Raw genomic sequence first — 216,554 nt, 5'->3', positions numbered from 1 at the left:
CGGTCACCGCGGGCGTGGCGCGCTACGACGTGGTCGATCCCAAGGACTGGCGCGAGCTCAACCGCGCCGTGACGCCGAAGTCCGGCTCGGGCGGCATGGAGGGCATGGACCACTCCCGGATGCCCGGCATGAACATGCCCGGCATGGGCGGCAAGCGCGACACGGGAGGGCGGTGATGGGACCCACCTGTAACCAAACCCCGCCCGCCCACGGACTAACCCCCAAAGGGAACTCACGGATGACCTTGCCTCAGACTCGCGGGTCCGGCGTCCGCCGGGGAGCCGCAGCGTCGCTCGGCCGTCGCGCCCGGACCGCTGCCCTCCTGGCGTCGGTCGGGGTGCCGCTTGGCGGCTGCGTGGGCTTCTCGGCCGACGGCGGTCTCGGACCGGCGCACAGCTACGCCGCCCTGGAGCTGAGGAAGGACATCGTGAAGGTGTCCGACGAGATCGCCGCGACCGGCGCGGCGGCGCGCGCGGACCAGCTGCTGCGGCGCCCCCTGACGCCCGACAGCGCGGTTCAGGTCGCCCTCCTGAAGAACCGCGCCCTGCAAGCATCCTTCAACGACCTCGGCGTGTCGGAAGCCGAGTTCGTCCAGGCGACGTTGCCGCCGGTCCCGCGGCTCTCCCTCAGCCGAACCGGGGGCGACTTCACCCTGGAGGTCGAGCGCTCGCTCACCGCGAGCCTCATCGAGCTCCTGACGCTGCCGGTCCGCATCCCGATCGCGCGGAACCGTTTCAGGGCGGAGCAGTACCGCGCGGTCGGGCAGGTCCTGCGCCTCGCCGGCGAGGCGCGGCGCCAGTTCTATCGCACGGTGTCGGCGAACCAGTCCGTCGCCTACCTGGAGCAGGCGCTCGCGAGCGCCGGCTCCGCCTCCACCCTGGCCAAGCAGCTCGGCGAGACGGGCGCGTTGAACAAGCTGGAGCAGGCGCGCGAGCACGCCTTCTACAGCGAGCTCGGGGCGCAACTCGCCAAGGCGCGCGTCCTGCAGCGGGTCGAGCGCGAGAAGCTGATCCGCCTGCTCGGCCTGTGGGGGCGCGAGATCGACTTCAAGCTGCCGAACGGCTTGCCGTCGCTGCCCGGTCGGCTGGTGAGCGGCACCCAGATCGAGGCCGAGGCGATCAAGAAACGCGCGGACATCCAGACGGCGCGCTTCGAACTCCAGTCGCTCGCGGGCCAGTACGGCCTCAACCAGGTCAGCGGCTTCATCAACGTGCTCGATATCGGCTACTCCGACCGTTACGAGCGCTCGAAGGCGTTCGAGCCGAACGAGCAGGGCGGCTTCAACGTCACGCGCGACAAGAGCTTCGGCCGCGGCTACACCGTCGACTTGGTCATCCCGATCTACGACTTCGGGACGACGGTGGTGCGCGGAGCGCGGGAGGCTTATCTCGGCGCCGCCCATCGCCTTGCGGAGAAGGCGGTCAACGCCCGTTCGGAGGTCCGCGAGGCCTACCAGCGCTACCGCGGCCAGTACGACATCACCCGGCACTACCAGGGCAGCGTGCTGCCGCTGCGCAAGACGATCCAGGACCAGGCGTTGCTGCAGTACAGCGGCATGCTGATCGACGTCACCACGCTGATCATCGACGCCCGCTCGCGGATCCTGAGCAATATCCAGGCCATCGAGGCCCAACGCGACTTTTGGATCGCGGCGACCGACCTCAGGGCGGCCGTCATCGGCGGCGGCTTCACCGGCGAAGGCTTCGGTGGCGAGTCGGCTGGAGCCGAGGCGGTGGCCGGCGGCGGTGGCGACACCCTCGCGGCCGCCACGCCCGGCGGCTGATGCCGCTCCCCCACGAGACCCATGGAGAAACCGATGACTGACATCTCGCGAAGGGGCCTGCTGGGCGCTGGGGGGCTCGTCCTCGCAGGAACGTCCATGATCAGCGGCCGCACGCAGGCCGCCGGCCTGCCCGAGGCGCCCTCGATGGACAAGGCGACGACGCAGCCGCCGCTCGTGCCGACCACCGGGGTGGACTACCAGCCGGTGGTGACGCTCAACGGCTGGACGCTGCCGTGGCGCATGCGCGGGGACTGGAAGGAGTTCCATCTCGTGGCCGAGCCGGTCGTGCGCGAGATGGCCCCCGGGATGAAGGCGCATCTCTGGGGCTATAACGGGCAGTCGCCCGGGCCGACCATCGAGGCGGTCGAGGGCGACAAGGTCCGCATCTTCGTCACCAACAAGCTGCCGGAGGCGACCGCCGTCCACTGGCACGGCCAGACCCTGCCCAACGGGATGGACGGGGTGGCGGGCCTGAACCAGCCCGGCATCCCGCCGGGCAAGACCTTCGTCTACGAGTTCATCCTGAGGCGCTCGGGCACCTTCATGTACCACCCGCACTCGGACGAGATGGTCCAGATGGCGATGGGCATGATGGGCTTCTTCGTCGTGCATCCGCGCGATCCCGCCGAGCGGCGGGTCGACCGCGACTTCGTCTGGCTCCTGAACGCCTACGACATCGAGGCCGGGTCCTACGTGCCCAAGGTCAACACGATGCTCGACATGAACATGTGGTGCTTCAACAGCCGGGTCTGGCCGGGCATCGAACCCATGGTCGCGCGCCAGGGCGACAAGGTGCGGATGCGCTTCGGCAACCTGACCATGACCAACCACCCGATCCACGTGCACGGCGTCGACTTCAAGGTCACGGGCACCGACGGCGGCTGGATCCCGCCCGAGCGCCAGTGGTTCGAGGTCTCTGCGGACGTCGCGGTCGGCCAGATGCGGGCTATCGAGTTCAACGCCGACAACCTGGGGGACTGGGCGGTCCACTGCCACAAGTCGCACCACACCATGAATGCCATGGGCCACTCGGTGCGCACCTACATCGGCGTGAACCTGAAGAGCACGGCGAAGCGCATCCAGAAGATCGCGCCCGGCTACATGCCGATGGGCTCGACCGGCATGGGCTCCATGGCCGAGATGGAGATGCCGCTGCCCGAGAACACGCTGCCGATGATGACCGGCGCCGGCCCGTTCGGATCGGTCGAGATGGGCGGCATGTTCACCGTGCTGAAGGTCCGCCCCGACGTGGCGCCCGGCGATTACAGGGATCCGGGCTGGTACCAGCACCCAGAGGGCACGCTGGCCTACGAGTGGACCGGCGAGCCCCTGCCCGAGCCGACGCGGGCGCCGGACACGCCCAAGGGCCGGAAAGCCCGCGAGACCGACCTGCGCGTGGTCGACCCGCGCAAGCGCCGGACGGCCTCCAACCCGGGCGGTCACGGAAACCACTGAGCCGGCGATGCCGGATGTCTTCCAAGCTTCCGCCGGAACGACGCCCCGATGCGGGCGGGCACCGGCGGACGGGTTCGGGTGGACCTAGTCCGCCCGAAAGCCGCTGCGCGGGCGCCATCGCCCCTCAACAAGTGCCCGTGCAGCGGCACAACGACCATCAGGAGAATACGATGAGGAAGGTACCTCCCTTCGCCCTCGCCGCGCTGCTGGCTCTGGCGAGCCCGGCCTGGGCTCAATCGGTCAAGGCCACGGTCACGAAGGTCGACCCGGCCGCCGGCAAGGTCACGCTGGACCACGAGCGCATTCCGAAGCTCGACATGGACGCCATGACCATGGCCTACAAGGTCAAGGACCCGGCGATGCTCAAGGACCTGAAGTCCGGGGACAAGGTCGAGTTCGACGTCGACGAGGCCGGCGGCCAGTACACCGTCACCCAGATCCAAAAAGCCAAGTAGCGCCTCGAACGGGCCCGCCGCGCGGGCACGCCCGATCACGCGCGGCGGCCCCATGCCGCGGAGGAAATCACATGCGACGTCTATTGCTGTCGGCCGCCATGAGCGTGGCGCTTGCGAACCCGCTCTCGGGCGGGGCCTGGGCCCAACCCGCCAAGGGTGCCCCGGCCGCTCTGGAGCGCGTGCGCGAGGTCATGGCGGACCGGTTCAAGAACCTCAAGCTGACCGGGGACCCGGATCGGGACTTCGCCGAGCTCCTGATCGCGAGCTACGAGCAGTCCCTCTTCCTCGCCAAGGCGCAGCTCGATTACGGCGGCGACCGGCAGCTGCGCGAGACCGCGCAGAAGATCCAGGACGAGCAGCAGCAGAAGATCGACGCCCTCAAGGAATGGCAGGTCCGGAGCCGGCAGTCGGACTACCGGCCGCAGCCGAACCAGACGCCGTCCGGCGAGGGTCCGCTGGACCGCAAGGCGCAGGCGGGCGGCTCGACCCAGCCCGCGTCGCCGTCGCCCGCGCCGGCGTCCCCCGCCAAGCCTGCCGCGGCCCAGCCCCCTGCCAACACGCCCCTGGTGAGCGGGACCGTCCAGAAGGTCGACGAGGCCGCCGGCAAGGTCACGCTGGACCACGAGCGCATCCCGAACATCGACATGGACGCCATGACGATGGCCTACCGGGTTGCCGACCCTGCCATCCTCAAGGGGGTGAAGGCCGGGGACCGGGTCCGGTTCTCCGCCGACCGGGTGAACGGGCAGCTTGCCATCACGCGCATCCAGAAGGCGCGGTGAGAAGACGGATCCGACGAGAGCGCTCATCCCAGTTCGTCCGACGGCCCCCCCGCACCTGACGCGTGGGCGGCCCGTCTCTGAACCGGTCACTCAGGACACATCCATGCAAACCGCCAAGATCGCCTTCCTCACGTTGCTCTCGGCCGGCATCCTGGCGACGGTCGCCGCCGCGGCCGTGATCTACGCTGGCGTCTTCAACGTCGCCGCGACGGAGCCGCACTGGGCCCTGACCTCGTGGGTGTTGGAGACGGCACGGGTGCGCTCGATCCGAGCCCACGCGGCCGGCCTGCTGCCGCCGGCGGGCTACGACGAACAAGCCAAGCTGGTGCCGGCCGTCGGGCACTTCGCCGAGCATTGCGCCACGTGCCATGGCGGACCGGGCACCAAGCGCAACGAGGTCGCGGAGGGCATGTATCCTGAGCCGCCGAATCTCAAGGAGGCCGCGAAGCGCTACAGTGCGGGCGAGCTGTTCTGGATCCTGAAGAACGGGATCAAGATGAGCGGCATGCCGTCGATGGCGAGCGACGGGGACGAGATGCTTTGGGCGACGGTCGCGCTGCTGCGGAAGCTGCCGGAGATGACCGACGACGAGTACAACGACCTGTGGATGCAGGCACAGGCAGGCGACGCTCATGCCGGAATGAACCACGGCGCCGCCGGGACGGACGGCACGAAGGCAGCGGAGAACCCCTCCAGCACAGCGCAGCCGGACGGCGGCGCGCGCCACAAGCACAACCATTAGCGGGAGCCGTACGACGCCGGCGCCGAGGCAGGGTACTTCCTGTGAATGCTCCACCTGCTTCCGACAGGCCGAGACCTGTTCCGCGTAGAATTCTGATGTACGTGCACGCCCTCGCAGGCGGCGGAGCAGAACGCGTGTGGGCAATCCTCGCCACTGAATTCTGCAAGTTCGGACATGAAGTAGTTGTGGCCGTTGATTACGAGGCCCGGGAAAACATGGCTCATTTGAGCCCCGATGCTCGGCTTGTCGTGTTAGGAGGCGGACATCTACGCTCAACGGCGCGCCTTGCCGGGCTGATACGTCGCGAGCGGCCGGACGTCACGATCTCCGCGCTGGCCTCCTCAAACCTCAAGCACACGGTGGCAGCGGTCCTGGCCGGCCGCTTGCGCCGGAGCGTCATCACGTACCATGGCTATACGGCGAACGAGCGTGGGCTTCTCAGCCGCATCGGCTACCTCGCCACGCCGCTTCTCACCCGGATGGCCGCTCGTACAATCGCCGTCTCGGACGGGCTTGCCCGATACCTGCAGGAGAGGCTTGCGGCCAATCCGAGCCGCTTGAGCCGGATCTACAATCCGGTCCTCTCTGATCGCGTGGCGGAGAAGGCACCCAACCGGACCGTGCCGGTCATCCTTTCCGTGGGTCGCCTGGACCATGCGAAGGATCATCAGACCCTCCTGCGCGCCTTCGCCAAGGTACGACAACCGAGCGCGCGCTTGGTGATCCTCGGCGAGGGGGTCGAGTATGCGCGTCTCGAAGCCGAGATCGACCGCCTCGGCCTGTCCGGCCGGGTCGAGCTTCGCGGCTACGTCATGGAACCCTGGCCGGCCTTTGCGGAGGCGAGTTGTCTCGTTCTGTCCTCACGCGTCGAGGCCTTCGGTCTTGCCGTGGTTGAGGCCCTAGCCCACGGCATGCCGGTCGTCGCGACGGATTGCGACGGGCCGCGCGAGATCCTGCTCGACCCGGCGCTTGGGGTTATCGTTCCGGTCGGCGACGCCACGAAGATGGCCGAGGCTATCGAAGCCGTCTTGGAAGATCCGGGCGACGCTGAGAGACGCCGGCGGCGCGCGGCTGACTTCTCCCCGCGGCGCGCGGCCACGGCCTACGACGCCTTGTTCGAGGCAGTTGTGGAACGGGATAGCAGTCTTCGCCCCTCCCTGTTCGGGCGACATGGAACCTAGAAAACCGCGCCGAAGACGCGTTTACCACCGATTTCTGGCTTGTTACGAGGAAAGCACGATGAAGCTCTTCGCGATTCCGTTGGTTCTTGCCCTCAGCCTCGCATCCGGTTCTGCCCTCGCCCATGGCGAGGCACCCAAGGCCGCGCACGGCGGCCTCGTGCAGGAGGCCCAGGAGCTCTGGCTGGAACTCGTGGTGAAGGACACCGACGTGACCGTCTACGTCCTGGACGAGATGCGCAAGCCCGTTCCGGCGTCCCAGGTCTCGGGCACCGCAACGGTGCTCGTCGGCGGCAAGAGCTACAAGGTCGACCTCAGCCCGGCCGGCTCCAACAGCGTGCAGGGCAAGCTTCCCGTCGCGGCGAGTGGCCAGGTCGTGGCAACGGTTTCGCTCAAGGTCGGCGGCAAGGCCGCCACCGCGCGGTTCACGAACAAGGCTTGAGCGGCCGGGATCACGAAGCCGCCGCAGGTGCGGTAACGGTCGGCGAAGCGGCTAGCTGTCAGGCAGGCCGGTCGCCGGTCGTCCCAGGAAGCCCCGGCCCGGCCTGCGGTCGCGAGCCTGCCGACATGACACCGGCCGCCTTCATCGATGCCCTGGCGGCGCTTCGCTTCCGTGACGCGTTCAACCCCTACGCCGTGGTCTGTCCGGATCACGACGGGGCCGACGCCCCGCAGATCCGGAGGGAGAACCTGCGGCTCGTTCCGGAGGCGGCCCTCGCGGGAGGCGTCGATCCGATCTGGATAGCGCGCGACCTCGGGTATCGCGGCGGGCGGCGCACTGGCCTGGCGCTCACGGACGAGGCTCACCTCCCCGCCCATGCCGGCCTCCATGGGCAGTTGCCGCTCTCACGGGCCGCCCGGGGGCCGGCGGTGGCCGAGCGCACCGCGACGGTGACCTGGCAGGTCCTCCGGCACCTGCGGCGCCCGGTCTTCCTCTGGAATGTCTTCCCGCTCCACCCGCACGCCTCCGGCGGCCCGCTTCCCAATCGCTGCCACAGCCGGTCTCGAACGGCAGGCTTCCCCCCACCTCCTCGAATGGCTGGTCTCGGAACCGCGCCCTCGCACCATGGTCGCTATCACGAGGGACGCTGAGGCGGCCCTGGCGGATTTGGGCATGACGGCCGAGCGGGTCCGCCACCCCAGCTACGGTGGCTAGGGCGAGTTCATCGCCCTGATGGGAGAGTTGTACGGCTTGCCCGCCAAGGTCCAGCGCGAGGTGCAGCCGACGCTGCCTTGAGGGCGGGACAGCCGCCGGGCCTTGCCCAGAGAAGCCATGCGGGCCCGCGCCTCGGACCTGTCTCGCCAGACCCATCAGCCGCCCCGGCCCGGAACAGGCGGCCTGAAACCTTGTCGCCGAGACGACAGCGCGCAACCTACGCCGGCGCGACTTTCTGGGCCGACGGTTCGATGCGCGTGCGGCGTGGGCGAGAGAAGCTGGGTCGCCTTACTTTGCCTTGAGTGTGATCTCGGTCTACGCCACCGTAAAGGTTCGCGAGGCAAGGGAGGAACGGGTTGGACGCGGCGGTTCGTGCGCGATTGCTCGCCTCCATGGAAGCGGGGCGCCTCGTCATACTCTGCGGTGCCGGATTGTCGATGGCGCCGCCGAGCTCCCTACCGTCGGCATGGTCCGTGGCCACCAGTTGCTACGACCGGTATGTCATGAGCATCGACCCCGCGTGCCCGCCGGGGTTGCGCGGCGACCTGGAAGCCTTGGCGGAGATCTTCGCGAGGGACGACACCCTCGGCTCGGTCTTCATCGAGGCCCTCGTTCCCTGGGAGAGTTTCGTCAGGCCGCCGAACGCCGGCCACGCGGCGGTGGCGGACTTCCTGATCACGCGCATGGCTGCCGGCGCCGTATCGGCGAACTACGACAACCTGATCGAGCGCCGCGCACAGGATTACGGGTTCGACCTCGCCGCCTCGCTCGACGGCGACGAGGCCACCGTGCGGGCCCGCATGCACGCGCCCTTGCTCAAGTTCCATGGCTGCTCGGTGCGCGAGCGGCGCGCCACCGTCTGGACGGCGTCGCAGCTCACCGAGGACGGCGTGATCGCCGCGCGCATCGCCAAGACCAAGACCTGGATGGCGGCGAACCTGCGCGAGAAGGACCTGCTCGTCGTCGGCTTCTGGTCGGACTGGTCCTACCTCAATGCCGTTCTCGCCGAGGCGATGACGGGCGTCGCGCCGCTGTCGGTGACCCTGGTCGACCTCGCGGGCGAGGACGTCCTGCAGGCCAAGGCCCCCGAGCTCTGGACGTTGGCCAATTCGGGGAACGTCCGCTTCGCGCATGTCAGGCGCTCGGGGGCCGAGGTCCTCGACGAACTCCGCCGGGCGTTCTCCCGGGCTTACCTCCGCAAGGTGCTGCACGCCGGACGCGCCGCGGTGGAGAGGGAGACGGGGGCGGCGTGCGAATCGGCCTGGCTCGATCCCCCCGATCTGGGCAGCGAGGACCTCTACGGCCTTCGTCGGGACGCCGAAGGCGTGCCGGCCACCGCCGCCGCGACCTTGCGGAACCCCGGCCCTTCCGAAGTCTTGGGCTACGCGCACCTGTTGCTGCGCCGTGCCGGCGCCGTCCAGACCTCCGTCGGCTATGATCTCGCCGGCCGCCGGGTCAGGGTCGTGAACGGTTCGGGTACGCTGCTCCAGACGACGCAGGACCGGTTCAGGGAGACACCGTTCGAGGTCGCCGACGTCGTGGTCTGCGCCGGCGCCGTCGACGTCGGCCTGCCGGTGAACCTCGTGCGGGAGGGGCGCCCGGGCGACATCATCCGGCCGGGCGCTTCGGCGGCGTGGCTCGACCTTCCCGCGGCACGCCAGGAGCTCGGTGTGTGATGGACATCGCGACCCAATCCGAGGTGCTGCTCCGCTCGGCCGGCTACGAGACTTGGACCTGGCCGGGCGGCAGCGTGCCGGTCGTCTGCTTCGAGAATGCGTCCGTCGCCGGCTTCCTGCACGTCTTCGGGAGCGGCGAGAGCCTGCTCGCCGACTGGCGGCAGGTCCAGCAGGCCACGCTCGGCCGACATGCGGCCTCGCTGCGGTCCGCGGGCGCCAAGGCCTGGAACGTCTACGCCTTGTTCCTGGCCGGCGGTGCCGAACCCGGCCTCGCGCGGCAGATCGAGCGGATCGAGGAGAACTTCTCCATGACCCGCAAGATCGCGCGCGGCGACCTGCGCACGGCGGCCGACCTGCGAAGGACGTTGTTGCCCCTCCTGCCGGTTCTCAGCGCGCCCGTGATCGGCGGCGCCGACTACCGCGCCCGTCTGCGGTCGCGGTTGAGCGACGTTCCGGACGCCGCGGTGGCCGCCTTCCTGGGCGCCGCGAGCGCTTCCGACGTGGCGCGCATCCTGGTGGATGCGCCATGAGGCTCGACTACCTCGAACTGTGCGGCTTCCGGGGCTTCCGGGAGCGCCAACGCGTGGATTTCGGCCCCGGCTTTACCGTCATCTGCGGACGCAACGGCGTCGGGAAGAGCACGCTGTGCGACGCGGTCGAGTTCGCGCTCACGGGCCAGATCGACAAGTACCTCGTCGACAAGGCGGCCAGGGAGAGCCTCGACGACTATGTCTGGTGGCGCGGCGAGGGGCAGCCGGAGGCGCACTTCGTCACGGTGGGGTTCCGTGCCGATGACGGGAGCGGCTTTGCCGTGACGCGCTCGCGCGAGACCGGCGCCGACCGGGACGCGGCCCGCATCGAGGCACTGCTCTGCGTCCCGGGCGCGAAGCCCGAGCGGGCGCTGCAGCAGGTCTGCAGGACCTCCATCATCCGCGACGAATGGATCGCGGCGCTCAGCCTCGACCTGACGGAAACGCAGCGCTTCGAGCTCGTGCGGGCGGCGCTGGGCGCCATCGAAGGCCCGGATTACGCCGCCAAGGCGCGCGAGGTCATGTCCTCCGCCGAGGGCGCGCACAATACGGCCGCGCACGCCTACGAGGAGGCGCGCGCGCGCCTGACGGCGGCGTTGACCGATCTGGAGGAGACCCGGGACGTCGCCCTGCAGGCCGGCGACATCGCCGCCGCCCTGTCCAGCCTGGACGGACTGACGCCGGCCGGCGGCCAGGACTTGGGCAGCCGGGTCGCGGCGGCGCGGCAGGCGCTGGCCCGCCGCCGGCTGAGCCTCGGCGAGATGGGTGGGGTCGCGGACGAGGTTCGCGCGGTGACCGCGCTGCGCGACACGGTCGCCGGCCCCGATTTCCGCGCGGGCCGGGACGCGGCGGCGGTGGCGGCGGCCGAGGCCGAGGCCGCGGTCCGGGCGGCCCGCCACGCGCTGGAGGCTGCCGAGGCGCGCCTTCACAAGGAGCAGGAGACCGACGCGCTCGCCGCGTCGCTGGCCATCCTGGTCGACCATGGCAGCCGGGTCGGGCTTCATGACGACCGCTGCCCGCTCTGTCGCGCGCCGCAAGGCGCCTCCGAATTCGAGACGGGGCTCGCGGCTGCGCGCGAGCGGCTCGCCGCCCGGCGCTCGGGGGTGCCGGAGGCGCGCGCCGAACTCGCGGCGGCCCGGACCCGGCACGAGGCCGCGGCCGAGATCCTGCGGGAGACCGAGGCGGCGGTCCTCCGGTTCGCGTCCGCCGAGGCCGAGCTGTCGGCCCGCGAAGAGGCGCTGTCGGCCGAGCTCGTGCGACGCTCGCTGGACGGGAAGCTCGCGCACGACGCCGGCGCCCTCGACGCGGCCGTGCAGGCCGAACGGAGCCGGTTGATCGACCTGGAGCGGAGCATCCTCACCTTGGAAGCCTCGCAGGCGGTGGAACGCGTGACGGACCTAGAAGCGCATCTCGAAGCGCTCCGGGTGGAAGCCGACGCCGCGGCGGACCGGCTCGCGCGGGCCCGCGCGGCCGTGACCGCCGCCCGGACGCTGGACCGTACCGTCCGCAGGACGAATGCCGAGATCATCGACGAGCGCCTCGCGGTCATCAGCCCGCTGCTGAACGAGCTGTATCAACGGCTCCGCCCGCACTCCGAGTGGCGCACCATCGATTACGGCATACGCGGCGACGTGAAGCGCTTCCTGAGCTTGAGGGTCGGCAACGGGCTGAACCCGCAATTCGTGTTCAGCAGCGGGCAGAGGCGTGCGGCCGGCCTGGCCTTCCTCCTCTCCGTTCACCTGTCCCGACCGTGGTGCACCTGGCGGACGCTCATGCTCGACGACCCGGTCCAGCACATCGACGATTTCCGGGCCCTGCACCTCGTCGAGGTGCTCTCAGCCCTGCAGCGATCGGGCCGGCAGATCGTCTGTGCCGTCGAGGATCCGTCGCTGGCTGAGTTGCTGTGCCGGCGCCTGATCAGCGAGCCCACGTCGCCCGGCCGGCGTCACGACCTGGATCTGGTTTCCGGGGGCGGGGCCTCGATCACCCGCTCGACGGATATCGCACCGGCAATGGCCGGCGTGCTCGGGAGGACCAGGGACCTGAGTGCGGCCGGCTGAAACGGCGCGGGTATCCGCCGGCGTCGCGGCCCATCCGGCCGGGGCAAGTGTCCCACCCGCGATAGACGCGCCCGTACCCTCGACGACGGAAGGCTGCGCGCGTGCGACGGCCGTGCTCGCCGCGACCCATCGGCGATGGGGACGTCCGTCGGGACAGGCCGGCGGTGCCAGCGCTCCCCACGGCGGCGGCCCGGTCCCAGTCGTTGGCCCCGCCGACCAAGCCCTCGTCGCCGGCGAGCCCGTCCCGGTCGTGCGCGGGAGCGTCCAGGCCGGCCGACCTCAGCCCGCCACGGCGGGCCAAGCCTGCGGCGGCCGGGAGACGAAGGCGGACCGGGATTCGGTCGCCCGCCGCCATGCGTCCACGAAGGCACCGAGGTGCGGGCGCGCCGCCCGTTCGGACTCCAGGTACCGGATCAGGCCGTCGATGGCAGCGTCGTGGGCCTCCGGGCCGGTCCTTCCGGTGAGGTGCGCCCAGCGCAGGTACAGCACGAAGAGGTTCAGGCAGTCGGTCTCGCAATAGGCCCGCACGCGCCCGATCTCGCCGCGGGCGATCATGGCGGCGACCTGCGAGCCGTGCTCGCCCAGCTTCCCGGGCAGGGCCAGGAGCCCGGCGGCCTCCTCCAGGGTCAGCCGCGCGCAGGCCCCGAACTCGGCCAGGACCTCCATCAGGTCCGCGTGCCAGTCTACGGCGTAGCGGTGGCCGTAGCCGTCCCACTTGGTCCCCCTCCTGTACCAGGAGGGCACCGCGATACCGTGCATCAACGAGCGCAGCAGGAGCGTGGGGAGGTCGAAGCTGCGGCCGTTCCAGGTGACGACCCTGTAGCGGCCGGCCGCGAAGAACTTCCAGAAGGCCCGCAGCAGGCGCTCCTCATCCCATCCAGGCTCGCCCCCGCTCCGGCACGACCGGATCTGGTATGCCTCGGTTCCGGTCGCCGCGTCGCGGGCGATGGCTGCCTCGACGAAGGAGACCGCGACCACCTTGTGCCAGGCCGCCTTCGGAAATTTCTCGGACGGCCAATCCGACGGAACCTGCTCCTCGTCGGGCACCGTCTCGATATCGAGGACGAGCAACGCCTGGTGGAGGCCGGCCGGCTCCGCGACGCCGGTCCGCGCCTCCGGCCGGTCCGGACGGTGTCTCTGAGGCGCCGCGGGGGCGTGGCCGTCGAGCAACGTCGCGCCCGCGGCGAGGCGGGCCGCGCCGCCCGGCGCCTGGAGTCCGGGGCGCGCGGTCACGTTCGCGATGGCGTTGAGGGACATGTCGAGACCTTTCCGGGTTCGCGCCGCGGCGGGCTGCGGGAGGCGGGGCTCAAAGGGGCTTCCCGTGGTCCGCGGCAGCCCTCGCAGGCTCGCTGGGCGGAAAACGGAGGGGAGAGGGTTCAGACGCAGACGACGAGCGCCGGGTCGAAAGCCCGGTTGCCCTGCCTCCGCCATGGATTGGCCAGCACCCGGGTCCTTCCGATGTGATAGTCCGCCGCCGCCGGCACGCGGCCGTGGACCCAGAGCGCCGGCGCGCCCCATGCCCGGAGGACGTCCTCCAGGTCGGACGCGAAGGTCGTGGCCTCCCACTCCTCGCACTGCCACTCCGGCCAGCCCGGATGCAGCGAACGCGCCGACGGCGCGTGGTGGGTCAGGACCACGGCCCGGTCGCCGGGACGCACCCCGGCGGCCAGCGATGATGGCGGGACCGAGATGCCGTTGGACTGGATAACGACGCTCGTGAGGAAGTCCTCGATGTAGGCGCGTGACCGGGCATGGGCACCGGCCGCGTCGTACGGGCCCCAGGTCCGGTCGCGCTCCGCCAAAATGTTGTCGCCGCCCCGCCACATGTTGCGCGCGCGCGCCCGCGCGCCGCCGGCGTATGCCGCACCGCCGAGCGCCCAGTCGGTCCAGAGCGTCGCCCCCACAACGTGGACGGCAGCCCCCCGCCCGTCGTCGAGCCGGACGGCCTCATCCATCAGCACGGTGATCCCGAGTTCACGCCCCCTCTCGCGCCCGAGCCGCAGGGTCTCGTGCGGAGGCAAGCCGCCGCGGTACTCGCTGATCCCCGGCACCAGCACCACGGGTCGGCCGGCCCTCCGGTCGCCGAGCGCCCCGGCGAGCCACTCGACCGCGGCCACCAGCCCCTCGGAGATCCCGCCGGCGACCAGCAGGGCGTCATGGTCCGGAAGCGGATCCGGCAGGGCGAACGCGCCGTCGCGGACGGCGAGGTCGGACATGATCCAGAGCCGCATCCCCTCCGACCGGGCGGGAAGCAGGGGGGTCCGCGCGTTGGAGGCCGCGGTCGCGTCCAGGCTGCGGCGGGCGCGCCCGGGCCGGAAGACCGGGGGCAGGACATACGGTTCGGGCAGGATGCGGCCTGACAATGTCCGGGGTTCTCCGTCGCGAAGCGGCGGGCAGGGGCGCCGGCCGCGCTGTGGGGTGGGGCGAGTGGCGGTCAGTGCCTGACGGCCGCCTGCTCCCGGTGGCGCAGCAAGACGTCCAGCATCCGGCGGAGGCGGCGCACCGAACCGCCCCGCCACGCCCTGCGGAGGACCCTCACCTCCTCGCCCGTCAGCCCCTGGACCCAGCGCGGGTCGGTCCCGCGCTCGGCCGCGGCCTGGGCGAGCAGGGCGGGGAGCAGCGCCTCAAGATGCTCGGGACCTGGATGCGGGAACTCGATCCGCCTCAGCCTGTCGAGCAGGGGCGCCGGCAAGTTCCAGTCCACGTTCGCCGTCGCCACCACGGAGACCCAGGAGAGGTCGAGCTCCGCCTGCACGCAGGGGTCGGGGAACCGTGCGGCGGTCTCGGGCTCTAGGAAGGAAATCATGCCATCCCAGAGCCGTCCGTAGTCGCTGCGGGTCGGTGCCTTGTCCACCTCGTCCACCAGGACGAGGGGGTTGGCTTGCAGGAACCGGTTCACCGCCATGAACGGTCGCGCCGGCTCGGCGGAGTACCACCGCCGCTCCGTGCCGCCGAAGCTCGCCCCGGCGTCGTTCGAGCCGTCGACCCGGAAGACCCCGGTCCCGAGCTCCTCGCCCAACCGGCGGACGAAGCGCGACTTCCCGCTGCCGGGCGGGCCCACGATGAGGAGGTGGCCGAGGCGGACGAACGGCTTGCCCACCAGATCGCATAGGACGAAATCGACGGCCCCGCCCGCCTGGGGGAACTCGTAGAGCAGCCGGCGCCGGACGCGCACGAGATCGGGCGTCGGGACCAACGGGAGGGGCTTGGCGATGGACTTCTCGTACCCCTTGGTCACGTCGCGGCCCTTGCCGGAGCCGGTGGCGCCGATGGCCGGACAGACCAGGACGTGTCCCTCGGGCACGCCCGCGTCGGGCTCGTCCGCCGGCGCGGGCGCGGCGCTCCCGGGCATCTCGGCGGTCTTGCGCGCGGCGGCCAGCTCGGCGCGCCTGCGCTCGGCGGCGCGGGCGCGCCGCTCGACGGGTCCGAGCGCCGCCTCGCCGAACCGGAGCGCCGCGCTCCCGATCCCCTCAGTCCCGTAGTAGCGCTCGGTCTCGCCGACGGCGAGCGCGGACAGGCCGAGCGCCAGGGCGCGGGCCTGCACCCGCAGGTCCGCGATGGCCGCGTCGATGGCCTCGACCCACGCCCGGCGCAGAACCTCGGCCCGGGCGTCCTCGGGCATGGGCAAGGGCAGGAGTCCGTGCCGGCCCGCCTCGGCCGAGACGAAGTTGTCGTCGTCGTCGTCGAACTCTTCCGCCATGTCGAGGAGCCGGAGGATCGCCGCGCTCTCGTCGATGCGCGGCAGCTCCCGCCATATCGAGGCGGCCAAGCGCGCCGCGGCCGACCGGTCGGCGGGCGAGGCGGTCAACACGAGGACCGCGTCCGCGATCTCCCGGACCGTGACGGAGTCGTGGGCGGCCGCGAACCCGTCGAGGAGGCCGACGAGCGTGCGGGCCTCCGAGGGATGGACCTCTGACGGCCGCTCATCGCGGCCGTCAGAGCGCAACCTCAGGACGCGCCTGAGCAGGGCCCTGGGGCCCCGCGGCGCCGTCCCGGCGGCCATCTCCGGAAGGTCGTCGTGGATGTCCCGCGCCGGTCCTTGCGCGATCCAGGCCAGGACCGCCTCGCCGAGGCCGGCGTCGACGGCCCCCGCGTCGCGCGCCAGCATCACCGGCACCCGACCGTACAAGCCGTCGGGATCTAGGCCCGCACGCAGGATGCGCGGCAGGTGGCGCAGGACGATCCTGCGCGCGAGGCTCGGGGGTACGACAGGACCGGTCAAAGGAAATTCGTCCTCCATCTTCGTGGTCCGACGCGTCAGGCTTCGCCGCGCTGGCCGAGGCGCAGCCAGCCCTCCTCCGTCAGCGCCCATCTGAGGTTCGGGTCGAGCGCCCACATCCGGCCCGTGAGCACGGCGCTCCCGTCGATCACGCCGACGATGGCGGGAAGCGGCTGCGAGGCGGGCACCCAGCCCTCGACGAGGGGGGCCCACGCGAGCTCCCTGCGGATCGGCGACGCCCCCGCGACGACCCGCTCCAGGCGGCCGAGCAGCGTGCGCAGGGCGGCGACCTGCTCGTGCAGGTCGGCCGGAAGGTAGGCGGTCATCCAAGTCCCCCGTTTGCCGCGACGCCCGATGCGGGAGGCGTCCTCACGCGCCGACCTCCACCACGAGATCCGCGCGGAAGGCCGGGTTCTCGGAGCCGTACCCGCGGGGGTTGCAGATCACCCGTGTGGCGGCGTGCACGTAGTCGAGGCTGGCGTGGACGTGACCGTGAACCCAGAGGGCGGGGCGCCGGTCCTCGATCATCGGCCCGAGATCGGAGACGAAGGCCGGGTTCAGCGGGTCGCCGGCGAAGACCGGCGCGACGGAGGCCGGTGCCGGGCCGTGGTGCGTGACCACCACCTGGGGCAACCCGCCGGGGGTCTCCCGGAGGACGGCGTCCAGGAAGGCGCGCGAGGCCTCGTGCAGGCCGAGCGCCTCCTCCGGGCGGAAGGGCCGCCGCGCGTGGCCCCAGCGGATGCGCCGGTGGTCGTTGAGGCCACGGCCGGCGGCGTCCATCGCCGCCCGCCGCCGTTCAAGGCCATCGAGCGCATAGTCGGTCCAGAGGGTGGCCCCGCAGAACCGGACGCCGCCGAGCGCGACCGCCTCGTCCTCCAACAGGTGAATGCCGGCGGCTTGCGCGGCGGCACGGCCCAGCGCGAGTTCCTCGCCGTGGATGCGGCGGTAAAACTCGTGGTTGCCGGCGACCATCACGACCGGCATGTGGCGTCCGAGCGCTTCGGCCGCCCAGTCCACCGCGGCGCCCAGCCCCTCGCAGACGTCGCCCGCGACGACCACCACGTCGGCTTCGGGGATACGGGCCGGGTTCCACGGTGGCCCTCCCACTCCTTGGTGGAGGTCCGACAGGATCCAGATGCGCATGGGTGCCGTCCTTGGGCGATTGGGATGCGGGGCAGGGGTTCTCGGCCGGCGCCGGGGCGAACCGGTCCCGGTCGGTCACGGCCGCGGCGCCGGCGGGACGCGCGGCACCCAGGCCGCCCACCGCGCGGCGAGTTCGACCAGGTGACGCTCGTCCGGACGTCGGCGCGCCAATCGCCTCAGCGCGCTTGCGAGGACGACCGGGGCGGTTCGATCACCGCACAAGGCACGCAGCAGCAGGGCGCTCGCGACGGTGTCGGCCGCCGGTCCGCTCACCCCTTCCAGGCGCAGGACCGTGAGCGCGATGCGCGTGGTCGCGACCGGATCGCCCCGGAGCGCGGCGTCCCAGCGTCGCCGGGCGCAAGGGGGTTCGACCGCGCGCAACACCATGAGGAGCGAGCGCGCCGTCGCGGGACCGAGGGACTGCGGCGGCACGACCCGCCACAGCCTGAGCATCGGGGGCGCGCGCCTCAGCGCGGCGTTGGCGGCGGGCGGGCACGCGGGAGCGGCCGGGCAGGCGTCGCGGCGCCCGGAAGCGGGTCGGGACATGTCAGGCTATCTCCATGGCGTCGGGATGGGCGGGAGGGCGCGCGCTCACTGGAGCCCCGCCGCCGGCGTCGCCTCTGCCGGTGTCCCCAGGCGATAGAGGCGCGACAGCGTCCGCGCCCAAGTTCTTCCGTCCGTGGCGAAGACGTCCGAGGTGAGGGTGGGGCGCCCGGAAGCGATGGTCGGGTGGCCGAAGGAGACGCCGGCAAGCACCCGCGTCCGGCCGCTCAGAAAACTCCAGGATTCCATGAGCGGCGCCCGCGCCATCTCCTCCGGAGCCGGTCCGCCTTGCTCCAGCGCCTCCAGCGCGTCGGCGAGGTCGCGCAGCCGGTCGCAGAGCCGCCGCTCGTCGGGGGTGACGGGCATCTCGGGATCGAGGCCGAGCGCGCGGGCGAACCGCCCGCTGTCGAGGGAAGCGACGAAGGGATCCTGGGCGGCCACCTCGATGGCGGCGAGAAGGAGCATGCCCTGGCGCACCGTTCCGGCCAGCGGATGGCCCGCCGCGACGGCGTGCGTCTCGGATCGCGTCGGCGCGGGCAGGGCCACGGGCAGGAACCGGCAGCCGTCACCGGCGCCGGCGCGGCGGAGGAGGGGGCGCATCGTCTGTTCGAAGCGCGTGGCGTCCGGGCCTCCTCCGGCCCGTCCGGCCCCGAGCAGCCAGACCGGGGCGGCGGATCCGGGCTCCGGCCCCACGCCGGAAGCCTGATCCGCCGCCGCCCGTCCCGAGATCACCTGTTCCCCGCACTGGCCGAGGGCGAAGGCTGCGAGGCGCTCCTCCATGGCGCCCGGACCGACAACGACCACCGACAAGGCCGCCGCCTCGCGCAAGCTGCGGTAGGGGAGCCAGGAGAGCGGAAGGTCCAGGACGACGTCCCGCGCCGTCGCCTGCGCCTGCCTGATCAGATCCTCCGGATCGTCGAAGGTGACGAGGTCGCCGGGTTCGGCCTCGACGACGCACAGGGCCTCTGGCATCGTCTCCGGGATCCGGGCAAGGCCCTGTCCCCGCTCGGTGATCCTCAGCAACGTGGCGGGCCGTGCGGCGGTGGTCAGGGCGTGGGCCGCCGCGAGGGCGGCATGGGTCGCGGCCGAACGGCCATCGGCCCCGTAGAAGGCGTAGAGCATGGAGCAGTCCCATCCCGAGAGAGCGGAGCGGGCCACGGATGCCGGCGATGGAGTGGGACCACGCGCGGACGGGCGAGCTCAAGCAACGAGATGGAACTATACCACGGGTGTAATATTTTATCACGAGCAAAGCAAGCCGCCGCTCGACTTATCCTCAGCCAACGTCGAAGCGCTGGAGCCCGGCGCCCCCCTTCCGGGCGTTGTGTGCCAAGCGGCTCGCGAGTTGCTCGGCCTGACGCAGCTTGAGTTCTCGAAACTCTCGGACGTGAGCAAGAAAACGATAAATGATTTCGAGAACCAGAAGGTGGAGCCCCGAAGCCGCGTGGTCCGCGCCTTACGCGAAGCCCTGGAGAACCGTGGGGCGCGCTTCTACCGAAGTGGCGAAGCGATTGGCGTTCTGGTCAGCAGGCCGCACGTGAAGCGCGATGACGCGGAGGATGGCACCGGGCGAGGCTAAACAGCTTGGTTCCGCGAAGAGATCTTGCCTCTACATGTGGGTACGTTTCTACCGGCATCGGCTTGCGGTGGTCGAGCAACAGGGCTGGACGTCACGGGATCGCTCGCATCCAGCCGTTGCCCACGGTTCCCCAGGGAAGCGGGTGTCAACCGTCGGACCTGGAGAACCAGGCTCGGCGCCCTGGCAAGACCATCGCTTCCAAGATGCGGCCTCGCCCCGCTCAAGCCAGCCCCCCGCTATTGCGGGCGCCTGAGGTCGAGAACGACCCACCCGAGGATCGCTGCCGTGAGGGTTGCGATCACGGGCATCGCGACGCCATCGTGCCCCGGCCGAGCGTCTCAGGCGCCGACCAGACGAAACTGCGGCTCGCCGGCTGACCTGCCCGTTAGGCGCGATGCGCAGCGGGTCTGGTTCCGGCCGCATGCCTTGGCTTCGTAGAGGGCGGCATCGGCCAAGCCGTAGAGGTCGGCGTCGGTTATCCCGGTCGCCAGCCCGATGCTGACCGTGACGGCGCCTGGCGCGATGCCGGCCGAGGCGATTGCCAGTCCCGACACCTGGGCGTGCACCCTCTCGGCGACGCGCCGCGCGCCCGCAGCGTCGGTGTTCGGCAAGAGCAGCACGAACTCCTCGCCGCCGACCCGACAGGCGAGGTCGCCGGGCCGGGGCACGGCAGCCTTGAGGCAGCCGGCCAAGCCCTTGAGCACCTCGTCACCCACAGCGTGGCCGTAACGGTCGTTGTAGCGCTTGAAATGGTCGGCATCGACGACGAGCAGCGACAGCGGGTTGCCCGTGCGTCGGGCGTCCTCGCAAGCCCGGGCGAGGACCTGCTCGAACCGGCGGCGGTTCGCAAGGCCGGTCAGCGCGTCGGTGCGCGAGAGGCGGGCCATCTCGGCGTGCATCTCCGCGCGGCGGCGGAGCTCGCGGCCGAACAGCAGCGACAGCGTGACCGTCAGCCCGCACAGCACGAGTACGACGGCGGCGATACCGAGCGCCTTCGTCCGCCATGCGGCCTCGACCTCGGCGGTGGCGACGGCGACGTTGAGGACGAGGGGTAGGTCGCCGACCCGCGTGAAGGCGTAATGGCGCTCGACGCCGTCCCGGACCGAGGTGCCGACGAAGGCGCCGCCGCCCTCGCGCACGAACCGGTCGAAGTTCCGGGTGCCGGCGATGTTCACGCCGATGTCGGCCTCGACGTAGGGATGGCGCACGACGCGCGTGCCGTCCTGCATGTAGAGGTTGATCGCACCCTCATGACCGAGGCTGATCCGGTCGAACAGCCGGGTGAAGTACGATAGCTTGAGCGTACCAAGCGCAACGCCGCCGAACGAGCCATCGGGGTTGGCGATGCGGCGGCTGAACGGCAGCATGCGCTCCCCGGTCAGGCGCGAGATCAGCGGTCGGCCGATATGGAGGCCGACGTCCGAGCGCGCCTTGTGGACCTGGAAGTAGTCGCGGTCGGCGTAATTGCCCTTGCGCGGAGGGACGGCGCCCGCATCGGCCGCGACGTCACCGTCGGCGTCGATGACCAGCATGACCCCGAGGTCCTTGGCGGTGGCGGCCCGGTCGAACAGGATGAGTTGGCGCAGCTTGGGGCCGGCCCCCGCCGCCTCGGGCGCACGCAGGTTCTCGACCGCCGCCTGCAGGGACAGGTCGATGAGCTCGACGTTGCGGGCAATGTCACGCTCGATGACCTGCAGTAGGTTCTTCGAGGTTTGCTCAGCCTTGTCCCAGGCGTCACGGCGCACCTCCAGCAGCAGGAGCCCTGACGTGACCAGCATGCCGACGGGCGCCAGCACGCTGAGCGCGACCCAGTTGCGGCCGGACCGGAGGATGCGCGGGAGGCGCCGAGGCAGGATCATCGCGCGGCGTTCCCCGGCTGCGTTGTCGTCGCTTCGATCCTGACACGCCGAGACCTAACGGGTCTTTGCGAGTGCGGAAGGGTTGTCCGGCCCGCCCACGCCTGACGGACGGGCTCGCCGAGGCAATCGGCCGCGCGAGCCTCGACCTGCTCGTCACCGACGAGACGCCCCCCCCGGGTCCTGCGCTAACCGCGAGCCTGACGTTCGATCACCCGGCTGCCGGTCAGCGGCGTCGTGAGCGCTGCCTCACCGCTCCTTGTACCCGTGAGATGAAGAACGCGGGGACGGCGAAATAGGAAGCCGAGCCAGGTGCCGCGGATGAGCCGCTCGAAGAGAAGAGGCAGTACGACGGCGACGCTCATCACGGCGAGCGAGGCCAATCCGACATCCTCGATCACGCCCGTCTTCACGATCAGGCTGCGCCAGGCGGCCATTGGCAGGAAGAAGGCAAGATAGATCACGATGGAGCGCTTCCCGCAGGTACGCAGCGCCCCCGTCACGACGCCTCCCGCTTCGGCCAGCAAGCTGGCAAGTGCGACAATCGCCAGCGCGCCCGCGAATCCGGCCGCGAGACCCACCCCCGGCAGGCTCGCGAGGGTCGGGTGGTCCGGGATGCCCGACGGCGTGAAGGCGAGCCAGCCCTCGGCCAACGCCCAGGCCCCAAGGCTTGCAAGCGCCAGCCGCCGGTAGCGCCGCACGGCATCGGAGAAGGCAAAGATCTGGTCGGCCAGGAGGTAGCCGCCGACGAAGTAGACGTAGCGGGCGCAGAACTCCTCAACGAGGAAGGAGGAGGTTTGGACCGGCATGATCTGCAACAGCGCGGCGGTCCCGAGAAGCGCCGGGCCAGGCAAAGGCCGCAGCAACTTCGTCACGATCGAGAACACGGCGAGGAGATAGATGAACCACAGCGTTGAGTAGGGCTCGACGAGGGCGAGGGCAAGGTGAGCCAGGAAGGCCGGGATGCCCCCATCCCCGGCGACGGTCTCGTACTTCAACGCCGACTGAAGCAGCAGCCAGAGCAGGTAGAAGTAGGCGAAGTGGATTATGCGCCGGTCGGCGAAGCGGCGCCAGTCACGGTCCAGCACCCGTCCGACGAACAGACCCGAGAGCAGGAAGAAGTCCGGGATCCGGAACGGCTTGGCGAAGGCGACGACCGGGTGCAGGAAGCCCTCCCCACCCATCGCCTCGCCGGTGCCGAGGGTCGAGTGCATCATCACCACGAGCAAGATGCAGATGCCCTTTGCCACGTCGACCCAGGCGTATCGGAGCTCCTCCTCCGCTTGAGTTCTCGCCCGCCCGCCCACGATCCGTCCCCGTATCCCAGCCCGGGGCCGAGTTTCGCCGGAGCCGGTTAAGCGAGCGGCAGCACCGGCGCGCGACCGTCCATGATGGACAACGGAACTTGAACGAAGCCGCGGCCGCGGTACCAGCGCACGTTCGCCGATGCGCCGACCAGCCCCCCCGGACGAACTGCCCTGCGTCCCGTGGCGCGTTGCGAAGCCGCGTCGAACCCGTTCCGGCGCGCTCCAGCGGTGTCCACGGCTTGCGCCCGAGGCCGCCCGGAGGCGGCACAACTTCAACCGATAAGGGCCGGGAAAGCGCAGCCGGGGTTGCCGCCGGCGCCCGGCGTGGTGTCATCGCACCGCTCTCCCGCGCCACCGTCACCAGGCCGGTCGGGCAAACGCGCGCTCGGCCACCGGGACATCGTACCTCGCTCCGGCACGCTCAACGTCTCACGCCATACGGTCGCCCGCCACGGACGGCCGTCAATCCCAGATCCCGCGCAACCGTACTTTCTACGGTGTGTGCCGGCCTCGCTGCGTTCCATATAGGCCGCTCGCGGAGTGGGGGCTGACGTTGGGCGAAGACCGGCCGGACGAGTATCACGTCTACCTGAGACACGACGACGTCATCTATTTCCTGGCGGCGGACGGGACGTTCGTGTCGGACCTCGAAGGCGGTCGCGCTTTCGAGAGGATCGAGGACGCGTTCGAGGTGATCAACGCCATGACGGATGGGCGCGATCTCCCGAGGGAGCATGAACCCGGAGTGGTTCGGAACGCGCACCGCTTCTACGGGCCACGCGCCCGAGGCTGAGGGCAGGCGAACCCGCACGCAGCAGGGAGGGGGAGACCTGACCGGCATTTGGACCGGGCGGACCGAGGCTACCGCGTGGCGGCGGTTCTGGGTGGCCGACAGGCGACATCCGGGAAGCACATGGGTGCGGGCAGGAGGTCGTCCAAGGACGAGGGCGCCGAGCCCGTACCAGCGGCCCGCCACGTGTCGCACGCTGAGCGCCCCCCGGGCCGAGACATCGTCAGCGCAGGCCGATCCTCAAGCAGGCGACCCGCCTGAAGCGCAGGCTGAACTGCCTGAGCAGTCTGTACGGCAGCAGGACCGTGTTGCCCGCCGGGCGCCGGACAAAGGCCCCGGGCAGACCGACCTGCGCTGTCGCCACCATGCGGTCGCCGATCCTAACACATAAGCACGGCGCAACAGCCCCTTCTGGCGCCTCATCAACAGGAAGAAGCGCTCGGTGGATGTGCCGCCGTGGACGCGGCTGCTATAATAAGGCCAGAGCGTGCGCGCGCTGCCGCCCGGGAAGTCCGCCCGCGCCGAGCCGCTGTCGGGCATGAACAAGGTGTCGTGGATGAAGGCGGCGTCGCCGACCCGGTAGGCGACGGAGGCCAGGGTGTGGCCCGGCGTGAACAGCACCTCGACGTCCAGGTTGCCGATCCGGAAGCGCTCGCCGTCGGCGAAGAGGCGATCCCACTGCGAGCCGTCCGCCGGGAAAGTCTCGGGCAGGTTGTAGAGCCCCTTCCAGAGCTTCTGCACCTCGACGACCTTCTCGCCGATGGCGGTCGGCGCGCCCGTCCTGTCGTGCAGGTAGCCGGCCGCCGAGAAGTGGTCGGCGTGCGGGTGCGTGTCGAGGATCCACTGCAGCCTGTAGCCCGCGCGCGCGATATGGGCGAGCAGGGCATCGGCCGAGCGGGTGGCGGTCGCCCCCGACTTCGGATCGAAGTCGTGCACCGGGTCGACGATGGCGCAGTGTTTCGTCTCCGCATCGGCGACGACGTACTGCACGCTGCCCGTGCGCTGCTCGTAGAAGCCCGTCACGAGCGGGCGTCCGTGCAGGGACGTTGCGGTCAGGTCTGACATGCATTCCTCCGGTTCGGGATGAACGGCTTCGGGGCTCTGGACGTCACGCCCGACCGAGCAAGGCTGGCAGGCCGCGCGCGACGACGTAGAGGCCGACCAGGATCACCAGGCCGGCGAAGGTGATGGTCAGGGCGCGCTTGTGCCCGGCGAGACGCTGGCCGAGGCGGGCGCCGACGAGGCCGCCGAGCGCGCCGCCCAGGATGAACAGCCCGGCCAGCGTCCAATCGATCAGGCCGGAGACCGCGTAGCTCGCGGCGGTGGCCGCCCCGAAGGCGCTGACCGCCACCAGCGAGGTGCCGATGGCCATGGGCAGCGGCATGGACGTCGCCAGCATCAGGCCCGGCACGATCAGGAAGCCTCCGCCGATTCCGAAGAAGCCGGAGAACAGGCCCACCGCGAACCCGATGCCGAGCAGCCAGGGCAGGAGCACCGGGGCGCTCCGTTTGGTCAGGCGCACGTCCGGATCGCCCTCGCCGCGCCGCCGGCGCAGCATCAGGCCGCCGACCGCCAGCATCACGAACCCGAACAGGGCGAGCAGGCTCTGCCCGTCGACCGCCCTGGCCGCGGCCGAGCCGGCCAGGGCGCCGAGGACGCCGGCGAGCGAGAACGCCCCTGCGCACCGCCACTTCACGTTCCCGGCCCGCCACTGCGGGACGAGGTTGCCGGCCGCGCTGACCGAGACCGCCAGGGCGCTGGTGCCGATGGCGACATGGGGCGAGTTCACGCCGACCGCGTAGGTCAGGAGGGGCACTGCCAGGATCGAGCCGCCTCCGCCGACGAGGCCGAGGACCACGCCGACGAGCCCACCCGAGCCCGCCGCCAGGCCGAAGGTGACGAAGCTCGCCATCACGCATCCGCCGGCGCGGCAGAGGTGGACGCCGCTTGCCGGGAGACGGCGGATGGCAGGGCCTGGAACAGCAGCATGCCGACGACCATGGCGGCGACGAAGACCGCGGCCCGGGTCGGCACGACCGAGAGGAGGGTCAGCGCCGGCCCGGGGCAGAGGCCGGCCAAGCCCCAGCCGATGCCGAAGACCGCGGCGCCCGTCAGCAAGCGCGGATCGAGGTCGCGCCGCGTCGGGATCTCCAGCTTGGGCGCGAGCACTGGCCGGCCCCGGCGCGTCGCGATGCGGCAACCGGCGGCCGAGACCGTGACGGCACCCGCCATGACGAAGGCGAGGCTCGGGTCCCAGCGGCCGGTCACGTCGAGGAAGGCGAGGACCTTGGCCGGGTTGGCCATGCCGGAGACGATGAGGCCAAGCCCGAACAGCAGGCCGGCCGCGAACGCGGACACGATCCTGGACATGGTCAGGCTCCGATCAGGTGACGCGTGACGAAGACCGTCACGGCGGCGGCGGCCATGAATGTGCCGGTCGCCACGAGGGAGCGGGGCGAGCCGCGGCCGACGCCGCAGACGCCGTGGCCGCTGGTGCAGCCGGCTCCGAGCCGCGCGCCGAAACCGACCAGCAATCCCGCAAGCCCGAGGAGCGGGAGCGAGGCCTCGACCGCCACGGGCGGCCTGCCGCCGCCGAGGCCGGCGTGGACGAGGGGCGCGAGAAGCAGGCCGGCGAGGAAGGCGGCGCGCCAGCCGATCCCGCCGGTGCTCGGCGGCAGCAGGCCGCCCAGAATGCCGCTGACGCCCGCGATGCGGCCGTTGAGTATCAGGAAGAGCGCTGCGGAGGCGCCGATCATGAGACCGCCGAAAACGGCGGAAAGCGGGGTGAAGGTATCCATGGCACTCACTCCTGGACCGCGGTGCCGGGCGTCTCGCGCAGGCTTGGAGCGATCCCTCAGGCGCCGGGGGCGTGGCCGTCGTGAGCGGCAGCGTCCAGCGACGGCGCCACCAGATTAGTGATGTCTAAATTAGAAATATCTAATCAAATGTCAAGGGATGGCGGGGAGACGCCGGATGGTCCGGGACGGCGGAACGGGCCGCGCTCCACACCGCCCCTGGCGTGAACCGCCGGATCGAGGCGGCGCTTCACGAGAGCCTCCGCTGGCACGGGGGCATCCCGAGGCGAGCGGCCGGCGGTCGCGCGAACTGGACGGGAATGGGATCGCGGGCCCACGTCGGCGGCCAACGCGGCGACGCTGGCCGGGATGGCTCTCGGGAGCGGTCACGGACCGGCGCCGGTCACGGCTCCCGGCGGCCGTGGCCGCCTTTCTGCCGCCTCACGCCGTCCAGGACTGGGGCCCGCCGTTGCCTGTCCTGAGGCGCCTCGACCTTCGGGCCGCCCGGGCGATCGATGTCGAGCGCGACGCCCTGCGGGCACGCCGGGGGTTCCGATCCGGTTGGCCCCGGAGCCGACGACCGTGGCAGCCGGGTCGACCACGCCGTCACGGCGGCGCTGGGTGGACGGCCAAGCCGCCGACGCGGCGGAGCGCGCGCCTGGCGGAGCCCTGGTTACCCGATCAGCCCGCCTCCGGGCAGAAGATGTCCTTGAGCGTCGCGAGCAGGCGCGCGGCGCGGGGATCCTCCAGGCGATAGTGGAGCGTCTGGCTCTCGCGCCGGAAGGCGACCAGCCCGTCCTCGCGCAGCTTGGCAAGATGCTGCGAGAGGGCCGATTGGCTGAGGTCCACCGCCTCGGCCAGGCTCGTCACGTCCATCTCGCCCCGGGCGACCAGCAGGCATAGGATGAGGAGACGCTTCTCGTTCGCGAGAAGGCGCAGCAGGCGCGCGGCATCGGCCGCCTTGTCCTGAAGGCGCAGCAGGTCGGTCGTTGTCACCGCATCCATCGACGTCGGCCGCCCTGTATTAGACAACCCTGTTTTAGCTGGCACTAACATGGTGGCTCTGACAGGAATTCCCAACCCTGGCGATGCCGGGCAGGCAGACGTGGCCGGCGCGTAACGCGCTCGACATCTTCGCCCGGCATCGCATGTTTCCCGCGGGAGCATCATCCGTCGAAGCCGGTGAGTCCACCGTGGGACGCAGGACAACCGCGCCTGCGGGCGGGAGCGCGCGCTCGAAGCCGTCCGGGAAGCTCTCTGATGGACGTCTCAAGGCGGCGCCACCGGAATTCAGTCGGCAGCGGCGGGCTCGGCACGCGCTCGGGGGAGACCGCCCGGCAGGTCGCTCTCGCGCAACGGGTTCATGGTCCGCGCCGCGGCCAGCACGGGACGGCGGCGTCGGCCACACCGGGACGGGCAGAGCACACGCGCCCGCCCACGCCCGTCGGCGCCGGCCAGCGACCGAGCCTGCCGATCCCCGGGAACGGACTGTTTCATGCGCTCTTCACGCAGACCCGGGGATCCGCTGTCAACCGCTTGAACTTGCTCACACTCTGCGTCCTTGCTCATTCACGAGCCGGAGCAGGCCGAGCCGCGTTGACCTGGCAAGTGATGAGTGCCTTCCTCCGCCGTTCGCGAAGGCGCAGGCTCCCACGTCGAGGCAAGGCTTCTCCCCAGGCATCGGCACCGGACCCTCCGTTCCGGGAACATGGCGGCCTTCCGAACAGGCCGGGTGATGCCCGCGCAGCGGCCTGCGGAAGCCCGGCCGCTCTTCCTCGTCGCTCATCCAGCCCCGACGTCGGCCATCGCGGCGCGGGTCACCGGGACGACCCGGCCGCTCGTCACGAAGACGATCAGGCCGAGGCGCGCGCCCGTCGCGAGAAGGTATCGGGCCACCTGACGCCGGTAGTCGGCGAGGACCGCCTCCGCAGGATCCACGTCGCTTTTCCAGTCCACCACGATGTCCGGCTTGCCGACCGCGTCGCAGGCAATCGCGTCCACCACGCCCGCCGTCGCCTGGTCCTCGTCGGCGAGGCTCTCGAACCCGAACACGGGCAACTCGGCCTGGAGGCGCTCGCGGATCCCGGCGATCTCGGGAAGGCCGAGCGCCCGGGTCACGCTGGCCGCGACCTCGGCCAGGTCGACCTCGGCCCCGGCAGCGTCGCCGGTTCCGAGACCGAGCTGCCGGGCGAGGAGCCCGGCGCGCCGTCCGAGATCGTCGCCTTCGCTCGCCTCGCCCGTGAGGATCTCCTCCAGCAGCTTGTGGATGAGGATGCCGCGCTCCCGGCTGCCTGTCGGCCGTCCCCCGGGTCCGCGCCCGCCGTCGGTACCGCCCTCGACCAGGCCGGGGGCGCCGGACGTCTCGGGACCCGCCGCATCGCCGCGGCTGGGGACGATCCAGCGCAAGCGGCGCTGCCGGGCGACGGCGGCGGCCTCGGCGGCGAAGATTTCCCGTGTCTGACCGTTCGCGAATTCCGGCGCGACGGCCGGCGTCCCGACCGGCAGCCGCTCCACGTCGATGGACGGCAAATCCGCCAGCCCGAGGTCGACCACCGCCGACCAGGACGTGCTGGCGCCCGGCTCGGCGAACCGCGTGAGCACCAGCGTCTCGCGGGCCCGCGTCGCCGCCACGTACCAGAGGCGGACCCGCTCGTTCCCGACCTCGCGCTTCTCGGCCTCCAGCGCCTCGTCGTAACCGGCCGGGCGCACCCCGAAGACCGGGCAGTAGAGACAGTTCGAGGCGCGGTCGACCAGGGCTCCGGAGACGGCCTTGGTCCGGGTGGTGGTGTTGATCGGGATCACGACGGGCCATTCGAGCCCCTTGGACGCGTGCATGGTGAGCAAGGAGACCGCGGCCTCCTGCGCGTCCGGCCGGCCCTCGACCGTGCGCGTCCGGCCCTCCCAGGCCGCCCTCATCGCCCCCGCGAAGGCCCGCAGGCCGCGCACGGCGAACGGGCGCGACATTTCCAGGAACAGGTCGATGTTGGCCAGCGCCCTCTCGGCGTGGCCGTCGTGACGCTGCTGCACCACCGGGCGCAGCATGAGCGCGTCGACGGCTTGGCTGAGGATGTCGTGCGGTGTCGTGCCGAGCGCCCGCTTCGCCAGGGCCTGCAACCGTTCCAGCACCGGCCGGGCCACCGGATGGTTCACGTGCGCGACATCGACGTGCAGGCGCAGCCTGGGGACGCTCTCCGGGCGCTCCGGGTCGCGCGGCAGTCCGTCGACGAGGTCGAGCAACTCCTCGTCGGTCAGGCCGACGGCCGGCCCCCGCAGCAGGGCCCCGAGCGCGAGCGTGTCGCGCGGGTCGGCGAGCACCCGCGTCAGCGCGATCAGGTCATGCACCTCCTGCCGCCGGAAGAAGCCCTTGCCGGCCTGGGTCGAGACGGGGATGCCCCTGGCCTCAAGCGCCTCCTCGTACCGCCAGAGGTCGCTCCCGCTCGGTGCCAGCAGCGCGATGTCGCCGGCCCGGAGCGTGCGGGTGCCCGCGCGCTTGCAGGTCACGAGCTGGTGCCCGATCAGGCGCGCGCAAAGGTCCGCGACCGCTTCCGCCTCGGCGTCGCGCAGCGCCTCCGCGGTCCGCTTCGCCCCGTCGGCACCGGCCGGCACGTCGAGCGCCGCGATGCAGGGTCCGCGGTCGTGGTCGGGATGGAAGGCGTCGAGCGCCGCGAACCCGGGTTGCCCGACCCCGTTCAGGATGTCGCCGAAGCGTTCGTCCACGTAGGCGAGGATCGAGCGGCAGGACCGGAAGTTCGTCGAGATCGCGAGGACGTCGTCGGGCGAGCGCGCGAGGATGCGGTCGCGCGCCCGGACGTAGGTCGACACGTCCGCCCCGCGGAAGCGGTAGATCGCCTGCTTCGGATCGCCGACCAGGAACAGCGCGCCCGGCCGCAGCACGCGTTCCGTCCACGCGTCGGCCGCGCCGTCGGGCAGCTCGCCGCACAGCCGCCAGAGGATCTCCGTCTGAATCGGGTCCGTGTCCTGGAACTCGTCGACCAGGACGTGGCGGTAGCGGCGCCCCAGCGCCTGCCGCACGGTCTCGTGCGCGCGGAGCAGCGTGGCGGCCGCGGCGATCAGGTCGTCGAAATCGAGCAGGGCGCCGTCGCGCTTTCGGGCCTGGTACCGGTCGAGAACGGTCCGCACCGTTCCGACGAGCCTGGCCAGGAGTTCGCTCGCGGCGTTGGCCTTCAGCCGGCGCCAAGCCTCGCAGCACGCGACGTGCAGGCGCTCGGCCGACGCCTGGAGCCGGTCGGCCTCCGTCTTCGGAAGGCCGACCAGCTTGGCGGCGCCGGCCCACTTGCCTTTGCCCCCGCGGTACTTCGCGAAGTCGCCGTCCGCCTTGCACAGGCTCGCCTCCGCCGCCGCCGTCAGGATGGCGACGAGGTCGGCGTCGGCGACGCCGGTGTCCGGCAGCCGCGCGGCCATCGCCTGGAACGCCCGCACGTTCGCGGCGGTCTCACCCTCGGAAACCCCGCAGCTCCGCTGGAAGTCCGCGAAGGCCTGCACGCTGGCGCCGAAGGCCCGCACCAGGTCGGGAAGGGGTTCCGCCGGCGCGGTGCCCACCGCGCGCCCCTCGCGCAGGCAGCCGGCCACGCGGTCGATGGCCGCCAGGGCCGCGTCCGGGTCGGCCAGCACCATCTCCGCGACAAGGCCGCCGCCGCCGGAGAGGCACTCGCGGAGCCAGCCGTCGCGCAGATCCTGGAAGATGCCGTCCGCCTCCGCCTCGTCGGCGACCCGGGCGCCCGGGTCGATGTCGGCCTCGACCGGGTAGGGCTTGACCAGGCGCTGGCAGAACCCGTGGATGGTGGTGCAGGCCAGCGCGTCGAGATGCTCGCCGGCCTCGACCAGCCGGGCTCGCTGATCCGGAGACAACCCGTTCGGGAGGACGACCCGCAGCTCCTCCGGGACCTGCCCCTCGACCAGCCGGCCGACGACCTCGCCGACGCGCTCCAGCAGCTCGCTGGCGGCGAGTTCCGTGAAGGTGACCGCCGCGATGGATCCGGGGGCGACGCCCGCGGCCAGCATCATGGCGATGCGGCCGGCCATCAGCGCCGTCTTCCCGGATCCGGCCCCGGCCTCCACGAGCAGCGACCTGTCGTGGGCGGTCATGGCGAGCGCGCGCTGGGCCGCGTCGGCGAGGCCCCGGTCGTGGGCGGTCATCAGGCGGCCTCCCAGACGCGGGCGGCCTCGCCGAGCGCCGTCGTCACCAGGTCGTGCTTGCGCGGGCAGTAGGTCTTGTCGGCGTTCGCCGGCAGCGCGAAGGCCAGGTCGTTCCAGGCATCCCGGGCATCGGGGCCGGCGAAGGCGTTGCCGGCCCGCAGGCTCGCGCCGGCCGCGACGAGATACGTGGCCAGCTCGTCGAGGGCCTCGTCCGGCCGTTCGAGCCGGAGGCACAGGGATTCCCGCGGGAAGTGCAGCGAGGCATCGATCGACACGTCCGCGCCGAGGAGCACGCGGGTGGCGTAGCCGTACAGGCACCGCTGCAGTTCGCGGCCGCCGTCGAGGACCGTCCCCGCCTCGCGGGGCTTGCCGGTCTTGTAGTCGCGCACCCGCGCGCTGCCGCGGTCGTGCGACAGGTCGAGCCGGTCGATGTAGCCGGAGATCCGGAAACCGGTGCCGGGTATCGTGACCGTGGCGTCGCTGTCCCAGGGGAGGGGGTGGTGGTCGCGCTTCGGCGGCTGCCCGCCGAACGGGACCTCGACCCAGCTTCCCTGCCCGAGGAGAGGCTGGTCGGGGTGGGTGAGCGCGGCCAGGGCGAGCGCGGCCGTCTCGTCCAGGGTCCGCCGCCAGATCAGCCGCGGCGGGATCGGGCGCTCGCGCTCCCAGACCTCGGCGACGGTGGCGAGGACCGCGGCCAGCGCCCGGCGCTTGCCCGCGTCCGTCGACGGGGCGAAGCCGCCATCCGCCTCCAGGGCGACCACCGCGCGTTCGAGCACCTCGTGCAGGAGGTTGCCGAAGGCCTGATGACCGAGCGTGAGCGGCTCCGCGGCCGCGTCGGCCGTCTCCAGGCCGAGCCCGTAGGTCCAGACGAAGCCCAGCGGGTCGCGCAGGAGCTTGCGCAGCGACCGGGCGGAATGGGTGCGATCCAGGATCGCGAGCACGACCGGGTGGTCCGGCCGGACGCGCCCGTCGTGCGCGGTCAGCTCCGCCCGGCCCCAGGCCCGCCAGCAGCCCGCCGCGCAGATGGCCGGGGCCGTCGCGCGGAACTCCGCCGGCCGGGCCATGAGTCGGTCGACCTCGCCCACGGCGTGGGCCGGGACGCGGTTGCGCCCCAGGTAGGTCTCGGCCGCGCCGAACTCGCGCAGCAGCGGGCTCCTCCCGAGCAGGCGCCCGTCGGGGCCGCGCCGCGGCCGGGACAGCACGACGGCCCCGGCGCTGGTGGCCAGAATCGCGCGGAAGTCGCTCCTGTCGGCCAGCGGCCTGGGGAAGGGGTCGAGAAGACGGGACGGCACGAGATGGTCCGACAGCAGCCGATCTTCCGCGCTGACCTGCGGCCAGCCGCGCGAGCTCAGCCCGAGCAGGCGCACGAAGCGCCGCGGGGCGGCGGCCAGCGCCGAGGCGGGGGCCCAGACGACCGAGGCGCAGGCGTCCGCCCCGTCGTCGATGCGCAGGCGTCCCAGCGTCAGGTCGACGACGGCCGGCGCCCCCTCGATCAAGGCCTTGCGCCAGATCCGGAGCGCCAGGCCGTGCAGGAAGCGCTCTCCCGCCTCCGCCGCGACCGACACGCCCTGCACGAGCACGCCCACGACGTCCCGCAGCGCCGGGACGTGGTCCTGCCCGTCCGGGAAATCCTCTGCCCGGAGGCTGTTCAGCAGCCGTTCCCAGGCCGTCGGGTCGGTCAGCGGCGCCTCGCGCGGAAGGACGCGGGTCCATCGCTCGGGCAACGCGGCGAAGGGACCGGGGCCGTCGCGCAGGAGGGCCGCCAAGCGGCGGACGCCGTCCTGCGAGATCCCCCTGACCAGGACGTCGGCGAGGGCGGCCGCGGCCTGCCCCTCGCGGACGCTGGCGGCGGGCACCCCGTGGACGAAGCGCACGTCGAGGTTCGCCTCCGCCCGGAGCGCGAGCACGACGTCGTCGTACTCCTCGGTGCGGCAGGCCGCGACCGCGATGTCCGCGGGCGCGGCCTGCCCGGACGCCATCAGCTCGCGGGCCCAGCGCAGCGCCTCCAGGACCTCGTGCCTCGGGGTCGCCGCGCTGCAGACCGCGACCGCCGGCCGTTCCGGCGCGCACGTGACGACGCGGATGCCGGCCGCCTCCACCCAATCCGGGACGGAGCGCGGCCCCGCCACCCAGGTCACGGGAACGTGCGCGACCAGGGATGCGACGAGGCCGCGCCAGCACGGCGGCACGTCCGGGAGCCCGACGATCTCGACGGGCCCGAGCACCCGCGGCGCGTGGGCGAGACGCGCCCGCGCGGCCTCGGCGAGGTCGACGGGCCGCATCATCCCGGCCGGCAGGCGGGCGAGGACGGCCTCCTCCAGGCGCCGGACCGAGGCGGTCCGGTCGGCCGGGTCGGCCGACCGCGCCAGGTCGAAGGCGGCCAGCCACGCCTTCCGCACGGTCTCGGCGGCGGCGTCGACCATGCCCGGCAGCGTCTTGATGGGATCGAGCTCGCCGAGGTCCGTTTCGGCGAGGGCGGCCGGCAGAAGGCTCTTGAGCGTCTCGTCGTCGACCGGTCGCGCGAAGCCCCCGGCGAGGCGCGCCACCATGCGCTCCACGGGCATGAGCTGGACGCCATGGTCGGACCGGCGCGCGGCGGCCAGCCGGCCGTCCGACATGGCGAGGCGGCCTTGGATCACCACCGTCCGGCGCGCCATCATGCGAATCATTTCCCCGACCGTCGACCGTCACCCATCTCCGGCGAGGCTGAAGAAACGGTCAAGCTCGTACGAGTCGCCCCGGCCCAGCCGTGCACAACCTGCTCGAACCTGACGATGGCCGAGGCTTTGGCTCCGCGCCCGGGCGCGAGCTTGCGCGCTCTTCCCGGCGCGCCCGTGCCCAGCGCGGCCCGCTCGGGGTCGCCAGCTTCCCCTGGGCCCGCTCGGCCGCGCCCGTCACCGGGCGTCAGGCTTCGGGCACGCCGTCGAGCATCTCGGCGGCCAAGCCCGGCATCCGCGCCAGGACGCCCTCGTTTCGCCGGGCCCAGAAGCGCCGCAGCAGCGTCTCCGGAACATGCTCGTCGTACTTCGCGGTCTGGATGGTCCCGACGAACTCCGCGACGGCCGCGAAATCGCCCGGCACCATGCTCGCAACCCTGCGCAGGACCGCTCGGGCGTCGTCCGGGCTCACCCCGGGGAGCGTGACGCCAAGGTCGTGCGGCTCCGCCGGCAACCCGAGCATCGACAGGATGACCGCCAGGACGTCGCACGTCGCGCTGCCGCGCCACGCGAAGAGGTGAAGGTCGCGCCCGGTGTGCACCATCCGGGAGCGTCCCAGACCGAGGCGGCGGTAGGCCGACCGCCCCTCCGCGAGGAAGGTGCGGGCCCGCGCGTCGAGGTAGGCCGGCACGTCGTCGGCCTCGAAGACGCCGCGCATCTCCGCGAGGAGGCGGTCGTGCGTGGGCTCGGCGAACAGCCGCTCGAACTTCGGGATCACCCCGCCCCGGTGCGCGGAGACCTGCAGGACGTGGGCCCGCTCGTCCACCTCCTCGACCAGCCAGCGGCGCCCGGCGAAGACGACCAGGGTGCCCTGGGCGACCGCGTTGGTGAGCGGGATCGTGCCGAGCGCCCGGGTCCCGGCGACCAGGCGCCACTCCGCCCCGCTGTCGAACAGGGCGTAGAACTCGCGCGCGTGGACGAGGCGCTCGCCGCGCTCGCCCAGGAGCAGCGTGCCGTCCGGCGCCTGCTCGATGAGGCCCACCCCCGTCCGGGCCGCGCCGCGCAGCAGCTCCGCGAAGTCGCCCGGCGTCACCGAGGCGAACACCCCGGGACCGCAGAGAAGCCGATGGAGCGCGTCGGCCCGGGCGCCGCCGCGCTGCGCGATCACGGACAGGACCTGGTGCAGCAGGGCGGTCGCGAGCGCGGCGTCGCTGGCCAGCGGCGGCTCCACGAAGCGGGCGGCGAGCAGGCGGATGGCCGCGACCGCGCGCACCGCGTCCTGGCGAAGCTCGTCGAGGACCGAGGAGCGCGTGTCGAGCTCCTGCTCGCGGACGTAGATCCGGAGGATGGCGGGCACGCCCGGCCGCCGCCCCGTCCGGCCCAGGCGCTGCCGCAGCGACGCCAGCGAGCGGGGCGCGCCGACCTGGGCGACGGACCGCACCGAGCCGATGTCGATGCCCAGTTCCAGGGTGGAGGTGCAGACCGCGGTGGTCGGCAGGGACGCGTCCTTGAGGCGGCTTTCGAGCTCCTCGCGCAACTCCTTGGAGAGGTTGCCGTGGTGCGGGAAGAACTCGTTCGGGACCTCGCCCCGTTCGGCCCGGCGCCGCAGCCTGTCGGAGAGGGCCTCCACCAGCCGCCTGGAGCCGCCGAAGACCAGGTTGTTGCTGCCCCTCAGCGAGGCGAACAGGTGGTCCGTGATCGCGTCGAGTGCCGGCACCGGCCCTGCGCCGGCCGCGCCCTCCGCCTCGGCCCCGTCGGTGCCGTCGGCGTCGAGCGGCTCCAGGTAGCCGAGGATCCGAAGCTGGAGGTCCAGGCCGGCCCCGCCGTCCTGGAGCAGGCGGACGCGCTCCGGCGCGGTCGGGCGAAGCCAGGCCGCCGCAGCCTCGGCGTCGCCGATGGTGGCCGACAGGCCGACCCGTCGCGTCCTGCCCGGCGCGCCGAGGGCCTCGACACGTCTCAGCAGCGACGCCAGGTGGAGCCCCCGTGGGCCCGACAGGAGGGCATGCACTTCGTCGACGACCACGAAATCCAACGCCGCCAGCAATCGACTGGCATCGGCGGGACGCCGGATCAGCAGGGCCTCGACGGATTCCGGGGTGATCAGGGCGATGCCGGCCGGCTTGGCCAGCATCCGCGCCTTGGCCGATTGCGGCGCATCCCCGTGCCAGCGGACAAGCGGGATCTCCATCCGCTCGCAGAGCTGGTCGAGCCGCTGGAACTGGTCGTTGATGAGCGCCTTCAGGGGGCTCACGTAGAGCACCGCCAGGCCGGGTTCGGCCCGGCCGGCGATCCGGGTCAGGATGGGCAGGAAGGCCGCCTCGGTCTTGCCGGCCGCCGTCGCCGCGGCGACCAACACGTCGTCACCGCCGTCGAGGACGGCGTCGATCGCGCGCGCCTGGATGTCCCGCAGCCCCGTCCAACCCTGCTCCCGGATCCAGGAGCGGACCTCCGGGGCGAGGCGGTCGAAGGCCCCGTCGCGGAGGCGCCGCTCAGAGGCGGAAGCTGACGAGCTCATCGCCGGGCGCCGGGCTGGAGGGGACGTCGGCGTCCGCCCCGGCGTCATCTGCCTGGTCGTCGCTGCGGACCTCGACGTGCCCGAGCAGCTCCTTCCAGCCCGTGCCGGGGTTCTGCTCGATGACGGCAAGCAATTGAACGAAGGCGCGGATCGTGTTGCGCGGCGTCCGGAAGTAGGCCTCGCCGATCCGGTCGTTGCAGTGACCCATGAAGGCGCCGAGCGCCTCGTCCGGCACGAGGTGCCTGGCGGGGTCGCCGCCGGCGAACACCGCCCGGATGTTCGACAGCAGGATCAGCATGTCCTCCGGGGTCAGGTTCTGCAGCCGGATCACCGGGCCCGACAGGTCGACCAGGCCGCCCTTCGCGAAGGCATTCTCCGCCAGCCGGCTCTGGAGCGCCTGGTAGCTGTACAGCCCGCGGCGGGTGTCGAGCAGGAATTCCGGCGTGCCGCCCAGGGCCAGGCCGAGCCCGCGCACGTTCCCCTGCAGCACATCGTTGAGGATGCGCAGGACCTGCTCGAAGTTCTGGTTGCGCGCCTGCGCGCTCTGGAGCTTGTACAGGTTGACCAGCTCGTCGAAGACGACGAACAGGCCGCCGTAGCCCGCGAGCCGGACGAAGGCGGCGAGCAGCTTGAGCGCGTCGTAGACGTTGTCGTCGTCGACGATGGTCCGCACGCCCAGCGCCTGCCGGGCCTCGGTCCGCGTCGAGAACTCGCCGCGGAGCCAGCGCAGGGCCGCCGCCTTCAGCGCCTCGTTCCCGTCCTCGCTCCCGCGCCAGTACGCCTTCAGGACGACCGCGTAGTCGTAGCCCCCGACCTCGTCCTGGAGCGGCGCGAGCCTGCGGTCGATGACCCGCTCGACGGGCAGGCCGGCCTGTTGCGCCTCCTTGACCGCGTCCGTGACGAAGCGCTCGACGACGCTGCCCAGGGCGCCCCCGTCCGGCTTGGTGCGGGTCGCCATGTTGCGCAGGGCCTCGGCGTAGAGGGCCCGCGCCTGCCCCGCGCTGGCGTGCAAGCGGCGGTCCGGCGCGAGGTCCGCGTGCACGGTGACGAGCTTGCGTTCGAGGGCGACGAGCCGGACCAGGTTGAGGAAGAAGGTCTTCCCGGCCCCGTACTCGCCGATCACGAACCGGATCGAGGACCCCTCGTCGGCGACGCGGTCGATGTCGCGCACCAGGGCGGCGATCTCGGCGGCGCGCCCGACCTGGACGTGGCGCAGGCCCGTGCGCGGCACGACGCCGGCCGAGAGGGCCTGCAGGATCGCGTCACGGTCCCGCGGGCGGATGGTCGGGGCTGGCTGCATGGGGCTAGGCGGTGGTGCTGGGGAGCAGGTGGAGGCGAAGGTGGGCCGCGATGGTGACCGGGTCGTCGTGCTCGATCAAGGCCTCGTCGAAGCGCTCGAAGCCCCATTCGTTGATGGTCTCAAGCGCCCCGTCGGGAAACAGGCCGTTCGCGCGGGCCGCCCGGTCGAACGCCTCGCGCGGCATCGGGTCCGGGGATGCGGCGACCGCGGCGAGCAGGCCGGCATGGGCCGGATCGAGCCCGGCCGGGCCCGTGTCCGCCGGTGCCGGCGCGGGCGCTTCCGGGGCGACGCCACCCGGCGGCGAAACCGTGCCCGCACCTGACCCGGGCGCCGAGTCCTCGACGAAGATGTCCGAGAGCAGGCTTGCGACCGCCTGCGTCTCGCGGCGAACGCGCTCCAGCCGCGATGCGTCGATGACGACGCGCCCGGAAGCGCGGTCGCCGACGTCCCCGCGCGGTTGGCTCCCGTCGGCGCCCCGCGGCTCCGCCGACGCGGCCGACCCGAGCGGCCCGCGATGCAGGGCGGCGTAGATCCCGTCGGCCGGCAGCGCGAGGAACGCGTGCAACCGTTCGAGGAACCGCACCTCCGCGGGTTTGGCTTGACCGCCGGCCATGACGGCCGCGAGCGCCGCCCGCGCGCAGGCCTGGCGCTCGGACAGGGGGCGGCCCGCCAACCGCCTCAGGATCCCCTGCGGCTTCGGCGGGTTGCGGTGGATCGACAGGGCGTAGGCGGTCAGGCGGGATTTCTCGGCAAGGCTGAGGGTATCGGTGCCCCGGATCGCGGCGAGCATCCCGTCGGCGGCGCCCTGGGACACCGCGCCGTCCGACGCCGCGGCGAGGCATGCGGCCTCGATGACGCCGCGCAGCGCCAGGTACTCGGGGCGTGTCGCGTCGACCGGTGCCCCGGCGGCCCCCTTGAACAGGACGACCGCCGCATCGGCGTCCGAGGCCGAGGCGCCGGCGCGAGGTTCCGGCCCGTAGCGGCGGTCCGGTTCGATGCCGATGCCGACCCGGTCGAGCGCTTGGCAGAGCTGCGTCACGCCGGCCTGCGGCACGCGGCCTTCCTCCGGCAGCGGGATCTCCATCACCTCAAGCAGCCGGCGCAGGGACGTGGCCGGCATGGCCGCTCCGGCGGCGAACAGGGCCTCGCAGCGCTCGCCGACGGCCGTCCACGCGTCGCCTGCGCAGGCCAGGTCCGGCGGCAGGAGCAGGGCCGCCTGCACGCTCCCGCGGGCGTCCGGGCGCCTGCCGACGAAGCGGCTGAACGCATCGAGCTCGTCGGTGCAGGCCTCGACGAGCTCGCGGAGCTTCCTCACGGGGGCGGAGACGGCAGCGATATCGGGCAGGGACCCCGGCGCCTTGAGGTCCACCTGGAACGTCGAACTGGCGGCTCGATAGGACGCCTTGATCCGCGCCTTCGGCGCGCCGACCTTGAGTCCCTTCGGGTATTTGGCCGGGAACCGGAGGCGCCAGAGCGCCGCGAACTCGTCCGGGCATCGCGTCACCGGCGTGCGGAAGCCGCGGTCGGGCAGGCCCGCCAGCCAGAGGAGGGCGTCGTCCGCGTCGAGGGGCTGGCCGTCGGCCAGCTTCCGGCCGAGATGGACCCTGACGGCGAGCGGCAGTTCGTAGCTGTAGAAATTCGGGTCGAGGTTCAGCTCGGGACGCCGCTCCTCCGCCGCGGGCACCAACAGCCGGGCGGCCTCGACGAAGCTCCGCGCATAGGCCTGGAACGAGCTGTTCGCCCCGTAGATCGCGCGCAGGCGCTCGACCTCCGCGACCAGCACGGGCGCGTCGGCCGCGACCCCTTCCTTGAACAGCCGGTATTCCAGACCGTAGAAGTACAGGAAGACGAGCGCGATGCTGGCCGCGGGGTCGGAGCGCCCCCCGGCCAGCCAGTCCAGGTAGGCGCGGCGGCCCGCCGGGTTCAGCCCGTCGTACCGGCACCAGTAGGTCAGGCCGGTCGCCGAGCCCCGCCCCGCCTTCGCCACGGGAAGCGCGGGATCGATCAGGCAGTTCTCCCTGCGCCACGGATCCGACCCGAGCTTCTCGCCGACGTAGATCAGCCCTCCCGTCACCGTCAGGCCCTGGATCTCGACCGGTTCGCCGGGAGGGACCCAGCGCGCCGACCGGCCCCGCTTGCCGCGCCCCTCCGGCGAGGGTTGCGGCACGGGCGCGGGATCGTCGGGTAGGGGCGTGACCGTGAAGGCAGGCTCGACGTGCGCCTCGGAGGCAACCGCCTCGGGGGGCCGTCGACCGAACGTGTCTCGCGGTCCCTCGGGCGGGGCGGGCAGGGGGGTCGCGGGGATGGCGAGGTCAGGCGGGTCAGGCGGAGCATGGATCGTGGACGGCGCGGGGTCGACCGGCGCGCTCGCGGCTTCCGTGGTCGCGCCCGCGCCCGTCGCGCGGTCGCCCGAACGGCGTCCGAGGCTCATCCAGCCGACCAGGAGGACCGTCGCGCCCGTGACGAGGGCCGGCCAGCCCACCTGGACGAACTGCATCGCGGCGGCCGCCAGCGCCACGGCCGATCCGAGCAACAGAAGGCCTTCCCGGGCTCGGCCGGCCCCCGGTTCGCGCCCTGCCATGGACCGCGCCTCACCGCTCGCCACGGCCACCCCTGCGCCCAGCAGGGTCGGCGCGCCAATCCCGTGCCCGAGCCCGGCCCTCGGCAGGGCTGCACCGGCGCTGCGCCACGGGTCCGACAGGCCGGGACGGCGCGCCGGCAAGGTTCGCCGCCGCGGCGAGCCGCGACACGGTATCCGCGTCGAGATGGTGGCCGGGCGCCGTCGCCATCCGGCGCAGGTAGTCGGCCAGCCTCGGGCCGACGGCCTGCCCGGGTTCGAGGAGGATGCGCAGCGCCCGGAGCGCCGTGCCGCGCGGGTTCGGGTCTTCCTCCAGGTTGATGTCGACCGTGCCGTGACCCAGCCAGGCCGCGAACCGCGGGCCGTGGTGAACCCGGTGGCAGCCGCACAGGTACAGCACGGCGTCCCGGTCGAAGAAGGTCGTGTGGACGAGGTCGGCCAGGCGCGTCGCGCGGACGTGGCCGGTGCGCACCGCCCAGGTGGAGGGGAGGGCCCAGACGTTGTAGGAGTGCCGGCGGCCGGCGATCCGGTACCCGCCGAAACGGTTGCGCACGGCGCGGCCGTCGCGCAGCAGCTCCGCCAGGCGCCCCGGCGCGGTGTCCACGACGAGGTCCACGTCCGACCCGAACGCGTCGGCCCCGCCCCAGGCGATGTCGCGGGGCATGCCCCCGAAGATGGCGACCTCGCCGGCCTGGCCCAGGTGGCCGATCAGGTCCGCGATCTCGTCGCCGCCACGGGCCTCGTCCGCGAGGAAGGCCCGCATCCGCCGGCCCAGCTCGGCCCCGTCCCGGGCGCGCCTGCCCGGGTCAGCCATGGTGCCGCCCCAGGTCGTCGCGCAGCGATACCGCGAAGGTATCGGTCATGCCCGAGATCATGTCGGTGATGAGTTGCAACTCCCGGTAGCGCATCGGCATCCGGTTGCCCGGAGCCTCGGCGACCCGCCGGTAGTTCTCCGAGATCCGGGAGTAGACGTAGGCCGGCAGGGCCTCGCGATCCGACCTCAGGTCGTCCGGGTCCTTGCGCTCGACCACGGCCGTCCAGAACATGTCCATGAGCTCGTGGAGCGTGCGGTGGCCGGCGAGCTCGACCTCAAGGACGCTGCGGTGGCGGTAGACGTGGAACTTCGCGAAGCGCTTGAGCGAGGTCCACAGCACGACGGCGTCCGAGGCCGCCATCAACTCCCTGTCGAACGCGCCGGCCATGATGGCGTCCCGGTTGGCGACGAAGGCCCCGACGGCCGCCCGGACCATCGTCCCGATGGCGTCGACGCGGAACATCTGCATCGAGATGTCGTCGAGTTCCCCGGGCGAGAGTCCCTCGTCGCGGAAGTCGGCATGGTAGCGCTCCGCCCGCTCGCAGACCCCGAGGGTGACCTCGTCGTCGCAGGCATCGTGGCGCAGCCACGCCGTCAGCACGTTGAAGTTGATCAGGTTCTTCTTGGCGGCGTCCTCGACGTCCACGACCGAGTAGGCGATGTCGTCGCAAGCCTCCATCACGAAGGTCAGCGGATGCCGCACGCCCTGGCGCAGCCCGGTCTCCGCCCAGACCTCCGCGGCGATGCCGGCCTCGGACTGGAAGAAGTTGAACTTCTTCCGGGCATGGGACGACTTGTCGACCGCGTCCGAGGGCACGGGGTACTTCATCAGGGCCGCCAGGAAGGCGTAGGTCATGTTGAGCCCGAAATCGTCGTTCAGGATCTGCAGCCGGGTCAGCAAGCGGAACGCCTGCGCGTTGCCCTCGAACGCCAGGAAGTCCCGGCGCATCGGCTCGGTCAGGCCCGGCGCGTCGAAGATCGCGAAGGAGCCCGGCTCCTCCGAACGGGGTGTCGCGTGACGCTTCATCCAGGTCTGGATCGCGGTCTCGCCCTGGTGCCCGAAAGGCGGGTTGCCGAGGTCGTGGGCGAGCCCGATGGCCTCCAGCAGGGCCGGCACGTTGCGCAGGGGCTCGACCGACGCCGGGAAGCCGAGCGCCTCGCCGTGGACGAAGGCCAGGGTGGTCCCCATGCTCCGCGCCATGTTCGCCACCTCGTGGCTGTGGGTCAGCCGCGTGCGGACGCTGTCGTTGCGCTCCAGCGGGAAGACCTGCGTCTTGTCCTGGAGGCGCCGCACCGGGGTGGAGAACAGGATGCGGTCGTGATCGCGTTCGTGCTGGGTCCGATCCTCGCCCAGCCTCGGTTCGTGCGCCTTCCCGCCGGGCCTCGGCTTGCGACGCCGGGAATTCAGAAGGGCCGTCCAGTCGAGTTGCTCGCCCATCCTCGGTCCTGTCCCCGCGGCGACGCCGGCTCCGCCGCCTCCCACAACCGCATGACGCATGGTCTACGTTCCGGCTCTCCCGCCCGTCACGTCCGATTCCGGCCGTTGTCCACGGATTCGTTTCCGCATGGTGCCGGCCCGCGTCGCAAGAGGGTAGGGCACCCGGACCGGAAAGGGAACATTGCGGGAACGATGGCGGCGGCGCTGAGGGGCGGCCGGGCAGGCATGCGGCCTCGCACGGATGCCGTCGGCAGCGGTCCCGTACGCCTGACGCGGGCGCCGGCGGCCTCCTCTATGCCCGCCGGATCGCGGGAAGGGCGACGCGTCAGCTTGGCTGAACGGCCCGGCCCCCGTGTCGGTACGGATCAAGCCGGTCGAGAAGTGGCAGGCCTTCCGCCCGGTGGTTGGCGTCGCGGATCGGTGCGCCGTAGGGTCGACGGTGTCATGAAGAACGCTTCGACCGCTGCCTATCCCGACCGGTCCGACATCCTTGCTCGGAAAGCGGAAGGGCGCCGCGAGCTCGCCGCCCTGACCTTCGGCGAGAAGATCGCTCGGATGGAGGCCCTGCGCGACCGCCTCGCGCCGATCCGCGCCGCGCGCGAAGCTCGCTTGAGGCGCGCCTCCCTACGTTCCTGACCCGCCGTCGTTCCGTCCCCGGGTTGGGGACGGCGAGGTCCGGATCCCGCGCCGGCGGCCACGAAGCTGACCCGCTCCGCGCGAACGACGCCCTGCCTCGGCGGCTGCCTCTGCCGCCGCGCGGGCGCCTGCGCGCTCGCCCGGCTCAACCGATCCGCCCGAGCGCGGGGAAGGCCTCCAGGATGAGGGCGGCCACGGCGGTCATGCGGTCGGTGATCATCAGCAGACCCATCGCCACCATGACGCCGCCGCCGACCACCTGAAGGGCACGGCCGAACCAGCGCAGGGTCCGAAGGCGCGCGACGAAGCCGGACAGGAACAGGGCCGCGGCCACGAACGGCACGCCGAGGCCGAGCGAGTAGACGGTGAGCAGGGCGACGCCCTTGCCCGAGGCCGAGGAGGCCGTGACCGCCAGGATGGCGCCGAGGACGGGACCGATGCAGGGGGTCCATCCGAAGGCGAAGGCCGTTCCGAGGAGATAGGCGGCGACCGGCCCTCGCCCCGGCGGATCGCCGTGCCAGCGCAGCTCGCGCTGCAGCCAGGCGGGCCGCAGCAGACCGGCCGTGAACAGGCCGAACAGGATCACGAGGAGGCCCGAGGCGAGGTTCAGCGCCTCGCGATGGGCGAGCAGGGCGAAGCCGAGCGCGCTCGCCCCCGCGCCGAACGCGACGAAGACGGTCGTGAACCCGAGCACGAAGCAGAGGCTCAGGCCGAGCGTGCGCAGGCTGTCGCGCCCGCCGGCAGCCGACTGGCCCGCGACGTAGGACACGTAGCCCGGGACGAGGGGCAGCACGCAGGGCGACAGGAACGACACGGCGCCGGCCGCGAAGGCCGCCACGAAGCCCACGCTTGAGGCGTCGATGGCCATGGTCTCAGGCCCGGCGCAGGGATGAAGGCAGGCTCGTCACTCCCGCCCGTCCCCCGCCGCGGCGAAGGTCTTGCGGGGGCGCTGGCGCTCCGCCTCGGTCCCGCCGGGCCCCGGCGGCTTGCGTGCCGCCGCACCCCGGACCGGCTCGCGCTGTCCGGCAAGGGCAACCGGGCCCGAGGCCGGCATCGCGACCTCGCGCGGCCCTGCGGCCAGGGCCTCGGGGCGGCTCACCTCGCCGAGCCCGTTTCCCATCGCCATCATGGTCTCGCGGAAAGCCCGGTGCTGGCCACCGTCCTCGTACACCAGCCGGACGGCCGGCGTCCCGCTCGCCACGAGGGCGGCGACCTGCCGCTCGTCGTCCGCCTGCTTCCGCGCGACCGCGCCGGCCGTGGCCTCGTCGCCGCCGGCATCGAACACGTAGCGACCGCCCGCGGCGCCGACGACCGGCTCGGCCCACGTCACCTCGAAGCGGTCGGACCCCTCCTTGAGGTTCCTCCAGAACGCGACGTTCGGATCCTGCCGATGCCGGGCCAGGTTCTCCGGGGTCATGCGGAACGGATAGGATTGGAACTGGACGGCACGCTGCCCGCCCGCGAAGGCCTCGCGCACCACGGCATAGAGCTCCGAGATCGCCTCGTCCGTCATCGCGAAGCAGCCCCGCGACGAGCAGGAGCCGTGCACCATCAGGTGCGCGCCCGTGCGTCCCAGGGAGCGGTCGTACTCGTTCGGGTACCCGAGGTCGAACGAGAGATAGAGGCTCGAATTCGGGTTCAGGGACGCGGGCGTGACCGCGTAGAAGCCCTCCGGCGCCTGCCGGTCCCCCTCCCGGGTCTTGGGCCCGAGCTGGCCCGACCAGCGGCACATCGGATAGGTCTTCAGGAGGGCGTACCTGCCGTCCGCGCCGCGCTTCCAGAGCTCGATCTCGGATTCCTTCTTGTAGGCCCGCATCAGGATCGGGTCGGCCGCCGAGACCCCCTTGGTCGACATCAGGGCCAGGGTCGCGGGCGGGATCGGCGCGAGGTGGCGCGTCGAGGCCGCGTACTGGCCGTCCTGGCAGGCGGACAGCGCCAGGAGGAGGGCCAGACCGAGCGTCGTCGTCTTCAGCATGTCGGCCTCGCTGGGGTGGGCGCACGAGCCTGGGCCCGAAGGGTTGATGCCAGGTTGTCGTGGCCGTGGTTCGGCGGAATCGGGCCCCTCATGGGACTGGTTCCCCGGCACCGGGATGGCTCCGTCGCGCGGAAAGGCCTTCGAGGAGCAGCAGGACGACGCCGGCGGAAATCCAGGTGTCGGCCAGGTTGAAGGTGAACCAGCGAATGCCGCCGGTGTGCAGGTCGAGGAAGTCGGTGACGGCGCCGTCGATGAGCCGGTCGAGGAAGTTTCCAGCCGCCCCGCCGGCGATCGCGGCGAGCCCGAGACGTTCGAGCGTGCCCGTCGTAGCCAGCGCCCAGGCAATGACGAGGCAGGTGAGCGTACCCTGGAGGGCGAGGAGCAGCGCGAGGGAGGACGGATCGTGCGCCGCGAACAGGCTGAAGCTGATGCCCCGGTTGAACGACAGGCTCAGGTCGACGAAGGGCACGAAGCCCCGGGGCACGCCCTCGGTCAGCCACGCCTCGGCCACCGCCTTCGCGCCGAGGTCGATGGCCGTGGAGGCGAGGATGACCACGGCCACGGTCGCCATGCGGCCGGCCCAGCCTGACGAAGAGCTCATCAGGCCCTCAGAAGACGCAGCGCGTTGGCCGTCACCAGGACGGTCGCGCCGGTGTCGGCCAGGATGGCGGGCCAGAGGCCGGTGATGCCGGCGATGGTCGTCACCAGGAACACCGCCTTCAGGCCGAGCGCGATGGCGACGTTCTGGCGGATGTTGCCCAGGGTCGCCCGGGACAGCGAGACCAGCGCGGCCACGTCGCCGACGCGGTCGTTCAGCACCGCCGCGTCCGCCGTCTCCAGGGCCGCGTCGGTGCCGCCGCCCATCGCGATGCCGACGCTGGCGGCGGCCAAGGCCGGGGCGTCGTTGATGCCGTCGCCGACCATGGCGACCGGGCCCCTCTCCTTCAGGGCCGCGATCTCGGCGAGCTTGTCCTGGGGCAGGAGCTCGGCCTTCACGTCGAGGCCGAGCTCGGACGCGACCGCCCCGCCCGTGCGGCGGTTGTCGCCGGTCAGCATCACGCTGTGCACGCCGAGCTTCCGCAGGGCCGCGATGCCGGCGGCCGCGTCGGCGCGGGGCTCGTCCCGGACCGCGATGGCGCCCAGGGCCTCGGCGCCGCGGACGACGATGACCACCGTCTTGCCGCCGGCCTCCAGCTCCGCGACGGCGCGGTCCGCCTCGGGGCCGAGCCGCGCGCTCTCGGCGGCGTGGCGCGGGGAGGCGACGAGCACCGTCTGGCCCATCACCGTGGCCTGCACCGCCCTGCCGGGGATGGCGCGGGCGTCCCGCGTCGGCCGCAGCGGCACCCCGTCCGTGTTCGCCCGGTCGAGGATGGCCCGGGCGATGGGGTGGCTGCTTCCGCTCTCGACCGCGGCGGCCAACCCGAGAAGCGACCGCTCCGACGCGTCCGGGGCGAGGGCCAGGATGTCGGTGACCCGCGGCCGCCCCGCCGTCAGCGTCCCGGTCTTGTCGAACGCGACCGTGCGCACCCGCCCGATGACCTCCAGCGCGGCGCCCCCCTTCACGAGCAGCCCGCGCCGCGCTCCGGCGGCCAGCCCGGACGCGATGGCGGCCGGGGTCGAGAGCACCAGCGCGCAGGGGCAGGCGATCAGGAGGAGCGCCAGGCCCCGATAGACCCAGGTGCCCCAGTCGGCGCCGAGCAGCAGCGGCGGCACGATTGCGACCGCGGCGGCGAACGCGAAGGCGATGGGCGTGTAGACCGCGCTGAACCGGTCGATGAAGCGCGCCGTGGGCGACTTCGAGGCCTGCGCCTCCTCGACGAGGTGCAGGATGCGGGCGACCGTGTTGTCGGCCGCCGTCTTGGTGACCCGGACCTGCAGCGCGCCGTCGGCGTTGACGCTGCCCGCGAAGACCGGGTCGCCGACCTCCTTGGGCTTCGGGACCGACTCGCCGGTGATGGGGGACTCGTCGAGGCTCGACGCGCCGTCGGTGATCACGCCGTCGGCGGGCACGCGGTCGCCCGGCCTCACGACGACGACCTGCCCGATGGCCAGCGACGCCGCGGGCACCTCGCGGATGGCGCCGTCGGGCCCGTCGACGAGGCGGGCGGTCTTCGGCACCAGGGCGGCGAGCGCCTTGATCCCGGCGCGCGCCCGGCCCGCCGCCACGACCTCCAGCATCTCGCCGACCGTGAAGAGCAGCACGACGATGGCGGCCTCCTCGGCGGCGTGGATGGCGAGCGCCCCCGCGGTCGCGACCGACATCAGCATCTCGATGGAGAAGGGCGTGCCGGCGAACGCCGCCAGGACCGCCCGGCGGCCGTAATAGGCGAGCCCGACGAGCGCGCCCGGCCAGTAGGCGTACTCGCCCGCCAGGCCCGGCGCGATCCGCTCGACGAGGAAGCCGGCGGCGAACAGGGCGCCGATGAGGATGCCCAGCAGCGCCTTCCGGCTCCGCCAGAGCGGCGGCTCGGGCTCTTCCGCGCTCTCGGCGGGCGGGGCGCCGCCCGAGGCTTGCGCCCTGGCCAGGTCCGCGGCCGTGGGGAGCGGCGCGACGCCGTAGCCCAGGCGCTCGATGCGCCCCTCCAAGTCGGTCCTCGGCGTCGCGGCCTCGTCGAGCGCGAGGTCGAGGATTTGGCTGCCGTAGTTCACGCGCACGTCCGCGACGCCCGGCAGCCGGGAGACGGCGGTCTCGATCTTCCCGGCGCAGGTCGGGCAGTCCATGCCCCTGACCCTGTAGCGCAGGGCCTGCGCGCCGGGGGCGGACGGGGACAGGGTGTCCGCGGGGGCGGCCTGGTTCATGCTGCGCTCCGTTCGTCCGAGCCCTGGACCGGACCGGGACGGGTGCCTACATGCACCCTGTAGTCACTGCAGGGTCAAGCCGTGAGCAAAACCGCGTCCATGACCATCGGCAGGCTCGCGGAGGCAACGCAGACCCGCGTCGAGACGGTGCGGTGGTACGAGAAGGTCGGGTTGCTGCCCCCGCCGGCGCGGTCGAGCGGGAACTACCGGCTCTACGGGCCCGAGCACCTGCGCCGGCTGAGCTTCATCCGGCGGAGCCGCACCCTCGGGTTCACGGTGGAGCAGATCCGGGACTTGTTGGCGCTCTCCGACGACCGGGAGCGCTCGTGCACCGAGGTCGACATCATCGCCCGCGCCCACCTCGCCGACGTGGAGCGCAAGCTGGCCGACCTGGCCCGGCTCGCCGCGGAACTGCGCGAGGTCATCGGCCAGTGCGGCTGCGGGTCGGTCGCGGACTGCCGCATCATCGAGGCCCTCTCGCCGATGGTCGACCCCGCCTGAGGGACGTGCGGCTGGCTCCGCAGGCGACGCAAGGGGCATCAGCTCCCGTCTCTCGAACGGCCCTTGGCCGCGAACCCGCAGCACGCCACGGCGGGGGGGGGGGGCGACCGTGGCCATCGCCCGGACGGCGGCCCTGGCGCGACGGTGAGGGCCCGCATCCTCCGCTGCCAGCACAGCCGCGCCTTGTCTCATCACCTCACCTCGCCGACGATGATGCAATGTTCCACCGCGGCGCGCATCGAGATCCCGAACACAACGATCGTCCGGACAACTCACTCAAGCCTGAGCAGTGTATGAGCGAGCACGCAATGCGAGCGTCCGGGATGCCATATAACGGCCGAACATCGATGGAAGGCGCGCACGAACGAACCGGCGCCTGGTCTTCAATTGCGGAACTTCGGGAGGACGCCGCGAACCCCGACAGCGGATAGCTGCCGCGACATGGCGTGGATGATCGACGCGGGTCCGGCCGCGCTGTGGCGAGCTTCCAGCTTCACCTCAAGGCCGCGCAGCCCCACGGCCAACTCAAGTGCTTGCAGCGACCTCGTGATCTCCTCGAACCGCGCTCTCGCGTCGGACCAGCCTTGCGCGAAGCCGAACAGCTCGCGCAGGGCCGGCGCGATCTCCTTGAAGGCTGCCAGCGCCGCGACCAGGGCGTCGAGCGAGAGGCGGCCCTGGACGAAGCCACGCCGCCGGAAGCGTCAGCAGCGAGAGCAGCACGAGGCGCAGCTGGAAGCGCAGCGTCGCCCGCGGGACGTCGCGCTCAAGGCTCCGCCGCTCCGGGCTTCCGGCGCCGCGACGGCGCTGCCGTCCGCGCAGCCAGCGCCAGCCGAGGCGGAGCGCCAGCCTTCCCGTCCAGGCCGGCGCCACGACGAGAACGAGGACCGAGACGAGCTCAATCCACCCAGGGCCGTGGGGCTGATCCAGGCCGGTGACCCGGTGGATCAGGTCGTGGACGACGGGCGCGAACAAGGGGCTCCGAGGTGGGACGCTTCAACCGAGCCGGGTCGCCCGCAGGCGCAGGGCGTTGCCGATCACGCTGACCGAAGACAGCGCCATGGCGGCGGCGGCGATGACGGGCGAGAGCAGGATGCCGAGGAACGGGTAGAGGACGCCCGCCGCCATCGGCACGCCGGCCGCGTTGTAGACGAAGGCGAAGAACAGGTTCTGGCGGATGTTGCCCATCACCGCCTTCGACAGCCGCCGCGCCCGCACGATGCCGAGGAGGTCGCCCTTGAGCAGGGTCAGCCCAGCGCTCTCGATGGCCACGTCGGTGCCGGTGCCCATGGCGATGCCGACGTCGGCGGCGGCGAGCGCGGGAGCGTCGTTGACGCCGTCGCCGGCCATCGCCACGACCTGGCCGGCCGCCTTGTGCCGCTCGACCACGGCGGCCTTCTGGTCGGGCAGCACCTCCGCCTCGACCTCCTCGATCCCGAGGCGGCGCGCCACCGCCTCTGCGGTCGTCCGATTGTCGCCGGTCAGCATCACGACCCGGATGCCCTCGGCCCGGAGCGCGGCGAGCGCCTCGGGCGTCGTGACCTTGACAGGGTCGGCGATCGCGATGACGCCGGCCACGCGCCCGTCGACGGCCGCGAAGATCGCGGTCGCCCCATCTCGCCTCAGGTCGTCCGCCTCGGCCGCGTAAGTCGACACCTCCACCCCCTGCTCGCGCAGGAAGGCGGCGTTGCCGAGCGCCACCCGGCGCCCCTCGACGGTGCCGAGCGCGCCCTTGCCGGTCGGGCTGTCGAAATCCGCCACGGGAGCCAGGCCGATCCCGCGCTCCTCGGCCGCCTTCACGATGGCGAGGGCGAGCGGGTGCTCGCTCGCCCGCTCGACGCTCGCCGAGAGGCGCAGCACGCTGGCCTCGTCGAAGCCGGTCGCCGCCGCCACCCGCGTCACCGCTGGCTTGCCCTCGGTCAGCGTGCCGGTCTTGTCGACCACCAGCGTGGTGACCTTCTCCATGCGCTCCAGCGCCTCGGCGTTCTTGACGAGCACCCCGGCCCCGGCGCCGCGGCCAACGCCGACCATGATCGACATCGGCGTGGCGAGGCCGAGCGCGCAGGGGCAGGCGATGATGAGCACTGCGACAGCCGCCAGCAGCGCGAAGGTGAAGCGCGGCTCCGGCCCGAACGCCATCCAGGCGATGAAGGCCAGCGCCGCCACGCCGATGACCGCCGGCACGAACCAGCCGGCGACCTGGTCGGCGAGACGCTGGATAGGCGCGCGAGAGCGCTGGGCCTCGGCCACCATCTGGACGATGCGGGCCAGCATGGTGTCGCGCCCGACCTTGGTCGCCTCGATGACGAGGGCGCCGGACTGATTGAGGCTGCCGCCGATGACGGAGGTGCCGACCTCCTTGGTGACGGGCATCGATTCCCCGGTCACGAGGCTCTCGTCGACGGAGCTGCGGCCCTCCACGACGGCACCGTCGACCGGCACCTTTTCGCCGGGGCGGACGCGAAGGCGGTCGCCAACGCCGATGGCGTCAAGTTGCACCTCCTCGTCCGTCCCGTCGGGCCGGATGCGGCGGGCCGTCTTCGGCGCGAGGTCGAGCAGCGCGCGGAGCGCCCCGCCCGTGCTCTCGCGGGCCCGGAGCTCCAGGACCTGCCCGAGGAGCACCAGCACCGTGATGACCGCGGCCGCCTCGAAGTAGGCCGGCACCGCCCCGCCGTGACCGCGCAGCGCCTGCGGGAAGAGTCCGGGCGCAACGGTGGCGACGACGCTGTAGGCCCAGGCCACCCCGGTGCCCATCGCGATCAGGGTGAACATGTTGAGGTTGCGGCTGCGCACCGACGCCCAGGCGCGCACGAAGAACGGCCAGCCTCCCCAGAGCACGACCGGGGTCGCGAGGACGAACTGGACCCAGTTCGAATTCTGCTGGCCGAGGAGGTCGAGCAGGCCAGTCAGGTGGCCGCCCATCTCCAGCGCGAACACCGGCAGGGTCAGCGTGAGCCCGATCCAGAACCGCCGGGTCATGTCGACGAGTTCCTCGCTCGGACCCTTGTCGGCGCCGACCAGCACCGGCTCCAAGGCCATGCCGCAGATCGGACACGCCCCTGGGCCGAGCTGCCGGATCTCGGGGTGCATCGGGCAGGTGTAGATCGTGCCCTCGGGCACCGGGTCGGCCTTCTTCGCGGCCCGGCCGGGGTCGACGTAGCGGACCGGGTCGGCCTCGAACTTGGTCCGGCAGCCGTTCGAGCAGAAGTAGTAGGGGTGCCCGTCGTGCTCGGCCCGGTGCTTCGTCGCATGCGGGTCGACCATCATCCCGCAGACCGGGTCCTTCACGCGGAAGGCGCCGTCCTCGCTCTCCGTGACGCCGGCATGGTGGCCGTGGTCGTGGCCGTGTGCGTGCCCGTGCTCGGCATGGCCGTGGCCTCCTGGGGCAGGATCGTGTCCCTGTGGCGCGTCGCTCATGACCGCTCCTTCCGCATGGCCGAGCGGGCGCCGCCGGGCCGCAAGCGACCCGACGACAGCCGGCGGCTTACTGGTTGCCTTCCGTCTTGGCGTTCTTGTCGAGCCAGGCGACGAGCTCCTTGATGCTCTTCTCCTGCTCCTCGATTGTCTTTTCGGCGAGGCGCTTGCTCTCGGCGTTGTCGGCGCCCTTCAGCCCGGCGCGGGCCATGTCGATGGCGCCTTGGTGGTGCGGGATCATCGCGCAGATCCAGGCGACGTCGGGGTCGCCCGCCATCATCCCCTGCATCATCGGGCCGTTCATCGACATCATGGCCTGCTGGAGACCCTTCTGGGTCTCGGTCATCTGGCCGCCCATGCCCTGCATGGCCTGGGACATGTGCCCCTGCATGTCCTTCATCATGGCGTCCTTGCCGGCGGTGGCCGCCTTGCAGGCCTCCGGCAGCTTCACGGCGGACTGCATCGAGCCATGGTCGTGGTCGGCCGCGAGAGCCATCCCGGCGCCCGGGAGCGCCAGGGCCGCGGCGAGAATCAGGGTACGAACAAGCATGATTGCCTTCTCTCGTTGGGGGTGAGGAGCGGCCCGGTCGGCCGCCCCGGATCCATCAGGCGGCCATCTTCCGGCAGCTCTCGGCGCAGCGGCGGCACTGCTCGACGCATTGCTGCATGTCGCCGACCTGCTCGCAGCTGCGGGCGCAGTCCTCGCAGACGTCGGCGCACTCGGCGCAGGTATGCTTGTGGTGTGCGGTCCCCAACAGCATGAAGTGCGCCGAGGTCCGGCAGATTTCGGCGCAGGCGAGCATCAGCCGGAAGTGTTCGGGCTCGACGTGCTTGCCGCCGGCCGGGAGGCAGTGGTTCGAGGCCATGCTGAGGCAGGTCTGGTAGCAGCGTAGGCACTCGTCGATGCAGGACTGCATCTCGCTCGACATCTGGTGCATTCAGGTTCTCCGTCTATCCATCGCAAGGTTTGCGGCACGACTGGAATGCTGACTCAGTATCAGATAAGTCAGACCGTCATTACCCTAATATAGAACTCACGGGATACAGATGCGTTCTGAAATAAATACTCTGAAGCATCACGTATTCGGGAGGGCCGCCTGCGCGCGGACGCGACCGCTCAGTTGGTGCCGCGCTTCCTGAGGAAGGCCTCCATCTGGGCGATCTCAACGTCCTGAGCCTTGATGATCTCCTCAGCCAGCTTCCGGATCTCGGGGTCCTTGGAATGCTGGAGGGCGACCTTGGCCATCCCGACGGCGCCCTTGTGGTGGGGAATCATGCCGCGCACGAAATCGACGTCGACGTCGTTCGAGTAGCGGATGTCCATGTTCCGGTGCATCTCGGCATCGACGTCCCGGAACGCCTTCGTGGCCGGCGTGTCCGCTTTGTCCGCGGCAGCCATGGCGGCGTGGTCGTGACCGCCATGGCTGGCATGGTCGTGGGCCTCGTGCGCTAAGGCGATGCCCGAGAGGCCGAGGGCCAGGGCTCCGGCGGCGAGGGTCGAGGTCAGGGTCTTCATCGAGGAGGCTTCCTGGTGCGAGGGGTCAGTTGAACTTGCCGCTGGCGGTCGCGCCGTCGGGACCAGTGAGTTGCACGGCCCCCTTGGGGCTTTCGCCGAGGGCGACCGCGGCCCTGCCGGACAGGCGGTTGCCGTCGGCGGGCTCCAGGGGGACGCGGGTCGGCTTGCCGCCGACGACGAGGATGGCCGTGCCCTTGAAGCCGGAGGTCGGGACCGGCTTCTGGCCCTCGTCCAACAGGAACACGTCGACGGTCTCGCCTTTGGTGACGAGCTCGACGTGGAACTTGCCCGCGTCCGCCACCCGGCCGCCGTGCTGGCCGGTGGTCTCGTGGGCGTAGGCGGCGGTCGCGGCGAGCAGGCCGGCGGCCAGGGTCACTCTCGAAAGGATCATGGGGAACTCCTCGGTTGCGGGGTCAGTAGGCCTCGGCCGGCCGCGGGGGCGCGCCGTCCGGGGATGGGTAGGCCGGCGCCTCGGCGTGCAGCGCACGCAGCCGCTCAAGCGGCCTGCGGCCGAAGCGCAGGAACAGGACGGGGGTCAGGAAGGTGTCGAGCAACGTCGCGCTGATCAGGCCGCCGAAGATCGTCACCGCGACCGGGTGCAGGATCTCCTTGCCCGGGCTCGCCGCGTCGTAGAGCAGCGGCAACAGCGCCACGCCGGCCGAGAGCGCCGTCATCAGCACCGGGGTCAGCCGTTCCAGACTGCCGCGCACGACGAGTTCGGGCCCGAACGGCACGCCCTCGTGCAGCGACAGGTTCAGGTAGTGGCTGATCTTGAGGATGCCGTTGCGGGCCGCGATGCCGGTCAGCGTGATGAAGCCGATCATCGACGCGACCGAGAGCGGCTGCCCGACCAGCCACAGGGCCGCCACCGAGCCGATCAGGGCGAGCGGCACGTTGCCCATGATGATGAGCGCCAGCGCGGCCGAGCGGTAGCGGCTGTAGAGGATGGCGAAGACCAGCGCCAAGGACAGGCCGGAGAGCGCCGCGATGGTCCGGCTCGCCTCCTCCTGCGCCTGGAAGGTGCCCTCCAGGCTGGTGAAGAAGCCGGGCGGCATCGGCTCCTGGGCCACCGCCTCGCGGATCGCCGCCACGATCGTGGCCATGTCGCTCTCGGCCGTGGTGTTGGCCTGGACCACGATGCGGCGGCGGGCGTTCTCGCGCAGGATCTGGTTCGGCCCGTCCGTCTCGCGGATGTCCGCGACCTGGCGCGCCGGCACCCAGCCCGAGGGCGTCTCCAGCAGCAGGTCACCGAGGCCAGCCGTCGTCCGCCGGTTCTCCGACAGGCGCAGCACCACGTCGAAGCGGCGCACGCCGTCGACGACCGTCGAGACCACCCGCCCGTTCGAGAGGCGGCTGATCTGCTCGACGACCGCGGCGGGCTGGACCCCGTAGAGGGCCGCCCGGGTGTAGTCGACGCGCACCTCCAGCTGCGGGATGCGGACCTGCCGCTCGACCTGCAGGTCGGCGAGCCCCGGGATCTTGGCGAGGCGGTCCCTCAGGCCGTTCGCCACCCGGCGCAGGGCGTCGAGGTCGTCGCCGAACACCTTGAGCGCGATCTCAGCGCGGACGCCCGAGAGCATGTGGTCGAGCCGGTGCGAGATCGGCTGGCCGACGTTGACCGCCACCGGCAGGGCACCGAGGCGCCCGCGGATGTCGGCGACGAGCGCCTGCTTCGGACGCTTCAGCCCATCGTCCAGGGCGACGTCGATCTCGGAGGAATGCACCCCCTCGGCGTGTTCGTCGAGCTCGGCCCGGCCGGTCCGGCGGCCGACCGCCTTCACGCCCGGAATCTCCAGGAGCAGTTTTTCCGCGATCAGCCCGACCCGGTTGCTCTCGGCGAGCGAGATGCCCGGGTTGAAGGTCATGCTGACCGTGAACGAGCCCTCGTTGAACGGCGGCAGGAAGGCGCGCGGCAAGTTCCAGGCGGCGATGCCGGCGGCGGCCACCGCGGCCGCGACGGTGCCGACCAGCAGGCCCTTATGCCGGAAAGCCACCCGCAGCAGGGCGGCGTTGCCGCGCTTGAGCAGCTTCAGCAAGCGGCTGTCGTGCTCCTCCAGGTTCCGGAGCCCCGGCAGCAGCCAGGACGCCAGCACGGGCGTCAGGGTGATGGAGGTGAGCAGGCTCGCCAGGATGGAGATGATGTAGGCCTGCCCCAGGGGCGCGAAGAGCCGGCCCTCGATGCCTGAGAGCGCGAACAGCGGCACGAAGACCAGGATGATGATCAGCGTCGCGTAGACGATGCCGGAGCGGACCTCGTTCGAGGCCGAGACCACCACCTCGAAGGTGCTCCTAGGGTTGCCCGCCTTCCGATTCTCGCCGAGCCGTCGGTAGATGTTCTCGACGTCCACGACGGCGTCGTCGACGAGCTCGCCGATGGCGATGGCGAGCCCCCCGAGCGTCATCGTGTTGATGGACAGGCCGAACAGGTGGAACACCAGAGCGGTCGTCAGCACCGAAACCGGGATGGCCAGCAGCGAGATCGCGGTGGTGCGCACGTTCAAGAGGAAGGCGAACAGCACCAGGGCCACCACCAGCACGGCCTCGACGAGGACGCGCTCGACGTTGCGGATCGAAGTCTCGATGAAGTCGGCCTGCCGGAACAAGACCTGGTCGGCCTTGATGCCGCCGGGCAGGGTCGGGTTGAGTTCCTTCAGGGCGGTCTCGATGCTGCGGGTCAGCCGCACCGTGTCGACGTCGGGCTGCTTCTCGACCGAGACGATGACCGCGGGCTTGGCCATGTAGCCGGCATCGCCCCGCTTCACCTTCGCGGCGAAGGACACCTCGGCGAGTTGGCGCAGGTAGACCGGGGCGTCGGCGACCGTGGCGACCACGAGGTTGCGCAGGTCGTCGAGGCTCATGGTCCGGCCGATGTTCCGGATCAGGTACTCGCGGGCGTTCTGGTCGGTGAAGCCGCCGCCGGCGTTGGTGCCGAACTGCGCGAGCGCCGTCTCCAGCTGGGCGTTCGTCACCCCGAGCGCGCGCATCGCCGCCGGGTTTGGGCTGACCCGGAACTGGCGCACCTCGCCCCCGATGGGGATGACCTGCGCCACGCCCGGGATGGTCAGCAGCCGGGGCCGGATGGTGAAGTCGGCGACCTCGCGCACCTGCATCGGGGTCGCGGTCTCGCCCGTCACCGCCACCAGCAGGATCTGGCCCATGATGGACGAGATCGGCCCCATGACCGGGGTCACGCCGCGGGGCAGCTGGTCCTGCACCAGCGACAGCCGCTCGGCAACCTGCTGGCGATTGCGGTAGATGTCGGTGCCCCAGTCGAACTCGACGTAGGTGATCGAGAGCCCGACCCCCGAGACCGAGCGCACGCGGGTGACACCCGGCAACCCGTTCATCCGGGTCTCGATGGGATAGGTGACGAGCTGCTCGACCTCCTGAGGCGCGTACCCTTCCGCCTCGGTCATGACGGTGACGGTGGGCTTGTTGAGGTCCGGGAAGACGTCGACCGGCAGCTTGGTGGCGGTGAAGGCGCCGTACAGCACCAGCACCGCGGCGAGCGCGAGGACGAGCAGGCGGTTGCGGACCGACTGGCTGACGAGGACGGTGAACATGGCCGGCCTCCTCAGCGGACCTGGTCGAGGAGCTCGGCGCCCTGGGTCACCACCCGCTTGCCGGGTCCGATCCCCTCGGCCACCAGCAGGCGGGCGCCGTCGAGCGGCTCGACCCGCACGGGCCGCGCCTCGAAGCGCTCGGCGGTGGTGTGCTCGTAGACGACGTCCTGCCCGTTGCCGGTGCGCACCACGGCCGAGCGCGGCAGCGCCAGGCCGGCCTGCTCGGTCTCGGTCCCGGCCAGCACCGTGACGAACTGCCCGACGCGCAGGCCGGCGGCGTCGCCGAGGACCGCGAACTGCACCGGGATAGCCTGGTTGCGGTCGGCGAGCCCCGTGCCCTGGTAGGCGAGCTTGAGGGTCCGGCCATCCGCGAGCCGGGCGGTGGCGTTCTGCGCCGCGGTCAGCGCGTCGAAGCTGAGGGCCTCGACCCAGAGGCGGTTCGGGTCGACGATCTGGAACACCATCGCGCCGGGCGCGGCCATCTGCCCGGCCACGGCCGCGGCCTGCGCCACCACGCCGTCGACGGGCGCCACCAAGGTTTCGGGCTGCTGCCGGATCTTGTCGAGGGCGGCGCGGCGGTCGTGCAGGCCGTTCAGCTCCGCGACCGCGTCGTCGAGCTGGGTCTGGGCCACGGCGCCGGTGGTGGCGAGTTTTTTATAGCGCTCGACCCGGCGCTCGACGATGGCGACCTGCTGGTCGAGCTCGCCCTGCCGCTGGCGCATGTCGGAGACGTCGACGGCCTGGACCGGCGGCGTCACGGTCGCGAGCACGTCGCCCCTGCGCACCTTGGTGCCGAGGCGTGGGAAGAGGCCGGAGGGCGGTGGCGCGAGCCGGCCACCGACCGAGGACTGCACCACGCCGCTGGCGTTCGGGTCCGGGATGATGCGGCCCGGCAGCTCGACCGAGCGGTGGAAGCTGCCCTGCTCGGTCATGGTCGTTCGCAGGACGAGGAGCCGTTGCGTGGGCTTGGGCACGAACACGGAGCCGTCGGGCAGGCGCTGGGCGAGGTCAGCCGAGCCGGGGGCCCGCGCCTCGATCAGGGCGGCCCCCCGCATCGGCTCGCCGTGGTCCTCGTCGCCGTGCGCGAAGGCGGCGGTGCCGAGGATGAGGGTGATGCCGATGGCGAGCAGCGCCAGGGCGGGGGCGCCTCGGCGCCCGCGAACGACCGCGGTGACGAGCATGCCGAGCAGGAACGCGACGGCGACCGCCGCCACCAGCGTCGGGTCCTTGGCCGTCAGGCGCTCCCGGAGGCCGTGGGCGAACTCGGAGGCGCGTCCAAAGGCCGCTTGCGTCGGCGTCGGCTTGGCGGCCGCTGCGGCTGCCTGCGCGGCGGGATCGGGCACGGTGACCGCCACGGTCAACACGTCGACCGCATCCCCGGCCGTGACGGTCGCCACGAGCTCGTGCCGGCCGGGCTTCGCCAGCCAGGGCACCGGCAGCGCGTAGCCGCCCTCGGGCGTGGCCGCGGCGATCTTGGCCCCCTCCGGCGTCTCGACCTCGATGGTCGCGCCGGGCACCGGCTCGTTCGTCCGGAAGCGGTCGAGGAACAGCGTCAGGGTGCCGTCGCGCGGGATGGCGACGAGCTCGAAGGCGTCGGACAGCGCCTCGCCGCGCGGCGCGATGGTCTTGGTGACGGGCGGCGGCGCGGCGCCGTGGTCATGCCCTCGTGGGCGAGCGCGGGCCCCGCCAGGACGGCGGCAAGCAGCGCCACCGCCCCGGGGGCGGCGGCAAGACGGGTCGACATGAATGGGTATCCTCGCGTCGGGAAGTCCGGATGCACGCCGCGATGGCGGACGCAGTCCGGGCGTTGCGCGCCTCAGGCGCGCCTCACGTCACGCGAGGGTTCGTGGCGGCTTGGGCAGGGCCTCGGGGCCGACGCCCGGGCGGCCAGCGACGTCGTGCGGGATCAGCTTGGCAGTGCGGACCACGGGAAGTGACAGGGCCCCCGTGCCGGACATGATGCCCGACGCGCAACAGACCATGGTCCCGCAGCAGGAGCCCCTGCAGCCGGCCGGACAGCACCTACCGCCGGCGTCATTCGCTCGCAGCGAGGCCACCGGCTCGACGGCCGGCGCCTGAAGATCGACAGCGGTCCGGGGCCTCGCCGACGTCTTTACGACGCGCGAAGGGGCAGCGGAAACCGTGGTCTCAGCGATGGAGGGCGCCGCCTGGACATATGCCGCCGCGGCTTGGTGGCGGCCATGGTGCGCGTGGCCCTCGTGGGCCTGGACGGCGGACGGCGCGACGTAGGCGATGATCGCGAGGATCATCGCCGCCATCAGGCGCACGATTTGCCGGTCGGGGCTCATGAGGGCTGCTTACACCGTTTCCAGTGGCGGGACTATGTCGTCAGGGACGTGAATGCCGGCGTGCAGGTTTGGTTGCCGCGGCGGCGTTTCAAGGTGCCGCGGGCAACGGCTCGGCCGGGTAGCCGGCGGCCGTGATGGCCTGGGCGATGCGGTCGGCGAGGCCGCCGGCGCCCGAACCCGTCACGCGTTTGGCCCGCAGGTCGGCATTGACCCGAGCCCCGGACTCGACGCCGAGGACGGCGCGTGACGGCCTGGTCGCAGCCGCAACCCGGTTCCGAGACCCTGTATCGGGCCATGACGCTCTCCCCTCGGTGGCGTCCCGCTCAGATGGGGCTTCCCATAGTGGGAAGGTCAACAGGCTTTTCCGGGACAGGAGGTGAAAACCACAATTGATGGCTTTCCCTCGAAAAGACGCGCCACCCGAAGAAAGCCGCGCAAGCCGGGCTTTCCACCGAGTTCGCTGAGGCGTCGCATGAGCGCGGTCGCGCCGCCTGGCCAGGTCGGGGCCGAACCGGTCCAGCGATAGTCTCAGCCGCGCCCCTTGTCCTTCCGGTAATGGTCGCGAACGAGCTGACCCGGCGAGGGCTGCGCGACCATGGTGCCGCCGTACCCGGCTGCCTTGGCCAGGTTGATCGCATGATCTGCGCACTTGGCCGCGTATTCGCCTGCGCAAACCTCGTGGCCGTCCGTGTTCGTTGCGTAAACCAAGTAGGTGCGGTCGGGATTTGCCATGGTGTTTCGCCAGAATCGCAATCGACCGATTGTGAATCGAATCGAACGGTTTCGTCAAAATCGGATATCGGTCACGACGTGTATGACGGTCCGGGCGCAGCCGCCGCAGCCCATTTTCTCGACCCTGTAGCGGACCATGACGCCCTCCCGTCGGTGGCGTCCTACGCAGATGGGGCTTCCCCTGGTGGGAAGGTCAAGGGCCGCGGCGCCCGTCAGGCCGGCGCCCACACGGCAATCGTCGTCGCAGGCTCCTGGTGGCCGTGCCGGATGCCCTCCCAGCCGAGCCAGCCCGTGTAGAGGCCGACCAGGACGATCAGAGCCGCGGAGGCGTAGGGGGCCCGCCGGGCGAAGGCGTCGAAGCCCGACCAGCGGTTCGCCACGTGCCTCACGCTGAGCGCGGCCAGGATTCCGGCCGACACCATCGTGAGCGCCAGCCCGATGCTGAAGCACACGACGAGCGCGAAGCCGAGGCTGAACTGCTTGAGCTGGATGCAGAGCAGCAGCACCGTGATGGCGGCCGGGCACGGGATCAGGCCGCCCGTCAGGCCGAACAGCACGATCTGACCGGTGGTCACGGTGCGGCCCCCGAACCGTCGCCGGATGGCCTCGGCGTGCGCCCGGGCGTGTGCGTCGTCCTCGTCGCCCAGGTTCAGGTGGTCGTGTGCGTGGCCGTGCTCCTCGAACGCGACCTCGTGGATCTCCGCCCCGGCGGACCCATCGAGGTGCAGCCGTGCCCTGAAGGCATGCGGCTCCGGGATCTCCTCCATGCTCTCCAGGAAGTCGCCCCCACTCGCGAACGAGAATGCCTGGCGGGCACCGTCGGGTCGGACCGTCTCAAGGGTGACGCGCTGGGCCGGGGGCAGCACGCCCTTGACCCGGCTCAGGCGCCAGCGCGGCGGCACGCCGTCCTCGATGACCTCCAGCTGGAAGACGCCATCGCGGGCCATGATGCCGTGGCCCTCGGCGTCGTGGTGGTGGTCGTGGTGCTGCTCGCGCCAGGTGCGCCACGCCATCCAGAGCGCGATGCCGACGATGAGGACGGCCGAGGCGAGCTGGAAGTACGGCTCGGACGCCTCGCCGCCCCACGCCTGCCCCAGGTACTGGCCGCCGAGCGCGATCACCCAGACGACCGCCGTGTGCGAGAGCGTCGCCGCCAAGCCCAGCAGGACCGCCTGCAGGACGGTGCCGCGGACCGCGATGATGAAGGCGGCCATCATCGTCTTGGAGTGGCCGGGCTCCAGGCCGTGCAGGGCGCCGAGCAGGATCGCGCTCGGCACGAACAGCCAGGCGTGCGCGGTCCCCTGCTGCAGCAATTCGGGAAACGGGACCATGACGGGTCGCCCTCCTACTTCAGATAGGTCCGGACGACCTCGATGAGCTCGGCCGCGCCCTTGGCACGCTCCGGGTCGGGCTCGCGAGCGGGGTCGACGACGTGATGGCGGATGTGGTCCTCCATCAGCTCGGCGGTCAGCCCGTTGATGGCGCCCCGCATCGAGGCGACCAGCATCAGCACGTCGGTGCAGCCGATCTCCGCCTCCAGGGCGCGCTCGACGGCCTCGGCCTGCCCCTTGATCCGGCGCACGCGCGCCAGAAGCTTGGTCTTGTCCTTGACGGTGTGGGACATGGGTCGGCTCCCTTCGCTTCGTAATATAGGGGGCTACCCTATGTATGTCGAGCGAGAAGCCCGTTGCGGGCGAGGGAGGGCGTGCCGTGACGGAGAAGGATCCCTGCACCGGCGTCTGCCGGTTCGATGGCCGGTCGGGCTGGTGCGTCGGCTGCGGCCGGACCAGTTCGGAGATCAGGGCATGGCGTAAGATGACGCCCTGTCGGCGCACGGCGCTCGCGCGCGAATTGCCGCGCCGAGTCCGGCAGGCCAGCGGGGAGGGGGCCGCGCCCTGACCGAGCGCGCCGCCTTCGACGCGACCGACCACACTGCCCGCGTGAGCCTTGCCGATGACAGCGTTCCCGAAGGCGGGATGGTACGCTCCCATCCGGATGCGAAGGACGGGTATGCCGCGCCGATGCAGGTGATGGACGAGACCGGGACCGACCGAACCCTCCCTGCCTGACGCGGCCTGGATCGGGAACCGCATCCGGGCCTGGCGCGACGACCCGGGCGGCTCCCACCGGACCTGGTCCCTGTGGGAGGAGCGCATCGAGAACTTCCGCGCGATCCGACGCCGCCTCCAGGCCGTGGTCGAGGAGATCCGGGCCGACACCTTCGGCAACGCCTACCGCGGCTCGTGACTGGAGACGGGGGCCCACGCGATCGCAGAGCAGCGCCAGGTCTTCCACGGCGCCGACCACGCCTTCCTCTGGAAGCCGAAGCTGCGCATCCCGGACATCCACGAGGACGGCGCCAACCAGGTCGCCTTCGGGCGCTTCCTCGACGCCTGCCTGCGCGGCACCGCCGAGGCGCAGGTGCTCGCGGCCATCCAAGCGCTCGACCAGGCGGGGATCACGAGCCTCGGCCCGGCGGCGGCGAACCTGCTCTACTTCCTGCACCCGACCTGGGTGAGCCCGTTCAACACGGCCATCGTGAAGGGCTACAACGCGCTGACCGGGGCCAACGCGACACTCGGCAAGTGGGACGAGTCCCTCGCCATGGGCCCGGGGGATCGTCGCCCTCAACGCCAGCCACCGGACGCTCCTCTCGAACGATGACGGGGGCGTCGCCGGCTTCCTGTTCGACGTCGGGTCCGGCCGCTGCCCGAGCGCGACGGGGGCCGCGGCCCTGGCCCGCCGGCGGGCGGACCTCGACCGGGTGCGGGCGCAGGCCGCGAGCAAGGCGGACCACACCCACACCGAGATCCAGGGCTGGCTGCGGGACCTCGGCCTGGCCCTCGGCTTCGACGTCTGGATCGCCTCGAACGACGCCGGCCGTCCCTACGGCCCCGGCCGCCTGTCGGGCGGCTGCCTCAACCGCCTGCCCGAACGCCTGACCGCGAGCGGCTCGGCCGAGACGGTGCAACTCATCGACGTGCTCTGGCTGGGCAAGGCGGGCGGCGACGTCGCGGCGGCCTTCGAGGTCGCGCGCACCACGAGCATCTATTCCGGCATCGTGCGCATGCTCGACCTCGCCCTCGGCGTCGAGGGCGGGACCGCGCGCAACTTCTTCCGGGTGGCTCGGGACAACCGCGGGGACGACGTGCGCGCCCAGTTCGCCGGGCCGGCGTTCTCGCGCGTGGGCGACCTCGACCCGCGTTACCTGCCCTCCAGCGAATTGCGCGGGACCCGCGAGGCCATTGCCCGCCCCGTCCGCATCGCACGATGACGCGGTGCGAGCCTATCCCTGAGGCATCTCGGGCCGCCGCCCGGCGGCAGACCGAGCCCATGGGCCGCCCCTTCCGGAAACCACGGAGGATAACCGGGAGCGAGAGCCCAAAGACTTCCCTCGTAAAACGCCCTTGACCCCGTACTACGGTACGGACCTTAGGCTCACGGGGCGTTGGTGATGCCGGGGCAGCACATGCGGGATCCGACCATCGGGAAGGCGGCGCGGGAGGCCGGCGTCGGCGTCGAGACCATCCGGTTCTACGAGCGCCAGGGCTTGATCGCGCAGCCGGCCAAGGGGGCCGGCTATCGGACCTACCCGCCCGAGGTGATCGCCCGCATCCGCTTCATCCGGCAGGCCCAGAGGATCGGGTTCTCCCTCAAGGAGGCGCAGGAGCTCCTCGCCCTGCGCGCCGACCCGCAGGCCGACTGCGGCGACGTGCGGGCCCGGGCCCGGCACAAGATCGCCGAGGTGGACGCGAGGATCGCCGAACTCCTGCGCGTCCGCGCCGCCCTGGAGGCCGTGGTCGCCTCGTGCCCGGGCCACGGCGGGCTGGGTGGCTGCACCATCCTGGAAGCCCTCGACGAGGCACCGCCGGCACCGGCGGCGTGCCGATGCGGCGCGCCGAGAAAGAGGAAGACGCCATGAGGACGGTCACCCTGAAGGTCGAAGGCTGGCGGTGCGCCGCCTGCTCCGCCTCGGTCGGCTCTCTGTTGGAGGCTCATCCCGGCGTCCGCGGCATCGACGTCTCCTTCGACGAGGGACGCGTCCGCGCCCTCTACGACCCGGCGACCACCAGCGAGGACCGCCTCGTCGAGCTGATCGAGAAGCGCGGCTTCCAGGTCGTGGCCCGTACTTCGGCCTGATCCGGCCGGCTGGACATTCCTGGAGACGGACCGATGGCCGCAGCAACCCTCGACACCGACTTTTCCCTGTGGAGCGAGGAGCCGGCGAGCCGGCCCGACCGGGCGCGCATCCGTGCCCGGATCGGCGGCCTGCACTGCTCGCTCTGCACCGGAACCATCGAGAAGGCTCTGGGCAGCCAGCCCGGCGTCGACAAGGTGGCGGTCAGCCTGACCCACGAGCAGGCCCTCGTCGAGTACGACCCGGCGGTCGCGCGGCCGGCGGCGCTGCTGGGGATCCTGCGCGACATCGGCTACACCATCTCCGACCCGCGCAAGGTCCGGCCCTACGAGGAGGAGGAGCGCGATCTCGTGCGCGAGAGCCGCCGCTTCGTCGTGGCGGTCGCCCTGAGCGTCGCCTCCATTCCCATCATCGCGGATCCCACCCTCGGCTGGATCGGCTTCCTACCCGCCCTGGTCTGCCTCAGCCTCGGCGCGATGGTCTTCCTCGTCCTGCGGAAGACCAGCCTCCTCGCCGCGGCCGCCAGCACCACCGGTCTCGCAGTCCTGGCACTCGGCCTGCTCTACCTGAACCTCCAGGGCTACCTAACGGCCTCCGCTCCCTGGCTCGTCGCCGCGCTCGCGGTCGTGCTCGTCTTCGGGGTTGGGCGCCACATCCTGCACATGGCCGTCCAGGCCCTCCGCCGCGGCATCCTGAACCAGCACGTGCTGCTGGAAATCGGCGCCTTCGCGGGCATGCTCGGCGGCGTCATCGGGCTGGTTCTCGACCGGCCGGACTACCCGACGGCCCCGTTCTTCGCCGTCTCGGTCATGGTCGCGACCTACCACATCTTCTCCGAGTGGCTGTCCCTCATCGTCAAGACGCGCAGCTCCCAGGCCGTGAAGCGGCTCCTCGACCTCCAGCCGGAGACCGCCCGCGTGGTCCGGGACGGCCAGGAGCGGGATGTGCCGCTGGACGCGGTCGCAGTCGGCGACCTCGTCCGCATCCGCCCCGGGGAGCGCGTGCCCGTCGACGGCACGGTCGCGGGCGGCCGCTCCGCCGTCGACCAGGCCCTCGTCACCGGCGAGCCGATCCCGGTCGAGCGCGCGGAGGGCGACGCCGTCATCGGCGGCTCGATCAACGGCACCGGCACCCTGCTGGTGCGGGTAACCGCGGTGGGGGCCGGCAGCTTCCTGCAGAAGGTGGTGCGCGAGGTCGAGGACGCCCGCGCCCTCAAGCCTGGCCTGCTCCACCTCGTCGACCGCGTCCTGCAGGTCTACACCCCGACCGTGCTCGCGGTGGCCGCGCTGGCCTTCGTCGGCTGGCTCGCCGGTTCGTGGTTGGCGGGCGGCGAACCCGACATCGAGCGGGCCGTGTTCGCGGGCTTGAGCGTCCTGGTCATGGGCTATCCCTGCGCCGTCGGGATCTCGGCACCGCTCTCCATCGTGCGGGGGTCCGGCGAAGCCGCCGAGCACGGCATCCTGATGCGGACCGGCGAGGCCTTCCAGGGCTATCGCCTCGTTGACACCGTCGTCTTCGATAAGACCGGGACCCTCACCGAGGGCCGGCCCGCGGTCCGCGAGGTCGAGGCGTTCTCCGGGAGCGAGGCCGATCTCGTCGCCGTTGCCGCCGCGGCCGAGGCCTCGTCCGAGCACCCGCTCGCGCAGGCGGTGGTCAAGGCCGCGTTCGCTCGCGGCGCCGTGCCCCCGGACGTGACCTCGTTCGAGGCCGTCCCGGGCAAGGGCATCGTCGCCCAGACCGAGGCGGGCAACGTCCTGGTCGGCAGCCCGGCCTTCCTCGCCGGCCACGGCATCGATCTCGCGCCCGCTTCAGCGCGCATCCTGACCCTGGAGGGGGCCGGGCGCACCGTCATCGTGGTCAGCCGGGACCATCGCCTGCTGGGTCTGCTCGCGCTCGACGACAGCCTGCGGTCCGACGCGGCGCAGGCGGTCGCGGCCTTGCGGGCTGAGGGCGTGAGGACGGTCCTGCTCACCGGTGACAACGAGCGGGCCGCCCGCCGGATTGCCGCCGAGGCGGGCATCGACGAGGTCCACGCGGGGGTGATGCCCGACGGCAAGGCGGAGACCGTGCGGCGCCTCCAGGCGACGGCCAAGGTCGCGATGGTCGGCGACGGCATCAACGACGCGCCCGCCCTGATGCAGGCCGATGTCGGCATCGCCATGGGCGGGGGCACCGACATCGCCATCGAGGCCGCCGACATCATCATCCTGTCGAACCGCCTGGCCGCGCTGCCGCTCGCCCGCCGCATCAGCCGGCGCAGCTACGCCAAGATGCTCCAGAACGTCTGGCTCGCCTTCGCCTTCAACGGCCTCGGCATCCCGATCGCCGCGACCGGCCTCATCAACCCGATCTGGGCCATGGTCGCCATGGCGGTGAGCGTCACCGCGATCTTCCTCAATTCCCTCTGGGGCCAGCCCGGACTGTTCCTGGGGGCGATCACGAGCGTCGGCAGCCTGCCCGGGACGAACGGGCTCGCCATCGAAGGAGGTCGGCGATGAGGTTCCTGATTTCTTCGAGCGGGGCGGCCGCACTGGCAGCTCTCCTCCTGGGACCGGTGGGGCCTGTTCGGGCCCAAGAGGACACGCCGGCCACGTCACGCCGCGGCTCCGATCTGAAGGTCGCGACCCTCCCGGTGGAAGGCATGGTCTGCCTCTCCTGCGCCGCCTCGATCAAGCGTGCGGTCCGGAAGGTGGACGGGGTGACCGACGCGGAGATCGATTTCGTCGGCCGCACGCTCCGCGTCACCTACGCCGCCGGCCGACCCCTCCTGCTCGGTCGCGTGCGGACGGCCGTCGCGGGCCTCGGCTACACCCCCGGTCCTCCCGTGGTGGCGCCGTGACGCTCGAACATCTCGTCCGGCCCCTGGCGACCGGCGCCGGCGGGCCGGCCGCCCTCTGGATCGCGTTCCTTGCCGGGGTCCTGGCCAGCGCGGTCTGCCCCTGCACCCTGCCGGTCGGGCTCGGCCTGGCCAGCGTCGCCGGGGCCTCGGAGGCGGGGTCCCGCCGCGCCGGCCTGCAGGTGGCCGGGTCCTTCTTCGCCGGAATCGTCCTGAGCCTCGCCGCCCTCGGCTCCGCGGTGGGACATCTCGGCGCGCTCGCGACGGAGGCGTTCGGCCGGAGCTGGGCCCTGCTCATGGCCGGCGTCTCGCTCGCGGCGGCGCTGCTCGCCTTCTGGTGGCCGCGCCTGCGCACCCGAGCGCTGACGGCCTGGCGCCACCCCGGCCTGCTCGGCGCCTTCGCCTACGGCGTGGTGTTCAGCGTCGGCACCTCGGCCGCGCCGCTGTTGCTGCTGCTCACGGTGGCGGCCGCGGAGGGTCGGGACGGGCGCGGCGTCGTCCTCGCCCTCGCCTTCGGCCTCGGTCGGGGCCTGCCCTTCCTCGCCGCCGGTGCGGCCGGGAGCGCGGTCACCCGCCTGGCCCGCCTCGGCGTCTGGGGCCGAGCCCTGCAGCTCCTCAGCGGCGCCGCCCTCCTACTGGTCAGCGCCTACTACGCGCGGGTCTACGCGGACCTGCTCTGAACCCCGGAGACCTCATGAGCGACGAAACCGCCTTTCTGACGGAGGTCACCCTCTCCGTGCCAACCATGTTATGCGACGGCTGCGCCGAGACGGTCCGTGACCTGCTGATGGCCATTCCGGGTGTCCGGCAGGCGAGGGCCAGCGCCTGGCGTAAGCACGTCGCCGTTCGCTTCGAGCCGTCCCGCGTCGGACCCGCGGAGATCCGGTCGGCGCTCGCCAATGGCGGGTTCGACGGCGCCGAGGTACAGGCATGATCCCCGGAACGGCGGAACCCGCGGAGGCTGACCGCGAGCGCCTCCTCCGCGTGCTCGCGGCAGCGGCGTTCGTGATCTTCTTTCAGGCGTTCATGGTCGCGCCGGTCCTGCCGCAGTTGGCGCAGGGGTTCGGCGTCTTGCCCGAGCGTGTCGGGCTCATCGTTCCGGCCTATTTGATTCCGTACGGCGCGGCGACGCTGGTCTACGGGCTGCTGGCGGACCGCCTCGGCGTCTGGCGCGTCATGGCGGGTTCCCTGGCCGCCTTCGCTGCGCTGACGGCCCTGACAGCCACGGCGAGCTCGGTCGGGCAACTCGCCACGTGGCGCTTCCTGACCGGCCTGGGGGCGAGCGGGGTCGTCCCCCTCGGCCTCGTTCTCGTGGGCCGGCTCTTCCCCTACGAACGACGCGGGCGCCCCTTGGGATGGCTGTTCGGCGCCATGGCCGGCGGCATGGCTTTCGGGTCGACCTTCGGCGCCCTGCTCGAACCGGTCGCCGGATGGCGCGGCCTCTTCCTGACCGTCGGCGCCGCCGGGGGCGCGCTCCTGCTCGTCCTTGCGCCGTCACGGGGGATCATCCCGGGCGCCACGGCGATCGGGACACGGCTGCCCGACCTGTTCCGCGGCTATCGCGACCTCCTGCTCATCCCACGCGGACGCCGCACCTATAGCTTCGTCCTGCTCAACTCGATGTTCCACTCCGGCGTGTTCACCTGGCTCGGCCTGTACTTCGAGCAGCGATACGGGCTCGGTCCCGTCGGGGTCGGCCTTGCGCTCCTCGGCTACGGCATCCCGGGCTTCCTCCTGGGGCCTGTCATCGGCCGCATCGCGGACCGGCGAGGGCGCGGCCGCCTGCTCCCGGTCGGGCTGCTCCTGGGGGCCTTCGCGGCGGCAGCTCTGACCCTCGACGCGCCGCTTCTCCTGGCTGCGGCGGCGGTAACGGTCCTGTCGCTCGGCTACGACATGACCCAGCCGCTGCTCGCCGGCGTCGTCACCGCGCTCGGGGGCCAACGTCCGGGGCAGGCCATGGGGCTCAACGTCTGCCTGCTGTTCACCGGGTTCGGGCTGGGAAGCCTGCTCTTCGGCGGATTGCTCCGCTTCGGGTTCGGGACGACGCTCGCGCTGTTCGCGGCGGCGGAACTGGCGCTGGCCGCAACTGCCGTGCGTCTCTTCAGGCCCGAGACGCCGTCCGTCGAAGGAGGACGCCCCTGAGCACGCCAACACCCGAATTCGAGGAGGATACCCTCGACACCGTCATCCTCTCCGCATTCCGGCAGGCGCGCCGCGAGGGACATCGCGACGCGGCCGAGCACCTCATGCGCGCCCTGGAGGCCCTCGCCGGCGCGGCCGACCCGTCGTCGGCATCGGCCTGCGTGGCCGAGGCATGCCTTGGCTTCGCGGACGAGCAGGGCACGGGACGCGCTTCCCCGACGTATGGAAGTCGATCGAGGCAGCCGCATTGAGCCTCGACGGTCCGTTCTCGTCCCGGGGCGGCAGGGTCTCTGAGGCGGAACGCGTCGGAGCGGAGCCGTGCCCCGCATTCGACACCTCTTAAGGCCGGGACGGCCCACCAGCCCAGTTTGAGGTGACCGCGGACGGCCCAACCGGCGCCGGCGGGCCGCTCGGGTGCACCGAGTCCCGCTGCGCAAGCGGAGCAGGAGCGTACCGTGCAGGAGGGCCCCGGTGCAGAGCCCCTGGAAGCGCTGGAGCGGCTCCGCCATCCTCGCTGCCGCTGCGCCGTACACGCGCTGGTTTGCCAAGCCGCGGACCTGCGCGAGCGTCGGGGACTCTCGGCCGGGCGAGGCGAAGCCCCAGGGGCGGGTGTCGCGGCCTCGTCGACGATCAGCGACGTGGACGTGCCTGTCACGAAGGCGGCGCCGCGGGACTCCGTCCGGCTGCGACGGCGCAGCCGGGTGCAAGCCACGCCCCCGCTCTCCGAGGCCGCCTGCCTTCACCTGCTCGTCGAGAACGCAGCCGTTCAGAGCATGTATCCGATGTCGGATGCTCCGGTTGGGTAGGCGAACATCGTCGTTTTCAGGTCTTCGGCCGTGAGACCATGCCGGATCGCCAGGCCGAAGATGTTGATGACCTCATCGACGTGGGGGCCGACCAAGTGCGCACCGAGCACGCGGTCGGTGTCCTCGTCGACCAGAACCTTGAAGCCGTAGGTGGGCTCGGCGACGCGCCGGGCCGTGTACCAGCCGGACACCCTCTGGCTCCGCAGGCGGAACCTCAAGTTCCTCTGCCGCGCCTCTGCCTCGCTCAGCCCGACGCTCGCGATCGGGGGGATAGTGAAGGCGACGCTCGGGACGCCGCGATAGTCAGGCCGGTACTGATTGCCCTCGATCATGTTCCGCACGGCAACCTTGGCGTCGTGGCTCGATACCGGCGTGAGGGGCGGCCCCGTCCGGGCGGCGTCGCCTGCGGCGTAGACGGCAGGGTTCGATGGGCTCTGCAGGAACGCGTTGAGCCTGAGATGCCCGCGCTCGTCCCGCGCGACGCCGGCGGCATCGAGCTGCAGCGGCTCCAGATCCGGGATTCGGCCCGCGGCGTGGACCACGAGGTCGGCCTCCATCGCCTCCTCGGCGCCGGTCTCGGACCGCGTCAGGACCGTGTACCCGTGCCCCGCCTTCTCGACCCGCACGACGGCGCGCCGCGTCCGCACGTCGATCCCCGCCTCGTGGAAGCTCTCCATGAGCCAACCGACGAGCTCGGGGTCGAACTGGGTCAGGAGGCGCTCGCCACGCTGCAGGATCGCGACGCTCGCGCCCGCCCGGGCCGCGATGTGCGAGAACTCGGCCGCGATGTAGCCACCCCCGACCAGGATGATACGAGGCGGGAGCTCCTCAAGCTCCAGGAACTCCTCGTTGGTGACGAGGTGCTCGGCGCCGGGAAAGGGGAGCGGCGCTGGGCGGGCTCCGGCCGCGATCAGGATGTGCCGCGCCTCGCAAACGCCCTCGCCCGCGATCGCGACCGCGTTCCGACCCACGAAGCGGGCTTGGCCGTGAAAGGCGTCGATGCCCTTCCCGGCGTAGTTCCTCGCCTGCTTCTCCGGGATCGGGGCCGTGAAGGTGCGCTTGAACGCCATGAGCTCCGGCCAGGACATCCGAGCCTCGGGCGCGACCACCCCGCGGGTGCGCATGCGGCGGATGTCGTCCATCACCTGGGCGCCGGTCACCAGCATCTTCTTGGGGTCGCATCCGCGCAGGGCGCAGGTGCCGCCGAAGGGCCGGAAGTCGGTCACTGCGACCTTACGGCCGGCGGCCGAGGCCCGATTGCTCGCGACCATGGCCGCCGTGCCACTGCCGATGATGATCAAGTCGTAGCTTCCAGCCATCTCGTTCACCCAGACTTGCGAGGGATGTCCTGCTCACCGGCAGCTCCTCTTCGGTCGCGAGCCCTGCCGGGACGGCCCGCATTGCGCGCGCAGGTGGCGCAGCACCGTCGGAGGTGTCAGCCGAAGCCGACCCGCCCGAGCGCTGCAAGGGCACCTGCGGCCGCCGGTTCGTACGGAGCCACGGAGGCCAGTGGCACGTCGGACGGAAGATGGATGGATGGGCAAGCCACAGCGGACGAGGGCAAGCGCGGCGAAGGCGAGGAAGGTGGCGACTCCCGCGCTCGCGCCGGTTCCGGGATATTGCCCACCTCACGCGAAGGGCCGCGAGCGGACAGCATGGAACCTCCCCGAACAGGTCGGCAGCCAGACAGGCGCAAGCGGGCCCCGGCTCGGCTTGGTGCCTCGGACGAGCCCGCGTCTGACCCGACCGGCGACAGAAGATGGGCCGATGGCCGCACGCACGATGGTCAACAAACCTGGAGCAGCTTCAGGTTTCCGCCGGGCCGGAAGTTTCTTCGGTTCCGTATCGGCCAGAGGTGAATGCGAAGTTCGGTCTGGATTGTCGAACAGGCTCGGCGGCGTCTGCCCGCGAACCTATCGGCCGGCCTCGGAGGGTGCCGGTTTGAGCGCGCTCGCTGCTGGCGGTCACGTGTGGAGCAGGCCGTCGGCCACCTGAGGCGGCGGGAAGCCGCCGGCCGCGTGCCCGAAGCATACGGCCGGCGGATGCAGGCGTCACGAGTCCTCGTCCTGGAACAGCGTCTCCATGATCGGACAGTCGGGTACGAGGCCGCCGATACAGGCCGCGGTCATGTCCTTCAGGACGCGCTCCATCCGCCGGAGGTCGGCGATCTTCGCCCGCACCGCGATCAGTTGGCGGTCGGCGACGCCCTGGACTTCCCCGCAGGTGACCGCGTGGCGGTCGACGAGCGTCAGCAGCGCCCGGATGTCCTCGACGCTGAACCCGAGCTCGCGGGCCCGGCGGATGAAGGTCAACCTCTGCCGGTGAGCTCGATCGTAGATCCGCTGGTTCCCGGCCGTCCGGGGCGGTGCCGGCAGGAGCTTGACCTTCTCGTAATACCGGATCGTCTCGATGTTGACGCCGGTTCCCTCAGAAAGCGCCCCGATGGTCAGGGCAGCGCGTCCGCGCGACGCAGGAACGATGCCCATGCAAATCTCCTTGAACCTGTAGTCGCTACAGATGCTAGCCCCTCCAAGGTGGGAGGGAAAGCCGTGTTGAAATTCTCCTTGATTGCCCGCGTCCCCCAGGCCTTGCGCAGGCATGCCCGGAGTGTGATCGACGAAATCTCGCGCTTCCGCCTCCGGCCGCTGCGCCTCGGGAGCCTTCCGGTCGTCCTGGCCCTGACCGGCCCGGCGCACGCCGGCGACGTGGGGCTCTTCGCGCTCCCGATCCCCGACAGCTACCCGGAAAGCGTGGCCGTCGGACCCGGTGGCACCATCTGGTTCACGGAGAAGCAGGGCAACAGGATCGGGCGGCTCGCTCCCGACGGCGAACTGACCGAATACCCCATCCCGACCCAAGACAGCCGCCCACAGGCGATCGTGGCCGGTCCGGACGGCGCCCTGTGGTTCACGCAGAACCGCGGCAACAAGATCGGGCGCATCACGCCTGCGGGCGTGATCACGGAATATCCGGTCCCGACGCCCGAGAGCTACCCGTTCGGCCTCACGACGGGGCCCGACGGTGCCCTGTGGTTCACGCTGTCGGGCACGAACCGGATCGGCCGCATCACGGCCGAGGGGAGGATGAGCGAGTTCAGCCTCGCCAAGACCCTGACGCCTTACGGCATCACGCTCGGGCCCGACGGCAATCTCTGGTTCACGGGCTTCAACAGCAACACGGTCGGCCGGATCACACCGGCCGGCCAGGTTGCGGAGTTCCCGCTGCCGACCCCAGATAGCGCCCCGCAAAATATCGTTTCCGGTCCGGACGGCGCCCTGTGGTTCACCGAGGCTGCGGCGGATGCCATCGGTCGGATCACGACAGACGGCAGCGTGACCGAGTTTACGCTCGCATCGTGCGCGCCTGGTTCCGTTTCCGAGGACGGCCACCCTGCCCGTTGTACGGGCACGAGGTCTCCCTGCGGCATCGCGGCCAGCAGCGACGCGCTGTGGGTGACGCAGCATTGTGGCGGACGGCTCAGCCGTCTGTCCCCGGGCGGACGGCTCAGCGAGATCGGTCTGGGCGGCCTCAAGGCACCGAACGGGATCGCAGTCGATCCGGACGGCGCCGTCTGGTTCGCCCTCGCCCGCTCGAACGGGATCGGGCGTCACCGGCCCGAGGGCGGCAACCGGTGAGCGACTCTCGGGTCTTCGCCGGGTCGTGGACGGGGCCGCAGGTCCGCCGGCGGCGACCCGGCACGGGCAAGACCGAGGGCGACGCATGTTCCACTCTGGCGAGACCATCGCCCGCGAGGAATGCGCCGCGCTATTGCCACGCTTCGGCGGCGCCGGGCTGCTTCCGGCCGTTGCCACCGACGCGGGCTCCGGCGCCGTCCTGATGCTGGCCTGGATGAAGGCCGCCGCGCTCCACAGGAGCATCGAGACCGGTGAGGCGTGGTTCTGGAGCCGGTCCCGGCAGCGCCTCTGGCACAGGGGCGCGACGAGCGGGCAGGTCCAACACGTCCAGGAGATCCGGGTGGACTGCGGCCAGGACGCGATCTGGCTGAGGGTTCGCCTGGCCGGTCGAGCAGGGTCCTGTCACACCGGCCGCTCCAGCTGCTTCTACCGTCGCGTGGTGACCGGGCCGGACGGGCCGATCCCTCATCCTGGACCCGATCCCACCGGGGCAGCCCGCAGAGCCGTCCCGAGGCCGGAGCGAGGAACACGTGAACGGCCCAAATCAGCGCTTGCACCTGTAGTCGCTACAGGTTGCACAATCCGGACATCGAAAGGATCCCACATGGACAAGTTGGTTGGCACGGCTCCATGCGAGAGCACGGTCGCACCGCGCAGCGAGGCCGAAGGGGACGGGCAGAGGATCGCTGCCGTCGGCGGCATCCTCGCCGCGCTCGGAGCCTCCTCCTGCTGCATCCTGCCCCTCGCACTCTTCAGCCTCGGCGTCAGCGGGGCCTGGATCGGCAACCTGACCGCGCTCGCGCGCTACCAGCCCGTCTTCATCGCCGCGGCGGTGGCGTTCCTTGGCTTCGGGTTCTGGCGGGCCTACCGCCGGCCGGCGGCCTGCGCGGATGCCGGCGCGTGCGCGCGGCCCGGCTCGGGCCGTCTCGCCAGGATCGGGCTGTGGATTGCCGCCGCACTCGTCCTGGCGGCCGTGACCTTCCCCTACACCGCCCCCCTGTTCGTCTGACCCTCACCGTCCTTACCCAGGAGATCACTATGAAGATCTTGCTTCGCGCCCTCATCGCCGGATCGGTTCTGGCGCCGGCCGGTGGCGCCTTCGCCGCCCCGCGCACGGCCATTCTCGACGTCCAGAACGTGAGCTGCGTCACCTGCGCGCCCATCGTCAAGAAGACGTTGTCGCGCCTCGACGGGGTGACCCAGGTCACGGTCGTCGAACGTGGCGGCACGGCCACGGCCACCGTGACCTTCGACGACGACAAGGTCACGGCCGAGGCCCTGTCCGGGGCGGCCACCAACGCCGGGTACCCGTCCTCCGTGAAGGAGGTGAGGAACGCGGCCGCCGACATCACCGGCAGCCCCGCTCAGGCGCGCTGACGAGGCCCGGGACATCATTCTGGCGACCGCCATCTCCTTCGAGCCGGCGCCTGCCCGGCCGCGCCCTGGCGCGCGACGCCCATCCCGGTGGCCGTCCCAGGATCGGGCGGTCTCGCGGCCGGGGCCACCGGGGCCGACGGTGTCCCGGTCCCGCCAATCCTCGTCCTGGGCAGCTCAGCCGGGATCAAGCCCGATCGGTTCAACACCTCCACGCGTCCGGCGGCATCCGAGTGCCGCGGCGCGGACGAACACACACGGAAGCTGAGATCATGAGCGATTGCTGCAGCACCCCGCGCGGGAACAACGGCAGCGGCCCCTACGACCTCGTCGTCGTCGGCGCCGGTTCGGCCGGGTTCTCGGCCGCGATCACGGCCGCCGAGCAGGGCGCACAGGTCGCCCTCATCGGGCACGGCACGTTGGGCGGCAGCTGCGTGAACGTGGGCTGCGTCCCCTCGAAGGCCCTGATCCGGGCCGCGGAGACCGTGCACCATGCCAACACCGCGGGCGGCCGGTTCGCGGGCATCCAGGCCCAGGCTCGGGTGACCGACTGGCGCGCCCAGGTCGCCCAGAAGGACGCCCTGGTGCAGGGCCTGCGCCAGGCGAAGTACGCGGACCTCCTGCCGGCCTACAACAACGTGTCCTACCACGAGGGTCGCGCGCGCCTCGTCGCCGGCGGGGTCGAGGCAGGGGGCCGGCATTTCGCGGCGAATCGCATCCTCATCGCCACGGGCACGCGCCCGGCCATGCCGAACATTCCCGGCCTTGCCGACGCCTCGCCCCTCGACAGCACCGCGGCGCTTGCCCTCACCGAACTTCCGCGCTCGATGATCGTCCTCGGCGGCGGCTACATCGGCGCGGAGCTTGCGCAGACCTTCGCGCGGGTCGGGGTCGCCGTGACGCTCGTCTGCCGCAGCCGGCTCCTGCCCGCGGCGGAGCCGGAGATCGGGGAGGCCCTCGCCGGCTATCTGGCCGGCGAAGGCATCGCCGTTCTGGGCGGCCTGTCCTACGAGGCCGTGGACAGGACGGAGGGTGGCGTGAGCCTTACGTTCTGGCGGGACGGCCGCCGGGAGACCGTCACGGCCGAGCGGATCCTGGCGGCGACCGGGCGCACCGCGAATACCGAGGACCTCGGTCTCGCCGACGCGGGTGTCGCCCAGACGCCGACGGGCGCCATCGTGGTCGACGACCGCATGCGCACCTCGAAGCCGGGCATCTACGCTGCCGGCGACGTCACCGGGAAGGACCAGTTCGTCTACATGGCGGCCTACGGCGCGAAACTGGCCGCCAAGAACGCCCTCAACGGCGACAGCCTGCGCTACGACAACAGGGCGATGCCGGCCGTGGTGTTCACCGACCCTCAGGTCGGAAGCGTCGGCCTCACCGAGGTGCAGGCCCGGGCGGCCGGGTACGACGTGCGCACCTCGGTGCTCACGCTCGACAACGTGCCCCGCGCGCTCGCGGCGCGCGACACGCGCGGGCTGATCAAGCTCGTGGCGGATCGCGCGACCCGGCAGCTGTTGGGAGCGCATATCCTGGCCCCCGAGGGCGCGGACAGCATCCAGACGGCGGCGATGGCCATCCGCGGCGGGCTGACCATCGACGCGCTCGCGGAGACGATCTTCCCATACCTGACCACCGTCGAGGGTCTCAAGCTCGCGGCCCAGACCTTCGACAGGGACGTCAGGAAATTGTCCTGCTGCGCCGGTTAACCGGGATGCCCAGGATCCGCAGGGGGATGTCTTCCGACCTGCAGGCGAGACCGCAGCGTTCTGCCGTCGAGATCAGGCCGGGCGTGCTCCGCCCGGAATGGTCGGCCGCTGTCTCGCCTGGCGCGCGGGCCGCGCTCGCCCGGCGACGGCTGCGCGGTCCAGCTTGATCGAGGCGTAAGCGCGTCCGCTGGAGGCCGATGAGGATCGGCTCTGGCGCGCCGTCCGCCGCCTCTACGCGGCACGGGGACGTCCACCCTGGCGCCATCGCCGCCACGGTGGGCGTCGCCGAGGATCATGCGCGAGCCCGCCTGGGACGCTTGCGGCGGCGGGACCTGATCGGCCTGGAGCCCGCGACGGCGGTCATCCGGTACGCGTACCCGTTCTCACGCGTCGCGACAGGCCACCGGGCCTTGCTCGGTGGGCAGTCCCTCAATGCCCTCTGCGCCATCGATGCCGCCATCGCAAGGAGAGGGGAGAACCGTGGCAGACCGGGCGGTCTCCGGCGGGTTAAGTCGGCCGGAACGCCTGCACCACGGCCGGATCCGTCTCGATACGCGCTGCCCCGATCAGGTCCAGGCAATACGGGATGGCCGGGAATACGGCGAGCAGGCTGACGCGGATGGACGAGGGACGCCCGGGACAGTTCACGATCAGCGCCTTGCCGCGCAGGCCCGCCGTCTGCCGCGACAGGATGGCGGTCGGCACCTGATCCAGGCCGCGCCGCCGCATCAGTTCGCCGAAGCCGGGCATCATCCTGTCGCAGGCGGCCTCGGTACCCTCGGGGGTGAGGTCGCGGGGCGCCGGCCCCGTCCCGCCGGTGGTCAGGACCAGGTCACAGTGCGCGTCGTCCACGAGCCGGATCAGGGCGTCACGCACGCTCTCGACGCCGTCCGGCACGGTGCGCGCGACCGCCTCCCAGGGAGAGGTGCGGATTCCGACGGAAGCCGGCCACCCATTCCGACGCGAAGCCGGCCAACGTTCCGATTTGATGTCGGCCACTCGGTAGCCGGCATCGGCTATGGCGCATCCCCGCGGGTCAGCAACCGCGGCATCCCAGTCCTCGACCACGAGGAGGATGGGATGCCGGCCAGGAGAGAGCTGACCATGCGACAGATCAAACAGATGCTGCGGCTCGCCCACGACGGGGTGAGCGCGCGTGAGATCGGGCGAACGCTGGGCATCGCCCGCTCGACCGTGCAGGACAACCTCGGCCGAGCCACCGCCGCCGGCCTGACCTGGCCGCTCGACGCCGAGGTCACGGACGCGGTGCTGGAGCAGCGCCTGTTCGCCCGGGCCGGCGTGAAGCAGGGCATGCGCCGCCTGCCCGAGCCGGACTGGCCCTGCGTCATCCGGGAGATGCGCCGGTCCGGGGTCAACCTGACCGTGCTCTGGGAGGAGTACCGGGAGACCCATCCAGACGGCTACGGCTACTCCCGGTTCTGCGATCTCTACAGGGAGTTCGAGCGCCGGCTCACCCCGGTGATGCGCCAGCACCATGCCGCCGGCGACAAGGTCTTCGTCGATTACTCCGGCAAGAAGATCGAGATCGTCGATCCCACCACTGGCATCGTGCGCGAGGCCGAGATCTTCGTGGCGGTGCTGGGCGCGTCGAGCCTGACCTACGCCGAGGCGACCTGGACCCAGACGCTGCCCGACTGGATCGGCGCGCATGTCCGCCTGTTCCGCTTCCTCGGCGGCGTCCCCCGCCTCGTCGTGCCCGACAACCTCAAGAGCGCCGTTCACAAAGCCTCGTTCTACGATCCAGAGATCAACCGCTCCTATGGGATGATGGCCGACCATTACGGCGTCGGCATCCTGCCGGCCCGGCCACGCAAGCCCCGCGACAAGGCCAAGGTCGAGGCCGGCGTGCGCTTGGCCCAAACCTACATCCTGGGGCGGCTTCGGCGACAGACGTTCTTCTCGCTCGCCGAATGCAACGCCGCCATCGCCACGATGGTCGAGCGTATCAATGCCCACCCGATGCGCAGGCTCGGCACGACCCGACGCGCCCTGTTCGAGGCGATCGAGCGAGCGGCGCTCCGTCCCCTGCCGGCGGAGGACTACGCCTTCTCCGAATGGCGGCTGGCCCGGGTCAACCTCGACTACCACGTCGAGGCGGCCGGCTTCCTGTACTCGGTGCCCCACGCCCTGATCCGCGAGCAGGTCGACCTCCGCATCACGGCGCGCACCATCGAGGTGTTCCACCGCGGTCAGCGCGTCGCCGCCCATGAGCGCCGTTATGCCGGCCGGCGACACGGCACCGATCCCGAGCACATGCCGAGCGCGCATCGGCGCTACGCCGAGTGGAGCCCCGAGCGCTTCCGGCGCTGGGCACGCGGTATCGGCCCGGAGACCGAGGGGCTCGTCGTCGCCATCCTCCACGACCGTCCGCATCCAGAGCAGGGCTTCCGTACCTGCTTAGGCATCCTGCGCCTCTATCGCGGGCTCGACCCCGGCCGGGCGGAGGCCGCCTCGGCCCGCGCGGTCGCCATCGGCGCACTCACCTACAAGAGCATCGCCTCGATCCTCAGCCTGGGCCTCGACCGCACCGCGCCGTCTGCCGAGGCCGCTCCCGTCCTGCTCCACCCCAACCTGCGCGGCCCGCGCTACTTCCACTGACGGAGACGACGATGCTCACTCATCCCACCCTCGATCTCCTGCGCGAACTCGGCCTGACCGGCATGGCCTCTGGCTACAGAGCGCTCGACGCCAACCCGGAAGCCGGCGCGCTCTCGCACGCCGAGTGGCTCGGGCTCCTGCTCGAACACGAGGCCACCGCCCGCCGGCAGAAGCGCTTCGAGACCCGCGCACGGGCCGCCCGCCTGCGCCACCCTGCCAGCATCGAGGATGTCGACTACCGCAGCCATCGTGGCCTCGACCGCGCGCTGTTCCTCAAGCTCGCCACCGGCGACTGGATCCGGACCCGGCGCAACCTCGTCATCACCGGCCCCTGCGGCGTCGGAAAGAGTTGGCTGGCCTGCGCGCTGGGACACAAGGCTTGCCGGGACGACCTCTCGGTTCTGTACTATCGGGTCCCGCGCCTGTTTGCGGCCTTGAGCCTCGCCCGCGGCGATGGCCGATACGGCAGGCTGCTGCGCCAGATCGCCCGTGTGAACCTGCTGATCCTCGACGACTGGGGCCCCGAACCGCTCCTACCCGAGCAGGCGCGGGACCTCCTCGAGATCATCGAGGATCGCTACGACACTGGCGCGACCCTGATCACCAGCCAGGTACCGGTCGACCGCTGGTACGAGATCATCGGCATTCCGACGCTCGCCGATGCCGTCCTCGACCGGCTGCTTCACAACGCGCACCGGATCGAGCTCGCCGGCGAGAGCCTGCGCAAACGAAAGGCGGCCGAGCAAGCCGCTTGACCGCCTGAACCAACCTCGTGATCTTCCACCCAGACCCGCGGGAGCGCCTCCGCCACCGGCCGGCTTCAGATCGGAACGGTGGCCGGCTTCGCCTCGGAATGACGGCCGGCTTCAAATCGGAATCCCCGGCCGGCTTCGTCGGAATACGCAGGAGAGGCGAGGATTTCCGCCAGGACGGCATGCATGGCCGGCCCGCTCGCGTCCGCGTAGCCGCCTGAGCTCGCACGGTCCGAGACCGTCAGAATGCCGATCCGCGCCGGGCGGGCCGATGGGGTCATGAGAGGCCGTCTCCAAACTTCAGGTGCGGCAGAGCCTCGTCACGCAGGCGAGCCGCTGGTCGGGCGCGAGGGTACCGCTCCATGGCTCCGGTGCTTCCGTCCGCGTGAACGGCGCCGCCCCTGCGGTATCACCGTCGCCGTCGTTGAACGTGACATCGCGTTTCGGGATCTCCGCATAGGACGGCCTGACACCCCAGGATCGCGCGGCCGGGGTGTGCCGGCGCGCCGCCCGAGCCAGGCGCTTGCCAGACATATCAGCACATGGCAATATGATGAGATGATCGGTACCGCAAGCCCCTCGGTCGGGGCCGGTCGGAAGGAGCCATTCGGCACTCATGATCCCGTTTCGCCTCGCCCTCATCGGGTTGCTCGCCTCCGCTCCGGCCGTCGCTCAGGGTCAGTCCGGCATCCTGAGCGCGGAGCAGCGGCCGGCCATCGAAGCGGTCATCAGGGAGTATCTGCTGAAGAACCCGGACGTGGTTCAGGAGGCCTTGACCGAGCTTGAGCGCCGCCAGCAGGAGGCGCAGAAGGCGACACAAGCTGTCGCACTGCGCGAAGCGCGCGGTAAGCTGGTCAACTCCGCAAACGATTACGTTATCGGCAATCCGGCCGGCGACGTCACGCTCGTGGAGTTTTTCGATTACAATTGCCCGTACTGTCGAAAGGCGAGAAGCGATGTGGACGCCCTGGTCAAGAGCGATCCGAAGCTGCGGGTGGTCCTCAAGGAGTTCCCGGTTCTCGGGGCGGCCTCGACCGACGCCAGCCGCGTCGCAATCGCCGCGAAGCGGGGACTGCCCGCAGGCAAGCTCCGAGAGTTCCATGACAAGCTGATGGAAACGCGAGGCCGCGCCGATGGGGAACGCGCCCTCGCGGTCGCCAAGGACTTCGGGCTCGATCCCGGGAAGCTGCGGAAGGACATGCAGGACGAGGCGGTCGCGACCGTGCTCCGGGAGAATGCCGCCCTGGCCGACCAGCTCGGCATAACGGGGACCCCGGCGTTCGTCCTCAACGACGGCATCATCGCGGGCGCGGTGGGCGTCGAAGCGCTGCAGCGGGCCATCGCGAACATCCGCGAATGCGACAGGGCTTCGTGCTGACCGTCATGCATCCCAGCGCCCGCCAGGCCCCATTCCGCAGACCGGGCGAGCCGCATCCAAGCATCTGCCGAGGAAGCGAATTGCGATGAACCGACGCGGAGCACTTCGGCTGCTGTTGATAGCCTCGGCCTCGGCAACCGTGAAGCCGGCCCTTGCACAAAACGTATCGGCCCGGGAACTCGCCGAGGCGGGGCCGCTCGGGGATGTCGTGCTCGGGTCGCCGGACGCCAGGGTGACGATTGTCGAATACGCGTCCCTGACATGCGGCCATTGTGCGGCATTTCACCGAGAGACGTACCCGGAGCTGAAGCGGCGCTACATCGACACGGGGAAGGTGCGCTTCATCCTGCGCGAGTTTCCGCTGGACCCCCTGGCGACCGCCGGATTCATGCTGGCCCGCTGCAAGGGCCATGCAAGCTATTACCCGGTCACCGATCTACTCTTCGATCATCAGAAGGACTGGGCTTTCACTGCCAAGCCCCTGGACGATCTGCAGGCGATCCTGCGGCAAGCTGGGTTTCAACAAGAAAAATTCGAGTCCTGCCTCAAAGATCAGAAGTTATACGCGTCGGTCAGCGCCGTGAGGCGGCGCGCCACCGAGACCTTCAAGGTGAGTTCAACGCCGACTTTTTTCATCAACGGACAAAGGTACGCTGGGAACCTTTCGATGGAGGACATCGAAAAAATCATCGCCCCCATGCTCGGTTCCTGAGGGGGCGAACCCGTCCGGGCGCTCGTCCCCACCCCTCCGCACGGTTTCGTGAATGGCCCCGAATACCCCTGCCCGCCGCATCGGCGCCCAGAAACACGCGGGTGTGACGCACCGCACGGCGACACCGGATCCGAGCGCCCGGCCGCGGGACCTGCGCGACCCGGGCGGCGCGGTCGCGCTGCGCTTGCCGGAAGCAGGGCCGGCCGGCACCGCACGGGGTGTCGCCCCGATACCGGCCCCGCGCGCGGAGGCCGAGCCATGCTGAGCGAACGACCGGGCCACGACGCCGCCGACGCCCCGGCATGCGGGTGCGGCGACGGCTGCGGCGCCGTTTCGGCCGCGCGCGACCCTGCGCTGCAGAACACGATGGCCAGCTTCTCGGCCGGTCTGCTCGCCGCCTTCGGCGCGACCCTGGGGGCTGTCGTCGGGTTCGTGGTCTTCGCCGAATGGTCCGGTCTCCTGGACCGGCTGTCCGGGTTTGTCGCATGGCCGCTCTGGCTCGCGGCGGTCCTCCTCGGCGGCTACCCGATCTTCCGTTCCGTCCTGCGCGCCGCGTTCAGGCGGCGGGTGACCTCGCACACCCTCATGACGGTCGGCCTCGGCGCCGCCGTGCTCACGGGCGCTTGGCCGGCCGCGATCATCGTCGTGTTCTTCATGCGGCTCGCCGATTACGTCGAGCATTTCACCGCCGAGCGCGCACGCCGCGCCGTCAGGGAGTTGACCAGCCTCGCTCCCGAAAAAGCCCGGGTCGAGCGCCACGGGTCCGAGATCGAAGTGCCGGTCGCCGAGGTGCGGATCGGCGAGACCGTGGTCGTGCGCCCGGGCGAGAAGGTTCCCGTCGACGGCGAGGTCATCGCCGGACAGGCCACCGTGAACCAGGCCTCGATCACCGGCGAGTCGATGCCGGTCGAAGCGGGCCCCGGCGCGCGCGTCTTCGCGGCGAGCTTCGCTCAACTCGGCGCCCTGCGTGTCCGAGCGACCGCCATCGGCGTCGACACGACCTTCGGCCGGGTCATCAAGATGGTCGAGGAGGCCGACCGACACCGCGCCGACGTGCAGCGCATCGCGGACACGTTCGCGACCTGGTACTTGCCCGTCGTCATCGCCGTCGCGACCGCCACCTTCTTCGTGAGTGGAAACGCGCTCGCGACCGCGGCGGTGCTGATGGTGGCCTGCTCCTGTTCGTTCGCGCTGGCCACGCCCGTCGCCATGATCGCGTCGATCGGCAGCGCCGCCCGGCGCGGTCTCCTGATCAAGGGTGGGCGCTACCTGGAGGCTCTCGCCAGGGCCGACGTGGTGCTGCTCGACAAGACCGGCACGCTGACGTTCGGCCGGCCTCGGATCACGGACGTCGTGCCGTTCGATGGATCGGGCGCTCCGGGCGAGGAGCGGTTGCTGAGGATGGCGGCGGGCGCGGAACGCTACTCCGAACATCCCCTGGCCGAGGCGGTGCGAGCGGCGGCGGCCGAACGCCAGCTCTGTCCGGCTGAGCCCGAGCACTTCGAGGCCATGCCCGGCCACGGCGTGCGGGCGCGTATCGCGGGCGCGACGGTCACCGTGGGCGGCAGACGCCTGCTGCCGGAAGGATTTAACATACCGCCGCGGATGGCCGATCTGGAAGCGGCGGGCAAGACGCTCGTGGTCGTGGCCTGCGATGGCAGCCCTGTCGGGGTTCTGGCGGCGACGGACACCGAGCGGCCCGCGGTGCCGGCCGCCCTCGCCGCGCTGCGGGCGCTCGGCATCCGGCATTTCGAGCTGGTGACGGGCGACAACGCTCGCACCGCCGCTGCGCTCGCCGGACCGCTCGGCCTGGGTTACCGCGCCGACCTGTTGCCGGAGGAGAAGATCGCGGTCGTCAAGGAGTACCAGAGCCGCGGGCACGTCGTCGTGATGATCGGCGACGGCGTCAACGACGCACCGGCGCTGGCCCAGGCCGACGTCGGCATCGCGATGGGCGCCGCGGGCAGCGGCGTCGCCCTGGAGGCCTCGCATGTCGCGCTCATGCGCGAGGATTGGACCCTCGTGCCCGAGGTGGTCCGCATCGCGCGGCGCACCATGAGGGCCGTGCGGTTCAACCTCGGCTTCACGGTCGTCTACAACCTGACCGGCCTCAGCCTCGCGGCGTCCGGCCTCCTGCCGCCGACGCTGGCAGCCGCCGCGCAGGCGGGACCCGATTTCGGAATTCTCGCGAACTCGGCCCGCCTCTTACGTCCGAGGTCCGGCGCGCGGCCCGGCGGGGGCGGTCCCGACAAGCCCGGATGCCCGCCACTTCGGCTTGACCAAGACCCAGCCGTGCCGCGCGCGACCGAGGCGCGGGCATGAGCCAGACCCGCATGGAGAGCCTGAAGCGGCCGGCAACCCGGCGCCTGGCGTGGCTGGTCCCCGCTGTCCTGCTCCTCGCCGGCGGGGCGCTCTGGTCGAAGGTCGCCGGCCCCGGTTCCCCCGCCTTGCTGGCGTTCGTGGACGGCGAGGGACATCCGGCTCGCCTGGCGGATTTCCGCGGCCAGGTCGTTCTCGTCAATCTCTGGGCGACTTGGTGCCTGCCCTGCCGCCACGAGATGCCGGCGCTGGACCGTCTGCAAGCCAAGCTCGGCGGGCCGGACTTCCAGGTCGTCGCCCTGTCCGTGGACCGGGGCGGCGCCGCGGTCGTGCGCCGGTTCTACGAAACCGCCGGCGTGCGGCACCTGTCGGTGTTCCTCGACAGCGCGGGAGCCGTCCTGCCGCAGGTCGGGGCCGCGGGGCTGCCGACCACCCTCCTGTTCGACCGGGACGGCCATGAGATCGGCCGCTTCGTCGGGCCGGCGGAATGGGACGGGCCGCGGATCGAGGCCATCCTGAGAAATGCCATCGCCCAACAGAGAGGAAGGACCTCATGAACGCGGCAACACCCCCCTCGCGCACGTCCCGGCTCGCGCTCGCGACGCTCACGGCCGTCGGCATCGCCGTCCTGGGAGGAGCCCTCTGGGCCAACACCCGGGGCGCGACCGGAAACGTCCTCGCTGGGCTGGGCGGCACGCCCCGGCCGCTCCCGCCCGGCGCGCTCCAGGTCGATGACATCGCCGCGGATCCCTTCAACTATAAGGGCGGCATCACGCTGCGCGCGGTCGTCGCCAGAGCCGAGGGCACCAGCCCCCGCAAGTTCGTGGTTGTGGATGCCCGCGAGGCCAAGATCTGCAAATCGACGAACTGCGCGAAGTTCTACCTGCCGGTCAGCGCGGAGACCGCGATGCCGGTTGCGCGCTGGGACGAGGTCGACCTGGAAGGCGAGCTCGTCCAGGGCGACCGGCACCCGTATTTCCGGGTGACCGGCCTGAAGAACCACGGTCAGTTCCAATGACGCGCCCTGGCGGCACGACGGCAGGCTCGGCGGGAGACGCAGCGTGAATCTCGGAACCCTTGTCTGGCGCAATCTCGTCCGCCGGCCCGGCCGCTTCGCGTTCACGCTGGCGGGCGTGGCCGTCGGCATCGCGGCTTTCGTGGCCCTTCTCACGCTCGGCCAGGGCCTGACCCAGGAGATCCGGCGCCAGGCGCAGGGGCTGGGGGCGAACCTCGTCGTCACCCCGAAGGGCTGGTGCGCCTACGAGCAGATCTCGGTTCTCACCGGCGAGCAGTTGCCGGAAGCCATCGCGATGACGGAACTCGCCAAGATCGCGGCGGTGCCGGGGGTGCGGACGGCCGTGCCCTACCTGAACCAGCGCACGGCCTTCCGGAACCGCCCGGTGCCGCTGATCGGCATCCAGCCGACGGCGATGCGGGCGCTCCAAGGCTGGCGCGTGGGCCAGGGACGCTACTTCCAGGGACCCGACGAGGCAGGCGTGGTCATCGGCGCGGCCATCGCCCAGCAGTTCGGGCTGCGGCCGGGGGAGACCTTCACCGTCCGCGGCCGCCCGCTCCCGGTCGTCGGCGTCCTGGACACGACCGGAACCAAGGACGACGTCGCCGCCTTCGCGCCGCTCGCCGTCGTCCAGCGCATCTACGAGACCGAGGGCAAGGTCTCCTTCGTCGCCGTGCAGGTCGACGACCTGGAGCGGGCGGACGAGATCAGCCTGCGCATCCAGGAGGCGGCCAACGTCGCCGTGGTGTCGGACAAGCAGCTCGTGAGCTCGGTCCTCTCCATCGTCGGCACCGTCGGCGCGGCGATGCAGGCGGTCGCCATCGTCGGCGTGGTGGCCGCCGCCTTCGGCATCGCCAACACGCTCATGACGGCCGTCTACGAGCGGCGGCGCGAGATCGGCATCCTGCAGGCCATCGGGGGAACCCGGCGCACGCTGTTCATCGGCTTCCTCCTGGAATCCGGTCTCTACGGCGGGCTCGGAGGGCTGATCGGCCTCGGCCTCGGCGTGCTGGCGGCCTACCGGATCGGGCCGTCCCTTGCCGACAATCCCTTCACGGCGGCCCTGCGCCAATCGCCCACGCCGGCGCTCGACCCCGGGACGATGGCGGGCGTGCTGGCGTTCTCCGTCGCCTTGGCGCTGCTCGCCGGGTTCTATCCGGCTTGGCGCGCGGCGCGGCTCACACCGATGGATGCGATCCGACATGTCTGAGGCAGATGCGCTGGTCCGCTTGGAGAAGGTCTCCCGGGTCTACGGCCGCGGCGAGGCGGCGGCGGTGGCCCTGGACGAGGCGTCGCTCGCGATCAAGCGGCGCAGTTGGGTCGCGGTCGTCGGGCCCTCCGGCCATGGCAAGAGCACGCTGCTGCACCTGATGGGCGGCCTCGACCGCTCGACGAGCGGGAAGGTCCATCTCGATGGGGAGGAGTTGTCCCGCCTGAGCGCACGCCGCCTCGCCGCGGTGAGAGCGCGCAAGATCGGCTTCGTGTTCCAGTTCTTCAATCTGCTGCCGCACCTGACCGCGCTCGAAAACGTTCAGACCGCCCTCTGGTTCGGCGGCTGGCCCGCGTCCCGGGCACGCGGCAAGGGGCTCGACCTCCTGGACCAAGTGGGGCTCGCCGACCGGGCCGGCCATCTGCCGGGCCAGCTCTCCGGGGGCCAGCAACAACGCGTCGCCCTGGCCCGGGCGCTCGCCAACGACCCGGATCTCCTGCTTCTCGACGAACCGACCGGGAACCTGGACTCGACCGCCGAGGCGGACGTCCTCGACCGGCTGGCCGCGCTTCACCGCCACGGACGGACCCTCGTCATGGTGACCCACAGCCCGGCCGTGGCCGCGAGGGCGCAGCGGCTCGTCAACGTCCGCGACGGCCGGATCGCGTCGGACGCGGCCGTGGAGCGCGCCGGTGCCTGAGGTCTCGACGGCGGGTCTGCTGACCGCTTTTGCCGGCGGCGCGGTCTCGTTCCTGTCCCCGTGCGTGCTGCCGCTGGTGCCGGGTTACGTTTCCTTCGTGGCTGGCCGGTCACTCGCCGGCCAAGCCAGGAGCGGCGCGCGAGCCGGTCCGGCCGTCCGCGCGCTCCCCCTCGGGCTGTGTTTCGTGCTCGGCTTCTCGACCGTGTTCGTCCTTCTGGGCGCCGGCGCCACGGCGCTGGGCCGGCTCGTCCTGTCCTACCGGTCTGAGGCCGGCATCATCGGCGGCGCCGTCATCCTCCTCTTCGGCCTGGTGACGACGGGCGTCCTGCGGCTCCCGGCCCTGCAACGCGACCTGCGCTACCACGGGGCGCTTGCCGGCGGCGGGCCCGGCGGGGCCTACCTCCTCGGCCTGGCCTTCGCCTTCGGCTGGACACCCTGCATCGGACCCGTGCTCGGGTCGATCCTCGCCGTGACCACCGTCACCGCCGGCGCGGGCGGCCTGGTGTTGCTCGCCGCCTACTCGCTCGGGCTCGGGCTGCCGTTCCTGCTGGCCACGCTGTTCACCGACCGGCTGCTCGGCCTCGGGCGGGGCCTCGGCCGGTTCGGGCGGCTCCTCAATCTCGCGGCCGGAGGGGTGATGATCGGCATGGGGCTCGCCATGATGACGGGCCGCCTGACCGAGATCGGCTCCTGGCTGCTGGAAACCTGGCCAGCCCTCGGCCGGATCGGCTGACGAGGCGCGCTTGTGCGGCTCCACATGGTGGAGACCCGGCATCGACGCGCCGCACGGGCTGGCCGGGCTGGGGATCGAGAGGCGTCGCGCCACATATCAGCGAATGACGATGTCCAAGCATGGCTGAAGACCAGACCCTCCTGCCCGGGCGGCGTGCTCGACCCCAGCGCAGCGCTGCGCCGGCGGCCCTGCGCCGGAAGGCCGAACACATGGCCAAGCTCTGCCGCGGCCTGTCCGATCCCTCGCGCCTCGTCATCCTGGAGGCGCTGCGCCCCGGGGCGCTGAGCGTGTCGGAGATCGTGCAGGCCACGGGGCTGACGCAGTCGAACGTCTCGAACCACCTGGGCTGCCTGTACGATTGCGGGCTGGTCCTGCGCGAGCAGGAGGGGCGCTTCGTGCGCTACCGCCTCAGCGACCCGCGCGTCGAGAGCCTGCTACGCCTCACCGAGGAGCTCGTGGCCGACACCGCCCGGGGCGTGGTGGCCTGCACGGAGATCGGGTGCGGCGGCGGCTCTTGCTAGCCGTAGCCACCGACCGGGCATGGGCCCACGTGGCGGGTCCCGGGCCGCAACCCGGAACCCGGGCGCCGCGGTTCCGGCCCGGGCGGGCGCCCGTCCCGTCATCGGGTGACCACGCCGGATCCTGTCGGCCGATGGCGCCGGAACCGGTGTAGGGGAGCCGGGCTCACGTGGGAGCTCGGGTGGGGCCCGCATGGCAACCGCGGCCGTCAGGCCGTGCTGATGGGCCCCGGTACCGCCCCGGTGTGGGGTTCGCCACGACGCGGGTCCGGCCCAGCCTGTAGTCGGCGCGGCTCGGGACGTGACCGTGGACCCAGAGGCTCGGGGCGCCCCAGCCGCTCATCAGCGGTTCGAGGTCGGAGACGAGGGCGGCGGCGACCCACTCGTCGCCGAGCCAGCCGGGCCAATCCGCGGCCAGGGAGCGGCGCGACGGGGCATGGTGGGTCAACACCACGGCGCGGTCCCCGCGCGCGACGCCGGTGACGACGGACGTCGCGGTCGCCCGGAAGCCGACCTCCTGGTAGGCGATGGAGCCGAGCGCGTCCTCCAGGTAGGCGCGCGAGCGGGCGTGGGCCCCGGCGGCGTCCGGTGGCGACCAGTCACGGCCGGCGCGCAGGCGGATGCGGCGGGCATCCGGCCAGTGATGCCGGGCATACCCTCGCGCGAGGCGGGCGCGGGCCGGCCCATGCAGGGCCCAGTCCGTCCACAAGGTTGCGCCGACCACGTGCACGCCGCGGCCGTGGCCGTCGTCGAGGCGTACGCAGGCGTCCGAGAGGAGATGGAGACCGAGCTCCCGCGCCAGGGCGCGGCCCCGGGCGAGCGCCTCGACCATGGGGACGTCGGACCAGTACTCCGCGTTGCCCGGCACCATCACCACGGGCCGGCTTCCCTGGCGCCCGTCCAGCGCCCGGGCGAGCCAAGCCAACGCGGCCTCGATGCCGGTGCAGACGTCGCCGGCGACGAGCAGCGCGTCGAACTCCGGCAGAGGGTGCGGAAGCTCGTAGGGCGCCCGATCGACCCGCAGGTCCGAGAGGATCCACAGGCGCATCCCCGCGGGCGTCCCGCCGCCGCCGGGCCCGCGCGCGGTCTCCGGCGCCCGACCGGCGTGCCCGGGGCCCACCGGCAACGGCGGGCGCGCGGGGAGCGGGCCCGGCCGGCCCCGCGGGGGCGTTTCCAGCGCGGGCGCAGGGGGCGGCGCCGTCAGCGGGCTCGTCCCGAGCGACCCCCGGCCGCGCTCCCGCACGCGCGGCACGGCCTCGGCAGCCGGGCGCGACCGGCGGACCAAGCCGCCGCGTCGGCGCAACGCCTGGATCGCGACGCCGTCCGGGGGCGGCAGAACCGGCGCCGGCCGCGGGAATTCCGGGGCCTCGGGGTTCGAGGCCCGCGCCGTGCCGACCGTGCCGAGCGCCGACGCGGCCGCCGCATCGGCCGCGAGCCGGCGCGGCGAGGCAGCGTCGCGCCCCTCCGGGACAGGTCCCGCGCACAGGCCGCGCGGAAGCCGCCTCGGGACGACCGGGCGCGCGAGGTTGGGCGGGATCTTCGTCATCGGGCTCCCGGGGAAAGGGGGTGAAGGACGCGCGGGGGCAGGGCGGCGCGCCCGCCGGACGCGGGGCATGCGGAACCGCCGTCGATCCGCGGGCTTGGCGGCGTCAGACCTCCACGACCAGGGCCGGGTCGAAGGCGGGATTCTCGCCGCCGTAGCCCTTCGGATTGCAGAGCACCCGCGTCTCGCCGAGCCGGTAGTCCATCGACGCGTGGGTGTGGCCGTGCACCCAGAGGGTCGGGCCGGCTTGCTCGACGAAGGCGTCGAGCCGCGAGGCGAAAGCCGGGTTGAGGGGCTTGCCTCGGAAGGCGGGCGCGACGGAGCGGGCGCTCGGCGCGTGGTGGGTCACCACGACGTGCGGCCGACGCGGCGCGGCCGCGGGAGCGGCCAGTGCGCCCTCCAGGTAGGCCCGCGAGACCCGGTGGACGGCGAGCGCCTCCTCCGGCCGGAAGCGCATCCACCGGGGCTTGGTCTGGAAGCTGATCAGCCGATGGTCGTTCATGCCCCGGCGGGCATCCTCCATGGAGGCGGCGCGCAGGTCGGGGCCGTCGAGGTCGTAGTCGGTCCAGAGCGTGCATCCCGAGAAGGGGACGCCGCCGATCACGACGGTGTCGTCCTCCAGCAGGTGCACGCCGAGGTTCGCGGCGACCGCCCGCCCGCGCGCGAGCTCCTCGACGAAGGTCCGCCGATAGAATTCATGGTTCCCGGCCACGCACACCACCGGCATGTGCGGGCGGATGACGTGCGCGAGCCAGGTGACGCTCTCGACCAGGCCCTCCCGAACGTCGCCGGCCACGACCGCCACGTCGGCGTCCGGGATCTCGGCGGGCGTCCAGGGCAGGCCGACGTCGCGGTGCAGGTCAGACAGGATCCAGAGGCGCAAGCCGCGTTCCTTTCCGGCGGGGGGACGGGACCGGTCGCCGCGCCCTTCCGGCGCGGCGCGGGCGGGAGCGCCCGCGGCGGCCCCCGGTGCTCGGTCCCCGGGCGGGGGCGCCCAGGCGTCCCAGGACGCGGCGAGCCGGGCGAGGTGGGGCTCGCCCGGGCGACGCTCGCCGAGCCGGCGCAGGGCGTGCGCGAGCAGCGCCGCGGCGGCCGGCTCGCCCCGCAGCGCCTGCGCGAGGAGCGCGCTCGCGACGAGGTCCGTCAGGCGGCTCTCCGGGCCGCAGACCCGCAGGACCGTGACCGCGACGCGGGTCAGGGCGGCGGCGTCGCCGTCGAGGGCCTCGCCCCAGGAGCGATGGCGGGTGGGCGGCGCGCAGGTCCGGAGCGTGGCCAGCAGCGCCTCGGCCGTGGCCGGCCGGAGCCCGGTCGCGGGCACCACGCGCCAGAGGCGGAGGATGGCCGGGCCTTGCCGCGCCCGGACGTCCGGGCCGGTGGCGCGGCGGGCGCCGGCAGGGGCGGCGTGCCCCTGTCCGGCGGGGCAAGTCGGGGACTCCGTCATGGGCGGCGGCTCCAGGCGAGGGGAGGGTGCGCCTCCGGCGCACGGCGGGGGTGGGCGGCGGACGCTGGCGCGCCGGCCGCGACCGGGCGTGGCCACGCCGGCCGGCTCCCGGCCGACAGCGAGGCCGACGGCGCACGGTCCGGGGGAGGGCGGTGCCTCCCGCCGTCAGGCGGGGGTGATCCGCAGCCCGGTCTGCCGCGGCGTCGCGCCGTCGGCCGGGGCCGGCCTATTGCAGGGTCGTGGGCGCCGTGTCGCCGACCGCTCTCCCGAGCCTGTACCAGCGGGAATAGGTCCGGACCCAGGTCCGCCCGTCCGAGGCGTAGACCTCGGAGGTCCTGATCCGGCACGGCCGGGGGAAGTCGGGGTGCCCCGAGACGACGCCGGTCAAGGCCCTCACGGCCCGGAGCCCGACGTCCCAATCCTCCAGCAGGGGCGCGTCCGCCAGGTCCTGCGGCGACGGCCCCGCGCCCTCTTCGATGGCCTCCAGCGCCTCGGCGAGGTCGCGGAGGCGCTCGCCCGTGTCGCGGTGGTCCGCGCCGCCGCCGGCGGACGGCGCCGGGCCGAGGCTCTCGGCCAGGTCCTGCCGTCGCAACGGGGCGGCGGAGGGGTGCCGGGCGGCGGCCTCGATGGCGGCGATGAGGTGGAGGCCCTGGCAGAGGAGCCGGGACGTGAGGGTGCCCACGACGAGGCCGGCGGCGTCGGACGGGCCGAGGCGCGGCAGCGCGACCGGCAAGGCCCGGATCGCATCGGCCGCGTCGGGAGCGCCGGTTCGGACCGCCGCGCGCATCGAGCGCTCGAAGCGCGCCACGGCGGGCTCGCCGCCGGAGCGGCCGCAGCCGAGCAGCCAGACCGGGGCCGGGGGCCCGGCCTGAACGGGGGGCACGAGGCGCGGGTCGCCCAGCACGGCGGCCGCGAAGTGTTCGTCGAGCGGCGTGGGGCCGACCGGCAGAACGGCCGCGTCGAGATGCGCGCGCAGGGACGGCGCGGCGAGGCACTCGGCGGGCAGGTCGAGGATCAGCCAGCCTTCGCGGTCCCGGGCCGTCGCGGCCTCGCAGGCGGCCTGCACCGCCGCCTCGGCCGAGGCGGCCTGAAGCTCGACAACGCGGACGGCGTCCGGCAACCTCGTGCCGCGAGGCAGCCGCGGCTCGGCCGGCCGGGTGATCCGCGCCAGCGTCGCCGGCCGCCCGGCGGCGGCGGCGAGCGTCGCCACGAGGACAGCATGGGCACTCACGGAACGTCCGTCGGCACCGAAGAACGCAGCGATCATGGCAGACCCCCAGCATGCACGCCCGAAGCCGTCCGCGGACACCAAGTCCACCGACAGCCACGAAACCGTCTCGTCTGAAATCGAATGGAATTATATCATTGGTATAAAGCTTTTTCAATGCGGAGAGCCGTACCATGACCTGCTGCTGTTCCCGAAGGTTAATGCTTATCCACCGGAAAAACCGGTGCCGGGGTACCTGTGCCAAGCGGCGCGCGCCCTCCTCGGGCTCTCGCAATCCGATCTGCGCGAGCTGTCGATGGTGTCGAAGAAGAGCATCAACGATTACGAGAACGCGTTCTCCGACCTCAGCGAGGGATTGGCCCTGCGGCTCCGGCAGGCCCTGGAAGGGCAGGGCGCCCGCTTCGTGCACGGGGACGGGGCCACGGGCGTCGTGACGGGGATGGCGCGGTCCGAGCTCGACCGAAGGTCGCGCTCGCCCCGCAAGAACGAGGCGCCCTCCGACCGCCCGTGAGGCCCCGGGGCCGGGCCGCCTCCGCCCTTCGGCCACGGGCGGCGTCCGGCGGGGTCCGGTCGACGCGCCTCGGTCATCCCGCGGCCAATCCGTCCCGGGGTCCCGCCGGCGGCCCTGGTGAGCGCATCGCGGGCCCGAGCCGGGGCGGCGTCCGGCCGGTGCGCCCGCGGCCCGGCGCCGGGGTGCCCGCCGGTGAGGGTACCGCCGGGAGCGGGGCATGCCGCCACGGCCGGCGGTGCCTCCGTTCGAGGCCGCGGCGAACCCGGCCTCCCGAAACCATGACGCCCGCCCTGCGGGCCGCGGGACCGCCATGATGCCGGACGGCGGCCAGGGCCGCCGCGGGCACCACGTCTCTCATCGTCGCGACGACGATTGGCGGGCGGCGTACGGAGACACCGCCTGGGATCCGACGCCGCACCGCGACGAACCCGATTGTATCCGCGGCCTCGAATCGCCATAAGGACGGGGATGACCCTCGGGATGCGGCAGAAGAGCTTCGACGCCGGGCGTGGCTGGTCGGTGACCGCCCTGCGCCTGCTCGCGCTCGTGCTCGTCCTGCTCATCGCCGCTCCCGACCTGGGCCTGGCAGCCGATTTCGCGTACCACGGCAAGGCACCTGCCGGGACGGAACTCTCGGTGGTCGCGCCGGCCGACGGCTCCGCGACCGACACGTCCGATCCGGGCGTGACCTGTCACGTGCATTGCAGCTGCCACCAGGCCATCACCGCGGACGCCGCTCCCGCGACGGCGCCCGCGGCGGCTGCCCAGCCCAACCGGTCCCGGTCCGTCGGCGCGCTCGCGTCGACCTGGCCGGACCGGCTGTCGAGGCCTCCTCGCGCCTGAGGTGACCGCGCCACCGAGGTGGCACGGGCCGCCCGGCGATCCGCCGGGCCAGTCGATCACCTTACGTGAACATGCGGGATCGACCGTCACCGCCGCGCAGGCGGGCAAGCGGCGTCCCGGTCGAGTCAGGCTCAATGCGCATTCTCCTGTCCGTGGTCATCCTGGCCACCGGCATCGCCATCGGCGGTGCCGTTCCCCGCGTGTCCGAATTCGTCCAGGACGCCCTCGCCTCGGTCGGGGTCCCGAGGATCCACCCGGCGCCCGCCGCCGGTCAGCCCTCCTCCGAGACCGACGTCCCGGAGCCCGCGGGCGAGCATCCCCGCCCGCGAGGGGCGAAGCCGGAGACCGGGCCTGCGACCGCCAAGCATCCGCACGGGGAGGGTGGGGGAGAGGCCGAGCCGACCGTGATCAAGATGCAGCCCGAGCAGGTTTCCGGGCAGGACATCACGGTCGTGACGGTGGAGGGGGGCACGCTCGCGCGCCACCTTCTCGTTCCCGGCACCATCGCGCCGGACGCCGACCGGATCGCCCGGGTGCCCGCGCGCGTGGTCGGGATTGTGGCCGAGATGCGCAAGCGCCTGGGCGAGGAGGTTGTGAAGGGTGAGGTCGTCGCGGTGCTCGACAGCCGCGAGGTCGCGGACGCCAAGAGCGAGTATCTCACCGCCTCAGTGAAGGCAGAGCTTGAGAAGACCAATTTCGATCGGCAGCAGGCGCTTTGGGAAAAGCGCATCTCGGCCGAATCGGCCTTCCTCAATGCCAAGGCCGTCTATTCGGAGGCGCAGCTTCGCGTCGACCTCGCCCGGCAGAAGCTCTCCGCCCTCGGCCTCAACGCCGCCGAGGTGGCGAGCGCGGCCAAACGGGACGAGACCACGCCCAACACCTCGACGCTGCGCCGCTACGAATTGCGCTCACCGCTGAGCGGGCGCGTGGTTGAGCGCAAGGTCGACCTCGGCACCGACGTCGGCGGTCAGGGCGACCCGGACGACCTGTATACGGTCGCAGACCTGTCCACCGTCTGGATCGAACTGGCGGTGCCAACCACCGAACTGGCCAAGGTCAAGGAAGGCGCGCGGGTCCTGGTCACCCCGAGCCAGGGCGACGCCGACAAGCAGGCCGAAGGCAAGGTGATCTTCGTCAGCCCGATCCTGAACCCGGACACACGCTCCGCCCGCGTCATCGTCGGGCTGCCGAACCGGGACATGGCCTGGCGGCCCGGAACCTTCGTCACCGCCGAGGTCGAGGTCGGCCAGGATGCGGTCAAGGTGCGGGTTCCGAAGGCCGCGATCCAGACCGTCGCCGGCGAGAAGGTCGTCTTCGTGCGCACGGCCACCGGTTTCGAGAAGCGCGAGATCGAGCTCGGGCGCTCCGACGACGATGCTTACGAGGTCGTCTCGGGCCTGAGGCCGGGCGACGAGATCGCGGTCGCCAACTCCTTCCTCCTCAAGGCTGAGCTCGGCAAGGCCGCGACCGGCGACAACGACTGAGCGAGAGCCCGCCCATGATCTCCCGCATCCTCGACTTCTCGGTCCACCAGCGCTGGCTGGTGCTGCTGCTGTCGCTGCTGGCCGCCGGCTTCGGCGGCTACGCCCTGACCAAGCTGCCCATCGACGCGGTCCCCGACATCACCAACAACCAGGTGCAGATCAACACGGTCGCGCCCTCGCTCTCGCCAATCGACATCGAGAAGCAGGTCACCTACCCGGTCGAGACCGCGCTCGCCGGGATCAAGGGCCTCGAATACACCCGGTCCTTATCGCGAAATGGCTTCTCGCAGGTCACCGCGGTCTTCGCGGAGAAGCTCGACATCTACTTCGCCCGCCAGCAGGTCGCCGAGCGCCTGTCCCAGGTCAAGCAGGACCTGCCGCCCGACGCCGAGCCCCGCATGGGCCCGATCTCGACGGGCCTCGGCGAGATCTACATGTGGTCGATCCACTACGCGAAGCCGGACGAGCGGACGGTGTCGCCTGCGGGCAAGCCGGGCTGGCAACCGGACGGCAGCTACCTGACCCCGGAAGGCCAGCGGCTCAGGACGGAGCTGGAGCGGGCCGCGTACCTGCGCACGGTGCAGGACTGGATCATCCGGCCCCAGATCAAGACCGTGCCGGGCGTGGCCGGCGTCGACGGCATCGGCGGCTTCGAGAAGCAGTACCACGTCCAGCCGGACCCGACGAAGCTCACCGCCCTCGACCTCTCCTTCTCCGACGTGGCGCGGGCCTTGGAGGCCAACAACGCCAACCAGGGCGCCCGCTACCTGGAGGACAACGGCGAGGGCTACGTCGTGCGCGCGGCCGGGCGCCTGGAGAGCATGGGGGAGATCGAGAACGTCCTCGTCACCACCCGCGGCGGCGTGCCGGTGCGGATCAAGGACATCGCCGAGGTCCGGATCGGGCGCGACCTGCGCACGGGCTCGGCCAGCGAGGACGGGCAGGAGGTCGTCGTCGGCACCGCGCTGATGCTGATCGGCGAGAACAGCCGCACGGTCGCGGCCGCGGTCGACGCCAAGATGACGGAGATCCGCAAGTCGCTTCCGCCCGGCGTCGAGGTCCAGACGGTCCTCAACCGGACGCTCCTGGTCGAGGCCACCATCAGGACCGTGGCCAAGAACCTCGCGGAGGGCGCGGCCCTCGTCATCGTCATCCTGTTCCTGCTGCTCGGCAACATCCGGGCCGCCATCATCACGGCGCTGGTCATCCCCGTCGCCATGCTGATGACCATGACCGGCATGGTCGAGGCGAAAATCTCGGCCAACCTGATGAGCCTCGGCGCCCTCGACTTCGGCCTCATCGTCGACGGGGCGGTCATCATCACCGAGAACGCCCTGCGTCATCTCGCCGAGAAGCAGCACGGTCTCGGTCGCACCCTCGACACCGAGGAGCGCCTCGCCACGGTGCGGGCCTCGGCCGAGGAGATGATCAAGCCGTCCCTCTACGGGCAGGCGATCATCATCCTCGTCTACGTGCCGCTCCTCACCTTCACGGGCGTCGAGGGCAAGATGTTCGAGCCGATGGCGCTGACCGTGATCATCGCGCTGGCCGCCGCCTTCGTCCTGTCGCTGACCTTCGTGCCGGCCCTGATCGCCATCGTGATCACCGGGCGCGTCACCGAGAAGGACAATGTCATCATCCGCGCCCTCAAATGGGCCTATCGGCCCGTGCTGGCCGGGGCGGTGCGGGCGCCGATGGTGTTCATCGTCGCGGCGTTGCTGCTGCTGGCCGGGGCCGGCCTGCTCTTCACCCGGCTCGGCGCCGAGTTCATCCCGACGCTCGACGAGAAGAGCATCGCCATGAACGCGCTGCGCATCCCCTCGACTTCGCTGTCGCAGTCGCAGGCGATGCAGCTCAAGATCGAGCAGGCGATCCGCCGCTTCCCGCAGGTCGCCTACGTCTTCTCGAAGACCGGCACCGCCGAGGTCGCGTCCGACCCGATGCCGCAGAACTCCTCGGACACCTTCGTGATCCTGAAGCCCCAGGAGGAGTGGCCGGACCCGGACCTGTCCAAGGCCGAGCTCCAGGAGAAGATCGAGAAGGCGGTCGGCGCCCTGGCCGGGAACGTGTTCGAGTTCTCCCAGCCGATCCAGCTGCGCTTCAACGAGCTGCTGGCGGGCGCCCGCGGCGACCTCGCCGTGAAGGTGTTCGGCGAGGAGTTCGGGCCGATGACGAAGGCGGCCGACCAGATCGCCGAGATCCTGCGGGGCATCGACGGGGCCGAGGACGTCAAGGTCGAGCAGACGGCGGGCCTGCCCTTCCTGGAGATCAAGATCAACAAGGCGGAAGCGGCGCGGCTGGGGCTCAGCACCGGCGCCGTCCAGGAGGTCATCGGGGCGGCCATCGGCGGCAAGGACGCCGGGCTGGTGTTCGAGGGCGACCGCCGCTTTCCCATCGTCGTGCGCCTCAGCGACAAGGTGCGCGAGAACCGGGAGGCGTTGGAGAACATCCCGGTGCCGCTGCCGCCCGGCCCGAACGGGCGCGCCGCGTCGGTCCTCCTGAAGCAGGTCGCGAGTTTTTCCGTCGCGGAAGGGCCGAACCAGGTCTCGCGCGAGAACGGCCGGCGCCGGGTGGTCGTGACCGCGAACGTCCGCGGGCGCGACATCGGCTCGCTCGTCGCCGAGGCGCAGGCCAAGGTCGCGAGCCAGGTGCGGCTGCCCTCGGGCTACGACGTGACCTGGGGCGGCCAGTTCGAGAACCTCGCCTCGGCCCGCAAGCGCCTGATGATCGTGGTGCCGGTCTGCTTCGCCCTGATCTTCCTGCTGCTCTACTCGGCGCTGGGCTCGCCCCGGGACGCGCTGCTGGTGTTCAGCGCCGTGCCGCTGGCGCTGACCGGCGGCATCGCGGCCCTGTGGCTGCGGGGCATGCCGTTCTCGGTGCCGGCGGCGGTGGGCTTCATCGCGCTCTCGGGCGTGGCGGTCCTGAACGGCTTGGTGATGCTGACCTTCATCAAGCAGCTCGTCGCGGAAGGGCGGCCGCGGCGCGAGGCGATCCTGGAGGGCGCCATGACCCGGCTGCGGCCGGTGGCGATGACGGCGCTGGTCGCCTCGCTCGGGTTCGTGCCGATGGCGCTCGCGACCGAGACCGGAGCCGAGGTGCAGCGGCCGCTCGCGACCGTGGTCATCGGCGGCCTGATCAGCGCCACCTTGCTGACCCTGGTCGTCCTGCCGGCCCTGTACGCGCGCTTCGGCGGCGAGGAGGTCGCGCGCTCCCCGCGCCGGGCCGAGGAGGCTTCGGCCGGCGCGCGGGCGCGGCTCCGGCAGGCGGCCGAGTGACCCGGGCCATGCATCCCCGGACCGGCGAGGCGCGGTCGCGACGGACCCGAGGGGGAGCCCCGTGATGCGGACGTTTCGTCGTGCGCTCGCCACCGCGTTCCTGGGGGCGGCCGGCATCCCGGGGGCGCTTGCCGGGGAGGCACCCTTCGGCCTGCGTTGGGGTCCGCTGACGTCCGTGCCGAAACCGTCCATGGCGGATCGGGAGGGGAACGTCACGGCCCTGTTCTATTTCCAGGGCCGGGCGCCGGCCTCCGGGCCCGATACCGAGCAGGTCGTCCTGGAGGTCTGCGGGGACGAGGGTCTGCAGCAGGTCATCTGGTTCAGCCGCCCCTTCGCGGAGGCCGAGCTCGTGCCGGCCTACGCGGCGATCTACCGGGAGGGGGTGCGGCGCTACGGCGAGCCGCAGGAGGCCGGGCTGCCGAACGCCGTGACGTGGCCGGCGGGGCGCACGCTCCTGGCGGTCCGCCCCGCCGAAGGCGGCGGAAAACGCATCGTCATGGTCGCCGCGGGCGAGCTCTACGAGAAATGCTCGTCGGCGCACGAGGCGGCGACCGGCCACCCCGCCGCCCGCCATACCTCCGACCTGCTCGAATCCCGGGACCGCCGGATGGCGCCATGACCACCCACCGGCCGGCGTTCGACGGCGCTGGCTCCGGCTCATCCTACGAAACTGGAGCGACGGGGAGCATCGATGCGACGAACAGTGATGGTGGCCCTCGGCGTCATGGTCGTGATGTCCGCGCAGGCAGGATCGACGGCCAAGATCGTCGGCATCGGCGCCCAGACCTGCGCAGCGTTCAACCAGGAGATCTCCGCGAACCAAGCTGCCGAGCTGTACTTCTTCGCCTGGGCGCAAGGTTTCATGAGCGGAGCGCTGATTCGTGCGCCGGCAGGAATCGATGAAGACCTGGACCTGACACCGCCGTCCGTCCCGCTTCAGGCCCAAGTCCATTTCCTGCGCACCTTCTGCGCCAAGAACCCGGGTCAGGACTACATGGATGCCGTCAGGGCTCTCTACCATCGACTGCGCGGCCCCGGGATCTAGCCGGGTTCGGCACCGGGCCGGTCGGGGCGGTGCAGCGGCCACGCCGCTGCGGGCAATCCGGGGATCCGGGCCGCCGAAGGCGGCGAGCGCAACGGCCGGCGCCCATCCGCGGCCGGGCCATGCGCGGGCGTCGGTCGGACCGGCACGGGCGGGGAGGGATCGTGATGATCGGCTGGAGGAGGTTCGCGTGTGCCTGGGGGCTGGCCACCGGCGTGACGGGCTGCCTGCACGTGCCCGATGTTCCGGGCTACGCGACGGTCCCGTTCACCCTGCATCTCCCGTCGGGGGAGCGCCTCACGGGCAGCGTGACCACCCGGCTGCTGCGGCGCGAGTTCTACGCGACCGACGGGCGGACGACCTGCAGCGGCCTGTTTCATCCGTCCGGGGCGGGGCTGCCGGCATCCGTCGGGGCAAATTGCTCCAATGGCCAGCGCGGCACCGGGTCGGCCGACGGGACGAGCTCGTTCGCCGGGTCCGGAACGCTGAGGATGGACGGCGGCTCCGCCACGTTCCGGTACGGAGAGGCGATCCAGGGAGGGTAACGGCCCGCGGGATCGGAGCCCTGCCCCCGGAACGCACGGACGCCGACGCGGCCTCGCGCCCGCGCGGGACGGGCGTTCGGAGAGGCGTCGGACCGATCCGCCGGGGCGGTCCGGTGGGCCGGGTCGGTCCCGGCGCGGTTCGCGACGAGCGCGTCGCAATCCGGGGTCGCGTCCCAGCCCTTGCGCCGGCGCAGGCCGGCCCCGCTCGCGTCAGCGTTCCGGACGGCGGCGTCGCCGCGCGGGCCGGCGCGGAGCGCGCCGCCGGCGCTCGCCCCGCCGAAGTCGCGGCCGGTCCTGGCCCCGCTCCGGTCGGCTCCGCGCGGGTTCGCCCCCGGACCTGCGGACCGAAGAAACGCGCGCCGACGAGCTTCGCCCCGCCCAGGTCGGCCGTCTTGAGCCCGGCCTGGTCGGGGGCCGCGACGCGGAGACCGCCCCCCCGCGGCAGGACCCTGTTCAAGCGGGACGGGCGCAGGTTCGCGCGCCTGAGGTCCAGGCCGGACAGGCGCCCGTCCGAGAGGCTGAGCGGCTTGCCGGCCGCCCGGGCGATCGTCGCCTCGATAGCGGCGCGGGCCGTCCCCGCCTGCGTCATGTCCGGCATCGTCCGGCCGAGGGGGCGGAGCAGGTCGCCCGCGGCCGACGCCGGACCCCGGGCGACGACGGCCGAGAACGGGAGGGCCGCGTGCCTGCGTATGGGTGTCCCCGCGGTTCCCGGCGAACGGGCTCGGGCCCCGCGCACCGCCGGAACCGGCACCGCCGCGCGCCCGCGCGGCTCAATCCGAACGCGGGCGGCATCGGTCGTTTGTGCCCGCGCTCATCGACGCCGGCCTGTCCCGGAACGTCCCCGGCGCCCGACCGGCGCGCCGCGGAGCTGAAGGTCATCGCGCATGTCTCACGCCGACCGCGTCGAGCGCTGGTTCGAGCAGTTTCCCGTGCTCGGGACGCTTCCGGCCGACCACCGGCACATCCTGCGCGGCGCCGTGCGCTTTCCCGTGCTGGAGGCGGGAGCGACCGCCTACGAGCTGGGAGGCGAGTGCGCGAACTACCTGATGTGCATCGAGGGCCGGACACGCGTCTTCCGGATCTCCGCGGGCGGCCGCGAGATGCTGATCTACCGGGTGGGTCCCCGGGGGACCTGCGTCCTCACGACCCAGTGCCTGCTCGCCGGCGGCACCTTCCCGGCCGAGAGCGTCGCGGAGCAGCGCACGGTGCTGGCGGCGCTTCCGGCGGAGACCTTCCGGCACCTCATGGCGGCCTCGGCCGCGTTCCGCGCCTTCGTCCTCGACGATTACGCCAAGCTCATGGCCGTCCTGTTCGGGCTCCTCGACGAGATCGCCTTCACGCCCCTTGAGGAGCGCCTCGCCCGGCACCTGCTCGCCCAAGCGGACCAGCACGGAAGGGTGACCGCGACGCACCGGCAGATCGCGGCCGACCTCGGCACCGTGCGCGAGGTCGTCAGCCGGCATCTCGCCGGCTGGGAGCGCGCGGGATGGATCCGGGTCCTGCGCGGGCAGGTCGAGATCCGCGACCGCATCGCCCTGGCCGGACATCGGCTCCGCCCCTGAGGCCAGGCCGGACCCCGGCGAAGCGCGAAACCCTCCGCGCGAGGAGGGTCCTGCGACGGGTCGCGCCGCCGGCGCGCGGGAACGATCGGGCTCCTCGGACGCTGGCCTCCCCCACCTCCGCGAGACCTTGCGCCGGGCGGCGCGCCCCCGTAAGCATGGCGTATGGTCAGGCTTCGGCAGCGGTGGGACGGGTACGCGTCCGGCGTTTGGCGCCGCGCCCTGGTTTGCCTGCTCGCCATCGCCCTGACCGTCTCCCTGGTGGACCCGGCCCTGACCGCGCCCGCGTCGCCGGACGAGGAAGCCGGCGGGCCCGGCATCGTCATCGTGCTCGATGCCATCTCCGGGGCGCCCGCCGCGGACGAGCCGGCGGACCGCGGCCTTGCGGGGCCTGGCCGTTGCAGCGCGCACTGCCCCTGCCATGCCGTCATCCGGCCGGAGAGCCCGGTCGTGACGCCCCTGCGCATCGCCAGGCCGCCCGAATTCACCCTCGGCACCGCCCGCCTCTCCTCCGTGGCATCGACGCCCCCGAGCGAGCCCCCGCGCGCCTGACCCGCCGGCCGCCGCATGCCGCGGCGGCAACCCGGGTTGCATGGTCATCCCCAGGCCCGGAAGGGAAGGCGCCCGCCCTGCGCGGCGCGGGTCCCGTCGATGCGACGGGGCGGCATGTGGCAGCATCTCGCAGGGTGGGCGATGCCCGTTCCCCTCATCATCGACCCCGAACCGGCGGTCTTCCCGGGCGCGGCGCCGCGTGCCGGCGCGTTCCCGCTCGCTCGTGCGGGCCAGGCCTCGGCGCTCGCCGCGGGTCGGGGACGCCGCGCAGCCGAGCCTCGGCAGGGCGGTACGCCGGAGCCGTCGCGCGGGTCGGATCCGGCCGGGCCATGGTCCGCCGCGGCGGTCCGCCCCGCCCGGGCGCCCAGACCCGCAGGTTCACCGGGTCGTGCCGGCGCCGAAACCTCCGCCCGGCCAGGGGCGCACGGTGCCCGCCGGCCTTCCTCCCCGTCGCCGAGCGCCCGATCGCGGCGGACCCGCGCGGCCTGCAGCCTGTGCGCCGCGCTCCTTCTGGCCGGCGCCACCGGGGGCGCGCGGGCCGAGACCCTGGAGGGTGCCCTCGCGCGCGCCTTCCGCGCGAACCCGGAGCTGAACGCCGCCCGGGCGGGCCTGCGCGCGACGGACGAGGAGATCGTGCAGGCCCGGGCGGGCTACCGCCCCACGATCCGCCTCGACGCCGACATCGGGGTCGAGCGACAGAAGGGCGTCGAGGGCGGGGAACGCTTCGCGCGGACCGCCCTGCCGGGCGGCGCCGGCCTGACCGTCAACCAGACGCTGTTCAACGGTTTCCAGACCGACAACAACACCCGGCGCGCGGAATCGACCGTGCTCGGCCAGCGCGAGAGCCTGCGCCTCACCGAGACGACGACCCTGTTCAGTGCGGTCCAGTCCTACATGGACGTGCTTCAGAATACCGCGACGCTGGAGCTGAACCGCAACAACGTCGCCGTCCTGCAGGAGCAGCTCCGCCAGACGGCCTTCCGCTTCCAGGTCGGCGCGTTGACCCGGACCGACGTCGCCCAGGCGGAGGCGCGCCTCGCGCTCGCCCGCTCGCAGGTGAGCGCGGCGGAGTCGCAGCTGGGCGCCAGCATCGGCATCTATCGCCGGGTCATCGGCGTGGAGCCGCGCCAGCTCTCGCCGGGCCGCCCGCTTGACCGCCCCGTGCCGGGCAACCTCGACGCCGCGGTCGAGATCGGCCTCAAGGAAAACCCGCAGATCGCCTCGGCGCTGCACGCGGTCGATGCCGCCGAGGCGCAGGTGAAGGTGCTGGAGGGCCGGCTCTACCCGCAGGTCGGCCTGACCGGCCAGGTCGCCCAGCGCTACGACCAGGAGCAGCCCGGCGACAACGGCCGCACCGCCTCGATCGTGGGCCGCATCACGGTCCCGATCTATCAAGGCGGATCGGAATACGCGCAGATCCGGCAGGCCAAGGAGCTCGTGGGCCAGACGCGCCTGCAGGTCGAGTTCCTGCGCGACCAGATCCGCGCCGCCGTGGTCTCGGCCTGGGGCCAGCTGGAGGCCGCCAAGGCCCAGGTCATCGCCTCGCAGGCGCAGGTCCAGGCGAACGAGGTCGCGCTCGACGGGGTGCGCGAGGAGGCCCGCGTCGGCCAGCGCACCACCCTCGACGTGCTGAACGCGCAGCAGGAGCTCCTGAACGCCCGCGTGCAGCTGATCCAGGCCCAGCGCAACCGCGTGGTGTTCTCCTACGGCGTCGTGCAGCAGATCGGGCGCCTGACCGCCCGCTTCATCGCGGTGCCGGTGGCGGCCTACAGCCCGAAGACGCACTTCGATCAGGTCAAGGACCTCTGGTCCGGCGTGCGCACACCGGATGGCCGCTGATGGGACGGAAGACCTTCCGCCGCCAGGTCCGCGCCCCGGGGCCGCCCGCTCATCCCTGGCCGGGGCTGCCGGGCGGTCCGGGACCGCCGGCGCGCCCCGACCCGCCCCCGCCTTCGCCAGACACCGCCGAGCGCACCGTCATGTCCCATCCCCGGCTCCGGCCAACCGCACGTCCCCTGTCCCGCGCCGGCGCCGCGCTCCTGATCCTGGCGCTGCCGGCCTGCGCGATCTCGCTGCCGATCTCCCGGCCTGCCGACGGTTCTCCCGGCGTGCCGGGGCAGGACCCGAAGCGCACGGCGCCCCTGGCGTTCCCGGGGCTCGACCCGGAGGATTGGCGCCGGGCGCGCGGCATCCTCGGCCTCGCGTTGGAACCCAGCGGGAACGGCCTGCGCATCCGGTGGGACAACCCGGCGAGCGGGCGGAAGGGCAGCGTCGTGCCGACCGCCGCGCCGGTCGTACGCGCGGGGCGGATCTGCCGCGCCTTCCTGGCCACCGTGGAAGAGGCGCAGCGCACCGCCAGGATCCGCGGCACGGCCTGCCAGAACGTCGGCGACGACTGGGAGGTGACGGAACTCGACCCCGGGAGCAGCGCGCCGGACCGTCAGGGCGTAACGAGGCGCGACGCCGAGCCGACCGGACCCCGCTCGCCCTGATGCGGGCCGCTCCGGGAAGGTTCCGTCAGGCGCGAGGATCACCGTCGGCGCGCCGCTGGCGGCCCGCCTCGGAACGGCGGCACGACGCGCGGACGGACCATCGGGGCGTTCTCACACCGGCGAGGAATCATGGGTTCGTACTGGGGCATCTGGGGAGACCTTCCCAACCACTTGGTGCGGCTGGGCCTCGCCTTCGCGTTCGCATTCCCGCTCGGCTGGAACCGCGAGCGCGAGGCGCGCAGCGCCGGATTGCGCACCTTCCCCATCGTCGCCATCGCCAGCTGCGGCTTCATCCTGCTCGCCAGCGAGCTCCTCGGCGCGCGCACGCCGGAGCAGGCGCGCATCCTCCAGGGACTCATCACCGGCATCGGCTTCATCGGCGGTGGCGCCATCCTGAAGGGGGGCGACAACGTGCACGGCACCGCGACCGCGGCGAGCCTGTGGAACGTGGGCGTGATCGGGGCGGCCGTCGGCTTCGGCTACTACGACCTTGGCCTCATCCCGGCCCTGTCCAACTTCCTGGTCCTCGCCCTCCTGACGCCCTTGAAGCGCAAGCCGCGGACCGCCGCGTCGCAGGACCGGGGCGCCGGCACCGAGCCGGGGGGAGGGCCGGCCGGCACGGGCGGGGCCGGGCACAGCGAATGATGCCCCCCGGGATCGGAAGTCAGCGCGAACCGGTCCGGCCCTGGCGCGCCTGCCGCGCCCAGATCCGATAGGTGCCGCCGAAGGTGTCGGGATGGCGGGTCTCGAAACCGTGCCACGCCGCCGGCGAGCGCGCCGCGGCCGGGTCCGGATGCTCGGCCGCGAACCGGGTCCGGTCCGACGGGCGTTCGGGCTCCAGGCCCAAAAATTCCAGCCCGCAGGCCTCCAGCATCGCGCCGATCCCGGGCAGCGTGAAACGGTGCTCCTCGACGTGGAAGATGAGGTCGCGGCATTCCGACAGGGTCCAGAAGTCGGAGGCGGGGCTGAGCAGCATGCCGAGGTCCGGCTGCGCCACGGCCCCGGCCATGACGGCACGCCGGCCCGCCCGCACGCCGGCCGGGGTCGGCGCGAGCGCGCGCTCCGCGACCAGGGCGCGCCCCGCGACGACGCTGGCGCGCGCGATCTCGCTGTAGAGCCCGAGGAAGAGCAGGCCGCCCGGCGCGAGCAGCCCCGAGAGGACGCGCAAGCCCTGCAAGGGCTCGCGCATGTGGTGGAGCACGCCGAAGCTCTCGATCAGGTCGAAGCGCTCGCCCAGGTTGGCGAGGTCGAGGATGTCGGCCTGCAGGTGCCGGACCGACCCGATCCCGTATTCCGCCAGCTTGCGCATGCCGTAGGCCAGGCTGCTGCGGCTCAGGTCGACCGCGAGCACCGAGGCGTCCGCGACCGACTGCACGAGCCGCATGGTCTGGATGCCGGTCCCGCACCCCGCGACGAGGACGCGTGGCCGCTCGACCGCCGGCATCTCGTCCGCGCCGAGGTGCGGCAGCGCGAGGTGGACCCGCTCGCGCAAGGGACGCGGGGTCCCGAGCAGGGCGCGCGACCAGCGCGGATAGGGGTTCTCCTCGTACTGGGCCTGGACCAGGAGGGACACGGCGTCGCGCACCGGCCTGAGCGGGACCAGGCTGTCCGCGAGGGCGCGCTCCTGGGCCGGCTCCTCGACCTGCTCGCGCACGAGGGCGCGCAGGGCGGGCGGGGCCTTGGCGAGGTCGAGGCGGGCCGCGGCCGTGCGATGCAGCGGCAGGTAGCAGGCCGCGATGGCGACCCGGCGCCAATCCGCCGCGCCCGCGTCGGCCTCGGCTCGACCGAAGCCCGCGCACAGGGCCGCCAGGGCGACCTCCTCCTGCTCGTCGGTGCAGTAGAGGTACTCGTTGAGGAAGCACTGGCGCGCCAGGGCGCAGGCGAGGGTGAGGTCCGGTGCGGGCGGCGCCCCCTCCCGCGCCGCCAGGAGCAGGCTTCGCCGCACCTCCGTCAGCAGGAGCTCAAGCCCGAGATCGGGAATGGGGGCGGCGGCGAGGAGCGCGCGGAACAGCGCGTCGTCCAGCAGGGCGCGGACGACCGCATCGGCTTCGGCGACGGTCTCGCGGGCACGCGGGGGATCGGCCGCCAACCGGGCGAGCAGGCCGTCGACGGCCGCATCCTGCCGCAGCGCCGCGACGGCCGCGGTGGCGAGCAGGCGCGGGTCGACGTCGGCCCGCCCGAACAGGGCGATCAGCACCGCCCGGAAACGTGGTCCCGCCGGCACCGCGCCGAGGTGCAGGAGCTCGCGGGCGAGCAGGCGCGGGAAGCCGGGCTGGTCCGGCGCGCAGGCGACGGCCTCCGCGAGGGCCGAGAGGCCCGCGAGCGTCTCGCCGGCCCGGAGGCGGGCGCTCCCGAGATTGGCCCAGAGCGGCGCCCGCGCCGGCGCCATCGTGACGGGGGTGGCCCGGAGCGCGGCCTCGAAGAAGGGCACGGCTTGGCCGAACTCGCCCTCCCGCACCAGCAGGAGCGCGAAGCCCGCCAGGCAGTGGGCGAGCTCCGGCTTCAGCATCAAGGCGCTCTGGTAGGCCTTGGCGGCCTCCGTGAAGCGCCCGAGCGCGCGCAGCATCTCGCCCGCCTGGCCATGCGCCTCGGCGAAATCGGGGCGGAGCTCGGCGGCCTTCCGGAAGTGGCGCAGGGCCGAGCCCGGCGCGCCGGTCTGCCGGTGCGCCTCGCCGAGGTTGAACTGCAGCAGCGGATCCTTGGACCGCGTCGCACGCACCCGCTCGAAGTGGGCCAGCGCCTCCTCGGGCCGGCCCCGGTTCAAGGCGACGCAGCCGAGCACGTCGAGGGCGGTGGGCTCATGGGGGCGGGCCGCGAGCACCGACCGGGCCTGGTGCTCGGCCTCGTCGAGACGGCCGGCGTTCAGGGCCTCGGCCGCCCGCCGCAGCGCCGGCAGCGCCGCCGACGGGACCGCGCCCGACGAGGTCCCGTCACCCGCCCGATTCCGACGCTGCCGCATGTCCGTCCTCCGCCCGCTCGCACCCAGTCCCCGCCGCCCGTCCGGCCCGCGCCACCGTCGCTCATCCCGAGGCGACCAGCAGGAGGGTCGCCGCGGCGAGGATGGCCGCCATCAGCAGGATCAGATCGCGCCGCGCGGCGGCCCGAACCCACCGCCTCACGCGGCGGCGACCGCCACGGGCTCCCGTGCTCCAGCGCGCCGTCTGCCGCGCCATCTTCTTGCTGCCCATCCCGGGCCTCCGGATTTGGTTGGGTGTCGCGCCCCCCGATGCCGACGCCCTGCGCGCAGCCGCGCCGCGGTCGGCCGAGGGAGGCGGTCTCCCGTCGCCCCCATGTCGCGGCGCGCCCGCCGTCCGCCGCCTCCCAGGGCTCGCGCCGCGCCGTCGAAGGCAAGCGCGTCCGGGAAGAGCATGATGCGGGAGGTGATCCGGGCGGCGTGGCTGGCCGCGAAGGCCGGTTGCGCGCGTGGGCCGGCTCCGCCGCGGCGGCGCCGGCCCGGGACGGCGCGCAGGGCGCAGGGGCAAGAGGGGACGGCCTGCCGCCCCGATCCGCCCCGGGCCGGCGTGCCGCGGGCAGGGCGCGGCCCGCTTCGGGCGCGGCACGCGCGGCGGGCCTCACCGGCGTCCCTCGGTCGCCTCGGCCGCCCCGGGCGCGCGTGGCCCGACGGACGGCGCCACCGAGACGGCGACGCGCACGACTTCGAGCAGGCGGCGGCCGTTCAGGACGAACAGGACGGCGGCGAGCCCCAGATAGACCCAGGCGAGGGCGGTCAGCGTCGCGACGGTGCGCGCCTCGTCCTCCCGGTACCAGAACGCCAGTCCGACCTGGATGCCGAAGAGGCCGGCCAGGGCGAGGGCGGACCAGAGCCCCAGGCGCAGGCGCAGGAGCAGCGCCAGGGCGAACAGCGACTGCGCCGCGGTCAGGAAGAACTCCTCGGCCTGGCGCGCGTCGAGCGGCAAGGCCGTCAACGAACCCGCGCCGACGCTCATCGCCAGGGGCAGCATGCCGACGAGCAGCGTCCACTGGTTGATCTTGTCGCTCACCAAGGCGGCGAGGCCGCTGGCGGCGCGCCCCGCGACCACGAACAGGATCGCGACGGTGACGGCCGGGGCCTCGCTCGCCAGCGGCGCCAGCCACTGGATCAGCAGGAACTCGTTGAGGCCCAGCAGCCGGCCCGAGCCGACCATCGCCTCCGCGAAGGGCTCGGCCGAGACCAGGATGATCCCGCAGGCGACCACCGTCAGCGCAGCCATGGACGCCCACTGGGCGGCGGGCGTCAGCGCGTTGAGGGCGGCGGCCGGGCCGGGCTCCTCGCCCTCGTCCTCCTCGGCCTCGGACCCGCCGCGCACGCGCCAGACATAGGCCGCGAAGATCGCGACGAGCACGGCGAAGTCGAGCAGCGTGATCGTGTCCTTCAGCACGATCAGGAAGGCGTAGAGGCTGGCGACGAGCAGGACGACGATCTCGACCGCGTTGCTCCGCGTCAGCGCGATGGCGCGCCCGCCCCCCTTCAGCCAGTGCAGCGCGACCAGCAACGGCCACGCCAGCCCGACCAGGAGGCGGTTGGCGCCGGTCATGTTGGCCGCGGCGTAGTGGACGTACTGGGAGTCCGGGCCCGCCTTGCCGGCCTGGTAGGCGTAGTAGAGATCGACCGCGTATTCGGGCAGCACGGTCACCAGGGCCACGACGGCGACGATCAGGCCCAAGGAGACGTGGCGTTCGGCCGCCTCCGCGCCCCACGAGAGCAGGAACCCGGCCGACAGGATCGCGGCGCCGAACGCCACCATCTCGCCGATGGGACCGACCTGCAGGCCGGTCAGGCGGATCCCCACACCCGGCAGGGCTGCCAGCACCGCGAGTGCGACCAGCATCAGGAACCGTCTCATCCCTCATCCCCCGTCACACCATCCTCCCCTTCGGCCTTGCGGCGCCGACCGTCACCCGAGTTGCCGTCCCGGAGAGTCCCGGATTTCCGCCCAAAAACGGGCGGCCCGGCGCGGGACACCTCCGTTCCGCACGGCCGACCGCCGCGGCGCGGAGATCTCGGCCCTTGTCCGTCATGCGTGCGCCGTTCGGCCGGCGAGTCAGCGGCACCAAGCCGTCCACGCCCGGAAGCCGGGGCTCGGGAGGCAGAGCTGCCGTCAAGGACCGGCTCTCGGCGTGAACACCCTCGCGCCCGCCATCCAGCGCTCAACGGTGTCCTTGTCGTCGCTGATCTGGGACAGGGCCGACACGAGGCTCACGTCGTCGTGTTGAAGACCGAGTTCTCTCGTGATCGCGTTGATGCCCGCCCGATGGGCGCATCCGACAAGTTGGAGGACGCCATAGGACTTCATGTAGACGTCGGCTTTTCCGGAAACCGCCGATTTCAAGGCGTCTTCGCACAGCACGGCATCGGAGGACAGCAACGTACGACATGCGAACGGTCGCACCGCGTAGACCGAGCAGGTTTTCTCCTCGCTCAACAGCGGGCACGGCAGGCCCGCGCGCGACCGGCCGACGACGCGGAGGGGAGCCGGTCGATGCGCGGGTGCGCCCGACGGCCGGCCTTCGGGGCCGTGCGCCGCGTCTCTCCTGCGCGCGATCAGGATCGCTTCCGGGATGGACACGTCGACATCCTGGTGGCAGCACCAGGCGCATCCCGTCCTGCAGGCGACCGGCAAGCGTCCGCCCGGAGCGTCCGCGACCAGGCCGTCGACCGCAGCGTCGCCATGCCTGAAGACGACGCCTTCCAGATAGTTCAGAAGGGCTTCGATCTTCGCCGCGGTGCTGCCTTCCGCGGACCGGCACCTCGTCAGGCCGCCGTCCCTGACGTCGCGAGCGATATTCGTCGCAGCTCCATAGATCAGTGGATCCAAATTCGTCGGCATCCCCATCGGAAGCGGGACTTGGATGGGGTGTCCCTGCCGGGATGGAACCTGTTCGGATGCTCGCCGCCGGCTTGATTGGCGGCCAAACGCTCGTCGCTCCATTGCGAACCTCGATACGTACCCATGATTTGGCTGAGCGGTTCGGGTTGTCGTCTGCATGCCGCAGAGACCGACGTATCGAGGTCGTGGTGGTTTACTCGGCTTATCCAGGTCAGCCGAAGGCAAAGCCGCCGCATCCGGCGGAACGCCAAGATGGCGGGCAAGCAGATGCCGTCCGGGACATTCGAGCGCCGGGCTGAGACCCGAGCCGCAGTCGCAGGTGCCACCGCACAGGCCCGGTCCAGGCAAGGAGTCCTGGGAACAGCCCGGAGGCTCGCGGCTTCCGTCGCGCAGCACGCCGGGCAGGTCCGCGAGAGCGATGGTAGCCTGCCTCTCGGCCGGTCCGCCCGTGGCCGCGGTCGCGAGACCGACCAGCCCCAGGATCAGCGCAAGCGCGATCATGCACGCGCCCAGGCGGAGCGGGCGGATCGCGGTCGGCACGGAGATGCGTCCGGTTTTGCGCATGGCTCTCAGGGATCGGGCCGCCGGTCACGCGAAGTGGTTTCGGGCATCCGCCCGGCCGTCGCCGGCTGACCGGACGGTGCGGCCCAGGCCGGAACGGTCCCGGGCGGCCTGTCCATGCCCCTCGTCCTGCAGCGAAGGGACTTCGCGGCCGCGGGAGACGCGGGCGTCGGGTCCGCAAGAGCCGCTGCGATCATGAGGCGCTCCCTCTGCCCGGCACCGGGGGCCAGGCCGGAGGGCCGCCTTCATGCACCCTGTAGCCACTACAGGGTCAAGGCCATATCGCGGGTCCCTTCGCCGACCGTCGGCGGTCTTGCCAGCGCCGCGGGGAGGCGCAGTTGGCCCGGCCGAGGCGTCATGCGGCCGACCGCAACCGGGACCCAGCGCGGGCCATCGTTCGTCGCCTCCGGGCCGGGGGAGGTGCACGCTCGTCCCGGATTGCCGGGGCTGCGTGCTCGTGCGATGCTCCGCGGGAGGCGGGGGGAGGTCAGCGAACCTGTGGCGATCGCGCGTTTCCTGGTGCTGTCCGTTTTCGCGTTGGCCATTGCCGTCGCGCCGGCGGCGCAATGCACGACGCCGAGACACGCCTCCCTCGCTGACCTGACGGTGGCGGAGCCCCCGGCCTATCCTCACGACGGTGGATGGAGCGTTGGCATCGTGCCGGCGCCCGACGATGGCGACGTCGTCGGCGCGGGGGCCGAGGCGATCTCCGCGGCCGCCGAGGCGGCCGGTGACATTCCGGACGACGTGGCGCCGAAGCCTTCCCACCGGCACCAGCCCCAGCAGAAGCGCGCCGCCTCCTGCCCGGCGACCTGTTCGCCCTTGGCATGCCAGGCCGCCGTGCCCGCGCCGCCGGCCTCCGGTGCCATATCGGGGCTTCGGCCGGCCGAGCGGCTCCGGGCGCTGCAGGAGGATGCCGTCGCCGACCCGCACCTCCTGCGCATCGAGCGGCCGCCGAGACGCACCGCCTGACGCGGGCGGCGCCCGGACGCGGCCGCCCCGAAACCGCGTCGCCGAGCCGGTCATCCTGAGCTGATCCCGGCCGACGGCCGGCCGTGCCCTGGTCGACGCCTCCGCGTCGCCGGTGCAACTCGGGCGCGCCGTCCCTCCCATGCCCGCCAGCCCCGCTCCGCGGCAGGCCCGCCCCCGTCCGGGACCTCCCTGATGTCGACGGCGGCGGGACCGGTCATCGGCCGCCGCGGGCAGGGGCGCCGTCGGCAAGCTCTGTGGGGCGATGCCAACCGCCGTGCCTCCGGATTGGGAGCCCGGACGCCCGCGCCGGCCCGTTACCGCCTCGTCCGCGAGGCGGCGTCATTGTCGGAGAGCGAGGATCCAGCCGATGCCGCGGTACTTCTTTGATTTCAGCGACGCCAACGGAAAGGTCTTCGACCGGGACGGCCTCGACCTCGCCGACCGAGAGGCCGTGCGGGAGGAGGTCAGCGCCACCCTTTCCGAGCTCGCCAGGGACCTGCCGCCCGGCGAGGACCGGACCACGCTGATCGCGCGGGTGCGCGACGAGGCCGGGGGCGTCCTGCTGATCGCAACGCTGTCGCTCGTCGTGGAGTGGGTCACCTAGGCCGATGCGAGCCGCCGAGGGACCGTGCCGTCAGCCCTTGCCCCGTCTCGCTCCGGCCGCGGGAAACGGATGCGCGACGGCGGCTCGGTTCGCGCTCACGTGCCGGGAGGTCAAGGCGGCACCGCGCCCGCTGCCGCGCGGGGCCTGCCGCGCGCCCCCGGGCCGGGGTTGGCGCAGCTCCGGGCGCGAGCGCGGCGCCGCATCGCTTCGCCCGGCTGCCGGAGGCCCCGGTCCCGCGGCGCGTGCGCGGCGGCCCTGGCCGCCCGGCCCGAGCCTGCGGACGGGAATCCCCCGGTCGTCACCGGCCGGGCCGGGCCGGCGGAGCCCCCGGCGAGGCCCGGACGCGAAACGGGGACGTGACGCGGGCACGCACGCATCGGCGCGGGCAAGCCTGACGGCCCCCACGGGATGGGATCGATCCCGGCATCGGAGCGCCCCGTGGTGACGCCAGCCTTCATCCACGCCCTGGCCCACCGGATCACGGGGCTCGACTACCCGCACGGCCACTGGTGGATCGACCTCCTGGCCGTGCTCGTCTTCGTGGTCGCGCCGGCCTGGACAGGATGGCTGATCGTCCGGTTCGGCCTGCGGTGGGCGGGGCTGCGGCGGCGCCGGCGGGCCCGGCCGAGGCCGATGCCGCCGACCGCGGTCGGCGCGTCCGAGGGCGAGCGGGGGTGGCGCCTGGAGCGCTTCATCGTCCGGGCGACGCTGCGCTTCCAGCTGCGCCTCGTGCTGCTCTCGCTGCTGACCCTTCCGGCGGCGTGGCTTCTCCTGGAGATCCCCAAGCACATCATCAACCGCGCCATCACCGACGCGGACGGGGACGGCCATCCGGAGATGACCGTCCTGGGCCTCACCCTCTCGCAGGTGGAACTCCTGTTCGCCCTGTGCGCCAGCTACCTTGCCGTGCTGACGCTGGGCGGGCTCGCCAAGTACGCGGTCAACCGGGCGCGCGGGCGCGTCAACGAGCGCCTCGTGCGCCGGCTACGCCTCGCCATCGTCCGGCGGGCGCGCGGGGAAGGCTCGCCCGAGCGCCGGGCCGCGCTCGCGGCCGTCGCCGTCCAGGAGGTCGAGCCCATCGGCTACTTCGGGGCCAGCCTCGTGGCCGTGCCGCTCGTGCAGGGCGGCACGCTGGTGACCAGCGTCGCCTTCCTGCTCCTCCAGAACGCCGCCCTCGCGCTGGCCGCGCTGATGATGCTGCCGGTGCAGCTCAGCGTCCTGCCCCGCCTCCAGCGGCGCCTGAACGGCAGGGTGCGCGCGCGGGTCCACGCGACCCGGGCGCTCGGCGGCCTCCTGACCACGGAGGAGGCCGCCCGCGCGCCCGCGGCCGCGCCCGGCCCCGCACGCGGGTCGGCCCTGCTGCGGCAGATGCGGTTGGCGGAGGAGCTTGAGCGGGTGCGGGTCGAGATCAACGACCTCAAGGGCCGGCTGAAGGGGCTCTACAACTACACCTCCAACCTCACGCCGTTCTTCTTCTTCGCGATCGGCGGCTACCTCGTCGTCCAGGGCCGCCTCTCGCTCGGCGCCCTGGTCGCGGCGCTGGCGGCCTACAAGGAGATCGCGCCGGCCCTGCGCGAGCTGTTCGACTTCGCCCAGAACTGGTCCGACGCGAGCGCGCGGTTCGAGGAGGTCACCAAGGCGGTGAGCCGTCCCCGATCGGACCAGGGGCCGCGTCTCACTGACGCGCCGGGGCGGTCGATCCGGACCGCCTGAGCGCTCGCCCGCGCCCCGTCGCCGGCGCGGCGGGCTCGCCGGGAACGCGACGGGCAACGGATCGGCGTCCGGCGAAGACCGGGCTCGCGGCTCCCCGCGCGGCCCGCTCGCCGAGCCGTCGGAAGCGTGGCGGTGGTGCGGCCCGCATCCCCGCACGTCGGGGCGCGTAGACTGCTTTCGGTTAACCAAGGCCAGAGATTGCGGTGGGGTGAACTGCTTTCAGGCAAGACCGAATCTAGCCAGTCTATTTTACCATTGGTATAATTCAGCCTTCCTCAGAGAAGGAAGCTCCAGCGGCCCGCAACCGGAAAGGATGCCGCCATGGTCTATGGGTTCTTCGCGGACGATGCGTCCGGATACCACGCGGCGTTGCTGGCCGCCGCCGCCCTCGCGCGCGTCGAGCGCCCGGCCACCGTCCTGGCCTACCCCGGGCACGCGCCCGGCCCGGCCGCGCCGGCCGGCCGGCGCCCGCCCGCCCTGGTCGCCCACGGCGCGGCGGCGCAGCTCCAGGGCCTGCTCGACCGCGCGGCGGCAGCCCTGGCGGGCGGGTCCGAGGTCTTCCTCGTGCTGCCGCTCGCCGCGCTGGACGAGGACCGGGTCCGCGCCCGCCTCGGCGTGGCGGTCGTGACGGGCATGAGCCCGCTCCACGCCGCCCGGGCCCTGCGGGCCGTCGCGCACGCGGCCGCCCCGGCCGGCCGGCGCCCGCCGCCCCCCTGGCTGCTGCCCTGGTCCGCCGCGCTCTCCGGATGCCGGCGCCTCGAAGGCAGGCTGCGGACGCTCCCGGTCCGCCTCGCCCCGCCCGGTCGCGCGGACCTCGCCGCCCTCGCGGCCGGCACGCCGGCCGCCAGCCTGCTGCGGTCGGGCACCCTGCTCATGGCCGTCCTGGAGGCCGCGGCGGCCGACCCGGACGCGCAGCGGCTCGACGCCGCGGCCCTCGGGGAGGCGCTCAGCCCCGCCGGCTCCCCCGCGGACCAGGCCACCGCCGAGCGCCTCAGGGACCTCGCCGAGAGCTTCGCGCGCCTCGGCGGCGACGGCTCCCGAGCGGCGCGGGCGCCCCGCCGCGCGCCGCCGCCGAGGCGCCGCAGGCCCGGACCCCGCGTTCCCGGCCGACGCCCCGCCGCCTGCCAGCCCTGCGCGGCGATGCCGGGGGCTCGGTGAGCCGGCAACCCCTCCGACCTGCGCCACCCCATCGATCCTGCTGCGACGGAGACGACGATGACGACATTGGCGAACACCCGCGGCGCCCCCTCCAGGGCAACGCCCGGGCGCGCGGCGAATCCCAGGCCCCGCCGGCCCGGGCCGGCGCGCTCGCCCGGGCCGGGCCGGGGCCGCCCGGACCGCGCCCGGGGCCGCGCCGGGCGGCTCGCCGGCCGTCTCGCCCGCGACCCGGGCGCGGCCGTCGACCCGGCCTCGCCGCGGGACCGCGGGCGGACCGGGCCGGACGACCGCGGCTTCGCCGATGGCGCGGCGCTCGCCGCGCCGGAGGCGTGGACCCTGCTCGACGGCGCCTTCGACGACGCCAACGAGGACCTCGCCACCTTCGTCCGGCTCGCCCGCGAGACCGCGTCGCTGCCGGGCTCCTGGGCGTCCTGGGACACCGGCGAGGCGACCTGAGGCGCGCGCCGGTGCAGGGGATGCGGCACGGCCCGGGCGGCGCCGATTGTGGCTTGCTCCGTGGCCCGCACAATGGGGCGTGCGCCCGATTCCCGGGCGCCGTCCGCGGCCCGGATCGAAGCGCCCTGGATCCATCGCGCCGGCCTGGCGCGGTCCCGCGGCCTATCGCCCGGCCGGACGCTCGCGTTCCTGGGCATCCTCCGGCCATGCACCCCGCTCCCGTCGTCCCGGCCTCCCGCGCCGGAAGCAGCCCCACGCAAACGGACGCGGGAGAGCTCGCGACGGCGTGGCGAACCATCGCGACGCTCTCGCACCCGGCCACCCGGCACACGGTCGACGCGACGATGGAGAACCTGCACGCGGCGTTCGTGGCCGGCGGCATCCGGGCGACCCGGATCGCGGCCCTGAGGCGGGCGATCCGGAAGGATCTCCGGCAGGTCTGGGACGACGGGATCGTCCTCCCCCTGGCGCGGTCGCGCGCGGCGGCCGACCGCGCGCTCCTGCGCGCGCTCCCCGGGGCCTTCGCGCCGGCGGATCACGCGCAGGTGCGGGATGCCCTGCTCAGGGCCGCCCGCTGGATCCCCGAGGATGGCGCCTCCGCCCGCGCGCATGTCGAGCGCGCCCTCCGCTTCCTCGATTGCCTGCCGGCGGTCCTCCGGGCCTCCGACGAGCTGGAGGCGCTCGCGTTCACGGTCGCGCCGGAGGCGCGGCAGGCCGCGGCGCTGATGGCGGATGCCGGCGAGGCAAGCCGGGCGGCGCAGGCCGCCTCGGCCGGCCGGCGGCTGCGGGCGGCCCTGGCCAAGGGGCTGCCGCCGCTGGTCGAGGCCGTCGCGGATGCGCTCTACCGAGAGGCGCTGGGCGCGAGTGCCGGGCAGCGCTTCCGCCACGCCGCCGCGGTCCTCCGGGCGCTGCCGGCCCCCGGCGCCCGGAGGAGCGACCGCGACGGCCCGGCTTGGCGGCGGCGCCTCGCCGACGCGCTCGCGCGGGACATCGTCGACGCGGAGCTCGGCCCCGCCCTGGGTCGCCTGCTGCGCCGGCATCGGGGACTGGCGGTGGGTCCGGCGTCCTACGCCGCGGGCGAGGGACTCGACGGGGCGGTGGCGATCACCGTGACGCGCACCGCTGTCCGCCTCGTCCTGTCGGCCCGCTTCGACCTCCGGGCCGGCGGGATCGAGCTGTCCGTCGCGGCGGTCCTGCCGGGCGGCGGCGCGGCGCGGGTCTCCGACGCGGCGGCCGACACCCTGCTGGACGCCTCGGTCCCGGCCGAGCTCGACACCGCCGCGCACCGGGTCATGCGCCGGCTGACCCGGGGGGACGACCTGCCGGACCTGCCGCTGGGCCTGTCGGGGGAGGGGGACCTGGTCGTAGGCGGCCTGGCCGGGCGGGCGCCGCGCCCAGGCTTCCTGGAGCGGCTCGTCGCGATCGCGGACGCGGAGGGGGCCGGGCTGCGGATCGCTCCCGCCGACGACGCGCAGCTGACGGCGGCGCTGGCCGCGCTTGGCTTCGCCTGGGCGGAGGGCAGGGGGCAGCCCTTCATGTCGCGCGAGCCGGTCGGTCCGGCCGCGGCCTACCGGGCGGGGTGACGCCGAGTCACCCGGCCAACGGCCGGAGCGCGCCGGCACGCCCGGCCCGGGCTCGCCGCCCGCGGGCGCGCCCGGCCAGGTCTGCGCGGCCGGTCCGGACGGGAAGCCACCCGGCCGGAAGCAGGGTCGGTCAGGCAGGACCCCGTTAACCAGGCGCCTTGCGGCCGGGTCTCACCCGGTTGCCACGGGGTCCGCGACCGGGTAGGATTTCAAAATCGGCCTGGGCGCGACCGCCCGCGGGCCTTGTGGGGGATGGTCGTGCTCACCGAACTGCAACAGGCGCGGGAGAGGCTGCGCGAGCAGGCCCGGCAGGCCGAGGCGGAGATGCACGAAGCCGTGCGGTCGGCGATGCTGGCCGGTGCCGCGAAGCTTCGCGAGATCGCCACCGAACTGGCCGGCATCGACCACCTGATCGGCACGTTGGAGCGCTCCGGCCTCGCGCCGGCCGTGGCCCTCCCGCGGGCGGCCGCGGATGCGGATCGGCCGGGGGCGGAGCCCCTGCAACTGCCCGCGGTCACCGGCCCGGTCGCGAAGGTGATCGTCACGGCGTTGGCGAAGGCGGGCCCCCGGGGGATGTCCGGCGCCGAGGTGAACGAGGTCGTCCGGAAAGCCGGCTACCAGCTCGACGCCTCGGAGAAGTCCAAGACCAAGCTTAAGCGCGATGGGAAAATAATCCACGACCGGAAGGCGAAGATGTGGTACGCGCTCGGCCAGTTCCGGGCGCAGCCGTCTCAGGGCGAAACCGAGTAAAGTCCCGTCCCGGGACTTCGAGGGAGAGTAACAATGCCCGGCCAGATCAGACCGGTTCGCGTCCGCCGTGGGCGGTCGCGCGACCCTCCGCGACCGGCTCCGGTCGCGCCCCATGAGTCATGACAAAGGCGCACGGCCCGAGGGCCGCACGCCTTGAGATCACCTGCGTCTAACCACCAAGCCACCGCAGGTGTATCGCTCGACCGCGCCGGGAAGGGGAGTGGAATCCCCGGCCCAAGCGACGTCCGAGCCTTTTCGACCGCGACCGTGAAACTACCGCACCGACCGGATGAGGCACACGCCGAGGCCCGACACGTATGCCAGCTCCCGCGCGTGAAAGCAAGGGCCTGCGCGTGTCGCCTCCTTGGGGTGTCCCGGCCGCCTGATGCCGCCGAGCCGGGGCCGTCCGACGGACGCCCTCGACCGGGCCACCGACCTCGCGACCCCAGGAGAACGCCCTTGACCGATCAGTACGGCGGCGAGCCGCCCGCCGGCGACCGCTTCGTCGATCCCGCCTTCGACGCGTGGGACGACGACCTCGGCCTCCTTCTCGGCCACCCCACCGGCAAGTTCACGCCCGAGGCCTGGGACGACCAGGCGCCCGAGGACTAGCCCGCACGACCGGCCCCGGCCCGAGTGCCGGGGCCGCCTCGCCCAGCTTCCATCAACGCCCGCCACGGGCTTTCAGAGGACCGCCGCGGTCATGACGCAGCTCGAACTTTTTCCCGTCCAGAGCGACTCCCTCGCCCCGGCGGATCCGCCGGCCCTCTCGGAGCTGACGGAGGCGCAGCGCGCCCGCGCCGGACGGCGCCTGGCCTATGTGCAGGCCCTGGAAGGCCTGCCGGCCGGCGCGTGCGGCGCCGATGCCGTGCCGGCCGCCTTCGCGGCGGTCGGCCGTGAGGTGGACGACGTCAAGTGGCCGTCGCTGCGGCAGGTCAGGCGGTGGCAGCGGCTGCTCCGCACGAGCGGCGGGCAGGTGGCCGCGCTCGCCGACCGGCGGCGGTCCGTGCCGGCCCGGCCCCGCTGGGCCGCCTGGATCGGGTCCGTGGCCGACGAGGCCGCCGCCCAGGCCCGCCTGCGGCCGGCGCCCTCGCTCTCCCTGTTGACGCAGGCGGCGCTGCAGCGGTGCCGGGAAGAGGCCCTGGCCCGCGGGTGCGCGCCCGACCAGGTGCCGGCGCCCGGCACCCTTCGCCGGATGATCCGCGCCCGCATGCGGCCGCCGGCGCGCGGATCCGCGGCGCCCGCCCGGCAGGTCTTCCGGTTCCTGCACATGTCGAGCGGGCACCCCTTGGGCGAGGTGGTCGTCGGCGAGGAGACCCTCGACATCGCGCTGCCGGAACTCGACACGGATCGCGTCCACCTGCTGACCGCGCGGGACGCCTACAGCGGCGTGACGGTCGCGGCGAGGCTCTCCACGACGGAGCCCGACGGCGACGCCGTCCTCGGGCTCTTCGGTGCCCGGCCGGCCGCAGCCACGCCGGAGCCGCTCGGCGTCGCCCGCCTCTGCCTCGGTCTCCCGGACGCCCTCCTGCTCGACCACGCCCCCCGGTTCCGCAGCGAATCGGTCCTGCGGTCCGCGGCGGCGCTCGGGATCGAGCTGCGCTTCGGCCCGGCGGCCTCCGCGGGCGGGGCCGCGCCGGCGGCGGGCCTGGGGCAATGGCTCGCCGCGACCGGGGCCGCGGTGGCGACGGCCGACGGCCTGATGGCCGCGGTGCAGGATTGGCTCAGCCAGCACGACCTCGGCCGCTCGCGCCGGGACGGGCGGACCCCGCTGGACCGCTGGCAGGAGGGGGTGACGCGGTATCCAATCCGCCTGGGGGCGGCGGCCGCGCCCGCGCGGATGCCCGGCGCCGGGGCAGGGGCCTGATGTCCCGGACCCTGCGAAGCCGGCATGTCGGCAAGCCGAATCCGTCCCGCCGGATCGTCACCGGACGGCGGGACTGCATCACGGGCGAGATCCCCTCCGGCAAGCCGGGCATGGGCCACCGCATGGTGGCCTACGAGGGCCTCCTCGCGCGGGATTTCATCCTCCTCCTGGAGCAGGACGACGCCGTCCTGCGCTACCAGGAGGAGCCCGTCCCGTTCCGGTGGCACGACGGCGTCCGGTGGCACACCTACACGCCGGACTTCGCCGTCGAGATCGACGACGGGCGGCGCCTCTGCGTCGAGGTCAAGCCGCTGAAGCGGGTGATCAGGCTCGGCTGGGACGAGATCCGGCCCCGCTTGGCGGCGGGCGCCATCGCGGCCGGCTACTACGGCTTCGAGCTCTGGACCGAGGTCGAGATCGACGCGCTCCGGGTCGCGAACGCGGCGCTCGTCGCGAGCGAGCGAAGCTTCGTCGTCGACGAGGCGGAGCAGCACACCATCCGCGTCGTCCTGGACCGCTTCGGCGGCGAGGCCCGCGTCCGGGAGCTCCGAGCGGCCTCGGGCCTCGGGACCCGCGCCTTCCGGGCCGTCGTCGCCCTGGTCGCGCGCGGGGAAGCCGAGCTCACCGAACCCGGCCGACCGTTCGACGACCACGCCCTTGTCCGCCGTTCCCCGAGCCGGAGGTAGCCCCATGACAGGAGATCGGTCTCAGATCCGCACGCACCGCGGCGCGGTCGCGCTCGTCGACGGGATCCCCCACGCCATCGCGCGCGCCGCGGCCGGCGTCCTCTTGCGCCGGCTCGGGCCCGATCCCGTCACGCTTTTCCTGAGCGAGGCCGCGATGCTGGACCTTTGCCGCAGCGGGCGGCTGCGCGTGTCCGAGCCCGGGAGGGGGCGGCGTTGAACATGGGCGCTTGCCAGATCCGCCTGCAGGAGGGCGCCCTCGTCATCGTCGAGGGCGTCTACCACAAGGTGCTCTCGCGCGACGCGAGCGGCGTCACCCTGCGCACGCTCGGGGCGAGGCCGGTCTCGGTCACGAAGAGCCATGCCGAGCTGGCCGACCTCTACTTCGGCGAGCCGAGGCGCCTTCAACTGGTGGAGGACACGACCGCGGGCCTGCCCCAAGGCGTCCAGGACAACCTCCTCCGCACCATCGACACGTTCGATGTCCGCCAGCAGGACGCGGCGCTGATGCGCCTCGACTACATGCAGGCCTGCGACCGGTGCTTCGCCGAGCGGACCCACAAGAAGGTCCTGAAGGGCTACGCCGAGATCGCGAAGCTCGTCGCGGCGGAGCGTCGGCAACGGGTCATCGAGAACGAGGGCTCCCATCCCGACGACGTGCCGCTCGAACGGGTGAGCGGGTCCTCGCTGAAGGGTTGGTACGGGCGCTGGCGCAAGGGGGGCAGGGCCCTCGCGGCGCTGATCCCGTTGCACGACCAGAAGGGGCGGGCGGGTTTCCGCCTCGACCCGGAAGTCGAGGTGATCCTCGCCGAGCGGGTGCGCGAGGACTGGCTCATCCGGAACGGCCCCCCCCTCAGCCACGTCATCCTGTTCATCCAGGGCCGGGTCGAGCGCGAGAACAAGACGCGCGCCGTGCCCCTCGATGTGCCCGACGCCATGACCATCCGGCGCTGGGTGAAGGCGAACGTCAGTCGGTTCGACGAGATCTATCACCGCCAGGGCCCCGCGGAGGCGGAGCAGGCCTTCCGGCACGTCAAGAAGGCTCCTCAGGCGACGCGGCCGCTCGAAATCGTCGAGATCGACCACACGCCGCTCGACGTGCTGGTTCTGGAAGGCGACGGCACCCCGGCGCGGAACCGGCGTCGGAAGGACAAGCGCACCAAGCGCGTCTGGCTCACGGTCGCCATCTGTGCGGCCACCCGGATGATCGTCGGGTTCCATCTCAGCGAAGAGCGCCCCTCCTGGACCTCGGTGATGCATTGCCTGCGCATGGCGGTGCTGCCGAAGGACCTGACCCGCGTCCGCGTCGAGACGTCCTGGCCCGTGTTCGGCGTGCCGGAGGTGGTCAAGCTCGACAACGGACGGGAATTCCACTCCCGCTCGATGAAGGCGGCCGCCGGGCAGCTGCGGTTCGAGCTTCGCTACATGCCCCGGCGCAAGCCCCACCTGAAGGGCAAGGTCGAGCGGGCCCTCGGCACGATCGCGCGCGACTTCTGCGCCTACCTGCCGGGCCGGACCTTCCGGGACGTGCGCGAGCGGGGCGACTACGACAGCGTCGGGCAAGCCGCCCTGACCCTCGCCCAGCTCATCGAATTCTTCACGATCTGGGTCGTCGACATCTATCACAACCGCAAGCATGGCGGGCTGCTGGGACGCACGCCCCTGCAGCGCTGGCAGGACCTGATCGGCTACGGCACGCGCCTGCCGCCGTCGGCCGACGACCTCGACCCGCTCATCGCGCTCGTGGTCCCGAGGACCATCCAGCGGCACGGGATCACCTTCCTCGGGCTCACCTTCCAGTCGGACGAGCTGAAGGGCGTCCGCCGCAGGAAAGGCTTCCACTTCGGCGAGGAGTTCCTCGTCAAGGTCGATGCGTCCGATCTCGGCCACCTCCTCGTCCTGGTGGACGAGGAGGCCGGGTGGATCAGGGTTCCCTGCGACGACGCCTTGGCGGACGGCACCTCCCTTGCCGAGTGGCGCGACGTGGTCCGGACGGCGCGTCGCATGACGCTGGAGGGCCAGCGCGTCGCACGCGCGACCCTCGTCCGCGCGATGGAGCTGCTTCGCGCCGAATGCCGCAAGGCCGGCGTCAAGCCGCAGCGGTTGGCCAGCACCGACGTCGACTGGTTCCGCGAGCACGCGGACGACCCGATGTTCGAGGTGGCCTGGGACGTCGCTGACGAGAACGCCCACGAGGCCGAGCGGCTGCGGACCCGGCGCCCGAGGAAGGCCGCGCCGTCGGCCGCGGCCGACGGCCAGGCGGCGCCTGCGCCCCGCATCGGGCAGGGGGGCCGCAAGACCGGCGGGCGCCCGGTCCGCGCGGCGCAGGACGACTCGGTCGCCGCCGAGCCGGCACGATCACCGCCCGTCACCGCGGCGGCGACCGTGCCGGCGGCGACCATGCCGGCGGCGGCGGCCGACGACATCGGGTTCGATGCAGACGATCCCGATAACTGGACTGCCGAGTGAGGACCATCGCATGCTGCAAGCCCACGAAGCGGACATCTTCCGCCCCGACGTCACGGTCCTCGCCCCGCAGGAGGCCGTTCCCGCGCGCCGGGAGCGGTTCGCCACCCGTCTGAGCCCCCAGGATCTGGAGCGGCGCGCCTGGAAGAGACGCGTGAACACGATCCACGTGAACACGGACGTCGTCGTCAAGGCGGTCGCGCGCTTCGACCAGATGCTGGCCGACCTCGCCGACGACGTCGAGGGCCAGTGCCTTGTCGTTCCGGCTCCTTCCGGGGCCGGGAAGTCGCATCTGCTCGCCCGGCTGCAGATGCGCCCGTCCCTGGTGCCGTTCCGTGACGAGGTCGGCCCCGTGCGCCCGCTGGTGTTCATCAAGGCGCCCAGCCCCTGCACCCTGAAGACGCTGGGGCTCGCGCTGTACGTCGCCCTGACCGATCTGGAACTCAGCGCCACCCTGAAGGAGCACGACATCTGGCGCAGGGTCCGCCACCAGATGCACGCCCAACTCGTGTCGGTCGTCATGGTCGATGAATTCCACCACGCCCTCCGCGGGCGCACCGGCGACGAGCGGCGGGCCTTGGTCGAGACGCTGAAGAACCTCGTCCTCCCGGACCCGAACGACCCCCTGCGGCCGCCGGGGGCGGAGATGCGCCCCATCTCGCTCGTGCTCTCCGGCATGCCGTGGCTGAGGCGGGTGCTCAAGGAGGACTTCCAGTTGCTCCGACGCTGCATCTTCATGCCCATCAGGCCACTCGGCCACTCGGCGGCCTGTGTGAAGAAGGCGACGAAGTTCCTGGAGCTGATCGAGCCGCGGCTCGGCTTCCCGGCCCCCTCCGGCCTGTCCGAGCACGACATGGTCCAGCGCATGCTCAAGGCATCGGCGGGATACACCGGCCGGATGATGCACCTCGTCAAGAAGGCGGCCTTCCGCGCCATCCGAAGCGGCGCGCCGAGCATCAGCCAACTCGACCACCTAGCATTCGTCTTCGACGAGATCTTCGAGCTCGGCCCTCACCGGAACCCGTTCAGGGTGCCCGACATCTCGACCTGCCCGAAGCTGAAGGAGATCGAGTTCGACAAGCTCACCCGACTGATGGGAACCGCGCAAGCGGACATCGACCCGGACGACGCGTAGGAGGACGTCGGTGCGACTGACCATCATCCCGCCCGTCGTCGAGGGCGAATCCGCAGCGGCGCACCTGCTGCGCGCCTTCGACGTCAATGGCGAGCCGTGGAGCCGGGAACGCCTGAGGAGCGCCGGCCATGCCTTGAGCGACATCCTGCAGGGGCGCGCCGCCAAGCCCCTCGCGGACCGGCTCGGCCGTGACGGTGAGCCCTTCCTGCGATGGACCCCGGCGGAGGTCACCAAGCGGAGGGTCGTGATCGCCGGCGAGGAGATCCACCGGGACGACTGGACGACGAACGCGCGTCGCTGGTGCCCGCGCTGCTGGGACGACGACCTCCGCCGGCCGCGGTCCGGACGTCACGCCCATTGGAACGTTCACCGGCGCTTCTGGTGGGACGTGGCTGCCGTCCGCACCTGCCCGGTGCATCACGTCCTGCTGGCCGCGGCTTGCCCGACCTGCGGCGTGGACGTCACCTGGGAAGCCGGCTCGCTGACCCGGTGCAGGAACGGCCACCCCCTGCTGGCCTGCGAGGGCGTCGAGGTCGCGCCCGGCACGACCCTGGCGGACGCCTACGTGGTCGGCCGCCTCGGCGGCATGCCGAGGACGGAGGTCCCCATTCTCGACGGGCTGACGCTCGCAGAGGCTTGCGACGCCATGGAGCGGCTGGGCGTCGCCCGGCACGGGGGCGCCGACGGGGCCTTGTCGAAGTTTCCGGCGGAACGCCATCCCGAGGTGCTTTCGGCCGGCCTCGCCATCGCGCGGGACTGGCCGCGCGCCTTCGAGGCCCTGCTCGACGGGATGGCCGGAGCCGACCATGTCGGCCTCGGGGCCTGGGGCGCCGAACAGGTCTATGGCTACCTGTACCTGTGGGCGAAGCGACTGCCGGCGGGAGGGAGCGGTGACGCGGTGCGGGCGATCCTCTTCGCGCATCACGCGGCACGGGGTCCGGTCCACAAGACCTCGGTGGTGATCCGGCATGCCGATGTCCCCCTGGTCAGCCTCGCCGAGATCGCGGCCCAGTGCGGGCGCCGGCCGGAGTTCGTCGCCGGCTACGTCAAGGCCCTGGGTGCGTGGCCGGAACGGACCAAGCGGGGCACGCCCATCGGCATCACCCGCGAGACCGCCGCCGAGATCCGCGCGCTCCTCGACCGTGCGGTCCGCGCGGACGACCTGCCCGCCGCGCTCGGGCTGGCCAAGCGACAGGCCAGGATGCTGGTGGCCGCCCGCATCGTCCCGCCAGCCGAGATCCATCGTCGCGCCGGCATCAAGGCCGAGGTATTCGACCGGGGTGCCATCGACGCCGTGCTGGCCCGACTCCGCGGCCCAGCGCCGACCGTCGAGGCCGCTCCCGCCGGCCTCCTGCCGCTCGCGCGCGCCAGCCAGCACGGCAAGGTCGACGGCGTGCGCGGCACCTGCGCCATGATCTTGGCCGGACAGCTCCGGGTCAGGGCGGTCCTGCGGGACGCGCCCGGCCTCGCGGGGTTCCTCCTCGACCCGGAGGACATCAGGGCCGCGCGCCGGTCCCGCGGGGGCGGCGGCCTCACCCTCGCAGAGGTCGGCCGGCGCATCACGGTGCCGTCCGACGTCGTCGGCCTGATCGTCCGGCAAGGCCTGCTGACCGGGACCGCGACCGCATGCGGGGAGATCCTCGTCCCGGAGGATGCGTTGGCGGCCTTCGAGAGCGAGTACGCAACCACGGGGGCCCTCGCCAGGGACATCGGATCCGGCATTCGGTGGGTGCGGGAAGCCCTCGACCGGGCCGGCATCAAGCCGGTTTTCGCGACCGCCGGCCGTAAGGTCACGACGGTGTGGTCCCGGGAGGATGTACCGCGGGACCTCCGGCGCCGCATTCCCAGGACGCATGCGCGCCCGCTCTAACGGAGGTTGCGCCTCGGCGGCGGGATACGTGAGCGGACCGTGCGGGGCTGCCCCATCCGAGAGCCCGCGGCGGGCGCACCGGGCGCCCGGGTCCTGCGACGCGGCGGCCGCCGCCCGGGAACCCGAGAGACGCAAGAGGATGGCGGCCCAAGGCAATTTCGCAGCAGCGTGCTGCAAGATCGCGGGACCGGCCCAATACTCGCCGAAGCCCTCCCGTGCTTGAGGTCTCGTCGCGGGAAGCGTCCTGCGCCGAAGTCCGTCCCATTGTGCTCCTACAGCCGGGGAACGGGCTCGGCCCCCCAGCGCCGGCTCTCCTGCTTGTCGGCGATGGACCGATGGCCCCCAGCTTGCGCCGCGTTCAGGCTCCTCACGATGTCGGGGGCGCCGGCATGGTGTAATGACGGCGTGCCCGACCGTTCGGCCGGTCTCAGGGCACGGCATACGCTCGCGAAATCACGGCCCTTGTGGATGTTGGTGACACCGCATGTTTGACTGGCTCCGATCCCTCCTGCGCCGTCTCTGGCTTGGCCGTTCGGGCGACGCGCCTCGAACCGAACGTCCCGTTGAACCGCGGCACCGACAGGTCACGATCCGCCGCTACGGCGGTGGGGACAGGCCGCCGCCGCTGCACTGGAAGGCCTGCCACCCGTCGACGGTGAGGCGCTTCAAGGCCGAGATGACCTGCTCGCAGGGTCACGCGCTCGTGCTGAAGGACCACACGGTCACGGCGGAGGGCCGGGTCCTGCCGAGCGTCGTCTGCCAGGCTCGCGGCTGCACGTTCCACGAGTTCGTCCGCCTGGACGGTTGGGCGGCAGGCGAGCTGCGCTGAGGCGCGGCGGAGCTCAGGCGGCGAGCACGTCCTCCTCGCCGCCCAGGGTCTCTGGCCTGACCTCGCGCCCCTCGTCGTCGAACGCGTAGAGGAGGGCGATGCGGCGGCCGGTCCAGACGTACCGGTAGTGCACCGTCTGGATCGAGCGGCCGAGCACGCTTGCCCTGAGCACGGCCAGGCACGTCGCGCTTGAGCGCTCGGGAGGGTGGTAGAGAACCCCGTCGGCCTCGGAGGATACGCGGGCGCCGATCTCGCGGCACGCCTTCGCGTCGAGATCGGCCGGGACGTGGCGAAGGTCCACGAAGCGTCCCTCGGCCGGCGTCCGCAGCATGCGCATGTCGAGGCCGATGGGCGCCTCACGGGTCCGGGCGAGAAACCTCTCGCGACGCGCCACCGACACGGCGAGCGCGGTCTGGCGGTCCGCAGCCAGTTCCAGGCACGGCCTCAGGTGATCGAAGAAGCGGCTGCCCTCCGGGTTGCCGTAGGCGAAGGGCGCGTGGTTCCAGTTCTGCAGCCTCGGGGCATCGGCCGGGACCCCGGGTCGGAGCCGCGCGAGGCGGTCAATCGAGCGGAGGCGCGGGTTCGTGATGTCCTCGACCGCGACGAGGGCCTCGACCCTGCCGTCGGCCACGAGCCCGTCATAGACGGACACGGGCGGAAACCGGGACGGGATCAAGCGGAACGCGTCACCCTTCCACGTCGTCAGGGAAAAATCTTCAGCCGCCACGCTGAGCATCCAGGTAGATGCGGACCTTGTACAAGTCCGCGAATTTCCCCGAGAGCATGACGTCGAGCGCGCTCGCCCCATCGAAATACTCGTTCGGCGCCCTGATCCACTCGTCCCCACGCTCGTCTACGGTAAACAGGATGCGCAGCGCCTTCCAGATCGAGAGAAGGTGAGACACCCGCTCCGTCGTGTCCGGCGGGATGCTGCCCCCTTCCTTCTTCCACTTGAAAAACGTCGACCGCGCCGGCGAACCGAGAAGCGCGATCTGCTCGTCGGCGCTCAGGTGCCACCTGTCGGCCATCGCGAAGAACGCTTCGAGCTCCACAGGGAGCCGCGACGACCCAGCCTCGTTCCGGGCGCCGTGGGCAGAATTCGTCATCAACCCCTCCCTGGTCCAGAATCGGACTTGACGTCCGACCTAGTCCAGATACATACAGTCCCAGCCGAGACTGAAAGCGTCTTTTAGTCCAAGGCCGTCATCCGTCAAGAGTGTGTACGGGAACGTCGGCGCGCGCCAGCAGGTGGAGACGAGGATGAAGGTTATGGATAACGCGCGGGCCCGCAGCTTCGTGTTCCCGGTGAACGGCACCCCGGTTCGCTTCGACGACGGCGAGGTCACCGGGCGTGAGGTCCTCACCAGGGCCGGCCTCTTGCCCGCGAGCGAGCACCAGCTCATCCTGGTCCGGGGCGGCCGCACCCACCTCGTGGGCACGGACGACAAGGTCGACCTCGTCGCCGAGGAAGGCGGCGCGTTTCGCGGCTTCCGCAGCGACCGCAGCTTCTCCTTCACGGTGGACGAGGTCGGCCAGGTCTGGGGTGACGGCCGGATCGAGGTCGACGAGCTCCTCGCCATCCTGCACGTCCCGGCAGGCCACGACCTCGTGCTGGAGCGCGAGGACGAGCCCGACAAGATCCTGCGGCCCGGCGGCGCGGTGTCGTTCGAGACTCGCGGCGTCGAGCACATCGTCTCGCGGCGCGCGCAACGGCCGGACTTCGTGCTGGTGACCGTGTTCACCACGAGCGGCGTTTTCCCGGCCGAGGGGGCGGTGCGGGTTCCCGCGACGACGCCGGTCGCGGACGTGCTGGTCCGCGCCGCGCGCAAGCTGGAGCTCGGCGACACCGCGACGTGGATCACGACCGTCGGCAACCGCGACATCGATCCGTCCGCCTCCTTTGCCGGGAACGGGCTCTCCGGCGAGGTCGAGATCGAGTGGGGGCCCCGCGAGGGCGGTGGGGGCGCCCGTGCTTGAGCTGCTCTCCCGGGCCGCGTTCGAGCGCGACGTGCGCCGCCTCGATTCCCGAACCGCGGCCCACCGCAACTGGACGGTCCTTCAGGCGGAGTATCCCGTGCTCGACGTGATCCTCGGGCATCCGACCGCCGCGCCCCTGAGGCTCCGTTTCACCTGCGTCGATTGGGACGACCTCCCCCCGTCGGTCGAACTGCTCGACGCCGCCGGGCAACACCTCTCGCAGGCTCCCCCCGGGGCCGGCGGCATCTTCCACCCCAGTCCCCATCCCGTGACCGGCCGCATGTTCGTCTGCATGCGCGGAACGCGCGAGTACCACACCCACTTCAGCCATGTCGGCGAGCGGTGGGACGGTTACCGCGGCCAGTCCGGCCTGGATCTGCTCGGCATCCTCGACCAGATCTGGCGCTGCTGGAAGAGGGCGGTCGGATGACAGCCGTCGCTTGCACCGCCGCCATCCTCGCGGAAACCCTCGACCGCCTCCGCGTCGGGGGGCGGCGCGGCGAGGAGCGCGCCGTGCTCTGGCTCGCGCGCTCGGCCTCGGCGGCGCCGACGCCCGTGCAGGAGGTCTACGAACCCGAGCAGGCCACCGCCGAGGACTACTTCCACCTGCCGCCCGCGAGCATGCGCGCGCTGATGGGGCACCTTCGCGCCCACCGTCTCAAGATCGTCGCCCAGGTCCATACCCATCCGGGCAGGGCGTTCCATTCCGAGGCGGACGACGCCTGGGCCATCGTCCGGCATCGCGGGGCCCTCTCCCTGGTGCTGCCGCGCTTCGCCGCGACGGCGACGCCCGGGACCTTCCTGGAGGAGGCGATGGTCTACGAGCTCTCGGACGCTGGACTGTGGGAGCATGTGCGCCGGCCGGGCGAGCGCATCCGCATCGAGGTGACGCCATGATCACGCCCGCCCAAGAGAACGCCCGGATGCTGGCCGCCATCCTCGGAAGCGACGAGGACGACGCGTCCGAGCGCCTCAACCGGGCGGTTCTGGTCACCGCTCCTCCCGGCGGCGCGGACGCCGCCTGGGCGGCGGAAGTGGCGGCCCTGCTCGCGCGGACCGTCGGCGTGGTGACCTCGCCGGCCGAGGAGGCGCAGCTCGAACTCGTCATCGGCGAGGCGGCCGCGCGGACGGACCTGCCCCGGCTGCACGCCGCCATCGACGCCGGCGGCGCCACCGTCGATGTCCGCCCCGTCGGGCGGACGGGCGGCCCGCCGCCCCATCCCCTGCTGGCCGCCGTCGCCGCATGCCCGGCGGCCGCCGCGACCCTGCGGATGCTGCTCGACGACCCGGCACTTCCGGCCGTCGCCTACCCGCTCCGGCTGGACTTCGACCAGCTCGGCGTGCCGGACGCGGCGCTCGCGACGACCGTCGATCTCTCGGACGCCGTGCTCGTCGGCGCCGGCGCCGTGGCCCACGGCTTCGTTCGCGCCCTGCGCCACCTGCGCGCCGTCGGCCGCCTCCGCATCGTCGACCCGAAAACGGTAGGCTCAGGCAATCCCAACCGCTGCCTCTACCTGGGCGACGAGGATGTCGGCCGCGACAAGGCCGTCGCGCTCGCCGAGCGCGCCGCGGCCGACTTCCCCGAGCTCGCGTTCGAACCACTCGTCCAGGACTTCTCGGCCTATTGCAAATCCGCGGGGCCGCCCGCCACGGCCATCGTCACGGTCGACAGCAGGCGCGCGCGGCGCGGGATCCAGAAGGAGCTTCCGGGCCGGGTCCTCGACGCGTCCACGACCGACGTGCGCGGCGTCGTCGTGCACTCGCACCGGCAGCCCACGCAGGATGCCTGCATGGCCTGCATCTACCGTCACGTTCCCGACGAGCACGCGCGGGAGCGCTCGATCGCGGATGGGCTGGGCGTCGACCTCGCCGCGGTCAGGGAGGGTTTCATCTCGGCCGAGGCCGCCGGGCGGATCCATCGGGCCCATCCCCAGATCGATCCCGCGGGGATCGTGGGCACGGCCTATGACAGCCTCTTCAAGCAGCTCTGCGCCGCACAGACACTGCTGACACCGGAAGGCAGGCAGGTGCTCGCCCCGTTCGCGTTCGTGTCGAGCATGGCCGGCGCCTTGCTGGTGGTCGAACTTCTGCGCTCGAACGCGGGGGCGGCGGCGACCAACTATTGGGCCGTCGATCCCTGGAAGGCCCCCATCGGGCGGCGCCGGCTGCGGCGGGCGCGCGATCCGCACTGCGAGTTCTGCTCCAAGCCCGAATCGGACGCGGCGGCCGAGCACCTCTGGGGCCGGAACGCGGCGGGGTGACCTGCCGACGCCGTGATCGCTCGGGCCCGCGGGACCGTTTTCCGGGGCGGCGCGCTCCGGGCGGCGAGGCGCCCGGAGCGTCGGGCGGCCCCTGAGCGAGGTGGTGTCGAGGCCGATCTCGGCGGCACGGCGCGAAGTGCCGCGACGCCGGCGGATGAGGCGGAAGAGCCGACGGCAGGCGGGCCCTTCGCCGGGCTCCGGGGCGGACCTCGGGGCGGGCGCCGAGCGGGGCCGGTCACGGCAGGCCGTCCGGGTCGGCCCTCCCGGGAAGGGGCGGCGCCGGAGCTGATAGGACGTCCACGCCCATCGAGCGTCGCCCGTCCGCGGGCCACGCCCAGACATGGTCCGGCAGCCGGGCTCGCTCGAAGGACAGGCTTCCCGGGAAGTCAGGACAAATTGTGTTGAGAGCGTTCCTTCGGCGAGGCCGGAAATCGGGACAAGCTTTCGCGATAGCTTGGCCCGCCGGCCCACGCCGGATCGGCCGTTCCAAGCCCCGGGCGGCGAGCCCCGCCCAGTGGGCGAGAGCGCTGGCCTGGCGATCGTAGAGCCGCCACCGTGGTGGCGAAGGCGCGGACGGGGGGCGAAGCCAAGGGCCGGGCTGATCGACCGCTACCGTCGCTTCGTCCGGCATCATCGCTCCGCCTCGCTCGGGAGCGGCGGAACGCCCACGGTATCGGACGCCACGCGCGGTCACAAGCCATGGACATCCGCGGACGTGTAACCACCGCGATCCGCGGGACGAAATCCAAAGAAAACGGCGAGACGTACGCGCCCCATCGTCGATTGCGGAGGTGAATATGAAAACGATCCTGTTTGCCGCTGCTGCGAGCGCCGCTCTTTACGCGTCGGCCCTCGCGCAAGGGGGTGCCCCGTACAATGCCAGTGGGCAACAGGCAGGGGGCCCGCGTGCGGGGATGGAGCGGCGTCTGGGAGTGTCGGTCAGCACCCCGACCGGGAGCCTTCTGCCGACACAGCGAAGGAGCGATGTTCGGAGCCGCTGCAGGCCGGATGGCAAGGGCCAATATGCCGGCGGCTACCGCGGCGAGTTGGCGCGCCGTGGATGCGCATAGCGAGGCTCGCTTGCCGAGAGGAATTCGGTCTGGTGCGCCGGGTGCATGGTCGGGCATCCGGGCGGCGACGCCGGCGCCTGACACCGCCCGATGAGGTGGGTCGAGTGCGGGCATGAGCCCTTTCCGCGACGACCGCCCGATCGGCCGGTTGCGGCATCGGCACGCGCGCACTTTCAGGGGTGAGCTGCGCGACGCTGATGTGCCAGCCGAGGTGACCCGGTTCGGCGAACGGGACGGCGTCGAGCTTCTCTCGCTGTCGAGTGCCGGGCGAGGATGGCCACGTGCACCGGCTCGTCACCTATCCAAACAGGGCGCACTCCATCGTGCGAGCGCGCCGCCATGGAGCCCGCGCAGGGCTTGATGGTCACCGCGGACCGACGGGATGCCCGCCCTTGGGAGCCGACGCCTCGGGGCATCCCTCGGGGAAGTTGCGCGGCAATCCCTGGCCCGCAGGGACCGGGTCGGCTATCCCCTCGCGCCTCACTGAGAGCGACGCGATGGCTGCCGATTTCCACGACTGGGACAAATCAGACGCATGGCAAACCGACCACCCGGTCATCCGGGCATTCGGCCGCCTGCGCACCACGGTCGCCCTTGGGAAGCTCGCCGGCATCGCATCCCTACCCGCGAGGTTGAGCCCGCGGCAGCGGGGCGTCCTCCTGGCAGCCCTGGAGCGGTTGTACGCCGGTGGCGTCCGGCCGAGCCTGGCCGAGGACACCCGGCGAGGCCTGGGAGCGATGGCATCGACCGGCGAAGTGACGTCGCGTGGCGTCGGCTGGCGTCAACTTGCCCCGACGCTCGGCCTCGGGGCGGGAGCGTTCGATCCGGATCGAGCCGCGGAGGAAGGGCGGCACCATCTCGTCGCACAGCTGCTCGCGATGTCGCCCAGATACTGGGCCGACCCGGTTCAGGCCATTCTGTTCACGGCCCTGCAGTACGGCTTGGAAGTCGCCCTCCGTCGCGGACGCTGCAAGCCCGAGCCGCTCAAGACGGAAGCGGTGCTCCATTACATCCAAAGCGCGGTCGAGCACCGTGTGATCCCGGCCATGGACGAGGCGGGAGCCGGCCTGCCGGAAACATACACGCTCGACCTCGGCACCGCCTCCATGCTGGAGGGCCGGGATCTTCTCGCGGCGGACCTCGCGGTCGTCGCCGGCGTGCACGTCCTCGGGCGCCCGATGTACCGGATCGTCCTCTTCCAAGCCAAGAACGCGACCGCGACGGGCTTGACCGACGTCGGGAGGAACGAGGGACGGCAGCTCGACACGTTCCTCTCGACCGGGATGGGCTGGTACCTCTTCTACCCGGCCTGGGCGAGGAAGGGGGCCTTCATCACGACCGTCATGCCGGCGACCGAGGTGTTCCACGATGTCTGGGCCCACGGTCAGGCGCCGGCCTTCGGGCAGGTCGACGCCTATGGCGGCGAGCGCTCGCCCGGGTGGGATTTCGCGTCGTTCGTCAGCATCGCCATGTCCTCCGGCCGCGACCTGTCGTTGGGGCGTCTCTTCCCGGACGCCGAGACCGCCGCCGAGGCTCTCTCGGACGACCGCAGGCAACCCTTGGCGGCCGACATCATCGCCATCGACCGGACGGGAAGGCTCGCGCTCCGCGACTTCATCGATGCGACCGCCAGCCTGGGGTACGGGGACGGACGGGTCTCGTCCTTTCCGTCCAGGCGTCATGCCGCGCACCGCCGCGACGAGGCGGGAAGTCCGGGCGACCCGTTTGCGCCCGGTTGGTGAGACCGTTCAGTCCGGCAGGCCGAAGGTCATCTCTCGGGCGAGGCAACCCGCGCGCAGCGAGGTGAGCCGGTCGCACGATTGGGCCAGCGTGCGGAGGACGTCCAGTTCCTGCGCGGGCGGCAAGAGATCGACGACCAGGCGCTCGACGTCGCGGTAGACGTCCTGCGACATCCAGGCGAGAAGGAACTCGGCCAAGCCGCGCCGCAGGGCTCGGTCGTCGCCGACGACCGCTCGGATCCGCCACTGCCACAGGCCCTTCTCCGCGTTGCCCAAATGGCGCCACACGGCGCGGGCGCCTGGGATATCCATGGGCAGGTCGGCAAGCTGGGCGTGCAAACGGACGATCATTTCCCCTGACGGAAGATCCCGTAGCGCCAAGACGAAGGCCTCCTCTCGCTCGGCGTCGGCCAACTCCGAGCGGACCGCGCGACGCCGGCGCGCGAGGTGCAGGAGGCTCAAGGCAGCGAACACCGCGCTTGCCGGCTCCGAGCCCTCCAAGGCGCGGACACCCGAGACGATTGCCGCCATGAAGGCCTCTGGATCGTCCTCGAAGAGCGGTTCGAGCCGAACGAGACGCCGGATGTCGTTGGCTTTCCAGGCGCGTGCGCCGGCGATGGCCCGCAGCCATTCCGCAGCGGCTGGCATGCCGCCAACCCTGTCCCGCAGGTCGGCACGGCCCTCAAGCTTCCCGAGCAGCGTTGGGAGCCACCTCTCGTCGGACAGAACGTCCCGGAAGGCGGCGAGGTAGTCTCCCGGGGGCGGTGCGCAGCGCTCGAAGAGGCGGGCTACCCCCCGTTCGATCGCGGGAGCAAGGATTTCCGCTTGAGCGAGGACGGCGGCGTCGAACGCGGTTCGGTCGCCTTCGACCATGGAACGCAGGCTGTGGAGCGCAAAGGCGTCGTCCCTGAAATCGAAGATGAGGTCGCTGACCGGCGCGGTCACGCCGAAGGCCAGCGCCGCCGTACCGTCCCCGCAGACCCGGAGCGGCGCGCCGTTCAGGAACGACAACAGGCGCCCGGGTTCGCCGCGCGCGCATCGAAAGCCTTGGGCGACGAACGCGGCGGCCTTCCCTCGAAGGTATGAGGATACTGGGTCGGAGGGCGCCCAGTGGCGTTGGATCTCCTCCAGGCACCGGATTGCCCGACCGCATCCTTCTTCCAGCGGCCAGGCGCCGTGCTCGATCGCCAGGATCGACAGCAGCGTGAACAAGGCGTGCTCGCGCTGCGTCAGCGGCGGTGTTCCGAACCGGTCGAACATGCCGATCCGGTCCCTCTCGCTCGGGACGTTGTCGCGTATCCAACGGTCGAAATCCTCTGCGACATCCGCCTCACGGAGCGGTTCGGGCAGCGCAAGGCGGGCAAGCCTCTTGATCGGGTGCGGGTCACCGTCGGTCGTCAGGTCAAGAGGTTGTACGCGCACGTGCTGTCTTCCTCTGCGGCTCCGGCCGTCGCGAATCCGCCACGTCGGCATTGTCCTTGCAGCCTTGCCGAAAGCAAAGTGGGGCGGACCGATAGGGCGGGCCCGCGAGAGCCATCGGGATGGCAGCTTCACCCGAAGTCGATCCCGCCCGCCGGTCGATTCTGGCCCCAGTTCCGGTTCCCGCCCCCGCAGGCGCAGGCACGACGGCCTTTTCGGGTTCGTGAAGCGGGGTCAGTCACGGCTCCTGTCCCGACCGAGCGCGGCCGACAGATCGCTTCCGCGCCTGGCTCCTGGGCTCGCGGACGCTCGTGGAGGCGCGTTCGACCCAGCGCATCCCGTCCGTCACCGGAGGCGGGCCAGACGGGGGCTGCCAGAGGCGTTCGGAAGGCCCCGTTCACGCCCTCCGTGCAGCCGCGACGCGCTGGCCTGATCGCGACAAACCCCACGAAGTTCAGCCTTCTCTGGCAATCGAGACAAACTTTGTTGAGAGCGCGCCTTCAGCGCACGCCAAAATCAGGACAGGCTTTCTAGAGAATTTATCCCGCCGGAGGGTGGGGGGCACGCCCGGCTTCTCCGATCATTCTTGCGCGGCCCCCATCCCGGCGGTTGGGTTGCTCAACCAGGCCGGCGAAGTGCGAACGAATTGTCATGGGGCCGCGTCCCGGACGACGTCGCGGAGCCTGCGGTCCCGCCGCGGATGCGCGACAAGGTTCGACGTTGTGGTTGAAGCCGACCCAGCTCGTCGGGAGATGTCGAGGCCCCGATCGATCCGGCGCAGCGAGCAAGTTCGGGCCGTGGCGGTGTCGAAACCGGTCGCCCTGGGTGCCGCAATCCGTCCCTGGCGTCCCCTTGCACTCAGATGGCCTTACGCTGGCGTGAGTGCAGCCTCATGGGAGCCCGCCAACTCCCCAAGCTCCGCCCCTCATCGGAGCGCAGGAGAGCCCTACGTTGTGCTATCGTGCCGAACGCATGAGCGCGCGACTAGGAGGGCTGCAGAGGCCGATTGTCATCAAAGTCAAAGTTCTTTGAGAGCAGCAGCACGCAAGGGCAATGTTCTAAGAGAGTCGAGTTAAATTCGATTGAGGAGGTCCCTCGGGCGGCCCCCGAAATCAGGACAAACTTCGTTGAGGAATTACAGGCGGCGTGCCGGTTGAGGGCGCCGGCGGCGTAGGCGAGGCTGTGGGCGCGGCCCACCACCTGCAAGATCTGCGGGTCGGCGCTCGCGCGGGGCCCCGAGGCGTGGGAATAGGTGCGCTCGCGACGCCTCACGGCCTGCGCCACCTCGCCCGCCGCGGCCCGGGCGATGCCGGTCAGGGTGGCGAGATGCACCGCCTGGAAGAAGCCCGGGCCGTAGGCGAAGCGGATGGCCGTCGGCAGCGGTTCGCCCACGGCCGGCGCGTTCTCGAACAGGGCCGTGCCGCTGGCGGTGAGCCGCTGGCCGAAGCCGTCCCAATCGTCGATCACCTCGACCCCCGGCCCGCGGGCCGGCACCACCACCGAGGTCTCCTCCCCCGCCTCGCCGGTGCCGACGACGTCGATCCAGTCGGCGAAGAGCGAGCCCGTCGTGTAGTATTTGCGCCCGGTCAGCCCCCAGCCCTCGCCGAGGCGATGGATGCGGGTCTCGAAGCGGCCGACCGCCGCCGCGCCCGTCTCGGACCAGGCGCCGCCGAAGAGGTCGCCCGCGGCGAGCCGCGCGACCCAATGCGCCCGGCGCGGATCCTGCGGGCTGCCGACCGTGTCCTCGGCGAAGCCGAAATGGTTGCGCAGGGCCTGGGGCAGGTTGGAATCGGCCTCGGCGAGCTCGGCGAGGAGCTCGAACAGGTCGGGCAGGCTCGCCCCGAAGCCGCCCTCGGCCTCCGGCACCCGCAGGGCGCCGAAGCGGGCCTCGCGCAGCCAGCCCACCGCCTCGTGGGGCAGGTGGCGCTCCTGCTCGCGGGCGACGGCGCCCTCGCGGATGCGGGCGAAGACCGGGCGGAAGCGGGCGGCGAGCGCGGCGTAGCGCGGGCTCGGGGCCTCGCCCCAGGCGGCCGGGGACGGGGATGCGGACTGGCTCATCGTGGCTCTGTTCCTGGCTCGATCGGGGATCAGTGCCGCGTCGCGGCATCCGGGGACTCGGCGCCGCCGAGATAGAGGGAGGCGAGCCGGCCGCTCGCGGCGAGCTCGGCCGCCGAGCCCGAGGCGACGATGCGCCCGCTCTCCAGCACGTAGGCGCGGTCGGCGTGGTCGAGGACGAGGTTGGCGCTCTGCTCGGCGACGAGGAAGCTCACCCCCTCCTCGCGGTTGAGCCGGGCGATGATGGAGAAGATCTCGGCGACGACGATCGGGGCGAGCCCCATCGAGGGCTCGTCGAGGAGCACCAGGGTCGGACGGGTCATCAGGGCGCGGCCGATCGCGACCATCTGCTGCTCGCCGCCGGAGGTGAGGCCGGCCTTGGCGTGGCGCCGCGCCTTCAGGCGCGGGAACCAAGCATAGACCCGCTCCAGATCCTCGGCGAGCTGCCGGCGGCTCGGCCGGCGCAGGTAGCCGCCGGTGAGCAGGTTCTCCTCCACGGTGAGCTGCCCGAAGACGTGGCGGCCCTCCAGCACCTGCACGACGCCGCGCCGGACGAGATCGGCCGGATCGAGGGGCGCCGTGGGCGCCCCCTGCCAGCGGATCGCCCCCCGGCGCAGGGCGCCGCGCTGGGCCCCGAGCAAGTTCGAGATCGCCCGGAGGGTCGTGGTCTTGCCGGCCCCGTTGGGGCCGAGCAGGGCGACGATCTCGCCCCGCGCCACGGCGAGGGACACGTCGCGCAGGGCCAGGATCGAGGCGCCGTAGACCGCCTCGATGGCCTGCACCTCCAGGAAGGCCGCGGAGGGGAGGGGCGTGCTCATGCGGCCGCCCTCACTTCGCGCCGGCGTCGGCGGAGTCGGTGGTGCGGGGCGTGATGCCCTTCTCCTTGGCGTAGGCCGCGGCCCGCTCGTAGATCAGCGGCAGGAGCAAGTCGCGGTCGGCCTTCACCCAGCCGTTGCTGGCGATGGCCCACTGGGCGCCGTCCCATTGCAGGATCTTGCCGGCGCCGCCACCCTCGTGGTCCTTCGCCGAGAGGCGCAGGGGCTGCACCAGGCCGTCGGCGCCGATCTGCTTCAGGCGGGCCTCGTCGAGCACGAGGTGCTCCAGGCCCCACTGGCCTTCCTCGCCGTTGATCGGGCGGTGGCCGAAGCGGGCTTGCGCGGTGCGGATCGCCTCGACGGAGATGATCGCCTCGATCAGCCCGGAATTGTAGTAGACCGAGCCGAAGCTCTTCGGATCCTTGAGGTCGCTCTTGCCCTTGTCGACGATCTCGGCCTTGATCTTCTTCAGGATCTCGAAGTCCTGGCCGGCGGGGAAGGGCGTGATCGTGCGGTAGCCCTTGGCGACGCTGCCCGCCGGGCGCACGTCCTCCTCCGAGCCCGACCAGATGCCGCCGATGATGCGGTCGACGGGGAAGCCCGTCTTGGCCGCGGTCTTGATCGCCACCGGGGTCATCACGCCCCAGCCGCGCAGGAAGACCCAGTCCGGCTTGATCTGGCGGATGCGCGCCCATTGCGCCGACTGGTCGTTGCCCGGATGCGGCACCGGGATCTGGATGTCCTCGAAGCCGTAGGTTTTGGCGAGCAGGGCGAGGGGGACCTGGGTCTCCTTGCCGTAGGGGCTGTCGTGATAGACGGTCGCGATCTTGAGGCCCTTGAGCTTGTCCTTCCCGCCGACCTGTTCGGCGATGTAGTTGATCGCGGAGGAGGCCTCGCTCCAGAAGCTGAACAGCACCGTGAAGCTGTAGGGGAAGACGCGGCCGTCGATGGCCTCGGTGCGGCCGTAGCCGGTGGTGACGAGGGGGATCCTGTCGGCCACCGACTTCTCGGTGAGCGCCTTCGAGACCGGGTCGCCATGCGGCAGGAAGATCGGCACCGGCGAGCCGTCCTTGCCGCCCTTGACCCGCTCGTAGCACTCGACGCCCTTCTCGACCGCCCATTCGGTCTCGCACTCGTCCCAGACCAGCTTCACGCCGTTGATGCCGCCCTCGACCTCGTTGATGTAGCGGAAATAGTCGATGACGCCGGCCCAGCTCGGGATGCCGGAGGAGGCGTAGGCGCCGACCCGGAAGGTGGCCAGGGGGAAGTACTGGCGCCCCTTGTCCTGCGCTGAGGCGGGCGCCGCCGCGAAGGGGGCGGCCAAAGCGGTGGCGAGGAGGGCGGCGCGCAGGGCACGCGTGAGGCGGGGCATGGTTGGTCTCCGGGAAGGCAATGTGAAGAGAAGGGGTCAGCGGCCGGGGCGCAGGCGGCCGAGGAGGGCGGCGAGGCCGTTGGGCTCCTTGATCAGGAAGCCGATGATCAGCGCGCCGAAGATGATCCGCTGCAGGTTCGAGATCTGGCCGCCGTCGAGCGCGCTGCCGAGCAGGGCGCCGGAGAGATGGGTCAGCAGGATCGGGGTGAGCACGATGAAGGCCGCGCCGATGAAGCTGCCCGAGAGGCTGCCGAGCCCGCCGATGATGATGATGAACATCGCCTGGAAGGAGCGGTCGAGGTCGAAGCTGCGGGCATCGACCGTGCCGAGATAGGCGAAGGCCCAGAGCGCGCCCGAGAGCCCGCACACGGCGGCCCCGGCGAAGAAGGCGGAGAGCTTGGCGCGGGCCACCGGTACGCCGATCACCGCCGCGGCGGTCTCCATGTCGCGCACGGCCTTCCAGTTCCGGCCGGTCTGGCTGCGCACCAGCTTGCCCGCGATCAGCGTCGTCACCACGACGCTCGCGAGCGTCAGGCCGTAGCGGCCGGCCGGGCTCGACAGGTCGTGGCCGAACAGGGCGAGGCGGGGGGCGGAGATGGCGCTCGAGGTGGCGTAGTTCGAGAACCAGCCGACCTGGGTGAAGACCCATTCGAGCAGGAACTGCGCGGCGAGCGTCGTCGCGACGAGGTAGAAGCCCTTGATGCGCAGGGACGGCAGGCCGACCACGAGGCCGACGGCGCCGGTGATCAGCGCCCCGAGGGCGAGGCTCGCCGGCAGGGGCAATGCGGGCAGGCGCAGCAGCAGGTTGTAGGTGGCGTAGGCCCCCACCGCCATGAAGGCGCCGGTGCCGAGGGAAGCCTGGCCGGCATAGCCCATGGTCAGGTTCAGCCCGAGCCCGGCCAGCGCCATGATCAGGAACGGGATCAGGATGGCGTTGTACCAGTAATCGGTGGCGAGGAGCGGCACCGCGACGGCGGCGACGGCGAGCAGGGCGGCGAGGCCGGCGGCGCGCAGGGGCGGCGCGGGCAGGGCGAGGCGCCGGCCCGGGGCGGCGAGGGAGGAGGCGGCGGTGTTCACGTCGGATCAGACTCTCTCGATGGCGCGCTCGCCGTAGAGCCCTGCGGGACGCACCAGCAGGAAGGCGACGGCGAGCAGGTAGGCGAACCAGGTGGAGACGGAGCCGCCGAGGAGCGGCGCCAGGTAGATCTCGGCGAGGCTGTCGGCGGCGCCGACGATGAGGCCGCCGACGATCGCCCCGGCGATCGAGGTGAAGCCGCCGATGATCAGGACGGGCAGGGCCTTCAGCACCACGAAGGTGAGGGAGAACTGCACCCCCTGGCGGGCGCCCCAGAGCAGGCCGGCGACCAGGGCCACGAAGCCGGCCACCGCCCAGACCGCGGCCCAGAGGGTCTGCAGCCGGATGCCGATGGAGAGGGCCGCCTGGGGATCGTCCGCCACCGCCCGCAGGGCCACGCCGATGCGGGTGCGGTCGAAGAACAGGGACAGGGCGATCACCAGCGCCCCGGCGCTCGCCGCGGCGACGAGGTCGAAGCGGCTGAGCTGGATCGGGCCGACCTCGATCGGCAGGTCGACGATGCCGAGATCGAGCTCGTGCACGCTGGCGCCCATCAGGAACTGCGCCGTGCCCTCGATGACGTAGGACAGGCCCAGCGTCGCCATGAACAGGGTGATCTGGGAGCGGTTCACGAGGGGCCGCAGCACCACCCGCTCCACCGCGACGCCGAGGGCGACCATGATCGCCAGCGTCAGCAGGCCGGCGAGCCAGAAGGGCAGGCCCTTCTCGGTCAGCGTCACGAAGGTGAGCGCGGCGCAGAGCACCATCGCCCCCTGGGCGAAGTTGAACACGCCCGAGGCCTTGTAGATCAGCACGAAGCCGATCGCGACGAGGGCGTACATCACGCCGGCGAGCAGGCCGCCCGCGAGCGTTTCCAGGAAGAAGCTCATCGGGACGCCCTCAATGCGGCTTGCCGAGATAGGCGGCGATCACCGCCGGATCGTTGCGCACGGCCTCGGGCGCGCCGTCCCCGATCTTGCGCCCGTAATCGAGGGCGACGACGTGGTCGGACAGGCTCATCACCACGCCGATATCGTGCTCGATCAGCACCACCGTGGTGCCGAAGGCCTCCCGCGTTCGGGCGATGAAGCGGGCCATCGCCCGCTTCTCGTCGCCGTTCATGCCGGCCATGGGCTCGTCGAGCAGGAGCAGCTTCGGCCGAGCGACCAGGGCGCGGGCGAGGTCGACCCGCTTCTGCACGCCGTAGGGCAGGGTCGCGACGATGCGGTCGCGATGGGCGGAGAGTTCGAGGAAGCTCAGGGTCTCCTCGGCGAGGGCGTGGAAGCGACGCGTCTCGGCCGCGTCCCGGGGCAGGCCGAAGGCGTGCTCGGCGATGGTCGTGCGGCTGTGGCGGGCAAGCCCCGCCAGCACGTTGTCGCGCACAGTGAGGGGCCCGAACAGGGCTGCGTGCTGGAAGGTGCGCCCGATGCCGAGCCACGCCGCCCGGCCGGGGCTGATGCGGCCGAAGCGCTCTCCGTCGAAGGTGAGCGTGCCGGAATCGGCCCGGTAGACGCCGTTCAGGATGTTAAGGAGGGAGCTCTTGCCGGCGCCGTTCGGGCCGATCAGCGCGCAGATCTCGCCGCGGGCCACGGCGAAGCTGAGGGCGCTGATCGCCTTGATGCCCTTGAAGGAGAGGGAGACGTCGGAGAGTTCGAGGATCGGATCCGCCATCGGCCCGGCCTCACTCCGCCGCGGCGAGGCGGGAGGCCTCGCGGGCCTTCACCGCCTCGATGTCCCGGTAGCCGTGGGCGGGATGGGTCTCGGGCAGGAGCGGGCCGCGCCCGAACAGTTTGTCCCGCAGGGTGCCGGGGCGGTATGCCTTCGGGTAGACGCCGCGGCGCTGGAGCTCGGGCACCAGCAGGTTGACCGTGTCCTCGAAGGTCTCGGGCGTGACCGCATAGGCCAGGTTGAAGCCGTCGACATCGGTCTCCTCGACCCATTCCTGCAGGATGTCGGCGACGGTCGAGGGCGAGCCGACGAAGACCGGGCCGATGCCGCCGATCCCGCCCCAGCGGGCGAGCTCCGCAATCGACCACGGCTTCTCGCCGGAGGAGAAATGCTCGACCATCGAGACGATGGCGTTGGTCTCGACCTTCTTGACCAGGTCGGTCGGCGCGTATTGGCCGAAATCGATCCCGCTCCAGCCGGACATGAAGACCAGCGCCCCGTCATAGGACGTGTAGGACTGGTACTCCTCGAACTTCTTCTGCGCGGCCTCGTCGGTCTCGGCGACGATGACGGTGGTGAGGTTGTAGATCAGCACGTCGCGGGCCGAGCGGCCGGCGGCGACGGCCTTGGCGCGCACGTCGGCCACATAGGCCTTCAGCATGGATTTCAGGGGCGCGCCGACGAAGACGCATTCGGCATGGGCCGCCGCGAAGGCCTTGCCCGGCCCCGAGGCGCCCGCCTGGTAGAGCACCGGGGTGCGCTGGGGCGAGGGCTCGCAGAGATGGTAGCCCGGCACCTCGAAATGCCGGCCGCGATGGCCGATCTCGTGGACCTTGGAGGGGTCGGTGAAGATGCGCCGCTCGCGGTCGCGCAGGACCGCGCCGTCCTCCCAGCTGCCCTCGAACAGCTTGTAGAGCACTTCGACATATTCGGCCGCGACCTCGTAGCGGTTGTCGTGGCGCTTCAGCCCGGCCTGGCCGAGATTCTTCGCCCCGCTCTCCAGATACGAGGTGACGATGTTCCAGCCGACGCGGCCCTTGGTGTGGTGGTCGGCGGTCGAGAGGCGGCGGGCGAAGGTGTAGGGGTGCTCGAACGAGGTCGAGGCGGTGATGCCGATGCCGAGATGCTCGGTGGCGAGCGCGATCGGGGCGGCGAGCTGGAGCGGATCGTTGACCGGGATCTGCGCCGCCTGGTGCAGGGCGTGCCAGTTCGAGCCCTTGTAGACGTCGTAATAGCCCACGACGTCGGCGATGAAGATCCCGTCGAAGATGCCCCGCTCCAGCGTGCGGGCGAGGTCCTGCCAGTATGCGAGGTCCTTGTACTGCCAGGACCGGTCGCGGGGATGGGCCCAGAGCCCCGGCGACTGGTGGCCGACACAGTTCATGTCGAAGGCGTTGAAACGTATCGGGCGCGTCATGGGGCTTCGTCCGTTCTGGGGATCCGGCGGGCGGCGGGGCTGGCGGCCGGGGCCGCTCAGCCCGGGGCGAGGCCGAGGATCGCGCCGAGCGGCACGATCAGCGTGGCGCCGACATAGAAGCCGTCCTTCGGGCGGTTGGCCGTGAAGGGGTTCCAGTAGGAATTGCCGTTCACGAGGTACTGGACGACCGGCTCGAAGAAGACGCCCTTGCCGAGGGCCAGATGGGCGTTCGCCTCGAAGACGAACTTGTCGCGCGAATACAGGGCGCCGGAGCCGCCGGAGAGGAAGTTCGCATCCGCCAGGAACTGGGCGTAGTCGGCGGCGATGCGCTGCCAGTTGACCTTGACGCCGTAGCGGTCGAGCGGCCGGCTCTGGTCCGGGGCCTGCAGGGTGAGGCCGGCAAAGGCGTTCCAGCGGATCGGGATCGTCGGGTCGGGGGCGTAGGCGAGGCTGGTATAGGCCTGGATCGAGGTCGGGTTCAGGTTGGCCGCGTCCGCGCCGCCATCGGCCCGCCAGATCACCTGGCTCGCGGTGAGGATGAGGCCGGAGGTGCCCGAGCGCTGGAGCACCGGGGTGCCCGGGTTCAGCCCCTTCGAGGTGCCGAAGACCGTGCGGTAATTATCGTCGTGGTCGGCGGTGTTGTAGAAGCCGGTCAGCGCCACGCGGCCGGGATAGCGGTCATTGGCGAAGGTGGTCGAATGGCCGGCCTCCGCCAGGACCAGGGCGCCGTTGAGCGGCTCGTAGCCCCAGTCGTAGCCCGACAGGAAGTTGGCGCCGCTGGTCACGCTGAAGGCGCCGGCCTGGACGTAGTCGTTCGGCGAGAGCTTGTAGGCGACGTTGGCGCCCCAGACCGAGTAGAGCGGCGAGCTCAGGCCGGCATTGATCTGCAGGATGTCCTGGAAGCAGCTCACGCTCGATTGGCAGGGGGGCAGGGCGTAGTAGCGATTGGGATGGGTGCGCCCGACCTCGATGGCGAGGCGGTCGTCGAGCAGCCGCTGCTCGTAGGTGAGGATCGAGAGCCGGGCGAAGTCGCGGTTGAAGGTCGGCTGGTACCCGACCGTGGAGTCGCCGATGTCGCCGCCCATGTTGCGGTTGTTCCAGCGCAGGCCGAAGAAGCTCTGCGTGTAGTGGAACCAGCCGCCCTTGATCCCGGCGAGCCGGTCGAGATCGGCATCGAGGCTGAGCAGGTAATAGGCGGAGTTCGAGAGCTGGCCCGGGCGCAGGCCCGCGCTCGGGTTCGCGAAGAAGAAGTTGTAGACGTTGACGTCGAAGCTCAGGCCCGCGGCAGCGAGGGAGGCCGCGTAGGGGGCGAGCGGCCCGTGCCACTTCACCGTGCCGTCCGGGGCGACGCCGATCGCGCTGGAATCGGTGGCCGGGCCGGCCTCCTGGGTGAAGGTTTCGACCGCGCTCGCGGATTGCGCATGGACGGGCGAGGCCATGACCGGCAGGGCGCCGGCGAGGCAGGTCCCGAGGAGCAGGCGGCGCAGGAGCGCCGCGGAGGGCACCACGGCCGATCGAGAGGCGGGGGAAGGCACGTCGTTCGTCATCAAGGCTCGTTTTCTCGCGGCTCCGCGCAGGGTCGAGCGACCGGCGGCACCGCAGGTTCGTGAGGTCGGACGGGGCGGGGCATCGGGGACGCCGGGTGCAGGCCGGCGCGCGGCGCCTGCACCGAGGCCGGAGGGGTCTTGCGCCGTCCGGTCGGATCGGGCGCGACGCCCCGCTCGATCCAAGAATACATGGCGTATTCCTTGGGTCGGCCAGCTCTTGTGTGATATTGTTTTCGTGTATGGAAGCTATTCAGTCAATGAAAGCGCATACTTTATTTGGTGCGACCTGCGGAAGATGCTTCCGCCTCTGGTGGTCCCTGGGGGAGGAGGTCGTCCTCCCGCGCTTTCAGGCCCGCGCGACGGCGCGCGGCTCCGGCGGAACCTCGGCGAGGCCGAGATAGAACGCCTTGATGTCGTCGCGCGCCCGCAGGGCTGCGGCGGCGCCCGCGAGCACGCTGCGGCCGTTCTCCAGCACGACGGCGTGATGGGCGTGGCGCAGCGCGAGGCGGACATTCTGCTCGGCGACCAGCAGGGTCAGGCCCTCCGCCCGGTTCAGGCCGGACAGAACGCGGTAGATCTCCTCGACCACCCGGGGGGCGAGCCCCATCGAGGGCTCGTCGAGGACGAGCAGGCGGGGACGCCCCATCAGGGCCCGGCCGATCGCCGCCATCTGCTGCTCGCCGCCCGAGAGCAGGCCGGCGGCCACGCCCCGCTTCTGGGCGAGGCGGGGGAAGAGGCCGTAGACCCGGTCGAGATCGGCGCGGACCGCGTTCCGGTCCGAGCCGCGCCCGAGGCCGCCGGCCACCAGGTTCTCCTCGACGGTCAGCGCGCGGAAGCAATGGCGCCCTTCGAGCACGCCGACCAGCCCGTCGCGGACGAGCCGGTCGGTGCGGGTGCGGGCGATGTCCTGCCCGGCATAGGCGAGGCGGCCGCCCACGACTTGCCCGCGGGTGGCGGGCAGGAGGTTCGACACCGCCCGCAGCAGGGTGGTCTTGCCGGCGCCGTTGGCGCCGACGAGGGCGACGATCTCGCCCGCGCGCACGGTCAGGTCCACGCCGCCCAGCGCCCGGACCGCGCCGCCATAGACGACCTCCAGCGCCTCGACGCGCAGGAGGGCCGGATCGGCGCCGCCCGTCACCGGCCTTCCGCCGAGGCCTGCTTGCCGCTCTCTTCCGCGCCGCAATCGCGCGGGGTGATGCCGTGCTCCTTGGCATAGACCGCCGAGGAGGCCTCGATGATCGGGCGCAGGCTCGCCCAGTCGGGCTTGATCCAGTCGGAGACGACCTTCCACTTCGCCCCGTCCCATTGCTGGAAGGTGACGCGGCCCTCGCCCTCGTGGTTGGCGCAGGTGACGTTGATCGAGTGGAACAGCCCCTTGGCGCCGAGCGCGGCGACGCGGGCCTCGTCCAGGCGCAGATGCTCGAAGCCCCAGCGGACCTCGTCGCCGGTGAGCGTCCGCTTGCCGAACTTGCCCTGCGCGATCCGCACGGCCTCGACGTTGAGGATGCCGTTGAGCACGCCGAGATTGTGATAGACGCTGCCGATGCGCTTCTTGTCGGCGAGGTTGCCGGCGCCCTTCTCGTAGACGTTGTGCACCACCTCCTGGATCACCGGATATTCGGTGCCCGAGGCCTGGGTGGTGATGGCCACGTAGCCCTTGGCGGCCTCGCCCGCCGGGATCACGTCCTCCTCCGAATTCGACCAGACATTGCCGACGATGCGGTCGGCGGGGAAGCCGGTCTTCTGCGCGGTCTTGAGCGCCACCGGGTTCATCACGCCCCAGCCGCGCAGCACCACGTAATCCGGCCGCAGGCGGCGGATGGCGAGCCACTGCGATTGCTGCTCGTTGCCGGGATGGGGCACCTCGATCTGCTCGACCTTGAAGCCGTACTTCTTGGCGAGCAGCTCGTAGATCGGGATCGTTTCCTTGCCGTAGGGCGAGCCGTGATAGAGCACGGCGATGGTCTTGCCCTTGAGCTTCTCGAGGCCGCCCTCCCGGGTGCCGAGATACTCGATGATGCCGCTGGTCTCGCTGTAGGGGTTGAGCAGCAGCGGGAAGACGTAGGGGAAGACGCGGCCGTCGGTGGAATCGGTGCGGCCATGGTTGATCGTGATCAGCGGCACCTTGTCGGCGGTGATGCGGTCGATCATCGCGTAGGCGATGCCCACCGAGAGCGGGTTCCAGGCGGCGATGCCGGGCCGCGACTTCAGCCGCTCGTAGACCTCGACGCCGCGCTCGACCTCGTACTGGGTCTCGCCCTCGCTCCAGGTGAGCTTCACCCCGTTCACGCCGCCGTCGCGGGTGTTGATGAGGTTCAGGTAGTCGATGAAGCCGCCGAAGAAGCCGGTGCCGCCGGCGGCGTAGGGGCCGACGCGGTAGCTCTGGAGCGGGAAATGCTGCTCGTCGGCGCCGGCCGCGCCGGCGAGGGCGAGGAGGGCGGCGCCGGCGAGCAGGGCGGCGCGGCTGCGGGATCTCAGGGGCATGGTCGTCCTTCGGGTTTGATGAGGGGGGAGGCTCAGGCGGATCCGCGGGCGAGGCGGCGGCCGGCCCGGTCGAGCAGGGCGGCGAGGCCCGCGGGCTCGCGGATCAGCACGGCCACGATCAGGGCGCCGAGCACGATGCGCTGGACCATCTCCAGGGTGCCGGAATCGAAGCCGTCGCCGAGGAGGGCCGCGCCGAGGCGCGAGAGCAGCAGGGGCAGCACCACGATGAAGCCCGCCCCGAGGAAGGCGCCGCGCAGGGTGCCAAGGCCGCCGATGATGACGATGAAGAGGATCTGGAAGGAGCGGTCGAGGTTGAACCCGGCCGGCTCGACCGTGCGCAGATAGGCGAAGGCCCAGAGCACGCCCGCCACCCCGACCACGAAGGAGGAGAGGGCGAAGGCCAGGAGCTTGGTGCGGGCGACCTTCACCCCGACCACCCGGGCCGCGGTCTCGTTGTCCCGGATCGCCACGAGGTCGCGGCCCGTGGGGGAGCGCACCAGGCGCCATGCGGCGAGGGTGAGCAGCGCGACGACGGTGAGCGAGAACAGGTAGCGCCCGCGGGCATCCTCGAAGGACAGGCCCGCCACCACCAGCCGGGGGGCGTTGATGACGCCGGACGGGCTGTCGTTGGAGAACCAGCCGAAGCGGTTCAGCGCCCAGGCGACGAAGAACTGCACCGCCAGCGTCGAGACCGCGAGGTAGAAGCCGCGCAGCCGCAGCGCCGGCAACCCGGCGACGAGCCCGGCCAGGGCCGCCACCAGCCCGGCCAGCAGGATCGAGACCGGCAGCGGCAGGAGGGGCAGCCGCAGGGACAGGTTGAAGGCGGCATAGGCACCGACCGCCATGAAGGCGGCCGAGCCGAGCGAGAGCAGCCCGGCATAGCCGGTGAGCAGGTTGAGCCCGAGCCCGGCCAGCGACAGCGCCAGGAACGGCGTCAGGATCGCCTCGAACAGGTAGCTGCTGCCGATCAGGGGCACGACCCCGTAGGCGAGCGCCAGCAGGGCGGCGAGGCCGAAGGCCCGGGCCGGGAGAGGGGGGCGAGCGGCGGAGAGGGGGAGGCTGGTCATGGCTGGTCAGACCCGCTCGACGCCGCGCAGGCCGAACAGGCCGGAGGGGCGGACCAGCAGGAAGCCGAGCGCCGCGACATAGGCGATCCAGCCTTCGATGCCGCCGCCGATGAGCGGCCCGAGATAGACCTCCGACAGCTTCTCGACCGCGCCCACGATCAGCCCGGCGACGATGGCCCCGGCGATGGAATCGAAGCCGCCCAGCACCAGCACCGGCAGGGCCTTCAGCACCACGAGCGACAGGGAGAACTGCACGCCGAGGCGCGCGCCCCAGAGCAGGCCCGCCACCAGGGCGACGATGCCGGCGGCGATCCAGACCGCGGACCAGATCCGGGGCAGGCGCAGGCCCGTGTTGAGGGCGGCGAGCGGGTCGTCGGCCACGGCCCGGAAGGCGAGGCCGGTGCGGGTGAAGCGGAAGAAGGCGGTCAGCAGCGCGACCATCAGGCCCGCGACGGTGGCCGCGAAGAGATCGAACCGGCTCACCAGCACGCCGGCGATGTCGAGCGGCGTGTCGTCGATGCCGAGGTCGAGCCCGTGCACCTGCGTGCCCCAGGCCAGCTGGGCCGCGCCCTCGATGACGTAGGCGACCCCGAGGGTGGCCATGAACAGGGTGATCGGCGGCTGGTTGACGAGGGGCCGCAGCACGGTCCGCTCGATGGAAAGCCCGACGGCCACCATCACCGCGAGCGTCGCGGCCAGCGCCGCGGGGAAGGGCAGGCCGCGCTCGACCAGGCTGACGAAGGTGAGGGCGGCGAACAGCACCATCGCCCCTTGGGCGAAGTTCAGCACGCCGGAGGTCTTGTAGATCAGCACGAAGCCGATCGCGACGAGAGCGTACATCACGCCCGACAGCAGGCCGCCGACGACGACCTCGACGAGGAAGGCGAGATCGGGACTCATGCCGCGTCCTCCGCCGCGTCGCCGTCCTCGAGCCCGAGATAGGCGGCGATGACGGCGGGATCCGCCTGCACCTCGGCGGGGCTGCCGGTGGCGATGCGCCGGCCATGGTCGAGCACGCTGACCCGGTCGGAGAGCCGCATCACCACGCCGATATCGTGCTCGATCAGCACGATGCCCGCGCCGGTGCGCTCCCGCGCGGCCCGGATGAAGCCGCTCATCTCGGCCTTCTCGGTGGCGGTCATGCCGGCCATCGGCTCGTCGAGGAGGAGGAGTTTCGGGCGGGCGACCAGGGCGCGGGCCAGTTCCACCCGCTTCTGCAGGCCGTAGGGCAGGCTGCCCGCCGGCCGGTCGCGATGGGCGTCGAGCTCCAGATGCGCGATCACCGCCTCGGCCTCGAAGCGGTGGCGCCGCGCCTCCCGCCGGGCGGCCGGCAGTCCGAGGAGCTGGGCGGCGAGCCCCGCTTCCCGTGCCGCGGACAGCCCGGACAGCACGTTCTCGAGGACGCTCAGGCCCTTGAACAGGGCGAGGTTCTGGAAGGTGCGGGCGACGCCGAGCCCGGCGAGGCGCCCGGCCGGCACGCGGGTGAAGGCGGCCGTTCCGATCCGCACACGCCCGGCCTGCGGGGCGTAGAGGCCGGTGACGGCGTTGATGAGGGAGGATTTGCCGGCCCCGTTCGGGCCGATCACCGCGTGGATCTCCCCCGCGCCGACGGTGAGGTCGATCTCCGCGAAGGCCACCGTGCCGCCGAAGGACAGGGACAGGCCCTCCACGGACAGGATCGTCTGCGCCCGGCCGAAGCCCGGCGCGGCACGTGGGACGGGCACGGCGCTGGGGCGGGCCGCGGGCCGGAGGGGGGCGTCCCCGTCCGGGGCCGACCGGACGAGGCGCAGCGCAGGCTGCATGATCTAGGATCCGTCCATGGCACGCCTGCCGCGTCGGCAAGACGCGGCGGCATCCGAATGCGATTAAGGTGGGCGCGAGACCATGGCGGATCCTTGCGTGGACCCGCCGATGTCTTTCCTTGTCTATTTTTGGATTGAGGAGGGCCGAAAAGTCAAAAGTACATTCGTTCTTATTTCGGTGGCGCGCGCGAAGATCGTTCCGCGGGCGGGCCGTGCCGCGAGGTGGTTTTGGTTTTTGCCCTCGATGCCGCCCGCGGCGTCCCCGCAGGCCCGGCTGACGGCGCCGGGCGGCGTTCCGGCCTCTCGAATCCGGACCTTAAGAAAACCGGCCTGGCGGAGGCGATGGGATTTTTCTACTCTTCCGCTGGCGTTCGATGAAAGATCCTATCGTTGAGCGCCAAGTATTTGCCGTTCCGTTTCATTGACGTTCGATTTTCCGAACGTCATGAGTCCTGCGAGGCGAGCTGTCCTCATCGGCTCAAACGAGGTCTTTCAACGATGCGTCACGGTCTTCGCGCCCTGCTCGCGACGGGCGCCCTGATGCTGCTGGCCCTGGCCTGGCAGACGGAGGGCGCCTCGGCTGCGTCCGCGAGTCTGCGCATCGGCTACCAGCGCTCCTCGACCCTGATCGCGCTGCTGCGGCAGGAGGGGGCCCTGGAGGATGCGCTGAAGCCCCTCGGCGTCACCGTCTCCTGGCACGAATTCACGAGCGGGCTGCCGATCATGGAAGCCCTGAATGTCGGGCAGATCGACGTCTCCGCGGACGTGGCCGACACGGTTCCCGTCTTCGCCCAGGCCGCGGGCGCCCTCATCACCTACGTGGCGCAGGAGGCGCCGTCGCCGAGTGCCCAGGCGATCCTGGTCGCCGCGGATTCCCCGATCAAGACGGTGGCCGACCTGAAGGGCCGGAAGGTCGCGGTCACCAAGGGCGCCGGGAGCCATTACCTGCTGCTCGCGGCCCTCGGCGCCGAGAGCTTGCCCTTCACCAGCATCACGCCGGCCTATCTCACCCCGGCCGATGGCCGCGGCGCGCTCACCAGCGGCAGCGTCGATGCCTGGGTCGCCTGGGACCCGTTCCTGTCGGCGGCCCAGGCGCAGTCCGGTGCCCGGATCCTGCGGGACGGCACCGGCCTGTCCCTCTACAAGCGCTACTACCTCGCCTCCGACGCCTATGTGGCGCAGAACGGCGCGGTGCTGGGCGTGCTCTTCGCCAAGCTCGCCCAGGCCGGCGCTTGGGTGAAGGCGAATCCGGAGGAGGCGGCGACAAGGCTCGGCGCCCTCTGGAAGATCGAGCCGGCCATCGTGCGCCAGGCGAACGACCGGCGCAGCTACAAGGTCGAGCCGGTGACGCGCGAGGGCCTCTCCGAGCAGCAGAAGATCGCCGACGCCTTCAAGGCCGAGGGCCTGCTGCCCCGCCCGGTCGACGCGGCCGCCCTCGGCCTCTGGCAGCCGCCGACCCGCTGAGGGCGTCCCGCCCCAGGTCTTTCGAACCCCCTCCGCCTCGCGGGTCGGAGGGGTTCGCGTCCTTGGCAGGACGTTCCCGTGCCGGCCGGCTTGCTGGAACAATCTCTTCTCTTTTCATAAATATTGAGAATGACTGTTCATTGACTTCAAGATTTCGCGAATGAACACTGGTGAAGTCATTATTCATTTGAGGACTCGGTAGGAGGCGCGCGTTGCCGCCTGCTCCTCATCTGTCGCGCTCACGCGCCCTGGAGACGACCCCCATGACCGATGCGTTCGCGCGTCACGGCCGCTCGCCGTCGCGCCGGTTCCTGCTGCGTGGGGCCGCCGCGGCGGCGGCCTTGCCGTTCGGCCTCGGGCTCGGCACCGGCCGCGCCTTCGGGCCCGGCCCGGGCGGCGGCTTCGATCCCGGCCCGCTCTGCCGGCCGGTCGCGGCCGAGGCCACGGGGCCGCTGAAGCCGATCAAGCTCGCCTGGAACGCCACGGCGATCTGCACCGCCGCCGCGCCGCTGGCCAAGGAGAGCGGCCTCTTCGCCCGCCATGGCCTCGACGTGGAATTCGTCAATTTCGGCGGCTCGACCGAGGCGCTGCTGGAGGCCATCGCCACGGGCAAGGCGGATGCCGGCATCGGCATGGCATTGCGCTGGCTGAAGCCCCTGGAGCAGGGCTTCGACGTGAAGATCACCGCCGGGCTGCATGGCGGTTGCCTGCGCCTGCTCACCGCGAAGGCGGCCGGCATCACGGAGATCGCGGCGCTCAAGGGCAAGACCATCGCGATCAGCGATCAGGCCTCGCCCGCCAAGAACTTCTTCGGGCTGCTGCTGGCCAAGGCCGGCATCGATCCCGAGACGGAGGTGGAGTGGCGCCAGTACCCGGCCGATCTCCTGAACCTCGCGGTCGAGAAGGGCGAGGCCCAGGCGCTCGCCGATTCCGATCCCCGCACCTGGCTCTGGCTCAAGGATCCGCGCTTCGCCGAGCTCGCCACCAACCTCTCGGGCGAATACGCCACCCGCACCTGCTGCGTGGTGGCTTTGCGCGGCAGCCTCATCCGCAACGACCGCGCGGCGGCGAGCGCCCTGACCCGGGCCGTGCTGGAGGCGGGGCACCATGTCCACGCGGACCCGGTCGCGGCGGCCAAGGCCTTCTCCGGCTATGGCGGCAAGGGCTCGGTCGAGGATCTGGCCGCGATGCTCAGGTCCCAGGCGCATGGCGACCGCCCGGTCGGGGGCGACCTCAAGGAGCAGCTCGCGCTCTACGGGGACGAATTGAAGCGCGTGAAGGTGCTCAAGCGGACGACCGACACGGCCAAGTTCGCCGAGCGCATCTACGCCGACGTGCTGAGCTGAGGAGCGCCCCATGAGCGCGACCACCGGCGCCGTCGCGGGCGCCCTGCCGCGAGCCGCCCGGGCGGCCCTGCCGCGCCTGCCCTGGGGGCGCCTCGCCGCGGGACCCGCCTGGCTCCTCCTCGCCGCCGTCACCCTCGCCCTGCACGAGGACGGCGACTTCGCCTATACCCGCGAGTTCGGCCTCGCCGCCGCCGGCCTCGGCCTCGTGCTGGCCGCATCCCTGGGGTTCGCCGGCCGCCTCGGTCGCCCGGGCGAGCGCCTGCGCCATGGGGCGCCCTGGCTCGCGGTCGCCGGGCTCGGGCTCACGGCCTGGGAAGTCGTCACGGCCAAGCTCGCGCTGCTGCCGATGCCGTTCTTCCCGCCGCCCCAGGCCATCCTCGAAGTCTTCCTCGAGGATTACGCCCGGCTCGGCACCAGCACGCTCGCCTCCCTCCTGCTGCTCGCGGGCGGCTACCTGATCGGGGCCTTGGCCGGCTTCGGCCTCGGCGTCGCCATCGGCTGGTCGCGGGCCGTCGGCTACTGGGCGCATCCGGTCCTGCGCTTCGTGGGGCCGCTGCCGGCGACCGCCTGGCTGCCGCTCGCCTTCTTCGTGTTTCCGTCCTCCTGGTCGGCGAGCACCTTCCTGGTGGCGCTGGCCACGGGCTTCCCGGTCACGGTGCTGACCTGGTCGGGCGTGGCCGGGGTCAACAAGGCCTATTTCGACGTCGCCCGCACGCTCGGCGCCTCGCCGGCCTTCCTCGTGCTGCGGGTCGCGATCCCGGCGGCCCTGCCGCATGTCTTCGTCGGCTTGTTCATGGGGCTCGGCGCCTCCTTCGCGGTGCTGGTCGTGGCCGAGATGCTGGGCGTGAAGGCGGGGCTCGGCTGGTACCTGCAATGGGCCCAGGGCTGGGCGGCCTATGCCAACATGTATGCCGCGCTCATCGTGATGGCGCTGATGTGCTCCGGGCTGATCACCCTGCTGTTCCGCCTGCGCGATCGGGTGCTCTCCTGGCAGAAGGGGTTGGTGCAATGGTAGCCGCCACGCGCAACACGGCCGCCGGGGCGCGGCTGCGGGTCGAATCCGTCAGCCATGCCTTCGCTCTGAGGGGGCAGGCCCTGCCGGTGCTCGACCGCGTCGGGCTCGATCTCCCGCCGGGCGGCTTCGTCGCCCTGCTCGGCCCCTCCGGCTGCGGCAAGTCCACCCTGCTGCGCCTGATCGCCGGGCTGGAGCCGCCGGGCGAGGGCCGCATCACCGTCGACGGGAGCCTCGTCGAGGGACCCGATCCGTCCCGCCTCCTCGTGTTCCAGGATCCGACGCTCTATCCCTGGCGCACCGTGCGCGGGAACGTGGCGCTGGGCCTGGAGGCCCGCGGCACGGCCCGGCAGGAACAGGGCCGGATCAGCGCCGCCCTCGACCTCGTCGGGCTGTCGGGCTTCGCGGATGCCTATCCGCACCAGCTCTCCGGCGGCATGGCCCAGCGGGCGGCCCTGGCCCGGGCCCTCGTCAACGAACCGCGCCTGCTCCTGCTGGACGAGCCCCTGGGCAAGCTCGACGCCCTGACCCGGCTCGCGATGCAGGCCGAGATCCTGCGCCTCTGGCAGGAGAAGCGCTTCAGCGCCGTCCTCGTCACCCACGACGTCGAGGAGGCGTTGGTGCTGGCCGAGCGGGTGATCGTCCTCTCCGACCGCCCCGCAGCCCTGCGCGCGGAGATCCCGGTCACGGCGCCCTATCCGCGCCACCGGGACGATCCGGAGCTGGTGCGCCTGCGCCGGGAGATCCTGGCCATCCTCGGGCAGCCCGCCTGAGGACGGCCGCGACCCGCCCCGGCGGCGTCAGGCGCCGGGGGGCTCCGCCGTCGGCCGGCCGGCTTCGCTGGCGGCGGCGACCTCGAGGAGGCGGCCGGTGGCGACGTCGTAGACGAAGCCGAAGATCGGGATGTGCCCCGGCACCAGGGGATGCGCCCGGATGCGGCGCACATCCGCCGCCACGCTGCCGAGCCGGTCGGAGATCGTCAGCCAGTCGATGGCCTTCCCCGCCGCCGAGCCGCCGCCGTGATGGGGATTGACCCAGGCGCCGTCCTCCAGGGCCGCAGTCTCCAGGCTGTCCTCCAGGAGGTCGCCGATGATCGCGTTCGTGAAGAACTCCATGCCGCAATCGGAATGGTGGACCACGAACCAGGCCCGCGTGCCGAGCAGCTTGTGCGAGATCACGAGCGAGCGGATCGCGTCGTCGCTCGCCCGTCCGCCCGCGTTCCGGATGACATGGGCGTCCCCCTCGGACAGGCCCGCATATTTCGCGGGGTCGAGGCGGGCATCCATGCAGGTGAGGATCGCGAAGCGCCGGGCCGGGGGCAGGGCGAGATCGCCCTTGTCGAAGCCCGCCGCATAGGCCGCGTTGGCGGCGAGAACCTCCTCGTAGACGGGCGGAGTCGCGGGGTCAGGCATCGGAGGCTCCGCTGGCCGTCCCGGGAGCCGGCATGCCGGCCGGCAGGCGGATGAGGTGGGGGGCGAGCCATTCGTGGCTCAGCATCGCACCGGAGGCGAGGGGGATCGGGCCGGCGGGAAGCTCCGCGCGGCGCAGGATGGTCCTGAGATTGTCGAGGAGGCGTCTCATGCTGCGCGCGCCTCCGTGAGATCCGCGTAGTGGCGGGCCGCCACGTCCGGATGCGAGCGCAGGCGCCCCTTCAGGTAGTTGCGCCCGACCTCGCGGAAGAGGGGATTGTCCGGGTCGCTCGCCGGCCCCGGCGCCGCGGCGGCGAGGTCCGGCGGCAGGTCGAGGAGCGGCACCGTGGCGTCGTGGCGGGCGCCGAGGAAGAAGGCGACCGAGAGGCGGTCGCGGCCGGCCTTGGGCGTGACCACCCGGTGCACGGTGGCCCGCAGGTAGCCGTTGGAGGCGAGCTCCAGGAGTTCGCCGACATTGACCACGAAGGCCCCCTCGACCGGCGCCGCGGCGATCCAGCCGCCCTCGGTCTCGACTTCGAGGCCGCCCTCGCCGTCCTGGACCAGCAGCGTGAGGAAGCCGCTGTCCTTGTGGGCGCCCACGCCCTGCTCGTCCTGCGTCGCCTCGCGCCCGGGATAGCGGATGATCTTGATGTGCTGGTTGGGCGCGCCGGCATAGATCGGCGCGAAGGCCTCCGTCTCCTGGCCCAGAGCCAGGGCGAAGGCCCGGAGCAGGCGGATGCCGACCTGCGTCACCGCCTCCTGCCAGGCGAGGAGCCCCACCCGCAGGCCGGGCAGGGAGGCCGGCCAGAGATTGGGGCCCTGGAGCCGGGTCCAGGCGGGCAGGCCCGGCTCTCGGGGCAGCGCCTCCCGCTCGGCGCCGATGTCGAACTGCTCGCGCCAGTCCGGGCGGCCGCGGGTGATCTCGCGGCCGGCCTCGGTATAGCCGCGGAAATGCGGCGAATTCACCATGGCGACCGCCCGCTTCTCGGCGAGCGGCAGGGCGAAGAAGCGCCGCGCCAGGGCCTGCACGCCGGCGATCTCGGAGGCCGGGATGCCGTGGCCGGTGAGATAGAAGAAGCCGACCTGGCGCGCGGCCTCGCGCAGTTCGGCGAGGAAGGCGGCGCGGTCGTCCGGCGCGCCGTCGAGGCGGCGCAGGTCGAGGAGGGGGAGGGTGGTCGCCATGGCTCAGGCCGCCTGTGCGAGGGTGCCTGCAGCGGCGAGCGCCTGGTCGAGATCGGCCAGGATGTCGTCGAGATGCTCCAGCCCCACCGCGAGCCGCACATAGCCGTCCGAGACGCCCGTGGCGCGCTGGTCCTGCGCATTGAGCTGCGAATGCGTGGTCGAGGCCGGATGGATCGCGAGGCTGCGCGCGTCGCCGATATTGGCGACGTGGTAGAACAGCTTGAGCGCGTCGATGAAGCGGCGCCCGGCCGCCCGGCCCGCCGCGAGCTCGAAGCCGACGAGGCCGCCATAGCCGTTGCGGAGGTAGCGGTCGGCCCGCTCCCGGGCCGCGCCGGTCTGGACGGAGGGATGGATCACCCGCACCACCTCGGGCCGGGTCTTCAGCCAGTCGGCCACGCCCTGCGCGTTGCGGCTGTGGCGCTCGATGCGCAGGGGCAGCGTCTCCAGTCCCTGGAGCGTCAGGAAGGCGTTGAGCGGCGAGACGGCGGGGCCGAGGTCGCGCAGGAGCCGTACCCGGGCGCGCAGCACGTAGGCGATGGGACCCAGGGGCGCCGCGGCCTCCGTCCAGACCGCGCCGTGATAGCTCGCATCCGGCGTGTTGAGCGCCGGCTGGCGCTCGGGATGGGCCGCCCAGTCGAAGGTGCCGCCGTCGACGATGGCCCCGCCGATGGCGATGCCGTGGCCGCCGAGATATTTCGTGGTCGAATAGACGACGACGGCCGCCCCGTGTTCGAGGGGGCGGGCGAGCAGCGGCGCCGCGGTGTTGTCGACGATGAGCGGGATGCCCTCCGGCCGGCCGATCGCCGCGACCTCGGCGATCGGGAAGACCGTCAGCTTCGGGTTGGGGAGGGTCTCGGCGTAATAGGCCCGCGTCCGCGCGTCGGTCGCCCGGCGGAAATTCTCCGGATCGGCGGGATCGACGAAGCGGACCTCGATGCCCTGCTCGGACAGGGTGTTGGCGAACAGGTTCCAGGTGCCGCCGTAGAGATCGGTCGAGGACACGATGTTGTCGCCGGCCCGGGCGAGGTTCTGGATCGCCAGCGCCGAGGCGGCCTGGCCGGAGGCGACCGCGAGCGCCGCGGCGCCCCCTTCGAGGGCGGCCAGGCGCTGCTCCAGCACGTCCACCGTGGGGTTGGTGACGCGGGTGTAGATGTTGCCGAGCTCCTTCAGCGCGAACAGGCTCTCGGCGTGGTCGGTGTCGCGGAACTGGTAGGAGGTGGTCTGGTGGATCGGCACCGCCACCGACCCGGTCTGCGGGTCGGCCCGCCAGCCGGCATGGAGGGCGAGCGTTTCCGGATGGGACGAGGGCAGGTCAGCGTTCGGCATGCGCGGCTTCCGTCAAGAGAAATTCGGAGACGTTCATCCCAGGGGCGGGCGTGGGCTCGGATCCAAGGCGAAATGAAAGTATTCGCCGTGCCGATATCGGCGCTTTCTCGGATCATATGGGATCGTCTGCGGGTAAAAATGTTCCTCTGGACGAAGGAAATGTCAATGAAAGCCGGTTTTTTATTGAAGATCGGCAGGGGAAGCTTTGTTCGTCGTCAGGGGGCGGATGCAGAAGAATTCCCTGCGCGCCCGGCCGAAGGGGGCGCTTCGTCCCGGGTCCCCTCCCTACGGGCAGGGGGTCGCATCCCGGGCCGGGCTCAATTCGGCGGCGGGTTATGGTAAGGCCATGAACGCGGCCTCCGCTCGGGCGGCCGAGACCGGATACGGCGCGTTGCAGGTTCCCGTGGGGTGTCCGCTGCCATGAGAGGCTATGCGGCCAAAGCACAGATCATGGTGGACGTGGCCGCCGTGATCGACGAGGCGCGCCGCGAGGGGCGCGATCTCGCGACGGCCCTGCGCATCGCCCGGGTGACGCTCGCCTATGTCAGCGGCCCGCATCCCGACCCCGAGCAGGCCAAGGCGCTGGCGGCCATCGACCGGCACCTCAAGGAGATCGCCGAGTAGAGCGCGCCGTGCCGGAGGGCCGGCGCGGTCAGCCGCCGAATTGCGACAGGAGCGTCACCGCTCCGAAGGCGAGCACGGAGAAGACCGCGCCCGCGATCAGGATCAGGGCCGCACGGGACTCGCGCAGATCGTCGTTCATCCGGGAAGGTTAGGCCCTGGGCCGGCGTGACGGAAGGGCCTTCCGGGCGAGGCGCCGATCCCCTTGGGAGGGGGTGGAGGGCCGTCCGCGCTCGGTGAAGCGGTCTCTTAAGGGGCAGGCGACAGAGTGGGCCGGGCTCGCCGCGAGCCCCGGAAGATCCACCATGCCGCCCGCAGACCCCTCCGAGACGCCGCTCGCCGCCCTGCACCTCCTGGGCAGCGGCCGTCCGCCCTGCGGCATCGGGGATTTCTCCGCCCGGCTGCTCGCCACCCTGCAGGCGATGGAGCCCGGGCGGCACGAAGCCCTCCTGCTGGAGCCGAAGACGCTTCCCGTCGGCCGGCTGTGGCGGGTGATCGGCCGCTCGCGCAGCCTCGTCGCCAACATGCCGGTGGTGGCCTGGAAGCGGGCCCTCGCCGGCCCCGTCCTCGCCTTCGCCCTCGCCGCCCTGCGCCGGCGCGGGCGCATCGCCGTGCTGCACGAATGGGGCGGCATGCACCGCCTGCGCCGGGCCGTGCTGCGGCCGATCCTGCTCCTGTCCGATCACGTGGTTCTGGTCTCGCCCCAGGTGCGCGACGAGCTCGCCGCGGATTCGATCGTCGGATTCCTCGCCAAACGCGCCGTGCTGATGCCGGTGCCGCCCAACATGATGCGGCCGGCCGAGACCGCGGACAGCCCCCTGCGCACCCGCCTCGCCGCGGCGCGGCAGGCGGGGCGCCTGGTGCTCGGCCATTTCGGCTCGATCTATCCGGGCAAGCAGCCGGAGGCGGTGCTCGCCATCGCCGCCGCCCTGCGGGCGCGGGGCGTCGACGTCCTCACCGTCTTCATCGGCTCCTTCATCAAGGCTTCGGACGGGATCGAGGACATCTTCCACCGCAAGGTCGCGGCGCTCGGCCTGTCGGAGCATGTCGTGGTGTCGGGCTACGTCGCGACGGCGGAGGAGCTCTACGGCCTGTTCGAGACCGTCGACGCCTTCGCCTATGTCCTGCCCGAGGGGCTGACCGCGCGGCGGGCGAGCATCCTCGCCAGCGTCCAGGCCGGGCGGCCGGTCGTAGTGACGGCGCCGCTGCGGGCGGACGAGTTCGATCACCATCCCCGCTTCCGGGCGCTGCTGGAGGAGGGCGCCATCGTGCTCGCTCCGCCCGGAGCGGAGGCCGAGGCCTATGCCGCGCTGGTCCTCGCCGCCGCCGCGCGCCCGACCCGGCTGCCGGAGATCGACGCCGATCTCTGGTTCCGCGACGCCGCCGCCGTGCTGGAGAGGCTGATCCCGCCGGCGGCGCCGGCCCGGGCGGGGGCGGCGCTCAGCGCGTCCTGAACCGGGCGAGGTAGTGGAGGCCGAACACCGCGAACAGGAAGGTCATCCAAAGCGGATCGGCCCGGTCGTAGAAGAAGCTCTCCATGGACGAGAGCAGGATCCCGAAGAGCCAGATCCGCAGGAACATCCAGGCGAGGGGATCGCTCCGGCCCTCCCCCTCCTGCAGGCTCTGAAAGTGGCGCAGGGGCGCGATCAGGAAGACCAGCACGGTGAGGACGAGCCCGACCAGGCCGAGATTGACCGCGCTGTCGAGATAACCGTTGTGGCTGTGGGCGGCGTAGCCCGCCCAGGTCGCGCCCTCGTCGGAACTGTCGCGCACCTTGGCCGTGCCCCAGAAGGCGGAGAAGCCGTAGCCGGTGAGGGGCTTCACCGCCACGGCGTCGACCGCGAAGCGCCACACGTCGGTGCGGCCGGTGAAGGTCGCGTCGATCGGCAGCATCCGCACCACCTTGCCCAGCGGCTCGCTGATCACCGTGCCGACGCTGAACAGGTTGAGGGCGAAGACCAGGCCGAGCGTCATCGCCGCGCGGGCGGCGAAGCCGCGGAACAGGTGGAAGGCCCCGGTCAGGGCGAAGGTGACCACGAGCAGCGCCGTGGCGCTCTTGCCGCCCGAGCCGGCGAGGAAGATCAGGGACGCGGCCACGATCGCGCTTCCGGCCAGGCGCGCGCCCATGCCGAACAGGCCGACGCCGATGAAGGCGACCAGGGCGATCACCGCGGCGGCGTAGTTCTTGTGGCCGAACACGCCGCGCCAGGCCCCCGCGAGCGCGGGTTCCACGAAGTCGTTGGGCTGGTGGATCGCGAGATGCGGGACGAGCAGCATCCCGAGATAGCACAGGGCGAGCAGCGTGCCCGCGGCCAGGGCCAGCAGGTTGCTCAGCTCCCGCCGGGAGCCGGCGAGCAGCGGCAGGCAGGCCGCGAAGACCGAGACCGCCCCGGTGAGGGCCAGCCGCTTGGCGGAGGTCGAAGGATCCTGTGACAACAGGACCGAGAGGCCGAGCCAGACCACCAGGGCGACGAGGCTGCGCGTCAGCAGGGAGCGTAGCGCCGGCGCGTGCTCGCGCAGGGCGAAGCCGATGGCGGCGAGGGCGAGCAGGCCGAAGGTGACGTAGGTCGCGCCCTCCTGGCCGGTGGTGATGTCGCCCGCATCGAGGTTCGACAGGCTCGGGAAGGGCTTGAGGGTGATCCAGGAGACGAGGAGACCGGCGAGGAAGACGAGGCAGCGGGCGAGCCACGGCACGCGCAACTCCGCCACCTGCTCGGCGAGATAGCCGAGCAGGGACGGGGGATGGGTCCGGGTGCCCGGAGCGGCCGCCCGCGTGGTCGCCACGGGGCTCACACCGCGCGATAGGGCTGCGGCTCGATCCGGAGCGCGGCGAGCAGGCGGCCCAAGGCGACGAGGACCGGGTGCAGGGCGATGCTCGGTTCGCGGGTGCGGGCGTAGAGACGCAGGGCCCGGACGGCGGAGACCGGCAGCAGCAGGGCGGTCTTGGCCAGGAGGCGCGACCGGCCGGCGACGCCGTGCGCCCGCTTCGTGTCGATGCGGTGGTTGATCGCGCCGATGCGCAGGCCGCGGCTCATCAGCCAGCGCAGCCGGAGCCGCTCGGGGGGCACCGTCTCGGTGATGACGGCCTCCGCACTCCAGTGGAAGGCGATGCCGGCCGCCTGGGCCCGCACGAAGTAGTCGGTGTCGCCGCCGCCGAGGAAGTTGTAGCCGGGATCGAAGGGCGGCAGGCCGAGCCGCTGGAAGGTCGCGCGGGTGATGAGGCAGTTGCCGCTGCCGTAGATCACCGGGACCGGTCCGCTGGTGTCGTAGGCCGGGGCGAAGGCCGGATGTGCGGCGAGCGCCCGCCGGCCCTCGGCGAGGGCCGGATGTACCGGGCCGCCGACGATGCCCGCCCCGGTGCGCTCGGCGGTCTCGACCATGCGCTCCAGCCAGTGCGGCGTGGCGATCTCGTCGTCGTCGAACATCAGGATGAAGCGCGCGGCCGGGTAGTTCGCGAGGGCCGTGCCGAAGGCCGTGTTGATCGCATGGCAATTGCCCTGGTTCGGCTCCACCACGCTGGTGCCGTTCAGGCGTCCCGCCGCGAAGTAGCCGTCCGCGACGGCCTTGCCTTCCCGGGCCGAGGCGTCGTTCTCGACCACGACCACGGCGAAGGGCCGGGCGATGGTCTGGGTCAGCAGCGAGTCGAGCGTCAGCCGGAGATGGGCGGGCCGGCGGAAGGTCGGCACGCAGACGACGATGTCGATGCCGGCGGGATCGGGATGTCTCATTCTGGAACCTCGGTGGATCCGTCGCCCCCCACCCTGCAAGAAGAGGTCCGGTCGCCGATCGACGGCCCGCGTGGCCGCCGCGCCGGCGGGGCCGATCCGGGACCGCGACACTGGCATGCGGTCTGCTCGGCACCGGCCCATGACCGTTCACTCGTCCCGATTTCCGACGCTGCGCTGGCCGCGCGTCCTGCCGGCCCGGACCGTTCCGGGACGGCGTCCCGCTTCGGGCCGGCTGGGCGCCCTGCTCGCCCGCCATCGCGGTCTGCTCACGAGTTACGCGCAGCTCCTGGCGGGCTCCGGCGGCCGCCTCGCGCTGCAGGTGATCTACTTCTTCGTCCTGGCCAACACCCTCAGCCTCGCCGAGATGGGCGTCTTCGCCTCGGTCTCGGGCGCGGGCATGCTGATCGGCTGCTTCGCCGGGTTCGGGTTCCAGTCCTACGTGATGCGGGCGGCGGCGGGCCGGCGCGCGTCGCTGTCGGGCTATCTCGCCGCCTATTACCTCTGCGCCGTGCTGGCGCTGCCGCTTCTCTTCGCCATCGCGGGCCTCGTCTACCTCGTCCTGTTCCGGAACGTGATCGAGCTGCCGGCCTATCTCGCGATCATGCTCGTCGAGATCGTGCTGTGGCGGCAGATCGAGCTTCTCGTCCAGGTGAATAACGGGCTCGGCCGCTTCGCCGCCGCCTCGACCCTCGTCTCCCTGCCGGTCGGCTTCCGCGCGGTCGCGGCGGTCGCCTTCTGGGCCGGGGGCGGGGGGCATGCCGAGACCTGGAGCCTGTATTACCTCGCGGGCAACCTCGCCGCGGCGGTCGCGCTCAGCATCGCCTTCCATCCCCGGATCCGGCTGCGCCACCGGACGGCCCTGCTCAAGGGCCGCCTGCGGGACGGGCTGCTCTTCGCCTTCTCCTACCTGCTGTTCACGGCCCAGACCGAGGTCGACAAGCTCGTCATCCTGACGCTCGCGGGCGAGCGCATGGCCGGCATCTACGCGATCTCGATGCGGCTCATCGACCTGACCGGCGTGCCGCTGCGGCCGATCTTCATGATGTATTCGCGCGAGCTGATCCGCGCCCGCCGGGCGAGCTGGGAGCGGATCCGGCAATGCCTGAAGCTCGAAGGGACGGTGGCCCTCGTCTCGACCGGCCTGCTGCTCGCCCTCCTCGCCATGCTCCATCTGCGCCCGGGCATCCTCGGGCCGAACGTCTCGGCGGCCTACGGCATGCTCGCGGCCATCATCGCCGTGCCGGCGGTGCGCAACCTGCTCGAATTCCACGGCGAGCTGTTCTTCGCCTTCGGCAGCATGACCCTGCGCGCCGGCCTCACGGCGAGCTTCGTCCTCCTCAAGGCCCTCGCCGTCGCCCTCATCCTCCTGGCCGCCCCCGGCTCGGAATCCTGGGGCGTCTGGCTGAACGCCGTCTACCTGGCGATCTACGCGATCTCCTTCACCGTGGTTTACCGGCTGCTCGTTCGGAGTGCGGCATCATGAGCGGAAGTCCCGAAGAGACCGGCCCCGGCCCGCAGCCGCGTCCCGAGACCGTCGGCATCATCACCTTGAGCCATCGCGGCGATCTCGAGCGCTGCCGGCTGCTGTTCGAGAGCATCGACCGGCACGTGCCCCGGCGCGGCCGACACTACGTCATCGTCGACGACGAGGACGTGGCGCTGTTCGCGCCCCATGCGCGTCCCGACCGCGAGATCCTGCCGCTCTCGCGCTTCCTGCCGCGCTGGCTGCGCCCGGTCCCGCTTCTGCGCTGGCGCCGCCGCCGCTACTGGTGGTCCTTCCACGGCAAGCCGGTGAGCGGCTGGCACATCCAGCAGATCGTGAAGATCGAGGCGGCGCGCGCCCTGCGGGAGAAGCGGTTCTGCCTGATCGATTCCGACATCTATTTCTTCCGCGACTTCGATTTCGCGACCCTGGCCGAGCCGAACCCGGCGCCGTTCCACATCCATGCTGGCGGCGTCACGGAGGGGGCCGTCCGCCACAAGCTCTGGGTCGCCACCGCGAGCCGCCTCGTGGGCACGCCGGCGCCCGTCCTGCCCGCCGACGACTACATCGACCAGATCATCGTCTGGGATCAGGCGAGCGTGCGGGCGATGACCGCCCGGATGGAGCTCCTGAGCGGCCGCAACTGGGTCGCGGCGATGTGCCGGGACCGGGATTTCTCGGAATACATGACCTACGGTGCCTTCGTCGCGAACACGCCGGCCCTGCTCGCCCGCCACAGCCCGACGGCCCGCAGTTTCACACGGACGCATTGGGACGCCGCTCCCCTGGAGGTGCCCGACATCCTCGCGATGCTGCGGGCCGCGGAGCCCTGGGAGCGGGCCTTCTGCATCCAGTCCTTCGGCGCGACGCCCATGGCGACGATCCGTGCGAGCCTCGCCCGATACTATTCGGAGACACAACCGTCGATTTCGGAGGCTTCTTCGCGGGCCGCGTGAGGGATGTAGCAAATCTAAGAGCCAATTTTAACGATATCGACGGATCACGCGGACGTGATACTTTCTTTCTAACGAGAAAAATGCAGAAATACTTCTGACGCATAACTGGTTCGGTCGTTCAAGACATTGTCATCGTTGCGGTGTGCAACTGTTTGGCTGGGCTGGGCCGATGATTTCCTGTAAAGATTTTGGAGGAAGGCGATGGCCATGAGCGCAACGTTCGCAGGCATGGACGCGATCCCGCTCGAGCCCGTTGGGCTGCATGAGGGCACGCCCCTTCCCGCCGGCGAGGCCGGCGCGAGCCTGGCGCGGGTCCATGCCGTGCTCCAGCAGCATCTGCCTACCGGCGAGGTCGCGATCTACGAAGCCGGCGGGGGGGCGGATTCCTATCTGCCCGCCCAGCTGATCCGGCGCGGTCGCGTCACCGTGGTCGACATCGATCCCGTCCAACTCGCCAACAACGGCTACGCCTCGACCCGGGTCGAGGGCGATATTCAGGTTCAGCGCTTCGCGGCGGGCAGCTTCGACCTCGTGACGACCTACAACGTCATCGAGCACCTTCCGGACGTGGCGGCCGCCCTGCAGCGCTTCGCGGAGGCTCTGAAGCCGGGCGGCCTCCTCCTCGTCGGCGCGCCCAATCCCCGGTCCCTGTCGGGGTTCGTGACGCGCGTCTCGCCGCACTGGTTCCACGTCTGGTACTACCGGCGCATCCGCGGCCATGCCCGGGCCGGCCATCCCGGAGAGCCGCCCTTCCCGGTGCATTACCATCCGCTGGTGCTGCCGCGGCGCCTCAAGGCCTATCTCGAGCCCCTCGGCTTCGAGACGCTCTACGAGCGGGTCTACGAGAGCCCGCGCTACGCCGAGATGCGCCAGCGCCTTCCGCTGCTCGCGAGCCTCATGGACGCGGCAACCGACCTGATGAACCTCGCCCTCCTCGGCAAGGTGAACGTGCGCCACGGCGACTACCACCTGATCCTGCGCAAGCGCGCGCCCTCGGCCGACCAGGGAGCCTGAGCCGTGGGTCCGCTGCCCCGCGAGGCCCGGCACTGGCCGTCCCAGCTGCGCGCACGTCTCGCCCATCGCGTCGCGATGCATGTCGCCGGCTCGACCGTGCTGCTGAAGGGCCGGGAGCCCCTGGTCAGCCTCACCTTCGACGACGTGCCGGATTCCGCCTGCACCACGGGGGTGAACCTGCTCGAGGCCTACGGGGCGAAGGGCACGTTCTACATCGCCGGAAAGCTCGTCGACACGCCCTCGGAGCATTGGCGCAACGCGGGGGCGGACCGCCTCGCCGCGCTGCACCGGGCCGGCCACGAGATCGGCTGCCACACGGAATCCCACGCCTTCGTGCCGATGCTGGGCGGGCGGGGCTTCGCCGGGGAGGTGAGCCGGAACCGCGCAACGCTTCGGAGCTTCGGAGTCGGCCTCGAGCCGCGGAGCTTCGCCTTCCCCTACGGCTATGGCTCGGTGAGCGCCAAGCGGGTGGTGCGGGACGTCTTCGCGACCGGCCGCAGCATCATCCCCGGCGTCAATGCGGGCCGGGTCGACCGCTGCTTCCTGCGCGCCAATCCGCTGATCGACGGGGCGCTCGACGCGGGGGAGATCGACCGCCTGATGGACGAGGCCCTGGCGAAGCGGGGCTGGCTGATCTTCTACGGGCACGACGTCACGCCCGCGCCGAGTCCCTATGGCTGCCGGCCTGAGCTTCTGGAGGCCGTGCTGCGCGCGGCCTCCGCGCGGGGCATCGCCTGCGTGACCATGGACGAGGCCCGACGCCGCGCCTTCTGATCGGTCACGCGCTTTCGCCGCAACGTCGCAAGCCGGCGTTCGGCACGATCGGGCGTTCCGCCGGCGGCCGGGCCGCGCGGCGAGAGAGCCTTCCCTTCTCCAAACCCAGCGTTGCGCGCACCACCGCCGAGGCGCTTCGGCGGCAAGGCGATTGCGACCTGGACGGCATCGCGGCCCGCGGCGGCGGCGGATGTCCCGAAAGGGCGCATCCGCTTCTCGAAGCGGTCTCGCGGATCCGGGTTTGGGACGCGCGGCCCGCGTCGCGGCCCACGGGAGCGATCCATGCTGCTGTACGAAGACAGTCTGCCCCGGACGAGTCCGCCGCCCGCCGCCGAGGCGGGGCGGGCCCCTTCCGCCTGGGGACTGTCTCTGCGCGGCGTGTTCCAGATTCTCCGGCGGCGCGCCCTCGTGATCCTCGCCTGCGCGCTCGCCTGCACGGGTATCGCCTTCCTCGTCGGCAAGTCCCTGACGCCGCGCTACGCCGCCGGCGTCCAGCTCTATCTCGACCCGCGCGACCTGCGGCTGATGGACAAGGAGCTGACGCCGGGCAATCAGGATTCCACCGGCTACATGACCATCGTCGAGAGCCAGGCGCAGGTCATCACCTCCAGCAACGTCCTCGCCCGGGTGGTGGCGAGCCAGAACCTCGCCCGGGATCCGGAATTCGTGGGCACCGGCGATCCGGGCCTGCTCGGGAAGATCGGCCTCGCCCTCGGCCTGTCGCAGCCGCCGGTCGCCGATCCGGGCGGGGACGCCGCCATCGCCCTCGACGCCCTGCAGCGGCGCATCGGCGTCAGCCGGAGCGGGCGCACCTTCATCGTCGAGGTCTCGGTCTGGTCGCGGGAGGCGGAGAAGGCCGCCCGCCTCGCCAATGCCGTGGTCGCCGCCTATCTCGCGGAGGAGGCGGCCAACCGCGCGGACGCTGCCAACCGCGCCAGCGCCGGGCTCGCCGCGCGGCTGGGCGAATTGCGCGACGCGGTGAACGCCGCCGAGAGCAAGGTCCAGCTCTACCGGGCCGCGAACGGCCTCGTCGGCACCCGCGACAGCCTCGTCACCGATCAGCAGCTCACCCAGCTCACCGCTCAGCTCGCCACCGCCCGCGCCCGGGCCACCGACGCCAAGGCCCGCGTCGACCAGATCGAGCGCATGCGCAAGGACGGGCTCGATGCCGGCGGCAACGAGGACGTGCTCGCCTCCCAGGCCATCACGACCCTGCGCGGCCAGTACAGCGAGCTCAGCCGCCGGCAGGCGGAGCTGATGCACGATCTCGGGCCGCGCCATCCCCTCGTCAGCTCGATCCAGTCACAGGTCCAGCAGGTCCGCCGCCTGATCGACCAGGAGATCGGCCGCTTCGCCCAGGCGGCCCGCACCGATCTCGCCCGTGCCCAGGCGACGGTGAAGGCGCTGGAGCAGAGCTTCGAGCAGGCCAAGGGCCGCACCGTCGACGTCGCCCAGGCCTCGATCCGCCTGCGCGAACTGGAGCGGGAGGCCGAGGCGAGCCGCGCGGTCTACGAGGCGTTCCTCGTCCGCGCCCGCGAGACCAGCGAGCAGGCGCGCCTCGACATCGGCAATGCCCGCGTCATCACCCCGGCGGTGCGGCCGCTACAGCGCAGCTACCCGCCGCCGGCCAAGACCCTGGCGATGCTGGGCTTCGGCGCGGGCCTGCTGCTCGGGCTCGTCCTGGCCTTCGGCGAAGACCGCCTCCGCCGGGAGATGGGCGCCTCCGGCGCCCAGGCGCTGCGCCGGAGCGCCGCCCCCTTTCCCGACGATCCCCCTCGCCCGCCCCTGCTGACGGCCGTCTCCACCACCGCGGGCCGTGGTGTCGGCACCTATGGAGGCGCGCGATGAGCCCGATGGAATCCGCAGCCGCGCCGGGCGCGGCCCTGATGCGCGCCGTACCGGCGACCCGCCTCGGCGGAGTCGCGATCGCCGCCGCGGACATGGCGGAGACGGTGGCGCTGATGATCGAGGCGGCGCGCCTGCCGCGCGGGGAGCGGCCCCTCTTCCTCACCTCCGTCAACGGCGAGGTGCTCTCGCGCTGCGCCCGCGATCCGGATTTCGCGCAGCTCGTCGAGGCGGCCGACCTGATCAATCCCGACGGGCAGCCGATGGTGGTGCTGTCCCGCTGGTTCGGGAGCCGGCGGCTGCCCGAGCGGGTGGCGACCACCGACCTGTTTCACCACGTCGCCCGCGCCGCGATCCCGCATGGCGTCAGCTTCTATCTCTACGGGGCCACCGAGGAGGAGAACCGGCGCGCGCTCGCGAATGTCCGGAAGCTCTATCCGGACCTGCGCCTGCTGGGAGGCAGCCACGGTTTCCACCGCGGCGCGGCGCTGGAGGCCAAGCTCGCCGAGATCGATGCCCTCGCCCCGGACATCCTCTGGCTCGGCCTCGGGGTGCCGCGGGAGCAGCGTTTCGTGCAGGAGCACGGGGCCCGGCTCTCCCGCGTCGGCATGATCAAGACCTCGGGTGGCCTGTTCAACTTCCTGTCGGGCACGCGCTCCCGCGCCCCGGCCTGGATCCAGCGAGTCGGCTTCGAATGGGCCTGGCGTCTCGGCCAGGAGCCGGCCCGGCTGACGATCCGTTACACCCTCACCAATCCGCACGCCGTCGCCCTCCTAGTGGGGAGCGGCCTGCGGGCCCAGGCCGTCCGCGTCGCGGCGCGGATGCAGGCCGGACGCGGCGCCGGCAACTCGCCGCGCGCCCTTGCCCAGAACGGAGAGTAGGTTCGATGCGAAGGGTCCCCGAGACGCTGCGCAAGCACATCCCGACCGCCGGCCTGATCGGCGCGGTCGGCATTACCGTGGCCTGGTGGGCCCTCGTCGCCCACGGGCTGTGGCTGGCCTATAATTGGGTCTCGGTCTGATCGGCGGAGGCTGCGGACCGCAGCTCGTAGACCCGGATGCCGGAGGACAGCCCCTTGATGGCGGCAAGCCCCGCCGGCGCGAAGGCGAAGCCGGCTCCGGCGGCCTTCACCACGTCCTCGCTGACGAGGATCGTGGTTCCGAGCTGCTTGTTGTGCTGCTCCAGCCGGCTCGCCACGTTCACGGTGTGGCCGATCACGGTGTAGCTCAGCCGGTCGATCGATCCGACATGGCCGACGATGCCCGCGCCGGTGTTCAGGCCGTAGCGCGTCCGGATGCCCGGCAGGCCCTCGCGGCGGAAGGCGGCGTTGAGCGCCTCGAGGCGCGCCACGATGTCCAGCGTCGCGGCGCAGGCGCGGGCGGCGTGGTCCTGGCAGGCGGGCGAGGAGACCCAGACTGCCATGACGCTGTCGCCGATATACTTGTCCACGAAGCCGCCCGACGCCGTCACCCCCGCGGCGATCGTGCCGAAATAGCGCGACATCTGGGTCATCAGGGCGTGCGGGTCGGCCCGCTCCGACATCGACGTGAATCCCTCCACATCCGTGAACAGCACCGTCACTTCCTGCCGGATGCCGCCGACCATCGGCACCTTCCGGTCGCGGGCGATGGAGCGGACGAGGTGGGCCGGGACGTAGCAGGTGAAGGTGCGCAGGGTGCGTTCGAGCATCAGCACCATGGTCCAGAGCTCGTCGATCTCCCGGATGTGGGAGGGCCGCGCCCGGCTCGCCTCGAATTCGAAGCGGGAGATGCCGGAAATCGCCCGGGTCACGGCCCCGAGCGGGCGGGTGAGCTGCCGGGCCGCCAGGAGCGAAACGAGGGCCGCCGCCACCATCGCCGCGAGCCCGATGATGAGCTGCCGGTCGCGCAGGGCCGCTGCGGGGCCGAGGACGACGCTCTCCGGCATGCTGATGGCGGTGACGAGGCCCGTTTCCGCGCCCGGCCGGTCGAAGCGGACGAAGTAATCTTCCTCGTCGATGGACAGGATCTTGTCCCGAACGGCGCCCCCTGCGGCATAGGCGCGGAACAGGGCCGACAGCAGCGGGTTGCCCGCCTCGGTGATGGAGGGCAGGCCGTCGATGAGGGGGCGGTCGGGCGCGGCCTCCGCAGCCTCTTCGGTGGCGGCGACGAGCTGGCCGCCCGGATGGAACAGCGCCAGATCCGCGCCGCTCGACCGCTCGACCGCTTGAGAGCGGTCAGCGTCCCGGACAGGCGCTTGAGGGTGATGTCGATACCGTAGACGATGCCGGGTTCGGAGGTGGCACGCCGGGCGAGGGTGACGCCGATGATGTTGCGCTGGCCGATATAGCGGTAGGGCGGCGTCGTGATCGTCTCCGGGGTGACGACGGAGGCGGTGTACCAGGGCCGGTTCCGGGCATCGAAATCGGAAGGGGTGGTGTCCGTCTGGGCAAGTTCGCGGCCCTGCTCGTCGAGGTGGTACGTGCGCTGGACGAGGCCGTCCGGTGCGGCGGTGACCACCTTGAAGACGTAGACGGCACCGGCGACCTCCCGGTTGTCGTCGTCGAGGCGCCCGACGATGAGGGCGGTGCCGTCGTCGCGTCCGATCTGCACGGCGGCCACTGCGGGCGAGCGGCGCGCATCCGATTGCATGATGGCGAGAATCACCCGGCCTGCGGCGAGCGGCTCCATCCGCCCGAGCGGCATGGCCGCGAGCGCGTCCAGCATGATCAAGCCCGGATCGAAGGTCGCGCGCAGGCGTTGCGCGACGGTCGAGGCCAGGGCATCGAACCGGGCCGTCGCTTCTTCCGAGGATAGGGCGGCCGTCTCGCGATAGGTGGTCCAAACCAGGCCGCCGACGACCGTGACGATGATGAGCGCGAACACCGCCGCGAGCAGGGCTTGCAGGCCGACCGCCGCCGCGCGCGGGCTCTGGGGTGTCTTTCGGCGTTTGGACACGCGACCGTCTTTCGGCTCCGGAGCCCTGCGGCGGTCGACCGCCGCAGGGCGCGCCGGCGCGGCACAGGCCCGAACGGCCTCGTATCCGCCCCTGATGCGTCCGTGGCGAGGGCGCGCAGCGCCGGCTCCGGGCATCATTTTGAGCCCCGGATATGAACAATCCCCTTGGGTCTCCCAAGGCGGACGTTCTTTCTTTAGAACGGCAGATGTGGAGAGGGTTCTTGTCGTTTATGCATCAAATAATAGAACTTTGTTTTATTTTTGCCGAAAATGAGCCGTTCCGAGAGGAGGAAGGCCCGGATCGGCGAGGGGGTGACGGGAGGCTTTGCCTTGACAACGTTCTTTTAAAAGAACAACACATCCGGGCATTCACGCAACGAACGGCCCCTCGGATCGGGAGGGCTGTCCGGCTTCCGGAGCTCGTCTTGACCGCCCACGCCTCGAAGATCGCCCGTTCCGCGACCCGCCGCAGCGGCTTCCTCGCCATGGCCGGCCTCGCCGCCATCGCCTGTTTCGGGATGCCGGCCTCGGCCCGCGCGGCGGAGCTGCTCAACGTCTCCTACGATCCGACCCGCGAGCTCTACCGCGACATCAACGCCGCCTTCGCCGCCGACTGGAAGGCCAAGACCGGCGAGGAGATCACCGTGCGTGCCTCCCATGGCGGCTCCGGCGCCCAGGCCCGCACCGTCATCGACGGCGTGCCGGCCGACGTCGTGACCCTCGGCATCCCCTCCGACATCGACGCCATCTCCAAGATCTCGAAGAAGATCTCTCCCGACTGGCGCAGCAAGCTGCCGAACGAGGGCCTGCCCTATACCTCGACGGTCGTGTTCCTGGTGCGCAAGGGCAACCCGAAGGGCGTCAAGGACTGGGCCGACCTCGTCAATCCCGACATCAAGGTCATCACCCCCAACCCGAAGACCTCCGCCGGCGGGCGCTGGAACTTCCTCGCCGCCTGGGGCTACGCCTACGAGAAGGAAGGCAAGAACGCTGAGAAGGCCAACGCCTTCGTCGGTCAGGTCTACAAGAACGTGCCGGTTCTCGATACCGGCGCCCGCGGCTCGACCGTGACCTTCGCCCAGCGCGGCCTCGGCGACGTGCTGCCGACCTGGGAGAACGAGGCCTTCCTCGTCCTGCAGGAATTCGGCGCCGACAAGTTCGACGTGGTGGTGCCGCCCTCCTCGATCTACGCCGAGCCGCCGGTCGCCATCGTCGACGCCAATGTCGACGCCAAGGGCACCCGCAAGCAGGCCGAGGCCTATCTGCAGTTCCTCTACACGGATGCGGCCCAGGCGATCTTCGCCAAACACCATTACCGGCCGATCAAGCGCGAGGCCGCCGACAAGAAGGACCTCGCCCTCCTGCCCGAGATCAAGCTGTTCAAGATCGAGGATCTGCAGGGCGGCTGGGACGATATCCAGAAGAAGAATTTCGACAATGGCGGCCTGTTCGACCAGCTGAGCAAGGCCGGCCGCTGAGGCGCCCATGGCTGCTGCTTCCGCCCCTCCCACGCAGCGCCCCGCCCGGCGCTTCCGCCGGCCGAGCGTGATCCCGGGCTTCGGGCTCACCTTCGGCTACGCCCTGACCTGCCTGACGCTGATCGTGCTGCTGCCGCTCGCGGCCCTCGTGGCCAAGGCCTCGGGCATCGGCCTCTCCGGCATCGTCGAGGTGGCCCGCGATCCGCGGGTGGCGAGCGCGCTCAGGATCAGCTTCGGCGTGTCGCTGGTGGCGGCGCTCGTCTCCTCGGTCTTCGGCTTCCTCGTGGCCTGGGTGCTGACGCGCTACCGCTTCCCCGGCCGCAAGGTGGTCGACGCGGTGGTGGATCTGCCCTTTGCCCTGCCGACCGCGGTGGCCGGCATCGCCCTCGCCTCGCTCTACGCGCCGACCGGCCTCGTCGGCGCGCAGCTCGCCAAGCTCGGCATCCAGGCGGCCTACACCCCGGTGGGCATCTTCATCGCCATGGTCTTCATCGGGCTGCCCTTCGCCGTGCGCACGGTGCAGCCGCTCATCGCCGAGATCGACAAGGAGGTGGAGGAAGCCTCCGCCACCCTCGGCGCGACCCGCCTGGCCACCCTGACCAAGGTCGTGCTGCCGCCGCTGGTGCCGGCGGTGCTGACCGGCTTCGCCCTGGCCTTCGCCCGGGGCGTCGGCGAGTACGGCTCGATCATCTTCATCGCGGGCAACCTGCCCTACGTCTCGGAGATCGCGCCGCTCCTCATCGTCATCAAGCTCTCCGAGTTCGATTACGGGGGCGCCGCTGCCATCGCCACGATCATGCTCGGGATCTCGTTCCTGACGCTGCTCGCGATCAACCTGATCCAGGCCTGGAGCCGGCGGAGATTCGGTTATGTCTGAGGCCGTGCCCGCCTCCACCTTCGCCGTGACGCCGGCCCCGGCCACGCCGCGCAGCGCCGTCACGGAAGGGGCCGGCATCCGCTGGCTGTTGATCGGGATCGCGGTCGTGTTCCTGGCGCTGTTCCTGGTGCTGCCGCTGGTCACGGTCTTCGCCCAGGCCCTGTCGAAGGGCCTCGAGACCTATCTCGCGACCTTCCGGGAGCCGGACGCGCTCTCGGCGATCCGCCTGACCCTCATCGTCGCGGCCATCGCCGTGCCCTTCAACCTGGTCTTCGGCGTGGCGGCCGCCTGGGCGATCGCCAAGTTCGAGTTCCCGGGCAAGAGCCTGCTCATCACCCTGATCGACCTGCCCTTCTCGGTCTCGCCGGTGGTCTCGGGCCTGATCTACGTGCTGCTGTTCGGCGCGCAGGGCCTGTTCGGCACCTTCTTCGCGAGCCACGGCATCCAGATCCTGTTCGCGCTGCCGGGCATCGTGCTCGCGACGATCTTCGTCACCTTCCCCTTCGTCGCCCGCGAGCTGATCCCGCTGATGCAGGAGCAGGGCACCACGGAGGAGGAAGCGGCGTTGACGCTGGGGGCCTCCGGCCTGCACGCCTTCCTCACGGTGACGCTGCCCAACATCCGTTGGGGCCTGCTCTACAGCGTCCTGCTCTGCAACGCCCGGGCGATGGGCGAATTCGGGGCCGTCTCGGTGGTGTCCGGGCATATCCGCGGACTGACCAACACGATCCCGCTCCACGTGGAGATCCTCTACAATGAGTACAACTTCGTTGCCGCTTTCGCCGTCGCCTCCCTCCTCGCCGGTCTCGCCCTCGTCACGCTCGTCATCAAATCCGTTCTCGAGTGGCGCTACGCGAGCGAGCTCGCCTCCGGCGCCCGCCATTAGCGGCCTCGTCGGCAAGCCGACGGCGATCCGGGTCGAGGACCTCTCGAAGACCTTCGAGACGGCCGCCGTCCTGCACGGCCTCTCCCTCGACGTGCGGGCGGGGGAACTGCTCGGTCTGCTCGGCCCCTCGGGCTCGGGCAAGACCACGCTGCTGCGCATCATCGCGGGGCTCGACTTCCCGGATAGCGGCCGGATCCTGTTTGGCGGCGACGACGCCACGGGCCTGCCCGTGCAGCAGCGCGCGGTGGGCTTCGTGTTCCAGCACTACGCCCTGTTCAAGCACATGACCGTGGCCGACAACATCGCCTACGGGCTCAACGCCCGGAAACGGGCGGACCGGCCGGCCAAGGCGGAGATCAAGCGCCGCGTCGGCGACCTGCTCGACCTGATCCGCCTCTCGGGCTTCGCGGACCGCTACCCCTCGCAGCTCTCCGGCGGCCAGCGCCAGCGCATCGCGCTCGCCCGGGCGCTCGCGGTGGAGCCACGGGTGCTCCTCCTCGACGAACCCTTCGGCGCGCTGGACGCGCAGGTGCGCAAGGACCTGCGCCGCTGGCTGCGGGAGATCCACAACCGCACCGGCCAGACCACGATCTTCGTGACCCACGACCAGGACGAGGCGCTGGAGCTCTCCGACCGGGTCGCCGTGCTCGACAAGGGCCGCCTGGAGCAGATCGGCACCCCGGACGAGGTGCAGGACAGCCCGGCCTCGGCCACGGTGCTGAAGTTCCTGGGCGACGCCATCGAGATCGAGGCGATCGCCGAGGGCGGCCGGGTCCTCGTCAACGGCCGGGCGACGCCGGTCGCCGCGCCGCGGGACGTGATCGGCCCGATCAAGCTCTATGTCCGGCCCTGGCAGTTCCAGTTCGCCGACGGCTTCGAGGCGCATCTCGGCGGCACCGTGCGCTCCTCGCATCGCAGCCAGGGCCGCCAGCGCATCGAGGTCGACCGGGGCGAGGGGCGCACCCTCGCCGTGGAGGACACGGATGGCGAGCGCTACGAGGCCGGCCGCGAGGTGGGCCTGCGCATCGTCGGCGGCTACGTCTTCCCCTGATCAATGCCCGCGAGGGGAAATGTCCCGCCCCTCGCGTCAGGACTGCAATCTCTGCATGTAATTTGATTGTATGCAGTTGTGTCGCGCGTCTTAGGGGATTCTGCATCTTCTGCGACTAGGCCCACCACATGTTCGTGTTGTGGGATCCGTCCGGCGAATGAGATCTGCCCCGTGCCTCGACGTGGTGGCCTCCCCGGCCCCGGATCGGCGGGAGCGGCGGCTGTTCTCGAAGCCCTCCCGCTTCGTCGTCGACCGTGGCCGCGGCGCCTTCGCCGTCCTCGCCCTTCTCCTCGCCGCGCTTCTGCCGGGGACGGCTAAGGCCCAGGACAAGGAGATCGGCTGGACGATCTACGACGCCGCGCCCTTCATGATCACCGACGGGCCGGATCGGGACCGGGGCATCTTCGACCGGATCCGGCAGCGCCTGATCGAGCGGCTCGACGGCTACCGGCACCGGATGGTGACCGTGCCGTTTCCCCGGGTGCTCCACGAGATCCGCAAGGGCGCCGACTGGTGCTTCGTGGGCGGGGTGAAGACCCCGGAGCGGGAGACCTTCGCGGTCTTCTCCCTGCCGGTGTCGATGTTCTATCCCCTGCGCATCATGGTCCACGCCCCCCGGCGGGCGACCTTCGACGCCCTGGGGCCGCTCTCCCTGAACGGGCTCCTCAAGGATCGGCGCGACCTGCGTACCAGCGTCCTGCGCGACCGCTCCCTCGGCCTCGAGATCGATGCGCTCCTGCGCGCGAACGCGCCCCTGCCGACCCATTCCGAGTTCTCGGAAGCCTTCCGGATGCTGCTCAACGACCGTCTCGACTATCTCGTCGAGTATCCGACCATCGCCCGCTACGGTGCCCGCCGGCTCGGTGCGGAGGAGGCTTTCGTCGGGCTGCCCTTCGCCGAGACCCCGGAGCCGGTCTTCTCCCGGGTCATGTGCGCGAACACGCCGAACGGGCAGGAGGTCGTCGCCCGGGTCAACGCCGTCCTGCGCGAGGAGCGTCCGGGCGCGGCCTGGCGGGAGATCGTCGAGTCCTGGTCCGAGCCCGCCGATCTGCAAAAGATCCGCGCCGTCTACGACACACGTTTCCTGACGGGCGAGTGAGACGGTGATGGCGCTTCTGCGCAGACACGCGGCGCCCGCTGCGCCGGAGGCGGACGGCGCCGGTCCCACCGCCCTGGCCGGCCGCCTGATCCGCGTGATCTTCGGCTGTTACTTCCTCGTGGCGGTGCTGCTCACCGGCATCCAGCTCGCCCTGGAATACGCCCATGCGCGGGAGCACCTTCGGGAGGATGTCGCGGCGATGCAGCGGACCTTCGGGCCGGGGCTGGAGGACGCGATGTGGCGCTTCAACGCCGAAGTGCTCCGCGGCATCCTGAGCGGCATCCGCGAGATCCCGGCCGTGATCGGCGTCGAGGTGCGGGACGAGCACGGGGTCCGGATCGAGACGATCGGCCTTGTCGGAGACGACACCCGGACGAATGCCATTGCGCCGGAGGGGGCCTTCGCGCGTCTCGGTACGCCCTTCAGCCGCAGCTTCGACCTGATCCATACGGACGAGACCGGGCGGCGCCACCGCGTCGGTTCCTGGACGGTCTTCTCCGACACCGGCATCGCCATCGAGCAGGTGCGCCACACCCTGGTCGTCATCCTGATCAATTCGCTGATCAAGACGGTGATGCTGTGGTTCATCTTCGCCGCCGTGATCCGCGGGATGGTCGGCCGCCCGCTCGCGCAGATCGGCGCCTTCGTGGCGCGGCTCGACGGCGCCTGCCCCGAGACCCGTCCCCTCGTGCTTCGGGCCGGGGGGCGCCACGAGCTGCACGCGCTGGTCGAGGCCCTCAACACCATGATGCGCCGTCTGCGCCAGTCCTCCGACGACAACGCGCTGCTGATGCGGAGCCTGCGGGAGATGAATGCGACGCTGCAGGCCAAGGTCGCCGAGCGGACGCAGGAACTGGAGGTGCTCGCCACCACCGATCTGCTGACCGGCCTGTTCAACCGGCGCAAGCTCGACGAGGCCCTGGAGGCGGGCGTGTCCCGGGCGGCGGGGGAGGGCGCCGGTCTGGCGGTGATCCTGGGCGACATCGACCAGTTCAAGGCGATCAACGACCAGCACGGCCACAAGGTGGGCGATGCGGTGCTGACGGCCTTCGCCGACATCCTGCGCGCGGACCGGCGCCCGGACGACACGGTCGGCCGCTGGGGCGGGGAGGAATTCATGCTGGTCTGCCCGGGGGCCGGGCTGGCCGAGGCGGCGTCGGTCGCCGAGACCCTGCGCCGGCGCATCGAGACGACCCAGCTGCCGGTGGTGGGCCTGCGCACCTGCTCCTTCGGCGTGGCCGCTCTCCGCCCCGGAGAGACCGCGGACGGGCTGGTCGCCCGGGCCGACGCGGCCCTCTATCGCGCCAAGCGCAGCGGGCGGAACCGCGTCGAGACGAACGGCCTCCCGCGGGAGGCCGCCTGATCCCGGGGAGGCCCGCTACTGCGCGGCGGTGAGCGCCTTGGGCTGCGTCGCCGGCTGGCCGAAGCTCATCACCTGGTCGGCATGGGCGATGGTGGCCGGGCGGTGGGCGACGATGACGCGGGTCATGCGGAACTCGCGCAGGGCGGCCGCGATGGCGGCCTCGGTCGCCTCGTCGAGATGGCTCGTCGCCTCGTCGAGGAACAGGATCTCCGGGCGCCGGTAGAGGGCGCGGGCCAGGATCACCCGCTGCTTCTGGCCGCCCGACAGCGTCGAGCCCATGTCGCCCACCAGCGTCTCGAAGCCCATCGGCGTGCGCCGGATGTCCTCCAGGATCGCGGCGCGGGCGGCGCATTCCTCGATCCAGCCCTGGTCCGGGCGCTCGTCGAAGCAGGAGATGTTCTCGGCGATCGAGCCGGCGAACAGGCCGTCATTCTGCATCACGCCGGCGATGCGGCGGCGATAGGCGGCGGTGCCGAGGCTGCGGATCTCGCGCCCGTCGACCAGCACGCTGCCCTCGCTCGCCGGCAGCAGGCCCATCATGATCTTCATCATGGTGGTCTTGCCGCAGCCGGAGGGGCCGGTGATGGCGAAGCAGGAGCCCGCCGGCACGGCGAAGGCGAGGTTGCGGAAGATCCAGGGCTCGTCCGCGCCGTAGCGCAGGCCGAGGTCGCGCACGGCGATGGCCCCGGCCGGGCTGCCGGCGATGGCCGGGCTCGCCGGCTCGACGGGAACCGCCTCGTGGCGCTCCTCCGGCTCGGCCAGCACGATGTCGGAGAGCCGGTCGGTCTGCACGTTGAGCATGCGCAGCTTGAAGCCCGCATCGATCAGGTTGCCGATGCGACTGGAGAACTGGTCGCGGTAGGACAGGAAGGCGACCAGCATGCCCAGCGACATCGACTGGTCGATCACCGCCCGGGCGCCGAGCACCAGCAGGATCAGCCGGTCGGCCCCGAACAGGAACTCGTTGGCCCGCCCGAACACGAGGTCGAGCCGCTGCAGCCGCAGCCGCGCGTTCAGCGAGGCCACGAAATGGTTCATCCAGATGCCGCGGCGGCGCTCGCGCAGGTCGAGGAGCTTCACGCTCGCCATGCCGCGCACGGTCTCGATGAAATGCGTCTGCTGGCGCGCCTCCGCCACGATCGATTCCTCGGTGCCCTCGCGATAGGCCGAGTAGGCGAAGACCCGCAGCAGCGTGGTCAGCACCGTGGAGGCGATCACCACCACAGCGAGCCAGCCGCCATAGATGGTCAGCATCACCAGCATGCTGATCGACATGATGCCGTCGAGCAGCGCCTGGACGAGGTCGGTGGTCAGCCCCTTCTGAATCGTGGCGAGGGACCCGAAGCGGGAGATCACGTCGCCGACATGCCGCTTCTCGAAATAGTCGAGGGGCAGGCGGGAGAGGTGGTCGAACAGCGAGCCCGACCATTGGTAGTTGAGCTTGGTGCCCGTGAGCATGATCGCCCAGGTCCGCGCCACGGCGAGCACGAGCTGCACCACGAGCAGCAGGGCGAGGCCGATCGCCACGACCAGCAGCAGGTCGAGATCGGCGTTCACGATCACCTCGTCGATGACGATCTGCGAGGCGATCGGCATCAGGATCGCGACGAGCTCGATCCCGAAGGAAAGCACGAAGATCTGGGCCAGCGCCCCGCGCAGGCCGCCGACATTGCGGAACAGGTCGCGCAGGGCCAGGCCCGCGCTCTTCTTCTCCTTGACGAACTGCGCGGTCGGGGTGGCCTCGAGGGCGACGCCGGTGAATTCCCGGGAGGCTTCGGCGAGGCTCAGCGTCCGGCGGCCGCGGGCCGGGTCGTGGATCACGATGGCCTTCGGCCGCACCTCGGCCAGCACCACGAAATGGTTGAGGCCCCAATGCAGGATGCAGGGCCGCTTCAGCCGGCCGAGATCGGACAGCTCCACCCGCAGGGCCCGGGTGGCGAGGCCCATGCTGCCGGCGAGGTCGATCAGGTTGCGCAGCGTCATGCCCTTGAGGGACAGGGCGTGGCGGCGGCGCAGGGCGCCGAGATCGACGTGGCGGCCGTGATGGCCGAGCACCATGGTCAGGCAGGCCATGCCGCATTCGGCCGCCTCCGCCTGGAGGACGACCGGCAACCGCCGGCCGAAACCGAACTGCACGGAATCGAGAAGACTCACGAAATCAGCCGCCCTGCGTGACGAGATCGACGCTGCGCTTCACCCGGTAGAGGGGATCGAACAGCCAGCGGTAGAGGGGGCGCTTCTCCAGCGCGATGTCGGCCTCCACCCGCATGCCCGCTTCGAGCCGGCGCTTCTCGCCATAGGCGATCACGCCGTCCTCGTCGGGGCGCACCACGATGCGGTAGAGGCCGTCGGCCGCCCGCTTCTTGGTGTCGGCGTCGTCCGGCGCGTCGGCGGCATCGAGGGGCGCCCGGGTCACCTCGGTGACGACGCCCCGGTAGAGGCCGAAGCGCTGGAACGGGAAGGCCGCGTAGCGCAGCATCACCGGCTCGCCGGTGTCGATGAAGCCGATCGCCGAGGATTCCACGAACAGGTTCACCTGGAGGCGGCCCTCGCTCGGCAGCAGCGTCAGCAGCGTCGCGCCGGCCGCGACCCCCTGGCCGGCCTGCACGCGGATCGAGGTGAGGATGCCGGCTTCCGGCGCCCGGATCTCGATGCTGCGCCGGGCCTCGCTCTCGGCCTTCTGCTGCTCCAGCTGCGCGGCGGCGCGGTCCATCTCGGCGAGGTCGCGGGTGAGCTTGTCGTCGAAGGAGGCCAGGTTGGCCCGGATGTCCCCGATCTTGCCGACGAGCTGCAGGGCCGTCTGGCGGAAGGTGGCGAGCTGCGAGCTCGCCTGCATGTAGAGGTAGTTCTGGCTCTGCAGGTCGCCGGCCCGGGCGAGGCCGTTGGAGACCGCCTTGGCCAGCACGTCGACCCGGTCCTTGAGGGGGACGACGAGCTGTTCCTGCAGCTTGATCTGCTCGTCGAGCTGGCTCGACTGCGCTTCGAGATTGGCGAGCTGCTCCTGCAGGGCCTTCTTCTCGGTCTCGGCCATGGAGGCCCGCGCGTTGCGCTGGCGCAGGACGCTCTCCTTCTGCCGGCCGAGCTCGTCGATGACGCGCTCCTGCGTCGGGCCGTTGGAGGAGACCGCGTCGAGATCGAGGGTGTAGAGCAGGCGTCCGCGCTCGACCCGGTCGCCCTCCTTCACGCCGGAGCTGATCACCCGGCCGGCGACGGGGCTCGCCACCGTGATCAGGCCGATATTCGGCGTGAGCAGGCCCTGGGCGTGGATCCGGCGGGTATAGGTCCCGAGCGCCGCGTAGAGGATCGCGCAGAGGACGAGGGCGAGGCAGATTCCGGTCACCAGCCGGATCGGCAGCGGCTGCGCGATCTGGGCTTCGCCGAGCCATGCCTCCTTGCGGGCTTCGGCGACCTCGCGGCGGAACAGGGATGACCGCATCGCTCCTCGGGATTGGCGTGGAGGGCGCGGCGGGCCGCGCCCCGGGCGTCTTGGCGTGCCCCTGATAGGCGCAGGGCGCCCGCGGGTGAAGGGGAGGGAACGACGCCCCGTCCGGCCTGCGGGAAGACATCGCGGCGGACGAACGAAAGGCGGCAGGCCGGGGGCCTGCCGCGCGCATCGGCCAGGCCGATGCCGTTCGGGAGCGCGGGCGCCTACTTGCCGCCGAGCAGGCCTCCGAGGAGACCGCCCACGGCTCCGAGGACCTTGTCGAGGGTCCCGCCCACAAGTCCGCCGACCTGATCGACCACGCCGGAGACAGCCCCCAGCTCCTTGCTGAGGTCCAAATCGAGCCCCAGGCCCAGCGACAGGCCACCGCCCACGGCGTCGAGCTCGGTCGCGTCCAGCTCACGGATGGTGTCGAACTTCTCGGTCATGCGTGTATCTCCTGAAAGATTGTGGCGCGTTAGTCTTGCCTCGCGCTAGACGATACGGAAGCGCTGCTTGGAGTTGCTTCCTGTCGATCAAGGTACATCGGTGGATTGTGTCAGCAAGGGTGAAAATTAGCCTTTGTGAAGCCCGCGATGCCGGATTGTGGCGAAACGGCGTTTTTTGATCGCAAGCGCCGTGTTCGGGCTCGCCTAGACAAGTTCTCGGCTTGGTTGTGTCTGGCGGTCTGGTTTGGTCGAAAATTGATCGCGGATCGTCGAAGTCGATGGAGCCTCGCTAAAATACTGAGATTGCAAGAAAAATTTTGATGGTGCTGACAGATTGTCGCAGTGTCGTAGGCCGAGTGGTCTTTTGCATAAAATGAGAAATCCTCACACGGAATGGGGCTGATTAAGAACCAAATTCTCCTCGCTCCGGGAAAATGGCCGAGCTCACGCGGCGAATCTTCTGTCGGGCCGAGGGTGGGGCTTTTCGCCGGTGCGCGATATCGACAAGATCGTCGCCGGAACCAAGTTGAAGACGATTGCTTCGGCCGCGCTTCGCGAGGTCTGGGACGCGGCCGGCCACGCGGGAGGGAGCATGCCGGCCATGAAGGTCCACTACAACGATTACGGTTGCAGGGTGGATCTCGATGGGGATGTCGATGCCGTGCTCGGCAACAGCGCCGAGCAGGGTTGGTGCGGCATCGGCTTCACCGACGTGGTGCTCGGCCCCCGCGGCCGCGTCGCCCTGACCCAGCAGGGGGTGCAGTTCGGTCTTTCTCTTTCGCCGGGGCGTCAGACCTTCACCTGCGCTGGCGAGAGCCATCATTTCCAAGGGGATAACATCGCGGTGCTGGAGCCCGGCTCCGAAGTCGTCGGGGCCTGGGAAGGCTCGTTCCGGAACCTCACTCTGAAGCTGGCTCCGGAGGCGGTGGAGCGGCTCTCGCACGAGCCGGTGCAGAAGCTCGGGGTGCGGACGCAGTTCCTCCCTTCGGAGGCGCGCTCCGCCGTGGCGCATCTCCTGCTGGCCGTCTCCGCCGACCTGCAGGCGGGCTGCCCCGGCGGTCCGGTGCTGGTCGAGAGCATCGCCACCGCCCTGCTCCGGATGTTCTCGGAGCGGGCGGCGCCGGTCCCGCGGGCGGCGCCCCGGCTGCACTCGACCAAGGCGGCGGAATTGCGCGCGCTGATCGGCGCGCATCTCACGCAGCCCCTCGGCCTGCCGCAACTCGCGGATGCCGCGGGCATGAGCGTCGGCCACCTCGTGCGCGCCTTCAAGGCCTCGTTCGGCCTGACGCCGCACCAGTACATCCTGCGCGAGCGGGTCTACCGGGCCCGCGATCTGATCGAAGCGGGGGCGCCGAGCCTGCGCGCGGTGGCAAGCCAGGCGGGCTTCACCGATGCCAGCCAGATGGCCAAGACCTTCCGGCGCGTCCTGGGCGTGACCCCGCGGGAGGTCGCCCGCGCCGCCCGGGTCAGCGCTGCCTTCGATGCGGGGATCTGAGGCGAATCCGGGGAGACGGCCCGGTTCGCCTTCGGCCGCGGCCGCCGCTCTCGGGTTCGCGGAGCGCCGTGCGCCGGCCGAAGCGGCCATCGGGCGGCCGGACGACGCGTCCGGGGGAGAGGTGCCACATTTCCGTCACGCTTCCGATTTCGCGTCCGCGAGACGGCGAAGGCGGCGCGCGATCCGGGAGCCTTCCGGAAAAATCTTTGCAATACAATTGGTTAAGGTCGTCTCTGTGGGGTGCGCGATGCTGTGCGGCGCGGCCGCGCAGGTCATCCCGAGCCCGCCTGCGGCAGGCCGCCGCAGCCTCGGTTCGTTTCTCACCCGGGAACAGAGCCTTAGCGCCCGCGTCCCCCGCCACGCCCCGCCGCGGGCAGATTCCCCACAACCCAGCGTGGCAAGCCGGCGCGGGATCGAGAAAGGGCAAATTTACGAGGGAGATGGAGGCTATTTCCAAGGATAACTCGGCATAAATCGTCCGCAACCGAATTGTTCGCCGCAGCATTTCCGCGAAAATGCGTGGGTTGATGCTCTCTGCCGGCCGTGCTCCTTTATCGGGCAGAGGCGTTTCTTAGAGCGCTTCTCTCTGTGGCTATGGGATAGTCTTGTCCTATAGTCTGATCATCTAGGAGAAAAACTATGTCGCAGAACATCGATACGGTCCGCGAGCTGAACGCTGCGGAGCTCGACGAGGTCGGGGGTGGCCTCGGTGTCGGCCTCGGGCTCGGGGTCGATCTCAGCCAGGAGCTCGGCGCGGTTTCCGGGACGGTCGATCAGGTCGGCGGCTTGGTCGGGGGGCTCCTCGACAAGGTGCTCGGTGCCGTGGGCGGCGTCCTCGGCGGCGTGACCGGCAAGTAAGGCTGGCCCTCCGGGCCTTCGCGATGGCCGAGGGCGGTCGCTGAAGACCGCTCGAGGCCGTCTGCTCCCACGAAGCCCCTGGTTCGCGGCCCCGTGATCCCCCCGCGGAGGGCCACGGGCCAGGGTGTTTCGTGGGAGCTTGCGCGCGTGAGCGCCGAAGGCCGGTCCTTCCGGTCGCGGGAGCGTGCCCGCTCCGACCGGCGGGCGGCGCCCTCAGGGGGCGACCTCAGTTAAGGATATGGGCATGGGCCCGCGCCGGGGGCGCCGGGAGGGGCTCGCCCAGGGCGTCGAGGATCGTGGCGTCGACCACGTGCAGCAGGGCGTCGAGGGGAAGGTCGTTGGCGTCCGTTCCGAAGGGCTCTTCCAGCTGGTCGCCGAGGGCGTCGAGGCCGAAGAAGGTATAGGCCACGAGGGCCGCGGCGATGGGCGTCGCCCAGCCGAGGGTCGCCGCCAGGCCGAAGGGCAGGAGCAGGCAGTAGAGCCAGGCCGTGCGGTAGAGCAGCAGGGTGTAGGCGAAGGGCAGCGGCGTGCCCTGGATACGCTCGCAGATCGCCTGGACCTGCGCGAGGGCCGCGATCGGGCGTTCGAGGAGGCCGAGGCCGACCTCGCCATGGGCGCCGGCCCGCATGCCCTCGCCGAGATCGGCCATGAGAGCGGTGAGGGTCGCGTCCGCCGGGCTCGGGCGGCCCGGCAGAAGCGCCGCCTCCGCCGGCGGCAGCCAGGGCCCTGCCGCCGCGGCTTCGTCCCCGCCGCGCAGGCGGGCATGCAGGGCGTGGGTGAAGGCGCAGACGCGGCGCAGGCAGCGCTGCCGCCGCGCCTCCTGCTCCGGGCCCGCGAGCAGGGCCGGCAGGGTGCGGGCGAGGTTGCGCGTCTCGGTGATGAGCTGGCCCCAGGCCCGGCGCGCCTCCCACCAGCGGTCGTAGCAGGCGTTGTTGCGGAAGCTCAGGAAGATCGAGAGGGCGAGCCCGATCAGGGTGAAGGGGCCGATGCCCGCCGCTTCCGGGAAGGGATGGGGCCAGTGCCGCTCGACCGCCACCACGCCGCAGGCCACCGCCGCGATGCCGATCACCTTGGGCGCCACCTCCGGCAGGATCGACCCGCGCAGGGTGAACAGGATCTCGAACAGGCCGGGGCGGGGGCGGACGACCATGGTTTCCGGCCTTTCCGGGCCTCGCGTCAGGCCGGGAGGCCGGCCTGCTCGAAGAGGAAGCTTTCCGTCGAGGGGATGGTGACGGAGAGGTCGCTGCCGTAGCCGGCCTTCGAGAGGCGCCAGGGCCGCTCCGGGCGGGCGCGCACCGCCTCGGACGGGCGCAGGCGGCGCAGGCTGCCGTCCTCCCCGACCTCCTCGATGACGAGGAAGCCGTAGACCTGGAGACGGGAGGCGAGGAGCTTGTTGTCCCGGTCCTCGGCGGCGAGGGTCAGGCCGCCGGAGGCGTAGACCGCCTCCATCAGGCTGCGCTGCTCGGCGCGCGCCCGGACATGGGCCGGGCTCGGCTGGAACGCGAAGGCCGCGGAACCGCCCTGGAAGCTCGTGTTCGGCTTGCCGGCCGGGCGACGGAAGGGAATGACGTTGTCCGCCGTCGAAACGCTACGCATACGCAACACTCTCGTCTCGTCCGCTGATCGGAGCCGGGCACCGATGGCGCCCGAATCTCCGATCGCGACTTTTCGACGAGTCGGCTTAATGCCCGCTTAGCCATGGCAAGGGCTGCGGGCCGGCGGGCGTCCCGAAACGGGGCGCCTGCCGGGAGGCGCCTCAGCGCAGGGCCGTCGTGAACGCGGCCTCGGTCTTCGCGCGGACCTCGTCCTCGGTGACGCCCTCGGCGAGCTCGACCAGGGTCATGCCGCCATCGCCCTTCTTGTCGATGGTGAAGACGCCGAGATCGGTGATGACCATGTCGACCACCTGCGTGCCGGTGAGCGGCAGGTCGCAGCTCTTCAGGAGCTTCGGGCTCTCCGAGCCGTCCTTGTTCTTGGCGACATGCTCCATCACCACCACGACCTTCTTGACGCCGGCCACGAGATCCATGGCGCCGCCCATGCCCTTCACCATCTTGCCCGGGATCATCCAGTTGGCGAGGTCGCCGTTCTGGGCGACCTGCATGGCGCCGAGGATGGACAGGTTGATGTGGCCGCCGCGGATCATCCCGAAGGAATCGGCGGAGGAGAAATAGCTCGTGGTCGGCAGCGCCGTGATGGTCTGCTTGCCGGCGTTGATGAGATCCGGGTCCTCCTCGCCCTCGTAGGGGAAGGGGCCCATGCCGAGCATCCCGTTCTCCGACTGGAGCTGCACGGTCATGCCCTCGGGGATGTAGTTCGAGACGAGCGTCGGGATGCCGATGCCGAGATTGACGTAGTAACCGTCCCTCAGCTCCTTGGCGGCGCGCTCGGCCATCTGATCGCGGGTCCAGGCCATGATACTCTCCTCTCCCTCGATCAGATCTGGCCGCCACCGGCCGCGGCCGGCTCGGCATCCTTGCGCTTGCGCACGGTGCGCTGCTCGATCTGCTTCTCGCGGATCGGCACGTGCAGGATGCGCTTGATGAAGATGCCCGGCGTGTGGATGTGGTCCCCGTCGATCTCGCCGGCCTCGACCAGGTGCTCGACCTGCGCCACCGTCACCTTGGCGGCGGTCGCCATCATCGGATTGAAGTTGCGCGCGGTCTTCCGGTAGACGAGGTTGCCTTCGGTATCGCCCTTCCAGGCATGCACGATGGCGAGATCCGCGAAGAGCCCGCGCTCCATCACGTATTCCTCGCCGTCGAACGTGCGCACGTCCTTGCCCTCGGCCACCAGGGTGCCGACGCCGGTCTTGGTGTAGAAGGCCGGGATGCCGGCGCCTCCGGCGCGGATGCGCTCGGCGAGCGTGCCCTGGGGGTTGAACTCGATCTCGAGCTCGCCGCCGAGATACTGGCGGGCGAATTCCTTGTTCTCGCCGACATAGGACGAGATCATCTTCTTGATCTGGCGGGTGGCGAGCAGCTTGCCGAGGCCGACATTGTCGATGCCGGCATTGTTCGAGACGACAGTGAGGTCCTTGACGCCGGATTCCTGGATCGCGGCGATCAGCTCGTCGGGGATGCCGCAGAGCCCGAAGCCGCCGGCCATGATGGTCATGCCGTCATGCAGGAGGCCGCTCAGCGCGGTCGCGGCATCTGGTTGCACCTTCCGCATCATTCCACCCTTTGAGAGTCGCCTTCCGCCGGCATCGATTCGCCCGGGGGGCGCACTATTCTGCCCATGGCGATTTGCACCGCAACAAGCGGCGGCGTCAAACCCGACTCCGCGTCGTCGCGGGCGGGATGTAACGGCGCGCGACGTCGTGCTCCTGCCGCGCGGGGCGATCCGGGCAGAATCTTTCATGTCGAAGGCGGTCGGGGGAAGCCCGCTGCTTGCGGAACACTTGCGGAACGTTTAACGTGTTCGCGTTTTGTTTCCGAGGTGCGCGGGATCCGCGCCCCGGCTTCGTGAAGGGTCGCGCATGCTCACGCGCAAGCAGCTGGAATTGCTCCAGTTCATCCAGGCCAGGATGAGCGAGAGCGGCGTGCCGCCCTCGTTCGACGAGATGAAGGATGCCCTCGATCTCAAGTCGAAATCCGGCATCCACCGCCTGATCACGGCGCTGGAGGAGCGGGGCTTCCTGCGCCGGCTGCCGAACCGCGCCCGCGCCATCGAGATCCTGCGGGTGCCCGAGGTTGCGGGCGGCCGGCCGCCGGAGCGTTCGGGCCCGCCCGCCGAGGTGCGGCGCTTCACCCCCAGCGTGGTCGAGGGCGGCCGCGCCAAGCAGCCCCCGGCCCGCCCGCCCGCGGCGGTCAGCACCGAGATCGACGACCGCATGGTCTCGATCCCCGTGATGGGCCGGATTGCCGCCGGCACGCCGATCACCGCGATCCAGAACCCGAGCCATTCCTTCGTGATGTCGCCGGACTTCCTCTCGGGGGGCGAGCATTACGCCCTCGAAGTGCGCGGCGACTCGATGATCGAGGCCGGCATCCTCGACGGCGACTTCGTGGTGATCCGCAAGCAGGACACGGCCAATACCGGCGACATCATCGTGGCGCTGATCGACGACGAGGAGGCGACGCTGAAGCGCCTGCGCAAGCGCGGCTCCTCGATCGCGCTGGAGGCGGCGAACCCGGCCTACGAGACGCGGGTGCTCGGCCCGGACCGGGTGCGCATCCAGGGCCGCCTCGTCAGCCTCGTGCGCCGCTACTGAAGCCGCTCCTCCGGGGCGGGCGGCGCCTCTTCGGCGCCGTCCTCCGCCTCGGGTTTCGCGGCGGGAGACGCTGCCGGAACGGCCGCCTCCCTGGGGGGCGGGCGCCAGGGGGCGCTGCGGCCCTGCTCGCGCGTGCCGGTCAGGGCCGGTGCGCCGCCCTTGAGGTCGATCGCGACGGCGCCGAGCCGTTCGAGCGTCCCCCGGTCGACCACGAGGCGCGCGGCGCAGGTCGGCGGTGCGCTGCGCCCGCTGATGACGATGTCGGCGCGGGCGCAATCCTCGCGGAAGGCGCGCTTGTCCGAGACATAGGCGACGACGAGGCCGCCCTGGGCCGCAAGGGTGCAGCCGAGCGGGTCGCAGCGGGCGCCGGCCCGGTCCGCCAGGGCCTCGGCGCGGCGGCCGTCGCCATCCGCCTTCAGCCATTGTTCGAGCACGAAGGCGGACGGCTTTCCCAGCGCGACGAGGCGGCCGTCGCTCCCGCGCACGGCGGCGCCGGCGCCGTGGCGGTCGATCAGGATGTCGGGCCGCTCCCGCCCCGCGGCGAGGCAGAGGCCCGCCCCGACCGGGAGCAGCGCCAGCCAGCGCAGGCGCGCGCCGGGCAGCACCAGCAGCAGCAGGGCGAGCGTCAGCGCCGCGAGGGCGCCGGTGCCGAAGGCGGGCAGAACCAGGGTCGCGGCGTCGAAGCCCGCGATCCAGGTCGCGATCGCGAGCATGCCCTTCACCGCGAGGCCCATCAGCCACCAGACCGGCCGGTCGAGGGCGAAGGGCGTGGCCAGCATCCCGAGGACGGCGGAGGGCATCACCACCAGCGAGACCAGGGGCAGCGTCAGGGCATTGCCGACGAGGCCGAAGGGCTGCACCGTCTGGAAGTGATAGGTGGCGAAGGGGGCCGTGGCGATCTGCGCCACCAGGGTGGTGGCGAGCGTGCCGAGGGTGGCCGTGGCCGCGGAGGCCGCGAGCCGCAGCCAGCGCCCGCCCTCCCGCGCCCGGGGAAAGACGCGGTCGAGCAGCGGCGCGCAGGCGATCAGCCCGGCCACCGCGCCGAAGGACATCTGGAAGCTCGGCCCGAGCAGGGCCTCGGGTTCGCGGGCGAGGGCGATCAGGGCCGCGAGCGCCAGATTGCGCATGCTGAGCGCCGGCCGGTCCACCAGGATCGCCCCCAGCATCACCAGCGTCATCACCAGGGAGCGCTCGGCGGCGACGTCCCAGCCCGAGAAGGCGCAATAGGCCGTGACGCCGGCCATGGCGCAGGCGGCGGCGATCTTCTTGATCGGCCAGCCGAGCGCCAGGACCGGGATGGCCGCGAGCGACGCGCGCACCAGAAAGAACACCACCCCGGCCGCGAGCACCATGTGCAACCCGGAGATGGAGATGACGTGATAGATGCCCGCCGCGCGCAGCACGTCGCTGGTCCGGGCGTCGATCAGGCCGCGCTTGCCCGTGACCAGGGCGGCGGCGACCGCGCCGGCCTGCCCGCCGATGGACTCCGTGATGCGGCGGGTGAGCGCGTTGCGGGCCGTGTCGATCCCCGCGGCGAGGCGCAGGTTCCCGGGGAGGGGGGCTGCGGGCGGCAGCACGGCGATGCGCCCCGTCAGCGAGCCGACCGCGCCGATCCCGCGGAAATAGGCGTCCCGCGCGAAGTCGTAGCCGCCGGGCAGGGCCGCTTCCGGCGGCGGCAGCAGCCGCGCCGTCGCCGTGATCCGGTCGCCGGCGGTCAGGGGCGGCGCCTTGCGGTAGGAGGCGCGGATCCGGGTCGGCCGCTCGGAGGCGGCCAGCGTGCCGAAGCTCTCGACCAGGAGGACGAGGCGGGCGCCTTCCTCCCGCTCCTCGATCGATTCGATCACGCCGGTGAGGGGCGCGATCGTCGTCCGGGCGAGGATCGGTCCCGCCACCGACTGGATCCGGTAGGTCGCGGCGGCGAAGCCGAGGAAGGCGGCGGCCAGGCCGATCACCACGGCCGTCGCCACAGGGCGGGCCCGCAGGCCGAACAGGCTCGCCGCGAGCAGGGCGGCGACGACGAGCGGTGCGGCGAGGTTCGGCAGCCCGTCCGTCATCTCGAAGCAGGCCAGGATGCCCGCCCCGAACGCGACGGCGATCCAGGGAAACAGGCGCCGCCGCTCGCTCTCCTCCGCGAGGCTCTGCCCGAGGGCCGCCAGAACCGCCGGGCCGGCGGCGGCGAGCGGGGGCAGGCGGATCGCGGCGATGGCCGCGCGCCTGTCCTCCGCCCATCCTGATCCGTGCCGCCCCATGGCGCGCATGGCCCCGACGCGGCCGATGCCGCCGGGATTCCTTAACGCATCGGATCATGCATGCTACACGGCCCGCTCGGGTGGAGCGCCGGCTGGGCCAGCCCTCCCCAGCTCAGACGCGTCACCGGCTCGTCCGCGCGCCCGAAGTCGTCACCTCTAGGCCTTCAAGTTCAAGAACCGATGTCGTCTGCCGTCGTCACGCGCTTCGCGCCTTCGCCCACGGGCTACCTCCATATCGGCGGGGCGCGCACGGCCTTGTTCAACTGGCTCTATGCCCGCCGCTTCGGCGGCCGCATGCTGCTGCGGATCGAGGACACCGACCGGGAGCGCTCCACGCAGGGGGCGATCGACGCGATCCTCGACGGGTTGTCCTGGCTCGGCCTCGAATGGGACGGGGAGGTGGTCTACCAGTTCGCCCGCGCCGCCCGGCACCGGGAGGTGGCCGAGAGCCTGCTCGCCTCGGGCAACGCCTATTACTGCTACGCCACCCCCGAGGAGCTGACGCAGATGCGCGAGGCCGCCCGGGCCGAGGGCCGGCCCCTGCGCTATGACGGGCGCTGGCGCGACCGCGATCCCTCCGAGGCGCCGGCCGGCGTGAAGCCGGTGATCCGCCTGCGCGCCCCGACCGAGGGCGAGACCGCGGTGGAGGATGCGGTGCAGGGCCGGGTGGTCTGGCAGAACAAGGATCTCGACGATCTCGTGCTGCTGCGCTCGGACGGCAGCCCGACCTACATGCTCGCGGTCGTCGTCGACGACCACGACATGGGGGTGACGCAGATCATCCGCGGCGACGACCACCTCACCAACGCCGCCCGCCAGAGCCAGATCTATCAGGCGCTGGGCTGGGACGTGCCGGCCATGGCCCATATCCCGCTCATCCACGGGCCGGACGGGGCCAAGCTGTCGAAGCGCCACGGGGCGCTCGGCGTCGAGGCCTATCGCGATCTCGGCTACCTGCCGAGCGCCCTGCGCAACTACCTCGTGCGGCTGGGCTGGAGCCACGGCGACCAGGAGGTGTTCTCCACCGAGGAGATGGTCGCGGCCTTCGACCTGAAGGCGATCGGCCGGTCCGCGGCGCGCTTCGACTTCGCCAAGCTCGAGAACCTCAACGGCCTCTATATTCGCGGCAGCAGCGACGAGGACCTCGTCGCCGCGATCGAGCGGATCCTGCCGAGCCTCGGCCCGGCGCGCGGCCTGCCGGCGGTGCTCTCGCCGGAACTGCGGGCGCGGCTCGTCGCGGCGATGCCGGGCCTGAAGGAGCGCGCCAAGACCCTCGTGGAGCTCCTCGACAGCGCCTATTATCTCTACGCCCAGCGCCCCCTCGCCCTGGACGACAAGGCGCGCAATCTCCTTTCGGGCGAGGCGCCGCAGCGGCTCTCGGCGATTCTGCCGGCGCTGGAGGCGTTGCCGGACTGGAGCGCGGCCGCCACCGAGGCCGCCGTGCGGCAGTTCGCCGAGACGCAGGGCCTCAAACTCGGCCAGGTGGCTCAACCCCTGCGGGCGGCGACCACGGGCCGTTCCACCTCCCCGCCGCTCTTCGACGTGATGGCCGTGCTCGGCCGCGAGGAGAGCTTGGCGCGGCTGCGCGATCAGGCCGCGGCCGCCTAGAGCCGCTTCCGATTGCGTTGCCATCGGGCGCGGCTCCAAGCCTTTGTCGTGACGCGCTCTCTCACGCCGAACCGGTGTCCGCTCCGGCCGAGAGCGCCCTAAGCAGGGGTTGAAAAAAGGGGTTTCATCCCGGCCCGCTTTTCGCATGCGCGAAGCGGGTGGGAGTGCCGCCCCGTTGCTGGCGACCGATCGATCCGTTAACCGGTTCCCCAGTGAGCAACCGCAGCAAAGGCGGTTTTCGCTTCGGACCGGGCCGGTCTTCGGCGGGTTTCGGTCCGGTGCTGTCCCCGTCGCGAGAAAGGGTCCGCGTTCCCATGAGCGCTTCCGCCAGCACCATCACCGTGGACGACAACCACGTCGAATTGCCCGTCAAATCCGGAACGATCGGTCCCGACGTCATCGACATCGGGAAGCTCTACGCCAAGACCGGCAAGTTCACCTTCGATCCGGGCTTCACCTCCACCGCCTCCTGCGAATCGAAGATCACCTATATCGATGGCGACAAGGGCGTCCTGCTCTATCGCGGCTATCCCATCGAGCAGCTCGCCGAGCAGGGCGACTTCCTCGAGACCTGCTACCTGATGCTGTTCGGCGAACTGCCGACCGCCGCGCAGAAGGCGGATTTCGACTACCGGGTCACGCGCCACACCATGGTGCACGACCAGATGAACCGCTTCTTCCAGGGCTTCCGCCGTGACGCCCACCCGATGGCGGTGATGGTGGCCTGCGTCGGCGCGCTCTCGGCCTTCTACCACGACTCGACGGACATCTCGGACGAGTCGCAGCGGATGATCGCGTCCCTGCGCATGATCGCCAAGATGCCGACCCTGGCGGCGATGGCCTACAAGTACACGATCGGCCAGCCCTTCGTGTATCCAAAGAACGATCTCGACTACACCTCGAACTTCCTGCGGATGTGCTTCGCGGTGCCGTGCGAGGAGTTCGAGGTCAACCCGATCTACTCGCGGGCGCTCGACCGGATCTTCATCCTGCACGCCGACCACGAGCAGAACGCCTCGACCTCGACCGTGCGTCTGGCCGGGTCCTCGGGGGCCAATCCCTTCGCCTGCATCGCGGCCGGCATCGCCTGCCTGTGGGGCCCGGCCCATGGCGGCGCCAACGAGGCGGCGCTGAAGATGCTGGAGGAGATCGGCCGGCCCGAGAACGTGCGCAAATACGTCGACAAGGCGAAGGACAAGAACGATCCCTTCCGCCTGATGGGCTTCGGCCACCGGGTCTACAAGAACTACGACCCGCGCGCGCGCATCATGCAGAAGACCACCCACGAGGTGCTGAACGAGCTCGGGATGAAGGACGATCCCCTGCTCGAGGTGGCCCTGCAGCTCGAGCAGATCGCCCTCAAGGACGACTACTTCGTCGAGAAGAAGCTCTACCCGAACATCGACTTCTACTCGGGTATCACCCTCAAGGCGCTGGGCTTCCCGACCTCGATGTTCACGGTGCTCTTCGCCGTGGCCCGTACCGTCGGCTGGATCGCCCAGTGGGCGGAGATGATCGAGGATCCGTCCCAGAAGATCGGTCGTCCGCGCCAGCTCTATATCGGCCCGGACGAGCGCCAGTACGTGCCGATCAGCAGCCGGGGCTGAGGCCTTTCCCCAGCCGAGGCGGTGTCCGCCTCGGCTGGGATCGGGACACGGGGCGGCCTTTCGGCCCGATCGTATCGTCTGATCTCCAGAGATCCTCCGCACGCACAACAAAAGGGCCGGCGCCTGGCGCCGGCCCTTTCGTCTTGGCGAAACCGCGGTCGCGGGGCGGCCCCTCAGCAGTCGAGGGTGGTCTCGCGCTCCCACTCGGTCAGGTGGCGGCAATAGGCGTTCCACTCTTCGGTCTTGAGCTTGAGATAGCTCGGGACGAAGGCGCCCAGCGCCTCGTTCAGCACCGCGCTTCCCTCCAGGGCCCGCATCGCGTCGAGCATGTTCAGCGGCAGCCGCTTCACGCCCTCCACGGTGTGGCCGTGGGTGTACATGTTGATGTCGAGGCGCTGGCCGGGATCGCGCTTCTGGCGGATGCCGTCGAGGCCGGCGGCGAGCAGGCCCGCCTGGAGCAGGTAGGGGTTGGCCGCGCCGTCGGCGAGGCGGAACTCGAAGCGCCCGCCATCCGGGATGCGGATCATGTGGGTGCGGTTGTTGCCCGTGTAGGTCACGGTGTTGGGCGCCCAGGTCGCGCCGGAGGTGGTGCGCGGCGCGTTGATGCGCTTGTAGGAATTCACTGTCGGGTTGGTGATCGCCGCCAGCGCGTCGGCCGAGTGGATCAGGCCGCCGATGAAGTGATAGCCCTCCCGCGACAGGCCGATCTCGTCGGAGGCATCGGCGAAGATGTTGCGCCCGTCGCGCCAGAGCGAGACGTGGGCGTGGCAGCCCGAGCCGGTCAGGTTCATGAAGGGCTTGGGCATGAAGGTCGCCCGCAGGCCGTGCTTCTCGGCGATCGAGCGGGTCATGTACTTGAAGAAGGCGTGCCGGTCGGCGGTGATCAGCGCGTCGTCGTAGTCCCAGTTCATCTCGAACTGGCCGTTCGCGTCCTCATGGTCGTTCTGGTAGGGCTTCCAGCCCAGCGACAGCATGGCGTCGCAGATCTCGGTGATGACGTCGTAGCGGCGCATCAGAGCCGACTGGTCGTAGCAGGGCTTCATCTGCTTGTCGGCGTTGTCCGCCGGGGCGCTGCCATCGGGCGTGATCAGGAAGAACTCGCATTCCACGCCGCTCTTCATCTGCAGCCCGTCCCGGGCGGCGTCGGCGATCTGCGCCTTCAGGAGATTGCGCGGCGCCTGGGCGACCGGCTTGCCGTTCATGTAGAGGTCGGCGGGCAGCCAGCCCACTTCCGGCTTCCAGGGCAGCTGGATCAGGCCGTCCGGATCCGGCACGGCGAAGAGGTCGGGATCGGCCGGGCTCATGTCGAGCCAGGTGGCGAATCCGGCGAAGCCCGCGCCGTCGCGGGCCATGCCCTTGATCGCCGCCGCCGGCACCAGCTTCGCCCGCTGGCCGCCGAACAGGTCGGTGTAGGAGATCAGGAAGTACTTGATGCCGCGCTCCTTGGCGGCGTTCTCGAGATCCAGCGGCATCGCCATGCTCCGTCAGCGCGGACCGTGAGGCCGGCCCGCATTCAAGAAGAAGGCCGCTCCCCGTTCCGGCGAGCGGCCCTGTGCCTCCTCAGATTCCGGTCTTGCCCGGAACCCAGCCCGTGCCGGCGAGCGGCACCTGGGCCATCGCCGCCGCCTCGATGGAGAGGGCGACCAGATCCTCGGGTTCGAGGTTGTGCAGGTGGCTCTTGCCGCAGGCGCGGGCGATGGTCTGAGCCTCCAGCGTCATCACCGCGAGGTAGTTGGCGAGGCGACGGCCGGCCAGCTCGGGATCGAGGCGCTTCATCAGCTCCGGATCCTGCGTGGTGATGCCGGCCGGGTCCTTGCCCTCGTGCCAGTCGTCATAGGCGCCCGCGGTGGTGCCCAGAGCCTGGTACTCCTCCTCCCAGCGGGGGTCGTTGTCGCCCAGCGCGATCAGGGCCGCGGTGCCGATGGCGACCGCGTCAGCGCCGAGCGCCAGCACCTTGGCGACGTCGGCACCCGAGCGGATGCCGCCGGAGACCACGAGCTGAACCTTGCGGTGCAGCCCCAGATCCTGGAGCGCCTGCACCGCCGGGCGGATCGCGGCGAGGGTGGGCAGGCCGACATGCTCGATGAACACGTCCTGCGTCGCCGCGGTGCCGCCTTGCATGCCGTCGAGCACCACCACGTCGGCACCGGCCTTGGCCGCGAGCGCCGTGTCGTAATAGGGCCGCGAGGCGCCGACCTTGACGTAGATCGGCTTCTCCCAGTCCGTGACCTCGCGCAGCTCGCCGATCTTGATCTCGAGATCGTCCGGGCCGGTCCAGTCCGGGTGGCGGCAGGCGGAGCGCTGGTCGATGCCCGGGGGCAGGCAGCGCATGCCGGCGACGCGCTCGGTGATCTTCTGGCCGAGCAGCATGCCGCCGCCGCCGGGCTTGGCGCCCTGGCCGATCACCACCTCGATGGCGTCCGCCTTGCGCAGGTCGTCCGGGTTCATGCCGTAGCGGGAGGGCAGGTACTGGTAGACCAGCGTCTTGGAATGCCCGCGCTCCTCCGGCGTCATGCCGCCGTCGCCGGTGGTGGTGGAGGTGCCGGCGAGCGTGGCGCCGCGGCCGAGGGCCTCCTTGGCGTTGGCCGAGAGCGAGCCGAAGCTCATGCCGGCGATGGTGATCGGCGTCTTGAGCTGGATCGGCTTCTTCGCGAAGCGCGAGCCCAGCACCACCTCGGTGCCGCAGCGCTCGCGGTAGCCCTCGAGGGGGTACCGGCTGATCGAGGCGCCGAGGAACAGGAGGTCGTCGAAATGGGGCAGCTTGCGCTTCGCGCCGGCGCCCCGGATGTCGTAGATGCCGGTCGCCGCGGCGCGGCGGATCTCCGACATCACTTCCGGCGTGAAGGTCGCCGAGAAGCGCGGCGCGGTACGCGGGCTCTTGGGATGCTCGGCCATCTCAGTAGGCTCCGGCGTTGTCGACGTGGAAGTGGTAGAGGTTGCGCGCCGAGCCGTAGCGACGGAACTCGGAGGGATCGACCTCGCCGGCCAGGCCCGCGGCCTTCAGCTTGGCGTAAAGCGCCTCCCGGTGCTCGTCGCGCATCTCCTTCTCGACGCAATCCGCGCCGAGGCTCTTCACCGAGCCGCGCACGAAGAGGCGCGCCTCGTAGAGGGAATCGCCCAGGGCCTCGCCGGCATCGCCGAGCACGGCCAGGGTGCCGGCCTGGGCCATGAAGGCCGACATGTGGCCGACCGAGCCCTTCACGACGATGTCGATGCCCTTCATCGAGATGCCGCAGCGGGCGCCGGCATTGCCGTCGATGACGAGGAGGCCGCCATGGGCGGTGGCGCCCGCCGACTGGCCGGCATCGCCCCGCACGTGCACGAAGCCGCTCATCATGTTCTCGGCGACGCCGGTGCCGGCGCTGCCGTGGATCACGACCTGGGCCTGCTTGTTCATGCCGGCGCAGTAATAGCCGACATGGCCCTCGATCTCGACGGTGATGGCCCGGTCGAGCCCGGCGGCGATGGCATGCGCCCCGTCCGGCCCGGTGATCGTCCAATGGGTCTCGTTGGTGTCGGGGGGCAGCGCGTGAAGGCTGCGGTTCAGTTCGCGCAGGGGCGTGCTACGCAGGTCGAAGCTCGGCATCAGTGGCGCTCCCAGGCATAGACCTTGGCGGGCTCGGGCTCGAACACCCGGGCGTTCTCGATGCCGGGCAGGCCGGCGAGCGCCCGGTACTCGGAGCCGAAGGCGACGTAGTCGTCGGTCTCGGCCATCACGGCCGGCTTGCAGGCGATCGGGTCGCGCAGCACGGCGAAGCCGCTCTTGGTCCCGACCACGAAGGTGAAGAAGCCGTCGAGATCCGACAGGCTCGCCTCCAGCGCCTGCTGGAGGCTGTCGCCCTCCCGCATGCGCCAGCTGAGATAGCCGGCGGCCACCTCGGAATCGTTGGCGGTGGCGAAGCTCAGGCCCTCGCGGCGCAGGCGCCGGCGCAGGTCGTTGTGGTTCGAGAGCGAGCCGTTGTGCACGAGGCACTCGTCGGCCCCCGTCGAGAAGGGGTGGGCGCCGTTGGTGGTCACCGCGCTCTCGGTGGCCATGCGGGTATGGCCGATGCCGTGGGTGCCGGTCATGCCGGCGAGGTCGAAGCGGGCGGCGACATGCGCCGGAAGCCCGACCTCCTTGTAGATCTCCATGCGGCTGCCGGTGCCGACCACGTCGATGCCGGGGCGCTCGGCGGCGAGCCAGTCGCGCACGGCCTTCTCCTGCTCCGCCGACAGCGAGAGGACGCTGTGGGTGTCGCGCCCGGTGCGGGCGACGGAGGTGCCGAGATGGGCCTCGAGGGCGGTCACCGCCTCGTCGAGGGACGCGGCGTCCGGGCCGCGCAGGGTCAGCTTGACCCCGTTCGCGTCCGTGTCGGTCCCGTAGATCGCGAAGCCCGCGCTGTCGGGGCCGCGATCGGTCATGGTTTCCAGCATCCCGGCCAGCAACGTGCCGAGCTGCGATTCAAGTTTGGGTGTCTTCAGATACAGCCCGACGATGCCGCACATCGCGTTCTTCTCCCCCGGTCGGATCTCTCGAGAAAAGAGGTCGCATATCGGCCCGCGTCCGTCAATCAGGAGTAATGGAAATTTCTTGAGAGGAAATCACCTCGTGCCCGCCGATCCACTGGCGGCCCACGGAATCCGGCTCCCGATCCAAGGGTAAGCCGGCCCGAGACGGCCCCGGGCTGCCGAAGCGTGAGAGGGGAGAGATCGGCGGTGCGGGGACCGGCAAGGGCCCCTGGCGGCCCGAATCGGCGCCCGATGACGCGATACCAGGCGCCGCATCCCGGGCCTTGTTCTATCGGATCTCTTGATCGCGACGCGCTGCCACGTCATTCGATGGCGCACAAGTGATGTGGGACAGAAAAACGGAGGGTTGTTCAGAGCAGACCCAAAATCAACCCAGGTGATTTCTAAGCGTTATTGGGGTTGCAACGCCGCTTCGACCGTATAACGTGCCGCTCCTCTGCAGCCGCCCGATGGAAAGACGATCGTCCTGCCGCATGAGCCTCACCGCTGCCCAGATTCTCGACCTCGCCCCCGATGCGTCGAGCCGCAAAGCCGGCCAGGATCAGGCCAAGCCTGCCAAGTGGAGCGCACCGGGCCGGGCGGGCGGGGTGATCTGGGGTGAGATCAAGGGCAGCGGGGCGAGCCCCTACCGCACGGTGGCCGATCTCGCTGGGCCGGCTTCGAAATGCACCTGCCCGAGCCGGAAATTTCCCTGCAAGCATGCCCTCGGGCTGATGCTGCTCGATGCGGCGGCGCCGCTCGCCGAGGCCGAACCGCCGGACTGGGTCGCCGCCTGGATGAAGGGGCGGGAGAGCCGGGCGACCGCTGCCGAGACCAAGGCCCAGGCTCCCGCGAAGCCCGTCGACGAGAAGGCGCAGGCCAAGCGGCGTCAGGCCCGCGAGGAGCGCGTCGCGGCCGCCCTGGACGAATTCGATCTCTGGCTGCGCGACCTGATGCGCCGCGGCCTCGCCGCGGCCCGGGCGGAGCCCTACGCCTTCTGGGACCGGATGGCGGGCCGCCTCGTCGATGGGCAGGCGCCGGGCCTCGCCCGCCGGGTGCGTGCCCTGCCGGGGCTGGCGGCGGGCGCCCCCGTTCTCGGCGCCGCCCGGCCCGATGCGGCTTTGGCCCTCGCCCTGGGACGGCTCGCGCTCCTGGTCCGGGCGGCACGGCGGCTCCATGCCCTGGCGCCGGACCAGGTGGCGAGCGTGCGCGCGGCGCTGGGCTATCCGGTCGGCGCCGAGGATCTCGCCGCCCGGCCCGATGCGGTCGACGACTGGGCGGTGCTCGCCCATGCGGTCGAGGAGGAGGACAAGCTCACCGCACGCACGGTCTGGCTGGCCGGGCGCCGCAGCGGCGCCCTGGCGCAGATCGTGGACTATGCCAGCGCCGGCGCGCCGCTGCCGCCGGTCCCGGCGGCCGGTCAGGATTTCTGCGGCGCCCTCGCTTTCCATCCCGGCACGCCGCCCCTGCGGGCGGTGATTCGAGAGGGACGTGCCGGTGCCGCGTCCTTCGCCGGCCTTCCGGGGGCGACGGGCATCGCGGCGGCCCTCGACGGTTTCGCCCAGGCCCTGGCGCAGGCGCCCTGGCTGGAGAGCTGGCCCCTGCGGCTGCGCGAGGTCCGCTTCGGGCACCTTTCCGAGGGGGCGGAGGCTCCCGCCTTCGGCATCGGCGACGCCACGGGCAGTCTCGCCCTGAAGGCCGATCCGCGCGTGGGCGCCCTCGTCGCGGTGGCGGCGGGGCGGCCGGTCGATCTGTTCGGGCTCTATGACGGGTTCGGGCTGAGTGCCCTCGCCCTGGTGGCGGAGGGCCATCTCTATGCGGTGCCGGCGCAGGACCTCCGGCCCATCCTGACGCGGGCCGCCTGATGGGTGCCGTGCCTGTCGCGGACGGGTTCGAGGCGGCCCTGGCCGCCGCCCTGATCGGGGCCGAGCGGGCGCCGCCCGCCCTGCTGGACGATGCCTTCCCCGGCCTCGCCCCGGAGGCGGATTCGGGCGGGCGGCTGCTTGCGCGCCTCGCGGCGCAGGGGCTCCATCACCTGGCCGGGCGAGGGCTGGCGGCGGAGGCGCTGGCGCCGCTCCCCCCGCGGGAGGCCGCCGGCCCGGAATGCCCGCCCGCCGCGGCGGCGCGGCTCGCCCTGCTCCTCGCCGGGGGCCGCACCGCGCGCCCGCGGCTGGCGGAATGGTGCGCGCTGGCCGGCGCGGCGGGCGTGCGTGCGCCGATCTGGCTGCTGCCGGCCCTGATTCCCTATCGCAGCGACTGGCCCGAGGCCCTCGACCGGATCGCCGGTCCGGAGATCGCCTGGTTCCGGCAGGCCTGCGGCGGCGAGGCCTCCCCCGCCGCCGGGCGGGACTGGACCGAGGGGACGACGGAGGAGCGCCGGGCGGCCTTCGCCGCCTTCCGCCAGCGCGACCCCGAGGGCGCCCGCGCCGCCCTGGAGGCGGGCTTCCGGGCCGAGAAGGCGGAGATGCGCCACGCCCTGGTCTCGATCCTGGAGATCGGGCTGAGCGAGGCCGACGAGCCCTTCCTCGAAGCCTGCCTCGACGACCGGTCCTCCGGCGTGCGGGCGGCGGCCCAGGGCCTGCTCCCGCGCCTGCCGCGCTCGCGCCTCGCCGCCCGCATGGGCGCGCGCACCAGGGCCGCCCTCGCCGTCGAGAGCAAGCGGCGTCTCCTCGGGGGGACGAAGCACGCGCTCGTGGTGACGCTGCCCGAGGAATCGCCCGCCCTCGCCCGGGACGGCGTGGAGCCCAACGCCTACGAGCGCCGGGGCGGCGGCACCCGGGCCGGGCTCCTGCGGGACATTCTCGCCCGCGCGCCCCTGCATGTCTTCGCCGAGCATCCGCCGCGGCTCTGGATCGAGCTCGGCCTGCACAGCGAGTTCGCCGAGGCGATCTTCGAGGGCTTCTTCGCCAGCGTGCGCCGCGAGCGCGACCCCGACTGGGTCCGTGCCCAGGCCGCGGTTCTGGGGGAGGCCTATGCCGGGCGCCTGTCCGGGATCCGGCCGACGAATCCCCTGCGGGAGAGGTGGGCCCGCACCGTGGCCCTGCTGCCGGCGGAGGAATGGGAGCGGACCGTGGCCGCGGCGTTGCCTCGCGGCGCGATCGAGGACGCCTTCGCCCTGCTCGTCACCGGCCCTCCGGTCTTCTCGGAGGGCTTCGGCGCCGCCTGCCTCGACTGGCTCGCCTCGGTCACCCGTGGGTCCCGGGCCGACCGGGACGGTCTCGCCAAGACCTGGCTCCTCGACCGCCTCGGCGAGCGGATCGCCCCCACCGAGGACGCCGCGGCCGCGGCGGCCGCCATCCTGGCACGATTGCCGGAGGGCGAGGACCAGCGCCTGCACGGCCAGCTCGCCGCCTTCGCCGAGACCCTGGAGCTGCGCGTCGCCCTGCGGCGCGACTTCGCCTGACGGGCATTCGCACGGGAGACAGCCTGAGGATGACGCAGACCAACGGGACCAAGGCCACGCAGCTGCGCCGAGCCGCCGAGGACGCCTTCGCCGAGGAGCTCGAGGCCCTGCGCGCGGCCGACGACCGGCCCCGGCCGCCGAACTGGCAGCTCTCGCCGCAAGCCGTCGTCACCTACCTGCTGGGTGGGCGGCTGCCGTCCGGCTTCGCGGTCTCGCCGAAATATATCGGCGACCGGCGCCTCATGGAGATCGCGGTGGCGACGCTCGCCACCGACCGGGCGCTGCTGCTCCTCGGGGTTCCGGGCACCGCCAAGAGCTGGGTCAGCGAGCACCTGGCGGCGGCGATCAGCGGGACCTCGCGGCTCATCGTCCAGGGCACGGCCGGCACCAGCGAGGAGGCGATCCGCTACGGCTGGAACTACGCGCTGCTGCTCGCCAAGGGGCCGAGCCGCGAGGCCGTGGTGGGCTCGCCGATCATGCGGGCGATGAGCGAGGGCCGCATCGCCCGCGTCGAGGAGCTGACCCGCATCCCCTCGGAGACGCAGGACAGCTTCATCACCATCCTGTCCGAGAAGACCCTGCCGATCCCCGAGCTGAACGAGGAGGTGGCGGCGCAGAAGGGCTTCAACCTCATCGCCACGGCCAACAACCGCGACCGCGGGGTGAACGAGCTGTCGAGCGCCCTGAAGCGGCGCTTCAACACCGTGGTGCTGCCGCCGCCGGCCACGATCGAGGCGGAGATCGCCATCGTCGAGAGCCGCGTCGCCGCGCTCGGCCGCGCCTTCGAGATCCCGGCCGAGCCGCCGGGCGCCGACCAGATCCGCCGCGTCGTCACGATCTTCCGCGAATTGCGCGAGGGCGTGACCGCCGACGGCAAGAGCAAGGTCAAGCAGCCCTCCGGCACGCTCTCGACGGCGGAAGCCATCAGCGTGGTCGGCAACGGTCTGGCGCTCGCCGCACATTTCGGCGACGGGCGCCTCTCGGCCCAGGACCTCGTCTCCGGGATCAGCGGCGCCGTGGTGAAGGATCCGGTCCAGGACGCGATCGTCTGGCGCGAATACCTGGAGACCGTGGTCAAGGAGCGGGCCGAGTGGAAGGACCTGTACCGGGCCGCCCGCGAGAGCGCCTGAGCGCGCGATGCCCGAGATCCGCCTCTACGGCATCCGCCATCACGGGCCGGGCTCGGCCCGCTCGCTGCGCGCGGCCCTGGACGCCTTCGCGCCCGATTGCCTGCTGATCGAGGGGCCGCCGGATGCCGAGGCCCTGATCCCCCTCGCCGCCGCGGAGGGCATGACGCCGCCGGTGGCCCTCCTCGTCTATCGGCCGGACCGGCCGCAGGCCTGCGCCTTCTTCCCCTTTGCGGCCTTCTCGCCGGAATGGGTGGCGTTGCGGCACGGGATCGCGGCGGGGGCGAGCCTGCGCTTCATCGACCTGCCCCACGCGATCCAGCTCGCGGACGGCTTCGGTAAAGCGGAGGAGAGCGGGGAAGCGCCGCAGGACGCGCCGCCGGCCGAGGCCCTCGCCTCCGCGGGGGCGGCGCCTCCGGAAAGCGCCGCGGCGGCGCCCGCCGCGATCCGGCGCGATCCCTTCGGCGAACTGGCCCAGGCCGCGGGCTTTCCCGATGGGGAGCGCTGGTGGGATGCCTTCGTCGAGAGCCGGGCGGGGGCGGATGGGGACGTGTTCGCGGCGATCGCGGAGGCGATGGCGGCCCTGCGGGAGCAGGACGACCCCGATCCCGACGAGGCCTTCCGCGAGGAGGCCCGCGAGGCGCAGATGCGCCAGTCCATCCGCAAGGCGGCCAAGGAGGGCTTCGAGCGCGTCGCGGTGATCTGCGGCGCCTGGCACGTGCCCGCCCTGGCGCGGCACGACGCGCGCGGGCAGTCGGCGGCGGACGCCGCGACCCTGAAAGGGCTGCCGAAGACCAAGGTCGCCGCCGCCTGGGCGCCCTGGTCCTACGAGCGGCTCGCCACGGCGAGCGGCTACCGGGCCGGCGTGCTCTCGCCGGAATGGTACGACACCCTCTGGAACCACGAATCCCGGGTCGCCGCCCGTTGGCTCGCCCGGGCCGCGGCGCTGCTGCGGGAGGCGGATCTCGATGCCTCGCCGGCCTCGGTGATCGAGGCGGCCCGCCTCGCCGAGGCCCTGGCGGGCTTCCGCGGCCGGGCCCGGCCCTCCCTCGACGATCTCGACGAGGCGGCCCAGGCGACCCTCTGCTTCGCCGATCCGGGGCCGATGGCGCTGATCCGGCGCAAGCTCGTGATCGGCGAGCGCCTCGGCGCCACCCCGCCGGCCAGCCCGGGCACGCCGGTGGAGGTCGATTTCGAGGTCCAGTGCAGGCGCCTGCGCCTGAAGCCCTCCGCCACGGCCGGGGAACTCACCCTCGACTTGCGCAAGGAGACCGACCTCGCCCGCAGCCATTTCCTCAACCGGCTCGCCTTGATCGGGATTCCCTGGGGCACGCGGCGGGAGGCGCGCGGGCGCGGCACCTTCAAGGAGGCCTGGTTCCTGGCCTGGCAGCCGGAATGGGTGGTGGAACTGGTGGCGGCCTCCGCCGAGGGCGGCACCGTGGCCGAGGCTGCGGCAAGCCGCGTCACGGCGCGCGCCCGGGCGGCGAGCCGGGTCTCGGAACTGTCGGGCCTGATCGGCACGCTGCTCGATGCGGATCTCGCCGAGGCCACGCAGGCCGTTATCGCCGCGCTCAACGACCGCGCCGCCGTCTCCGCGGACGTGTTCGACCTGATGGAGGCGCTGCCGCCGCTGGCCGACCTCGCCCGCTACGGGTCGGTCCGCGCCTCCGACACCGCGCCGGTGCTGGCGGTGGTGCGCGGATTGGTGCCGCGGGCGGCCGCCGGGCTCGTCGCCGCCTGCCAGAGCCTCGACGACGAGGCCGCCGCCATCGCCAAGAGGCATCTCGTTTCCGTATCGGCTGCCCTGTCGCTCCTGGAGGAGCCGGCGCTGAAGGCCGCCTGGCAGGAGGCGTTGCTGGCGCTCGCCGACCAGGAGCATGCCCATGGCCGCGTCGTCGGACGCGCCGTGCGCCTGCTCTTCGACGATCGCGTGGTCAGGGGCGATGAGGCCGGCCAGCGCCTCGCCCGCGCCCTGTCGCGGGCCTCCGGGGCGGCGCCGGCCGCCGCCTGGATCGAGGGCTTCCTCGAAGACAGCGGCACGGCCCTGATCCACGGGCGGGACCTGCTCGCCGTCCTCGACGACTGGCTCACGGGGCTCGACGAGGCCCTGTTCGTGGAGCTTCTGCCCCTTGTGCGCCGCACCTTCGCGACCATCGCCCCGGCCGAGCGCCGGGCGATCGGCGAGGCCCTGCGCCGGCCGGGAGGCGCCGTGCCGGAGGCCGGGCCGCCGGGCTATGTCTTCGACGCGGAGCGCGCGGCCAGGGTGCTGCCGATCCTCCATCGGCTGCTCGGCCCGGAGCCGGGAACGGGAGCGCCGGAATGAGCGACGAGAGCGAACGCCTGCGCCGCTGGCGCCTCGTGCTCGGGGGTGGCCCGGCCGAGGGGACCGGCTGCGCCCTCTCGGAGCACGACCTGCGCCTCGACCGGGCGATGGGCGCCCTCTACGATTCCGACCGCAAGGGAGGGCTCGGCGCCTCCGCGCCCTCGGTGCCGCGCTGGCTCGGCGATATCCGCGACTACTTCCCGGCCTCGGTCGTGCAGGTGATGCAGCGCGATGCCTTCGAGCGCCTCGACCTCAAGCGCATGCTCAGCGAGCCCGAGATGCTGGAGGCGGTCGTGCCCGACGTCTCCCTGGTCTCGACGCTGATCTCCCTGCGCGGCCTGCTCGGCGGCCGGACCAGGGACACGGCCCGCCTCGTCGTGCGCAAGGTGGTCGACGCCCTGATGAAGAAGCTCGAGGAGCCCCTGCGCCAGGCGGTGAACGGCGCGATCGACCGGGCGAGCCTGAACCGGCGCCCGCGCCATGCCGAGATCGACTGGAACCGCACCATCCGGGCGAATCTGCGCCACTACCAGGCGGAGTACCGCACCATCATCCCGGAGACGCGGCTCGGCCATGGCCGAAAGAGCCGCGGCTCGCTCAAGGACGTGATCCTGTGCATCGACCAGTCGGGCTCGATGGCCAATTCCGTGGTCTATTCGAGCATCTTCGGTGCGGTGATGGCCTCACTGCCCGCGGTCTCGACCCGGCTCGTGGTGTTCGACACGGAGGTGGTCGACCTCTCCGACACCATGGACGATCCGGTGGAGGTGCTGTTCTCGGTGCAGCTCGGCGGCGGCACCGACATCAACCGGGCGGTGGGCTACTGCGAATCCCGGATCACCCGGCCCGAGGACACGGTGCTGGTGCTGATCTCCGACCTCTACGAGGGCGGCGTCGAGGCGGGGCTGCTGGCGCGGGCGCAGCGTCTGGTCGGCAGCGGCGTGCAGGTGATCGCCCTGCTCGCCCTCTCCGACGAGGGCGCGCCGGCCTATGACCGGGCGCTCGCCGCGCGGCTCGTCGCCCTGGGCGTGCCCGCCTTCGCCTGCACGCCGGACCTGTTCTCCGACCTGATGGCGGCGGCGATCCGCAAGCAGGATCTCGGCGCCTGGGCGGCCCAGGCCGGCATCGCCGCCGTGCCGGCCGCCGAGACGCGATAGCGAACGCCCGGCGCCGGGGCGCCGGGAGGCGCTTCCTGTTTGCGCCCTCAGAAGCTCGCCTGCGTGACGAACTTCGTGGTGAGATAGGCCTCGATCGCCTCGGAGCCGCCCTCGCTGCCGTAGCCCGAATCCTTGACACCGCCGAAGGGCGTCTCGGGCAGGGCGATGCCGTGGTGGTTGATCGAGACCATGCCCGCCTCGACCTGCGAGCCCACCCGCGTCGCCCGCTCCGCCGAGCGGGTATAGGCATAGGCCGCGAGCCCGTAGGGCAGGCGGTTGGCCTCCTCCAGGGCCTCCTCGTCGCGGCTGAAGCGCCGGATCGCGGCGATCGGACCGAAGGGCTCCTCGTTCATGAGGCGCGCCTCGAGGGGCACGTCCGTGAACACGGTCGGCTCGAAGAAATGACCCTGGTTGCCGATGCGCTTGCCGCCGGTGCGTAGGGTGGCGCCCTTCTCGTTGGCATCGGCCACCAGGGCCTCCATCGCTTCGAGCCGGCGGGCATGGATCAGGGGGCCCATCTGCGTGACCTCCTCGAGACCGGGGCCGACCTTCAGCCCCTTCGAGACGGCCACGAAGCCGTCGACGAAGCGGTCATAGACCTTCTCCTGGACGAGAAAGCGGGTCGGGGCGACGCAGACCTGCCCGGCATTGCGGTACTTGTTGGCCGAGAGCACCCGCACGGCGGTCTCGACATCGGCATCGTCGAACACGATCGCCGGGGCGTGGCCGCCGAGCTCCATCGTGGCCCGCTTCATGTGCTGGCCGGCGAGCGCCGCGAGCTGCTTGCCCACGGCGGTGGAGCCCGTGAAGGTGATCTTCCGGATGACCGGATGCGGGATCAGGTAGCCGGAGATCTCGGCGGGCTCGCCGAAGACCAGGGCGAGGGCGTCGCCCGGCACCCCTGCATCGAGGAAGGCGCGCACCAGCTCGGCGCAGCTCGCCGGCGTGTCCTCGGGCCCCTTCAGGATCACCGGGCAGCCGGTGCAGAGGGCCGCGGAAAGCTTGCGCACCGCCTGGTTGATCGGGAAGTTCCAGGGCGTGAAGGCGGCGACGGGGCCGACCGGCTCGCGCACCACGATCTGCAGCACGCCGTCCGCCCGGGCGGGGATCACCCGGCCATAGGCGCGCCGGCCTTCCTCCGCGAACCACTCCATGATGTCGGCCGCCACCGCGGTCTCGATGCGCGCCTCGGCCAGGGGCTTGCCCTGTTCCAGGCTCATCAGCCGGGCGATGGTCTCGGCGCGCTCGCGCATCAGCCCGGCGGCCTTCCGGAGCACCTTGCCGCGCTCGAAGGCCGAGACGGCCCGCCAGGCGGCGAAGCCGCGGGCGAGGGCTTCCAGCGCCTCGTCGAGATCGGCCCGGGTGGCGCAGGCCAGCCGGCCGAGCGTCTCGCCCGTGGCCGGGTTCAGGATCGGGAGGGTGTCGCCGCCGGCGCCCGCGCGCCAATGGCCGGCGATGTGGAGCTTGACGTCGGGAAACATGGGCAGGCCCCGCTTACGGCGATGAGACCGCCGGGACCTAGCGCAGTTCGGGGCCGGTTAGGAGCGTTTCCTCCTCAGGCGGCGATCCGCTCTGCGTCGGGCGCAGAGATCGACGCCCCTTCGCCCCGGCGCGCCCGCAGGGTGCCGCCCTTGGGCACGATCTTCCAGCCCTCGCGGCAGCCGTCGATCGGCTCGGAGACCACGGTCAGGCCCTGCGGCGTCTCGCGGTAGTAGAGGCTCGGGGGGCGTCCGTCGCAGGCCCAGCGATAGGCGGTGAGGGTCTCGCCGTCGGTGAGGACGGCGGTGAAGCGGAAGGCCTCCGTGACCTTGGCCTCCTGCGTCAGCGTGCGCACGGTCGTCACCGTCCGGCGCATGGCGCCGACCGGATCCTCGGTCAGCCCCTCGGCCAGGGCGAGCAGGAAGATCGCTTCCGAATCCGTGGTGCCGCGGCGGGTGTCGTAGAGCTCGTCCGGGATCAGCGCCTCCAGCCGCCGCTTGATCCGGTGATAGCCGCCGATCTGGCCGTTATGCATGAACAGGTGGCGGCCATGGGCGAAGGGATGGCAGTTCGCCCGGGTGGTGGCCGTGCCCGTCGATGCGCGGACATGGGCGAAGAAGGTGCGCGCGCGGACCTGCGAGCAGAGATTGACCAGGTTCTCGTCCGACCAGGCCGGGCAGATGTCGCGGTAGAGACCGGGCTCCGGGCGCTCGCCGTACCAGCCGATCCCGAACCCGTCCCCGTTGGTCTCGGTCTTCGCCTCGGTGGCGTGCAGGGACTGGTGCACGAGGGAATGCGTCGGCGCGCAGACGAGTTCGTTCAGGAAAACCGGCTCACCGAGATAGGCCAGGAAACGGCACATCGCGGACCTCTGAACCTCCGTGTCTCGCTCGGGAGCGTGCCCGAGCCGCCGCCTGAACGGCTCCCCATGCAAGCCTCGGTCCGGAAGGCCGAGATTCGTTTGCGGAGGCTAACATTCATGCCAAGATGGTGAACAGGTTCTTAATGCGCCGTGGCGCCTGGAAGCATAACCTCCTGATTTGGGCTGAACCCGAAGGCATGGCCGCCGGTTGTCGGTGAGCGCCGCACGTTGTCCGCGGTGTCCCCCCTCCCGCGTCGCGTACAGGCAGGTCCCGCTCCGCCGGACCTGAGAAACCCATTCGAACGAGCGAAGGAGATTCCATGGCTCACGCAAACCCGGATCATCGCGTGGCTCTCGTCGTCGAGGAGGATGCCGACCTTCGCAACCTCGCCTCCGTCCTCATCGAGGAGACGGATCTCGATGTCATCGCCTGCGAGAGCGCAGAGGCGGCCCTCTCCGTGCTGGAGCGGCCCGACGTGGATGTGGCGATGGTGCTCGCCGACACGGCTTTGGCCGGCGCGATGGATGGCGTGGCGCTCGCCCGCACGGTGGATGCGCGCTGGCCGGAGGTCCGTCTGGTCGTGACCTCCAAGCGCGAGACGGACCGCGCGTCGGAATTGCCGTCTCACGCGGTGTTCCTGCGCAAGCCCTGGGTGCCGCTGGCCGTCCTCGTCCAGGCCGAGCGCGCCGCCCTGGAGCCGCACGCCTGACACAAACGGAAAAGGCCCGCGCTGTCGGGGGACAGCCGGGCCAGATCGTCTCGCTCGTCCGATGCAAAGGCCGCTTCGCAGCGGCCTTCATCGTTTTCGGCGCGAAGGGCCTCAGGAGGCCACGGCGGGAGCCGCGGCGGCCGGAGCCGGGCTCTGCTGCTGGCCGAAGCCGGGGCGGCGCGGGGCGCCGGTACGGGGCTTCGGCTTCGGGGCCGCGATCAGGCCCTCGCGGATGGCGGTCTTGCGGGCCTGCTTGCGGGCACGGCGCACGGCCTCGGCCTTCTCGCGAGCCTTGCGCACGGACGGCTTCTCATAGGCCTTCCGCTGCTTCATCTCGCGGAAAATGCCCTCGCGCTGCATCTTCTTCTTGAGGACGCGGAGCGCCTGATCGACGTTGTTGTCGCGAACGAGTACCTGCAACGGACTTGATCCTCTGGAATACGTCTTTACCGGACCGCGCCCGATCCGGACCCCCTCAAGGGAAAAACCGACAAACGCCCCTGTCCCGGGATCGGCCCAGGAGGGGCGCGTCGTGTGTCCGAATCGGCGCGAAAGCTTGCACCTGACCTCACGCCATACACCAACGGCGACGCCGTTGGAAGTCGGCGTGAAACCGTTAGGCGTGGGATTGGATGAAGTTGCGCACGAGCGGGTAGGTCTGGCCCTCCCACTTGCGGCCGGAGAAGACGCCGTAATGGCCGACGCCCGCCTGGAGATGATGGCTCTTCATGTGCGGCGCGAGCCCCGTGCACAGATCGTGGGCGGCCATGGTCTGGCCGACGGAGCAGATGTCGTCCCGCTCGCCCTCCACCGTCATCAGCGCCGTGCGGCGGATCGCGCCCATGTCGATCGGCGTGCCGCGATAGGTCAGCGCGTTGCGGGCGAGGTCGTAGGTCTGGAACACCTTCGAGACGGTCTCGAGGTAGAATTCCGCCGTGAGGTCGAGCACGGCGAAATACTCGTCGTAGAAGGTCTCCAGCGCGGTCGCCTTCTCGGCCTCGTCGTTCATGTAGTGCCAGAACAGGTCGCTATGGGCCTGGCTGTGGCGCTTGGCGTTCATCGCGACGAAGGCCGAAACCTGCATGAAGCCCGGATAGACCTTGCGGCCGGCGCCCTTGTGGCGGGCGGGCACGGTGGCGATCAGGTTCTGCTCGAACCACTCGATCGGCTTCGAGGTGGCGAGCTCGTTCACGCTGGTCGGGCTGACGCGGCAATCCACCGGGCCGGCCATCAGCGTCATGCTGCGCGGCTGCGTCCGGTTTTTCGACTGGGCCATCACCGCGGTCGCGGCGAGCGCCTGCACCGCGGGCTGGCAGACCGCCAGGAGATGCGTGCCCTCGCCCATGGTCTCGACGAACCGCACGACGTGATCGACATAGTCGTCGAAGCCGAAGCGGCCCTCGGAGACCGGGACGTCGCGGGCATTGTGCCAGTCGGTGATGTAGACGTCGTGATCGGGCAGCAGGGTGCGGATCGTGCCCCGCAGCAGCGTCGCGAAGTGGCCCGACAGGGGGGCGAGCACCAGCACCTTCGGCTGCTCGGTCTCGACGTCCTTGCGGAAGCGCAGCAGCGTCCCGAAGGGCGTGGCGACCACCGGCTCCTCGAGAACGGGCACCTCGCGGTTGCCGACCGTCACCCGGCTGATGCCGTAGGAGGGTCGGGTGAAGGTGAGGCCCGCCCGCATCATCATGCGCGCACCGGCCGACCACCATTTCGCCGGGCCGCCGAAGGGCGAATCGGCGAACGGCGCGGTCGCATCGCGGATCACGCGGCCCCAGGCCCGGGTCTGGCGCGCGATGTCGCTCTGAACGTCGAAGGCTTCGTACATCATCGACCGGTGTCTCCTGCGGGAGGGGACACCGCCGATGCACGACCGGTGGCGCCCTCCCGCGGCAGCCCGCAGGCGGTCTGCGAGGAGGCGGCAGGGTCATCCGCCTCGCAAGGGCGCGCAACCAGCAAAAAGTATATATGTGAACGAGTGTCGTATCCGCGCATCACCCACATCCGGACCGGCCACCGGGAGAAGCCGCTTTCGTCCTTGTCCCGACGCGAGCATCATGCCCACCGGGGATTCGATAACTTCGAGGAAGATTTTCGGATCCCGGACGTGCGGCGATTTCGGTGGACAGCGCGGCTGGCGTGAAGCCGGATGATGGCTGGTACGAGTCTTGGATCGCATCTCGGCAACAATGGTGGAGGACAACGACCATGGCTGAGGCGACGCTGACGATTTCGAGCCGGAACTACTCCTCCTGGTCCCTGCGCGGCTGGCTGATCTGCCGGATGGTCGGCCTCGATTTCGAGACCGCCGTCGTCTCGGGGGCCGATGCCTCGATCCGGGCCGAATTGCTGCTGCTCTCGCCCTCCTTCCTCGTGCCGCGGCTCGACCATGGCGGGATCAGCGTGTGGGACACCCTCGCGATCGCGGAATATCTCAACGAGTCGTATCCCCAGGCGGGGCTTCTGCCGGAGCCGCCGGTCGAGCGGGCGCGGTGCCGCTCGGTGTCGGGCGAGATGCATGGCGGATTCATCAATCTGCGCTCGGCGCTGCCGATGAACCTGCGGGCGCTCCATCACGGCTTCAAGGTGTTCAACGGCGCCAAGGGCGACATCGAGCGCATCTGCACGATCTTCGAGGATTGCCTGTCGCGCTCCGGCGGCCCGTTCCTGTTCGGACCGAAGCCGACGCTCGCGGACGCGATGTACGCGCCCGTCTGCACGCGCTTTCGCACCTACGACGTGCGGCTGCCGTTCACGGCGGACACCTACAAGGACACGATTCTCGCCTGGGACCTGATGACCGAGTGGACCGAGGCCGCGGCCGGCGAGCCGGAGGAGATTCAGGAACTCGACATGGAGTTCTGATCGTCCTCCGGAATCGTCGAGGATGAGGGGCAGGCGCGAAGCCCTCCGACGCGCCGGCCCGCTCAGGCGTTGAAATCCAGCACCAGGCTCGATTTGGCGTAGGCGGTGCTCGAGCTGCCGTTGGCGCCGTAGCTGGCGCTGCTCGCCAAATTCGACTGCAACTGCTTCAGGAAATCCGCGAGGAGCGCGCTGGCATTGCTCGCCGTGCTCGCGGAATCGGTGGCGCTGGAGGATCCGTCGCTCGAATCCGTGCTCGCGGAGGCGGACAGGCCGTCCGAAGGCGGCGGGGGCGGCGGTCCTTGCATGCCGGCCGGACCCGAGGCGGCGGCATCCGCGAACATCGACTTCAGCGTGTCCGCCTGATCGCTCGTCAGGGTCCCGGCGCTGACCTGGTCCGCGATCAGGCCGTCGATCTTGGACTTCATCGCGCTCGGGTCGTGGCGCGCGGCGCCCTTGCTCGAACCCGTGTTCGACGTCGAGGTCGCGGAATCGTCTTCGGACAGGCTCGAATGGATGCTGTCCAGCGCGCTGGTGAGGGCGGTGGCATCGGTCGAGCTGATCGAGCCCGAGGACAGCGCGCTGCTGATCTCGTCCGCGATCGGGTCGCTGCCCTGGCCTTGGCCCTGGGGCGGCGGGGGTGGCGGACGGGTCGCCTGGGTGCTCGTCGAGGAGAACAGACTGGAGATGGCGGTCATCGATCGCTCCGGTGGCGGCGATACGCGCAGGGTGCGTGATCGCGACGCTCAGGAGAGGCCGCCATGCTTAACGGGATCCTGATGCCGGGCGGTGCCTGTGTTTCCAGATGTTTCGGAGGCGGCTTGAGAAACCTTTCGCGTCAAATTTCCGGTTCGAATCGATCCGGCCTAAGCCTCGAGTCCGGCCGGCGGCGTCGTCCTGCGCGCTGGAACCGGATCCGACCCCGTCGGGCGTGACGTCTCCCCACCCGTGGCCGCGGGCAGGTCGATGCGGGCGACGAGGCCGCCGCCCTCGCGGTTGCGCAGAGCGAGCCGCCCGCCATGCGTCTCGGCGATGGCCAGCACGATCGAGAGCCCCAGGCCGAAGCCGCTCGCCTCGTTGAGATTGCGGGCCCGATCGCCCCGGACGAAGGGCTGCAGCATCGCCGCGTGCTCGGCATCCGGGATGCCGGGGCCCTCGTCGCTCACCTCCACGGCGATGCCGTGCGGCCCGGCGCTCATCGCGATGCGGGCCGCGCCGGCATATTTCACGGCGTTGTCCACGAGGTTGGTGATCGCCCGCTGCAATTCCTCCGGCCGCCCGCGCACCAGCACGTGACGGGCACGATCCAGCGTCACGTCGGCGCCCACGTCGCTGAAATCGTCGCAGACGGTCTGGACGATCGAGGCGAGATCGATCAGCGGCATCGGCCCCGCATTCCCGCTCTGGCCGTCCCGCACGTAGGAGAGGGCCGCCTCGACGAGGCCGTTCATCTGGTCGAGGTCGCGCAGGGTCGCAGCCCGGGCGTGCTCATCCTCGATGAACTCGGCCCGCAGCCGCAGCCGCGTGATCGGCGTGCGCAGATCGTGGCTGATCGCGGCCAGCATCTGGGTGCGATCGTCGATCAGGCGATGCACGCGTGCGCGCATCCGGTCGAGGGCGCGGGCGACGGCCAGCACCTCCTCCGGCCCGCGCTTCGGCAGGGGCAGCGGGCTCGCCTCGGTCCCGAAGGCCTCCGCCGCGTGGGCGAGGCGGGCGAGCGGCGCCGTGAGCGCCCGGGTCGCCCAGAGGGAGAGCATGGCGAGGCTCAGCCCCAGGAAGAGCAGGGTGAGGACGAGGGGCCCCTGGAGCGAGGGCCGCGGCGGTTCGGCCGGCAGCACTGCCTGAAGGCGGGCGCCGGAAGGGGTGGCGAGGCCGATATGGAGGATCCGGCCGCCATTCGGACCGGCGCCGGTTCCGAGGAGAGTCAGGTCGAGATTCGGGCCGAAGACCTCGCGCACGCGGTCGAGCATCCCCCGTCCCTCGCCGAGATCCTGCTTGGGGCCGCCGGTGGCCGGCAGCGTCCCATCCCAGGCGGAGAGCCGCAGGGCGGGCAGCGTCTTGGCCGCGGAGGTCAGCACCCCCTCGCGCGCGGCGGGGTCGGAGGCATCGACGAGGCGGGCAACCGTGGCGAGCCGGGTGGCCGCGACCCCGGGATGACCTTCCGCCCGCCAGGGCTCGCGCAGAGCCAGGACGGCGAGGCCGGCGCAGATATGGGCGGCCAGGATCGAGGCGACGACGAGCAGGGCGATCTGGCCCGCCGCCGAGCGCGGGCGGGGCCAGGGAAAGCGCCGGCGATTCGGCAGGGCGGCCTCCCGACTGGCCTCGGAACCGGAGATCGGCGCGAGCCTCGCGCTGCCCTGCGTCGGTTCCGCACCGGCATTTTTCGAAAAGGGATATCCGTTTTTCGGGCCGAGGCCCTCGATCCCCGCGCTCATGCGATCCCCGCACTCATGATCGTGTGATCTCCGGCGCGAACAGGTAGCCGCCGGAACGGATCGTCCGGATGATCTCCGGGCTGCGCGGGTCCCGCTCGATCTTCTGGCGAATCCGGCTGACCAGCACGTCGATGCTGCGCTCGAACGGGCCGGCGGCGCGGCCCTGGGTCAGGTCGAGCAGCTGGTCGCGGGAGAGAACCCGGCCCGGGCGCAGGCAGAGCGCGTGGAGCAGATCGAACTCGGCGCCGGTGATGGAGATGCGGGCACCCTCCGGGCTCAGAACCTGGCGCAGGGCCGCATCCAGGGTCCAGCCCGCGAAATGGAGCTTGCGCAGGCCATCGTCCTCCTGGCGGTCGCTGCCGGCGCCCCGCCGCAGGATTGCCCGGATGCGGGCCAGGAGCTCCCGTGGGTTGAACGGCTTTCCGAGATAGTCGTCGGCGCCGATCTCGAGCCCGACGATGCGATCGACATCCTCCGACTTCGCGGTGAGCATGATGATCGGGATGGACGAGTTGGCCCGCAGCCTCCGGCACAGGTTGAGGCCGTCCTCGCCCGGCAGCATCAGGTCGAGGACGATCAGGTCCACCCGGGCGTCGAGCAGCACCCGGTCCATTTCCTTCCCGTCGCCCGCGAGCGTCACCCGGCACT

191 protein-coding genes and 2 pseudogenes (1 of these 193 running past the window's edge) are annotated in these 216,554 nt (G+C 71.7%); 103 read left to right on the top strand and 90 right to left on the bottom strand.

The window, feature by feature from the left end; genetic code table 11:
• Positions 1-175 precede the first annotated feature (175 nt).
• The 11 genes from MFF21_RS07495 (at position 176) to MFF21_RS07445 (ending at position 11,817) form a co-directional block, all read left to right on the top strand.
• Positions 176-1,783: a TolC family protein gene (locus tag MFF21_RS07495; protein ID WP_012454460.1), complete on the top strand. Its 1,608-nt coding sequence runs from the start codon at positions 176-178 to the stop codon at positions 1,781-1,783.
• 33 nt (positions 1,784-1,816) lie between these two features.
• On the top strand, positions 1,817-3,238 hold the full coding sequence (locus tag MFF21_RS07490; RefSeq protein WP_041371993.1) for a multicopper oxidase family protein: 1,422 nt from the start codon (positions 1,817-1,819) through the stop codon (positions 3,236-3,238).
• Positions 3,239-3,408: 170 nt separating this feature from the next.
• On the top strand, positions 3,409-3,693 hold the full coding sequence (locus MFF21_RS07485) for a copper-binding protein (RefSeq protein WP_012454462.1): 285 nt from the start codon (positions 3,409-3,411) through the stop codon (positions 3,691-3,693).
• 71 nt (positions 3,694-3,764) lie between these two features.
• On the top strand, positions 3,765-4,475 hold the full coding sequence (locus MFF21_RS07480) for a copper-binding protein (RefSeq protein ID WP_012454463.1): 711 nt from the start codon (positions 3,765-3,767) through the stop codon (positions 4,473-4,475).
• 103 nt (positions 4,476-4,578) lie between these two features.
• Positions 4,579-5,217 carry a c-type cytochrome gene (locus MFF21_RS07475; protein ID WP_009864849.1) on the top strand — a complete coding sequence of 213 codons (639 nt, stop codon included), beginning with the start codon at positions 4,579-4,581 and terminating at the stop codon, positions 5,215-5,217.
• Positions 5,218-5,312: 95 nt separating this feature from the next.
• Complete coding sequence (locus tag MFF21_RS07470) at positions 5,313-6,398, top strand: glycosyltransferase (protein WP_012454464.1); 1,086 nt, start codon at positions 5,313-5,315, stop codon at positions 6,396-6,398.
• Positions 6,399-6,456: 58 nt separating this feature from the next.
• On the top strand, positions 6,457-6,837 hold the full coding sequence (locus tag MFF21_RS07465) for a hypothetical protein (protein WP_009862577.1): 381 nt from the start codon (positions 6,457-6,459) through the stop codon (positions 6,835-6,837).
• 125 nt (positions 6,838-6,962) lie between these two features.
• The gene (locus tag MFF21_RS07460) at positions 6,963-7,487 is read left to right on the top strand and encodes a uracil-DNA glycosylase family protein (RefSeq protein WP_012454465.1); all 525 of its coding nucleotides are present in this window, start codon (positions 6,963-6,965) and stop codon (positions 7,485-7,487) included.
• 420 nt (positions 7,488-7,907) lie between these two features.
• On the top strand, positions 7,908-9,227 hold the full coding sequence (locus MFF21_RS07455; RefSeq protein WP_238254537.1) for an SIR2 family protein: 1,320 nt from the start codon (positions 7,908-7,910) through the stop codon (positions 9,225-9,227).
• Entirely contained in the window at positions 9,227-9,757 is a 531-nt protein-coding gene (locus tag MFF21_RS07450) for a hypothetical protein (protein ID WP_012454467.1), read from the top strand. The genes MFF21_RS07455 and MFF21_RS07450 overlap by 1 nt, the downstream gene beginning before the upstream one ends.
• Positions 9,754-11,817, top strand: a complete 2,064-nt coding sequence (locus tag MFF21_RS07445) for an AAA family ATPase (protein WP_096485554.1) — start codon at positions 9,754-9,756, stop codon at positions 11,815-11,817. The genes MFF21_RS07450 and MFF21_RS07445 overlap by 4 nt, the downstream gene beginning before the upstream one ends.
• A 279-nt stretch (positions 11,818-12,096) precedes the next feature.
• On the opposite strand, the gene MFF21_RS07440 is transcribed toward MFF21_RS07445, so the two are convergent.
• The 7 genes from MFF21_RS07440 to MFF21_RS07410 form a co-directional block, all read right to left on the bottom strand.
• On the bottom strand, positions 12,097-13,074 hold the full coding sequence (locus tag MFF21_RS07440; RefSeq protein ID WP_012454469.1) for a 3'-5' exonuclease: 978 nt from the start codon (positions 13,072-13,074) through the stop codon (positions 12,097-12,099).
• Between the two features lie 119 nt (positions 13,075-13,193).
• Positions 13,194-14,180: a metallophosphoesterase family protein gene (locus MFF21_RS07435; protein ID WP_012454470.1), complete on the bottom strand. Its 987-nt coding sequence runs from the start codon at positions 14,178-14,180 to the stop codon at positions 13,194-13,196.
• 71 nt (positions 14,181-14,251) lie between these two features.
• Positions 14,252-16,039 (bottom strand): AAA family ATPase, encoded by a 1,788-nt coding sequence (locus MFF21_RS07430; RefSeq protein ID WP_238231523.1) that lies wholly within the window; start codon positions 16,037-16,039, stop codon positions 14,252-14,254.
• 35 nt (positions 16,040-16,074) lie between these two features.
• Complete coding sequence (locus MFF21_RS07425) at positions 16,075-16,362, bottom strand: hypothetical protein (RefSeq protein ID WP_009861606.1); 288 nt, start codon at positions 16,360-16,362, stop codon at positions 16,075-16,077.
• A 43-nt stretch (positions 16,363-16,405) separates the two neighbouring features.
• Entirely contained in the window at positions 16,406-17,179 is a 774-nt protein-coding gene (locus MFF21_RS07420; protein WP_012454472.1) for a metallophosphoesterase, read from the bottom strand.
• A 75-nt stretch (positions 17,180-17,254) separates the two neighbouring features.
• The gene (locus tag MFF21_RS07415; RefSeq protein ID WP_009862505.1) at positions 17,255-17,632 is read right to left on the bottom strand and encodes a hypothetical protein; all 378 of its coding nucleotides are present in this window, start codon (positions 17,630-17,632) and stop codon (positions 17,255-17,257) included.
• A 138-nt stretch (positions 17,633-17,770) separates the two neighbouring features.
• A complete protein-coding gene (locus tag MFF21_RS07410) occupies positions 17,771-18,844 on the bottom strand; it encodes a hypothetical protein (RefSeq protein WP_012454474.1) in 1,074 nt (357 codons plus the stop codon).
• On the opposite strand from MFF21_RS07410, the gene MFF21_RS07405 reads away from it, so the two are divergent.
• The gene (locus MFF21_RS07405; RefSeq protein WP_081435397.1) at positions 18,843-19,301 is read left to right on the top strand and encodes a helix-turn-helix domain-containing protein; all 459 of its coding nucleotides are present in this window, start codon (positions 18,843-18,845) and stop codon (positions 19,299-19,301) included. The genes MFF21_RS07410 and MFF21_RS07405 overlap by 2 nt on opposite strands.
• Positions 19,302-19,639: 338 nt before the next feature.
• On the opposite strand, the gene MFF21_RS07400 is transcribed toward MFF21_RS07405, so the two are convergent.
• A complete protein-coding gene (locus MFF21_RS07400; protein WP_012454476.1) occupies positions 19,640-21,160 on the bottom strand; it encodes a sensor domain-containing diguanylate cyclase in 1,521 nt (506 codons plus the stop codon).
• A 185-nt stretch (positions 21,161-21,345) separates the two neighbouring features.
• Positions 21,346-22,464 (bottom strand): acyltransferase family protein, encoded by a 1,119-nt coding sequence (locus MFF21_RS07395; protein WP_066918771.1) that lies wholly within the window; start codon positions 22,462-22,464, stop codon positions 21,346-21,348.
• A gap of 553 nt (positions 22,465-23,017) precedes the next feature.
• Here MFF21_RS07395 and MFF21_RS07390 point away from each other — a divergent pair.
• Complete coding sequence (locus MFF21_RS07390; RefSeq protein WP_066918773.1) at positions 23,018-23,257, top strand: hypothetical protein; 240 nt, start codon at positions 23,018-23,020, stop codon at positions 23,255-23,257.
• A gap of 237 nt (positions 23,258-23,494) precedes the next feature.
• On the opposite strand, the gene MFF21_RS07385 is transcribed toward MFF21_RS07390, so the two are convergent.
• The 12 genes from MFF21_RS07385 to dgt form a co-directional block, all read right to left on the bottom strand.
• Entirely contained in the window at positions 23,495-24,319 is an 825-nt protein-coding gene (locus MFF21_RS07385; RefSeq protein WP_238231524.1) for an MBL fold metallo-hydrolase, read from the bottom strand.
• 43 nt (positions 24,320-24,362) lie between these two features.
• Positions 24,363-25,166: a sulfite exporter TauE/SafE family protein gene (locus MFF21_RS07380; RefSeq protein WP_066918775.1), complete on the bottom strand. Its 804-nt coding sequence runs from the start codon at positions 25,164-25,166 to the stop codon at positions 24,363-24,365.
• Complete coding sequence (locus tag MFF21_RS07375; protein ID WP_238310508.1) at positions 25,166-25,624, bottom strand: YeeE/YedE family protein; 459 nt, start codon at positions 25,622-25,624, stop codon at positions 25,166-25,168. The genes MFF21_RS07380 and MFF21_RS07375 overlap by 1 nt, the downstream gene beginning before the upstream one ends.
• 2 nt (positions 25,625-25,626) lie before the next feature.
• The gene (locus MFF21_RS07370) at positions 25,627-26,052 is read right to left on the bottom strand and encodes a YeeE/YedE family protein (protein WP_066918776.1); all 426 of its coding nucleotides are present in this window, start codon (positions 26,050-26,052) and stop codon (positions 25,627-25,629) included.
• A gap of 678 nt (positions 26,053-26,730) precedes the next feature.
• The gene (locus MFF21_RS07365; protein ID WP_012752930.1) at positions 26,731-27,054 is read right to left on the bottom strand and encodes an ArsR/SmtB family transcription factor; all 324 of its coding nucleotides are present in this window, start codon (positions 27,052-27,054) and stop codon (positions 26,731-26,733) included.
• 777 nt (positions 27,055-27,831) lie between these two features.
• The gene (locus MFF21_RS07360; protein WP_066918778.1) at positions 27,832-31,206 is read right to left on the bottom strand and encodes a UvrD-helicase domain-containing protein; all 3,375 of its coding nucleotides are present in this window, start codon (positions 31,204-31,206) and stop codon (positions 27,832-27,834) included.
• Positions 31,206-33,866 carry a PD-(D/E)XK nuclease family protein gene (locus MFF21_RS07355; protein ID WP_153874040.1) on the bottom strand — a complete coding sequence of 887 codons (2,661 nt, stop codon included), beginning with the start codon at positions 33,864-33,866 and terminating at the stop codon, positions 31,206-31,208. The genes MFF21_RS07360 and MFF21_RS07355 overlap by 1 nt, the downstream gene beginning before the upstream one ends.
• Before the next feature lie 244 nt (positions 33,867-34,110).
• Positions 34,111-36,378 carry a DEAD/DEAH box helicase gene (locus MFF21_RS07350; protein WP_012752933.1) on the bottom strand — a complete coding sequence of 756 codons (2,268 nt, stop codon included), beginning with the start codon at positions 36,376-36,378 and terminating at the stop codon, positions 34,111-34,113.
• Entirely contained in the window at positions 36,353-37,678 is a 1,326-nt protein-coding gene (locus tag MFF21_RS07345) for an ATP-binding protein (protein ID WP_066925038.1), read from the bottom strand. Before MFF21_RS07345 ends, MFF21_RS07350 begins: the two co-directional genes overlap by 26 nt.
• 4 nt (positions 37,679-37,682) lie before the next feature.
• Positions 37,683-40,211, bottom strand: a complete 2,529-nt coding sequence (locus tag MFF21_RS07340; protein WP_238231525.1) for a tellurite resistance TerB family protein — start codon at positions 40,209-40,211, stop codon at positions 37,683-37,685.
• 58 nt (positions 40,212-40,269) lie between these two features.
• Positions 40,270-41,070 carry a hypothetical protein gene (locus tag MFF21_RS07335; protein ID WP_238310507.1) on the bottom strand — a complete coding sequence of 267 codons (801 nt, stop codon included), beginning with the start codon at positions 41,068-41,070 and terminating at the stop codon, positions 40,270-40,272.
• Positions 41,063-42,508, bottom strand: coding sequence for a dGTP triphosphohydrolase (gene dgt, locus MFF21_RS07330; protein WP_012752937.1), 1,446 nt, complete (start codon positions 42,506-42,508; stop codon positions 41,063-41,065). The genes MFF21_RS07335 and dgt overlap by 8 nt, the downstream gene beginning before the upstream one ends.
• 444 nt (positions 42,509-42,952) lie before the next feature.
• Here dgt and MFF21_RS07325 point away from each other — a divergent pair, with 444 nt between their 5' ends.
• Positions 42,953-43,144 (top strand): hypothetical protein, encoded by a 192-nt coding sequence (locus tag MFF21_RS07325; RefSeq protein ID WP_009861980.1) that lies wholly within the window; start codon positions 42,953-42,955, stop codon positions 43,142-43,144.
• A 145-nt stretch (positions 43,145-43,289) separates the two neighbouring features.
• On the opposite strand, the gene MFF21_RS07320 is transcribed toward MFF21_RS07325, so the two are convergent.
• The 4 genes from MFF21_RS07320 to MFF21_RS07305 form a co-directional block, all read right to left on the bottom strand.
• Positions 43,290-44,012, bottom strand: coding sequence for a cytochrome c biogenesis CcdA family protein (locus MFF21_RS07320; protein ID WP_012752938.1), 723 nt, complete (start codon positions 44,010-44,012; stop codon positions 43,290-43,292).
• A gap of 36 nt (positions 44,013-44,048) precedes the next feature.
• Entirely contained in the window at positions 44,049-45,119 is a 1,071-nt protein-coding gene (locus MFF21_RS07315) for a L,D-transpeptidase family protein (RefSeq protein WP_012752939.1), read from the bottom strand.
• Positions 45,120-45,207: 88 nt separating this feature from the next.
• A complete protein-coding gene (gene lspA, locus MFF21_RS07310) occupies positions 45,208-45,720 on the bottom strand; it encodes a signal peptidase II (protein ID WP_009864915.1) in 513 nt (170 codons plus the stop codon).
• Positions 45,720-47,918, bottom strand: coding sequence for a heavy metal translocating P-type ATPase (locus MFF21_RS07305; protein WP_012752941.1), 2,199 nt, complete (start codon positions 47,916-47,918; stop codon positions 45,720-45,722). Before MFF21_RS07305 ends, lspA begins: the two co-directional genes overlap by 1 nt.
• 99 nt (positions 47,919-48,017) lie before the next feature.
• On the opposite strand from MFF21_RS07305, the gene MFF21_RS07300 reads away from it, so the two are divergent.
• Positions 48,018-48,419 (top strand): MerR family transcriptional regulator, encoded by a 402-nt coding sequence (locus MFF21_RS07300; protein ID WP_012752942.1) that lies wholly within the window; start codon positions 48,018-48,020, stop codon positions 48,417-48,419.
• A gap of 993 nt (positions 48,420-49,412) precedes the next feature.
• Here the strand turns inward: MFF21_RS07300 and MFF21_RS07295 are convergent.
• The 11 genes and pseudogenes from MFF21_RS07295 to MFF21_RS07240 all read right to left on the bottom strand — a co-directional run bounded on the left by MFF21_RS07295 (position 49,413) and on the right by MFF21_RS07240 (position 61,574).
• Positions 49,413-51,833, bottom strand: a complete 2,421-nt coding sequence (locus MFF21_RS07295) for a heavy metal translocating P-type ATPase (protein ID WP_012752944.1) — start codon at positions 51,831-51,833, stop codon at positions 49,413-49,415.
• Positions 51,834-51,900: 67 nt separating this feature from the next.
• On the bottom strand, positions 51,901-52,380 hold the full coding sequence (locus MFF21_RS07290) for a DUF305 domain-containing protein (RefSeq protein ID WP_009865581.1): 480 nt from the start codon (positions 52,378-52,380) through the stop codon (positions 51,901-51,903).
• A 55-nt stretch (positions 52,381-52,435) separates the two neighbouring features.
• Positions 52,436-52,768, bottom strand: a complete 333-nt coding sequence (locus tag MFF21_RS07285) for a four-helix bundle copper-binding protein (RefSeq protein WP_009865580.1) — start codon at positions 52,766-52,768, stop codon at positions 52,436-52,438.
• Between the two features lie 179 nt (positions 52,769-52,947).
• A complete protein-coding gene (copM, locus tag MFF21_RS07280; RefSeq protein WP_012752945.1) occupies positions 52,948-53,346 on the bottom strand; it encodes a CopM family metallochaperone in 399 nt (132 codons plus the stop codon).
• A 25-nt stretch (positions 53,347-53,371) separates the two neighbouring features.
• Positions 53,372-53,737 (bottom strand): hypothetical protein, encoded by a 366-nt coding sequence (locus MFF21_RS07275; RefSeq protein WP_142583006.1) that lies wholly within the window; start codon positions 53,735-53,737, stop codon positions 53,372-53,374.
• 22 nt (positions 53,738-53,759) lie between these two features.
• Positions 53,760-56,909, bottom strand: a complete 3,150-nt coding sequence (locus MFF21_RS07270) for an efflux RND transporter permease subunit (RefSeq protein WP_012752947.1) — start codon at positions 56,907-56,909, stop codon at positions 53,760-53,762.
• An 11-nt stretch (positions 56,910-56,920) separates the two neighbouring features.
• A pseudogene (locus MFF21_RS07265) lies at positions 56,921-58,653 on the bottom strand (efflux RND transporter periplasmic adaptor subunit).
• A gap of 88 nt (positions 58,654-58,741) precedes the next feature.
• Entirely contained in the window at positions 58,742-59,218 is a 477-nt protein-coding gene (locus MFF21_RS07260) for a hypothetical protein (protein ID WP_012752950.1), read from the bottom strand.
• 528 nt (positions 59,219-59,746) lie between these two features.
• Entirely contained in the window at positions 59,747-59,950 is a 204-nt protein-coding gene (locus MFF21_RS07250; protein WP_009865907.1) for a hypothetical protein, read from the bottom strand.
• Between the two features lie 212 nt (positions 59,951-60,162).
• Positions 60,163-61,281 (bottom strand): nickel/cobalt efflux transporter, encoded by a 1,119-nt coding sequence (locus MFF21_RS07245; RefSeq protein ID WP_012752951.1) that lies wholly within the window; start codon positions 61,279-61,281, stop codon positions 60,163-60,165.
• 14 nt (positions 61,282-61,295) lie between these two features.
• On the bottom strand, positions 61,296-61,574 hold the full coding sequence (locus MFF21_RS07240) for a metal/formaldehyde-sensitive transcriptional repressor (protein ID WP_009866592.1): 279 nt from the start codon (positions 61,572-61,574) through the stop codon (positions 61,296-61,298).
• Between the two features lie 44 nt (positions 61,575-61,618).
• On the opposite strand from MFF21_RS07240, the gene MFF21_RS07235 reads away from it, so the two are divergent.
• The 10 genes from MFF21_RS07235 to MFF21_RS07190 all read left to right on the top strand — a co-directional run bounded on the left by MFF21_RS07235 (position 61,619) and on the right by MFF21_RS07190 (position 69,066).
• Entirely contained in the window at positions 61,619-61,849 is a 231-nt protein-coding gene (locus MFF21_RS07235) for a DUF1289 domain-containing protein (RefSeq protein WP_012752952.1), read from the top strand.
• Between the two features lie 522 nt (positions 61,850-62,371).
• On the top strand, positions 62,372-62,614 hold the full coding sequence (locus tag MFF21_RS24180) for a hypothetical protein (protein WP_009866593.1): 243 nt from the start codon (positions 62,372-62,374) through the stop codon (positions 62,612-62,614).
• Positions 62,615-62,714: 100 nt separating this feature from the next.
• Positions 62,715-63,224 (top strand): type II restriction enzyme NmeDI-related protein, encoded by a 510-nt coding sequence (locus MFF21_RS24175; RefSeq protein WP_238231528.1) that lies wholly within the window; start codon positions 62,715-62,717, stop codon positions 63,222-63,224.
• Between the two features lie 180 nt (positions 63,225-63,404).
• Entirely contained in the window at positions 63,405-63,872 is a 468-nt protein-coding gene (locus tag MFF21_RS07220; RefSeq protein WP_238310506.1) for a MerR family DNA-binding protein, read from the top strand.
• Positions 63,869-64,090, top strand: a complete 222-nt coding sequence (locus MFF21_RS07215) for a heavy-metal-associated domain-containing protein (RefSeq protein WP_043766175.1) — start codon at positions 63,869-63,871, stop codon at positions 64,088-64,090. Before MFF21_RS07220 ends, MFF21_RS07215 begins: the two co-directional genes overlap by 4 nt.
• Positions 64,091-64,123: 33 nt before the next feature.
• Positions 64,124-66,586, top strand: a complete 2,463-nt coding sequence (locus MFF21_RS07210; protein ID WP_012752954.1) for a heavy metal translocating P-type ATPase — start codon at positions 64,124-64,126, stop codon at positions 66,584-66,586.
• Entirely contained in the window at positions 66,583-66,927 is a 345-nt protein-coding gene (locus MFF21_RS07205; RefSeq protein ID WP_012752955.1) for a heavy-metal-associated domain-containing protein, read from the top strand. The genes MFF21_RS07210 and MFF21_RS07205 overlap by 4 nt, the downstream gene beginning before the upstream one ends.
• On the top strand, positions 66,924-67,604 hold the full coding sequence (locus MFF21_RS07200) for a cytochrome c biogenesis CcdA family protein (RefSeq protein ID WP_009866213.1): 681 nt from the start codon (positions 66,924-66,926) through the stop codon (positions 67,602-67,604). Before MFF21_RS07205 ends, MFF21_RS07200 begins: the two co-directional genes overlap by 4 nt.
• Positions 67,605-67,618: 14 nt before the next feature.
• Positions 67,619-67,858, top strand: coding sequence for a heavy-metal-associated domain-containing protein (locus MFF21_RS07195; protein WP_012752956.1), 240 nt, complete (start codon positions 67,619-67,621; stop codon positions 67,856-67,858).
• Entirely contained in the window at positions 67,855-69,066 is a 1,212-nt protein-coding gene (locus tag MFF21_RS07190; protein ID WP_012752957.1) for an MFS transporter, read from the top strand. Before MFF21_RS07195 ends, MFF21_RS07190 begins: the two co-directional genes overlap by 4 nt.
• A gap of 766 nt (positions 69,067-69,832) precedes the next feature.
• Here MFF21_RS07190 and MFF21_RS07185 read toward each other — a convergent pair.
• Positions 69,833-71,191, bottom strand: coding sequence for a dihydrolipoyl dehydrogenase family protein (locus tag MFF21_RS07185; RefSeq protein ID WP_012752959.1), 1,359 nt, complete (start codon positions 71,189-71,191; stop codon positions 69,833-69,835).
• Between the two features lie 732 nt (positions 71,192-71,923).
• Positions 71,924-72,358: a MerR family transcriptional regulator gene (locus MFF21_RS07180; RefSeq protein WP_012752960.1), complete on the bottom strand. Its 435-nt coding sequence runs from the start codon at positions 72,356-72,358 to the stop codon at positions 71,924-71,926.
• Between the two features lie 66 nt (positions 72,359-72,424).
• Here MFF21_RS07180 and MFF21_RS07175 point away from each other — a divergent pair, with 66 nt between their 5' ends.
• From MFF21_RS07175 to merA, 5 genes and pseudogenes are all read left to right on the top strand, one after another.
• Complete coding sequence (locus MFF21_RS07175) at positions 72,425-73,507, top strand: Vgb family protein (protein WP_050772662.1); 1,083 nt, start codon at positions 72,425-72,427, stop codon at positions 73,505-73,507.
• A gap of 85 nt (positions 73,508-73,592) precedes the next feature.
• Positions 73,593-73,970, top strand: a pseudogene (gene hisI, locus MFF21_RS07170) (phosphoribosyl-AMP cyclohydrolase); the annotation flags it as partial.
• 141 nt (positions 73,971-74,111) lie between these two features.
• Positions 74,112-74,516, top strand: a complete 405-nt coding sequence (locus MFF21_RS07165) for a mercuric transporter MerT family protein (protein ID WP_009865694.1) — start codon at positions 74,112-74,114, stop codon at positions 74,514-74,516.
• 29 nt (positions 74,517-74,545) lie between these two features.
• Positions 74,546-74,884 carry a cation transporter gene (locus MFF21_RS07160; RefSeq protein ID WP_012752962.1) on the top strand — a complete coding sequence of 113 codons (339 nt, stop codon included), beginning with the start codon at positions 74,546-74,548 and terminating at the stop codon, positions 74,882-74,884.
• 269 nt (positions 74,885-75,153) lie between these two features.
• Positions 75,154-76,593 (top strand): mercury(II) reductase, encoded by a 1,440-nt coding sequence (gene merA / locus MFF21_RS07155; RefSeq protein WP_012752963.1) that lies wholly within the window; start codon positions 75,154-75,156, stop codon positions 76,591-76,593.
• A gap of 507 nt (positions 76,594-77,100) precedes the next feature.
• Here the strand turns inward: merA and mog are convergent.
• Entirely contained in the window at positions 77,101-77,583 is a 483-nt protein-coding gene (mog, locus tag MFF21_RS07150; RefSeq protein WP_308445656.1) for a molybdopterin adenylyltransferase, read from the bottom strand.
• 114 nt (positions 77,584-77,697) lie between these two features.
• Here mog and istA point away from each other — a divergent pair, with 114 nt between their 5' ends.
• Both istA and istB read left to right on the top strand, forming a co-directional pair.
• Complete coding sequence (gene istA, locus MFF21_RS07145; protein ID WP_142582431.1) at positions 77,698-79,212, top strand: IS21 family transposase; 1,515 nt, start codon at positions 77,698-77,700, stop codon at positions 79,210-79,212.
• An 11-nt stretch (positions 79,213-79,223) separates the two neighbouring features.
• Positions 79,224-79,967: an IS21-like element helper ATPase IstB gene (gene istB / locus MFF21_RS07140; RefSeq protein WP_012606268.1), complete on the top strand. Its 744-nt coding sequence runs from the start codon at positions 79,224-79,226 to the stop codon at positions 79,965-79,967.
• Positions 79,968-80,032: 65 nt separating this feature from the next.
• Here istB and MFF21_RS24050 read toward each other — a convergent pair whose 3' ends face one another.
• Complete coding sequence (locus MFF21_RS24050; protein ID WP_308445654.1) at positions 80,033-80,245, bottom strand: hypothetical protein; 213 nt, start codon at positions 80,243-80,245, stop codon at positions 80,033-80,035.
• A gap of 335 nt (positions 80,246-80,580) precedes the next feature.
• Here MFF21_RS24050 and MFF21_RS07130 point away from each other — a divergent pair, with 335 nt between their 5' ends.
• The 9 genes from MFF21_RS07130 (at position 80,581) to MFF21_RS07090 (ending at position 88,552) form a co-directional block, all read left to right on the top strand.
• A complete protein-coding gene (locus MFF21_RS07130; RefSeq protein ID WP_012752965.1) occupies positions 80,581-81,342 on the top strand; it encodes a DsbA family protein in 762 nt (253 codons plus the stop codon).
• 85 nt (positions 81,343-81,427) lie between these two features.
• On the top strand, positions 81,428-82,054 hold the full coding sequence (locus tag MFF21_RS07125; RefSeq protein WP_012752966.1) for a DsbA family protein: 627 nt from the start codon (positions 81,428-81,430) through the stop codon (positions 82,052-82,054).
• Between the two features lie 258 nt (positions 82,055-82,312).
• Complete coding sequence (locus MFF21_RS07120) at positions 82,313-84,376, top strand: heavy metal translocating P-type ATPase (protein ID WP_192285023.1); 2,064 nt, start codon at positions 82,313-82,315, stop codon at positions 84,374-84,376.
• Positions 84,373-84,930 (top strand): TlpA disulfide reductase family protein, encoded by a 558-nt coding sequence (locus MFF21_RS07115; protein WP_009863353.1) that lies wholly within the window; start codon positions 84,373-84,375, stop codon positions 84,928-84,930. The genes MFF21_RS07120 and MFF21_RS07115 overlap by 4 nt, the downstream gene beginning before the upstream one ends.
• Complete coding sequence (locus MFF21_RS07110; RefSeq protein ID WP_012752969.1) at positions 84,927-85,391, top strand: hypothetical protein; 465 nt, start codon at positions 84,927-84,929, stop codon at positions 85,389-85,391. The genes MFF21_RS07115 and MFF21_RS07110 overlap by 4 nt, the downstream gene beginning before the upstream one ends.
• 43 nt (positions 85,392-85,434) lie before the next feature.
• Positions 85,435-86,598, top strand: a complete 1,164-nt coding sequence (locus tag MFF21_RS07105) for an ABC transporter permease (RefSeq protein WP_012752970.1) — start codon at positions 85,435-85,437, stop codon at positions 86,596-86,598.
• Complete coding sequence (locus tag MFF21_RS07100) at positions 86,591-87,298, top strand: ABC transporter ATP-binding protein (protein WP_012752971.1); 708 nt, start codon at positions 86,591-86,593, stop codon at positions 87,296-87,298. Before MFF21_RS07105 ends, MFF21_RS07100 begins: the two co-directional genes overlap by 8 nt.
• Positions 87,291-88,031, top strand: a complete 741-nt coding sequence (locus tag MFF21_RS07095) for a cytochrome c biogenesis CcdA family protein (protein ID WP_012752972.1) — start codon at positions 87,291-87,293, stop codon at positions 88,029-88,031. The genes MFF21_RS07100 and MFF21_RS07095 overlap by 8 nt, the downstream gene beginning before the upstream one ends.
• Before the next feature lie 119 nt (positions 88,032-88,150).
• Positions 88,151-88,552, top strand: a complete 402-nt coding sequence (locus MFF21_RS07090; RefSeq protein ID WP_009865682.1) for an ArsR/SmtB family transcription factor — start codon at positions 88,151-88,153, stop codon at positions 88,550-88,552.
• Positions 88,553-88,715: 163 nt separating this feature from the next.
• Here MFF21_RS07090 and MFF21_RS07085 read toward each other — a convergent pair whose 3' ends face one another.
• The 3 genes from MFF21_RS07085 to MFF21_RS07075 form a co-directional block, all read right to left on the bottom strand.
• Entirely contained in the window at positions 88,716-89,597 is an 882-nt protein-coding gene (locus MFF21_RS07085) for a metallophosphoesterase family protein (RefSeq protein ID WP_142585969.1), read from the bottom strand.
• 601 nt (positions 89,598-90,198) lie between these two features.
• A complete protein-coding gene (locus MFF21_RS07080) occupies positions 90,199-91,533 on the bottom strand; it encodes a metallophosphoesterase (protein ID WP_012752974.1) in 1,335 nt (444 codons plus the stop codon).
• A 226-nt stretch (positions 91,534-91,759) separates the two neighbouring features.
• Positions 91,760-92,764: a DUF6634 family protein gene (locus tag MFF21_RS07075; RefSeq protein ID WP_153874037.1), complete on the bottom strand. Its 1,005-nt coding sequence runs from the start codon at positions 92,762-92,764 to the stop codon at positions 91,760-91,762.
• 34 nt (positions 92,765-92,798) lie between these two features.
• Between MFF21_RS07075 and MFF21_RS07070 the strand changes: the two genes are divergently transcribed.
• From MFF21_RS07070 to MFF21_RS07015, 12 genes are all read left to right on the top strand, one after another.
• Positions 92,799-93,272, top strand: a complete 474-nt coding sequence (locus MFF21_RS07070) for a helix-turn-helix domain-containing protein (protein ID WP_153874036.1) — start codon at positions 92,799-92,801, stop codon at positions 93,270-93,272.
• A gap of 468 nt (positions 93,273-93,740) precedes the next feature.
• Positions 93,741-94,115: a hypothetical protein gene (locus tag MFF21_RS07065; RefSeq protein WP_012752977.1), complete on the top strand. Its 375-nt coding sequence runs from the start codon at positions 93,741-93,743 to the stop codon at positions 94,113-94,115.
• 134 nt (positions 94,116-94,249) lie between these two features.
• On the top strand, positions 94,250-95,599 hold the full coding sequence (locus MFF21_RS07060) for an efflux RND transporter periplasmic adaptor subunit (protein WP_012752978.1): 1,350 nt from the start codon (positions 94,250-94,252) through the stop codon (positions 95,597-95,599).
• A 14-nt stretch (positions 95,600-95,613) separates the two neighbouring features.
• On the top strand, positions 95,614-98,874 hold the full coding sequence (locus tag MFF21_RS07055; protein ID WP_012752979.1) for an efflux RND transporter permease subunit: 3,261 nt from the start codon (positions 95,614-95,616) through the stop codon (positions 98,872-98,874).
• 64 nt (positions 98,875-98,938) lie between these two features.
• Complete coding sequence (locus tag MFF21_RS07050; protein WP_012752980.1) at positions 98,939-99,493, top strand: hypothetical protein; 555 nt, start codon at positions 98,939-98,941, stop codon at positions 99,491-99,493.
• An 87-nt stretch (positions 99,494-99,580) separates the two neighbouring features.
• On the top strand, positions 99,581-99,919 hold the full coding sequence (locus tag MFF21_RS07045; protein ID WP_012752981.1) for a hypothetical protein: 339 nt from the start codon (positions 99,581-99,583) through the stop codon (positions 99,917-99,919).
• Positions 99,920-100,080: 161 nt separating this feature from the next.
• Positions 100,081-100,461, top strand: coding sequence for a hypothetical protein (locus MFF21_RS07040; protein ID WP_142586155.1), 381 nt, complete (start codon positions 100,081-100,083; stop codon positions 100,459-100,461).
• Between the two features lie 884 nt (positions 100,462-101,345).
• Positions 101,346-102,023: a Crp/Fnr family transcriptional regulator gene (locus MFF21_RS07035; RefSeq protein WP_009863996.1), complete on the top strand. Its 678-nt coding sequence runs from the start codon at positions 101,346-101,348 to the stop codon at positions 102,021-102,023.
• Positions 102,024-102,185: 162 nt separating this feature from the next.
• Positions 102,186-102,572: a hypothetical protein gene (locus MFF21_RS07030; protein WP_012752983.1), complete on the top strand. Its 387-nt coding sequence runs from the start codon at positions 102,186-102,188 to the stop codon at positions 102,570-102,572.
• Positions 102,573-102,713: 141 nt separating this feature from the next.
• Positions 102,714-104,411 carry a TolC family outer membrane protein gene (locus tag MFF21_RS07025; RefSeq protein WP_012752984.1) on the top strand — a complete coding sequence of 566 codons (1,698 nt, stop codon included), beginning with the start codon at positions 102,714-102,716 and terminating at the stop codon, positions 104,409-104,411.
• Positions 104,412-104,551: 140 nt separating this feature from the next.
• Complete coding sequence (locus MFF21_RS07020) at positions 104,552-105,064, top strand: RT0821/Lpp0805 family surface protein (protein WP_066923538.1); 513 nt, start codon at positions 104,552-104,554, stop codon at positions 105,062-105,064.
• A 129-nt stretch (positions 105,065-105,193) separates the two neighbouring features.
• Positions 105,194-105,709 (top strand): MgtC/SapB family protein, encoded by a 516-nt coding sequence (locus MFF21_RS07015; protein WP_050772665.1) that lies wholly within the window; start codon positions 105,194-105,196, stop codon positions 105,707-105,709.
• Between the two features lie 19 nt (positions 105,710-105,728).
• Here the strand turns inward: MFF21_RS07015 and MFF21_RS07010 are convergent, their stop codons facing one another.
• The 4 genes from MFF21_RS07010 to MFF21_RS06995 all read right to left on the bottom strand — a co-directional run bounded on the left by MFF21_RS07010 (position 105,729) and on the right by MFF21_RS06995 (position 110,880).
• Complete coding sequence (locus MFF21_RS07010; RefSeq protein WP_012752987.1) at positions 105,729-108,023, bottom strand: class I SAM-dependent methyltransferase; 2,295 nt, start codon at positions 108,021-108,023, stop codon at positions 105,729-105,731.
• A 61-nt stretch (positions 108,024-108,084) separates the two neighbouring features.
• Positions 108,085-108,252: a hypothetical protein gene (locus MFF21_RS07005; RefSeq protein ID WP_012752988.1), complete on the bottom strand. Its 168-nt coding sequence runs from the start codon at positions 108,250-108,252 to the stop codon at positions 108,085-108,087.
• Positions 108,253-108,636: 384 nt separating this feature from the next.
• Positions 108,637-109,908: a calcium:cation antiporter family protein gene (locus tag MFF21_RS07000; RefSeq protein ID WP_012752990.1), complete on the bottom strand. Its 1,272-nt coding sequence runs from the start codon at positions 109,906-109,908 to the stop codon at positions 108,637-108,639.
• A 255-nt stretch (positions 109,909-110,163) separates the two neighbouring features.
• The gene (locus MFF21_RS06995; protein ID WP_158022374.1) at positions 110,164-110,880 is read right to left on the bottom strand and encodes a YkgJ family cysteine cluster protein; all 717 of its coding nucleotides are present in this window, start codon (positions 110,878-110,880) and stop codon (positions 110,164-110,166) included.
• A 1,071-nt stretch (positions 110,881-111,951) separates the two neighbouring features.
• On the opposite strand from MFF21_RS06995, the gene MFF21_RS06990 reads away from it, so the two are divergent.
• The 14 genes from MFF21_RS06990 (at position 111,952) to MFF21_RS06925 (ending at position 127,539) form a co-directional block, all read left to right on the top strand.
• Positions 111,952-112,425: a hypothetical protein gene (locus tag MFF21_RS06990; RefSeq protein ID WP_012752991.1), complete on the top strand. Its 474-nt coding sequence runs from the start codon at positions 111,952-111,954 to the stop codon at positions 112,423-112,425.
• Between the two features lie 367 nt (positions 112,426-112,792).
• Positions 112,793-113,029, top strand: coding sequence for a DUF6894 family protein (locus tag MFF21_RS06985; protein WP_009862913.1), 237 nt, complete (start codon positions 112,793-112,795; stop codon positions 113,027-113,029).
• 441 nt (positions 113,030-113,470) lie between these two features.
• Positions 113,471-114,742, top strand: coding sequence for a multidrug ABC transporter ATPase (locus MFF21_RS06980; RefSeq protein ID WP_238310505.1), 1,272 nt, complete (start codon positions 113,471-113,473; stop codon positions 114,740-114,742).
• A 321-nt stretch (positions 114,743-115,063) separates the two neighbouring features.
• Positions 115,064-115,900, top strand: coding sequence for a hypothetical protein (locus MFF21_RS06975; protein WP_153874034.1), 837 nt, complete (start codon positions 115,064-115,066; stop codon positions 115,898-115,900).
• Positions 115,901-115,957: 57 nt separating this feature from the next.
• On the top strand, positions 115,958-116,356 hold the full coding sequence (locus MFF21_RS06970) for a hypothetical protein (protein ID WP_153874033.1): 399 nt from the start codon (positions 115,958-115,960) through the stop codon (positions 116,354-116,356).
• A gap of 206 nt (positions 116,357-116,562) precedes the next feature.
• The gene (locus MFF21_RS06965; RefSeq protein WP_153874032.1) at positions 116,563-117,939 is read left to right on the top strand and encodes a hypothetical protein; all 1,377 of its coding nucleotides are present in this window, start codon (positions 116,563-116,565) and stop codon (positions 117,937-117,939) included.
• Between the two features lie 258 nt (positions 117,940-118,197).
• A complete protein-coding gene (locus MFF21_RS06960; RefSeq protein ID WP_158022375.1) occupies positions 118,198-118,689 on the top strand; it encodes a hypothetical protein in 492 nt (163 codons plus the stop codon).
• 459 nt (positions 118,690-119,148) lie between these two features.
• Positions 119,149-119,301, top strand: coding sequence for a hypothetical protein (locus MFF21_RS06955; RefSeq protein ID WP_009863639.1), 153 nt, complete (start codon positions 119,149-119,151; stop codon positions 119,299-119,301).
• Between the two features lie 91 nt (positions 119,302-119,392).
• Positions 119,393-120,556, top strand: coding sequence for a hypothetical protein (locus MFF21_RS06950; protein WP_066927218.1), 1,164 nt, complete (start codon positions 119,393-119,395; stop codon positions 120,554-120,556).
• On the top strand, positions 120,556-121,242 hold the full coding sequence (locus MFF21_RS06945) for a TnsA endonuclease N-terminal domain-containing protein (protein WP_238310504.1): 687 nt from the start codon (positions 120,556-120,558) through the stop codon (positions 121,240-121,242). The genes MFF21_RS06950 and MFF21_RS06945 overlap by 1 nt, the downstream gene beginning before the upstream one ends.
• 219 nt (positions 121,243-121,461) lie before the next feature.
• Positions 121,462-123,708, top strand: coding sequence for a TnsB C-terminal domain-containing protein (locus MFF21_RS06940; RefSeq protein ID WP_082222805.1), 2,247 nt, complete (start codon positions 121,462-121,464; stop codon positions 123,706-123,708).
• A 10-nt stretch (positions 123,709-123,718) separates the two neighbouring features.
• Entirely contained in the window at positions 123,719-124,840 is a 1,122-nt protein-coding gene (locus MFF21_RS06935; RefSeq protein ID WP_066923658.1) for an ATP-binding protein, read from the top strand.
• A 10-nt stretch (positions 124,841-124,850) separates the two neighbouring features.
• Entirely contained in the window at positions 124,851-126,710 is a 1,860-nt protein-coding gene (locus tag MFF21_RS06930; protein ID WP_066923656.1) for a TniQ family protein, read from the top strand.
• A gap of 484 nt (positions 126,711-127,194) precedes the next feature.
• Complete coding sequence (locus MFF21_RS06925) at positions 127,195-127,539, top strand: hypothetical protein (protein WP_012753004.1); 345 nt, start codon at positions 127,195-127,197, stop codon at positions 127,537-127,539.
• Between the two features lie 13 nt (positions 127,540-127,552).
• Here the strand turns inward: MFF21_RS06925 and MFF21_RS06920 are convergent, their stop codons facing one another.
• Entirely contained in the window at positions 127,553-128,191 is a 639-nt protein-coding gene (locus MFF21_RS06920) for an RES family NAD+ phosphorylase (protein ID WP_238231842.1), read from the bottom strand.
• Positions 128,192-128,255: 64 nt separating this feature from the next.
• Positions 128,256-128,645, bottom strand: coding sequence for an MbcA/ParS/Xre antitoxin family protein (locus tag MFF21_RS06915; RefSeq protein WP_012753006.1), 390 nt, complete (start codon positions 128,643-128,645; stop codon positions 128,256-128,258).
• Positions 128,646-128,799: 154 nt separating this feature from the next.
• Between MFF21_RS06915 and MFF21_RS06910 the strand changes: the two genes are divergently transcribed.
• The 5 genes from MFF21_RS06910 to MFF21_RS06890 all read left to right on the top strand — a co-directional run bounded on the left by MFF21_RS06910 (position 128,800) and on the right by MFF21_RS06890 (position 134,589).
• Entirely contained in the window at positions 128,800-129,516 is a 717-nt protein-coding gene (locus MFF21_RS06910; RefSeq protein ID WP_142584743.1) for a multiubiquitin domain-containing protein, read from the top strand.
• On the top strand, positions 129,509-129,946 hold the full coding sequence (locus MFF21_RS06905; RefSeq protein ID WP_043766874.1) for a putative metal-binding protein: 438 nt from the start codon (positions 129,509-129,511) through the stop codon (positions 129,944-129,946). The genes MFF21_RS06910 and MFF21_RS06905 overlap by 8 nt, the downstream gene beginning before the upstream one ends.
• Positions 129,943-130,413 (top strand): Mov34/MPN/PAD-1 family protein, encoded by a 471-nt coding sequence (locus MFF21_RS06900; protein ID WP_009865918.1) that lies wholly within the window; start codon positions 129,943-129,945, stop codon positions 130,411-130,413. The genes MFF21_RS06905 and MFF21_RS06900 overlap by 4 nt, the downstream gene beginning before the upstream one ends.
• Positions 130,410-131,777, top strand: a complete 1,368-nt coding sequence (locus tag MFF21_RS06895; protein ID WP_012753009.1) for a ThiF family adenylyltransferase — start codon at positions 130,410-130,412, stop codon at positions 131,775-131,777. The genes MFF21_RS06900 and MFF21_RS06895 overlap by 4 nt, the downstream gene beginning before the upstream one ends.
• 1,567 nt (positions 131,778-133,344) lie before the next feature.
• Complete coding sequence (locus tag MFF21_RS06890; protein ID WP_066922165.1) at positions 133,345-134,589, top strand: hypothetical protein; 1,245 nt, start codon at positions 133,345-133,347, stop codon at positions 134,587-134,589.
• 6 nt (positions 134,590-134,595) lie between these two features.
• Here the strand turns inward: MFF21_RS06890 and MFF21_RS06885 are convergent, their stop codons facing one another.
• From MFF21_RS06885 to MFF21_RS06820, 14 genes are all read right to left on the bottom strand, one after another.
• Positions 134,596-136,008, bottom strand: coding sequence for a hypothetical protein (locus tag MFF21_RS06885; protein WP_066922167.1), 1,413 nt, complete (start codon positions 136,006-136,008; stop codon positions 134,596-134,598).
• 981 nt (positions 136,009-136,989) lie between these two features.
• On the bottom strand, positions 136,990-138,063 hold the full coding sequence (locus tag MFF21_RS06880) for an acyl-CoA dehydrogenase family protein (RefSeq protein ID WP_238310503.1): 1,074 nt from the start codon (positions 138,061-138,063) through the stop codon (positions 136,990-136,992).
• Between the two features lie 29 nt (positions 138,064-138,092).
• Positions 138,093-138,878, bottom strand: coding sequence for an ABC transporter ATP-binding protein (locus tag MFF21_RS06875; protein WP_238310502.1), 786 nt, complete (start codon positions 138,876-138,878; stop codon positions 138,093-138,095).
• A 10-nt stretch (positions 138,879-138,888) separates the two neighbouring features.
• A complete protein-coding gene (locus tag MFF21_RS06870) occupies positions 138,889-140,247 on the bottom strand; it encodes an ABC transporter substrate-binding protein (RefSeq protein ID WP_238310501.1) in 1,359 nt (452 codons plus the stop codon).
• Between the two features lie 36 nt (positions 140,248-140,283).
• Complete coding sequence (locus MFF21_RS06865) at positions 140,284-141,324, bottom strand: branched-chain amino acid ABC transporter permease (RefSeq protein ID WP_238310500.1); 1,041 nt, start codon at positions 141,322-141,324, stop codon at positions 140,284-140,286.
• Positions 141,325-141,330: 6 nt separating this feature from the next.
• A complete protein-coding gene (locus MFF21_RS06860; protein WP_238310499.1) occupies positions 141,331-142,212 on the bottom strand; it encodes a branched-chain amino acid ABC transporter permease in 882 nt (293 codons plus the stop codon).
• A gap of 10 nt (positions 142,213-142,222) precedes the next feature.
• A complete protein-coding gene (locus MFF21_RS06855) occupies positions 142,223-142,993 on the bottom strand; it encodes an ABC transporter ATP-binding protein (RefSeq protein WP_238310498.1) in 771 nt (256 codons plus the stop codon).
• Between the two features lie 10 nt (positions 142,994-143,003).
• Complete coding sequence (locus MFF21_RS06850; protein WP_238310497.1) at positions 143,004-144,407, bottom strand: LLM class flavin-dependent oxidoreductase; 1,404 nt, start codon at positions 144,405-144,407, stop codon at positions 143,004-143,006.
• Between the two features lie 56 nt (positions 144,408-144,463).
• Entirely contained in the window at positions 144,464-145,846 is a 1,383-nt protein-coding gene (locus MFF21_RS06845) for a carbohydrate porin (RefSeq protein ID WP_238310530.1), read from the bottom strand.
• A 454-nt stretch (positions 145,847-146,300) separates the two neighbouring features.
• A complete protein-coding gene (locus MFF21_RS06840) occupies positions 146,301-147,092 on the bottom strand; it encodes an ABC transporter ATP-binding protein (protein ID WP_373324949.1) in 792 nt (263 codons plus the stop codon).
• On the bottom strand, positions 147,089-148,438 hold the full coding sequence (locus MFF21_RS06835; protein WP_238310496.1) for an ABC transporter substrate-binding protein: 1,350 nt from the start codon (positions 148,436-148,438) through the stop codon (positions 147,089-147,091). Before MFF21_RS06835 ends, MFF21_RS06840 begins: the two co-directional genes overlap by 4 nt.
• Before the next feature lie 32 nt (positions 148,439-148,470).
• Positions 148,471-149,505: a branched-chain amino acid ABC transporter permease gene (locus MFF21_RS06830; RefSeq protein ID WP_238310495.1), complete on the bottom strand. Its 1,035-nt coding sequence runs from the start codon at positions 149,503-149,505 to the stop codon at positions 148,471-148,473.
• A 6-nt stretch (positions 149,506-149,511) separates the two neighbouring features.
• Positions 149,512-150,405 carry a branched-chain amino acid ABC transporter permease gene (locus MFF21_RS06825; protein WP_238310494.1) on the bottom strand — a complete coding sequence of 298 codons (894 nt, stop codon included), beginning with the start codon at positions 150,403-150,405 and terminating at the stop codon, positions 149,512-149,514.
• On the bottom strand, positions 150,402-151,307 hold the full coding sequence (locus MFF21_RS06820; protein ID WP_238310493.1) for an ABC transporter ATP-binding protein: 906 nt from the start codon (positions 151,305-151,307) through the stop codon (positions 150,402-150,404). The genes MFF21_RS06825 and MFF21_RS06820 overlap by 4 nt, the downstream gene beginning before the upstream one ends.
• Positions 151,308-151,847: 540 nt before the next feature.
• On the opposite strand from MFF21_RS06820, the gene MFF21_RS06815 reads away from it, so the two are divergent.
• The 4 genes from MFF21_RS06815 (at position 151,848) to MFF21_RS06800 (ending at position 155,902) form a co-directional block, all read left to right on the top strand.
• On the top strand, positions 151,848-152,771 hold the full coding sequence (locus MFF21_RS06815) for an aliphatic sulfonate ABC transporter substrate-binding protein (protein ID WP_238310528.1): 924 nt from the start codon (positions 151,848-151,850) through the stop codon (positions 152,769-152,771).
• A gap of 263 nt (positions 152,772-153,034) precedes the next feature.
• Positions 153,035-154,117 (top strand): ABC transporter substrate-binding protein, encoded by a 1,083-nt coding sequence (locus MFF21_RS06810; protein WP_238310492.1) that lies wholly within the window; start codon positions 153,035-153,037, stop codon positions 154,115-154,117.
• 10 nt (positions 154,118-154,127) lie between these two features.
• Positions 154,128-155,132 (top strand): ABC transporter permease, encoded by a 1,005-nt coding sequence (locus MFF21_RS06805; protein ID WP_238310491.1) that lies wholly within the window; start codon positions 154,128-154,130, stop codon positions 155,130-155,132.
• Positions 155,126-155,902, top strand: a complete 777-nt coding sequence (locus MFF21_RS06800; protein ID WP_238310490.1) for an ABC transporter ATP-binding protein — start codon at positions 155,126-155,128, stop codon at positions 155,900-155,902. Before MFF21_RS06805 ends, MFF21_RS06800 begins: the two co-directional genes overlap by 7 nt.
• Positions 155,903-155,929: 27 nt before the next feature.
• On the opposite strand, the gene MFF21_RS06795 is transcribed toward MFF21_RS06800, so the two are convergent.
• From MFF21_RS06795 to MFF21_RS06780, 4 genes are read right to left on the bottom strand one after another with little or no spacing between them, the layout of a single operon-like run.
• Positions 155,930-156,541, bottom strand: a complete 612-nt coding sequence (locus tag MFF21_RS06795) for a beta-class carbonic anhydrase (RefSeq protein WP_238310489.1) — start codon at positions 156,539-156,541, stop codon at positions 155,930-155,932.
• Positions 156,534-156,710 carry a hypothetical protein gene (locus MFF21_RS06790; protein ID WP_238310488.1) on the bottom strand — a complete coding sequence of 59 codons (177 nt, stop codon included), beginning with the start codon at positions 156,708-156,710 and terminating at the stop codon, positions 156,534-156,536. Before MFF21_RS06790 ends, MFF21_RS06795 begins: the two co-directional genes overlap by 8 nt.
• Positions 156,707-157,720 carry an isopenicillin N synthase family dioxygenase gene (locus MFF21_RS06785; protein WP_238310487.1) on the bottom strand — a complete coding sequence of 338 codons (1,014 nt, stop codon included), beginning with the start codon at positions 157,718-157,720 and terminating at the stop codon, positions 156,707-156,709. The genes MFF21_RS06790 and MFF21_RS06785 overlap by 4 nt, the downstream gene beginning before the upstream one ends.
• Positions 157,721-157,723: 3 nt before the next feature.
• The gene (locus MFF21_RS06780) at positions 157,724-159,046 is read right to left on the bottom strand and encodes an O-acetylhomoserine aminocarboxypropyltransferase/cysteine synthase family protein (RefSeq protein WP_238310486.1); all 1,323 of its coding nucleotides are present in this window, start codon (positions 159,044-159,046) and stop codon (positions 157,724-157,726) included.
• Between the two features lie 420 nt (positions 159,047-159,466).
• Between MFF21_RS06780 and MFF21_RS06775 the strand changes: the two genes are divergently transcribed.
• Complete coding sequence (locus MFF21_RS06775; RefSeq protein ID WP_238310485.1) at positions 159,467-159,670, top strand: hypothetical protein; 204 nt, start codon at positions 159,467-159,469, stop codon at positions 159,668-159,670.
• 302 nt (positions 159,671-159,972) lie between these two features.
• A complete protein-coding gene (locus MFF21_RS06770; RefSeq protein WP_238310484.1) occupies positions 159,973-161,121 on the top strand; it encodes a glycosyltransferase family protein in 1,149 nt (382 codons plus the stop codon).
• On the opposite strand, the gene MFF21_RS06765 is transcribed toward MFF21_RS06770, so the two are convergent.
• Together MFF21_RS06765 and MFF21_RS06760 are read right to left on the bottom strand one after the other, a co-directional pair.
• On the bottom strand, positions 161,108-162,451 hold the full coding sequence (locus tag MFF21_RS06765; protein ID WP_238310483.1) for an O-antigen ligase family protein: 1,344 nt from the start codon (positions 162,449-162,451) through the stop codon (positions 161,108-161,110). The two genes, MFF21_RS06770 and MFF21_RS06765, sit on opposite strands and share 14 nt — an antisense overlap.
• Positions 162,452-162,456: 5 nt before the next feature.
• Positions 162,457-163,395: a glycosyltransferase family 2 protein gene (locus tag MFF21_RS06760; protein WP_238310482.1), complete on the bottom strand. Its 939-nt coding sequence runs from the start codon at positions 163,393-163,395 to the stop codon at positions 162,457-162,459.
• A gap of 139 nt (positions 163,396-163,534) precedes the next feature.
• Here MFF21_RS06760 and MFF21_RS06755 point away from each other — a divergent pair, with 139 nt between their 5' ends.
• The 7 genes from MFF21_RS06755 (at position 163,535) to MFF21_RS23960 (ending at position 170,488) form a co-directional block, all read left to right on the top strand.
• The gene (locus MFF21_RS06755; RefSeq protein WP_238310481.1) at positions 163,535-164,878 is read left to right on the top strand and encodes a lipopolysaccharide biosynthesis protein; all 1,344 of its coding nucleotides are present in this window, start codon (positions 163,535-163,537) and stop codon (positions 164,876-164,878) included.
• Positions 164,875-165,834: a DUF6492 family protein gene (locus tag MFF21_RS06750; protein WP_238310480.1), complete on the top strand. Its 960-nt coding sequence runs from the start codon at positions 164,875-164,877 to the stop codon at positions 165,832-165,834. Before MFF21_RS06755 ends, MFF21_RS06750 begins: the two co-directional genes overlap by 4 nt.
• A 207-nt stretch (positions 165,835-166,041) precedes the next feature.
• Positions 166,042-166,848, top strand: a complete 807-nt coding sequence (locus MFF21_RS06745; protein WP_238310479.1) for a class I SAM-dependent methyltransferase — start codon at positions 166,042-166,044, stop codon at positions 166,846-166,848.
• Between the two features lie 3 nt (positions 166,849-166,851).
• Positions 166,852-167,622 (top strand): polysaccharide deacetylase family protein, encoded by a 771-nt coding sequence (locus MFF21_RS06740; protein ID WP_238310478.1) that lies wholly within the window; start codon positions 166,852-166,854, stop codon positions 167,620-167,622.
• A gap of 282 nt (positions 167,623-167,904) precedes the next feature.
• Positions 167,905-169,470: a GumC family protein gene (locus MFF21_RS06735; RefSeq protein ID WP_238310477.1), complete on the top strand. Its 1,566-nt coding sequence runs from the start codon at positions 167,905-167,907 to the stop codon at positions 169,468-169,470.
• Entirely contained in the window at positions 169,467-170,348 is an 882-nt protein-coding gene (locus tag MFF21_RS06730) for a WecB/TagA/CpsF family glycosyltransferase (RefSeq protein ID WP_373324946.1), read from the top strand. Before MFF21_RS06735 ends, MFF21_RS06730 begins: the two co-directional genes overlap by 4 nt.
• Before the next feature lie 5 nt (positions 170,349-170,353).
• Positions 170,354-170,488, top strand: a complete 135-nt coding sequence (locus tag MFF21_RS23960) for a hypothetical protein (protein ID WP_276518064.1) — start codon at positions 170,354-170,356, stop codon at positions 170,486-170,488.
• Here the strand turns inward: MFF21_RS23960 and MFF21_RS06725 are convergent.
• A complete protein-coding gene (locus MFF21_RS06725) occupies positions 170,467-171,072 on the bottom strand; it encodes an adenylate/guanylate cyclase domain-containing protein (protein WP_283206510.1) in 606 nt (201 codons plus the stop codon). The two genes, MFF21_RS23960 and MFF21_RS06725, sit on opposite strands and share 22 nt — an antisense overlap.
• A gap of 182 nt (positions 171,073-171,254) precedes the next feature.
• Positions 171,255-172,541, bottom strand: a complete 1,287-nt coding sequence (locus tag MFF21_RS06720) for a PDC sensor domain-containing protein (RefSeq protein ID WP_238310476.1) — start codon at positions 172,539-172,541, stop codon at positions 171,255-171,257.
• A gap of 347 nt (positions 172,542-172,888) precedes the next feature.
• Here MFF21_RS06720 and MFF21_RS06715 point away from each other — a divergent pair, with 347 nt between their 5' ends.
• The 6 genes from MFF21_RS06715 (at position 172,889) to MFF21_RS06690 (ending at position 179,157) form a co-directional block, all read left to right on the top strand.
• Positions 172,889-173,881, top strand: a complete 993-nt coding sequence (locus MFF21_RS06715; RefSeq protein WP_238310525.1) for a sulfate ABC transporter substrate-binding protein — start codon at positions 172,889-172,891, stop codon at positions 173,879-173,881.
• Positions 173,882-173,888: 7 nt separating this feature from the next.
• Positions 173,889-174,758 (top strand): sulfate ABC transporter permease subunit CysT, encoded by an 870-nt coding sequence (gene cysT, locus MFF21_RS06710; RefSeq protein WP_238310475.1) that lies wholly within the window; start codon positions 173,889-173,891, stop codon positions 174,756-174,758.
• Entirely contained in the window at positions 174,751-175,644 is an 894-nt protein-coding gene (cysW, locus tag MFF21_RS06705) for a sulfate ABC transporter permease subunit CysW (protein ID WP_238310474.1), read from the top strand. Before cysT ends, cysW begins: the two co-directional genes overlap by 8 nt.
• 25 nt (positions 175,645-175,669) lie before the next feature.
• On the top strand, positions 175,670-176,695 hold the full coding sequence (locus MFF21_RS06700) for a sulfate/molybdate ABC transporter ATP-binding protein (protein ID WP_238310524.1): 1,026 nt from the start codon (positions 175,670-175,672) through the stop codon (positions 176,693-176,695).
• 157 nt (positions 176,696-176,852) lie between these two features.
• Positions 176,853-177,794, top strand: a complete 942-nt coding sequence (locus tag MFF21_RS06695; protein ID WP_238310473.1) for a TIGR02285 family protein — start codon at positions 176,853-176,855, stop codon at positions 177,792-177,794.
• A gap of 7 nt (positions 177,795-177,801) precedes the next feature.
• The gene (locus MFF21_RS06690; protein ID WP_238310472.1) at positions 177,802-179,157 is read left to right on the top strand and encodes a GGDEF domain-containing protein; all 1,356 of its coding nucleotides are present in this window, start codon (positions 177,802-177,804) and stop codon (positions 179,155-179,157) included.
• A gap of 15 nt (positions 179,158-179,172) precedes the next feature.
• Here MFF21_RS06690 and MFF21_RS06685 read toward each other — a convergent pair whose 3' ends face one another.
• The 3 genes from MFF21_RS06685 to MFF21_RS06675 all read right to left on the bottom strand — a co-directional run bounded on the left by MFF21_RS06685 (position 179,173) and on the right by MFF21_RS06675 (position 183,027).
• Complete coding sequence (locus MFF21_RS06685; protein ID WP_238310471.1) at positions 179,173-181,311, bottom strand: peptidase domain-containing ABC transporter; 2,139 nt, start codon at positions 181,309-181,311, stop codon at positions 179,173-179,175.
• Positions 181,312-181,315: 4 nt separating this feature from the next.
• Positions 181,316-182,593: a beta-barrel domain-containing protein gene (locus MFF21_RS06680; RefSeq protein WP_238310470.1), complete on the bottom strand. Its 1,278-nt coding sequence runs from the start codon at positions 182,591-182,593 to the stop codon at positions 181,316-181,318.
• Between the two features lie 212 nt (positions 182,594-182,805).
• Complete coding sequence (locus MFF21_RS06675) at positions 182,806-183,027, bottom strand: hypothetical protein (RefSeq protein ID WP_238310469.1); 222 nt, start codon at positions 183,025-183,027, stop codon at positions 182,806-182,808.
• A gap of 592 nt (positions 183,028-183,619) precedes the next feature.
• Between MFF21_RS06675 and MFF21_RS06670 the strand changes: the two genes are divergently transcribed.
• Positions 183,620-184,522, top strand: a complete 903-nt coding sequence (locus MFF21_RS06670) for a helix-turn-helix domain-containing protein (protein WP_238310468.1) — start codon at positions 183,620-183,622, stop codon at positions 184,520-184,522.
• Between the two features lie 639 nt (positions 184,523-185,161).
• The gene (locus tag MFF21_RS06665; protein WP_238310467.1) at positions 185,162-185,380 is read left to right on the top strand and encodes a hypothetical protein; all 219 of its coding nucleotides are present in this window, start codon (positions 185,162-185,164) and stop codon (positions 185,378-185,380) included.
• Between the two features lie 226 nt (positions 185,381-185,606).
• Here the strand turns inward: MFF21_RS06665 and MFF21_RS06660 are convergent, their stop codons facing one another.
• The 4 genes from MFF21_RS06660 to MFF21_RS06645 all read right to left on the bottom strand — a co-directional run bounded on the left by MFF21_RS06660 (position 185,607) and on the right by MFF21_RS06645 (position 188,554).
• Positions 185,607-186,530, bottom strand: coding sequence for a bestrophin family protein (locus tag MFF21_RS06660; protein ID WP_238310466.1), 924 nt, complete (start codon positions 186,528-186,530; stop codon positions 185,607-185,609).
• Between the two features lie 26 nt (positions 186,531-186,556).
• On the bottom strand, positions 186,557-186,976 hold the full coding sequence (locus tag MFF21_RS06655) for a hypothetical protein (protein WP_238310465.1): 420 nt from the start codon (positions 186,974-186,976) through the stop codon (positions 186,557-186,559).
• Positions 186,977-187,136: 160 nt separating this feature from the next.
• A complete protein-coding gene (locus MFF21_RS06650; RefSeq protein ID WP_238310464.1) occupies positions 187,137-187,796 on the bottom strand; it encodes a 3-oxoacid CoA-transferase subunit B in 660 nt (219 codons plus the stop codon).
• Between the two features lie 20 nt (positions 187,797-187,816).
• On the bottom strand, positions 187,817-188,554 hold the full coding sequence (locus tag MFF21_RS06645) for a CoA transferase subunit A (protein ID WP_238310523.1): 738 nt from the start codon (positions 188,552-188,554) through the stop codon (positions 187,817-187,819).
• Positions 188,555-188,861: 307 nt separating this feature from the next.
• Between MFF21_RS06645 and lexA the strand changes: the two genes are divergently transcribed.
• On the top strand, positions 188,862-189,596 hold the full coding sequence (lexA, locus tag MFF21_RS06640; protein ID WP_238310463.1) for a transcriptional repressor LexA: 735 nt from the start codon (positions 188,862-188,864) through the stop codon (positions 189,594-189,596).
• On the opposite strand, the gene MFF21_RS06635 is transcribed toward lexA, so the two are convergent.
• A complete protein-coding gene (locus MFF21_RS06635) occupies positions 189,590-191,854 on the bottom strand; it encodes a ComEC/Rec2 family competence protein (protein ID WP_238310461.1) in 2,265 nt (754 codons plus the stop codon). The two genes, lexA and MFF21_RS06635, sit on opposite strands and share 7 nt — an antisense overlap.
• A 171-nt stretch (positions 191,855-192,025) precedes the next feature.
• Here MFF21_RS06635 and gltX point away from each other — a divergent pair, with 171 nt between their 5' ends.
• A complete protein-coding gene (gene gltX, locus MFF21_RS06630) occupies positions 192,026-193,453 on the top strand; it encodes a glutamate--tRNA ligase (protein WP_238310459.1) in 1,428 nt (475 codons plus the stop codon).
• 314 nt (positions 193,454-193,767) lie between these two features.
• On the top strand, positions 193,768-195,060 hold the full coding sequence (gltA, locus tag MFF21_RS06625) for a citrate synthase (RefSeq protein ID WP_238310456.1): 1,293 nt from the start codon (positions 193,768-193,770) through the stop codon (positions 195,058-195,060).
• A gap of 173 nt (positions 195,061-195,233) precedes the next feature.
• On the opposite strand, the gene glnT is transcribed toward gltA, so the two are convergent.
• From glnT to MFF21_RS06605, 4 genes are all read right to left on the bottom strand, one after another.
• A complete protein-coding gene (glnT, locus tag MFF21_RS06620) occupies positions 195,234-196,532 on the bottom strand; it encodes a type III glutamate--ammonia ligase (protein ID WP_238310454.1) in 1,299 nt (432 codons plus the stop codon).
• Between the two features lie 88 nt (positions 196,533-196,620).
• Positions 196,621-197,955: an FMN-binding glutamate synthase family protein gene (locus tag MFF21_RS06615; protein ID WP_238310453.1), complete on the bottom strand. Its 1,335-nt coding sequence runs from the start codon at positions 197,953-197,955 to the stop codon at positions 196,621-196,623.
• Position 197,956: 1 nt separating this feature from the next.
• Positions 197,957-198,646, bottom strand: coding sequence for a GltB/FmdC/FwdC-like GXGXG domain-containing protein (locus MFF21_RS06610; RefSeq protein WP_238310452.1), 690 nt, complete (start codon positions 198,644-198,646; stop codon positions 197,957-197,959).
• Positions 198,646-199,545: a class II glutamine amidotransferase gene (locus MFF21_RS06605; protein WP_238310451.1), complete on the bottom strand. Its 900-nt coding sequence runs from the start codon at positions 199,543-199,545 to the stop codon at positions 198,646-198,648. The genes MFF21_RS06610 and MFF21_RS06605 overlap by 1 nt, the downstream gene beginning before the upstream one ends.
• Positions 199,546-200,042: 497 nt before the next feature.
• On the opposite strand from MFF21_RS06605, the gene MFF21_RS06600 reads away from it, so the two are divergent.
• From MFF21_RS06600 to MFF21_RS06580, 5 genes are read left to right on the top strand one after another with little or no spacing between them, the layout of a single operon-like run.
• Positions 200,043-201,413, top strand: a complete 1,371-nt coding sequence (locus tag MFF21_RS06600; RefSeq protein WP_238310448.1) for an SWIM zinc finger family protein — start codon at positions 200,043-200,045, stop codon at positions 201,411-201,413.
• Positions 201,413-202,951 carry a DUF5691 domain-containing protein gene (locus MFF21_RS06595; RefSeq protein ID WP_238310446.1) on the top strand — a complete coding sequence of 513 codons (1,539 nt, stop codon included), beginning with the start codon at positions 201,413-201,415 and terminating at the stop codon, positions 202,949-202,951. Before MFF21_RS06600 ends, MFF21_RS06595 begins: the two co-directional genes overlap by 1 nt.
• 29 nt (positions 202,952-202,980) lie before the next feature.
• Positions 202,981-204,081: an ATP-binding protein gene (locus tag MFF21_RS06590; RefSeq protein ID WP_238310445.1), complete on the top strand. Its 1,101-nt coding sequence runs from the start codon at positions 202,981-202,983 to the stop codon at positions 204,079-204,081.
• Positions 204,082-204,088: 7 nt separating this feature from the next.
• Positions 204,089-206,401 (top strand): DUF5682 family protein, encoded by a 2,313-nt coding sequence (locus MFF21_RS06585; protein WP_238310443.1) that lies wholly within the window; start codon positions 204,089-204,091, stop codon positions 206,399-206,401.
• Positions 206,398-207,558 carry a VWA domain-containing protein gene (locus tag MFF21_RS06580; RefSeq protein ID WP_238310439.1) on the top strand — a complete coding sequence of 387 codons (1,161 nt, stop codon included), beginning with the start codon at positions 206,398-206,400 and terminating at the stop codon, positions 207,556-207,558. Before MFF21_RS06585 ends, MFF21_RS06580 begins: the two co-directional genes overlap by 4 nt.
• Positions 207,559-207,605: 47 nt before the next feature.
• Here MFF21_RS06580 and MFF21_RS06575 read toward each other — a convergent pair whose 3' ends face one another.
• Together MFF21_RS06575 and MFF21_RS06570 are read right to left on the bottom strand one after the other, a co-directional pair.
• The gene (locus tag MFF21_RS06575) at positions 207,606-209,039 is read right to left on the bottom strand and encodes an NAD-dependent succinate-semialdehyde dehydrogenase (protein ID WP_238310437.1); all 1,434 of its coding nucleotides are present in this window, start codon (positions 209,037-209,039) and stop codon (positions 207,606-207,608) included.
• A 74-nt stretch (positions 209,040-209,113) separates the two neighbouring features.
• Positions 209,114-209,899, bottom strand: a complete 786-nt coding sequence (locus MFF21_RS06570) for a class II glutamine amidotransferase (RefSeq protein WP_238310435.1) — start codon at positions 209,897-209,899, stop codon at positions 209,114-209,116.
• Positions 209,900-210,219: 320 nt separating this feature from the next.
• Between MFF21_RS06570 and MFF21_RS06565 the strand changes: the two genes are divergently transcribed.
• On the top strand, positions 210,220-210,609 hold the full coding sequence (locus MFF21_RS06565) for a response regulator (RefSeq protein ID WP_238310434.1): 390 nt from the start codon (positions 210,220-210,222) through the stop codon (positions 210,607-210,609).
• A 111-nt stretch (positions 210,610-210,720) separates the two neighbouring features.
• On the opposite strand, the gene rpsU is transcribed toward MFF21_RS06565, so the two are convergent.
• Both rpsU and MFF21_RS06555 read right to left on the bottom strand, forming a co-directional pair.
• A complete protein-coding gene (gene rpsU, locus MFF21_RS06560; protein WP_238310430.1) occupies positions 210,721-211,029 on the bottom strand; it encodes a 30S ribosomal protein S21 in 309 nt (102 codons plus the stop codon).
• A 196-nt stretch (positions 211,030-211,225) separates the two neighbouring features.
• Positions 211,226-212,440, bottom strand: a complete 1,215-nt coding sequence (locus tag MFF21_RS06555; protein ID WP_238310429.1) for a polyhydroxyalkanoate depolymerase — start codon at positions 212,438-212,440, stop codon at positions 211,226-211,228.
• 377 nt (positions 212,441-212,817) lie between these two features.
• Here MFF21_RS06555 and MFF21_RS06550 point away from each other — a divergent pair, with 377 nt between their 5' ends.
• A complete protein-coding gene (locus tag MFF21_RS06550; RefSeq protein ID WP_238310428.1) occupies positions 212,818-213,474 on the top strand; it encodes a glutathione S-transferase family protein in 657 nt (218 codons plus the stop codon).
• Positions 213,475-213,536: 62 nt separating this feature from the next.
• Here the strand turns inward: MFF21_RS06550 and MFF21_RS06545 are convergent, their stop codons facing one another.
• The 3 genes from MFF21_RS06545 to MFF21_RS06535 all read right to left on the bottom strand — a co-directional run.
• Complete coding sequence (locus MFF21_RS06545; RefSeq protein WP_238310425.1) at positions 213,537-214,169, bottom strand: hypothetical protein; 633 nt, start codon at positions 214,167-214,169, stop codon at positions 213,537-213,539.
• A gap of 168 nt (positions 214,170-214,337) precedes the next feature.
• The gene (locus MFF21_RS06540; protein ID WP_238310423.1) at positions 214,338-215,906 is read right to left on the bottom strand and encodes an ATP-binding protein; all 1,569 of its coding nucleotides are present in this window, start codon (positions 215,904-215,906) and stop codon (positions 214,338-214,340) included.
• Positions 215,907-215,919: 13 nt separating this feature from the next.
• Positions 215,920-216,554: the 3' portion of a response regulator gene (locus tag MFF21_RS06535; RefSeq protein ID WP_238310422.1), read on the bottom strand. It continues 97 nt past the right edge of the window; only the last 635 of its 732 coding nucleotides appear in the window; its start codon lies beyond the right edge, outside the window — the gene reads right to left on this strand; the stop codon is at positions 215,920-215,922.

The sequence above is a fragment of the Methylobacterium organophilum genome (genome assembly GCF_022179465.1).
Taxonomy (GTDB): Bacteria; Pseudomonadota; Alphaproteobacteria; order Rhizobiales; family Beijerinckiaceae; genus Methylobacterium; species Methylobacterium organophilum.
This window is presented reverse-complemented; position numbering and strand designations above follow the sequence as displayed.

Bases quoted from the DNA above. Each gene is read 5' to 3' on its own strand.
- MFF21_RS07495 (WP_012454460.1), top strand. From the start codon at position 176: ATGGGACCCACCTGTAACCAAACCCCGCCCGCCCACGGACTAACCCCC.
- MFF21_RS07490 (WP_041371993.1), top strand. From the start codon at position 1,817: ATGACTGACATCTCGCGAAGGGGCCTGCTGGGCGCTGGGGGGCTCGTC.
- MFF21_RS07485 (WP_012454462.1), top strand. From the start codon at position 3,409: ATGAGGAAGGTACCTCCCTTCGCCCTCGCCGCGCTGCTGGCTCTGGCG.
- MFF21_RS07480 (WP_012454463.1), top strand. From the start codon at position 3,765: ATGCGACGTCTATTGCTGTCGGCCGCCATGAGCGTGGCGCTTGCGAAC.
- MFF21_RS07475 (WP_009864849.1), top strand. From the start codon at position 4,579: ATGCAAACCGCCAAGATCGCCTTCCTCACGTTGCTCTCGGCCGGCATC.
- MFF21_RS07470 (WP_012454464.1), top strand. From the start codon at position 5,313: ATGTACGTGCACGCCCTCGCAGGCGGCGGAGCAGAACGCGTGTGGGCA.
- MFF21_RS07465 (WP_009862577.1), top strand. From the start codon at position 6,457: ATGAAGCTCTTCGCGATTCCGTTGGTTCTTGCCCTCAGCCTCGCATCC.
- MFF21_RS07460 (WP_012454465.1), top strand. From the start codon at position 6,963: ATGACACCGGCCGCCTTCATCGATGCCCTGGCGGCGCTTCGCTTCCGT.
- MFF21_RS07450 (WP_012454467.1), top strand. From the start codon at position 9,227: ATGGACATCGCGACCCAATCCGAGGTGCTGCTCCGCTCGGCCGGCTAC.
- MFF21_RS07445 (WP_096485554.1), top strand. From the start codon at position 9,754: ATGAGGCTCGACTACCTCGAACTGTGCGGCTTCCGGGGCTTCCGGGAG.
- MFF21_RS07440 (WP_012454469.1), bottom strand. From the start codon at position 13,074: ATGTCCCTCAACGCCATCGCGAACGTGACCGCGCGCCCCGGACTCCAG.
- MFF21_RS07425 (WP_009861606.1), bottom strand. From the start codon at position 16,362: ATGACCGCCTACCTTCCGGCCGACCTGCACGAGCAGGTCGCCGCCCTG.
- MFF21_RS07420 (WP_012454472.1), bottom strand. From the start codon at position 17,179: ATGCGCATCTGGATCCTGTCGGACCTCCACCAAGGAGTGGGAGGGCCA.
- MFF21_RS07415 (WP_009862505.1), bottom strand. From the start codon at position 17,632: ATGCTCAGGCTGTGGCGGGTCGTGCCGCCGCAGTCCCTCGGTCCCGCG.
- MFF21_RS07405 (WP_081435397.1), top strand. From the start codon at position 18,843: ATGGAGCAGTCCCATCCCGAGAGAGCGGAGCGGGCCACGGATGCCGGC.
- MFF21_RS07410 (WP_012454474.1), bottom strand. From the start codon at position 18,844: ATGCTCTACGCCTTCTACGGGGCCGATGGCCGTTCGGCCGCGACCCAT.
- MFF21_RS07400 (WP_012454476.1), bottom strand. From the start codon at position 21,160: ATGATCCTGCCTCGGCGCCTCCCGCGCATCCTCCGGTCCGGCCGCAAC.
- MFF21_RS07385 (WP_238231524.1), bottom strand. From the start codon at position 24,319: ATGTCAGACCTGACCGCAACGTCCCTGCACGGACGCCCGCTCGTGACG.
- MFF21_RS07380 (WP_066918775.1), bottom strand. From the start codon at position 25,166: ATGGCGAGCTTCGTCACCTTCGGCCTGGCGGCGGGCTCGGGTGGGCTC.
- MFF21_RS07375 (WP_238310508.1), bottom strand. From the start codon at position 25,624: ATGTCCAGGATCGTGTCCGCGTTCGCGGCCGGCCTGCTGTTCGGGCTT.
- MFF21_RS07370 (WP_066918776.1), bottom strand. From the start codon at position 26,052: ATGGATACCTTCACCCCGCTTTCCGCCGTTTTCGGCGGTCTCATGATC.
- MFF21_RS07365 (WP_012752930.1), bottom strand. From the start codon at position 27,054: ATGGATGCGGTGACAACGACCGACCTGCTGCGCCTTCAGGACAAGGCG.
- MFF21_RS07360 (WP_066918778.1), bottom strand. From the start codon at position 31,206: ATGACCGCCCACGACCGGGGCCTCGCCGACGCGGCCCAGCGCGCGCTC.
- MFF21_RS07355 (WP_153874040.1), bottom strand. From the start codon at position 33,866: ATGATGGCGCGCCGGACGGTGGTGATCCAAGGCCGCCTCGCCATGTCG.
- MFF21_RS07350 (WP_012752933.1), bottom strand. From the start codon at position 36,378: ATGAGCTCGTCAGCTTCCGCCTCTGAGCGGCGCCTCCGCGACGGGGCC.
- MFF21_RS07345 (WP_066925038.1), bottom strand. From the start codon at position 37,678: ATGCAGCCAGCCCCGACCATCCGCCCGCGGGACCGTGACGCGATCCTG.
- MFF21_RS07335 (WP_238310507.1), bottom strand. From the start codon at position 41,070: ATGGCTGACCCGGGCAGGCGCGCCCGGGACGGGGCCGAGCTGGGCCGG.
- dgt (WP_012752937.1), bottom strand. From the start codon at position 42,508: ATGGGCGAGCAACTCGACTGGACGGCCCTTCTGAATTCCCGGCGTCGC.
- MFF21_RS07325 (WP_009861980.1), top strand. From the start codon at position 42,953: ATGAAGAACGCTTCGACCGCTGCCTATCCCGACCGGTCCGACATCCTT.
- MFF21_RS07320 (WP_012752938.1), bottom strand. From the start codon at position 44,012: ATGGCCATCGACGCCTCAAGCGTGGGCTTCGTGGCGGCCTTCGCGGCC.
- MFF21_RS07315 (WP_012752939.1), bottom strand. From the start codon at position 45,119: ATGCTGAAGACGACGACGCTCGGTCTGGCCCTCCTCCTGGCGCTGTCC.
- lspA (WP_009864915.1), bottom strand. From the start codon at position 45,720: ATGAGCTCTTCGTCAGGCTGGGCCGGCCGCATGGCGACCGTGGCCGTG.
- MFF21_RS07305 (WP_012752941.1), bottom strand. From the start codon at position 47,918: ATGAACCAGGCCGCCCCCGCGGACACCCTGTCCCCGTCCGCCCCCGGC.
- MFF21_RS07300 (WP_012752942.1), top strand. From the start codon at position 48,018: ATGACCATCGGCAGGCTCGCGGAGGCAACGCAGACCCGCGTCGAGACG.
- MFF21_RS07295 (WP_012752944.1), bottom strand. From the start codon at position 51,833: ATGAGCGACGCGCCACAGGGACACGATCCTGCCCCAGGAGGCCACGGC.
- MFF21_RS07290 (WP_009865581.1), bottom strand. From the start codon at position 52,380: ATGCTTGTTCGTACCCTGATTCTCGCCGCGGCCCTGGCGCTCCCGGGC.
- MFF21_RS07285 (WP_009865580.1), bottom strand. From the start codon at position 52,768: ATGCACCAGATGTCGAGCGAGATGCAGTCCTGCATCGACGAGTGCCTA.
- copM (WP_012752945.1), bottom strand. From the start codon at position 53,346: ATGAAGACCCTGACCTCGACCCTCGCCGCCGGAGCCCTGGCCCTCGGC.
- MFF21_RS07275 (WP_142583006.1), bottom strand. From the start codon at position 53,737: ATGATCCTTTCGAGAGTGACCCTGGCCGCCGGCCTGCTCGCCGCGACC.
- MFF21_RS07270 (WP_012752947.1), bottom strand. From the start codon at position 56,909: ATGTTCACCGTCCTCGTCAGCCAGTCGGTCCGCAACCGCCTGCTCGTC.
- MFF21_RS07260 (WP_012752950.1), bottom strand. From the start codon at position 59,218: ATGAGCCCCGACCGGCAAATCGTGCGCCTGATGGCGGCGATGATCCTC.
- MFF21_RS07250 (WP_009865907.1), bottom strand. From the start codon at position 59,950: ATGGCAAATCCCGACCGCACCTACTTGGTTTACGCAACGAACACGGAC.
- MFF21_RS07245 (WP_012752951.1), bottom strand. From the start codon at position 61,281: ATGGTCCCGTTTCCCGAATTGCTGCAGCAGGGGACCGCGCACGCCTGG.
- MFF21_RS07240 (WP_009866592.1), bottom strand. From the start codon at position 61,574: ATGTCCCACACCGTCAAGGACAAGACCAAGCTTCTGGCGCGCGTGCGC.
- MFF21_RS07235 (WP_012752952.1), top strand. From the start codon at position 61,619: ATGTCGAGCGAGAAGCCCGTTGCGGGCGAGGGAGGGCGTGCCGTGACG.
- MFF21_RS07220 (WP_238310506.1), top strand. From the start codon at position 63,405: ATGCCGGGGCAGCACATGCGGGATCCGACCATCGGGAAGGCGGCGCGG.
- MFF21_RS07215 (WP_043766175.1), top strand. From the start codon at position 63,869: ATGAGGACGGTCACCCTGAAGGTCGAAGGCTGGCGGTGCGCCGCCTGC.
- MFF21_RS07210 (WP_012752954.1), top strand. From the start codon at position 64,124: ATGGCCGCAGCAACCCTCGACACCGACTTTTCCCTGTGGAGCGAGGAG.
- MFF21_RS07205 (WP_012752955.1), top strand. From the start codon at position 66,583: ATGAGGTTCCTGATTTCTTCGAGCGGGGCGGCCGCACTGGCAGCTCTC.
- MFF21_RS07195 (WP_012752956.1), top strand. From the start codon at position 67,619: ATGAGCGACGAAACCGCCTTTCTGACGGAGGTCACCCTCTCCGTGCCA.
- MFF21_RS07190 (WP_012752957.1), top strand. From the start codon at position 67,855: ATGATCCCCGGAACGGCGGAACCCGCGGAGGCTGACCGCGAGCGCCTC.
- MFF21_RS07185 (WP_012752959.1), bottom strand. From the start codon at position 71,191: ATGGCTGGAAGCTACGACTTGATCATCATCGGCAGTGGCACGGCGGCC.
- MFF21_RS07180 (WP_012752960.1), bottom strand. From the start codon at position 72,358: ATGGGCATCGTTCCTGCGTCGCGCGGACGCGCTGCCCTGACCATCGGG.
- MFF21_RS07165 (WP_009865694.1), top strand. From the start codon at position 74,112: ATGGACAAGTTGGTTGGCACGGCTCCATGCGAGAGCACGGTCGCACCG.
- MFF21_RS07160 (WP_012752962.1), top strand. From the start codon at position 74,546: ATGAAGATCTTGCTTCGCGCCCTCATCGCCGGATCGGTTCTGGCGCCG.
- merA (WP_012752963.1), top strand. From the start codon at position 75,154: ATGAGCGATTGCTGCAGCACCCCGCGCGGGAACAACGGCAGCGGCCCC.
- istA (WP_142582431.1), top strand. From the start codon at position 77,698: ATGCGACAGATCAAACAGATGCTGCGGCTCGCCCACGACGGGGTGAGC.
- istB (WP_012606268.1), top strand. From the start codon at position 79,224: ATGCTCACTCATCCCACCCTCGATCTCCTGCGCGAACTCGGCCTGACC.
- MFF21_RS24050 (WP_308445654.1), bottom strand. From the start codon at position 80,245: ATGACCCCATCGGCCCGCCCGGCGCGGATCGGCATTCTGACGGTCTCG.
- MFF21_RS07130 (WP_012752965.1), top strand. From the start codon at position 80,581: ATGATCCCGTTTCGCCTCGCCCTCATCGGGTTGCTCGCCTCCGCTCCG.
- MFF21_RS07125 (WP_012752966.1), top strand. From the start codon at position 81,428: ATGAACCGACGCGGAGCACTTCGGCTGCTGTTGATAGCCTCGGCCTCG.
- MFF21_RS07120 (WP_192285023.1), top strand. From the start codon at position 82,313: ATGCTGAGCGAACGACCGGGCCACGACGCCGCCGACGCCCCGGCATGC.
- MFF21_RS07115 (WP_009863353.1), top strand. From the start codon at position 84,373: ATGAGCCAGACCCGCATGGAGAGCCTGAAGCGGCCGGCAACCCGGCGC.
- MFF21_RS07110 (WP_012752969.1), top strand. From the start codon at position 84,927: ATGAACGCGGCAACACCCCCCTCGCGCACGTCCCGGCTCGCGCTCGCG.
- MFF21_RS07100 (WP_012752971.1), top strand. From the start codon at position 86,591: ATGTCTGAGGCAGATGCGCTGGTCCGCTTGGAGAAGGTCTCCCGGGTC.
- MFF21_RS07090 (WP_009865682.1), top strand. From the start codon at position 88,151: ATGGCTGAAGACCAGACCCTCCTGCCCGGGCGGCGTGCTCGACCCCAG.
- MFF21_RS07085 (WP_142585969.1), bottom strand. From the start codon at position 89,597: ATGCGCCTGTGGATCCTCTCGGACCTGCGGGTCGATCGGGCGCCCTAC.
- MFF21_RS07080 (WP_012752974.1), bottom strand. From the start codon at position 91,533: ATGACGGAGTCCCCGACTTGCCCCGCCGGACAGGGGCACGCCGCCCCT.
- MFF21_RS07070 (WP_153874036.1), top strand. From the start codon at position 92,799: ATGGCAGACCCCCAGCATGCACGCCCGAAGCCGTCCGCGGACACCAAG.
- MFF21_RS07065 (WP_012752977.1), top strand. From the start codon at position 93,741: ATGACCCTCGGGATGCGGCAGAAGAGCTTCGACGCCGGGCGTGGCTGG.
- MFF21_RS07060 (WP_012752978.1), top strand. From the start codon at position 94,250: ATGCGCATTCTCCTGTCCGTGGTCATCCTGGCCACCGGCATCGCCATC.
- MFF21_RS07055 (WP_012752979.1), top strand. From the start codon at position 95,614: ATGATCTCCCGCATCCTCGACTTCTCGGTCCACCAGCGCTGGCTGGTG.
- MFF21_RS07050 (WP_012752980.1), top strand. From the start codon at position 98,939: ATGCGGACGTTTCGTCGTGCGCTCGCCACCGCGTTCCTGGGGGCGGCC.
- MFF21_RS07045 (WP_012752981.1), top strand. From the start codon at position 99,581: ATGGTGGCCCTCGGCGTCATGGTCGTGATGTCCGCGCAGGCAGGATCG.
- MFF21_RS07035 (WP_009863996.1), top strand. From the start codon at position 101,346: ATGTCTCACGCCGACCGCGTCGAGCGCTGGTTCGAGCAGTTTCCCGTG.
- MFF21_RS07030 (WP_012752983.1), top strand. From the start codon at position 102,186: ATGGTCAGGCTTCGGCAGCGGTGGGACGGGTACGCGTCCGGCGTTTGG.
- MFF21_RS07025 (WP_012752984.1), top strand. From the start codon at position 102,714: ATGCCCGTTCCCCTCATCATCGACCCCGAACCGGCGGTCTTCCCGGGC.
- MFF21_RS07020 (WP_066923538.1), top strand. From the start codon at position 104,552: ATGTCCCATCCCCGGCTCCGGCCAACCGCACGTCCCCTGTCCCGCGCC.
- MFF21_RS07015 (WP_050772665.1), top strand. From the start codon at position 105,194: ATGGGTTCGTACTGGGGCATCTGGGGAGACCTTCCCAACCACTTGGTG.
- MFF21_RS07010 (WP_012752987.1), bottom strand. From the start codon at position 108,023: ATGCGGCAGCGTCGGAATCGGGCGGGTGACGGGACCTCGTCGGGCGCG.
- MFF21_RS07005 (WP_012752988.1), bottom strand. From the start codon at position 108,252: ATGGGCAGCAAGAAGATGGCGCGGCAGACGGCGCGCTGGAGCACGGGA.
- MFF21_RS07000 (WP_012752990.1), bottom strand. From the start codon at position 109,908: ATGAGACGGTTCCTGATGCTGGTCGCACTCGCGGTGCTGGCAGCCCTG.
- MFF21_RS06985 (WP_009862913.1), top strand. From the start codon at position 112,793: ATGCCGCGGTACTTCTTTGATTTCAGCGACGCCAACGGAAAGGTCTTC.
- MFF21_RS06975 (WP_153874034.1), top strand. From the start codon at position 115,064: ATGGTCTATGGGTTCTTCGCGGACGATGCGTCCGGATACCACGCGGCG.
- MFF21_RS06970 (WP_153874033.1), top strand. From the start codon at position 115,958: ATGACGACATTGGCGAACACCCGCGGCGCCCCCTCCAGGGCAACGCCC.
- MFF21_RS06965 (WP_153874032.1), top strand. From the start codon at position 116,563: ATGCACCCCGCTCCCGTCGTCCCGGCCTCCCGCGCCGGAAGCAGCCCC.
- MFF21_RS06950 (WP_066927218.1), top strand. From the start codon at position 119,393: ATGACGCAGCTCGAACTTTTTCCCGTCCAGAGCGACTCCCTCGCCCCG.
- MFF21_RS06945 (WP_238310504.1), top strand. From the start codon at position 120,556: ATGTCCCGGACCCTGCGAAGCCGGCATGTCGGCAAGCCGAATCCGTCC.
- MFF21_RS06940 (WP_082222805.1), top strand. From the start codon at position 121,462: ATGGGCGCTTGCCAGATCCGCCTGCAGGAGGGCGCCCTCGTCATCGTC.
- MFF21_RS06935 (WP_066923658.1), top strand. From the start codon at position 123,719: ATGCTGCAAGCCCACGAAGCGGACATCTTCCGCCCCGACGTCACGGTC.
- MFF21_RS06925 (WP_012753004.1), top strand. From the start codon at position 127,195: ATGTTTGACTGGCTCCGATCCCTCCTGCGCCGTCTCTGGCTTGGCCGT.
- MFF21_RS06915 (WP_012753006.1), bottom strand. From the start codon at position 128,645: ATGACGAATTCTGCCCACGGCGCCCGGAACGAGGCTGGGTCGTCGCGG.
- MFF21_RS06910 (WP_142584743.1), top strand. From the start codon at position 128,800: ATGAAGGTTATGGATAACGCGCGGGCCCGCAGCTTCGTGTTCCCGGTG.
- MFF21_RS06900 (WP_009865918.1), top strand. From the start codon at position 129,943: ATGACAGCCGTCGCTTGCACCGCCGCCATCCTCGCGGAAACCCTCGAC.
- MFF21_RS06895 (WP_012753009.1), top strand. From the start codon at position 130,410: ATGATCACGCCCGCCCAAGAGAACGCCCGGATGCTGGCCGCCATCCTC.
- MFF21_RS06890 (WP_066922165.1), top strand. From the start codon at position 133,345: ATGGCTGCCGATTTCCACGACTGGGACAAATCAGACGCATGGCAAACC.
- MFF21_RS06880 (WP_238310503.1), bottom strand. From the start codon at position 138,063: ATGAGCCAGTCCGCATCCCCGTCCCCGGCCGCCTGGGGCGAGGCCCCG.
- MFF21_RS06875 (WP_238310502.1), bottom strand. From the start codon at position 138,878: ATGAGCACGCCCCTCCCCTCCGCGGCCTTCCTGGAGGTGCAGGCCATC.
- MFF21_RS06870 (WP_238310501.1), bottom strand. From the start codon at position 140,247: ATGCCCCGCCTCACGCGTGCCCTGCGCGCCGCCCTCCTCGCCACCGCT.
- MFF21_RS06860 (WP_238310499.1), bottom strand. From the start codon at position 142,212: ATGAGCTTCTTCCTGGAAACGCTCGCGGGCGGCCTGCTCGCCGGCGTG.
- MFF21_RS06855 (WP_238310498.1), bottom strand. From the start codon at position 142,993: ATGGCGGATCCGATCCTCGAACTCTCCGACGTCTCCCTCTCCTTCAAG.
- MFF21_RS06850 (WP_238310497.1), bottom strand. From the start codon at position 144,407: ATGACGCGCCCGATACGTTTCAACGCCTTCGACATGAACTGTGTCGGC.
- MFF21_RS06845 (WP_238310530.1), bottom strand. From the start codon at position 145,846: ATGGCCTCGCCCGTCCATGCGCAATCCGCGAGCGCGGTCGAAACCTTC.
- MFF21_RS06835 (WP_238310496.1), bottom strand. From the start codon at position 148,438: ATGCCCCTGAGATCCCGCAGCCGCGCCGCCCTGCTCGCCGGCGCCGCC.
- MFF21_RS06830 (WP_238310495.1), bottom strand. From the start codon at position 149,505: ATGACCAGCCTCCCCCTCTCCGCCGCTCGCCCCCCTCTCCCGGCCCGG.
- MFF21_RS06825 (WP_238310494.1), bottom strand. From the start codon at position 150,405: ATGAGTCCCGATCTCGCCTTCCTCGTCGAGGTCGTCGTCGGCGGCCTG.
- MFF21_RS06820 (WP_238310493.1), bottom strand. From the start codon at position 151,307: ATGCAGCCTGCGCTGCGCCTCGTCCGGTCGGCCCCGGACGGGGACGCC.
- MFF21_RS06815 (WP_238310528.1), top strand. From the start codon at position 151,848: ATGCTGCTGGCCCTGGCCTGGCAGACGGAGGGCGCCTCGGCTGCGTCC.
- MFF21_RS06810 (WP_238310492.1), top strand. From the start codon at position 153,035: ATGACCGATGCGTTCGCGCGTCACGGCCGCTCGCCGTCGCGCCGGTTC.
- MFF21_RS06805 (WP_238310491.1), top strand. From the start codon at position 154,128: ATGAGCGCGACCACCGGCGCCGTCGCGGGCGCCCTGCCGCGAGCCGCC.
- MFF21_RS06800 (WP_238310490.1), top strand. From the start codon at position 155,126: ATGGTAGCCGCCACGCGCAACACGGCCGCCGGGGCGCGGCTGCGGGTC.
- MFF21_RS06795 (WP_238310489.1), bottom strand. From the start codon at position 156,541: ATGCCTGACCCCGCGACTCCGCCCGTCTACGAGGAGGTTCTCGCCGCC.
- MFF21_RS06790 (WP_238310488.1), bottom strand. From the start codon at position 156,710: ATGAGACGCCTCCTCGACAATCTCAGGACCATCCTGCGCCGCGCGGAG.
- MFF21_RS06785 (WP_238310487.1), bottom strand. From the start codon at position 157,720: ATGGCGACCACCCTCCCCCTCCTCGACCTGCGCCGCCTCGACGGCGCG.
- MFF21_RS06780 (WP_238310486.1), bottom strand. From the start codon at position 159,046: ATGCCGAACGCTGACCTGCCCTCGTCCCATCCGGAAACGCTCGCCCTC.
- MFF21_RS06775 (WP_238310485.1), top strand. From the start codon at position 159,467: ATGAGAGGCTATGCGGCCAAAGCACAGATCATGGTGGACGTGGCCGCC.
- MFF21_RS06770 (WP_238310484.1), top strand. From the start codon at position 159,973: ATGCCGCCCGCAGACCCCTCCGAGACGCCGCTCGCCGCCCTGCACCTC.
- MFF21_RS06760 (WP_238310482.1), bottom strand. From the start codon at position 163,395: ATGAGACATCCCGATCCCGCCGGCATCGACATCGTCGTCTGCGTGCCG.
- MFF21_RS06755 (WP_238310481.1), top strand. From the start codon at position 163,535: ATGACCGTTCACTCGTCCCGATTTCCGACGCTGCGCTGGCCGCGCGTC.
- MFF21_RS06750 (WP_238310480.1), top strand. From the start codon at position 164,875: ATGAGCGGAAGTCCCGAAGAGACCGGCCCCGGCCCGCAGCCGCGTCCC.
- MFF21_RS06745 (WP_238310479.1), top strand. From the start codon at position 166,042: ATGAGCGCAACGTTCGCAGGCATGGACGCGATCCCGCTCGAGCCCGTT.
- MFF21_RS06735 (WP_238310477.1), top strand. From the start codon at position 167,905: ATGCTGCTGTACGAAGACAGTCTGCCCCGGACGAGTCCGCCGCCCGCC.
- MFF21_RS06730 (WP_373324946.1), top strand. From the start codon at position 169,467: ATGAGCCCGATGGAATCCGCAGCCGCGCCGGGCGCGGCCCTGATGCGC.
- MFF21_RS23960 (WP_276518064.1), top strand. From the start codon at position 170,354: ATGCGAAGGGTCCCCGAGACGCTGCGCAAGCACATCCCGACCGCCGGC.
- MFF21_RS06725 (WP_283206510.1), bottom strand. From the start codon at position 171,072: ATGGTCGGCGGCATCCGGCAGGAAGTGACGGTGCTGTTCACGGATGTG.
- MFF21_RS06720 (WP_238310476.1), bottom strand. From the start codon at position 172,541: ATGATGCCCGGAGCCGGCGCTGCGCGCCCTCGCCACGGACGCATCAGG.
- MFF21_RS06715 (WP_238310525.1), top strand. From the start codon at position 172,889: ATGGCCGGCCTCGCCGCCATCGCCTGTTTCGGGATGCCGGCCTCGGCC.
- cysT (WP_238310475.1), top strand. From the start codon at position 173,889: ATGGCTGCTGCTTCCGCCCCTCCCACGCAGCGCCCCGCCCGGCGCTTC.
- cysW (WP_238310474.1), top strand. From the start codon at position 174,751: ATGTCTGAGGCCGTGCCCGCCTCCACCTTCGCCGTGACGCCGGCCCCG.
- MFF21_RS06695 (WP_238310473.1), top strand. From the start codon at position 176,853: ATGAGATCTGCCCCGTGCCTCGACGTGGTGGCCTCCCCGGCCCCGGAT.
- MFF21_RS06690 (WP_238310472.1), top strand. From the start codon at position 177,802: ATGGCGCTTCTGCGCAGACACGCGGCGCCCGCTGCGCCGGAGGCGGAC.
- MFF21_RS06680 (WP_238310470.1), bottom strand. From the start codon at position 182,593: ATGCGGTCATCCCTGTTCCGCCGCGAGGTCGCCGAAGCCCGCAAGGAG.
- MFF21_RS06675 (WP_238310469.1), bottom strand. From the start codon at position 183,027: ATGACCGAGAAGTTCGACACCATCCGTGAGCTGGACGCGACCGAGCTC.
- MFF21_RS06670 (WP_238310468.1), top strand. From the start codon at position 183,620: ATGCCGGCCATGAAGGTCCACTACAACGATTACGGTTGCAGGGTGGAT.
- MFF21_RS06665 (WP_238310467.1), top strand. From the start codon at position 185,162: ATGTCGCAGAACATCGATACGGTCCGCGAGCTGAACGCTGCGGAGCTC.
- MFF21_RS06660 (WP_238310466.1), bottom strand. From the start codon at position 186,530: ATGGTCGTCCGCCCCCGCCCCGGCCTGTTCGAGATCCTGTTCACCCTG.
- MFF21_RS06655 (WP_238310465.1), bottom strand. From the start codon at position 186,976: ATGCGTAGCGTTTCGACGGCGGACAACGTCATTCCCTTCCGTCGCCCG.
- MFF21_RS06650 (WP_238310464.1), bottom strand. From the start codon at position 187,796: ATGGCCTGGACCCGCGATCAGATGGCCGAGCGCGCCGCCAAGGAGCTG.
- MFF21_RS06645 (WP_238310523.1), bottom strand. From the start codon at position 188,554: ATGCGGAAGGTGCAACCAGATGCCGCGACCGCGCTGAGCGGCCTCCTG.
- lexA (WP_238310463.1), top strand. From the start codon at position 188,862: ATGCTCACGCGCAAGCAGCTGGAATTGCTCCAGTTCATCCAGGCCAGG.
- MFF21_RS06635 (WP_238310461.1), bottom strand. From the start codon at position 191,854: ATGCGCGCCATGGGGCGGCACGGATCAGGATGGGCGGAGGACAGGCGC.
- gltX (WP_238310459.1), top strand. From the start codon at position 192,026: ATGTCGTCTGCCGTCGTCACGCGCTTCGCGCCTTCGCCCACGGGCTAC.
- gltA (WP_238310456.1), top strand. From the start codon at position 193,768: ATGAGCGCTTCCGCCAGCACCATCACCGTGGACGACAACCACGTCGAA.
- glnT (WP_238310454.1), bottom strand. From the start codon at position 196,532: ATGCCGCTGGATCTCGAGAACGCCGCCAAGGAGCGCGGCATCAAGTAC.
- MFF21_RS06615 (WP_238310453.1), bottom strand. From the start codon at position 197,955: ATGGCCGAGCATCCCAAGAGCCCGCGTACCGCGCCGCGCTTCTCGGCG.
- MFF21_RS06610 (WP_238310452.1), bottom strand. From the start codon at position 198,646: ATGCCGAGCTTCGACCTGCGTAGCACGCCCCTGCGCGAACTGAACCGC.
- MFF21_RS06605 (WP_238310451.1), bottom strand. From the start codon at position 199,545: ATGTGCGGCATCGTCGGGCTGTATCTGAAGACACCCAAACTTGAATCG.
- MFF21_RS06600 (WP_238310448.1), top strand. From the start codon at position 200,043: ATGAGCCTCACCGCTGCCCAGATTCTCGACCTCGCCCCCGATGCGTCG.
- MFF21_RS06595 (WP_238310446.1), top strand. From the start codon at position 201,413: ATGGGTGCCGTGCCTGTCGCGGACGGGTTCGAGGCGGCCCTGGCCGCC.
- MFF21_RS06590 (WP_238310445.1), top strand. From the start codon at position 202,981: ATGACGCAGACCAACGGGACCAAGGCCACGCAGCTGCGCCGAGCCGCC.
- MFF21_RS06585 (WP_238310443.1), top strand. From the start codon at position 204,089: ATGCCCGAGATCCGCCTCTACGGCATCCGCCATCACGGGCCGGGCTCG.
- MFF21_RS06580 (WP_238310439.1), top strand. From the start codon at position 206,398: ATGAGCGACGAGAGCGAACGCCTGCGCCGCTGGCGCCTCGTGCTCGGG.
- MFF21_RS06575 (WP_238310437.1), bottom strand. From the start codon at position 209,039: ATGTTTCCCGACGTCAAGCTCCACATCGCCGGCCATTGGCGCGCGGGC.
- MFF21_RS06570 (WP_238310435.1), bottom strand. From the start codon at position 209,899: ATGTGCCGTTTCCTGGCCTATCTCGGTGAGCCGGTTTTCCTGAACGAA.
- MFF21_RS06565 (WP_238310434.1), top strand. From the start codon at position 210,220: ATGGCTCACGCAAACCCGGATCATCGCGTGGCTCTCGTCGTCGAGGAG.
- MFF21_RS06555 (WP_238310429.1), bottom strand. From the start codon at position 212,440: ATGATGTACGAAGCCTTCGACGTTCAGAGCGACATCGCGCGCCAGACC.
- MFF21_RS06550 (WP_238310428.1), top strand. From the start codon at position 212,818: ATGGCTGAGGCGACGCTGACGATTTCGAGCCGGAACTACTCCTCCTGG.
- MFF21_RS06545 (WP_238310425.1), bottom strand. From the start codon at position 214,169: ATGACCGCCATCTCCAGTCTGTTCTCCTCGACGAGCACCCAGGCGACC.
- MFF21_RS06540 (WP_238310423.1), bottom strand. From the start codon at position 215,906: ATGAGCGCGGGGATCGAGGGCCTCGGCCCGAAAAACGGATATCCCTTT.